At 54.1% G+C, this 230,686-nt stretch carries 179 protein-coding genes, 3 tRNA genes, 2 pseudogenes and 1 riboswitch; of the genes and pseudogenes, 69 read left to right on the top strand and 115 right to left on the bottom strand.

Annotation, left to right across the window (positions count from 1 at the left end):
- Positions 1 to 49 precede the first annotated feature (49 nt).
- Both QKW35_RS09080 and QKW35_RS09075 read right to left on the bottom strand, forming a co-directional pair.
- Positions 50 to 1,006 (bottom strand): hypothetical protein, encoded by a 957-nt coding sequence (locus QKW35_RS09080; protein WP_282352467.1) that lies wholly within the window; start codon positions 1,004 to 1,006, stop codon positions 50 to 52.
- 74 nt (positions 1,007 to 1,080) lie between these two features.
- Entirely contained in the window at positions 1,081 to 2,778 is a 1,698-nt protein-coding gene (locus tag QKW35_RS09075; protein ID WP_282352465.1) for an RNA-directed DNA polymerase, read from the bottom strand.
- 420 nt (positions 2,779 to 3,198) lie between these two features.
- On the opposite strand from QKW35_RS09075, the gene QKW35_RS09070 reads away from it, so the two are divergent.
- Complete coding sequence (locus QKW35_RS09070) at positions 3,199 to 3,456, top strand: HlyU family transcriptional regulator (RefSeq protein ID WP_282352462.1); 258 nt, start codon at positions 3,199 to 3,201, stop codon at positions 3,454 to 3,456.
- A gap of 100 nt (positions 3,457 to 3,556) precedes the next feature.
- Here the strand turns inward: QKW35_RS09070 and QKW35_RS09065 are convergent, their stop codons facing one another.
- Positions 3,557 to 4,222: an SDR family oxidoreductase gene (locus tag QKW35_RS09065; RefSeq protein WP_282352461.1), complete on the bottom strand. Its 666-nt coding sequence runs from the start codon at positions 4,220 to 4,222 to the stop codon at positions 3,557 to 3,559.
- Between the two features lie 193 nt (positions 4,223 to 4,415).
- Positions 4,416 to 5,858, bottom strand: a complete 1,443-nt coding sequence (locus QKW35_RS09060; protein WP_282352460.1) for a two-component system sensor histidine kinase NtrB — start codon at positions 5,856 to 5,858, stop codon at positions 4,416 to 4,418.
- Between the two features lie 374 nt (positions 5,859 to 6,232).
- Here QKW35_RS09060 and QKW35_RS09055 point away from each other — a divergent pair, with 374 nt between their 5' ends.
- Positions 6,233 to 7,063, top strand: coding sequence for an AraC family transcriptional regulator (locus QKW35_RS09055; RefSeq protein WP_282352458.1), 831 nt, complete (start codon positions 6,233 to 6,235; stop codon positions 7,061 to 7,063).
- Between the two features lie 52 nt (positions 7,064 to 7,115).
- Positions 7,116 to 7,712 carry a LysE family translocator gene (locus tag QKW35_RS09050; protein ID WP_282352457.1) on the top strand — a complete coding sequence of 199 codons (597 nt, stop codon included), beginning with the start codon at positions 7,116 to 7,118 and terminating at the stop codon, positions 7,710 to 7,712.
- Positions 7,713 to 7,770: 58 nt separating this feature from the next.
- On the opposite strand, the gene QKW35_RS09045 is transcribed toward QKW35_RS09050, so the two are convergent.
- The 3 genes from QKW35_RS09045 to QKW35_RS09035 form a co-directional block, all read right to left on the bottom strand.
- Positions 7,771 to 8,124 (bottom strand): hypothetical protein, encoded by a 354-nt coding sequence (locus tag QKW35_RS09045; RefSeq protein ID WP_282352456.1) that lies wholly within the window; start codon positions 8,122 to 8,124, stop codon positions 7,771 to 7,773.
- A gap of 102 nt (positions 8,125 to 8,226) precedes the next feature.
- Positions 8,227 to 9,687 (bottom strand): sensor histidine kinase, encoded by a 1,461-nt coding sequence (locus QKW35_RS09040; RefSeq protein WP_282352455.1) that lies wholly within the window; start codon positions 9,685 to 9,687, stop codon positions 8,227 to 8,229.
- Positions 9,681 to 10,409: a response regulator transcription factor gene (locus QKW35_RS09035; RefSeq protein WP_282352453.1), complete on the bottom strand. Its 729-nt coding sequence runs from the start codon at positions 10,407 to 10,409 to the stop codon at positions 9,681 to 9,683. The genes QKW35_RS09040 and QKW35_RS09035 overlap by 7 nt, the downstream gene beginning before the upstream one ends.
- A 664-nt stretch (positions 10,410 to 11,073) precedes the next feature.
- Between QKW35_RS09035 and rnr the strand changes: the two genes are divergently transcribed.
- Positions 11,074 to 13,395, top strand: coding sequence for a ribonuclease R (gene rnr, locus QKW35_RS09030; RefSeq protein ID WP_282352451.1), 2,322 nt, complete (start codon positions 11,074 to 11,076; stop codon positions 13,393 to 13,395).
- 38 nt (positions 13,396 to 13,433) lie between these two features.
- On the opposite strand, the gene QKW35_RS09025 is transcribed toward rnr, so the two are convergent.
- Positions 13,434 to 14,375: a LysR family transcriptional regulator gene (locus QKW35_RS09025; RefSeq protein ID WP_282352449.1), complete on the bottom strand. Its 942-nt coding sequence runs from the start codon at positions 14,373 to 14,375 to the stop codon at positions 13,434 to 13,436.
- A gap of 137 nt (positions 14,376 to 14,512) precedes the next feature.
- On the opposite strand from QKW35_RS09025, the gene QKW35_RS09020 reads away from it, so the two are divergent.
- The 4 genes from QKW35_RS09020 (at position 14,513) to QKW35_RS09005 (ending at position 20,932) form a co-directional block, all read left to right on the top strand.
- Positions 14,513 to 15,928, top strand: a complete 1,416-nt coding sequence (locus QKW35_RS09020) for an acetyl-CoA carboxylase biotin carboxylase subunit (protein WP_282352447.1) — start codon at positions 14,513 to 14,515, stop codon at positions 15,926 to 15,928.
- A gap of 53 nt (positions 15,929 to 15,981) precedes the next feature.
- The gene (gene oadA, locus QKW35_RS09015) at positions 15,982 to 17,787 is read left to right on the top strand and encodes a sodium-extruding oxaloacetate decarboxylase subunit alpha (RefSeq protein ID WP_282352446.1); all 1,806 of its coding nucleotides are present in this window, start codon (positions 15,982 to 15,984) and stop codon (positions 17,785 to 17,787) included.
- A 90-nt stretch (positions 17,788 to 17,877) separates the two neighbouring features.
- Positions 17,878 to 18,534: a carbonic anhydrase gene (locus tag QKW35_RS09010; protein WP_282352445.1), complete on the top strand. Its 657-nt coding sequence runs from the start codon at positions 17,878 to 17,880 to the stop codon at positions 18,532 to 18,534.
- Between the two features lie 205 nt (positions 18,535 to 18,739).
- The gene (locus QKW35_RS09005; RefSeq protein ID WP_282352444.1) at positions 18,740 to 20,932 is read left to right on the top strand and encodes a putative bifunctional diguanylate cyclase/phosphodiesterase; all 2,193 of its coding nucleotides are present in this window, start codon (positions 18,740 to 18,742) and stop codon (positions 20,930 to 20,932) included.
- A gap of 65 nt (positions 20,933 to 20,997) precedes the next feature.
- On the opposite strand, the gene QKW35_RS09000 is transcribed toward QKW35_RS09005, so the two are convergent.
- Together QKW35_RS09000 and QKW35_RS08995 are read right to left on the bottom strand one after the other, a co-directional pair.
- Complete coding sequence (locus QKW35_RS09000) at positions 20,998 to 22,149, bottom strand: acyl-CoA dehydrogenase family protein (RefSeq protein WP_282352442.1); 1,152 nt, start codon at positions 22,147 to 22,149, stop codon at positions 20,998 to 21,000.
- A gap of 99 nt (positions 22,150 to 22,248) precedes the next feature.
- Complete coding sequence (locus QKW35_RS08995) at positions 22,249 to 22,836, bottom strand: flavin reductase family protein (RefSeq protein ID WP_282352440.1); 588 nt, start codon at positions 22,834 to 22,836, stop codon at positions 22,249 to 22,251.
- A 112-nt stretch (positions 22,837 to 22,948) separates the two neighbouring features.
- On the opposite strand from QKW35_RS08995, the gene QKW35_RS08990 reads away from it, so the two are divergent.
- Together QKW35_RS08990 and trhA are read left to right on the top strand one after the other, a co-directional pair.
- Positions 22,949 to 23,629 carry a winged helix-turn-helix transcriptional regulator gene (locus QKW35_RS08990; protein ID WP_282352438.1) on the top strand — a complete coding sequence of 227 codons (681 nt, stop codon included), beginning with the start codon at positions 22,949 to 22,951 and terminating at the stop codon, positions 23,627 to 23,629.
- A 92-nt stretch (positions 23,630 to 23,721) separates the two neighbouring features.
- Positions 23,722 to 24,339: a PAQR family membrane homeostasis protein TrhA gene (gene trhA, locus QKW35_RS08985; RefSeq protein WP_282352435.1), complete on the top strand. Its 618-nt coding sequence runs from the start codon at positions 23,722 to 23,724 to the stop codon at positions 24,337 to 24,339.
- Between the two features lie 62 nt (positions 24,340 to 24,401).
- Here the strand turns inward: trhA and QKW35_RS08980 are convergent, their stop codons facing one another.
- The gene (locus QKW35_RS08980) at positions 24,402 to 27,494 is read right to left on the bottom strand and encodes an EAL domain-containing protein (protein ID WP_282352432.1); all 3,093 of its coding nucleotides are present in this window, start codon (positions 27,492 to 27,494) and stop codon (positions 24,402 to 24,404) included.
- 684 nt (positions 27,495 to 28,178) lie between these two features.
- Between QKW35_RS08980 and QKW35_RS08975 the strand changes: the two genes are divergently transcribed.
- A complete protein-coding gene (locus QKW35_RS08975) occupies positions 28,179 to 28,610 on the top strand; it encodes an acyl-CoA thioesterase (protein ID WP_282352430.1) in 432 nt (143 codons plus the stop codon).
- A gap of 223 nt (positions 28,611 to 28,833) precedes the next feature.
- Here the strand turns inward: QKW35_RS08975 and QKW35_RS08970 are convergent, their stop codons facing one another.
- From QKW35_RS08970 to QKW35_RS08955, 4 genes are all read right to left on the bottom strand, one after another.
- On the bottom strand, positions 28,834 to 29,070 hold the full coding sequence (locus QKW35_RS08970; RefSeq protein ID WP_282352429.1) for a thioredoxin family protein: 237 nt from the start codon (positions 29,068 to 29,070) through the stop codon (positions 28,834 to 28,836).
- Between the two features lie 26 nt (positions 29,071 to 29,096).
- Positions 29,097 to 30,086: a permease gene (locus QKW35_RS08965; RefSeq protein WP_282352428.1), complete on the bottom strand. Its 990-nt coding sequence runs from the start codon at positions 30,084 to 30,086 to the stop codon at positions 29,097 to 29,099.
- Between the two features lie 226 nt (positions 30,087 to 30,312).
- A complete protein-coding gene (locus QKW35_RS08960) occupies positions 30,313 to 31,005 on the bottom strand; it encodes a response regulator (protein WP_282352427.1) in 693 nt (230 codons plus the stop codon).
- An 8-nt stretch (positions 31,006 to 31,013) separates the two neighbouring features.
- Positions 31,014 to 32,663, bottom strand: a complete 1,650-nt coding sequence (locus tag QKW35_RS08955; protein WP_282352426.1) for an ATP-binding protein — start codon at positions 32,661 to 32,663, stop codon at positions 31,014 to 31,016.
- A 324-nt stretch (positions 32,664 to 32,987) separates the two neighbouring features.
- On the opposite strand from QKW35_RS08955, the gene QKW35_RS08950 reads away from it, so the two are divergent.
- The 4 genes from QKW35_RS08950 to QKW35_RS08935 all read left to right on the top strand — a co-directional run bounded on the left by QKW35_RS08950 (position 32,988) and on the right by QKW35_RS08935 (position 37,395).
- Positions 32,988 to 33,977, top strand: coding sequence for a tripartite tricarboxylate transporter substrate binding protein (locus tag QKW35_RS08950; protein WP_282352425.1), 990 nt, complete (start codon positions 32,988 to 32,990; stop codon positions 33,975 to 33,977).
- 159 nt (positions 33,978 to 34,136) lie between these two features.
- Positions 34,137 to 34,610, top strand: coding sequence for a tripartite tricarboxylate transporter TctB family protein (locus QKW35_RS08945; RefSeq protein WP_282352424.1), 474 nt, complete (start codon positions 34,137 to 34,139; stop codon positions 34,608 to 34,610).
- 5 nt (positions 34,611 to 34,615) lie between these two features.
- Entirely contained in the window at positions 34,616 to 36,175 is a 1,560-nt protein-coding gene (locus QKW35_RS08940) for a tripartite tricarboxylate transporter permease (protein ID WP_282352423.1), read from the top strand.
- Positions 36,176 to 36,441: 266 nt separating this feature from the next.
- Positions 36,442 to 37,395 carry a porin gene (locus tag QKW35_RS08935; RefSeq protein WP_282352422.1) on the top strand — a complete coding sequence of 318 codons (954 nt, stop codon included), beginning with the start codon at positions 36,442 to 36,444 and terminating at the stop codon, positions 37,393 to 37,395.
- A 271-nt stretch (positions 37,396 to 37,666) separates the two neighbouring features.
- Here the strand turns inward: QKW35_RS08935 and QKW35_RS08930 are convergent, their stop codons facing one another.
- From QKW35_RS08930 to mqo, 3 genes are all read right to left on the bottom strand, one after another.
- Positions 37,667 to 38,836 (bottom strand): cytochrome-c peroxidase, encoded by a 1,170-nt coding sequence (locus tag QKW35_RS08930; protein ID WP_425607995.1) that lies wholly within the window; start codon positions 38,834 to 38,836, stop codon positions 37,667 to 37,669.
- A gap of 119 nt (positions 38,837 to 38,955) precedes the next feature.
- Entirely contained in the window at positions 38,956 to 39,294 is a 339-nt protein-coding gene (locus QKW35_RS08925; protein WP_282352421.1) for a DUF4389 domain-containing protein, read from the bottom strand.
- 132 nt (positions 39,295 to 39,426) lie between these two features.
- Positions 39,427 to 40,914: a malate dehydrogenase (quinone) gene (gene mqo, locus QKW35_RS08920; RefSeq protein ID WP_282352419.1), complete on the bottom strand. Its 1,488-nt coding sequence runs from the start codon at positions 40,912 to 40,914 to the stop codon at positions 39,427 to 39,429.
- Positions 40,915 to 42,172: 1,258 nt separating this feature from the next.
- Between mqo and QKW35_RS08915 the strand changes: the two genes are divergently transcribed.
- Together QKW35_RS08915 and QKW35_RS08910 are read left to right on the top strand one after the other, a co-directional pair.
- On the top strand, positions 42,173 to 42,427 hold the full coding sequence (locus tag QKW35_RS08915) for a hypothetical protein (protein WP_282352418.1): 255 nt from the start codon (positions 42,173 to 42,175) through the stop codon (positions 42,425 to 42,427).
- Positions 42,428 to 42,565: 138 nt separating this feature from the next.
- Complete coding sequence (locus QKW35_RS08910; protein WP_282352417.1) at positions 42,566 to 43,567, top strand: sensor domain-containing diguanylate cyclase; 1,002 nt, start codon at positions 42,566 to 42,568, stop codon at positions 43,565 to 43,567.
- A gap of 157 nt (positions 43,568 to 43,724) precedes the next feature.
- Here the strand turns inward: QKW35_RS08910 and QKW35_RS08905 are convergent, their stop codons facing one another.
- The 6 genes from QKW35_RS08905 to hrpB all read right to left on the bottom strand — a co-directional run bounded on the left by QKW35_RS08905 (position 43,725) and on the right by hrpB (position 55,430).
- The gene (locus tag QKW35_RS08905; RefSeq protein WP_282352414.1) at positions 43,725 to 45,863 is read right to left on the bottom strand and encodes a TRAP transporter permease; all 2,139 of its coding nucleotides are present in this window, start codon (positions 45,861 to 45,863) and stop codon (positions 43,725 to 43,727) included.
- A gap of 69 nt (positions 45,864 to 45,932) precedes the next feature.
- On the bottom strand, positions 45,933 to 46,961 hold the full coding sequence (locus QKW35_RS08900) for a TAXI family TRAP transporter solute-binding subunit (RefSeq protein ID WP_282352413.1): 1,029 nt from the start codon (positions 46,959 to 46,961) through the stop codon (positions 45,933 to 45,935).
- Positions 46,962 to 47,309: 348 nt separating this feature from the next.
- On the bottom strand, positions 47,310 to 48,674 hold the full coding sequence (locus QKW35_RS08895; RefSeq protein ID WP_282352412.1) for a sigma-54-dependent transcriptional regulator: 1,365 nt from the start codon (positions 48,672 to 48,674) through the stop codon (positions 47,310 to 47,312).
- Positions 48,674 to 50,782, bottom strand: a complete 2,109-nt coding sequence (locus tag QKW35_RS08890) for a sensor histidine kinase (protein ID WP_282352411.1) — start codon at positions 50,780 to 50,782, stop codon at positions 48,674 to 48,676. The genes QKW35_RS08895 and QKW35_RS08890 overlap by 1 nt, the downstream gene beginning before the upstream one ends.
- 122 nt (positions 50,783 to 50,904) lie before the next feature.
- Positions 50,905 to 52,752 (bottom strand): methyl-accepting chemotaxis protein, encoded by a 1,848-nt coding sequence (locus tag QKW35_RS08885; protein ID WP_282352410.1) that lies wholly within the window; start codon positions 52,750 to 52,752, stop codon positions 50,905 to 50,907.
- 131 nt (positions 52,753 to 52,883) lie between these two features.
- Complete coding sequence (hrpB, locus tag QKW35_RS08880) at positions 52,884 to 55,430, bottom strand: ATP-dependent helicase HrpB (RefSeq protein ID WP_282352409.1); 2,547 nt, start codon at positions 55,428 to 55,430, stop codon at positions 52,884 to 52,886.
- Positions 55,431 to 55,632: 202 nt separating this feature from the next.
- Between hrpB and QKW35_RS08875 the strand changes: the two genes are divergently transcribed.
- Positions 55,633 to 56,361 carry a PhnD/SsuA/transferrin family substrate-binding protein gene (locus QKW35_RS08875; RefSeq protein WP_282352408.1) on the top strand — a complete coding sequence of 243 codons (729 nt, stop codon included), beginning with the start codon at positions 55,633 to 55,635 and terminating at the stop codon, positions 56,359 to 56,361.
- A 179-nt stretch (positions 56,362 to 56,540) separates the two neighbouring features.
- On the opposite strand, the gene QKW35_RS08870 is transcribed toward QKW35_RS08875, so the two are convergent.
- The 8 genes from QKW35_RS08870 to QKW35_RS08835 form a co-directional block, all read right to left on the bottom strand.
- A complete protein-coding gene (locus QKW35_RS08870; protein WP_282352406.1) occupies positions 56,541 to 56,978 on the bottom strand; it encodes a YcgN family cysteine cluster protein in 438 nt (145 codons plus the stop codon).
- Positions 56,979 to 57,266, bottom strand: coding sequence for a YcgL domain-containing protein (locus tag QKW35_RS08865; RefSeq protein ID WP_282352404.1), 288 nt, complete (start codon positions 57,264 to 57,266; stop codon positions 56,979 to 56,981).
- Positions 57,266 to 58,450, bottom strand: coding sequence for a ribonuclease D (gene rnd, locus QKW35_RS08860; RefSeq protein ID WP_282352403.1), 1,185 nt, complete (start codon positions 58,448 to 58,450; stop codon positions 57,266 to 57,268). Before rnd ends, QKW35_RS08865 begins: the two co-directional genes overlap by 1 nt.
- A gap of 22 nt (positions 58,451 to 58,472) precedes the next feature.
- Complete coding sequence (recR, locus tag QKW35_RS08855) at positions 58,473 to 59,072, bottom strand: recombination mediator RecR (RefSeq protein ID WP_282352402.1); 600 nt, start codon at positions 59,070 to 59,072, stop codon at positions 58,473 to 58,475.
- A 3-nt stretch (positions 59,073 to 59,075) separates the two neighbouring features.
- Positions 59,076 to 59,402, bottom strand: a complete 327-nt coding sequence (locus QKW35_RS08850) for a YbaB/EbfC family nucleoid-associated protein (RefSeq protein ID WP_282352400.1) — start codon at positions 59,400 to 59,402, stop codon at positions 59,076 to 59,078.
- Between the two features lie 17 nt (positions 59,403 to 59,419).
- Complete coding sequence (dnaX, locus tag QKW35_RS08845) at positions 59,420 to 61,504, bottom strand: DNA polymerase III subunit gamma/tau (protein WP_282352399.1); 2,085 nt, start codon at positions 61,502 to 61,504, stop codon at positions 59,420 to 59,422.
- Positions 61,505 to 61,601: 97 nt separating this feature from the next.
- Positions 61,602 to 62,585 (bottom strand): serine/threonine protein kinase, encoded by a 984-nt coding sequence (locus QKW35_RS08840; RefSeq protein WP_282352398.1) that lies wholly within the window; start codon positions 62,583 to 62,585, stop codon positions 61,602 to 61,604.
- 45 nt (positions 62,586 to 62,630) lie between these two features.
- Positions 62,631 to 64,238: an SPOR domain-containing protein gene (locus tag QKW35_RS08835; protein ID WP_282352397.1), complete on the bottom strand. Its 1,608-nt coding sequence runs from the start codon at positions 64,236 to 64,238 to the stop codon at positions 62,631 to 62,633.
- 164 nt (positions 64,239 to 64,402) lie between these two features.
- Here QKW35_RS08835 and QKW35_RS08830 point away from each other — a divergent pair, with 164 nt between their 5' ends.
- The 6 genes from QKW35_RS08830 (at position 64,403) to radD (ending at position 70,116) form a co-directional block, all read left to right on the top strand.
- Positions 64,403 to 65,035: a DUF1614 domain-containing protein gene (locus tag QKW35_RS08830; protein WP_282352396.1), complete on the top strand. Its 633-nt coding sequence runs from the start codon at positions 64,403 to 64,405 to the stop codon at positions 65,033 to 65,035.
- 92 nt (positions 65,036 to 65,127) lie between these two features.
- Positions 65,128 to 65,679 carry a DUF2058 domain-containing protein gene (locus QKW35_RS08825; protein WP_282352395.1) on the top strand — a complete coding sequence of 184 codons (552 nt, stop codon included), beginning with the start codon at positions 65,128 to 65,130 and terminating at the stop codon, positions 65,677 to 65,679.
- A 107-nt stretch (positions 65,680 to 65,786) separates the two neighbouring features.
- Positions 65,787 to 66,083, top strand: coding sequence for a helix-turn-helix domain-containing protein (locus QKW35_RS08820; RefSeq protein WP_282352394.1), 297 nt, complete (start codon positions 65,787 to 65,789; stop codon positions 66,081 to 66,083).
- A gap of 64 nt (positions 66,084 to 66,147) precedes the next feature.
- Positions 66,148 to 66,951 carry a hypothetical protein gene (locus tag QKW35_RS08815; protein WP_282352393.1) on the top strand — a complete coding sequence of 268 codons (804 nt, stop codon included), beginning with the start codon at positions 66,148 to 66,150 and terminating at the stop codon, positions 66,949 to 66,951.
- A 154-nt stretch (positions 66,952 to 67,105) separates the two neighbouring features.
- Positions 67,106 to 68,371: a glycosyltransferase gene (locus tag QKW35_RS08810; protein ID WP_282352392.1), complete on the top strand. Its 1,266-nt coding sequence runs from the start codon at positions 67,106 to 67,108 to the stop codon at positions 68,369 to 68,371.
- A 2-nt stretch (positions 68,372 to 68,373) separates the two neighbouring features.
- Positions 68,374 to 70,116: a DNA repair helicase RadD gene (gene radD, locus QKW35_RS08805; protein WP_282352391.1), complete on the top strand. Its 1,743-nt coding sequence runs from the start codon at positions 68,374 to 68,376 to the stop codon at positions 70,114 to 70,116.
- Positions 70,117 to 70,316: 200 nt separating this feature from the next.
- Here the strand turns inward: radD and QKW35_RS08800 are convergent, their stop codons facing one another.
- The 9 genes from QKW35_RS08800 to rapA form a co-directional block, all read right to left on the bottom strand.
- The gene (locus tag QKW35_RS08800) at positions 70,317 to 70,904 is read right to left on the bottom strand and encodes a PqiC family protein (protein ID WP_282352389.1); all 588 of its coding nucleotides are present in this window, start codon (positions 70,902 to 70,904) and stop codon (positions 70,317 to 70,319) included.
- Positions 70,905 to 70,909: 5 nt separating this feature from the next.
- The gene (locus QKW35_RS08795) at positions 70,910 to 72,520 is read right to left on the bottom strand and encodes a PqiB family protein (protein WP_282352388.1); all 1,611 of its coding nucleotides are present in this window, start codon (positions 72,518 to 72,520) and stop codon (positions 70,910 to 70,912) included.
- On the bottom strand, positions 72,513 to 73,760 hold the full coding sequence (locus QKW35_RS08790) for a paraquat-inducible protein A (protein ID WP_282352387.1): 1,248 nt from the start codon (positions 73,758 to 73,760) through the stop codon (positions 72,513 to 72,515). The genes QKW35_RS08795 and QKW35_RS08790 overlap by 8 nt, the downstream gene beginning before the upstream one ends.
- A gap of 100 nt (positions 73,761 to 73,860) precedes the next feature.
- Positions 73,861 to 74,088 carry a hypothetical protein gene (locus QKW35_RS08785; RefSeq protein ID WP_282352386.1) on the bottom strand — a complete coding sequence of 76 codons (228 nt, stop codon included), beginning with the start codon at positions 74,086 to 74,088 and terminating at the stop codon, positions 73,861 to 73,863.
- 60 nt (positions 74,089 to 74,148) lie between these two features.
- On the bottom strand, positions 74,149 to 75,327 hold the full coding sequence (locus tag QKW35_RS08780) for a lipocalin-like domain-containing protein (protein ID WP_282352385.1): 1,179 nt from the start codon (positions 75,325 to 75,327) through the stop codon (positions 74,149 to 74,151).
- The gene (locus QKW35_RS08775) at positions 75,324 to 77,840 is read right to left on the bottom strand and encodes an ABC transporter permease (RefSeq protein ID WP_282352384.1); all 2,517 of its coding nucleotides are present in this window, start codon (positions 77,838 to 77,840) and stop codon (positions 75,324 to 75,326) included. Before QKW35_RS08775 ends, QKW35_RS08780 begins: the two co-directional genes overlap by 4 nt.
- Positions 77,840 to 78,511 (bottom strand): ABC transporter ATP-binding protein, encoded by a 672-nt coding sequence (locus QKW35_RS08770; protein ID WP_282352383.1) that lies wholly within the window; start codon positions 78,509 to 78,511, stop codon positions 77,840 to 77,842. The genes QKW35_RS08775 and QKW35_RS08770 overlap by 1 nt, the downstream gene beginning before the upstream one ends.
- A 396-nt stretch (positions 78,512 to 78,907) precedes the next feature.
- Positions 78,908 to 79,237, bottom strand: coding sequence for a PilZ domain-containing protein (locus QKW35_RS08765; protein ID WP_282352382.1), 330 nt, complete (start codon positions 79,235 to 79,237; stop codon positions 78,908 to 78,910).
- A gap of 160 nt (positions 79,238 to 79,397) precedes the next feature.
- Positions 79,398 to 82,271 carry an RNA polymerase-associated protein RapA gene (rapA, locus tag QKW35_RS08760; RefSeq protein ID WP_282352381.1) on the bottom strand — a complete coding sequence of 958 codons (2,874 nt, stop codon included), beginning with the start codon at positions 82,269 to 82,271 and terminating at the stop codon, positions 79,398 to 79,400.
- Between the two features lie 371 nt (positions 82,272 to 82,642).
- Between rapA and QKW35_RS08755 the strand changes: the two genes are divergently transcribed.
- Both QKW35_RS08755 and QKW35_RS08750 read left to right on the top strand, forming a co-directional pair.
- A complete protein-coding gene (locus tag QKW35_RS08755; RefSeq protein ID WP_282352379.1) occupies positions 82,643 to 85,540 on the top strand; it encodes an EAL domain-containing protein in 2,898 nt (965 codons plus the stop codon).
- 64 nt (positions 85,541 to 85,604) lie between these two features.
- Positions 85,605 to 86,843, top strand: coding sequence for a DEAD/DEAH box helicase (locus QKW35_RS08750; protein WP_282352378.1), 1,239 nt, complete (start codon positions 85,605 to 85,607; stop codon positions 86,841 to 86,843).
- A gap of 32 nt (positions 86,844 to 86,875) precedes the next feature.
- Here the strand turns inward: QKW35_RS08750 and lhgO are convergent, their stop codons facing one another.
- Together lhgO and trmH are read right to left on the bottom strand one after the other, a co-directional pair.
- Complete coding sequence (gene lhgO / locus QKW35_RS08745) at positions 86,876 to 88,078, bottom strand: L-2-hydroxyglutarate oxidase (protein WP_282352479.1); 1,203 nt, start codon at positions 88,076 to 88,078, stop codon at positions 86,876 to 86,878.
- Positions 88,079 to 88,149: 71 nt separating this feature from the next.
- Positions 88,150 to 88,863, bottom strand: a complete 714-nt coding sequence (gene trmH / locus QKW35_RS08740; RefSeq protein WP_282352377.1) for a tRNA (guanosine(18)-2'-O)-methyltransferase TrmH — start codon at positions 88,861 to 88,863, stop codon at positions 88,150 to 88,152.
- Positions 88,864 to 88,981: 118 nt separating this feature from the next.
- Here trmH and QKW35_RS08735 point away from each other — a divergent pair, with 118 nt between their 5' ends.
- The 3 genes from QKW35_RS08735 to arsJ all read left to right on the top strand — a co-directional run bounded on the left by QKW35_RS08735 (position 88,982) and on the right by arsJ (position 92,495).
- Entirely contained in the window at positions 88,982 to 89,848 is an 867-nt protein-coding gene (locus QKW35_RS08735) for a prephenate dehydratase (protein ID WP_282352376.1), read from the top strand.
- A 419-nt stretch (positions 89,849 to 90,267) separates the two neighbouring features.
- Positions 90,268 to 91,272, top strand: coding sequence for an ArsJ-associated glyceraldehyde-3-phosphate dehydrogenase (locus tag QKW35_RS08730; protein ID WP_282352375.1), 1,005 nt, complete (start codon positions 90,268 to 90,270; stop codon positions 91,270 to 91,272).
- A complete protein-coding gene (arsJ, locus tag QKW35_RS08725; RefSeq protein WP_282352374.1) occupies positions 91,272 to 92,495 on the top strand; it encodes an organoarsenical effux MFS transporter ArsJ in 1,224 nt (407 codons plus the stop codon). Before QKW35_RS08730 ends, arsJ begins: the two co-directional genes overlap by 1 nt.
- A 71-nt stretch (positions 92,496 to 92,566) precedes the next feature.
- Here arsJ and QKW35_RS08720 read toward each other — a convergent pair whose 3' ends face one another.
- The 5 genes from QKW35_RS08720 to QKW35_RS08700 all read right to left on the bottom strand — a co-directional run bounded on the left by QKW35_RS08720 (position 92,567) and on the right by QKW35_RS08700 (position 97,183).
- Positions 92,567 to 94,129 (bottom strand): EAL domain-containing protein, encoded by a 1,563-nt coding sequence (locus tag QKW35_RS08720; RefSeq protein WP_282352373.1) that lies wholly within the window; start codon positions 94,127 to 94,129, stop codon positions 92,567 to 92,569.
- A gap of 135 nt (positions 94,130 to 94,264) precedes the next feature.
- Entirely contained in the window at positions 94,265 to 95,233 is a 969-nt protein-coding gene (locus QKW35_RS08715; RefSeq protein ID WP_282352372.1) for a hypothetical protein, read from the bottom strand.
- 140 nt (positions 95,234 to 95,373) lie between these two features.
- A complete protein-coding gene (gene tcdA / locus QKW35_RS08710) occupies positions 95,374 to 96,168 on the bottom strand; it encodes a tRNA cyclic N6-threonylcarbamoyladenosine(37) synthase TcdA (protein WP_425607994.1) in 795 nt (264 codons plus the stop codon).
- Positions 96,169 to 96,198: 30 nt separating this feature from the next.
- Positions 96,199 to 96,411: a hypothetical protein gene (locus QKW35_RS08705; protein ID WP_282352370.1), complete on the bottom strand. Its 213-nt coding sequence runs from the start codon at positions 96,409 to 96,411 to the stop codon at positions 96,199 to 96,201.
- 46 nt (positions 96,412 to 96,457) lie between these two features.
- The gene (locus tag QKW35_RS08700; protein WP_282352368.1) at positions 96,458 to 97,183 is read right to left on the bottom strand and encodes a TIGR01621 family pseudouridine synthase; all 726 of its coding nucleotides are present in this window, start codon (positions 97,181 to 97,183) and stop codon (positions 96,458 to 96,460) included.
- A 436-nt stretch (positions 97,184 to 97,619) separates the two neighbouring features.
- Between QKW35_RS08700 and QKW35_RS08695 the strand changes: the two genes are divergently transcribed.
- Together QKW35_RS08695 and QKW35_RS08690 are read left to right on the top strand one after the other, a co-directional pair.
- Positions 97,620 to 99,254: a VRR-NUC domain-containing protein gene (locus tag QKW35_RS08695; protein WP_282352367.1), complete on the top strand. Its 1,635-nt coding sequence runs from the start codon at positions 97,620 to 97,622 to the stop codon at positions 99,252 to 99,254.
- A gap of 230 nt (positions 99,255 to 99,484) precedes the next feature.
- A complete protein-coding gene (locus tag QKW35_RS08690) occupies positions 99,485 to 100,681 on the top strand; it encodes an amino acid aminotransferase (RefSeq protein ID WP_282352365.1) in 1,197 nt (398 codons plus the stop codon).
- Between the two features lie 15 nt (positions 100,682 to 100,696).
- On the opposite strand, the gene hda is transcribed toward QKW35_RS08690, so the two are convergent.
- The 3 genes from hda to QKW35_RS08675 are packed head-to-tail and all read right to left on the bottom strand — an operon-like array spanning position 100,697 to position 103,555.
- Positions 100,697 to 101,401 (bottom strand): DnaA regulatory inactivator Hda, encoded by a 705-nt coding sequence (gene hda, locus QKW35_RS08685; RefSeq protein WP_282352363.1) that lies wholly within the window; start codon positions 101,399 to 101,401, stop codon positions 100,697 to 100,699.
- Positions 101,402 to 102,487, bottom strand: a complete 1,086-nt coding sequence (locus tag QKW35_RS08680; protein ID WP_345774488.1) for an AI-2E family transporter — start codon at positions 102,485 to 102,487, stop codon at positions 101,402 to 101,404. It lies immediately after the preceding gene.
- A gap of 3 nt (positions 102,488 to 102,490) precedes the next feature.
- The gene (locus tag QKW35_RS08675; protein WP_282352361.1) at positions 102,491 to 103,555 is read right to left on the bottom strand and encodes a DUF2066 domain-containing protein; all 1,065 of its coding nucleotides are present in this window, start codon (positions 103,553 to 103,555) and stop codon (positions 102,491 to 102,493) included.
- A 140-nt stretch (positions 103,556 to 103,695) separates the two neighbouring features.
- On the opposite strand from QKW35_RS08675, the gene purM reads away from it, so the two are divergent.
- The 3 genes from purM to QKW35_RS08660 are packed head-to-tail and all read left to right on the top strand — an operon-like array spanning position 103,696 to position 106,146.
- Positions 103,696 to 104,754, top strand: coding sequence for a phosphoribosylformylglycinamidine cyclo-ligase (purM, locus tag QKW35_RS08670; protein ID WP_282352359.1), 1,059 nt, complete (start codon positions 103,696 to 103,698; stop codon positions 104,752 to 104,754).
- Positions 104,755 to 104,757: 3 nt separating this feature from the next.
- Entirely contained in the window at positions 104,758 to 105,402 is a 645-nt protein-coding gene (gene purN, locus QKW35_RS08665; RefSeq protein WP_282352357.1) for a phosphoribosylglycinamide formyltransferase, read from the top strand.
- Between the two features lie 27 nt (positions 105,403 to 105,429).
- Positions 105,430 to 106,146 carry a DUF3108 domain-containing protein gene (locus tag QKW35_RS08660; protein ID WP_282352356.1) on the top strand — a complete coding sequence of 239 codons (717 nt, stop codon included), beginning with the start codon at positions 105,430 to 105,432 and terminating at the stop codon, positions 106,144 to 106,146.
- Between the two features lie 209 nt (positions 106,147 to 106,355).
- Here the strand turns inward: QKW35_RS08660 and QKW35_RS08655 are convergent.
- The 8 genes from QKW35_RS08655 to QKW35_RS08620 form a co-directional block, all read right to left on the bottom strand.
- Positions 106,356 to 106,431: transfer RNA gene (locus tag QKW35_RS08655), tRNA-Glu, on the bottom strand.
- Between the two features lie 174 nt (positions 106,432 to 106,605).
- Positions 106,606 to 107,697, bottom strand: coding sequence for a molybdenum ABC transporter ATP-binding protein (gene modC / locus QKW35_RS08650; protein WP_282352355.1), 1,092 nt, complete (start codon positions 107,695 to 107,697; stop codon positions 106,606 to 106,608).
- Positions 107,697 to 108,371: a molybdate ABC transporter permease subunit gene (gene modB / locus QKW35_RS08645; protein WP_425607993.1), complete on the bottom strand. Its 675-nt coding sequence runs from the start codon at positions 108,369 to 108,371 to the stop codon at positions 107,697 to 107,699. Before modB ends, modC begins: the two co-directional genes overlap by 1 nt.
- Before the next feature lie 3 nt (positions 108,372 to 108,374).
- Positions 108,375 to 109,148: a molybdate ABC transporter substrate-binding protein gene (modA, locus tag QKW35_RS08640; protein ID WP_282352351.1), complete on the bottom strand. Its 774-nt coding sequence runs from the start codon at positions 109,146 to 109,148 to the stop codon at positions 108,375 to 108,377.
- 108 nt (positions 109,149 to 109,256) lie between these two features.
- Positions 109,257 to 109,640 (bottom strand): winged helix-turn-helix domain-containing protein, encoded by a 384-nt coding sequence (locus QKW35_RS08635; RefSeq protein WP_282352349.1) that lies wholly within the window; start codon positions 109,638 to 109,640, stop codon positions 109,257 to 109,259.
- A gap of 131 nt (positions 109,641 to 109,771) precedes the next feature.
- Positions 109,772 to 109,847: transfer RNA gene (locus QKW35_RS08630), tRNA-Ala, on the bottom strand.
- 157 nt (positions 109,848 to 110,004) lie between these two features.
- Positions 110,005 to 111,507: a glutamate--tRNA ligase gene (gene gltX, locus QKW35_RS08625; protein WP_282352348.1), complete on the bottom strand. Its 1,503-nt coding sequence runs from the start codon at positions 111,505 to 111,507 to the stop codon at positions 110,005 to 110,007.
- Between the two features lie 102 nt (positions 111,508 to 111,609).
- A complete protein-coding gene (locus QKW35_RS08620; protein ID WP_282352346.1) occupies positions 111,610 to 111,978 on the bottom strand; it encodes a diacylglycerol kinase in 369 nt (122 codons plus the stop codon).
- Between the two features lie 784 nt (positions 111,979 to 112,762).
- Here QKW35_RS08620 and dusA point away from each other — a divergent pair.
- The gene (gene dusA / locus QKW35_RS08615; protein ID WP_425607992.1) at positions 112,763 to 113,698 is read left to right on the top strand and encodes a tRNA dihydrouridine(20/20a) synthase DusA; all 936 of its coding nucleotides are present in this window, start codon (positions 112,763 to 112,765) and stop codon (positions 113,696 to 113,698) included.
- A gap of 20 nt (positions 113,699 to 113,718) precedes the next feature.
- Complete coding sequence (gene tal, locus QKW35_RS08610; RefSeq protein WP_282352343.1) at positions 113,719 to 114,672, top strand: transaldolase; 954 nt, start codon at positions 113,719 to 113,721, stop codon at positions 114,670 to 114,672.
- Positions 114,673 to 115,277: 605 nt separating this feature from the next.
- Here tal and QKW35_RS08605 read toward each other — a convergent pair.
- The 9 genes from QKW35_RS08605 to QKW35_RS08565 form a co-directional block, all read right to left on the bottom strand.
- Positions 115,278 to 115,760, bottom strand: a complete 483-nt coding sequence (locus tag QKW35_RS08605; protein WP_282352341.1) for an STAS domain-containing protein — start codon at positions 115,758 to 115,760, stop codon at positions 115,278 to 115,280.
- Between the two features lies 1 nt (position 115,761).
- On the bottom strand, positions 115,762 to 116,928 hold the full coding sequence (locus QKW35_RS08600) for a PP2C family protein-serine/threonine phosphatase (protein ID WP_282352340.1): 1,167 nt from the start codon (positions 116,926 to 116,928) through the stop codon (positions 115,762 to 115,764).
- A gap of 84 nt (positions 116,929 to 117,012) precedes the next feature.
- Positions 117,013 to 117,708, bottom strand: coding sequence for an MlaA family lipoprotein (locus QKW35_RS08595; RefSeq protein ID WP_282352338.1), 696 nt, complete (start codon positions 117,706 to 117,708; stop codon positions 117,013 to 117,015).
- A gap of 130 nt (positions 117,709 to 117,838) precedes the next feature.
- Positions 117,839 to 118,729 (bottom strand): porin, encoded by an 891-nt coding sequence (locus tag QKW35_RS08590; RefSeq protein ID WP_282352336.1) that lies wholly within the window; start codon positions 118,727 to 118,729, stop codon positions 117,839 to 117,841.
- A gap of 356 nt (positions 118,730 to 119,085) precedes the next feature.
- Positions 119,086 to 122,994: an ATP-dependent RNA helicase HrpA gene (hrpA, locus tag QKW35_RS08585; RefSeq protein WP_282352334.1), complete on the bottom strand. Its 3,909-nt coding sequence runs from the start codon at positions 122,992 to 122,994 to the stop codon at positions 119,086 to 119,088.
- A gap of 98 nt (positions 122,995 to 123,092) precedes the next feature.
- The gene (locus tag QKW35_RS08580; protein ID WP_282352332.1) at positions 123,093 to 124,763 is read right to left on the bottom strand and encodes an AMP-binding protein; all 1,671 of its coding nucleotides are present in this window, start codon (positions 124,761 to 124,763) and stop codon (positions 123,093 to 123,095) included.
- Between the two features lie 22 nt (positions 124,764 to 124,785).
- Complete coding sequence (locus QKW35_RS08575; protein WP_282352330.1) at positions 124,786 to 125,553, bottom strand: class II glutamine amidotransferase; 768 nt, start codon at positions 125,551 to 125,553, stop codon at positions 124,786 to 124,788.
- Between the two features lie 21 nt (positions 125,554 to 125,574).
- A complete protein-coding gene (locus tag QKW35_RS08570; protein WP_282352475.1) occupies positions 125,575 to 125,901 on the bottom strand; it encodes a polymer-forming cytoskeletal protein in 327 nt (108 codons plus the stop codon).
- A gap of 14 nt (positions 125,902 to 125,915) precedes the next feature.
- Entirely contained in the window at positions 125,916 to 126,896 is a 981-nt protein-coding gene (locus QKW35_RS08565) for a M23 family metallopeptidase (RefSeq protein ID WP_282352473.1), read from the bottom strand.
- A gap of 270 nt (positions 126,897 to 127,166) precedes the next feature.
- Between QKW35_RS08565 and bktB the strand changes: the two genes are divergently transcribed.
- Positions 127,167 to 128,351 (top strand): beta-ketothiolase BktB, encoded by a 1,185-nt coding sequence (bktB, locus tag QKW35_RS08560; RefSeq protein WP_282352329.1) that lies wholly within the window; start codon positions 127,167 to 127,169, stop codon positions 128,349 to 128,351.
- 138 nt (positions 128,352 to 128,489) lie between these two features.
- The gene (gene putA / locus QKW35_RS08555; protein ID WP_282352327.1) at positions 128,490 to 131,621 is read left to right on the top strand and encodes a bifunctional proline dehydrogenase/L-glutamate gamma-semialdehyde dehydrogenase PutA; all 3,132 of its coding nucleotides are present in this window, start codon (positions 128,490 to 128,492) and stop codon (positions 131,619 to 131,621) included.
- Between the two features lie 61 nt (positions 131,622 to 131,682).
- On the opposite strand, the gene ppnN is transcribed toward putA, so the two are convergent.
- Positions 131,683 to 133,083: a nucleotide 5'-monophosphate nucleosidase PpnN gene (ppnN, locus tag QKW35_RS08550; protein ID WP_282352325.1), complete on the bottom strand. Its 1,401-nt coding sequence runs from the start codon at positions 133,081 to 133,083 to the stop codon at positions 131,683 to 131,685.
- A gap of 180 nt (positions 133,084 to 133,263) precedes the next feature.
- Entirely contained in the window at positions 133,264 to 133,968 is a 705-nt protein-coding gene (gene cobB, locus QKW35_RS08545) for a Sir2 family NAD+-dependent deacetylase (RefSeq protein ID WP_282352323.1), read from the bottom strand.
- A gap of 406 nt (positions 133,969 to 134,374) precedes the next feature.
- Here cobB and QKW35_RS08540 point away from each other — a divergent pair, with 406 nt between their 5' ends.
- The 3 genes from QKW35_RS08540 (at position 134,375) to yidD (ending at position 136,731) form a co-directional block, all read left to right on the top strand.
- Positions 134,375 to 134,521: a hypothetical protein gene (locus QKW35_RS08540; RefSeq protein ID WP_282352321.1), complete on the top strand. Its 147-nt coding sequence runs from the start codon at positions 134,375 to 134,377 to the stop codon at positions 134,519 to 134,521.
- A complete protein-coding gene (locus QKW35_RS08535; protein ID WP_282352319.1) occupies positions 134,508 to 135,899 on the top strand; it encodes a PhoH family protein in 1,392 nt (463 codons plus the stop codon). The genes QKW35_RS08540 and QKW35_RS08535 overlap by 14 nt, the downstream gene beginning before the upstream one ends.
- A 562-nt stretch (positions 135,900 to 136,461) precedes the next feature.
- Complete coding sequence (gene yidD, locus QKW35_RS08530) at positions 136,462 to 136,731, top strand: membrane protein insertion efficiency factor YidD (RefSeq protein WP_345774487.1); 270 nt, start codon at positions 136,462 to 136,464, stop codon at positions 136,729 to 136,731.
- Here yidD and QKW35_RS08525 read toward each other — a convergent pair.
- Both QKW35_RS08525 and pxpB read right to left on the bottom strand, forming a co-directional pair.
- Positions 136,716 to 137,642 (bottom strand): 5-oxoprolinase subunit C family protein, encoded by a 927-nt coding sequence (locus QKW35_RS08525; RefSeq protein WP_282352317.1) that lies wholly within the window; start codon positions 137,640 to 137,642, stop codon positions 136,716 to 136,718. The genes yidD and QKW35_RS08525 overlap by 16 nt on opposite strands.
- Positions 137,627 to 138,370, bottom strand: coding sequence for a 5-oxoprolinase subunit PxpB (gene pxpB / locus QKW35_RS08520; RefSeq protein ID WP_282352315.1), 744 nt, complete (start codon positions 138,368 to 138,370; stop codon positions 137,627 to 137,629). The genes QKW35_RS08525 and pxpB overlap by 16 nt, the downstream gene beginning before the upstream one ends.
- 225 nt (positions 138,371 to 138,595) lie before the next feature.
- Here pxpB and QKW35_RS08515 point away from each other — a divergent pair, with 225 nt between their 5' ends.
- On the top strand, positions 138,596 to 140,743 hold the full coding sequence (locus QKW35_RS08515) for a solute carrier 5/6 family protein (protein WP_282352313.1): 2,148 nt from the start codon (positions 138,596 to 138,598) through the stop codon (positions 140,741 to 140,743).
- On the opposite strand, the gene QKW35_RS08510 is transcribed toward QKW35_RS08515, so the two are convergent.
- A complete protein-coding gene (locus QKW35_RS08510; RefSeq protein WP_282352311.1) occupies positions 140,729 to 141,202 on the bottom strand; it encodes a VanZ family protein in 474 nt (157 codons plus the stop codon). The genes QKW35_RS08515 and QKW35_RS08510 overlap by 15 nt on opposite strands.
- Positions 141,203 to 141,309: 107 nt before the next feature.
- Between QKW35_RS08510 and QKW35_RS08505 the strand changes: the two genes are divergently transcribed.
- A complete protein-coding gene (locus QKW35_RS08505) occupies positions 141,310 to 141,435 on the top strand; it encodes a hypothetical protein (RefSeq protein WP_282352309.1) in 126 nt (41 codons plus the stop codon).
- 329 nt (positions 141,436 to 141,764) lie between these two features.
- On the opposite strand, the gene QKW35_RS08500 is transcribed toward QKW35_RS08505, so the two are convergent.
- A complete protein-coding gene (locus QKW35_RS08500; protein ID WP_282352307.1) occupies positions 141,765 to 142,571 on the bottom strand; it encodes a mechanosensitive ion channel family protein in 807 nt (268 codons plus the stop codon).
- A 313-nt stretch (positions 142,572 to 142,884) separates the two neighbouring features.
- Here QKW35_RS08500 and QKW35_RS08495 point away from each other — a divergent pair, with 313 nt between their 5' ends.
- The 3 genes from QKW35_RS08495 to QKW35_RS08485 all read left to right on the top strand — a co-directional run bounded on the left by QKW35_RS08495 (position 142,885) and on the right by QKW35_RS08485 (position 144,528).
- Positions 142,885 to 143,451, top strand: a complete 567-nt coding sequence (locus QKW35_RS08495) for a TIGR04211 family SH3 domain-containing protein (RefSeq protein WP_282352305.1) — start codon at positions 142,885 to 142,887, stop codon at positions 143,449 to 143,451.
- Between the two features lie 616 nt (positions 143,452 to 144,067).
- Complete coding sequence (locus QKW35_RS08490; RefSeq protein ID WP_282352303.1) at positions 144,068 to 144,310, top strand: GrxA family glutaredoxin; 243 nt, start codon at positions 144,068 to 144,070, stop codon at positions 144,308 to 144,310.
- Between the two features lie 86 nt (positions 144,311 to 144,396).
- Positions 144,397 to 144,528 (top strand): hypothetical protein, encoded by a 132-nt coding sequence (locus QKW35_RS08485; protein ID WP_282352301.1) that lies wholly within the window; start codon positions 144,397 to 144,399, stop codon positions 144,526 to 144,528.
- Positions 144,529 to 144,610: 82 nt separating this feature from the next.
- Here the strand turns inward: QKW35_RS08485 and recD are convergent, their stop codons facing one another.
- The 10 genes from recD to recQ all read right to left on the bottom strand — a co-directional run bounded on the left by recD (position 144,611) and on the right by recQ (position 160,440).
- Positions 144,611 to 146,434 (bottom strand): exodeoxyribonuclease V subunit alpha, encoded by a 1,824-nt coding sequence (gene recD, locus QKW35_RS08480; RefSeq protein WP_282352299.1) that lies wholly within the window; start codon positions 146,432 to 146,434, stop codon positions 144,611 to 144,613.
- Positions 146,431 to 149,955, bottom strand: coding sequence for an exodeoxyribonuclease V subunit beta (recB, locus tag QKW35_RS08475; RefSeq protein WP_282352297.1), 3,525 nt, complete (start codon positions 149,953 to 149,955; stop codon positions 146,431 to 146,433). Before recB ends, recD begins: the two co-directional genes overlap by 4 nt.
- A 6-nt stretch (positions 149,956 to 149,961) precedes the next feature.
- Positions 149,962 to 153,258, bottom strand: coding sequence for an exodeoxyribonuclease V subunit gamma (recC, locus tag QKW35_RS08470; protein WP_282352296.1), 3,297 nt, complete (start codon positions 153,256 to 153,258; stop codon positions 149,962 to 149,964).
- A gap of 351 nt (positions 153,259 to 153,609) precedes the next feature.
- Complete coding sequence (locus QKW35_RS08465) at positions 153,610 to 153,831, bottom strand: hypothetical protein (RefSeq protein WP_282352295.1); 222 nt, start codon at positions 153,829 to 153,831, stop codon at positions 153,610 to 153,612.
- A gap of 76 nt (positions 153,832 to 153,907) precedes the next feature.
- On the bottom strand, positions 153,908 to 154,765 hold the full coding sequence (locus QKW35_RS08460) for an Nmad3 family putative nucleotide modification protein (RefSeq protein WP_282352294.1): 858 nt from the start codon (positions 154,763 to 154,765) through the stop codon (positions 153,908 to 153,910).
- Between the two features lie 12 nt (positions 154,766 to 154,777).
- Positions 154,778 to 155,950: an MFS transporter gene (locus QKW35_RS08455; RefSeq protein WP_282352293.1), complete on the bottom strand. Its 1,173-nt coding sequence runs from the start codon at positions 155,948 to 155,950 to the stop codon at positions 154,778 to 154,780.
- A 60-nt stretch (positions 155,951 to 156,010) separates the two neighbouring features.
- Positions 156,011 to 156,946 (bottom strand): tRNA 2-thiocytidine(32) synthetase TtcA, encoded by a 936-nt coding sequence (gene ttcA / locus QKW35_RS08450; protein ID WP_282352292.1) that lies wholly within the window; start codon positions 156,944 to 156,946, stop codon positions 156,011 to 156,013.
- A gap of 97 nt (positions 156,947 to 157,043) precedes the next feature.
- Positions 157,044 to 157,832, bottom strand: coding sequence for a hypothetical protein (locus QKW35_RS08445; protein WP_282352290.1), 789 nt, complete (start codon positions 157,830 to 157,832; stop codon positions 157,044 to 157,046).
- A gap of 40 nt (positions 157,833 to 157,872) precedes the next feature.
- Positions 157,873 to 158,304 carry a YqaA family protein gene (locus tag QKW35_RS08440; RefSeq protein WP_282352288.1) on the bottom strand — a complete coding sequence of 144 codons (432 nt, stop codon included), beginning with the start codon at positions 158,302 to 158,304 and terminating at the stop codon, positions 157,873 to 157,875.
- Between the two features lie 15 nt (positions 158,305 to 158,319).
- Positions 158,320 to 160,440 (bottom strand): DNA helicase RecQ, encoded by a 2,121-nt coding sequence (recQ, locus tag QKW35_RS08435; RefSeq protein ID WP_282352285.1) that lies wholly within the window; start codon positions 160,438 to 160,440, stop codon positions 158,320 to 158,322.
- Between the two features lie 140 nt (positions 160,441 to 160,580).
- Here recQ and QKW35_RS08430 point away from each other — a divergent pair, with 140 nt between their 5' ends.
- Positions 160,581 to 161,168 carry a UPF0149 family protein gene (locus QKW35_RS08430; protein WP_282352282.1) on the top strand — a complete coding sequence of 196 codons (588 nt, stop codon included), beginning with the start codon at positions 160,581 to 160,583 and terminating at the stop codon, positions 161,166 to 161,168.
- 163 nt (positions 161,169 to 161,331) lie between these two features.
- Here the strand turns inward: QKW35_RS08430 and QKW35_RS08425 are convergent, their stop codons facing one another.
- Positions 161,332 to 161,514 carry a CopG family transcriptional regulator gene (locus QKW35_RS08425; RefSeq protein ID WP_282352280.1) on the bottom strand — a complete coding sequence of 61 codons (183 nt, stop codon included), beginning with the start codon at positions 161,512 to 161,514 and terminating at the stop codon, positions 161,332 to 161,334.
- Between the two features lie 107 nt (positions 161,515 to 161,621).
- On the opposite strand from QKW35_RS08425, the gene dauA reads away from it, so the two are divergent.
- Both dauA and QKW35_RS08415 read left to right on the top strand, forming a co-directional pair.
- A complete protein-coding gene (gene dauA / locus QKW35_RS08420) occupies positions 161,622 to 163,358 on the top strand; it encodes a C4-dicarboxylic acid transporter DauA (protein WP_282352278.1) in 1,737 nt (578 codons plus the stop codon).
- Positions 163,355 to 163,585 (top strand): hypothetical protein, encoded by a 231-nt coding sequence (locus QKW35_RS08415; RefSeq protein ID WP_282352276.1) that lies wholly within the window; start codon positions 163,355 to 163,357, stop codon positions 163,583 to 163,585. Before dauA ends, QKW35_RS08415 begins: the two co-directional genes overlap by 4 nt.
- Positions 163,586 to 163,683: 98 nt before the next feature.
- Here the strand turns inward: QKW35_RS08415 and QKW35_RS08410 are convergent, their stop codons facing one another.
- The 4 genes from QKW35_RS08410 to QKW35_RS08395 all read right to left on the bottom strand — a co-directional run bounded on the left by QKW35_RS08410 (position 163,684) and on the right by QKW35_RS08395 (position 168,349).
- Positions 163,684 to 164,148 carry an outer membrane lipoprotein gene (locus QKW35_RS08410; protein ID WP_282352275.1) on the bottom strand — a complete coding sequence of 155 codons (465 nt, stop codon included), beginning with the start codon at positions 164,146 to 164,148 and terminating at the stop codon, positions 163,684 to 163,686.
- 13 nt (positions 164,149 to 164,161) lie between these two features.
- The gene (locus tag QKW35_RS08405) at positions 164,162 to 165,280 is read right to left on the bottom strand and encodes a phospholipase D-like domain-containing protein (RefSeq protein WP_282352274.1); all 1,119 of its coding nucleotides are present in this window, start codon (positions 165,278 to 165,280) and stop codon (positions 164,162 to 164,164) included.
- A 79-nt stretch (positions 165,281 to 165,359) separates the two neighbouring features.
- Positions 165,360 to 167,153 carry an ABC transporter ATP-binding protein gene (locus tag QKW35_RS08400; RefSeq protein ID WP_282352273.1) on the bottom strand — a complete coding sequence of 598 codons (1,794 nt, stop codon included), beginning with the start codon at positions 167,151 to 167,153 and terminating at the stop codon, positions 165,360 to 165,362.
- A gap of 542 nt (positions 167,154 to 167,695) precedes the next feature.
- The gene (locus QKW35_RS08395) at positions 167,696 to 168,349 is read right to left on the bottom strand and encodes a PilZ domain-containing protein (RefSeq protein ID WP_282352271.1); all 654 of its coding nucleotides are present in this window, start codon (positions 168,347 to 168,349) and stop codon (positions 167,696 to 167,698) included.
- 243 nt (positions 168,350 to 168,592) lie between these two features.
- Here QKW35_RS08395 and QKW35_RS08390 point away from each other — a divergent pair, with 243 nt between their 5' ends.
- Positions 168,593 to 169,150 (top strand): NUDIX domain-containing protein, encoded by a 558-nt coding sequence (locus QKW35_RS08390; protein ID WP_282352269.1) that lies wholly within the window; start codon positions 168,593 to 168,595, stop codon positions 169,148 to 169,150.
- Between the two features lie 81 nt (positions 169,151 to 169,231).
- On the opposite strand, the gene QKW35_RS08385 is transcribed toward QKW35_RS08390, so the two are convergent.
- The 4 genes from QKW35_RS08385 to QKW35_RS08370 form a co-directional block, all read right to left on the bottom strand.
- The gene (locus tag QKW35_RS08385) at positions 169,232 to 170,407 is read right to left on the bottom strand and encodes a M20 aminoacylase family protein (protein ID WP_282352267.1); all 1,176 of its coding nucleotides are present in this window, start codon (positions 170,405 to 170,407) and stop codon (positions 169,232 to 169,234) included.
- Positions 170,408 to 170,590: 183 nt separating this feature from the next.
- The gene (locus QKW35_RS08380; protein ID WP_282352265.1) at positions 170,591 to 171,439 is read right to left on the bottom strand and encodes a pirin family protein; all 849 of its coding nucleotides are present in this window, start codon (positions 171,437 to 171,439) and stop codon (positions 170,591 to 170,593) included.
- Positions 171,440 to 171,453: 14 nt separating this feature from the next.
- Positions 171,454 to 172,443 carry a glutathione S-transferase family protein gene (locus tag QKW35_RS08375; protein ID WP_282352263.1) on the bottom strand — a complete coding sequence of 330 codons (990 nt, stop codon included), beginning with the start codon at positions 172,441 to 172,443 and terminating at the stop codon, positions 171,454 to 171,456.
- A gap of 45 nt (positions 172,444 to 172,488) precedes the next feature.
- On the bottom strand, positions 172,489 to 173,091 hold the full coding sequence (locus QKW35_RS08370) for an FMN-dependent NADH-azoreductase (protein ID WP_282352262.1): 603 nt from the start codon (positions 173,089 to 173,091) through the stop codon (positions 172,489 to 172,491).
- A 133-nt stretch (positions 173,092 to 173,224) separates the two neighbouring features.
- Here QKW35_RS08370 and QKW35_RS08365 point away from each other — a divergent pair, with 133 nt between their 5' ends.
- The gene (locus QKW35_RS08365) at positions 173,225 to 174,136 is read left to right on the top strand and encodes a LysR family transcriptional regulator (protein WP_282352260.1); all 912 of its coding nucleotides are present in this window, start codon (positions 173,225 to 173,227) and stop codon (positions 174,134 to 174,136) included.
- Here QKW35_RS08365 and QKW35_RS08360 read toward each other — a convergent pair.
- Positions 174,133 to 174,606, bottom strand: a complete 474-nt coding sequence (locus tag QKW35_RS08360; protein WP_282352258.1) for a DUF2947 domain-containing protein — start codon at positions 174,604 to 174,606, stop codon at positions 174,133 to 174,135. The genes QKW35_RS08365 and QKW35_RS08360 overlap by 4 nt on opposite strands.
- A gap of 109 nt (positions 174,607 to 174,715) precedes the next feature.
- On the opposite strand from QKW35_RS08360, the gene QKW35_RS08355 reads away from it, so the two are divergent.
- Positions 174,716 to 175,090: a SpoIIAA family protein gene (locus tag QKW35_RS08355; RefSeq protein ID WP_282352256.1), complete on the top strand. Its 375-nt coding sequence runs from the start codon at positions 174,716 to 174,718 to the stop codon at positions 175,088 to 175,090.
- A 24-nt stretch (positions 175,091 to 175,114) separates the two neighbouring features.
- Here the strand turns inward: QKW35_RS08355 and QKW35_RS08350 are convergent, their stop codons facing one another.
- The 4 genes from QKW35_RS08350 to QKW35_RS08335 form a co-directional block, all read right to left on the bottom strand.
- Positions 175,115 to 177,745: a bifunctional diguanylate cyclase/phosphodiesterase gene (locus QKW35_RS08350; RefSeq protein WP_282352254.1), complete on the bottom strand. Its 2,631-nt coding sequence runs from the start codon at positions 177,743 to 177,745 to the stop codon at positions 175,115 to 175,117.
- A gap of 407 nt (positions 177,746 to 178,152) precedes the next feature.
- Positions 178,153 to 178,228, top strand: a riboswitch (cyclic di-GMP riboswitch).
- A 1,017-nt stretch (positions 178,229 to 179,245) separates the two neighbouring features.
- Positions 179,246 to 180,667, bottom strand: a complete 1,422-nt coding sequence (locus tag QKW35_RS08345; RefSeq protein WP_282352252.1) for an NAD-dependent succinate-semialdehyde dehydrogenase — start codon at positions 180,665 to 180,667, stop codon at positions 179,246 to 179,248.
- A gap of 181 nt (positions 180,668 to 180,848) precedes the next feature.
- Entirely contained in the window at positions 180,849 to 181,472 is a 624-nt protein-coding gene (locus tag QKW35_RS08340; protein ID WP_282352250.1) for a glutathione S-transferase family protein, read from the bottom strand.
- Positions 181,473 to 181,530: 58 nt separating this feature from the next.
- Complete coding sequence (locus tag QKW35_RS08335; protein WP_282352248.1) at positions 181,531 to 183,102, bottom strand: 2Fe-2S iron-sulfur cluster-binding protein; 1,572 nt, start codon at positions 183,100 to 183,102, stop codon at positions 181,531 to 181,533.
- A gap of 119 nt (positions 183,103 to 183,221) precedes the next feature.
- Here QKW35_RS08335 and QKW35_RS08330 point away from each other — a divergent pair, with 119 nt between their 5' ends.
- Entirely contained in the window at positions 183,222 to 184,133 is a 912-nt protein-coding gene (locus QKW35_RS08330; RefSeq protein WP_282352246.1) for a LysR family transcriptional regulator, read from the top strand.
- Here QKW35_RS08330 and QKW35_RS08325 read toward each other — a convergent pair.
- Positions 184,058 to 184,495: a hypothetical protein gene (locus QKW35_RS08325; RefSeq protein WP_282352244.1), complete on the bottom strand. Its 438-nt coding sequence runs from the start codon at positions 184,493 to 184,495 to the stop codon at positions 184,058 to 184,060. The two genes, QKW35_RS08330 and QKW35_RS08325, sit on opposite strands and share 76 nt — an antisense overlap.
- A gap of 176 nt (positions 184,496 to 184,671) precedes the next feature.
- On the opposite strand from QKW35_RS08325, the gene QKW35_RS08320 reads away from it, so the two are divergent.
- Positions 184,672 to 185,226: a YqiA/YcfP family alpha/beta fold hydrolase gene (locus tag QKW35_RS08320; protein ID WP_282352242.1), complete on the top strand. Its 555-nt coding sequence runs from the start codon at positions 184,672 to 184,674 to the stop codon at positions 185,224 to 185,226.
- Positions 185,227 to 185,287: 61 nt separating this feature from the next.
- On the opposite strand, the gene QKW35_RS08315 is transcribed toward QKW35_RS08320, so the two are convergent.
- Positions 185,288 to 186,583, bottom strand: coding sequence for an acetyl-CoA hydrolase/transferase family protein (locus tag QKW35_RS08315; RefSeq protein ID WP_282352239.1), 1,296 nt, complete (start codon positions 186,581 to 186,583; stop codon positions 185,288 to 185,290).
- A gap of 609 nt (positions 186,584 to 187,192) precedes the next feature.
- On the opposite strand from QKW35_RS08315, the pseudogene QKW35_RS08310 reads away from it, so the two are divergent.
- Positions 187,193 to 188,294: pseudogene (locus tag QKW35_RS08310) on the top strand (IS3 family transposase).
- 23 nt (positions 188,295 to 188,317) lie between these two features.
- On the opposite strand, the gene QKW35_RS08305 reads toward QKW35_RS08310, so the two are convergent.
- The 5 genes from QKW35_RS08305 to QKW35_RS08285 form a co-directional block, all read right to left on the bottom strand.
- Positions 188,318 to 189,226, bottom strand: a complete 909-nt coding sequence (locus QKW35_RS08305) for a LysR family transcriptional regulator (RefSeq protein WP_282352237.1) — start codon at positions 189,224 to 189,226, stop codon at positions 188,318 to 188,320.
- A gap of 722 nt (positions 189,227 to 189,948) precedes the next feature.
- Positions 189,949 to 191,226 carry an MFS transporter gene (locus QKW35_RS08300; protein ID WP_282352235.1) on the bottom strand — a complete coding sequence of 426 codons (1,278 nt, stop codon included), beginning with the start codon at positions 191,224 to 191,226 and terminating at the stop codon, positions 189,949 to 189,951.
- 181 nt (positions 191,227 to 191,407) lie between these two features.
- Positions 191,408 to 192,298 carry a CobW family GTP-binding protein gene (locus QKW35_RS08295; RefSeq protein WP_282352234.1) on the bottom strand — a complete coding sequence of 297 codons (891 nt, stop codon included), beginning with the start codon at positions 192,296 to 192,298 and terminating at the stop codon, positions 191,408 to 191,410.
- Positions 192,285 to 193,913, bottom strand: a complete 1,629-nt coding sequence (locus QKW35_RS08290) for an amidohydrolase (RefSeq protein WP_282352233.1) — start codon at positions 193,911 to 193,913, stop codon at positions 192,285 to 192,287. Before QKW35_RS08290 ends, QKW35_RS08295 begins: the two co-directional genes overlap by 14 nt.
- Entirely contained in the window at positions 193,910 to 195,310 is a 1,401-nt protein-coding gene (locus QKW35_RS08285; protein WP_282352232.1) for a sodium/glutamate symporter, read from the bottom strand. Before QKW35_RS08285 ends, QKW35_RS08290 begins: the two co-directional genes overlap by 4 nt.
- Positions 195,311 to 195,575: 265 nt before the next feature.
- Here QKW35_RS08285 and QKW35_RS08280 point away from each other — a divergent pair, with 265 nt between their 5' ends.
- Entirely contained in the window at positions 195,576 to 195,755 is a 180-nt protein-coding gene (locus QKW35_RS08280; RefSeq protein ID WP_282352231.1) for a hypothetical protein, read from the top strand.
- A pseudogene (locus QKW35_RS08270) lies at positions 195,715 to 196,772 on the top strand (IS1380 family transposase). Before QKW35_RS08280 ends, QKW35_RS08270 begins: the two are co-directional and overlap by 41 nt.
- Before the next feature lie 440 nt (positions 196,773 to 197,212).
- Here QKW35_RS08270 and QKW35_RS08265 read toward each other — a convergent pair.
- Together QKW35_RS08265 and QKW35_RS08260 are read right to left on the bottom strand one after the other, a co-directional pair.
- A tRNA-Val gene (locus QKW35_RS08265) sits at positions 197,213 to 197,289 on the bottom strand.
- 105 nt (positions 197,290 to 197,394) lie between these two features.
- Entirely contained in the window at positions 197,395 to 198,168 is a 774-nt protein-coding gene (locus tag QKW35_RS08260; RefSeq protein ID WP_282352229.1) for a substrate-binding periplasmic protein, read from the bottom strand.
- Positions 198,169 to 198,257: 89 nt separating this feature from the next.
- On the opposite strand from QKW35_RS08260, the gene QKW35_RS08255 reads away from it, so the two are divergent.
- Together QKW35_RS08255 and QKW35_RS08250 are read left to right on the top strand one after the other, a co-directional pair.
- On the top strand, positions 198,258 to 201,341 hold the full coding sequence (locus tag QKW35_RS08255; protein ID WP_282352228.1) for an AraC family transcriptional regulator ligand-binding domain-containing protein: 3,084 nt from the start codon (positions 198,258 to 198,260) through the stop codon (positions 201,339 to 201,341).
- A 75-nt stretch (positions 201,342 to 201,416) separates the two neighbouring features.
- Positions 201,417 to 202,463, top strand: a complete 1,047-nt coding sequence (locus QKW35_RS08250) for an ATP-binding response regulator (RefSeq protein WP_282352227.1) — start codon at positions 201,417 to 201,419, stop codon at positions 202,461 to 202,463.
- Positions 202,464 to 203,143: 680 nt separating this feature from the next.
- On the opposite strand, the gene QKW35_RS08245 is transcribed toward QKW35_RS08250, so the two are convergent.
- The 5 genes from QKW35_RS08245 to QKW35_RS08225 all read right to left on the bottom strand — a co-directional run bounded on the left by QKW35_RS08245 (position 203,144) and on the right by QKW35_RS08225 (position 212,788).
- The gene (locus tag QKW35_RS08245) at positions 203,144 to 203,371 is read right to left on the bottom strand and encodes a hypothetical protein (RefSeq protein ID WP_282352226.1); all 228 of its coding nucleotides are present in this window, start codon (positions 203,369 to 203,371) and stop codon (positions 203,144 to 203,146) included.
- Positions 203,372 to 203,464: 93 nt separating this feature from the next.
- A complete protein-coding gene (locus QKW35_RS08240; RefSeq protein ID WP_282352225.1) occupies positions 203,465 to 208,282 on the bottom strand; it encodes an NAD-glutamate dehydrogenase in 4,818 nt (1,605 codons plus the stop codon).
- 221 nt (positions 208,283 to 208,503) lie between these two features.
- A complete protein-coding gene (locus QKW35_RS08235) occupies positions 208,504 to 208,935 on the bottom strand; it encodes a universal stress protein (RefSeq protein ID WP_282352224.1) in 432 nt (143 codons plus the stop codon).
- Positions 208,936 to 209,027: 92 nt separating this feature from the next.
- Positions 209,028 to 211,646, bottom strand: coding sequence for a TRAP transporter permease (locus QKW35_RS08230; protein WP_282352221.1), 2,619 nt, complete (start codon positions 211,644 to 211,646; stop codon positions 209,028 to 209,030).
- A 152-nt stretch (positions 211,647 to 211,798) separates the two neighbouring features.
- Positions 211,799 to 212,788 carry a TAXI family TRAP transporter solute-binding subunit gene (locus tag QKW35_RS08225; protein ID WP_282352220.1) on the bottom strand — a complete coding sequence of 330 codons (990 nt, stop codon included), beginning with the start codon at positions 212,786 to 212,788 and terminating at the stop codon, positions 211,799 to 211,801.
- A 445-nt stretch (positions 212,789 to 213,233) separates the two neighbouring features.
- Here QKW35_RS08225 and QKW35_RS08220 point away from each other — a divergent pair, with 445 nt between their 5' ends.
- Positions 213,234 to 213,566, top strand: coding sequence for a DMT family transporter (locus tag QKW35_RS08220; protein WP_282352219.1), 333 nt, complete (start codon positions 213,234 to 213,236; stop codon positions 213,564 to 213,566).
- A gap of 10 nt (positions 213,567 to 213,576) precedes the next feature.
- On the top strand, positions 213,577 to 215,163 hold the full coding sequence (locus tag QKW35_RS08215; protein WP_282352217.1) for a sensor histidine kinase: 1,587 nt from the start codon (positions 213,577 to 213,579) through the stop codon (positions 215,161 to 215,163).
- 137 nt (positions 215,164 to 215,300) lie between these two features.
- On the opposite strand, the gene QKW35_RS08210 is transcribed toward QKW35_RS08215, so the two are convergent.
- The 3 genes from QKW35_RS08210 to QKW35_RS08200 all read right to left on the bottom strand — a co-directional run bounded on the left by QKW35_RS08210 (position 215,301) and on the right by QKW35_RS08200 (position 218,603).
- Positions 215,301 to 216,275: a TAXI family TRAP transporter solute-binding subunit gene (locus QKW35_RS08210; protein ID WP_282352215.1), complete on the bottom strand. Its 975-nt coding sequence runs from the start codon at positions 216,273 to 216,275 to the stop codon at positions 215,301 to 215,303.
- A gap of 245 nt (positions 216,276 to 216,520) precedes the next feature.
- On the bottom strand, positions 216,521 to 217,186 hold the full coding sequence (locus tag QKW35_RS08205; protein ID WP_282352213.1) for a response regulator transcription factor: 666 nt from the start codon (positions 217,184 to 217,186) through the stop codon (positions 216,521 to 216,523).
- A 10-nt stretch (positions 217,187 to 217,196) separates the two neighbouring features.
- Positions 217,197 to 218,603 carry a cache domain-containing protein gene (locus QKW35_RS08200; protein ID WP_282352212.1) on the bottom strand — a complete coding sequence of 469 codons (1,407 nt, stop codon included), beginning with the start codon at positions 218,601 to 218,603 and terminating at the stop codon, positions 217,197 to 217,199.
- An 898-nt stretch (positions 218,604 to 219,501) separates the two neighbouring features.
- On the opposite strand from QKW35_RS08200, the gene betB reads away from it, so the two are divergent.
- The 8 genes from betB (at position 219,502) to choV (ending at position 230,253) form a co-directional block, all read left to right on the top strand.
- Complete coding sequence (betB, locus tag QKW35_RS08195) at positions 219,502 to 220,959, top strand: betaine-aldehyde dehydrogenase (protein WP_282352472.1); 1,458 nt, start codon at positions 219,502 to 219,504, stop codon at positions 220,957 to 220,959.
- A 55-nt stretch (positions 220,960 to 221,014) separates the two neighbouring features.
- Positions 221,015 to 222,715 carry a choline dehydrogenase gene (betA, locus tag QKW35_RS08190; RefSeq protein WP_282352210.1) on the top strand — a complete coding sequence of 567 codons (1,701 nt, stop codon included), beginning with the start codon at positions 221,015 to 221,017 and terminating at the stop codon, positions 222,713 to 222,715.
- A 359-nt stretch (positions 222,716 to 223,074) separates the two neighbouring features.
- A complete protein-coding gene (locus QKW35_RS08185) occupies positions 223,075 to 224,208 on the top strand; it encodes a BCCT family transporter (protein WP_282352209.1) in 1,134 nt (377 codons plus the stop codon).
- Between the two features lie 158 nt (positions 224,209 to 224,366).
- Complete coding sequence (locus tag QKW35_RS08180) at positions 224,367 to 225,962, top strand: alkaline phosphatase (protein WP_282352208.1); 1,596 nt, start codon at positions 224,367 to 224,369, stop codon at positions 225,960 to 225,962.
- Between the two features lie 145 nt (positions 225,963 to 226,107).
- On the top strand, positions 226,108 to 226,836 hold the full coding sequence (locus QKW35_RS08175; protein WP_282352207.1) for a TorF family putative porin: 729 nt from the start codon (positions 226,108 to 226,110) through the stop codon (positions 226,834 to 226,836).
- Between the two features lie 286 nt (positions 226,837 to 227,122).
- The gene (locus tag QKW35_RS08170; RefSeq protein WP_425607996.1) at positions 227,123 to 228,040 is read left to right on the top strand and encodes a choline ABC transporter substrate-binding protein; all 918 of its coding nucleotides are present in this window, start codon (positions 227,123 to 227,125) and stop codon (positions 228,038 to 228,040) included.
- A gap of 171 nt (positions 228,041 to 228,211) precedes the next feature.
- Entirely contained in the window at positions 228,212 to 229,057 is an 846-nt protein-coding gene (gene choW / locus QKW35_RS08165; protein ID WP_282352203.1) for a choline ABC transporter permease subunit, read from the top strand.
- A gap of 2 nt (positions 229,058 to 229,059) precedes the next feature.
- A complete protein-coding gene (gene choV, locus QKW35_RS08160; RefSeq protein WP_282352201.1) occupies positions 229,060 to 230,253 on the top strand; it encodes a choline ABC transporter ATP-binding protein in 1,194 nt (397 codons plus the stop codon).
- Positions 230,254 to 230,686 lie beyond the last annotated feature (433 nt).

Below are 230,686 nucleotides of genomic sequence, written 5' to 3'. Positions count from 1 at the left end.
TACTGCAGTTTGAAGGACCGAGCCTGGAGGGCGGTGATTGATTGGTTTGTTAAAGAGACACACATTTCTGCACTGAAAATTGTTGTTTACTATTATCAACTGCTTCAGCCAGAACAACATTAGAGTTTGGTCCAATAAAAATCACAGACTTATCTTTTAGATGCTCACCTTTACAGTAATGTTTAGAATTAAAGTCTGTTTTCATAGCAATAGATTTCACAGCTACACTTTCAGTGTTTGGGGATAGCATTATCAAGCCAGCAACTGAAGCATATGCACTAAAAACCACTATAGAAATCAAGACAGCATAGACATTACCTTCATCCCCATCTTCACGCTTATCTCTACCTTCATCTTTATCATTAACTAAATCCTTTATAATTCCAGCAACCAAAATAGAAGACGAAACAAAAAAAACGGGAATCATTAACAAAAACAAAATAACCGCAACATTATAAAAAACCATCGCTGAAATAGTAAAAGGAAAAAAACCTGGATCCACACCAAACATAGAATTTATTTGCGACGCGCTATTAAAACCAGCCCAGTACAAAATAAACGAAGACAAACCGCCTAGCAGCCATCTATTAGAAATATATGATTCAGAAAATCGATATACGGAATTTTCCTCAAGAAACCGAGAAAGCCCCCAAACAAAAAGAATAGAACCTAAAACAAACAATGGAAGAGGAAACAGCGTTTCTTTAAAAAAAAGAATCAGAAACCAACATGCGCCACCCGCAAACAACAATCTGTTTGTTACTTTAGTAGTTTTCATTTCCATTGAAAAAACACGACCTTTTACAAAAGAAAAACAATTAAATAATTCTTGCCTAGTAACCTTAGACATTGTTATCACAAACTTCAAAAAAAGAAGAAATATTGCCAACCAGATAACAGAGGCTTCTTTAGACAGAGGAATATCTAAGCTATAGCTTGGCATAAAGACAAGACAAACGATCAAAAATGCGTATAGAAATGCTAATGGTAGATATCTCTGGTTCATACACTCTCCTTGTCATTTTATGACTAAATCAGGTACGCCGTAGGCATTACCTATATTTACTTGACAGCAGTTTGTTAGAAATCGGAAAAATCGTCAAATTCTTCATCCTCATCTTCCTCATAATCTTCTTCATCATACTCCCCTTTAGAATGAGGGGCTTCGTCGAAATATTCCTCATCCTGGTCATCGAAGTCAAAGTGATATTCAATGTGTTCATCACTATCGAACAACCAGGACAAATCAATATCCCCTTCAGATTCTTTTAGTTTAAATATTGGCTTTATTTTGATACTTGGATCAAAAAACTCTACTTTGTGTTTAAGTAAAGCACCAAAGAAATGGTGTGATTTTATGAAGTCTGTAGAATCATTTTTGAGCCACTTTCTTCTTCCAGCCTCATAAGCAAGAAGCCAGCTTGTTCCTTCCAAGGCTTCAGCATTTGAATATTTCCTTAGATTATCTGCAAGCAAGTTTGTTTTTATTTGTCCACTGTTAAACATATCTAGAATCAGTAGACTGCAGACAGAATTAGACATTCCCTCTACTTCACGCACAACATCACGCTTTATATTCAACCCAAGTTCTTTGCATATTATTAAAAGCCATGACACCTCACCATGATGATCAGATATAGAATGATTAATTATAAGATTATGACAAAACCTCTCAATCGCCTCCTTATTTAATTCATAACCATAGCCATGGTATGTAGCCAAGATATTTGCAATAACCTGCAGTGTATTTGGAAAGCTGTACCCACACTTTAGCAAATAAGCCTCAAATATATCCCAATTTGACTTTTTTATGATCGTCGAAGAAATCTGCTTCAATCCATATTTAACAAGCGCCTCATCTCGAAATTTACCTTCAACAGAAAACAACACCTCAAAGTAGTTATGAATATCATCTCTTTGCTTTCTTTTTTCATCGGAAATTTTTAATTTTCGGATACTATATTTCCACGATTCTTCTACAAGGGCCCTTACCTCAACAATTCGTGTCTTTGATGGGTTTATCTGTAATTCATAGTTGCTGACAGCCTTAGTTAGTTCAGCCAAGGCTTTTTCAGCCTCCTCTCGCCTGTCAAAAAATAGGCAATAGTCATCAACATACCTAAAACCACGTGGCCAATACCCAAGAGCTTTCCTTAAATCCTTATCAATAGCCACACCAATAATTTCTGCGATTATGTGTGAGCTATCTGGGCCTATAGGTAGGCCAATCGTCTGTCCATCCTGTAATTTGGTACTTCTCTCATCAAGGATATTCCCAAAATAAGCAGCACTTGATTTTCTATTCTTCTTTGCTACATCTCTTCCATGTAATGCCCATGGAATTGTATGGGTATAAATTGTTGGGAAATAACTTGTTATATCGGTGATTAGAGCGTATCTGTAACCAGCGGACTTAGTCACTTTCGCTTCATAGAGCTCACTAAATCTACTAATTTCTATAGCCCTTAAAGTGGGTGACAGTTTAGGTTTACTGAGAGATATTTTACTCTTTCGAAAGTGTTTCTCTATTTCTACCCAGTATGTTGCAATCTCTTTAGTCAAAAAGAAATAGCTAATAGGGTTAACTATACTTGTAACTCGCCGATAGTAGGATGACCTTGCAACAGAAAATTTCTCTGAGCGTGTATCAGGATCTTTTTGTGCATTCCATCTTCCTTCAAATTTTTTATAGTTTTCTGAGAATGTTCGTGTCGTAAAAGATGGTGGCAGTTGTATAGGAAAAAATCCCTTATCTAGTAACTCTCTAAGTTTATCCATTGATTACTTCAACATATCGATGATGAATTGCTGCTAACATTCTAGTTGAGCGCTGACTTATATTTCTGAAATATCCTGCCACCCAAAAGATGCCACTAACATGCAGAAGAGAAAGGGAGTTATGGATCGTATATCTTATTCTCTTCCGATGAAAATGAGCATGCGCATATTGATTGTTTACACCAGCGTGATATCACTCCAGCGTCATCCGTAATCGATTGATAATGCAGGATATTTGTCCGCTTTTCCAGCGTCAAAACACTCCAATTAGGACGTCTAAAGGTTCTATTACCTAACAACGCATATATACAACTTAAGTACCCACTTCGCCTGAATGCCCTGTGCCTTGGTATCTAATCCCTTCCTTTTCACCATCCGCTGCTCCTAAGATCAAAAGAAAATAAGAATTAGGAGACCACCATGAGCTTACTGTCAGCACTGAAATCTTTCTTCGCTCCACTGCCTGAAGGCGCTGTGCGCTACAAGGGTTTTACGATTATGGCGACACCTGAACAGGACGGTACTCACTACCGGATCAGCGGTAATATCTCGAAGAAGGACAAGCAGCATAGCTTCTCTTTGGTGGACCGTGTTGCAGCCGAGGAGGTGTGCGTGAAGCGGGCGCACGAGAAGGCGAAGATCTTTATCGATCAGAAAGGTGAAGCGATCTTTTCGTGAGGGGATTGGTTGGGCGTTTGGGGATCGATTGTAGGGCACCCCTTTAGGGTGCCGGCAGCCTAAAGGCTGCCCTACAAATGCACCCTACACGATTACCCATTTACCAAGGCAGCACATCACCGTTGGAGTGCCAGAATGTGCCGCTGTTGCTCAGGTTAAGCTCTTCAATGCGCTGCGACAGACGCTCTGCCGCTTGGTCAGGAGTGATATCGCCGTGACCACCGATCATCTCTGTACCCACCAACCCCGGATGCAAAATTGCTACTGCGACACCCTGCGCTTTCAGGTCATGTGACAATGACATACCGGCGATATTCAGCGCGGCTTTGGACATGCGATAGCCGTAGCGACCGCCACTGGTGTTATCCGCCACTGATCCCATACGACTGGTAATCAACGCAACTTTTGCGTTTACCGCCAGATTGTTCATCAGGGCTTCAGTCACCATCAACGGCGCCAGTGCGTTGGTCTCAAACTGCTTGCGAATCGAATCCTGATCGATATTCCCAAGAACCTCATCACGCAGGATGCCTGCGTTGTTGATCAGCAGATCAATACTCACGCCAGCCAACACGGACGCCAGACGCGCAATGCCCTGCTTCTCTGACACATCAACACCGTCGATTACCTCAACACCCAATGCAATAAGCTCTGGGGAGGCGGTACGACATGCGGCATACACGGTGCAGCCCTGGGCTTTATACAGTCGGCAGAAGGACAGTCCGATACCTCGATTGGCACCGGTAATTACAACGGTTTTAGACATAGTGAGTGCTTCCGTTTAAGAGGGTTAAGATCGCGATAAAGAAAGGGATGAGCAAATTGATTCAAATATATCTGCAGCAAAGCGGTGCGTTACGCTGCGCTAACACACCCTACTCTTTTGCTTTAATCCGGCTTAATCGTAGGGTGCAATAGCAAAGCGTATTGCACCGTTACCCCTATTAAGCCCAAACCAATTACTGCGGCAGCGGCAGTTCCATATGGAAGGTAGATCCCACCGCCGGGTCGGAGGTCACGGCCATGTGACCCTGGTGCTGTTCGGTGATGATGTAATACGAGAACGACAGGTGCTGACCGGCATCAAACCCTTCCGCTTCCTTGTTGTCGCTGAAGTACGGTTCAAACAGCCCCATCTGTTCATCGCTGCTCAGGCCAATACCGTTGTGCTGTATCTTGATCCAGAAACTGTCGTAGCCCTGCGCCAGCACGATCTTGATGGTCGGCTCAAACTCTTCTTTGGCGGCACGCTGCTGCAATGCCATCAGGGAGTGACGGAACAGACTCAGGAACACCTGCTGTATCTCGGTGATATAACAGGCCACCTGTGGCAGATTTTTCTCAATCTGCCAGTCCAGCTTCACCTGGTTAAAGGCCAAGGCATCATCACCGGAGATCACCTCTTTACCCAGATCAACCGTGTGCTCCATCACATCGACCATGTTGGTCAGCTGTTTTTCGCTGTGGCGGCTGCGGGAGAAAGTCAGCAGGTTGTTGATGATCTTGGACACCTGGTCACCACGGTTCGACATGTCCTTGGCGATATCTTCCAGCAGCGCCATCTGAGCACCGCCATCCTTTTGCTGGCTATCCGCCAGAACATTATGGAAACGGCGCAGATCCATCAGGATCGCCTGCAGCGGCAGGTTGATATCGTGTGCCATGGTCGACGCCACTTCACCCATAAAGGACATCTTGTCGTTATGGATCAGCAGGTTCTCGGCGGTTTTTTCCTTACTCACATCATCCACCAGGATCACCACACCTTCGTAGTCACCCTGCAGTGGATAGATGGTGATATCAAAGTGGCGCAGGCTGCGCATACTCTGCTTGAGGTGGATGGTTTTCTTCTGCTCAATTGCCTGCTGGATATGCTCCGGCACCACCGTCATCGTTGGGTACGCTTCCCACAGGGTTTTACCCAGCGCATCTTCAGAGCGCACACCGGACAGCTCTTCCACCATGCGGTTCCAGTGGGTGACACGACCTTCTTTATCGAGGCCCACCAGCATCAGCGGCATCGAGGTGAGGATATCTTTGATGTAAGACTCGGATTCACGCAACTGATCAGCAGTAACCACGTGCTGGGCCACTTCCGATTCCAATGCCTTGTTGGTCTCTTGTAGCGTGGCGGTACGCTCCTCCACACGCATTTCCAGCTCTTTGCGGATGGCATCCAGTTCGCGGTTGGCAACAAAGGCTTTGCGGCGGGCGATAAACAGGTAAGTGGCGGTGATCGTCAGGATGATGATCAGTGTACCGCTACTCCAGTTCGCCAGATGCTGCCAGTTGGTTTTGCCGTATTCATCTTTAAAGAGGTTGATCTCCGCCATCACCCACGGGCTGTAGATGAAGAGCACAAATAGAAAGAGTTTGGTTTTTTTAAAGTCCAACAATGTCATAAGTCTTGCTTTACCAATAGATCGACCAAAAAAGCGCTGTGCCCGCTACGGTATTGAGTGCAGTCAGTCACGTCGGGCTGTAAGACAGCGTGATTAGATAAAGGTTACACTATTTTGGGGTGTTTCTGAGGTTAATCCGCCTAGGAATGTCGATATACATACCCTGTAGAGCATGCCGGAAGCTTAATCACCTCCGATGACGACGAAACTTCCCGACATGAAGCGCAATACTAAACGAGATTGTCGCCCTCAGAGCGGGCTGCTACAAAGACCCTCAATCTCCGCAATTTCGTTCTAGTCATCTCCGGCCGCCCTCCCCTACACTGATCAACATCACTTCCGGCAATTTTGATGTGGTCAGGGCATTAACGATCATGAAACCAGACAACCAGTTCCAGTTCGCCAAAAGCCAGCACCTTGAGCAGGTGACGGCGTTGCGCGCGCAGATCGATGATTTCTCCTACGGCAAACATGCCCACGAGGAGTTTTCGTTTGGCGTGACTCTGGCCGGTCGTCAGGATTTCTTCTCCAGCGGCGCTTTCCACCGCAGTCTGCCGGGCAACATCATTGTGTTTAATCCGGGCGAGGTACACGACGGGCACTCCGGCGTGGACGATGCCCTGCGCTACCGGATGCTGTATATCCATCCGGATCAGCTGGAGCCGATGCTGGCGACGGCGGGCGTCAAACAGAGTCGGGATTTCCGCATTGCCGATACGCTGATCAATGATGCACAGCTACGCCAGCATATTCTGAATATGGCGTTGTTGCTGGAAGACGAAAGCGATAACAAACTGCAGCAGGAGTGCGAACTTTACCAACTGGCGGCGCGGATCGCTCAGTGTTACGGCGAGTATTCACCGGATCGTGTGGTGCGTAACGTCGATCGTTTGCTGCTGCAGGCGCGGGACTATATCCACGCCAATTTGATGGATGAGATGTCGCTGGATGAGATCAGCGAGCAGGCGAATCTTTCGAAGTACCACTTCCTGCGCATGTTCCGGCAGCAGTTTGGCATCACGCCACACCAGTACATCATCAACTGCCGCATCAACAAAGCACGCGAGGCTCTGGAAACGGGCCAACCGCTTGAGGATGTGGTGTTTGACTACGGCTTTAGCGACCTGAGCCATTTCAACCGGCGCTTTAAGCCAACCTACGGTATGACACCACGTCAGTACCAACAGCACTTTATCGGTAAGTAGTTCCTCACTACCACCCAATCTAAATCATTCTGTTACTTTTAGGGATTTCACGATGGTTGAAATACTCGCGTACGCGTTCGGCATTATGTACACCCCCGGCCCGGTGAATCTGCTTAGCCTGAATACCGGGCTAAACGCCCACACCCGGCTGACGTTCTGCGTCGGTGTAGGCAGCGCGATGTTGCTGCTGTTCCTGCTGTTTGGCTATACCGGTGCGTGGCTGGTCTCGCCTAAATACCAGATAGTGATCGGCGTGCTGGGGTGCATCTATATCGCATACCTGGCGTTTAAGGTTGCCCGCGCCAATGTGAAGGTAAGCGCTCGCTCACAGCCTGAGACTGCACTGACGTTTCGCTCGGGGCTTATAATGCAACTGCTGAATCCGAAAGCACCGATAGCGATTTTGCCAATCACCACGGTGCAGTTTCCGGCAGCGGATATCTCGGGTATTTCGATTCTGCTCTGGTCTCTGGTGCTGGCGACAATAGCCTTTGGTGCACCCACGGCGTATATGCTGATGGGCAGATATTTGAGTGGATGGATCAGCAAACCCAGCTATTTTCGGGTGCTGAACTTAGGAATGGCTGTGTTGTTGTTTTATGTGGCGGGGGATATCGCCTACAGCCACGTTTTTAAGGCGTGGATATAGGCGATCTGTGAGACGGTATTTCATCCTGGATTAAGCCATATCGCATGAGACATTACGCTTAAGGTGTTTCGCGTCCCGGCCCCAGCAATGGGCACAGAAAGTAGGCATCTTCCAAATCCATCATGCCGTTCTCATTGGCGTCCACCCACCAGCGGCCACCCAGGTGGCCCGGTTCTCCGGGGCCGTATTCGGTTTCCAGACCGTTCATGCCCACTACCAGTTCCTGGAACCGGCCTTTCATCGGCGGCAGGTCGGTCAGCACAATGGAGTCGTAATAGAGGCCCTGCGAGGTCACGAAAATCACCGGACCGGTGCCACGGCCATCTTCACGGTATTTTGCTTCTGCCGTAAACGGTAACGCCAGCGCGCCCACGATCAGACAGGAGGTCCCGACTTGTTTTAAAAGAGTCATGCTCATCCCCTTTTTGTTTTGCTACCGGACTTTATTGTTGCCTGTCGCGTTCACACGCTGATCACGAAATGTTCACAAATTGATCACAGTGATCAATAGGCTTTAGAAGGGGAGACGAAAGAGGAAAGTGGTGCCCTGCTGGGGTTTGCTGCAAACCTGGATAGCACTGCCGTGCAGTTCGAGAATACGCCAGACGATGGCTAGGCCGAGACCGGCATTGTCCGCGTCGTAGTGACTGGAATCACGTTGGTAGAAGCGCTCAAAGAGGTGCGGTATGTCCTCTTCCGGTATGCCACAACCGGTATCCGCCACCTGCACCACCACGTTGCCGGAGTCCACTTCCACACGGATACGGATGGTGCCACCTTCAGGTGTATGGCGCAGGCCGTTTTCCAGCAGGTTTTCCAGCACCCGTTGCATCAGAGCAATGTCGCCATAGACCGGCGGTGTTGCCGGGTTCAGGTGGACTTCCAGCGTGATCGACTTCTCCTGCGCCCGCAGCTGGTATTTCTGGGCTACATCCTGCACCAGTTCGCACATGGAAAACGGCTCGGCATAGATCACCGATTCGCAGGAATCCAACCGTGCCAGCTCAAACAGCTCCTCCACCATGGTGCCCAGCCGCTTGCTTTGGCTCAGCGCCGTTTGCAGGTACTGTCGCTGCTCCTGCTCCGTCAGTTGACCGTGCTTCAGGTCCAGGGTTTCCAGATAGCCGCGCAAGGTGGTCAGCGGCGTGCGCAGGTCATGGGAGATATTGGCCACCATTTCGCGGCGTTGGTTATCGACCCGCTTCAGCTCCCCCACATGCTCGCTGATCCGGTCCGCCATCGCGTTGAACTGCTGGCCCAGCCGGTCAATCTCATCGTTCGACCGGCGCGGGTATCGAAATCTGGCGTCATCCTGCTGTTGGCCGTTGCCATACTGGCGCATGATGTTGCCCAACTGGCGCAGACGTCGGGTCAGGAAAGCGAACACTAACAAGCCCCCCATCAGCGCAACCGCCAACGCAATCACAAACACCTGCAGGGAGGAGTCGAGGATATAACTCTGCCCCAGCATCGCCATCACATGGTCGAACTGTTCCCCGCCCAGGATGATGTAGAGGTAACCCTGTATCTGCTCGCCGTCAAATATGGGCGCTACGGAAAATGCCTTTTGACCGACCGGGTCGCGTGGATCATCCCCCTCCAGCGGATAGGGTGCATTGCTCTCCATAAACTGCCGGATCGGTTCAAGGGCAACCTGATCCCGCTTCACCTTGCCTTCGGGTGCGGAATATCCCAATACCCGCCCCTGCTCGTCGAGTAGATAGAGCTCAATGCTCGGATTGATGACCATCAGATGGTGGAACAACTGGTCCAGCGCCCCACGGTTGACCTGACGCCCCTGAATCAGGGCATACTCATCCACGATATGTGACGCCAGCTCGCGGTTCAGTTTCTGTACCACCTCCTGCTGGTACATGGTGGCCGAGTGTCCGATCAACTGAATAAACAGCACCCCCACTACACAGAGCAGCAGGAACAGGGTTAATGCCAGACGGCTGTATAAGGTCTTTAACATGGCGTGGCACCATCACCGCTGTCACGTCCGGAGAACTTGTAGCCCACGCCCCAGACGGTCATCACATAACGCGGTTTGGCCGGGTCGGGTTCGATTTTGGCACGCAGGCGGTTGATGTGGGAATTGACGGTGTGATCGTAGCCTTCATAACCATAGCCCCACACGGTGTCGAGCAGCTGTTCGCGGGTAAATACACGTTCGGGGTTGCTGGCAAAATGCCACAGCAGATCAAACTCTTTCGCTGTCAATTCGATAGGGGCGTCCTGAACGCTTACCTGGCGGGTTGCCGGGTCGATCCGCAGATCCCCAAATTGCAGCGGTGAGTGTTGCGCTTCCGCTTGTGCCGACTGGTATTGATCGGAACGGCGAAGAATGGCGTTCACCCGTGCCACCAGCTCCGGCACGCTGAAAGGTTTGGTGAGATAGTCATCGGCCCCCATCTCCAGGCCAAGTACCCGGTCCAGCTCCGAGGTGCGTGCAGTCAGCATCAGGATCGGCGTGTAGACCTTTTCGCTGCGCAGGTTACGGCAGATATCGAGGCCATCCACCTCCGGCAGCATCAGGTCCAGTATCACCAGGTCGTATCGCCCACTCATCGCCCGCGCCAGACCGGTGCAGCCGTTATCAGCATGTTCAACGTGCAGGTGTTTATCGCGCAGGTTAACCATCACCAGCTGTGCAATATCCCTATTGTCTTCGATGACCAGGATATTCTTTTCCATGATGCAACCGAGCGCCCCACGGGGCACTGCCACTGTTTTATCGGATTATGAGGAAGTCTAGCAGGCAGGTATCACAAAAACGTCACGGCGCCGGATCAGCGGATATAAGAGCAACATCACAGGACGCGTAAGCGGTGGCGCCCGAGCTATGCATTGTTCCTGGCGCAGGGCACTTTCCAGCAAAATTGGTTGACAATTAACCAGCGTGCTGTAGATTGTCCGCTATCGAGAAACAATTCTATGTTTAAATCTCCGCACGCCGTTTTACTGCTACAGTATTCCCGTCCCGCAGTTTTGAATTCCAGTGTTATTTCCCGCGCTTAAAGATCTTTGCAACATACGTGCATCATACTTTCAGTTGAGTGTTGTTTTTGGCCGTATTAGCTGCTTTTAAGCAACCGACCTATCCGCTACCGCGCCTTGGAGAGTGCCAACACACCCTCAGGCCATAAGCCGCTAAGTCACCCAAATGCCCCGAGAGGTCTGATAGAAGACCTGGCATGAATCCACGACATACCGCCAAGCGCGGATGTCTACTGAATTGACGTCATTCACACATTGAGTGACACCAGCCAGCATCGCTGCCGCGTTTATCTGATCTGTTCTTACATCGCATTTCATAACGCACATCACGCACCGATGAGGGCTTTTTTGAGAATAGAGAATGAATAAGCAAATCTCTGGGGCGATTAAATCCTCAGACAAAGAGAAATACAGCCACCCGATCCCGGACCGTGACTTCATCCTGAACCTGCTGAATGAACGCGACACCTCCATGAACCGCCACCAGTTGGCTGATGCCATGCAGCTGTATGATGAGCAGGAACAGGAAGCCCTGCGCCGTCGCCTGCGTGCGATGGAGCGCGACAACCAGGTGATCTTCCACCCGCGCAAGGGGTACAGCGTACTGCGTGCCGACGAGCTGGTTACCGGCACGGTAATCGGTCACCCAGACGGCTTTGGTTTCCTCTCCCGCGACGAAGGTGGCGACGATCTGTTTCTGTTTAACAAGCAGATGGAATCCGTATTCGACGGTGACCGGGTGCAGGTGCGTATCAGCGGTGTCGATCGCCGCGGCCGTCAGGAAGGCAAGATCGTCAAGGTACTGGAGCACAACACCACACAGCTGGTAGGCCGTCTGGCGCAGGACGAAGACGGTGTCTTTTTCCTGGAACCGGAAAACCGCCGTATCACCAACGAGATCGATATCGACGAAGAGGATCTGGCCGGTGCAAAACTGGGCCAGTACATCTCTGTCGAGATCCTGGAGCAACCCTGTAGCCGTTACAACGCCACCGGCCGTGTAATCGAAGTGCTGGGTGACTCCATGGCACCGGGCATGGAGATCGATGTTGCGCTGCGCAGCCACGATATTCCCCACCGCTGGCCACAGGATGCGCTCAAGGCCGCCGAAAGCCTGGGTAACCAGGTTGCGGCAGCAGATAAAGCACACCGCGTAGACCTGCGAAAGCTGCCGTTTGTGACCATCGATGGTGAAGACGCTCGCGATTTTGACGATGCCGTGTATTGCGAGAAAAGTGGCAGTGGCTGGAAACTGTACGTGGCGATCGCCGATGTGTCCCACTACGTAAAACCTGACAGCACACTGGATATCGAAGCCCGTGAACGCGGCACTTCGGTCTATTTCCCGGGACATGTGGTGCCGATGTTGCCTGAAGCCCTCTCTAACGGGCTCTGCTCCCTCAATCCTAAAGTCGACCGTCTCGTGATGGTGTGCGAAATGGCGATCAACAGCGCAGGCAAGATGACGGACTTCAGCTTTTCGGAAGGGGTTATCCACTCCCATGCACGCCTGACCTACAACCAGGTTGGCGCGCTGCTGTCCGATCCGACTTCGGGCGTTGGCAAACAGGTCGCCCACAACCACAAGGCGATCGTACCCCACCTGCACGAGCTGCATGCGCTTTACGGTGCCCTGCGCAAGGCACGTAGCAAGCGCGGTTCCATCGACTTCGAAACCCGTGAAGTGCAGTTCCGCTTTAACGAAGACCGCAAAATCGAGCAGATCGTACCGGTAGTGCGCAACGACGCCCATAAGATGATCGAAGAGTTCATGCTCTGCGCCAACGTGGCAACCGCGGGCTTCCTGGAACAGCTGCAGATCCCGGCACTGTACCGTATCCATGACGGTCCGCTGGAGAAGAAGCTGAAGAACCTGCGCGCGTTCCTTGGCGAACGTGGCCTGAACCTGGGCGGCGGTGATAAACCAACCCCGGCGGATTACGACAAGCTGCTGACCTCACTTGGCGATCGGAGCGATGCACACATCATCCGCACTATGATGCTGCGCTCACTCAGCCAGGCGGAATACAGCCCGGATAACCAGGGTCACTTCGGCCTGGCCTACTCCGCATATGCGCATTTCACCTCGCCGATCCGCCGTTACCCAGACCTGTTGGTACATCGTGCGATCCGTTCGGTGATCCGCCGCAAAGAAACCGGAAGTGCTTTCCACCGCGCGCTGAAACGTATTACCGGCAAGGGTACCGATCCGGTCCAGCGAGTGAAGAACGCACCACGCCTGGAACCGGCCAAAGCATACCCCTACGACATGCAGGCGATGCTGATCCTGGCCGAGCACTGTTCCGAAGCCTCACGCCGTGCCGATCAGGCCAGCTGGGACGTGGAAGCCTGGCTGAAGTGCGAGTACATGCAGGATTTTATCGGTGATACCTTCACCGGCATTATCAGCAGCGTGGCCAAGTTTGGTCTGTTTATCGAGATCGAAGATATTCAGGTGGAAGGCCTGATTCATGTATCCGCACTGAAAAGTGACTTCTACCATTTTGACGAGGCTAAACAGCGCCTGGTGGGTGATCAGTCCCGCACCACCTACGCCTTGGGCGATGCAGTCGAGATCCGTGTTGTACGGGTGGACATGGACCAGCGCAAGATCGATTTCGAGCTTGTGGATACGCAGGCACGTACCACGTCACGTAAGAAGAAACGTAAGCCAAAGCACTGACGCAGCACAAAGCCCGAGGCTAAGGGGCCACAGCGCCCCTATGACGCGATCAGCCCCCGCTCGAACTGCTTGATGTTCTGCTGGATGTAATCCAGAAAAGCCTGCATGGCAGGTGTCGGATGCTTGGCCTGGGGATAGACAACACACCAGCTCCGGCGAAGTGGAAAGCCCTCAACCGGCACGGTTTTCAGCTTACCCAGTTCCAGCTCGGACAGGATGCTGATCTTGGGCAATACCCCCACCCCCAGCCCCGCCACCACGGACTGTTTCAACACGTCATTGGAGCCGAGTTCCATGCTCGGCTTAAGACGCAAGCGATGCTGCTGGCAATGCTGTTCCAGCGCCAGACGACTACCCGACCCCGTTTCACGCAGCAGCAACTGACTGTCCAGAAACTCCTGCGCGGTGACCTGCGGCATCTGCAGCAATGGATGCCCCGCCGGCACCACGGGCACCAGCTCGTTGTTCAGAAACGGCAGGGACGTCAGCGGCTTGTCGCTCGGCACCAATCCCATAATCACCAGGTCATCGTTATTGTCGTTCAGTCGCTGCAGTGCGGCGGCACGGTTTACCACCTTTACACTCACGCTGATCTGCGGATACAGGTCCAGAAAGGCCCGCAGCAGGTAGGGCACTACATACTGCGCAGTGTTAACCGCCACCAGGCGCAGGTCTCCGGCTACCTGACCTTTTAATGCCGCCAGATCGCTTTGCAAATTGCCCAGCTCGGTAAAGATGGCGTTGATGCTGATCGCCAACCGCTCCCCCGCCGCCGTACAAAACAGACGCCGCCCCACGTACTCGAACAACGGCTGATCCAGCGACTGTTCCAGTTGACGGATCTGGCTGCTGACCGCGGGCTGGGTCAGGCCAAGCAACTCTCCGGCCTTACTGTAGCTTTGCAGCTGATACACCGCCTTGAACACTTGAAGCTGGCGAAAGGTCATCCGACCAATGATTTTCTGAACTGATAAAGGCATTTACTTTTCAATATCCGCTTACCTATAAGCAATACCTTATAGATAAACCAAAAAATATCAATTTCTGCTTAGCCAATTGGCGTACTAGGATGATGCACAACTCTGATGGCAGGTTGCCTGAAGGCTGAGGAGAACCAATGATAAAAAAAGTGCTGATTGCCAACCGTGGTGAGATTGCTGTCCGCATCGTGCGCGCGTGCGCCGAAATGGGCATCCGCTCCGTGGCAATTTATACCGAGCCCGATCGTTACGCGCTGCACGTAAAACGTGCCGATGAGGCCTATTCGCTGGGTGAAGACCCGCTTAAGGGCTATCTTGATCCGACCCGTATCGTCAACCTCGCACTCGAAACAGGCTGCGATGCAATCCATCCTGGATACGGTTTTCTGTCCGAAAATGCCGAATTCGCCCGTCTTTGCGAAGAGCAAGGCATTACCTTTATCGGCCCGAAAGCTGAAGTGATTCACCGCATGGGTGACAAGACCCAGGCGCGTGACTCCATGCGTGCTGCTGGCGTACCCATCACACCGGGCTCTGAAGGCAACCTGGCCGACATCGACGAAGCACTGAAACTGGCTGACGAGATCGGTTACCCGATCATGATCAAAGCCACCTCCGGTGGTGGCGGCCGCGGCATCCGTCGTTGCGACACCCCGCAAGAGCTGAAGCAGCAGTACCCGCGCGTAATTTCCGAGGCAACCAAGGCCTTCGGTTCGGCCGAAGTGTTTATGGAAAAGTGCATCGTCAATCCTCGCCATATCGAGGTACAGGTCCTGGCCGACAGCCACGGCAACGTCATCCACCTGTATGAGCGTGATTGCTCTATTCAGCGCCGTAACCAGAAACTGATCGAAATCGCACCCAGCCCCCAGCTGACTCCCGAGCAACGCCTTTACATCGGCAACCTCGCGGTCAAGGCGGCCGAAGCCGTGGGTTACGAGAACGCCGGTACAGTTGAATTCCTGCTTGCCGGCAATGAAGTCTACTTCATGGAGATGAACACCCGTGTTCAGGTGGAGCATACCATTACCGAACAGATCACCGGTGTGGACATCGTCCGTGAACAGTTGCGTATCGCCTCCGGACTGGAGCTGAGCTACCGTCAACAGGACATCAGCTTCCGCGGTTTCGCTCTGCAGTTCCGCATCAACGCGGAAGACCCGAAAAACGACTTCCTGCCGAGCTTTGGTCGTATCTCCCACTACTACGCGTCGGGTGGTCCGGGCGTGCGCGTGGATACCGCCATCTACACCGGCTACGAGATTCCGCCGTATTACGACTCCATGTGTCTGAAACTGGTGGTCTGGGCATTGAGCTGGGATGAAGTGGTCGCGCGCGGCCAGCGTGCACTGGACGATATGCGCCTGCATGGCATCAAGACGACCGCCAACTACTACCAGCAGATTCTGCGCCACCCGGATTTCCAGCGCGGTGACTTCGATACCAGCTTTGTACCGAACCACCCTGAGTTGATGGAGTATTCCGAGAAACGTCATCCAAGTGAGATGGCACTGGCCATCGCCGCAGCCATTGCAGCCCACGCGGGCTGGTGAACACAGGCAACAGATTTTAGCCAACCGCCAGCCCGGTTGCAGGAGAACAAAACATGAGCAACAACAAGAAAATCGAAATCACCGATGTGGTTTTGCGTGACGCCCACCAGTCATTGATCGCAACCCGTATGCGTACCGAGGATATGCTGCCGATCTGCGACAAGCTTGATCAGGTCGGTTACTGGTCGCTTGAAGTCTGGGGCGGCGCCACCTTTGACGCCTGTGTTCGCTTCCTCAAGGAAGACCCATGGGAACGTCTGCGCCAGCTGCGTGCCGCCCTGCCGAATACCCGCCTGCAGATGCTGCTGCGCGGTCAGAACCTGCTCGGCTACCGCCATTACGCGGATGATGTGGTGGAAGCGTTTGTTGAAAAAGCCGCTGCAAACGGTATCGACGTATTCCGCGTATTCGATGCCCTGAACGACGTACGCAACCTGGAAACCGCGATGAAAGCGGTGAAGAAAGCAGGCAAGCACGCCCAGGGGACCATCTGCTACACCACCAGCCCGGTGCACACGACTGAGCTGTTCGTCAAACAGGCCGAAGCAATGCGCGATATGGGCGCAGACTCGATCGTGATCAAGGACATGGCAGGCCTACTGACGCCATACGCTACCTATGATCTGGTCGCGGCGCTGAAAGAAGCACTCGACCTGCCGATTGTTGTGCACAGCCACTCTACCGCCGGTCTGGCCCAACTGTGCCAGCTGAAGGCAATCGAAGCCGGCGCTGACCGTATCGATACAGCGATCTCCTCGTTTGCCAGCGGCACCAGCCACCCGGCAACCGAATCCCAGGTAGCCGCGCTGAAAGACTCCCAGTACGACACCGGCCTGGATCTGGAGTTGCTGGGCGAGATCGCCGACTACTTCCGTGAAGTGCGCAAAAAGTACCATCAGTTCGAAAGCGAATTCACCCGTGAGGACGTTTCGGTACAGATCAACCAGGTACCGGGCGGCATGATGTCCAACCTGGCCAACCAGCTGAAAGAGCAAAACGCGCTGGACAAGATTCGCGACGTATTTGCCGAGATCCCACGTGTACGCAAGGACTTGGGTTACCCACCGCTGGTAACGCCAACGTCTCAGATCGTAGGTACCCAGGCGGTCTACAACGTCCTGGCCGGAGAACGCTACAAGACCATCACTAACGAGGTGAAGCGTTACCTGCAGGGCGGTTACGGTGCGGCACCGGCGGCAGTGGACCCTGACGTACAGAAGAAGGCGATCGGCAACGAAGCGGTGGACGTTGGTCGTCCGGCGGACCTGCTGAAACCGGAACTGAACAAGCTGCGCGAGGATATCGGCGCACTGGCGAAAAGCGAAGAGGATGTTCTGACCTATGCGATGTTCCCGGATCTGGGCCGTGAATTCCTGCAGCAGCGTACCGACGGCACCCTGAAACCGGAGGAATTGCTGCCACCGGAAGCGGCTGGCGGTGCGAAGCTGGGCCATGCCAATGCCTCGGAATTCCGCATTGACGTACACGGTGAAACATACGAAATCGCCGTGACCGGCATCGGCGACCACGGTGCGGGCAAGCGCAAGATCTACCTGTCCATGGACGGGATGCCGGAAGAGGTGATCTTCGAACCACAGAACGAGTTTGTTGCCGAGGGTGGCAGCAGCCGTCAGCGCGCATCCGAGCCGGGTCATGTCACCACCACCATGCCGGGTAACATCTTCGAGATTCTGGTGGCGGTAGGTGACGAAGTTACCGCAGGCCAGGCCGTATTGGTCGCGGAAGCAATGAAGATGGAAACCGAGCTGCACGCCAATATCGCCGGTACGGTAAAAGCGATTCACGTCGCCAAGGGCGATCGTGTCACTCCGGGTGAAGTCCTGATGGAGATCGGCTGATAGCCGACTAGAATACCTGCATGTCCCTGCGGACATGCGGGTATCAGTAAAGCTTCTGCCACCTGAGTCATTGAACTATCGGATATTAAAATGGAAAAAATCGTAAAAGGTGTCATCAACTTCCGACAGAACGTTTATCCGGAAAACAAAGACCTGTTTGGTACGTTGGCCACCGGTCAGAACCCGGATATCCTGTTTATCACCTGCTCTGATTCTCGTATCGACCCAAACCTGCTCACCGGCACCGATCCCGGTGATCTGTTTATCTGTCGTAACGCCGGCAACATTATCCCGCCACACAGTAACGAAACCGGCGGCATGACCGCGTCTATCGAGTATGCCGTTGCTGTACTCGGCGTCCGCCATATCATAATCTGCGGTCACACCGATTGTGGTGCGATCAAGGGGGCATTGGACATGTCCGCACTTAAAGGGCTCCCTCACGTCAAAGAATGGCTAAGCCACTGCCGATCGGCGATGGAGATCGTCCGGGAGCGCCACGACATCCCGTTTGATGTCTGCGTCGGTCACGAACATCTTAACGAAGCCATTGAGGAAAACGTGCTGCAGCAGGTACAGCACATCCGCACCCACCCGACAGTTGCAGCGAAGCTGGCTACCGGCAAAGTAGAGATCCATGGCTGGATCTACAATATCGAAAACGGTGGCATACGCTGCTGCCACCACAGTGATACCGTGTTCCGAGATTTTTATGAACAATATGCGGAGATCATAGCGGGCCTGTAAGCTCTTCGCCCCCCTCCTCCTTTTCCTTCTGATCAGGAAACGTGGAACGGCATGGCCTTGATTACCATGCCGCCATCCACCCCGGTGTAAATGTCTGACGTGCACAGTACCGCTGCACACCGCACTAAACGACCACAAGCTTACAGTTTCCTGCAGTGATTAGCTGTGCTATGTTCGACAACTTCTCCTGTTTTCGAGTTACGGTATGGTCCTGCAGTACATATCCCGTAAGAATGCAATCTGCGTCCTGCTGTTCCTGTTGGTCAGCACAATTGGCATCTACTGGACCCACATCAGCCAGAAAATGGCGCTGCAAGAAAAGCACCTGTTTATCAGCGAGGTGGCTAACGTTCAGGCTCATGCCATCGAACGTCGCTTGCAGCGATCCCTGTCCGCTACACGCTTTCTAGCTCTCGAAGTCAAACAGCAGAACGGCGACATCGATGATTTTGAGTCATTTGCTGATGAGATATTGCGCTCCGTTGGAGGCATCTCGAATCTGCAGTTAGCACCGGCCGGCATTATCCAAAGGATCCATCCCCTTCAAGGAAATGAGCGCGCTATAGGCCATAACATTCTTAAGGATGACCAACGCAGGGCCGAAGCCCATACTGCAATACGGGAGCGCAAGCTGACACTCGCCGGCCCTTTTGAGCTGATCCAGGGCGGTGTCGCAGTTATCGGACGAAACCCGGTGTTTTTACAGCAGGATGGAGAGGACGTTTTTTGGGGCTTCACATCGGCACTCATTTTTCTGGAGGATCTGCTGGCAGAGACTGAGTTGGATGACCTGGAATCCCGCGGCTATCGCTATTGCCTTGATCGAATTCATCCCGACACGGGGGAACGTCAAATCATAGCGAAGTCCAAAAAGCCTATTATCGATCCCTCCCACTCCGCCACACTGCAAGTTCCTGGCAATAGCTGGACCCTGACAATCAGCCATCCGCAAGGCCCTTCCTCGACAACACTCTATATCGGTTACGCCGTTTCCTTTGCTATCGCTTTGTTCATGGCGTTGACCATCGGATCCGTATTGACTCAACCGGAGAAGCTGCGCCGCCTTGTAAAGAGAAAAACCAAAGAGCTGGAAACCCTCGCCTTCCGCGATGCCCTCACCGGCCTGTCCAACCGACGTCTATTGGGCGAGCATCTGGGCCAGGTGATCAAACAGACACAACGAAAAGGCGAAACTGCCGCCCTGATCTACCTGGATCTGGACGACTTCAAGCGCGTAAACGACTTGCTCGGACACGAAGCCGGAGACCAGGTTCTGCAGCAGATTTCGCAACGCATAACGTCAACGCTGCGCAAGTCGGATCTGGTTGCCCGACTCGGCGGTGATGAGTTTGCCGTTCTACTGATGAACCCTTTATCGATCAGTAATGTCAGCCGCGTTGCCAAGTCACTGATTACCGTGATCGAACAGCCGGTCATCCTGAGCAACAAGGAGTTTCTCATCTCAGCGTCGATGGGAATCACCATGGTCCCAACAGACGGTGAGGATGTCACTTCCCTGCTCCGCAATGCCGATATGGCAATGTACGAAGCGAAAAACAACGGGGGTAAACAGTACTGTTTCTTTGATAAATCGATGCAGGACAAAGCCCTGGCCAAAATCCGCCTGGATGAGCAACTCGCCGTTGCCGTGAGCCACAACCAGTTTGTGCTGCACTACCAGCCGATCTACGATCTGGAAACCCGCAACATTGAATCCTACGAAGCGCTGATTCGCTGGAACCATCCCGAATTGGGCCTGACCTTTCCCGATAAATTCATCGATCAAGCAGAAGAATCAGGCTGCATCAAAGATATCGGTTATCTGGTTATTCAAGCGGCCTGTTCGTTTATCAAAGAGAACCTGGAACACACAGGCCACAGCCCTTACGTATCGATCAACCTCTCGCCCCAGCAGTTTATGGACCCGGAGCTGGCTGGACACATTCAACGGGAACTGGACAAATGCCAGTTGGCGGCCTGCTACCTTCAGATCGAAATTACCGAATCGAGCCTGATGGAAAATATTGATACAGCGATAGCGATCCTGCACCAGCTCAAAGCGATGGGGGTAAAGATTGCCATCGACGATTTTGGGACCGGTTACTCTTCACTTGCGATGCTGAGACGCTTACCCGCGGATAAGCTCAAGATCGATCGCAGCTTTGTCATGGAGATGGACGATAACCGCAGCGACCAACGTATCGTGCGTGGCCTTATCTTTATGGCACACACACTCCAGCTTCAGGTGGTCGCCGAAGGTATCGAAACGGAAACGCAGGAGGACATTCTGCGCAGATACGGCTGTGACCTCGGACAGGGTTATTTCTTCAGCCGACCGCTACCCGTATCACAGCTCGATATCCCAAGTGGCACCCATCAGCACGTAACTGTCGATTAACCAATCCGTATAAGAATGAGGGGCACGTGCCTAGCGTGCCCTTCGAAGCATATACACCACTGCGTTTAAACCACCGCCTCCATGCCCAACGCCCGGCGTCCGCTGAAGATCTGCTGGCGTTTCTCCGGTAGCGGGTGGAAATGCATCGCCCGGATATCTCGGATGATCCGCTCCATCGGATGTCCCTGGAAGAACCCCGGACCACCCACTAGGCTGGCCGCCTGTTCCACGGTATTTTTCACCGCAGTGGTCGCGATGGTTTTCCGCGCCAGGATCGCATCACTGTTGTTAATGTCCGGTGTGAACCGGAAGTTGTCGTTACGGCTTACCATGTCGGCCAGTGCCAGTTTCGCAATGGTGAGTTCGTTCTGCATCTGCCCCACTTCGGATGCCAGGAAATCCTTACCGCTGGCAGCGTGCATCGCCAGATCCACGGCGGCTTCTGCTAATCCTACGTAACAGGACACAATGATCGGCATGGCGATCGGTAGGATCACGTCCCACATTGGATGCCACTGCCCGACCGGACGTTTAACGACAACCGCGGCCTCAGGCACAAATACATCGTCCATCAATACATCGTTGGAGCCGGTACCACGCATACCCAGCGTGTGCCAGTTGCTCTGAATGCTGATCCCCGGTGCAGAAAATGGGATCGCAAAATGCATCACCTGCTCCGGCTCACCGGAATGCGGATCAGCCGCCAGCACAGCGGAAGTGACAAACACATCCGCACCGGGACCACCGCTGACGAAGCGTTTATGGGCGTTGATGCGGTAACCACCTTCAATCGGGGTAGCGGTACCATTGGATTGCAGCCAGTCGTTGGCACCGGTCCCGGCAATAATCAGCTCGTTCGCTGCAACCTTTGTAACAGTGGCTTTTCCTTTTTCATCCCCACGCAGCGCCTTGAATACATTGAGCATCACCGGGTGTGAATGCATCGCATAAGCCAGTCCGGTAGAGCCGCAGTGATAGCCGATGGTACGCACGACATCACAGAGCGTTGTGTAGTCCGCCCCCCCGCCGCCAAACTGCACAGGAATCGCCATGGAGAACAGACTGGCGGCCTTAAGATCCCGATAGTTTTCGGCGACAAATTCGCAATTGCGGTCGTATGCCCCAGCTCGATCGGCAAAGGTTTTACCCAAGGCATCAGCCAGTCGGATCCATGCATCGTTGCTTGTTGTTGTAATTTTGATTGCTTCGGAATTCATGACGTGTCTCCTGTTAAGACGGATTTGGTGGGCGCCACGGCTGGCTGGAGCATCCTCTTCCCTGACAGGCCTGGGTGGAGCCGGGAGATTCTTTTTCACTCAGCCCATTGGCTGTGCACACTTGTAACCACGTTCGCTATAACAGAGCGCCGGAGAGCCTCCCTGTTTTGCACTGACCACCCGCCCCATAAACAGGCGATGGCTGCCGACATCGTGAAACGACACCAGCTCACAAGCCACGGCGGCAGCACTATCAGACAGTATCAGCGTATTGTTGTGCTCCCGATGCCACTTAGCCTGTGAAAAGTCGTAGCGGGCATGATCAGGCCCCATACCTGCAAAGCTGTCGGCCAGGTGTTTCTGTTCAGTGGAAAGCAGGTTGACGGTGAAACTGCCGTTCTCACCCACGGCATCACACAGGGGGCTTTTGCGGTTAATACCAATCATCACCATCGGCGGGTCGGCTGTGATCGAGTTCATGCAGGTCACTGTCAGCCCGAAACGGCCCCCGGGTCCGTCGGTGACCACCAGATTGACGCTGGATACGCGGCGGCTCATGGCATTCAGGAAATCCTGGCGAACTGCATCACAGTCCTGGGGAGAGTGCAAAGCCTCCTGCGGGGAAGGACACTCGGCATACTCGCTGCCGCGCATGGTCCTTATCTGATCCAAGGCTAGGCTGGTCATGGTGTTACCTCCGGCATAAGTTATCTGCTCACGATTCCATGATACGGCGCCTATAATTTTCAAATAGTACAAATTTTGTACTACGGTAGATTTCCATGTCTGGTACCTGTTTATGCCTAACTACGGCCAATTTTGCCCCGTTGCCAAGTCAACCGAATTGCTCGGCCAACCCTGGACGCTATTGATTATCCGCGAACTGTGCTGCGCCGATCAGAGCTTCAATAACCTGCGTATGGGGCTGCCCCTGATCTCTCCCACCCTGCTCTCTACCCGCCTTAAATTGCTGGAGAAACAGGGCATCATCTCGCGCAACAAGAACGGCACCAACGTCTCCTACAGCCTCACCGAAGCGGGTCAGGAGCTGAGCCCGATCATCATGGCGCTCGGGATCTGGGGCCAGCGCTGGGTGCGCAGTGACATGTCCGACAAGGATCTGGACCCCACCCTCCTGATGTGGGATATCCATCGGCGCATTGATACGTCGTTCTTCCCTGAAAAACGCTCAGTAATCTTTTTCCAGTTTGTGGATTACGCCGTGGCGATGCGATTCTGGTGGTTAATCGTTGAGGCGGGCAATGTGGATATCTGCCTGAAAGATCCGGGGTACGAACCGGACCTCTATATCAACGCCCAGCTAAAAGCGATGACTCAGGTATGGATGGGGGATCTCTCGCCCAGCGAGGCGCTGAAAGCAAAGACAATCGAACTGTCCGGGGATAAAACGCTGGTGCACTCGTTTAAGGATTGGATCGGCAGCAGTACCTTTGCCGAGTATCCGCCTGCCGGCAGCTGATCCACCAATAGCTAAGTCCCTCTGCGCCCCAATACTGAACCACGGGTTCACCGGGGTTGTCGAACCTATCAGTGTGTTTCGGAATCTGAGCGATGTACAAAGGTGAGCGATTTAATAGCATTACCCACCTGATTGGGGCTCTCGCCGCACTGGTGGGGCTCGTGGTCCTGGTCGTGCATGCCGCACGGCAGGGTGATCCCTGGCAGATAACCAGCTTCACCATTTACGGTGTCAGCCTGGTGCTGCTTTATGTCGCCTCCACCCTCTATCACAGCCTACGCGGCAAACTGAAAGAGCTGTTCCGCAAACTGGATCATCAGGCGATCTACCTGCTGATTGCGGGCACCTACACCCCCTTTACCCTTGTGAGTTTGCGTGGTTTCTGGGGCTGGCTGCTGTTTGGTCTGGTTTGGGGAATGGCGCTGATTGGTATGACACTGGAGTTTATCCATCAGCGGCGGGTCCGCTGGTACTCGCTGGTCATCTATCTGGTAATGGGTTGGCTGATGGTAATCGCCATTGTGCCGCTGCTGGACGTGCTGCCATTGGGCGGTTTTATCTGGCTACTGGCCGGCGGGCTCTTTTATACCTTGGGGATTCTGTTCTACCTGCGTGATGGACATATGCCGCACGCCCATGGAATCTGGCACCTGTTTACCATGGCAGGCAGCGGATGCCACTATGTTTCCGTGTTCTTTTTTGTCGCCTGAACCCGCTATTCCAAGGACTCACGGGACCAAAGCCCCTGATTTTAGCCATTCGAGATGGCCCCTCAAATATCGTACACCAGCGGTTCGTTGGTCTCGCAATGATAATCGAGGATAAAATTGACCAGCGCGTCCGGCGGCATCGGTTTCGCCACCAGATAGCCCTGCATCTCGTCACACCCAAGACCGATCAGAAAGTTCTTCTGTGCCTCGTTCTCCACACCTTCAGCGATTACCTGCAGTTTCAGGCTATGCGCCAACGCGACGGTAGCGCAAATGATGGCAGCATCATCAGGGTCATGCTCCAGATCTCGCACAAAGGCCTGATCGATCTTCAGCCTATCGGCCGAAAATTGCTTCAGATAGGCCAGCGAGGAGTAACCCGTGCCAAAATCATCAATGGCGATACTGATCCCCTTGTCACGCAGAGCGACCAGTGTCCCCAATGCCGCATGCACATCCTCCATCAGCATGCTTTCGGTGATTTCCAGCTCCAGTAAGGATGCGGGCAGGTCGCTCGAACTCAGCGCGTTATCCACCTGATCCAATAGATCCCTGGGGTTATGAAACTGACGGGCCGACAAGTTAACGGCCACCTGAATCGACTGGCCTGTTCGCCGCTGACATAAGCGCGCCTGGTTGCAGGCTTCATGAAGCGCCCAATTTCCAATGTCGCAGATCAGTCCACACTGTTCCGCCACATCAATAAATTCGCCGGGATATAACAATCCCAGCTCAGGGTGCTGCCAGCGTATCAATGCTTCCATACCAACCAGCCGCCCACTGCGCAGCTCGATCTGTGGCTGATAGTGCAAGCGGAATTCGTTCCGAAGCAGCGCATCGTGCAACTCGGTCTCCAACCGGAGCTGACGCTGAACCTGCGCTTTCATCTCGGCAGTGTAGAATTGGTAGTTGTTCTTACCGCTGTTCTTGGCACGGTACATGGCCAGATCCGCAGTACGCAGCAACTCCTTGCATTCACCGCCGTCAGCTGGATAGCGGCTGATACCGATGCTTGCAGTGAGGTGTATCGTTTTATCGCCCACCTGATAGGGTTTCGCCAGCGTTGTCAGCACCTTTTCCGCCAATCGTGCCTGATCGATTCCAGCCTGAGGTTCCCTCACCAACAGGGTAAATTCATCCCCACCGAGACGCGAAACCAGGTCATTAACACGGGTATTCTGCTTTAGACGTTCCGCAGCGATCCGAATGACCTGATCACCAAAATCATGCCCCAACGAATCGTTTATCCGCTTAAAACCGTCTAGATCGACGAATAGCACGGCAAACTCACGGCCCGAGCGGCTGGAATCAGCCACCGCCTGTTTCAGGTTTTGCAAAAAAGCACTGCGATTATAAAGGCCGGTCAGGTGGTCGAAGGTCGCCAGTTCGATCAGCCGCTCCTCTTTCGCCTTGGCTTCCGTGATGTCGGTAAACTGCCCCAGATAGTGGGTCACATGCCCGTCACTGCTGCGTACTTCACTCAGGGTAAGCGACTTGGGATAGAGCTCGCCGTTTCTACGACGGCCCAAAACCTCTCCCTGCCAGCGTCCTTTTTCTTCAACCACTTGCCATACGTGGCGATAGAGTTCCTCTTCCTGAGGCGCAAACACAAAGGCTTGGTGCGGCTTGCCTATCACCTGCTGCGCGCTGTAACCACTGATACGACAGAAGGCGTCATTCACTTCAATGATATTTTGGGCGTTATCGGTAATGATGACCGCTTCTGACGTATTCTCGAACAACTTGGCAGTCAGCCTGCGGCGCTCCTCTGCCTTTACACGCTCTTCGATCACCGTGATGCTGCCCCGTACCAAACGGTCTTCGCGGGAAGGAAACTGCACCAGACGGACCTCACACTGCACACCGTACCCTTTTGCATTGAGATGCTGCCACTCGAAGCAACAGGCGTCCCCCATCATGGCTCGCTCTATATAAGCTTTCGCCATTTCAGCCGACGGCTCGTCGTTGGGCTGATAGGGTGGCGAGATATCCTTTACGGATAAGCCCATCATCTGTTCATGGCTATAACCGAACAGCGACAGCGCATTGTCATTGGCATCCACAAAGCGAAAGGTGTTCAGGCTGAGCAAAACCACGGCTTCCGGTGCGTTGTCGAAAATTGCGCGGTAACGGTTTTCACTGGTGCGTAGATCAACGATCAAGCTCGCCTGTTCGCGCTGCTTTTGGCGCAAGGTCGCGTTCTTTTCAACCAGCTCGCGGGTCGCACGTTTTACCTGCCCCTCCAGCCGATTGGAGAGACGCTGCAAAGCCTGCTGCGCCCGCTCCCGCTCGTGAATCACGGCACAGAGCAATAATCCACACAGGGCCAGGCAGCACACATATACCTGCTGAAGTAACAGGGAATGGGGAATATCATCTGACACAAAGGGGCCATAACCTGCCAACGTACCGTTGATTGCAGTCAGGGCCAGAAATAAAACACTTAAGGCGCTACCGCGATGGACAAAGCGATAAGCTACCGCCACCAGCAGCGGCACGGGCAGGAAAGCAAACGGAGCATTATTCAGCTCGATAGCCCCCCAGCCACCGAATACGATGCCACCCACGCTGACAACCAGCACAACGAATAACACTTTTTCCCGCCAGTTTCGTTGCGGGGTTTTATACCTGCGGGCAAAGGAGAGGATGAGCGGTGCGAAAACCAACGCCCCTACGACATCGCCTAGCCACCAAACGTTCCAGATATGCAGAAACTGTGCAAAGGGATTCTCAGCCTGCCAGGTAGTAACGGCATGACTCCCCACGGCTGCCCCCAATGCGGCAGCAGCCATTACACACACGGTGAAGTGGATGACCTGACGGTAGTAGTTGAGGAAATAGCGACGGGAGACAAACCGACTGACCAGAAACCCGACGAGAAACGCTTCCAGGCTGTTACCTATAGCGATCTGCAGCGCCGTCAGGCTGAGCTGATCTACTTGCCAGTTAACGGTAAACGCCCCAAGAAATACGCCGGGCAGCAAACGGTATCCACCCAGCAGTATGGCGGCAACGGCAATGCCCGTGGGCGGCCAGAACGGACTAGCGTAACCATCTACCGCCATACCGAGGGCCAGCTTCGCCGTCAGGAAATAAACGAGGGCTAAAAGAAGATTTTTGGTAAGCGGTGGCAGTACTGTGGCGGTTAACCGCATAACGTAATCATCCTTAATTAGCACAAGTTAACTAGCGTCCCATATGACGGGCTGTCGCTGAATTCGGTGCCATCCTTTCGACCTTAATCGTAGGATTCAAACAAGAATTCGGCAGAAACTGTTTCTTATGTGGCAAACCCAACAGGCCATATCGCTTCTATTGCAGGTCATTCTTTGCTGTATTGCACTATAGAAGCAGAACACCATTTTAAACAGCTATATCCTACAATTATTTATGGTTAATTAATTATATCCCCTAACCTGAAGTGCCTCCCTCTCCTCGTTGTAGGCCTCAAGCGCCATCAGCACCAACCGTTGCGCTTCCACTTTTCCCGGTTAGTGAAGGTAAAATCCTGCTCGACTGCATGCGGCATGCCCGGTGATCTTGCCTGCTGCTTTCTCATAGTATTTGGCCGGTTCTCGCATGTTGTCTGCAAAAACAGGCAACTCAAGGGCCATTTTTGCATCTTGACCGTTTTTCAATAAGTTAGATGCCGCCAGCCCATTGATGAGATCGCATGTACGTCAACCGGACGTCATGGACCGGCAAAAAGTCGCCTCTTTACCTGGATAAATGTGGAAACCGGCTTACCGCACTCGCTGTTCCTCTTCCCCCGGCTACAACTAAAGTGGAATAATGGAATGCATAATTAATACTCAATAAAACAAGCAAGGCCGATTGCAATGACAGAAACAACCCGAGGTCGCCTGACGACCCGTACGATCGCGATGCCCGCCGATACCAACCCGGCAGGCGATATTTTTGGTGGCTGGGTGCTGTCTCAGATGGATATGGCGGCAGGGATTTGCGCCGGTCAGCGTGCGCAGTGTCGTGTGGTAACTGTATCACTGGATACAATGAGCTTTATCCGCCCAGTAAAGGTGGGTGACATTCTGGGTGTGTACACCGACATCGAATCGGTGGGCCGTACTTCCATCAACGTGCATGTGGAAGCCTGGGTACGCCGTGGCCGTATCGGTCATCGTGAAAAAGTGACCGAAGCGATCTTTAAGTTTGTGGCAATTGATGACGAGGGTAAACCAACCCCGGTACCGGAAAAGGAAGACCTGCCTGCGTACGCGTTGGAAGGTTATTCGGTGGATGACCTCCGTTAATTGGTTTTGACCAACGAAAAGGGGCAACACGTTCTGAGGTTGCCCCTTCTCTTGTCTCTTATATTCACTCCACCTGCGCTATCCCAACGCCATCTCAACGTTCACTAAGAGACAGTCAAACTGGCGGCTTGGGTCGTTTTCAGCGACTGCCCTGGTCACCTCCGCTAAACCTCTCTCCATTGCAGCTGTAAGCCCTACGCCGCGATAAGTGCAAATCCACTTTTTATGATTGCAACCATTTCCGAATATCCTCCTGCGACGGGATTGAACCGCTATGGACCAGGGTTTCATCAATCACCACAGCAGGTGTGCGCATCACCTGATACTGCATAATTGCTTCAGGGCTGGTCTCCTTAACAACCTCTACGTTTGCGCCAACAGCCTCAGCCACACGTTCGATCACTTCAGCCGTTTTTGTACATTTGGCACAGCCGGTACCCAATACTTTTACAGTAATCATTTTATTTCCCTACTATTCAGTGGCGGTTACAGCGCAAATGCCACGTTGAAGATCCATCCCATTACGGTGAAGGATAGCAATAGAATGACAAAAATCAGCGCCAACAGACGCCACTGCATGACCTGTTTCAGCAAGATAAATTCAGGGAAGCTCGCCGCCACTGTACTCATGCAAAACGCCAGTGTTGTGCCCACAGGCAACCCCTTCAGCAGCAGACTTTCCATCACCGGAATGACACCTGTAGCATTGGAGTATAGTGGAATGCCCATCGCCACAGCGGCAGGTACCGACCACCACTGACCATCCCCCAGATGGGATTCCAGCCAACCTTCGGGTACGAAACCGTGCAGTCCGGCACCTAAGCCTACGCCGATGATGACCCACTTCCACACTCGGCTGAAAATATCCTGCGTTTCTGCTTTGGCGAACGCATGGCGCTCCTGAAAACTCAGCGCTCTCGCCTCTTCAACATCCAACTGCCCCATGTGTTCCTGCGCTTGCTGATAGGCCTTTGCAGCAAAAGGCTGTAACCAGCGTTCGGCCCGCATAAGATCAAGCAACACACCGCCCAGGATACCGATGCTCATCCCCACCAAGACATAGATAATTGTGAACTCCCACCCCATCAATCCCAGCAAGAGCAATACCGCTACTTCGTTAATCAAAGGCGAGGTCAGCAAAAATGCCATGGTGATACCCACCGGGATACCCGCGGAGGTGAACCCCAAAAACACAGGAATGCTGGAGCAGGAACAGAACGGAGTAATCGCACCAAAAGAGGAACCCAACAGGTAACCCAGGACGCGATGTCGCCCTGCGAGGTAACCGCGCGCCCGCTCCACATCCATCGCGGCTCTTATAAAAGAGACGACATAGATCATCACGATGAGCAATGCGAAGATTTTGGTGACATCTTCTACGAAGAAGTGCCATGCAGTGCCCCACTGTGTTTCAGGTGATAATCCGAGTTGTTGGTAGACAAGCCAATCGGCAAAGCGCGCAAAGCTTGAAAACATCTCGCTCTCCCTCCCATTTCCCTCAAAAAGGAAATACTACATTAGACACTCTATATATATGAAAATCATTATATATGGGACATCTAATATGTATAGCGCTATTTGTACCTGCTGCACGTTCGTTTGAGGGGCATCAAAAGATAGAGATGCCAACCTTGCGGTTGGCTGGCTTGCGGCGGCTTTTCTACGCCGGGATGTCCTAAAAAATGGTCTAAGCGAAGCTGATCTAAGGCATCAGCTTATAACGTCGTTCCGGTCGCCCCACACTTCCATAGCTGACTTCGGCATTTAGCTCGCTGGTACTGACCAAGTATTCCAGGTAACGCCGCGCCGTCGTGCGGCTGGCACCGATCTGCTCCCCCACCTCTTCCGCACTCAAGGATTGGGTCTGTTCGGTAAACACCTGGCGGATCTTATCCAGTGTGAGCACATCGATACCTTTCGGCAGACGGCTTTCCACCGGTGCACTCGGCGTACCGGTGACACCTCGTGGCAGGATAGTGTCCACGTCGCTTTGGGCAATCTGTCGCATCGCCTGCAGCTTTTCCCGATGTTTGATGTAGCTGTGCAGGGTTTCCTGCAAACGTTCGAACACCAACGGCTTCAATATGTAGTCGAACACGCCACCACGCAAAGCAGCTTGCAGGGTATCCACCTCCTTCGCCGCGGTGATCAGGATCACATCGGTTTCGCTGTTGTTGGCACGTAAATCTCTTAGCAGTTCCAGTCCGGTCCCGGTGGGGAACTGGATATCCAGCAACAGAAGCTCCGGCTGTAAGATGTCGGTGAGGTCCCTTGCTTCCTCCAGGCCGTGGGCCACACCCACCAGTTCAAAGCCCTCAATACGCTCCAGAAAGCGCCGCTGAATTTCGGCGATCTGCTGATCGTCTTCTGCGATTACTACTCGAATAGGATTCATTTTTATTATCACCCCGCGTCCTGTTCCGGGTGGAACTCAGCGGAGCGCGGCTCCCTTTGCTTCGGTATATAAACGATAAATCGGCTGCCGGTGTCAGCCACCGGCTCCAGCGTTATTGTTCCGCCCAGATTGGTCAGCAGGCTCTTGACCAGGTGCAGACCGATACCATGCCCCTCCTTGCCTTTGCTGCTGACCCCTTTCTCAAAGATGCGCTGCTGTTCGGACTCACAAATGCCCGGCCCCTGATCCTCTACTTCGAAGATCAGGTCGTTGCCCAAGTCGGTCATCGACAGGGTGACTTCACCGTTCACACCGTTGTGTTTCAGTGTGGCTTCCAGCGCATTGTCGATCAGGTTACCCAGTATGCTCACCAGCTGTTCCCGTGGCAGATGATCCGGCAGCTCGGTCATTCGGCTTTCCGGGTCGATTTTCAGACGCAGGCCCAGCTCACGGGCACGGTTGTATTTGCCCAGCAGGCACCCGGCCAGAATCGGATCGGGCACGGCATCAAGCAACAGGCGGATCAGTTTCTGATGGCTGCGGGTTTCCTGCCCGATCAGCGCCAGCGCTTCTTCGTTAGCGCCGATCTGGATCAACCCGGCGATGGTGTGCAACTTGTTGGAATATTCGTGCGCCTGGCTACGCAACGTATCGGCATACTGCTGGATACGGGTCAGCTTCTTGCTCACCAGATCCAGCTCGTCTTTGCGGCGGAAACTGGAGACCACGCCGGTAATCTGGTCACCCTGCTTCAGGGGCAGGCGGTTGGCGATGATGCAATAGTGATCACGCCAGACCTCCTGGTCATACTGAGGTTCACCGGTTTGTAACACCTCCAGCAGGGAACTGTCCGGCAGCACATCCTCCACTTTTTGACCGATCAAGCGCCCCTCTTTGGGCAGGCCAAGCGTAACGATGGCGGTCTGGTTAATGGTCGTGATCTCACCCTTGCTATTGATCGCAATGATGCCCTCACGCACTGACTCCAGAATCGCCCGCTGTTCGTCAAACAGGTAAGCGATTTGCTCTGGCTCCAAACCGAATATCGCCCGCTTGAAATGATTGGCAAACCACACGGCGATCATCGCGCTTAACATAAACGATAAAGCGATTACTGCAATCAAGGTTAAGCGGTAGCGGTGGATAATGTCAGCCACCCGATCGAGGTCATACCCGACGGATATAACCCCCACAACGCGGTTGCCATCGGTACTGAAAACCGGCGCCTTACCACGCATCGACCAGCCCAGGCTGCCCAGCGCCTTGGAGATATAACCCTTTCCATGTATCAATGCTTGAGAACTGTCGTCACCGTCATCATCGGCCATGGAAAGGCCGAGTTTTTCAGGATTGGGGTGTGCCAGTCGGATAGCGTCACTGTCGCCAATAACCACAAAGCGTGCTTGGGTCTTTTCAGCGAGGCGCAGGCTGACCGGCTGCAGGTAACTGCTGTCGCGCCGCTCGATCGCCTCTACGATGATCGGCAGTGCCGCGATGGTTTTCGCAACGTGCAGGGCACGCTGGCCGATCTGTTCATCCAGCGACTGCTGCAGATAATGAACGGCGAACAAGCCGATAAACCCGGTCTGGACCAATGCCATCAAACCAAGAATCAGGATCATCCGGCTTTTGAGTTTGAGTCGATTCAGTAATTTCATTGTTTTTATTATGGAACCTTCGAACAAGTCGTGCAGGTACTTAGCATGCCCTCTGGGTACTGGCATTCGGGGTGTTTCACAATCAACAAAGGAATACGCGGCAATATTCATGTATTGCAAGCAGTCCTGACGCCGAGTGTGGCCCCCCCCCGGGAACCTGCGGCTATCCAGAGCTTAGCCAATCCCCGTTTTAAAGGCCCGTGAACAATATGAACAAAATGTCTTAAAGGGTTTAAAAAGCCTTTAAAACCACAATCTGTTCACAAAATAAACGGCGATCTAACTTAGGGGCATACACAAAAACAACAACGAGGCATGTGTCCCATGTTCAGCAAATCTCCTTTCCGTAAACGTTCTTCCCTCGTCGCTGCAGTCCTGGCAGGTTGCCTGACCGCAGGTGCATCTTTCAGCGTATCCGCTGTTGAAAGCATCCACTTTCTGATCCCTGGTGGTGCCGGTGGTGGCTGGGACGGCACGGCGCGTGGTACCGGCGAAGCGTTGTCCAAATCCGGTCTGGTAGAGAGTGTTTCCTACGAAAACATGTCCGGCGGCGGCGGTGGTAAAGCGATCGCGCACCTGATCGAAACGGCCGATCAGAAACACGACACCCTGATGGTGAACTCCACCCCTATCGTGATCCGCTCCCTGTCCAAAGTGTTCCCACAGTCTTTCCGTGACCTGACGCCAATTGCCGCCACTATCGGTGATTTTGGTGCCTTCGTGGTGAAAAACGATTCCAAGTACACCAGCTTCACGCAGGTTGTAGCGGACTATCAGGAAAACCCTCGCAGCGTGAAAATCGCCGGTGGTTCTGCCCGTGGTTCCATGGATCACCTTGTTGCGGCGATGGCCTTCAAAGCTGCAGGCGGCGACCCACGCAAAGTTCGTTACGTAGCCTACGATGCGGGCGGTGACGCGATGGCGGGCCTGCTGTCCGGCGAAACCCAGCTGCTGTCCACAGGTTTCAGCGAAGCACTGGCACTGGCTGAAGCGGGTGAAGTACGCATTCTGGTAATGACCGGTAGCGAGCGCTCCGACGCAGCGCCGGAAGTGCCAACCCTGCAGGAACTGGGCTACAACGCCACCTTCGTTAACTGGCGTGGTTTCTTCGGTGCACCAGGCCTGTCTGAAGACCAGAAAGCCGAGTACGTAGACGTGCTGAAGAAGATGTACGACACCGACGCGTGGGAAAACGTGCGCGCCCGCAACGGCTGGACCGAGATCTTCAAACCAGATGCTGAGTTCATCAGCTTCCTGGAAGAGCAGGAAACTGAAGTAGGCGCACTGATGCGCGTACTGGGCTTCCTTAAGTAAACCGCACTTTGGGACTCACCCACCGGCAAGTTCCCTGTTCGGTATCCGGTGGGTGACGCTCCCAACCTGCTTTCTCTACCCTCCGGGCCCACTATCTGGCCTTCAGGGTGCCCGGAGTTTTTTACCAAGGCTGTTGTAGCAAAGCCTCTGGAGAATCCCATGAATATCTGTAAAGACCATATCGGCGGCATGACCTTCCTACTGCTGTCTGTCGCCTACGGTTATTACGCCGGTCAGATTCCGCTGTTACCCGGCGACGAATATGAACCGTTCACCGCTCAGACAGTGCCCAACGCACTCGCGATGCTGGGCGGCATCCTGTCTATCGCTTTGCTCGTAACAGCCGACCGTGGCGAAGGCAGTGGCCTGAAACTGCGCGGTTATGACTTTTCCTTAGTGGCCAAGCTGCTGGCACTGGTGGTGTTCTTCGCCTTGGCGCTGGAGTGGATCGGTTTCCTGCTGGCGACCATCGTGTTCCTGATCGGTGGCTACTGGCTGCTGGGTGAGCGTCGCGTCAAAACCCTGTTGGTTGCGTCGGTTCCTTTTGCCGTGGGCATCTGGGCGATCCTGACCCAACTGCTTGATATCTACCTGGCGCCCGGCGCCCTGTTTAACCAGATTTTCGGAGGCTAAGCGCTATGTGGGACGGTATTTTCACCGGGCTAAGCACAGCTGTGATGCCCTTTAACTTGCTGATGGTGGTGGTTGGCTGTTTCGCCGGTACCTTCATCGGAATGCTGCCGGGGCTGGGACCTATCTCTGCCGTAGCCCTGATGATTCCTATCACCTACGGACTTGATCCATCCTCCGGCATCATCCTGATGGCCGGTGTGTATTACGGTGCAGTGTTTGGCGGTTCCACCTCCTCCATCCTGATCAATGCACCGGGTTGTGCCAGCACTGTTGTCACCTCGTTTGACGGTTATCCACTGGCACAACAGAAACAAGCGGGTAAAGCACTGGCACTGGCGGCGTATTCCTCCTTCACCGGCGGTACCATCGGCGCGATTATCCTGTTGTTTGCGGCCCCAGCCCTGGCCTCGGTGTCTCTGAGCTTCCAGTCCAGCGACTACTTTGGCCTGATGATCCTTGGCCTGACGGCCGTGGCGGCATTCTCCGGCAAGGGACAGGTGCTGAAAGCACTGATTATGACAGTGTTCGGTCTGATGATTGCGACGGTAGGCACCGACCTGAGTTCTGGTACACCACGCTTTACCTTCGGCAACATTGACCTGATCGACGGTATCAGCTTCCTGCTGTTGGCGATGGCCACCTTCGCCCTCACCGAAGTGGTGATGACTGTACTCAAAGGCCAACACAAGGAAGAAGAGGAAGAGATGGACATGAACTCGTTGGGCAGCATGAAGCTGAGCCGCGACGAGGTAAAACATGTTGCACCAACGATTGGCCGCTCCTCTGTATTTGGTTTCCTGGTGGGGGTACTGCCGGGTGCCGGAGCCACTATCGCGTCCTTTATGGCATACGGTCTGGAACGTAACCTGGCGTCTGCGAAAGAGAAACTTAAGTTTGGTAAAGGTGCCCTGCGCGGTCTGGCGGCACCGGAATCTGCCAACAATGCGGCATCTACCGGCTCGTTCGTACCACTGCTGACACTGGGTATTCCCGGCTCCGGTACCACCGCAATCATGCTGGGTGCACTGATCGCCTATGGCATCCAACCAGGTCCACGTCTGTTTATCGATAACCCGGACGTGTTCTGGTCGGTGATCATCTCCATGTACTTCGGCAACCTGGTACTGCTGATTCTGAACCTGCCGTTAATCCCATACATCTCCCGATTGCTGGTAATTCCGCGGCCGATCCTGATTCCACTGATCCTGTTCTTCTCCATCACCGGTGTATATCTGGTCAGCTTCAACACCTTCGATATCCACATGATGGCGATCATCACAGTCATTGCGATCTTCCTGAAGTTGCTGGAGTTTCCAATGGCTCCGATGCTGCTGGGTTTCATTCTGGGCGGCATTATGGAGACCAACCTCTCCCGTGCCCTGGTCATCTCCGACGGTAGCCTCGCCTTCCTGTGGGAGCGCCCACTCACCCTGAGTATCGTGACCGTCGCTGTGCTGGTGCTGTGTGCACCGCCACTGCTGGAACTGCGCAACAAACACCGTGCGGCCAAAGGCGAAGCCACCGACCGTGGCCCAGAAGCTGCCATCAACGAAGGCGAGGGCTGATTCTGATCGGGTCCGGTTGCCCCTCTCCCCGCAACCGGTCCTCTTCACTCTATTCAACCAATAACAAAAGACGAACCCAAACACACAGCAAGGAGGCCAGAAACTCACAAAAAAAACGACGGTTCCACAGCGCAAGACCTATCTCACTCTCCCCTGCATCACACTTCGCTCCGGTGCTGCCTTTTCAGTGCCTTAGGGGAGATTTTGTCTGAAAAACGGGGCACCGAAGCGGTGACACTCCATATAAAAATAACAGGTAGTAGATAATGAAAAACCCGATCGCAAAAAGCGTCTTAGTAGCAATGTTGGGCATGGCCACGACTGGTGTAGCGCAAGCCGCGACGATCTATGAAGGTAACGGTCTGAAATACACCCTGAAGGGTGACTGGCAGATTCAGATGCGCCAGAAAGCGGGCGTGGACAAGGATCTGGATGTCGAGTTCGACGACCTGGAGCTGAAAAACTCCATCGTCTACGATCTGGACAACAACCTGCAAGCGTTTGGTCAGTTGGATTACAGCTTTGACGGTGAAGGCAACGACTCCAGCAAAGAGAGCGCGAAGCTGGAAGAAGCCTACGTGGGACTGCAGTTTGATAACGTAGCGGTCGCTATCGGACGTCAGAACCTGGCGGGGGACGAGTTTGGTGTAGAAGCCGCGCTTGAAACCCATACCGCACAGGACCGTTTTGAGCAGGTTGCCGATAAGGGTGATGACGTTATCCGTGTGGATGCGAAGTTCGACAACCTCACCGTTATCGCGTCTGCACTGGTTTCAGCCGACAGCACCGCCAACGGTGACGGCGAAGCATTCGACCTGTTTGTGGCGACTAAGCTGGCAGGTGTTGAACTGGCCGGTGCATACCAGACCTACGAAGCCAACGCAGCAGGTTCTGAAGACCAGAACACCTGGGGGCTTAGTGCCGCATACAGCTTTGGCTCCGTGGCTCTGGCTGCTGACTACAGCACCACCGACACCGGATCTGCAGGGGATAAGGATGTTTCCAACCTGGTAGCTGTATTCAAGCTGTCGCCAACCACCAAAACCGCAGTGGGCGTGGTGAAGTCTGACGAAGGTGCAACCGACACCACCGAATGGTACGCCAATGTGCAGTACCAGTTCCCATCCCAGAAAAACGTAAGCCTGTTTGCAGAGATCGCTGATACCGACGAAGCAGACTCTGACCTGGGTTACCTGGCAGGCATGCGAATCAAGTTCTGATCGTATTTTTCCGAAGGCCCTACCCCTTCAGGCACTTCGGGACGAATCACTTGTGCTTTTAAGTTTTGGCCGGGTTCTTACCCGGTCTTTTTTGTTGGTTGTTGATTGGCGCAATAACTAAAAAGGGCTGATCCGTTTTGCGGTATCAGCCCTTTCTATTTTCCTCGTTCCCACGCTCTGCGTGGGAACGCATATGCATCCTCACTATAGGCGCATACCCTATGGGTTCCCACGCGGAGCATGGGAACCAGATATTTTCCTACACGCGATACTATTGAACCAAGTGCTCGTAGCGCTTATCGGTCAGCGTCTTCATAAAGGCTACCAGCGCATCGATGCGTTTCTCTTTCAATGCAGGACCGGACTCCAGCTCCTTCAGCGAGATGTTTGCTGCCACTTCCGGGTTACCCCAAGCCTTGCCGGTTTCCGGGTTGATCTGGCGCTTGGCACTGCGGCTGTTGTACTTGTCATAGAACAGCACCACAGTGCGCAGATCCTGGAAAACGCCGTTGTGCATGTACGGACCGGTCACCGCTACGTTACGTAGGGTTGGCACCTTGAACTTACCCGCCTGCTTTGGATCGCTCACCTGCGGGTTGTCCAGCAGGCCGCGGTCTACGTGATCCGCCGCCACACCGTTTTTCGCACGCGCTGCCGTGTTCACCGGCACACCAATGTTGTGGTACTCGTAATTGGTGAACGTCTCCTGTGGATGACGCTGGGAAGTCTGCAGCTGGTGACACTGGTTGCAGTTGGTGAACTGCTGCGAGAAGAACAAGGTACGCCCCAACTCTTCCTGTGCCGTCAGTTTGTATTCACCCCGCAGAAAGCGGTCATACTTTGAGTCGAACGGCGCAAACAGCTCGGTCCGTTCGAACGCCGCTATGCTGTCGGCTATCGCACCGTACGCCTGCTCTGCATCCGCAAAGATCTCGTCACCGTAGATCGCTTTAAAGCTTTCAACGTAAGCGGCATTTTCCAGCAGGCGCTCAACCGCGACGGTTTTGGATGGCAGGCCCATCTCAATCGGGTTGGTTGGCGGACCACCGGCCTGACCAGCCAGACCGGATTCACGGCCATCGTGGAACTGACCACCCATGTATTTGCCGTCGTCGGTCAACTGAAACTTCGGGCTGAACATGGCGTACGCTGCAGTAGGCGCGTTGCGATCACCTAAGGATTTACCGTCATCCCCCAGTGATACGGCGCCGTTAACACCGTTGTCACGCGGATCGGCAAAACCTCTATCCGGTGCGTGGCAGGTGGCGCAGGACTGTGTCCGATTGCTGGACAGGTTGCTATCAAAGTACAGCTGTTGACCCAATTGCGCCTTCAGCACGTCCTGGTCTGCTACCTTACTTTCCACGCCACTGTTGCTGACACAACCAACAAGCAACAATGCCAAGCCAACACCTGCAATCGATCGAATAGAATTAGACACCCACAACCCTCAATTACAAACCAACTGATAATTACTTTGATTTGCAATTATACACAAATCGGGCTGGTATGGATTGATTTCAATCAGCTTGGGTTATGAAGATCTCTATCTGGACAACACTATTTACCTGTTGGCTTAGTAGTCCAAGACTCTTCAGCATTGGCCATCTGGGCCTGCGGATTACGGTGTGATGCTTCCGGCCAGTCCTCGAACGGGAATGGTTTGGTGTCACCGTTAAATGTCAGATAACGCATCACCTGATAAACATAGATGCTCAGGCTTTTACCAAAGAACAGTAACCGTTCGTTGGCTGCACCGGTTACAAGCGATAGGAAAAACTGGAAAATCACAACCGCGGCAATCACCAGCTCGGCAACGGTATAGAAGATCACGAAAAGCAGCATGTACAGCAGCCGCATCCAGATAGTGCGACGGGATAGGTTTTGTTTTACGTTCATCGTAAACTCCCATAGCTGTAGTGGGGGGATTTCTACATACAGTATATGTGGGATTTAGCGATGTTCTGACTGTAAAGCAGATAAAAAAAAGCCGACTCGAGGAGTCGGCTTAACCTGCTAGTATCGATTGGATCAGAGACTTCCCAGACCCAAAGTCGTCAGGTTGTGCTGACGTATGGTTTTCAGGAGCTCGGCATCATTCACCAGCGACTCCTTGTATGAAGGGATCATTTCTTTAATCTTCTGCTGCCACTCGTCGCTGTTGGCACGATCACGGAAGCAGTTTTCAACAACCTGAACCATGGTTGGTACCGCAGTGGACGCACCTGGAGAAGCGCCCAGCAGCGCTGCCAAAGTACCGTCTGCGGCAGAGATCACCTCAGTGCCAAACTCCAGTTTGCCGCCGAGTTCAGGGTCCTTCTTAATAATCTGTACACGCTGACCTGCGTATGCCAGTTCCCAGTCCTCGTTTTTTGCGCCTGGGTAGAACGTACGCAGAGCGTCACAACGGGAGTCGTGTGTCTGCATCACTTCGCTGATCAGGTAGCGGGTGAGATCCATGTTCTTGGCGCCCACGTTCAACATAGGTTTCAGGTTGCCTGGCGTAACAGATTTGAACAGGTCCAACTTAGAGCCGGTTTTCAGGAACTTGGTGGTGAAACCTGCGAATGGACCAAACAGCAGTGCTTTTTTACCGTCGATCACACGGGTATCCAGGTGCGGTACGGACATCGGAGGTGCACCGATTGGCGCCATGCCGTAAACCTTGGCCATGTGTTTTTCAACAACGTCCTGGTTTTTGCAGACCAGCCACATACCACTGACCGGGAAACCGCCGTAACCCTTACCCTCTTTGATACCGGATTTCTGCAACAGCGGCAGCGCACCGCCACCCGCGCCCAGGAAAACAAAGCCGGCATTGATTACTTCTTTTGCACCCGTCTGCTTGTTCTTCAGCTCAACGGTCCAGCGTTTATCAGCGCCCTGCTCCAGATCTTCCACAGAGCGGTTCAGCATCAGCTCGAAGTTTTCCTGTCCTTCCAGGTACTCAACCATGTTACGAGCCAGCGCGCCGAAGTTAACGTCTGCGCCGTGGCGTACACGTGTACCGGCCACTTTCTCATCCGCAGAACGGTTCTGCATCACAAGTGGCATCCACTCACGCAACACATCATGGTCTTCGGAGTATTCCATCTCCGCAAACTGAGCAGTGTTGCTAAGGGCTTCGTAACGGTTACGCAGGAATTCAACGTTGTCTTCACCCCACACGAAGCTCATGTGTGGAACGTTACTGATGAATTTGGATGGTTCCGGAAGAACGTTTTGATTTACCAGGTAGGACCAGAACTGCAGACTAACTTCGAAGGCTTCATTGATATTGAAAGCCTTTGTAGGGTTTACACCGCCATCTGCAGTTTTCGGCGTGTAGTTAAGCTCACAGTAGGCTGCGTGCCCCGTACCGGCGTTGTTCATCGCGTCGGTACTTTCGTGTGCAACATGATCGAGACGTTCAACCATGCAAATCTTCATAGATGGGTCTAACTGCTTGAGCAACATACCTAGGGTTGTGCTCATCGCGCCCGCCCCAACGAGCAACACATCAACTGTTTTTGTGGTCATAACAACTTCGCCATTCAATAGTAAATAATGGTATTTGAGATGACACCGAGAACAGAGCTTGTGGCTGCTGAGCTGGCTTGGCCTGATGGTAGTTCAGAGTAAACCTGCTGAATCCCCGGAGATCTCTCACGAAGCACTCGCCGCCTGTGCCGGAATAACCACAGGATTGTTACAGTTTTAATCAGCGGTGCTCTTCTTTTGCCGCAGAATTATACCCATTCCGCAGACGATGTCTTGTGCAACGCGATAAAACTCATTATCCATTTGGAGTATTGCTAGTCTAAAGTCGAATAAGCTTTCAGCTACGGCTCTACTAACGAATAACGTCACAACCTAATCCAAGGTAAAAACACCACAACTATATAACTTTCATAAATATCTAAAATAACCTATATGAATGTACTCATCTCTGCGCGTCACACTATCAGACACCAGAACGGTGTATTTTGTTTGCAGTAATGCGGTGACGGGTTATTCCGGAAACGGCAGAGATGCTGCAGTACAGCAGAGATGAACGATGAAGCGGAGTCCGGTGACTCTTAAGGAACAACGAAGGTATTCCTGTAGGAAGAAGATAAAGTGGAAGGGAGAGGCTGTGTTTCCTGTTCATAACATACCGGACGACAACATTCGGGCCGCCACCCGCATCCGATAGCCTTTGACGAAGAGACTCCTTTTCACTCCGCCGTGTCACTGCCCCTTCCAGCACAGCAACCAGCCAGCCCCATCTGGAGAAACGTTACACAAGTAGCTGATAGAGCAGCACGAACTCAGCCACGATAAACAGTGGAATAAAATGTTTAATCAAATACTCAGCTAACATCGTCCTGCTCCTTATCTGCTATTGAAACTGGCTCGGTAACAAGCCAGCACTCCTGTTCAGTGTTATTTGAGCATCAGCAAATCAAGTGCCAAAAATTAAAATAATATTAATTTTCAACAACTTAATTGAAAATCCATTTAAATACGCCCATAGACGCATTCGGTTAATAGGCAACAAGCCAACTAAGCCGTCACCAATCAGAGACAGCATTCACACCGAATCATCAATAAAACACCATAAATCAACAACTTAACCTGTCATCAATTTGCGACATACCGAACAACAGGCCTACAACAAAGCTGATCAAAATAACTACAGTTATTCCCTTTTTATTGATCTGGGTGGTCTCTTTGTGGCTCCAGCCCCACTACACTGTAGCTGAGGGCCATCTCATACTGTTTTTGAACACAACCAAAATTACAGGGGATGTTAGTTATGTTGACCTACAAAGAATGCTTGGACCTGTGTGGTCTGGAACCGGGCGAAGTGGATGCCATTGCTGAACATGAGCACGTTGAGCCCATTGTTGCAGCTGCGTTAGGCAACTATCTGATCACCCACAACGGCGAACAGAAGATTCGCAAAATCATCATGGACGATATTAAAAAAGCTGAAGCGAGCGGAGATAAACAGCATTGTGCTGTCCTAAAACAAGTGCTGGCGCACTTTGTCGCAAGCCACCGAGGCTGATCATAAAACGTTCCGTTATAAGCATGTGCAACAAGTGGCTATCTGTTCTTTAGATAGCCACTTGTCGTTTAAGGGCGCTTCCATTAACTTATGGACCTGAAGCGGTGACCCGCCGCCTACAAAGAGAAAAGCGCTAACATGGTATTTACCACGATCAACGAAGCGCTCTCCAGGGATCAGGAAAGCCAAACGGACTCGTCGTTGATGCTGCAGGTCTTTGACCGGATTGCACTGCCGACCTTCGTTATCGATAAGAACCACATCATTTTGCATTGGAACTGCGCCCTAGAGGCGCTGACTGGCCTCAGCAGGGAAGAGATGGTCGGTACGTCTAACCAATGGAAACCCTTTTACCAATCCCCTCGCCCCTGCCTGGCTGACCTGATCATCGACGGTGGGCACGACGCCGATGTTCAGCACTACTACCAAGACAAGTACCGCACCTCTGAGCTGATTCCTGACGCCTATGAAGCGGAAGATTTCTTTCCCGAATGTGGTGAAAGTGGGGAATGGCTGCATTTTACCGCGGCCAGCCTGAAGGACGACAACGGCACAGTGATCGGCGCAATTGAGACGCTGGACAATATCAGCCCACGTAAAAAGGCTGAGTTTGAGCTGATTGAGCGGGAACGCAAATACCGCGAGCTGAGCATCACTGACGCACTGACCGGGTTGAACAACTCGCGCCGCTTCTACGAACAACTAGAGCTGTCCATTGAGGCCTCACGCCGCTACGGTCACACCTTCTCGCTCTGCTTCCTGGATCTGGATGACTTTAAACATGTGAACGACACCTATGGTCACATGGCGGGTGATCTGGTGCTGGAAACCCTGGGAACACTCATCAAAGCCAGCTTACGTAGCAGTGACTCGGCCTATCGCTACGGCGGTGAAGAGTTTGCGATCCTGTTGCCACTCACCGACCATGAGGGTGCGACCAAGTTTTCGGACCGTATTCGCGAAAGCCTGCGCAACTGCGATATCCCGGCATCGGCCGATACCCTGGTTAACGTCACCACCTGTGTGGGTATCACACAATACAAGGTTGGGGATGACACCCGTTTGCTGCTGGGCCGTGCAGACAACGCGCTGTACGAAGCAAAACGTCTGGGCAAAGACTGCACCCGGGTGGAACTGTAGATCCGATTGATATTTCACCGACCCGCGATTGTACTTGAGGTCAACGGCCCACCGACCGCACGTTGGGCGATGTGGCCAAACAGAAATTATAAAGCCGAGAAGAAAAGCGGGGATCTGAATAGATCCCCGCGGTTTTGAGTCGGATAGGCAGGCTGAATCAGGCGGAATGAGCTTCCGATGCAACCTGTTTACGGCTGTATACAAACAGCGCGACAAACAACGCGGCAGCCACTACATTCGCCACCAGCATGCCGTGCGGCCACAGCAGAACTATTCCCAACACACCGGACGCCAGTCGCTGAACCAGATTCAGCTGGCTCTCCAGGTAACCTTCCATGAAGCCCACCAGTGCGTAGATACCGAAGCAGGCGAAGGCGAAGATGCTCAGAACCTCCTCCCAACTGCCCCCGATAAACGAGGTGTAGGCAAACAGCAACGGCACGATATATAAGCCTTTTGCCACTTTCCATGCCATAAAACCAGTCGCCATGGGTGGCGTTTTGGCAATGGCCGCAGCAGCAAATGCGGTCAGGCAAACCGGTGGTGTGACATTACTGTCCTGCGACAACCAGAAGATAATCATGTGGGCAGACAACAGCGCCATTGCCAGGGCAGAGGGATCAAGGGCCATCTCAAGCAACTGATTTTTGAAGTCACCCGGCACCAACGACAGCAACAGTTGCGCATCAGTCTCACTCATCGGCGCTGTAAGCAACGCGGCTTTTTCCATATCCACCAGCATAAAGATGCTGTGTGCGGCCTCCGGTAGCTGACCGGCCACCATCATCGCCAGCAGCTGGCTTTCAGCAATCAGGCCGTACAATGCAGGAGCCGACAGGGTTGCCAGAACGATGTAGGACGCGGTTACCGGCAGCCCCATACCCAAGATAAGGGATGCCAGCGCGACCAGGATAAGGGTGATCATCAGGCTGCCACCGGCCCAGTCGGTCACCATCAGGGAGAACGTGTTGCCAATACCGGTCATCGCCACCACGTTCACTACCAGACCTACCGAGATCAGCAGCATGGAGGTGGTCGCCATGTTCTTGGAGCCCTGCGCAAGCGCATCCAGTATGTCACGGACACCCATCGGATGTTTGGACAACCAGGAAGACGCCACAACCGATATGATGGAGAAACCGGCTGCATAGGTCGGCGTAAAGCCGTAGATCAGCAGCGCAACCAGTACCACCAGTGGCAGCAGATAGTGCCAGCCATCCTTGAACACTTCACCAATCGGTCGCGTATCACTCTCAACCGCATGGGCATGGCTGCGCATCGCTTCCACACGCACAAAGAAGCCTACGGAGAGGAAATACAACAATGCTGGCAGCGCCGCGATGGCAATGATGTCTACGTATGGGATCTGGGTGTAAGACGCCATGATGAAGGCACCAGCCCCCATCACCGGCGGCATCAACTGACCACCCGTGGATGCGGCGGCTTCAACACCGGCTGCAAACTTCGCTGGGAAACCGGCACGGCGCATCAGCGGGATGGTGATTACACCGGTGGATACGGTGTTCGCCACGGAAGAACCGGACACGGAACCCATCAGGCCGGAACCCAGTACCGCCACAAAACCTGGTCCGCCGACAAAACGACCGGCTGCACAGCGGGACAATTCGATGATGAAATCGCCGGCACCGGACTTCACCAGAAAGGCGCCGAAGAGGATAAACATAAATACATAGGTCCAGGAGATACGGGCGATCTGGCCGAACATCCCCTCGGACGAGAAATAGCTGCGGTACAGCAGGGTTTCCAGGCTCAGGCCCGGGAAGCCAAAGACACCGTCAATATACTGGCCCCACCAGAAGACGTAGGTGAGCGCCACCAGAATCATGCTGGGGATAAACCAACCGGTGGTGCGGCGGGCCATCTCCAGGGTGATAAAGATCGCACAAACGGAGAACACCCAGTCCAGCTCGACGAATTTCACGCCCCGGTCGTACAACGCATCTTCAAAGCCGATCAGGTACAGCGTACAGAAGATGGCAGCAACCCCTAACAGCAGATCCAGTACCAGGGTCAGCCTTCGGCCAGCTTCGGTCTGGCAACGTACCATCGGCACCATCAAACCGCAGATCAGCGCAAATCCGGCAAAGTGGATCGCAGATACCCACAACTCAGACAGGGTACCTAGTGTATTGAAATAGATATGTGCCAGCGCAAACACCACACCAGCCCAGTAGATAAAACGACCGGCAAAGGAATCATCCGGGCGCTGTACCAGCTCCATGCTCTTCAGCTTCTCAGCTGTATCCTGATCGGTAACAGGGGTTTCGGAACTCATGATCAAATCCAGAACTTGCTCAACGGGAGGGAGTCCCGGGGTGCATTCAGCACCCCGGGCAGGCGAGGTTTACTCGGCGATCAGGTGCGCTGGAATATCCAGCCCCATCTCTTTGTAGTAACGCGCAGCACCCGGGTGCAGCGGTACTGGCAGACCTGCAATCGCTTTTTCCAGTGCCATCGCTTTGGTTGCTTTGTGGATACCGTTCAGAAACGGCAGGTTTTCGTAGATGGTTTTAGTGATCATATACACATCGTCTTCAGAGATATCGTCACGGACCGCCAGGAAGTTCGGCTGTGCCATGGTATTGATATCTTTGGTCTGACCCGGATAGGTATTTGCAGGGATCACAAAACGGGTCCACAACTTGTATTTACCGTTCGCCGCTTCGATCTGTTCGTCGGTAAAGTTCAGGACGGTCATGTCGCTGCCCAATGCTGCGTAAGCACGGGTAATTGCGCTGGTTGGTACACCGGCCGGGATGTTCATGCCGTCAATGGTACCGTTCTGCAGGGCATCGGCACTTGGGCCGTAACCCATGTACGCCAGATCAAATTTGTCCGGATCAATGCCCAAGCCACCCAGGATCTGACGCCCGGAACCCTCAGTACCGGAGTTTTTCTTGCCGATGGAGAACTTGGTGCCGTTGAAGGCTTTCAGGTCTTCTACTGTGCCGCTCTTGGCGTAGTCGGATTTTACAACGAACTGTTCAACGTTCTGCCACAGCATGGATACGGAGCGCAGCTGCTTCTGAGGACCGGACTCTTTCACCTTGCCTTCACCGTTCCATGCCCATGCGCCGTAAAGGCCCTGCATGATCGCAAACTGTGCTTCGTTTTCACGCAGCAGTTTTACGTTCTCACCGGAGCCTGCAGAGTTGATCGCAGACAGGGACAGCTTGTGTTGAGGTTCCAGTTTCACTTTTGTCAGGGTTGCCAGCGCTACACCCACCGGGTAGTAGGTGCCGCCGGTTGATGCAGTCGCCAGAATGTAGGAACGCTTCTCTGCGGCCTGTGCCAGCCCTGCTGTGCCCAGTGCGGCACCCATAGCCAGTGTCAGACCCAGACCTTTCAGAAAAGTACGCTTGCTGTTGTTCATCTCAATACCCTTAATTTGGTGGATTATTGTTATTTCGACAAAGGTAATAGAGGTATAGCAAGGAGGGGGCCAACTTCTCTAAAAATCGTAACCCATTGATTATTAACGACGTATTAAAATATTACACATCCTTGCAATGCCAGTATAAGCAAAATCTTGCTCATTCCACCTGAAACAATAGGCAAAATTTTGCTTATCGCTAACCGTAACGTGTGAGTTCGTCGTGAAGTTTCCCTGCCGAGCGTGATCATCTGCTCCAAACAGCCCCCGGATAGCAGCCGAAACCGAAAACAGCTGATCAGAAAACATGCATATCCGGCAAACATACGGGAATAGGCAAAATTTTGCTTATTCTTCGCCAGTAAGAAAGTCAGCCCGGTTCAGACCGTACTTGGCCATCTTCTGGTTGAGAGTGCGGCGTGGCAGGTCCAGCTCTTCCAACACCGCTTTGATATTACCTTGGTGACGGGACAGTGACGCACCGATCACCTTGCTTTCAAAGTTGGCGACCTGGGCTGCCAACGGCAAGGTACTCTCCTCTGCTTCGGCGGCCAGCATCGGTTCCTGCGGATAAAGAATATCCGCGACAGGCAACGCGCCATCCAATGCATAGCGGATCGCTACATTTCGTAGCTCACGTACATTACCTGGCCAGTTGTACTGCTCCAGGTTCTGGATATCCTGTGCCGTTGCCCGACGCAGTTCCCGTTCATGCTGAGAAGCGGCATGACGCGCATAGTGTTCGAACAGCAGTACGATATCTTCCTCGCGCTCACGTAGCGGTGGGATTTGCAGCTGAGTGACATTAAGACGGTAGTAGAGGTCCTGACGGAACGCCTCGTCGGTTTTCAGATCCACCTTGGATGCAGCCACAACACGCAGGTCCACCGGGATCGGTTTGTTGGAACCCAGGCGTTCGATCACCCCTTCCTGCAGTGCGCGCAACAGTTTCACCTGCAGGTTCACGGGCATGATCTCAATCTCGTCCAGGAACAGGGTGCCACCATTGGCATACTCGAACTTACCCACCCGCTGTTTATCGGCGCTGGTAAATGCGCCGGCTTCGTGACCGAACAGCTCACTTTCGATCAGCGCTTCAGGAATCGCACCGCAGTTCAGTGGCACAAAGTTATTGCCACTACGGGCACTGAACTCGTGCAGACACTGAGCCACCAGTTCCTTACCGGTGCCCGTTTCACCGTAGATGATGACGTTGGTATCCAGCTCGGCGCACTTTAGCAGTTCACGTTTCAGGCGCTGAATCGCCGGTGAGGTGCCGATAATTTTGGCATCCAGGCCGGTTTGAGAACGGAGGTTTTGCTGCAGGCGCAGATTTTCCAGCATCAGGCGGCGTTTCTCACAGGCTCGGTGGATAGTTTCCACCAGCCGCTCCGGCACAAAGGGCTTCTCGATAAAATCGTACGCCCCTTCGCGCATCGCCTTAATCGCCATATCCACATCGCCGTGCCCCGTGATCAGAATCACCGGCAACTCCGGAATACGCAGCTGTGCCTCGCCCATCAGCGTTAAGCCATCCATCCCCGGCATCTTTACATCGGAGACGATGATGCCGGGAAACTGCTCGTCGAGCGCCGCCAACCCTGCTTCAGCATTGTCGAAGCTGAGCACCTCAAAACCCGCCATCTTCAGCCACTGTTCGGTGGACTGACGGATCATCGCTTCATCATCGATCAGCATTACGGTGCCGCGCATCAGGAGTTCTCCAGTTCGATATCGCTAATTTCAGAGTGGCGCGGAAGTATAACGTCAAACCGGGCACCGCCTTCAACCCTGTTTTGCGCGCTGATCTGACCACCCAGGTCCTGCACGATAGAGCTGACGATCGATAAGCCCAGACCCAGACCGTCACCGATCGCCTTGGTGGTAAAGAACGGATCAAACAGATGCTCCAGGCTTTCCGACGGAATACCCGGCCCACTGTCCTCTATGGAGATCCGCACCCAAGCATCCGGCTCGGCCTGGTCAGTTGCAATCTTCACCTGCAGGATTTTTGCCTGATGCTGCCCACTCATGGCGTCGCAGGCATTTTTGATCAGATTCACAAACACCTGTTCCAGGCGGGCGTTGTCTCCCGGTATTTCCAGATCAGGCTCATGGCTTTCGATCTGTAGTTCGATGCCGTCCTGCTTTAACCGGTCACGGAATAGGACCAGTGACTGATCCAAGGCGACACATGGTTTCACCGGCACCAGTGTATCCGGTTTTTTGAAGGCAAAGGTTTTCAGCTGCTGGGTAATCAGCGCCATCCGGTTAGTGAGGTCATCGATCAGCTCCAGATTCTCGGCAAGTTGGGTTTGCTCACCTGACATCAGATGACGGCAGATCGCCAGATAGGTGCGCATGGCGGTAAGCGGTTGGTTCAATTCATGCACTACCGCCGACGACATCCGCCCAAGTGCAGCCATCTTCTCCGCCTGTACCAGCTCCTGCTGCGCCTCCTGCAGCGCCTGGGTGCGCTCCAGTACTTTATGCTCCAGTTGGTCGTTAGCCTGTTGCAAAGCATATTCCAGGCGCTTGCGCTTGGTGATATCGATCACCGTTACCAGATACTGCATATCTGTAGGCGTCGCCATCTGCTTGATAGAGATCATCATCGGAAAGGTGCTGCCATCGGCACGGCTACCCACCACTTCATGTGCGGTGAGTGGGGCAAACCCTTTACTACCCAAACGGGAGAGTGTGCGCTGCAATACGGTAAAGCTCTCATCAGCGCCGGCAATCAGTTTCTGAAACTCGTAGCCGAGAATACGTGTGCTGCCTACACCGAATTGCTGGCAGGCCATCGGGTTGATAAAACTGATGCGACCGCTTGCGTCCAGTCCGATCATTCCAACATGGGCATTGCTGATAATGTCGCGCTGCTGACGTTCGTTGCGTTCCAGTGCGTCACGCGTCTCCTGACGGGACAGGTTTTTCAGGTGACGCTCGCGCATATAAAGCAACAACAGGCCCAACGCCAAGCAGCCCCCCAGACTGATCAGAGCTGCCGTATTGCGCGTTCTCAGCGCGGGTTTCACATCACTGAGCACCGCCACCTGCCAGCCCAGATCCGGCAACTCGACCGACTGGAATAACACCCGACGCCCGTCCTTCAGCTTCTGTAGCTGCAGCGCACTGCCATCGGCCAGTTGCGACTCACCGCGACTCTCAACCTGAGAACTGAGCGGCTGCCCCTGCCAGTGCCTTGCACTGGCCATGATCACCCGCTCATTGCCTTCTATCAGGAGAAAATCTTCAAGCTGGCTGAGCTTGTTACCGAGTTGGTCCAGATCTATACGTACCACGGCGACGCCCATAAAACGGCTGGAATCGTAGATCGGTGCCGACAGATAGATCGATGCCGGTTCACCATTGGTACGACTCGCAACATAAACGCCCTGATCACCATTACGCGCCTGAGTAAAGTACGGGCTATGGGCGTGGGAGCGCAGGAAAAAACTTTGTTCTTCACGCCAGCGGCTGTATGAGAGTGCACGCCCATCCAGATCTAACACCATCAAGGCGGTGGCACCCGATACCAGGTTCATCTGCTCCAGAAAACGGCTGACCTCTGCGCCTTTATCCAGCACCGGATAGAGCAGCAACTCCTGCACATCTTTGTTTTGGGAGATCAGAAACGGCAGGTAGTTGAAACTGTCGATGGCACCACGCAGACCGATAATCGTATTCAACAACCGATCCTCGCCCCGCTCTTTCAGCCGGGTCATCGACCAGTCGTAGGCTCGATGCTGCACCCACCAAGTCAGCAGGAGAGAGAGACAGAGGGTCAGAATAATCAGCAGCGGACGAAAGGATCTCAAGGTAGCCTCGTTATGGCAGGCAAATAAAAACGGGTGATTCGAAGTATGCAAACCACACTCTAAATCACCCGTTACTCTAGCAGGCTCGCCAGGTGCGTTCACCCCAGCGGTTGATTAATTGATCAGAAGGATTCCCAGATATCCTCTTCCTCTGCTTTAGGTGTCGCAACTCTTGGTGTAATAATAGGTTTTCTGCGGCTTCCTACGGAAAGCTCTGAACATGCAGTACCAAAGCCGGCTGGCTCACCTTTCACCTTAAAGTATCCCACCTGCTGCAGCAGCGTCTCTGCCTGCTGCTCCATCGCGGTACTGGAAGCCGATGCCTGTTCTACCAATGCAGCATTCTGCTGGGTCATCTCCTCCATCTGTGTAACCGCACGACTTACTTCGGAGATACCCACTGACTGCTCTTTGCTGGCCACATCAATTTCAGCGATACGGTTCACCACATCCTGTACCGAATCCACCAGCTCATAAAAAGTCTCACCGGTTGTGTCTACGATCTTGGCACCGTTCTCAACCGCTTCGTTACTGTCGTTGATCAACCCTTTGATCTCTTTCGCAGACGCGGCACTGCGCTGTGCCAGATTACGCACCTCGGCAGCCACAACGGCGAAACCACGCCCCTGTTCACCGGCACGGGCGGCCTCCACGGCTGCGTTCAATGCCAGGATATTGGTCTGGAAGGAGATCTCGTCGATCACACCGATGATGTCCGCGATCTTCTTGCTGGATTTACTGATCGCAGACATCGCCTCCACCGCCTTGCCAACCACTTCACCACCACGTTCGGCTCGATCCATCGCATCGGAGGCTTTTACCGACGCATCACCGGCGTTGTCCGCGTTCTGTTTAACTGTAGCGGTCAGCTCTTCCATTGCCGACGCCGTTTCTTCCAGATTGGCCGCCTGATTTTCAGTACGGTGGCTCAGGTCGCTGTTACCCCGGGCAATCTCCTGAGAGGCAGTAAACACGCTATTGGACACCTGACGGATCTCCTGAACCATATCGTTCAGTTTCCCGCCGAAGGCATTCATCGCATCTGCCAGCACGGAAAATTCTTCATCCAGTGGCTGAGAGATAGTGGCGGTCAGGTCTCCTTCTGCCATCGCCAGCAAGGTACGACGGATCTCTGCCACAGCCTGTTTACGTCCTGTTACATCGGTGGCGTATTTCACCACTTTGTAGGGCTTGCCACTCATATCGAAGATCGGGTTGTAGGTCGCCTGAATCCAGATCTCACGACCGTTTTTACCGATACGCCGATATTCCCCGGCATCATACTGCCCCTGGTTGAGCTGTTCCCAGAACATTCGGTACTCAGGGCTCTGACGGTACTGAGGATCCACAAATATGCTGTGGTGACGGCCCTGAATTTCCGTCAGGGAGTAACCTAGCGCGCCCAAGAAGTTGTCGTTGGCGGTGATAATGGAGCCATCCAGATTGAACTCTATTACAGCCTGAGATTTACTGATCGCATCGATCTGACCCGCAAAGTCCGCCTGGTGCAGTTTCTCTTGGGTAATATCTGAAGCAAACTTAACCACCTTAAACGGCTTGCCCTGCACGTCGAGGATCGGGGTATAGGTGGCATGAATCCAGATCTCCTTGCCCCCCTTGCCGATGCGCTTGTACTCTCCGGCATCATGCTCACCACGGACCAGCTTGTCCCAAAATGCACGATAAGCAGGGGTGGTAGACTCCAGCGGCTCAACAAACATACTGTGATGGTGCCCCTGGATCTCTGCGAGGGAATAACCTAGTGCATTCAGAAAGTTGTTGTTTGCGGTAATAATGGTGCCGTCGAGCTCAAACTCGATCACTGCCTGCGACCGGCTGATCGCTTCAAACACCTGTTGATAAACGTTGGATGTTTCCTGCATCTTTTCCATTCCCATCTGCGCCTCGCGGGCATGCATGGTCAGCGCTTGCAAAAGTGATTGTGGCCAGAGACCACTAGCCCGCGTCATCACGGGCAAACACGGAAATAAGCAGGTTATCGGCACAGGGCAACAAAGCTATAGCGATTAATTAGTCATTGTCCTGCATACTTACCGGCAATAAACCTATAAAAATCAAGGATATTCAACACAAAAGCGTATCAGCTTTTGTGCTTAAGTGTTCTACGGCTGGGCTCAGCATGGGCAGGATCATCCGGCCAGCGGTGTTTGGGATAACGCCCCTTCATCTCTTTTTGTACTTCCGGGTAGCTGTTTTTCCAGAATCCCGCCAGATCCTGGGTGACCTGCAGCGGCCGCATCGCCGGAGAGAGCAGATGCAGTTTCAAAGCCGTGCCATTGCCGATACAGGGTGTATCCAGGCAACCGTACATCTCCTGCATCTTCACCGCCAGTACCGGCGGGGTTTCGCTGTAATCGATCTTGATCTTGGAACCGGTTGGCACCTCATAGCGCTGCGGTGCCAATTCATCCAGCTGCTGCGGTAACGGCCAGGGTAACAGGGCCAACAGGATGTTTTTCAGATCCAGGTGGGCGAAATGATTGATATGACTGACCGGCGCCAGATAGGGCGCCAGCCAGGTGTCCACGGTAGCAAGCAGCGCTTTGTCAGACAGGTCAGGCCAGGGGTTATCCTGCCCCTGCGTTTCAAAACTGGTGTGGAGAAACTGCACCCGCGTCTGCCATTCGCGCAGCGCTGGCGTCCAGGGTAGCAGCTCAAGACCACGTCTTTGCACCAACGTAACCAGCGCGTCGGTACGCGCTCCTTCAGAAACATCTTTCAACGGCTCACGGCTCAGTACCAGCTTACCAATCCGACGCTGGCGTTCTGCGGTCAGACGGTCCTGCTGTTTGCTCCACTCCACCGCCTCGACCTCGCTGACCAGATCTGCCAACGGGCCATCGAACAGCTGGGGATCAAGCGCGGCAGAGAGGTAAATTCGGTCGGTATGATCACCACTGCACCCTCCCACCTGTGCCAGTGCCAGCCACTGGCCTTTGTAATGATCCTCTTCGGGTAAACGTGCAGCACGGCCATTGCTCATACGGAAATCCAATCCCTCTGCATTGCGGCGGGAGGCGATTCGGTCAGGATAGACACAGGCAATCAAGAAACCGATCCAACGACTATCCGATGGATCAGATACCGCATCCACTGCTGACAGGTTCAGCAGGTCGCACTGACGGCGGAACTGTTTGCTCTGCTGACGCATGCGGTGCAACGCGCCCTGAGTATGGCGTTCGGTTTTAATATCACCGCGTAACCAAGCCAATCGCTCACGTATATCCGTATCACGACGGCGTAAAGGATCACGATCGGACAATAATGCTGCCAGATCACAGGCCCGTTCCGTTAAACCGTAGCGAATACCCAGCAACAGCATATGGGCCAGACGCGGATGGGCGGGCAGCTCTGCCATCGCCTCGCCATGCTCAGTGAGGCGGTAGCTGTCGCCGTTACGCTCTGCCGCCCCCAGCCGTTCCAGTAGATCCAGTCCTTGCTGATAAGGCGCAGCAGGCGGCAGATCCAACCAGCACAGCTCAGCAGGATCATCCACACCCCAGCGTGAAAGTTGCAATACCAGTGGTGTCAGATCCGCCTGGGTGATCTCAGGTGCGGTAAACGGCGCCAACTGCGCCTGCTGGGTCTCAGACCAGAGACGGTAACACACTCCCGGCTCCATACGCCCTGCGCGGCCTGCGCGCTGCACGCTGGCCGTACGGGCCAGACGGCGTGTCTGCAAACGGGACATCCCCGTCCCCGGATCAAACACCGCTTCCCGGCTCAATCCCGCATCTACCACCACCCGCACACCTTCGATGGTCAAACTGGTTTCGGCGATTGCGGTGGCCAGCACCACTTTGCGCTGGCCTTGCGGCGCCGGTTCAATCGCTTTGCGCTGATCCTGAAGGCTGAGATCACCATACAGAGGCGTGACCATCACGTTGGTCAGGTCGCCCCGGCCAGCCAGTTTTTCGCTAAGCAGCTTGTGAGTACGGTTGATCTCCCGTTGCCCCGGCAGGAACACCAACACACTGCCTTCTTCTGCAGTTAGCACCTCCATCACCGTTGCCGCAGCAACCGGTTCAACAGCCCGCTCCAGTGTGGCGGCTTCACCATAATGCACAGTCACCGGATACGCCCGCCCTTCGCTGCGCAAAACAGGCGCACCGTCCAGCAGAGCCGATACCGCAGCCCCATCCAGGGTAGCCGACATGACCAGCAGTTTCAGTGGCTCCTCGTCTCGAAACAGCATCCGCCCCTGTTGCGTGAGGGCCAACGCCAGATCGGCATCCAGGCTGCGTTCGTGGAATTCATCGAAGATCACCAGACCGATCCCCTCAAGACTCGGATCGGACTGCAGCATGCGCGTCAGGATCCCCTCGGTCACCACCTCGATACGGGTCTTGCCACTCACTTTGGTATCCAGGCGCACCCGGTAACCCACAGTTTCACCGGCTTTCTCACCCAACACCGACGCCATTCGCTCGGCTGCCGCACGGGCTGCCAGCCGGCGAGGTTCCAACATGACGATTTTCTGCCCTGACAGCCATGCTTCGTCCAGCAACGCCAATGGCACACCGGTTGTTTTACCCGCCCCCGGCGGCGCTTCCAGCACCAGTTCGTCATGTGCATTCAGGCGCTTTTTTAGTTCCGGTAGGACGGTGTTAATCGGCAGGTCAGACATGAATCGGCTTCAATTCCAGAGTGATAATTCAGACCGGCTATTGTGCCACTACAGTTGCTGGGCGTTAAATCTCAGCGCGATTGTTTTTTCGCTGTTCCAAAGTAAACCCAGCCATTATCACACCAACCGCAGGTCAAACTGCCGCAGGATTAATGTTAGGATCTAACAACTTTTTGACTTTCTCAGACATGGAAGACCAACCATGAGCAAGCTGAAGCTTCTGGTAGCCCCTGCAGACACCGCCAACAACTCAGAACGCTGGTACGAATTTGTGGTGTACCTCAACCGTACACTGGAGCAAACCATCGGTCTGGATACGGCCTTTGATATGGCGGATTTCCGCAGCCGGATGCATCAGGCAGACATCGTCTTTGCCCCACCAACTGAAGCGGTACTGCTGACCAACAAGGCTTCCTATATTCCGGTGTGTCGCCCGGAGAACCAATCAGAAGAGGTTGCGTTTGCGGCCCATGCGGAGAACGGCTCCGCTTCGCTGAAAGGCCTGCAGGGTGCCGAGGTGATTAGCTGTGGCAACAATGTTACCACTCGTTTAGGCCTCACCCTGCTGGCGAAGAAAGGGATCCAACCAGGCGCCGTCACCAGCAAGAACAGCTGGATGCATGTATTGAAAGCGCTGCAGAGCACCCCGGAAGCCTACGCCCTTTTCAGCAAGAACTTCTACGATGAGCTGAACCCGCTTTCACGTGGCAACCTCTCGCTGCTGGGTAGCAGCAAGCTAAACCGGGTGTATGCACAGATGCTGGTAAAACCGTCCCACCGCGCACTAGCTGATAGCCTGTCGATGGTGCTGCTCTCGATGAAGGAGTGTGACAAGGGTTCACAGGTATTGGAGAAGCTGGGTATCAGCGGTTGGAGCGAAAGCACCAACGATGATGTAGCGACAATGGGACAGTTGCTGCGGATCGGGTAACCGAAAGACTTGTGGGGGATTGTTGGGCTTCGCCGCGCGAAGACCAACCTACAATAAGATCCGTACACTCCCCGTAGGTTGGCCAACGCCAAGCGTTGCCCAACACATCACACCGGTCAGAACTAAAAAGCCGCGGCAGATAGCCAGGGCTTTTTAGTTTTGGATCTAATCGTCGCTACTCAGTCGATAATGTAATCAACAAAATCCTCTTCGCGGATCTCGTTGTCTTTCACTTCGTAGTAGCTCAGTACCGATGCGTTGGACTCTATCACTGTCTCCTGACGACCGCTGACCAGCGGGTGCCAGTCCGGCAGTTCTTTACCCTCATGGATCAGCCGATAGGCACAGCTTGGCGGCAACCAGTGGAACGCCTCCACATCTTCCGGACGCAGCTTGACGCAGTCCGGCACCAGTGTGCAGCGATCTTCGTAACGGGTACAGCGGCAGTTATCGAAGTCGAGCAGGTGACATACCACCGTGGTGTAAAACACCTCTTGGGTATCTTCATCTTCAACCTTGTGCAAGCAGCACAAAGCGCAGCCGTCGCAGAGTGATTCCCATTCCTGCGGACTCATCGCATCCAGCGATTTACTGCGCCAGAAAACCTCGTGTGCCACTTAGCGAACTCCGGTTTCCGGACGGTCTTGATGCAGGTCCAGCATGTAGTCGTCTTTTGGCGGTGGCATCTGCAGGAAGAAGCCTTTTTCATCGATCTCAGACAGCACTTTGGCGGTGTCCACACGGGCCAGCTCACGCTTTGCAGTCAGCGGCATATCCATCACGTGCAGAGCCGCACCGAACATCTCCAGCAAGGCTTCCGGTACGCGCTTCAGCTGATCGCGTTTGTCCACGTACAGGTACATTTCGTCCTTACGGGAACTTTTGAATACAGAACAAATTTTCATCAGTTTTGTTTCCCAATCTCTTTCAGGGCGGCCAGCAGTTTTTCACCCACTGCTCTAGCACGCCATGGGCTGACCGCCTCAGGCATCTGGTAGTTGTTGTCATCCAGACCGGAACGGATCAGCGCATCCAGCTCTTTCTTGCGCAGCATGATCTCCGGTGCCACATCCAGATCGGCGGCACACTCACGCACAATCGCTTTGAGCTTCTTCAGCGGTTTGTTCCAGAAATACGGCAGCGGTCGGAGAATCGGCTCGGGCGGGTTCTCTTCCGCACTTTTCTGTGCATTTTTCAGGAAAGACAGTATCTGCGCACCGTCGTTGCGAATGATCGCACGCTTGATCTCATCCACGCGGGAGAGTTCAAAGTTATTCTTTGGCCACTGGTTAACAATCTCCAGCAAGGCCTGGTTACGCAGAATACGGTTTCGGGGTACATCGCGGGAACGGCAGGTTTGCTCACGCCACGCGGTCAGATCCCGAAGTGCTGCGATCTTGTGGGGCTGCAACGTCCACATCTGTGTGAAACGTTTGTAGTACTCGGCCCCGTCCGGATCTTCGTCAACCGCCTGCTTCAGCATGGCGTCGCTTTCCTGCTGGAGCCATTCTAACATGCCACGCGCTTCAAGTGCGTCTTTCTGCTTCTGGCAGATCGCTGGCAGGTAAGCCACATCCAGGGCGGCATAGTGTTCCTGACTGGCGGTCAGTGGACGGCGTAACCAATCGGAGGTGGTTTCGTGCTTGCCGACTTCAACGCCCAACACGGTTTGCAGCATTCGCTGCAAACCCATGGAGAACCCCCAGTTGAGGATCGCTGCGGCAATCTGGGTATCAAATACCGGCTCTGGCAACACACCCAGACTGTTCTGGAACAGCTCCAGATCCTCGGTGGCGGCGTGCAGCACTTTCAGCACATCCGGGTTGCGGAACAAGGCTTTCAGCGGCTCGAAATCGGTGACGGCCAGAGGGTCGATCAGGAAGCAGTGCTGATCATCCGCCAGCTGAATCAGCCCCGGAATCGGGTAGAAGGTCTCAACCCGCTGAAACTCGGTATCCAGCGCCACCATCGGCAACGTCTGCCAATGCTCACACCATTTGGCGAGGCTGGCATTCTCGGTGATGACGATCGGCTGATCGGCAGAGGTTTCCAGCACCTGCCAATCATAGGCAGCGGGGATCTGACTCATACGATTTCCTTAGGCTTGCGCCCTACAGCAGTGAGCGACGGCCCGCCAGCGCGTGCGCTAGGGTGCCACCGTCCACATATTCCAGTTCGCCTCCGACAGGGACACCGTGGGCGATGCGTGACACATTGATATCCTGATCACGGACCTGCTCGGCGATGTAATGCGCGGTAGCTTCCCCTTCGACCGTCGGGTTGGTCGCCAGGATCAGTTCGCGAATCTCCCCGGAACGTACCCGCTCCAGCAACTGGTCAATACCCAGGTCTTCCGGGCCGATACCGTCGATCGGTGACAGATGCCCGCCGAGTACAAAGTAGTAACCGCCGTAACCACCGGTCTGCTCGACCGCAAACAGGTCGACCGGTGACTCGAGCACACAGAGCAATCCCTTGTCACGGCTGGAGGAGGAACAGATTTCACAGATCTCCTCTTCCGACAGGGTATGACAGCTTGAACAGCGGCCAATCTTTTCGATCGCCTGCTCCAGCGACTCAGCCAGTGACAGCGCCCCCTGCTGGTCACGTTCCAGCAGGTGAAACGCCATCCGCTGGGCAGACTTAGGGCCTACCCCCGGCAGACAGCGCAGTGCGGTGATCAGTTGTTGCAGTAAAGGACTGAACGACATCGATTAGAACGGCATGTTGAAACCTGGAGGCATCTGCATGCCACCGGTTACTTTTGCCATTTTCTCCTGAGTGTTGGTTTCTACCTTACGTACAGCGTCGTTTACCGCTGCAGCGATCAGGTCTTCCAGGATCTCTTTATCTTCTTCCATCAGGCTGTCATCCAGCTCAACCACACGTACGTCGTGACGACCGTTCATGGTGATCTTAACCAGGCCCGCACCGGATTCGCCGGTCACTTCTGCCTTGGCGATCTCTTCCTGTGCTTTCTGCAGGTTTTCCTGCATCTTCTGGGCCTGCTTCATCAGGTTGCCCATTCCACCTTTCATCATGGGGATATCCTCAAATTTCAATCAATCGGTTCTACAGATGCGAGATCGATCTCGGCATCGAAGTGTTCTTGCAGGCGTTTTACTGTTTCGTCGCTCTGAATAGACTCCACAGCCAACGCCAGCCGCTCCCGTTTCTTACGCAGCATATACAGACTTGGCGTTTCGCGGCTTTGCGAATCCTGTCTAAATTCTACATCAAGGGAGGCTGCAAAATAATTATTGAGCGCAGTAACAATACGCTCCTGCTGCACATCGTTGAGCAACGCTTTTTGTTCGACGGTGTAGTGGAAGGTGAGCGAATTGCCATTCACCGCTTCCAATGACAGGTTGTTAGCCAGACTGGCGGTCATGCCGGTTAGGCCGATCATGCTTGCCAGGCGCACCCAGTGATCCACCTGCAAACCGTCCGCCTGTAGCGGCAGATCACCACCGTCCTGCGCCAGTTGCAGGTTGTGTTTCAGCGGCTCAAAGATCGCTGCGTCGGTTGGCAACTGTTGCGCGCCGTCCTGTGCCGGAGTTTCACTCAGTGGCGCTGGAGCGGCAACAACCGGGTCAGCGGCCGCATACGGGGCCGCAGATGGAACAGCTTCAGGCTTTTTTCCTGGCTGACTCCCCTGCGCCGGCGGCAGGTCCTGGTATCCGTTGTCGTAGTCATCCGCTGGGATGTCCGCATCTTCCCACGGTGGAACGTCATCCATGGTGTGTGCAGGCGGCTGCGGTGCCGCATGCATCGCCTGCGGTGCCGGTTCCGGCGCAGCAGACGGCATCGGTTTAGGCTCAGATGCTGGCTGTGGCGCTGGCGCTGCAGGCTGTTGTGCTTGCGGCTCAGGTTCCGGCTGTGGCGTTGGCTGCGGTGCTGAATTTGCCGCTTCCTGCACCGGCACTGCTACGGGCGCCGTTTGTGGTTCTGCTGGCGCACTGACCGCTGGTCCTGGCTGCTGCGTAGGCGCTGGTGCTGAGCTCGGAGCAGCCTGTGCAGCATCACCCGCATTCGCCGGACGCCCTGCAGGCGCAGTACCTGCCGGACGGAATGCCAGCATACGCAGCAGAATCATCTCCAGCCCTTCTCGCGCATCCGGCACAAATGGCAGATCCTTTCGGCCCATCAGTGCAATCTGGTAGAACAACTGCAGGTCTTCCGCACGCATACGGGATGCCAGGTTCTGCACCTGCTCCTTGTCGCCCATGCTGTTGTCCACAGCACTTGGCAGCGCCTGCCCCACAGCGATGCGGTGCAACAGGCTGATCAGGTCGCCCAATACGGTGTTGTAGTCCGGCGAGAATTGGGCCAAGTCGTTCACCGCATCCAGCAAACCCTGTGCATCCTGGTCAACCAGACACTCCACCATACGATAGACCAGTCGGGTATCGATGGTACCCAGCATCGCGCGCACATCGGCTTCGTTGACTTCACCAGCGCCAAACGCGATCGCCTGATCGGTCAGGCTCATCGCATCGCGCATGGAGCCGTCAGCCGAACGGGCGAGCAACCATAGGGCCGGTTCTTCGTAGTGTACGCTCTCTTCACCCAGTACAAACTTCAGGTGGTCCACGATCCGCTCCGGGATCATGTTCTTCAGGTTGAACTGCAGACAGCGGGACAGAATCGTCACCGGCAGTTTCTGCGGATCGGTGGTCGCGAGCAGGAATTTAACGTGCGGAGGCGGCTCCTCCAGCGTCTTCAGCAACGCGTTGAAGGAGTGTGTGGAGAGCATGTGCACCTCGTCAATGAGGTACACTTTGTAGCGGCCGTGGGTCGGCGCATACTGCACATTTTCCAGCAGTTCGCGGGTGTCCTCCACCTTGGTACGGGACGCCGCATCCACCTCAATCAGGTCAACGAAACGGCCTTCGGCAATCTCGCGACAGGCGGAGCATTCGCCACACGGGCTGGAGGAGACACCGGTCTCACAGTTCAGAGACTTGGCGAACAGACGTGCAATGGAGGTTTTACCTACCCCGCGGGTGCCGGTAAAGAGATAGGCATGGTGTAACCGATCATCGTCCAGCGCATTCACCAGCGCCTTCAGGACGTGTTCCTGTCCAACCATCTCCTGAAAGCGTTTAGGACGCCATTTACGGGCAAGTACCTGATAACTCATCGGCTCACATCACGGGGGATTAAATAATCGAAAATCAGTGGCTTATGCTACCGTTTAGGCTTAGCTAAAGCCAGCGTAAAGCGGAGTCTCACCGAGGTTAAACCAACGTTAAGCCAGGTTCCTGAAGTGCAGCGAACTGCTCACGCAGTTCCAGAATGTGCTCACTCCAGTATTTTACCGTGTTAAACCAAGTAAAACTGTGCGGGAACGCCGGGTCTTCCCAGCGACGGGCCAGCCACGCAGCGTAATTCATTATCCGCAGGGTGCGAAACACTTCGATCAGCTGCAACTCTTTCAGCTGGAAGTCGTTAAATTCGCTGTAGCCGTCGATGATCTCCGATAACTGAGACAGTTGCTCAGACCGGCCACCTGACAATAACATCCAGATATCCTGAATTGCCGGCGCCATGCGGGCGTCATCGAAATCCACAAAATGCGGCGCATCATCACGCCACAGCATGTTGCCCCCATGGCAGTCACCATGCACACGGATCTGGCGTACATCACCCACCTGCGCAATTTTGTCTTCGATCAGCTGCAGGATGTCACGGGTCAACGTGTCGTAGGAGGTTTTCAGCTCGGCCGGGATAAAGTGTTCGCTGACAAAAGCGGCACTGTCGTGGCCGTAGCTCTGCACATCGATTGACGGGCGGTGTTCAAATGGACGTGTTGCCCCCACCAAATGCATACGCCCCAGCAGGCGACCGAGGATAAACAGGTTGTCGGGGTTATCCAGCTCCGGCGCGTGCCCGCCCTTGCGGGGAAACAGCGCAAACCGAAAGCCACCGGCGTGGAACAGGCTCTCGCCATCCTTAACAAGTGGCGCGACGACCGGCAACTCCTGCTCCGCCAATTCAAAGCTGAACTGGTGTTCCTCCAGGATCTGCTCATCGGTCCAGCGCCCCGGACGGTAGAACTTGGCAATCAACGGCTCAGCATCCTCAATCCCCACCTGATAGACACGGTTCTCGTAGCTGTTCAGCGGAAAGCTGCGGCCATCGCTCCAGTACCCCTGACTTTCAATGGCGTCCAGGATAAAGCTGGGGGTCAGAGTCTCGAACGGATGGGGATTATTGGACATAGTTCCTCGTTAATACCAAATGCAAAAAATGATCTTCACGGCGCCTTACTGCGCTGTGCCTTGTCCTAACTGACGGTATTTACTTTGCAGCGAGCCAAACGTGCGCACCCAGGGTCTCAAGCGCTGTACGGCGGCAGGCAGCTGTTTTACCGCATCCTTGGCTTCCGAACCAGAACTGAATTCTCGGTTCAGCACCACAACCATGTAGGGCCCGGCATCACGCTGGGTTTCGTAATACACTGCGGAATCCACGAGCCCATGGTGTTTAAGATAGGACTTGATCTCAGGCTCCCGACTGCTTGGCACCGCCATCAATTGGATGGCGATTGCGTTTTTGGGCTTACTTAGCAACCAACTCGCTGGTTGGCGACCGGTTGATCCAGTGCTCTCAATCGCGACAGTTGCAGCCATAACCGGTTTCTTCGCGGCAAATCTTACAGATGTGTCAGCAACAACCTCTGGCTTGAGCTTCTGGGCAGGTGGTGATTCTGCCAGCACTTGCTTGAGACTCTGGTAACTGCGTACCCAGGGCTTGTAGTGCTGCACTCCCTCCGGCAAAGATTTGACTGCGTCCTTGGCGGAGCTCAGATCCCGGTAGTCACCGTAGGTTACGATGTAGGTTGTTTTATCAGCCAGCGCTTCGCGGTAAATGCCGATCGGGCCCGTCACTTTGTGCTTTTCCAGGTAGGCGTATGCGGCCTTTTCACTGTCCTGACGGGAGATCTGAATCAGGTAGTCTTCATCGGGCTTGGCTTCAAGCCACCGTGCGTCACGTACTACGACGTACTGATGGGGTTCGGGACGATTTTCCCCCATCAACTGCAAGATTTGCTGCTGCAGGCCTTTGCTCTCGGAAACACCCGCCGCAATGCTCTTCTCTGCCCAGTTGAGCGCTTTCGAATAATCCTGTTTCACCCCACGACCGTAGAGGTAAAACAATGCCAGGTTGTGCATCGCATATCCGTTGCCTTGCGTGGAGGCTTTACGGTACCAATCAGCACTGGCCTGCGGATCGGCGTCTGATAGTAACAGCCCCATAGTGTATTGCGCGGTTGGATCATTGGATTGCGCCGCCTTTGACAGCCACACCTTCGCTTCGTCCGGATTACGTGCGACACCTTCACCACGCAACAACATCAATCCGGTCTGGAGCTGACTTACTGTAATCCCCTGCTCGGCGGATGCCTTGTACAGCAGATATGCCTGGGCTGGGTCTTTCTCGATTCCGAGCCCTTCGACATACAAAGATGCAAGGTCCCGCTGGGCATAGGGGTTACCCAATGCAACCGCTTGCTTGAACCAGTGCACGGCCTTCGAAAGATTCACTTCGACACCGTCGCCACGGGTATAGGCCACGCCAAGGTTATAGGCAGCCCCCGAATGCCCTGCTTCCGCGGCTGACTTTAGCCAGGTAATCGCTTGGGCATAATCTTTCTTCACCCCCAAACCTTTGGCGTACAACACTGCCAAGGTAAACGCAGACGCCTCGCTACCCTGTTCGGCTTCCTTACGACACACCTGCGCAGCGGTCGCATACGCCTGCTTGCCGTATGCCCCTAGACAGCTGTCCGCCACCCTCTCGGCCGCTTCGACCGATAGCACGCCACACATCAAGGTAAACAGACAGGACCGGACCAGTGGTCTGAACGTCATTCCTATTTGTTCCTCTAATCAACTGAAAGACACAATTGTGCCTACTTTAACATTCCTGACCTGGCTCTCCTATGGAGAGTACGTCTTGCCAGCATGCATGACGTCAATGGAATCCTCAGCAGCAAGCTATACTTTTCAAGTGTTTGGAATACAGCGGAGTCCCTATGTCGCGATATTTAAACGCAATTATTACGTTGGTGATCTTCGCGATCTTTCTCAAACTGGGTAGCGTCGACAGTGTGCAGGCGAAGTTACAGATCGACCAGAAAGAGCTGGCGATCGGCATGGCACTCGCAACCTTCGGCAGTCTGCTGGGTCTGCAACTGTTCTCCTTTGAATCCCCTAACCATGACGACCGTCCGCCGATAAAGCTGGGCATCAATCTGGGCGGTGCCGTGGTGCCACTGGTCTTCCTGCTGCATTTCTTCAATCTCCAGCCACCGGCCACAATGGATATGATCATCCTCACGCTGCTGGTCACCGCTGTGGTGTACCCGATGACCCGGGTAGATCGTAAACGCGGCATGATCGTATACCTGTTTGGTGCAGTTGTATTTGCAGCGGTTGGCGCGCTGCTGCTCGATCCGGAAAACTATCTGGTACTGGCCTACTCCGCAGCCGTACTCGGCACTTTGATTGGCGGTGATCTGTTGCACTTGCCACAGATTAAGAAATTGGCTGAACAGCGAGCCAACACCATCATTATCGGCGGCGGCGGTGTGTTAGATGCCATTTTCCTCAGTGGATTACTGGCAATGATGACCGCAGAGACCATGCAACAGATGCATTTTCTCTGAGGACACACCGATGTGCCGATCCAAAGCAATAGAATCAAAGGGCTTTGTGCTATAGTTGCGCCCAATTGGAACAACCGAAGAGACAACCACCGATGGCGGGATCACTTCAGGATCAGCTGCTGAAAGCCGGGCTGATCGATCAGAAAAAAGCAAAACAGGCTAAAACAGACAAACGTAAGAAAGCCAAACAGGCCAAAGCTGCGCGTAAATCAGGCCTCGAGGTCGAGGCTGACAATACTCAGGAACAGCTGGAGCTGGCACGTAAAGAGAAGCAACAGCGCGACCGCGAGCTAAACAAGGCCCGCGATGCCGAACGTGCGGTAAAAGCGACCGAAGCGGAAGTACGCGACATCATTAAGCAGCATGCGCTGGTTATTCCAGCCGACGCTGAGATTCCGTACAACTTCGTCGAAAACAAGAAGATCAAGAAGATCTACGTAACCTCCGAACAGCAAGCGCAGTTGACTCGTGGTCAGTTGGCGATCGCCATTCTGGGTGAAAGCCACCACCTGATCCCGGACGTAATGGCAGAGAAGATCGAACAGCGCATGCCGGAGCTGGTTATCCGTATCCAGCCTGAAGAGGAGCCGGATGAGGACGATCCATACGCAGACTACAAGATCCCTGATGATCTGATGTGGTAATACGGCTGGGGAGCATCGAAGGTGCTCCCCTTTTCGCTTCCGCCCCTCATAAATCTAAGGCCAGAGTGTTAAGCTCGAAGCAACCATAACACCGGGACGGATACACCATGGAAGTCAGCAAACAGCAGCGCGCCTTTTTCCGCAAACTTTACCTGAGCCACCTGGTCAGTCAGGAACAACTCAACGTCACAGCCCTGCAAAAACTCACCGGCATGCCCCGCCGCACCATTCAGGACACCCTGAAAGATCTGTCCGATATCGGCATCCAATGCAGTTTCATTCAGCAGGAAGGAGGCCGTAACAATGCCGGTTTCTTCCAGGTTGACTGCTGGGGCCCGATTGACCCGCATTGGATAAACAATAACTTAGCGCTGCTCGAAGACGTTTTGCAGATTTCACGCTAAAAATGCCTCAACCTTTGCCCTGCTCCGCCGATAGCTTATCCCAGTACAAACTGGGGTAATCACAATGCTTGAATCAATTCTGAACGGAAACCTTTTTGGCAACACCGCACTCGGTGCGCCACAAGGTAATGCGGCGGGCAACGCCAACGCGACCGATTCACGGAATGAGGACAAAGCAGCTAACCCTGTGCACCTGCCGCCACCGCCTCCAGGCGGCATGTCACTGTCGGCTGCTGAACGCTACAGCAAAGCCGAGAGTTTCTCACTGGACCTGACCACGAAAGAGGGTGACCGCGTTACCATCACCTTCGACCACGCCAGCGCCATGCAGGCCAGCCTGGGTGCCACCAGCGATGGACAGGGCGGGTTTGCAGCGGTCTACAACGTGAGCCGCGCTGAACGTAACGAGTTCCAGTTTTCCATCGAAGGAGACCTGAACGATGACGAACTGGAAGCGATCCAGAACCTGATTCAGGACGTGAGTCTTATCGCCGACGACTTCTTTAACGGCGACGTGCAGGCAGCCTTTGAACAGGCCTCCGAATTCGAGATGGACACCTCCCAGCTCGGCTCCATGTCACTGAACATGAGCCGCAGTGAACAGTACACCGCCGTTGCGGCCTACCAGGAAGTACAGAACCACGGTAACAACTACGCCGGTGGTCAGCGTCTGGGGCAGATGGCCAATATGCTCAACCAGCAGCGTAGCGACAGCGCTTTGAGTTTCGTCGATCAGTTGGGCTCGCTGCAGGAACAGATTCTGGATAGCCTGGTTGAACAGGATGCGCGCTACCAGGAAGCGGACGAAGAGAAGCAGAACACGTTCGACCAGAACCGCAACGTGCTGTACAGCTTGCTGAACGACTGATCGCACACTCGTCGAATCGACTTACGCTCCTTAAGTACTTCAGGCGACCTGACAGGTCGCCTTTTTATTTTCACACGTCCTCGGTAAACTGAGCCAAATTTCCCAACATCTCGTACCGCCTAAGCGTAGTACCCTGAAGGACAAGTCCCTCTTCATGATCCAAGTGCTGATTATCGGTTACGTATGGCCCGAACCGCGCTCCTCCGCGGCGGGATCCCATATGATGGAACTGATTCACTGTTTCCAGGCCCAGGGTTGGCAGGTCACCTTTGCCAGCCCTGCACAGCTCAGTGCCCACATGGAAGATCTGTCTGCACTTAATATCGATGCCGTCGGCATCGAGCTGAACAGCGAATCCTTCGACCGCTACATTACCAACCTGCAACCGGATATCGTGGTGTTCGACCGCTTTATGATGGAGGAGCAGTTTGGCTGGAGGGTGGAGAAAGCGTGCCCGAACGCCCTGCGTATCCTGGATACGGAAGACCTGCACTTCCTGCGCAATGCCCGTCATACCGCATTAAAGCAGCAGCGGCCGATGGTACCGGAAGATCTGTTTAGCGAGATGGCTCAGCGTGAGGTCGCCTCGATCTACCGCTCTGATCTGACACTGATGATCTCCGATTACGAGATCCAGCTGCTGACCAGTCAATTTGGCGTCAGCGAAGATCTGCTGCACCACCTGCCCTTTATGCTGGACCCGCAGAAACTGGAACAGCCACGACCTACGTATGAAGAACGTCAGCACTTTGTGAGCATCGGCAACTTCCGCCATGCGCCAAACTGGGATGCGGTGCTTTGGCTCAAGCAGCAGATCTGGCCGAAGATCCGTAAGCAACTGCCCAATGCCGAACTACATGTATACGGCGCCTATCCGCCCCCTAAAGCCACCGCGCTGGATAATCCTACTGAAGGTTTTCTGGTAAAGGGCTGGGCTGAGGATGCCGACGACGTGGTACGCAACGCGCGTGTACTGCTGGCCCCGCTGCGCTTTGGCGCGGGCATTAAGGGCAAGCTGGTGGAAGCGATGATCAACGGCACCCCAAACGTCACCACACCGATCGGTGCCGAGGCGATGAGTGGCGGGCTGCCCTGGGGCGGCCAGATAGAGGACAACGCGCACGACTTCGCGCAGGCGGCTGTAGGCCTGTACCAGAACGACGCGCAGTGGCACAGCTGCCAGCAAATGGGTGACCGTATTATCCGTACGGTGTATGACCGCAAACCCCTGACAGATCAACTGATCCAACATATCCAACTGCTGCGTGAAACCCTCAACAGCCACCGGATGTTCAACTTCACCGGTGCCATGCTGCGCCATCACCACCACCGTAGCACCCAGTTCATGTCCCAGTGGATTGAGACCAAAACCCGGCTGGCAGAGCTGCAGGCAGAACCTCAACCGGCAACTAACGCGTAACGATGGCGTTCCAGCTACGCGACTATCAACGGGATGCCGTCGACGCCACCGTACGCCACTTCCGAAAAAGCGATGAAGCGGCCGTTATCGTGCTGCCTACCGGGGCTGGCAAAAGCCTGGTGATCGCCGAACTGGGCCGGATCGCCCGCCGCAAGATTCTGGTACTCACTCACGTAAAAGAGCTGGTTGAGCAGAACCACGCCAAATACGAAGCCTACGATCTGAAGGCCAGCATTTACTCCGCTGGCCTCAAGCAGAAAAGCACCGCGCATCAGGTGACTTTTGCCAGCGTGCAGTCCGTCGCTCGTAACCTGGATGACTTCGCCGAACAGTACTCCCTGCTGATTGTGGACGAATGCCACCGCATCTCCGGGGACGATGAAAGCCAATACGGCCAGATCATCCAGCAGCTGAAGAAACATAACGCCGGGCTGAAAGTACTGGGGCTCACCGCCACCCCCTACCGCTTAGGCATGGGCTGGATCTACCGTTACCACTATCACGGCTTTGTGCGTGGCGGCGAAAATCCTCCGTTTGAACACTGCATCTACGAACTGCCCCTGCGATACATGATTACGAAGGGCTTCCTGACACCACCGGAACTCACCGATGCCCCCATCGCCCAGTACGACTTCTCTGCCCTCAACACCAGCCGTTGGGGTGAATACAACGAGCGGGAAGTGAACGAGCTGCTGGTACGCCACCCTCGGGTTACCCGCGCGATCTGCGAACAAGTGGAAACCGTGGCCAAAGACCGTCAGGGCGTGATGATCTTCGCAGCCACCGTCGACCATGCCAAAGAGATCGCTGGTTACCTTCCCGAGGCCGAAACAGCACTGATTACCGGAGCTACCGCTGCTACTGAACGGGACGACCTGATCCGACGCTTTAAGAACCGCGAACTGAAGTTTCTGGTCAACGTCTCGGTTTTGACCACCGGTTTCGACGCTCCGCACGTGGACCTGATCGCCATCCTGCGCCCGACCCAGTCGGTCAGCCTCTACCAGCAGATTGTAGGTCGTGGCCTGCGCCTCGCCGAAGGCAAATCAGAGTGTAAGGTGATCGATTATGCGGGTAACGGCTTTGACCTCTTCCATCCAGAAGTGGGCTCGCCCAAACCCAATAGCGACAGCACGCCGGTACAGGTGTTCTGCCCGCTGTGCGAATTTGCCAACATTTTCTGGGGCAAAACCGACGACGAAGGCAACATCCTCGAGCACTACGGCCGCCGCTGTCAGGGCGTTGAAGAGGATGAGCAAGGACGGAAGGTGCAATGTGACTACCGCTTCCGCTTTAAGGAATGCCCGCACTGCAATGCCGAAAACGATATTGCCGCCCGCCGCTGCCACAGTTGTGACAAGGCGATCATCGACCCGGACGATATGCTCAAGAACGCGTTAAAGCTGAAGGATGCATTGGTAATCCGGTGTGCCGGGATCGAGTTGAGCGATAACAATGGCCGACTACGGATCACCTACCACGACGAGGAGGGCGCTGAAGTCAACGAGCACTTTGACCTGAAGAATCCGGGACAACGCAAAGTGTTCAACCAACAGTATGGCCGCCGTGTGGGTGATGGCAGCCACCCGCAGCAGTTCAAAACACTGGAACAGGTGTTGGCGATCAGCCAACAGTTTCGCGCGCCGGATTTTGTGATCGCCCGTAAGAGCGGCCACCATTGGCGGGTAAAAGAGAAGCTGTTTGATTACGAAGGGCGGTATCGTAAGGCGAATGAGCCGGGGTGAGCGGTTTTATGTTGGGCCTTGCTGCGCAATGGCCAACCTACGTTAGCAGCAGTAATTAAGAGCCCGCTTGGGAACTATCCCAGCCGCTTTGTAGGGCGTCTTTTAAGGCGCCAGCAGGCGACAGCCTGCTTCGCCCATTGAATTTCCCGCTACTCACAGGCATTGGCATACTGCGGATACCGGCATCTTGAAAGGGTGCCCTACAATTTAGGAACTTGCCCGACCAATTCACTTGCCAACTGCTCTGAAAACGCCGCCAACAGTTGATTCAACGCATTCACATACCCATGGTAACCACCTTCGGCAATCACAGTGCCACGGTAACGCTGGGTACGGATCAGCTCCTGGCCATAATCCCCCAGCAAGGACCAGGTCAGATTGAGTACGACCTCACCGTTCACCTCCCCTGAAAAGCGGTCGACGAAGATCCGCACCTGATATTCCGGTCGGAAGCGGTTATCCCACGGAGACGGCCACACACGGTCATGCTCAAGACGGCGGGCCACATTTTCCGCCAGCACCCGCGTAAAGGCCGGCTCCAGTTCACCGGCCCAGATATGGTAGGTGGCCACATTGACCACAGTATCGCCCTTGCGACTGACCACGCCCGGCTGGTCCAGCAGCTCGGGCAGCGTGACCGGACCGATCCCCAAAGAAACCGACTGCGGCAACCGTTGCTTAGCTGGGGCACTTACAGCGGTCAGGTCGTAGTAATGGGTTGGTGGCTGAGCGGCACAGCCGATCATCCCCAGGGCAAGTACACCCAGTATTACGGTGCGTAACAACATCGTCCTTATTCCTTGTCTTCCTCACGGCCACGCAAGAGCGCGTCCGGATAACGTTGCAGTTGATCAGTCAGCTGTTTCATCGATTTGGCCGCATCGGCTATATCGTCCAGTGCGCTGGTAAGTGTATGGCTGAGTGCGGAGTCCGGTGCGACGGTCTGATCCAGCGAACGCAAGGTCCGCTCCAACTGGTCTGCTGTGCCATCCAGGCCATCGGTGGCCAATTTAAGGTTCTTCAACACGCCTCCCGCATTTTCACCTAGACGTGCATCTTCCAGATCACCAATCACCGAACTCAGCCCTTTCAGACTGTTCTTGAGTTCCTCACCAATCTCTTCGATAGGCAAAGACTGTACCTTGTCCATAATGGAATTAAGCTGACGGGTCAGCTGGCTAAACTCGTTATCACTGGTCGGTAACACCAGATAGTCGCCCGATTGAACAATCTCACCCGGTTCGCCCGCATCCGGCACCAGATCCACAAACAGGGAGCCACCGATCAGGCTGCCGGAGCTCAACCTTGCTTTCATCCCCCGCGCCACCATCTGCTCCAATGAAGCCAGGACCTGCTCTTTAGATGGCACCACCCCCTGTCCCATGCGCTCAGGCTGGATGGCGATCAGTACGTTTACACCACTGCTTTCGCGGCGCTCATAATCCAGTGCAATATGCTCCACAAGCCCGACCTGAATGCCCAGATACTCCACCGGCGCACCTACCTTCAGGCCTCGAACAGAACCGGAAAAACGCAACAGGAACGGATAAGACACCGAGATCGCCCCCTCACTCACCGCGTCCCTGCTGGCAAAGAGGTAAAATGTGCGCCCCGGATCGGCCTGGCCCGAGCTGGCACTGAGATCAGGTGGTGAATCAAAGGCCACACCACCCGCAATCAATGCACTGAGCGAAGCAACATCCAGCTCTACACCTTCCAGGCCTATGGTGGCCCCCAGCCCGCTCACGTTCCAGAACTGGCTGTGCTCACGAATCAGGTCATCAAACGGGTCTTTCACAAAGATACGGATCTGCACCTTACTTTGATCGGTGAGCAGCTTGTAGCCTGTCACTTCGCCAACCGGCACTTCCCGGTGCAATACCGGCGAGCCGATATCCAGCGATCCCAGCGTATCCGCCACCAATAGATAGCTGCTGCCCTTATCGTAGGAACGCACCGATGGCGGCTCCTCCAGGCCGATAAACTGGCTTTGCGGCTCACCGACGCCCTCACCGCCCGAATCCATCTCGATATACACCCCCGACAGCAGGGTTTCGATCCCACTCACGCCACTGCGTGATACCCGCGGTGACACCACCCAAAAGTTACTTTGGTCGTTGATCAGCGGCGAAACATAGGCGTCCATCTCAGCGGTCACCACCACGCGATTGAAATCCTCACTCAGATGGATCTGCTTGACGGTGCCGACCTCAACATCGCGATAGCGGATTTTGGTACTGCCCACCTCGATACCGGAAGCACCATTGAACTCAATCTGTATCTCCGGCCCACGCTCCTGCCAGGCGCGCACCGCCAGCCAGCCAGCAATTACCAGCGCCAGCAGTGGAATAAACCAGACCGGTGACAAGGTTCTGGATTTGGATACCTTTGGTTGCTCACTCACTATGGGCGTCCCATATCAATCTTGGATCAAACGTTTCAGCTGCCAGCATGGTTAATACCACAACACCGGCAAAACACAGAATCGCACCGCCGGGTTCGATGTTGGCCAGCACTCCAAACTGCACCAACGCCACCAGCAGCGTGACAACAAATACATCAATCATCGACCAGCGGCCAATAAACTCGGTTACCCGGTACAGCTGTGCCTGCTTGCGCGGATTCCCAGTGCGCCCCCGCTTCACTGCCCAAAGCAGATAGGCGATCGCAAAGATCTTGGCAATCGGCACCAATATACTGGCTACAAACACCACCAGTGCAATGCCTATCGCACCGCTCTGAAACAGGTGTACCACACCGGACATGATGGTATCGCTGCTCTCCCGCCCCAACTGTACGGTGGTCATAATCGGCAGCAGGTTTGCGGGCAGGTAAAGCACGGTGGCCGCGATCAGCAGCGCCAGGGTGCGCTGGTAGCTGTCGGGAATACGTTTGCGCACCGTACTGTGACAGCGCGGACACTGATCGCTCACCTCCAGCAACGATTCCCCCACCTGCGCACCACAGCCATGACAACCGATCAGGCGCTCACCTTCGCGGCCTATAAACTGGTTGTCCCACATCAGCCACTGCCAGAGTGCTTCCCGGTCGAGTTGGGTATGACTGTAGATCAGCACCACAATCAGCGCGGCGAAGGCGAACAGTCCAACCCCGGGGATCAACGTGGCGATATCCCCCAGTTTGATGGTGGTGACCAGCACACCGATAAAAAAGATCTCCATCATGTTCCACGGGCGAATCACAAACAGCAAGTGCAGCACCCGCGCCAACCCTGGTGGTTTTCGGTTTAGCAGGCGCGAGAGGATAACGTACCCGAGACCGGTCAGCTCCACCAACGGCATCAGGAAGATGGTGATAAACACCAGCGATGCGAGCAGGTATTGCTCGCGCTCCAACAACGCCGAAACGCCACTGAGGATACGGGTGGAATGTTCCTGCCCGGCCGCTTCCAAGCCAATAAACGGAAACATCAGGCTCAGGATAAACAGGATGATCCCGGTCGTGGTAAACGCAGCCGCCTGCGTCAACCAGTTACGATGGCTGACCCTCAGCACTTCACCGCAATGGGTGCAGCTAAGCTGCTGGCCGTGTTCACAGGGGATATCTTCAAACAGATGGTCGCATCCATGACACACGAGCAAGTTACTGTGGGAGGCGGTCAGGACCGGTAAGTGATTGCTCATAACGGGAGAATAGCGGAGTTACCGCCGATGCGCACCCACCCGGCGCATCGGAGTATATTGATTTCACAGTTGTTGAGGAAAACTATCCGGCAACCAACTCTCAGAATCGTTCCTGAATGCACATTTTTCGCACACCCAGGCTTTTCAGAATATCGGTGGCACGATCCAATGAGTGGTACGTTTTTACCCGCCCGGTGGCATCGGTAAGCGGAAACTGGTGCCCTTCAAAATCTTCCAGAGCAACCTGCCAACCGTCCTGACTGGTCTTCAGCAGGCCCTCACGGATCTGATCCATTGCGACCAGATCTCTTAGCTCTGATACTCGCATGGCTCTACTCCACGTTATGACCTGTGTTCAGTTTAGGTGCCGGTTGGACTTGACGCTATTCTACTCGTAGCCAGTCAGCTCCACGTATCCCTGCCCATTGTGGCTTCCAGTCACCTTGACCGCGCCCTCCCAGTAGCGCACCGAGAGGTTGTTCTCCTGATTCTTTTGCCTTGGCGTGATAGTCAGGTCCAGATCATGCTCAGGAATCTGTAAGCGCCAACCGGAGGGCCAGCGAATCCCGGAGGGTGAACGCCAGTGATCGCGCACCTCCAGCTGTATCAATTGTGCATCGACCGACAGGTGTTTTCCCGTCACATCAAACAGCGCCACCTGCCTGAAGTTTCTTTTACCGGAACCGGGTCTGGCGGGCAGCTCCATAAAAACCAGATCACGCCCATCTTCCAGTTGCAGCGAAAACCAATCCCAACCGGTTTGGTACTCGGCCAGGATGTTACTGCTCCATTCATGGTCGTACCAGGCTGTACCGCTGACCGGTATGGTTTCACCGTCCAGTTTCAGCTCGCCCTCGACCCGCAAGCGGGTATAGGAGTAATAGTGGGAGGCAAACCCCGGCTCTTCACGTTTCGGGCTGTATCCCTCCTCCCCCTGATACACACGTGGTTTCTCCGGCACCAGGTGTAAACGGTAACTGAACGCACCCTTCACACCTGCTGACACCGTCGCAGGAAACAGGTCATCGCTTTGCTCTGCCTGCAGTCGCCAATCTTCCAGCCACACGGATAGAGGCTCTGCTTCGGTGCCTGCCAAGCCCGGCCCTTGACGGGAAAACCTCTCTGCCGTCAGGTGTCGCCCCTGGCTAAACACCCCTAATCCCGTATGGCCCATATAAAACTGCGGCGTCAACCAACCGGACCCTGTTGTCTTTTCTTGCGTCGCCAATGCCTGCCGAAAAATGGTGAACTGGAAACCAAACCGCTGTTGTGGATCATCCCGGTGCTGCAGGTTACCGTTGAGATACCACCATTCGCTGCGGAACGCCGGATGGGCCAGATGATCCCCGGGAAAGCTCAGTACATAATCCGGCCGGGCTTTGGCGAAACCTTTCTCATGCTCTGATCCGGCACTCAGAAAGTCGGTTAACGAAAGACCTTCAGCATCTTCAGAATTATCATCGGAGCGATCTAACAGCTGATGCAATCCCACCGCCAAAAAAAGCACCAGTACCAACAGCCCCACAAGGGGATAAAAACCACGCTTTAGCATGTCTGTTTTTCTCACTCCCATCGCCTGATCCCCTGTTGATGGGCAAAACGCCAAGCCGGATAGATCGAGGCCAGTCCTGCCGCAGACACCGACAACCCAAGCGCCGTCAACCAGTTGGCCAAATCCGGTTGATACGGAATACTCCAGCCAAAAGCGCGCAGTTGGACCACATGGGTTAATCCCCACGCCAGTAACTCACCTACCGGTATGGCCAATACCCCTGCGCCAAATCCCAGCAACAGAGATTGCCCTAACAGCAAGGAAACCAGCTCCAGCCGGTTCAGCCCCACCGCCTTCAGCAGCGAGACCTCCTCCTGACGCTCCAGTTGAATCGCCAACAGGCTGCTCAAGATTCCGACAAAAGCCACCACCAGCGCCAACAGCCGCAGCACATCGGTAATCACAAAAGTGCGGTTAAACACCTCCACAGAACGTTGCAGCAGGACCGAAGACCGCTGCAGACTCAGATCCAGCGCCCCACCCCAACGTTCTCGGATAGCCTGTACGATGTCATCGAGCCGGGCTGAGTCCGCCAGATACAGGGTGAGCCCGTAGGGGGGCTCCGACCAATAACGCGTAAAGGTAGCCGCGGGCATCAGGATGCGGCCATTGTCACTGCCGTAGTCGTAGTAGACCCCCACCACTATAAATTCGCGCTCACCGCTGTTTGTAGGCACTGGCAATTGATCTCCGGCATGAAGCCCCATCCGATTCGCCAGCGGCTCGCTGATCAGTACAGAATCGGGTTGCGCCATGCGCTGCCAGATCACGTCCCGATCTCCGCTAACAAACTGATAAGCCGAGCGCATCGGTATAGGCAACTCCGATGCATACACACTCACCGGCCGCCCTCCAACACTCTGCTGGGTGCGGCGCAATGTTGCCACTGCTTCGATGCCTTCCAGAGCCGCCACATCGGCGATGAATTCAGGCGGGAGCGGTGTCCGTACCCCCGGCAGCACGCGGGTTTGGGAAACATAGAGATCTGCGTTCAGACGCTCCGCCAGCCACAGCTGCACCGCATCCCGGAAACTACTGACCATGCCGCCGATCCCCACGGTGGTACTGATCGCAATCATCAACGCCATCGCCGCAATCCCGGTGCGACTCAGGTTTCGACGGTTATCGCGAATCAGCATCAGCAATACCGGTTTTCGCAGCGCCAGCTGCGTACCCGACAACTGCCGTTCCAGCAGATGACTTAAACCGTTCAGGGCCATTGGCATCATCCAGGCCCCCGCCAGGAGCAGTGCGGCGATACCGGCAAACGCGCCCCAAAGACCACTGCCGTGCCAAAGCATCATCACCCAGGCAATCAACATCAATCCAGGCACACCATATCGAGCTAACAGCCGACTCTGCTGCAACGCTGTTCGCTCTTGCAGATAACGTTGTTGCAGGGATGTGGGTGGTACATGGGCCAGTTGTTGGCAGGGTTTCCAAGCCGCCAGCATGCAACCGCCAACGCCCATCAAAACCAGTTTGCCAAGCGTGAGAGGATTCAAAAACAGCAACGACAGTGACGAGGCAACGTACAGATCCGACAGGGTATTCAGCATCACCCCCAACAGCAGCTGCGCCAATGCAATCCCCATCAGCAGCCCGGCCACGGTCCCCACTGCAGCGATCAGCAGCAACTCCATCGCAAGGTAACGGTATAACTCATTCACCGTTAAGCCAAGGGTGCGCAGTTGGGCAAAGATCGGACGGCGCTGACTCAGGGAGAAGCTCACACTGCTGAAGACCAGGAACAAGCCCACCACCAGTGCCAGCAACCCAAGCGCCTGCAGGTTGAAGTAGAGAGCACTGGCCAGCTGTGCCCGTTCAGACAGCGCCGCCTCAGTCGCCTCCAGTTGCACACCGTCCGGCAACCAGGCTCTTACCGCGGCAACCTCGTCTGCATCCAAAATCAGATCGATATGGGACAGATAACCGTCCATCCCAAGCACCTGCTGCGCCTGACCGATGTCCATCAGCAACAGCTGCTGCAGACGCGGATCACCATCATCTTCAAGAAACCCAGCCAGGGTAACGGTTTGTTTGCCGTTGGCGGTGATCAGCGGCAGTTGCTCGTGGAGCCTCACACCGATCTCTGCAGCAGTAGAGCGCGCCATCACAGCAGCCGGTGAGGTCTGCAGGTCGCTGAATCCAACATCACCACCCGAGATCCGGCCCAGCTGATTGCGGAAATCCTGCTCGCGCAACGGATCAACACCGATCAGTTGCAACAACAGATTCTCACCTCTCGTGGTTTTGACTAAGGAGCTGATCACCGGTGCGCTTTGCCAATGGCTATGCTCGCGTCGTTGCGATACATACAGTGCTTCGGGGATCGGTTGCTGTGCCTGGATATGGTGGGTGGCACGACCGTAAATCTGTAGCTGGGCTTCGCGGAAACTGTGCCGGGCACTGTCGGTGGTGATCTCGATCGCGGCCACCACGGCAATACCCAGGGAGATACCCAATAACAGCAGCAGTAATTGCCAGGGGTGATGGCGGAAGTGACGAAAGCTGGCACGGGCGATCATCAGCTCACCGGTTCCAGTCTGCCCCGATGCAGTCGCAGCACACGGTCTGCATGTTGGGTCAGCGCTTCGCTGTGGGTCACCATAATGGTGGTCATCTTCTCGCGCTTCAGCGTATCTAGCATTTGCGCCATCACCAGGTCAGCGGTGTCGTTGTCCAGGCTACCGGTCGGCTCGTCGGCCAACAGCAGCGCCGGTTTATGCACCAAGGCACGGCAGATCGCCACACGCTGTTGTTCACCGCCAGACAGCTGCTCGGGAAATTGGTTGCGTTTATCTGCCAACCCCATCGCCTCTAACTGGGCTTCTGCTTGAGGTTGCTCGTCAAGACGACCGTTGAGTGAGAGCGGTAACAGGATATTTTCCATCACCGTCAGGGTTGGGATCAGGTTAAAGAACTGATACACCACACCAATATGCTGACGCCGGAAGCGGGTGCGACCAGCCTCATCCAGCGCAGTGAGGTCCTGCCCCAACATGCGAATGGTACCGGCATCGGGTTTGTCCACCCCGGCAATCAAGTTGAGCAGGCTGGACTTGCCAGACCCACTAGGCCCCAGCAACATCAGCAGTTCGCCACTGTCCATGCGAAGATCGAGATCCTGAAGAATCGACTGCGACGCGCCAGCCACCTCGAAACACTTACAAAGGCCGGAAACCTCCAGTACTGACATCATCCCTCTCCGATTCCATACATGCGCTCTCTCACTCTACGTGATTCGCAGGCGAGTAGTTCAAGGAACCTGCGAACACGTTCGAAACGCCTCTGGAGCTCAGAGCATTTTGATTTCAAGGCATGCCGTTACAGGCGGGCTGGTTGCCCGGCGAAAACGGCTAACGCTGGAATCAGGTGCACTGAGCGCCCTAACGGGCGCTAAAACAGCCTTCTGCTTTGTCAGGCAGCATGGAAAGGACCAGTCAATCCGCTGCGCTGCCTTTCGCACACAAAGCTGTTTTATCGTCCGCAGAGAAAGTCTCGGACTTATTCGCGGGTTCCTTAATTATGCATCAATTGGGAAAAGTTGAGGCCGTACCGGAACAGATCCGGCACGGCTATGGAGAATGAAAGACTATCGCAGGTAGGGAGGTTGATCTTGCTCAGGTATACACCCGGTATCCATCAATGGGAATTCGTGCTCCAGAAACATCAGCGCAATCCCCCGATCTTCGATCCTGATCACCCGCATGGCCAGGGTTGGCATCGCTTTATCCCACCCTTTGCCAAAGACCATCGCTTCCAGCTCCATCCCTATAGAGAACTCGTTGGGATCAACATCGGTTACGTACACCCCACCTTCCGACATATTCGTCACGAGTCCCAGCCAGCTGCCGCGGCAGGGATGTGATAAACGAACCTGATAGCAGGTTCTGACTCGTCCGTACTTACGCTTCTCTTCCATAACTAAGCCGCCTCCAGACGGTCAATTATGAATCTTGCGAGTCAGTATAGATCAATATTTACACAGCTGTTTCATGAAATTTACACATCTGTAAAGCCAAATTTACATATGTGGTAGAGACAAGACAGAAGCGGGGCCAATGGGCCCCGCTGTATGCTGTTTAGTCGTTGGTGACCAGCGCCACGCGGATCGCGTCGAGGTTCAGAGACGCCTCTGCCAGATACCGCAACAGATCGTCTTTTTGGGCCTGCTGGTGATCCAGCTCTTCACTGCGGATATTCGGGTTCACTTTCGCCAGTGCATGCAGGCGTTCCACTTCGCCACCCACCAGCTGCTCTACCCGCTCGGTTGCATCCTGCAGCGCGGTCTCGCGCTGCGGTTTTGCCACAGCTTCGGCACGGTCCAGCAGCGTCTGGATCTGCTCCCGGCCATGACGCACCAGGTTCTGTGCGGTAGCACGCGGTACGCGCTCACCCAACTTGTCGAAGTGCGCCTGGGTCAGGACCTTACTCAGATCGTTGCCGTTGCTGTCGATGACCACACGGATGGTTCCAGCTGGCAGATAGCGGGACACCTGCATCGCTTTTGGCGCAGCGCAGTTGACACGGTACACGGCTTCCAGCAAAAGCGTACCCGGCTGCAACGGTGGCAGTTTCATGGTGCAAACAGCGGTATTACCGAAGTCGCTGCCGAGAATCATCTCCATCACCCCTTCCACCATCGGGTGTTCCCAAGTCATGAAGTGCATATCTTCACGGGACAGGGCTTCGGTGCGGCTGAAGGTTGCCGTCATGCCTTCATCCGGCAAGCCCGGGAAGTGCTCGTGCAACATATGATCCGTTGGGTGCAGGACGATGGAGTCCGGACCGTGTGGCTGCATCTCTACGCCAAACTGGTCGAAGACATTACTCATATAGTCACTCAGCGCCAGACGGTCACCGGTCTGCTCCACTTCTGCCAGGATATCCTGAGCACGTGGCAGGTCGCAGGAGTTCAGCTCCAGCAGACGATCACGACCATCCTGCAACTGTTGCATCACCGCGCCTGTTTCGTGGCGGGTATCATCCAGCAGCGTCTCCAGCGCCTGTTCGTCACGAGTGCTGTCGTCCATCTGGGTGTACAGCTCGGTGGCAAATTTCAGGAACAGCTGCTGACCGGCGGCGCACGGACGGCTGAACAGATCCACACCTTCGTTGTACCAGCGCAGCAGGGTTTCCTGAGCGCTGTCGCTGTAGAACGGCACATGGATCTGGACGGTATTTTTCTGTCCAATACGGTCAAGACGACCGATACGTTGCTCCAGCAGATCCGGGTTCAGCGGCAGATCGAACATCAGCAGGTGCTGGGCAAATTGGAAGTTACGCCCTTCACTGCCGATCTCGGAACAGATCAGTACCTGAGCGGAATCTTCATTGTCGGCAAAGTACGCCGCCGCACGGTCACGGTTAACCAAGGTCAGGCCTTCGTGGAACGCCGCACAGCGGATACCGACACGCAGACGCAGGTGTTCTTCCAGTGCGATCGCGGTCTGTTTACTGCCACAGATCAGCAGCGTTTTTTCGTAGCGGTGGTCTTTCAGCCACTGTTCCAGCCACGGTACACGTGGATCGCTCTGCAGCCAGTCATCCCCCAGGATACGTTCCGGGTGCAGCAAGTGTTCGATATTCTCGCCCACTTCATGGGCTTTAAATGCTTCCGGTGCTTCCAGCGGGTAGGTGGTCAAGGCACGGCCCGGGAAGCCCTCCACTGCGGCACGGGTGTTACGGAACAACACGCGGCCGGTACCATGGCGGTCCAGCAGTTTATTGATGCAATCTCGGATCACCTCATCCTGCTGTTCGGTGTGCAGACCTGCCAGCAGCTTATCCACCGCGCCCTGGTCCAAATAGTCGGCCACCAGCTGCTGCATCCCCTCATCGCTCTCCAAACGCTGGGCAACGTCTTCTTCCTGTAGATGCTCCACCAGCGTGCTCACCTGACGGTAGCCGTTCTCCTCTTCACGGAACTCGGCCAGATCGTTGTAGCGGTCCGGATCCAGCAAACGCAGGCGGGCAAAATGGCCTTCCAGTCCCAACTGCTCTGGGGTCGCGGTCAGCAGCAGGACACCCGGGATCTGTTGCGCCAACGCTTCAATCGCCAGATACAGGTGGCTTGCGACCTCTTCACTCCAGCCTAGGTGGTGGGCTTCATCCACAACCATCAGGTCCCACTGTGCCGCCATGGCCTGGGCGTGACGTTCCGGGTTTTCACTCAGGAAAGACTGGCTGCAGAGGATCAACTGGGCATTTTCGAATGGATTATCGATGCCGGACATATCCATGGTGATGCAGCGCATCTCATCCAGTACAGTAAAACGCAGGTTAAAGCGACGCAGCATCTCCACCAGCCACTGGTACAGCAGGCTGTCCGGTACGGTAACCAGTACACGCTGGGCGCGACCCGTGATCAACTGATGCAGGATAATCAGACCTGCCTCAATGGTCTTACCCAGACCTACTTCGTCAGCCAGCAGTACACGGGGCGCGTGGCGGTTGGCTACCTGGTTGGCGATATAAAACTGGTGTGGCAAAAGCTGCACACGTGCGCCCAACAGGCCTGTCACGCCGGACTGTTGCAGGCGGTGCATCTGCTCAAGCGTATCCAGGCGCAGGCGGTAACGTTTCAGCTTATCGATCTGACCGGCAAACAGACGGTCAGCAGGTTTGCTGAACTGTACAAATGCATCCAGCTCCGCTTCCGGTACGACAACGGACTCTCCCTCTTCCGTCGAACCTACATACAGGTATACACCGTTATTTTCGTGACGGTCTTCAACGCTGAAAGAAACGCCTTCGATGGTACGCACGGTTTCACCCTGTGCATAAACCACACGGCTGATGGGTGCGTTGTCGACGGCGTAGGTGCGTTCCTCTTCCGACGCAGGAAACGCCAATGTAACGCGGCGTCCGTCGGTGTCAGTTACAACACCCAGACCCAGCTCAGCTTCTGTGTTACTGACCCAACGCTGACCTAAAGAATAAGGGGAGTTTGCCAAAGTACTGTGTTCCGTTTTTTTTGAAGTAAAATCTGAGGGGCGGGAATGATAGGCGTTTCACCCTCGCCTTACAAAACTTAGTTCAAAATTGCCGAAGAATTTTCCCGGAACAGGGCAATTTCTTAGGATAGCGCCCCAAAACCTGAGGCGAATCAGTGTTGTGTGTAGCATTTCAGGTATACCTTTATCCCAGGGAAGGGGCCTGTACTAGTCAAATCGGTCGTGAAAGACGATACGGTTTAAGCAAAACCGCCAACAGTTCGAGCGCTGTCTCACGTCCAGTGATCTTCCCATGAAACAAAGATTGATCAACCCAAGCAGCTCTGGTTGTGAAGTAACGGGGCTGCTGTAGTAGTAATCGGGCGAAGACCGTGAAGAAACTCGAGCACCTGTTAAGCCACCCACTCTATCAACTGCTTACATCCGCGACCATGGCTGAGGCCACCGAACTGATGCAGCAATCCGGTACCAGTTCGCTGTTGGTTGTTGATCCGGACAGCCCGGACCAGCCCGCTGGCATCATCACCGAGCGCGATGTGCTCAAGGCCCTTGCAGCCGATATGCCTGCCGATGCACCAGTGAGCGACGTGATGAGTAAACCGGTGGTGGTCGCCCCAGCCCGTACAGAGTTTCGCGACGGCTACCACCTGTTGGCATTCCACAATATCCGCCACTTGCTTCTGCTGGACGACAGCGGGAATCCTCAGGGGATCATCAGCGAGAGTGATTTCCGCAACCACCTCAGCTCCAACTTCATCTCCCGATTAAAAGATATCCGTGGCGTGATGAGCAGCAGTGCGCTTACGGTGCCTCGCACTACCTTGTTGCGCAGTGCCATTCAAACCATGGCCTCGCACCGTTTCACCTGCGTTGTTGCTACGGATAATGATCTTCCCTGCGGCATCCTGACGGAAAATGATGCGGTTAAGTTCTACAACAGCAACGAGGTCGACAGCAGCACCCAGCTTGACCAGGTGATGGTAAAACCCGTTCGCACCATCCCTGACAACACCCCCGTACCGATCGCGCTGGAAGCGATGCAGGCGCACAACATCCGCCACTTGGTGGTAGTCGACCAGAGCAACAAAGTACTGGGGTTGGTGACCGAACACGACATCGTGCACCAGATCGAGATCGAGTTTGCCGGTGAGATGCGGCGCCAGCGCCAACGGAACGAATCGGAACTCAAGCGTTACGAACACAAACTGCACGCGATCTTTGATACCACCAATATCTTCCTTGCGTTGCTGGACCCACAAGGCTGTGTTCTGGAGATCAACGCTGCGGCAATGAAAATGAGCGGTTACAGCCGTTCGGAAGTGTTACTTAACCCGATCTGGGAGACCGTTTGGCGCAGCGACGACCTGAGCCAAACAGAACGCTTGCGCCAGGTACTCGCCACTGCACTTAACGGCAAGACCAGCCGCCTGGACACCCAACATCTGGATTCGCGCAAGCAGGTACGCTACTGCGATTGCCGCTTCCAGCCGATCCTGAACGACAACAACGACGTCGATTACATTCTGGTCGAAGGGCTGGATGTGACCGATCTGAAGTACAGCCAGCAGCAACTGAAACACCTGGCGTATTACGATCCACTTACCAACCTGCCCAACCGCACCCTGCTGTCCGAACGTATGCAGATTGCCCTTCAGAAGACCTGCGAAAACGGCAAACTACTGGTCATTGGCTACCTGGATCTGGACCACTTCAAACCGGTAAACGACGCACTGGGCCACGATGTGGGCGATCAGCTGCTGATTGAGGTGGCAAACCGACTACGCCACGCATCACGTGCCCAGGACACCATCGCCCGTCTGGGCGGCGACGAATTCGTGCTGCTGCTACCCGGCCACGAAAACCGCCAACAGGCGGAAGCCTCGCTGAAGCGTATTCTAAGCCGAATTGCTGCCCCATATCGCTTATGCGGTAACCAGATATCGATCTCGGCCAGCCTTGGCTACACACTGTTCCCCGATGATGACTGCGATGCCGATATGCTGCTGCGTCACGCCGACCAGGCGATGTATGCCGCCAAGCAGCAGGGGCGCAACTGCTACTGCCTGTTTGATAGCCAACAGAACAGTGTGCAGAACCAGCGTCAGGCACTGATCCGCCAGGCGGCCCAAAGCTTACGCGATGGCGACTTCGAGCTCTACTACCAGCCCAAGGTCAATATGAAAACCGGCCAGATTTTGGGGGCCGAAGCGCTGCTGCGCTGGCGACATCCGGAGCGCGGCTTATTGTCGCCCAACGAATTTCTGCCTCTGCTGACCGGCGACCAGTTGATGGCCGACCTGGAGGAATGGGTGCTGCATCATGGTATCCAGCAGCTACACGAATGGCACCTCCACGACCTGCGGCTGACCCTGAGTGTGAATATCTCCGGTCAGTTCCTGCAGGAGAGCGGCTTTGTCGACAAGCTATCCGCCCTGCTGGCGCTGTATCCCACCCTGCCTCCATCCGCACTGGAGCTGGAGATTCTAGAAACCACCGCACTGGAAAACATTACCCGCGCCAGCGAGATCATTCGCCGTTGCCGTGCACGCGGAGTGGGTTTTGCCCTGGATGATTTTGGCACCGGCTACTCCAGCCTGACCCACCTGAAACGACTGCCCGCCGATACAATCAAGATCGACTGCAGTTTTGTTGGCGACATCATCGATGATCCCGACAACCTGGCGATCGTGGAGGGCATTATCGGTCTCGCCACCGCCTTCCGCCTTAACACCGTTGCCGAAGGTGTGGAAACAATCGAACAGGGCCTGATGCTGCTGCATTTGGGGTGTGAAGTAGCACAAGGATACGTCATCGCTGCTCCGATGCCTGCCGAACAGTTCCCTGAGTGGGTACGTCAGTACACACTTCCAGAGGAGTGGAGCGGCTCGATCATTAATCCAATGCCGATCAAAAACTTCCCCTTATTGGCGGCCAGTGTTGACCACCGCAGTTGGGTCAGCCGAATTCTGGCCTACGTGAACCGGGAAACCCACGAGGTAATTCCAAGCGACGTGCAGGACCATATCAACTGCCGCTTTGGCCAGTGGCTCAATGGCGATGGCCGGGCTCACTTTGGTCACACCCAGCGCTGGCAGGAAGTGGATCACATCCACAAGGCGATCCATGCCCAGTCGGCACAGATGATTATCCTGGCATCTCAAGGAAAGTACGCCCAGGCGCAACAGCTGGCACCTTCGCTGATCGCACAGCGGGACGAACTGCTCAATCATTTAACTCAATGGTATGCAGACGAGCTGCAACCGGTATAATCTCCGCTTTTGCGGCAGCTAAACTGCCATGAGATTCACTGCCTACAGGTAACAGATCCATACCATGTCATTTATCGACCTCGAACTTGATCTAGAATTGCTGCAAACCCTCGCGGAAAACGAGTTTATCGATGCCACCGAGATCCAGCAGCAGGCGATTCCAGCCATCATGGAGGGCGTGGACCTGTTGGCCTGTGCGGCAACCGGTTCCGGTAAGACACTGGCGTTTGTTTTGCCCGCCCTGCAACACCTGTTGGATCAGCAGGACAAACCGCTGGATGCACCCCGCATTGTGATCCTGACACCAACCCGTGAACTGGCAAACCAGATCCTGCACGTGATCAAGAAGCAGACCGCGCTGACCGATATTCGCAGTGCCATGCTGGTGGGCGGTGTACCTTACGGCAACCAGCAGAAAGAGCTGAGCGAAGGTGTGGATATCCTGGTGGCGACACCGGGTCGACTGCTGGAGATGGATGCAAAAGGCTGGTTAGACCTCTCCGTGGTGCAGATGCTGATCATCGACGAAGCGGACCGCATGCTGGACATGGGCTTTATCGGCGACATCCGCAAGATCGCCGACCTGACACCGATCACCCGCCAGACCCTGATGTTCTCCGCTACGCTGGAAGGCGGACAGGTGGAAGCGCTGGCGCAGGACCTGCTGAACAACGAATCCCGCTCCCTCACCCTGGCACCACCACGCGGTGTCGCGGGCAACATCCAGCAGACGGTGTATCTCGCCGACAACGACGATCACAAACAGGCGTTGTTAAAGTCCCTGATCAGCCGCAGCGAGATCAAGCAGGCGCTGGTGTTTGTCGCTTCCCGTAAGCAGGTGGATACCTGGGTGCAGTTTATTCGTCGTCTGGGCATCATGTGTGACGGCCTGCATGGCGAACTCCCCCAGGGCGAACGTACCACCCGTCTTAAGCGCATGCGTCGTGGTCGCCTGAAAGTGATTGTTGCCACCGATGTGGCGGCCCGTGGCCTCGACCTCCTGGAGATCAGCCACGTGATCAACCTGCACCTGCCGCGCCGAGGAGACATCTACGTGCACCGTGCAGGGCGCAGCGGACGTGATGGCGGCCAGGGTTTTGCCTGGTCACTGGTAGACAGCAATGACTGGCTCAACCTGGGCCGTATCGAGCGCTACACCGGCCAGAAGATTGCACAGGCCACCATCGACGGGCTGGAGCCGAAACGGGTGATGCCCAAAGAGGTGAAAAAAACCAAGCCTAAGAAGAAAAAGACGGCTGCGGCGAAGAAATCCGCCAAGAGCAAAACCAAGAAAAAGCGCTGATTTCAGCGCTTTTTTTATTGGACCACAGTCACTTAATACACATCATCCACCTGCCGCGACAGGCGCTCGACGATATGCTGTCCGATCGGAATCGCCGAGGTTGCCGCCGGCGATGGCGCGTTGCACACAATCAGGGTGCGCTGGGTGCTTTCGAACAGGAAGTCATCCACCAAGCTGCCGTCTTTTGTCACCGCCTGCGCGCGGATACCTGCCGGATAGGGCTTCAGGTCATCCACATTCAGTGACGGGCAGTACTTCTGTACCAGCTTTAGGTAACCCGGCTTACTGCGGGAGTTTTTTAATTCGTTCAGGCTGGCTCGGAAGTGTTTGCGCAGCAGGCGTAACAGCCCCGGATACTGCAGCATCTCTGCGCTCTCTTTCAGGCTGAACGAATTGCGCTCATATCCCTCACGCTTAAACGCCAACACCGCATTGGGTCCAACCGTTACCGTGCCGTCAATCATACGGGTCAGGTGTACGCCCAGGAACGGCAGATCCGGATCAGGGATCGGATAGATCAGGTGATTCACAATCCCATTGTGGGCCTGGTCCAGCAGGTAGTATTCGCCACGGAACGGGATAATGCGGAAGTGCGGTGCTTTACCCAGCATCTGCACGATACGGTCAGACTGCAAACCGGCGCACGCGACCATATAACGGGCGTGGTAACGGTCATCACTCCCATATGCAGTAATCCGGTCAGTAAACTGCTCCAGCCCCTGCACCTCGGTTTCATAGAGGATCTTACCGCCTTTAGATTGTACGATCTCCGCCATTTTGCGGGTAATTTCCGCGTAGTTGACGATACCGGTGGAGGGTACAAAGATCGCGCCGACACCGCTGATGTTAGGCTCGCGCTCACTTAGTTGATGCTGATCCAGTACCTCAATCTCCAGCTCGTTCTGCGCGCAGCGATCGATCAGCGCCTGCATCCGTTCCAGCTCCAAGGCGTCAGTCGCCACCAGCAACTTACCGCACGCGTCGTATTTGATACCGTGCTCGTCACAGAACGCTTTGGTCGCCAGGTTGCCCGCTTTGCAGAATTTGGCTTTCAGGCTACCCGGTGTGTAGTACACCCCGGCATGGATGACACCGGAGTTGCGGCCGGTCTGGTGTTTGGCCGGTGCAGATTCCTTCTCCAGCACCAGCACCGAACAACCGGCATACGCCTCCTGAAGCTGCATCGCGGTAGACATCCCGAGGATGCCTCCGCCAATCACCATGAAGTCGTAAATGGGCCGTGGCTGCCGTGGCTTCAAACCTTGTCTCCGTAACCTGCTGTCAGACTCTGTCCGTTGTATTGAAATCAGTCGAATTTCGGCCAATAAAAGCGCGTCGCTTCTCCAGCCTGAACCTGTTTGTTCCAGCCCACCGCATCCACCATCTCACCCATCTCGTTATATTCCGGGTAAGCCAGGCCGCGCTCACGGCAAAACTCGACAATGATCGGATTAGACCACTCAAACAGGGTATACGCGAGCTCTTCCCGCGGCAGGCGGGACTCGGCATACAATCCCGCTTTCATACGCTGATGCTGGGCTTCCACCAGGATGATCCCGGCCGCAGTGGATACATTCAGCGATTCCACCATACCCATCATCGGCACGATGATGTGTTCATCCGCCAATTCCTGCCCCTCTTCGCTGACGCCGTACTTCTCGGCGCCCATCAGGATTGCACAGGGTTTGGTGTAATCAACCTCGCGGTAGTCCACCGCTTTGTCGGACAAGTGCGCCGCATAGATCTTCATGCCCTTGGCACGTACCGTATCGGCAGCGTCCTGAAAGGTCTCATGGCAGCGCAGTTTAACCCATCGGTCAGAGCCCCGTGTTGTGCCACGAAAGAGTGGATACCCCTCCTTCGGGTTTACACTGTGAATCTCATGGATTCCCACCGCATCGGCATTGCGGATCAACGCGGCCAGGTTGCGGGGTTTATGCACACGGTCGGCGATCAGGGTCAGGTCCGGCTGGCGACGCAACAGCGTGGCCAGCAACTTCTGCTGGCGTTCAGGGGTCATGACAAACTCGATCTGAAATAGACTCGCCACCTTACCAAAGGGACAATTTTTTTCCAGTTATCCCGGGGCCTGTGCGATAATATGCCCCCATTTTATACTTGGTTGTACGGATTACATCATGAGCGACTCAGCAAAAATTATCGCCTACCAGGGCCAACCCGGCGCGTATTCCCACCTGTCCTGCACCCGTGCTTTTCCGGAGATGGAAGCACATGCTTGCGAAACTTTTGCAGAAGCGATGTTTATGGTGGAAGACGGCAAGGCTGAGCTGGCGATGATTCCGCTGGAGAACTCCACCGCAGGCCGCGTAGAGGAGATCTACCGCCTGATGCCAAAAACCCAGCTGCACATCGTGGGTGAGCACTTCGAACCGGTAAACCACTGCCTGCTGGGCCTGCCGGGTACCCAACTGGAAGAGCTGAAAACCGTCTCCTCCCACCCGCAAGCACTGGCACAGTGTCTGGAACACACCAAAGAGTTGGGCCTGGAACCTGTCGCAAGCCTTGATACCGCTGGCTCTGCTGCGGCACTGGCGAAAGCGGGCAAGAAAGAGTTCGCAGCGATTGCCTCCAGCCTGGCCGCTGAACTCTACGGTCTGGAAGTGCTGCGTGAAAACTTCCAGGACAAAGCCGGTAACACCACCCGCTTCCTGATCCTGTCCCGTGACAAGGTTGTGCCTGAGTTCAACCCAAAGAATAAGTACATGACCACCATCATGTTCACCGTACGCAATATTCCAGCAGCGCTGTATAAGGCGCTGGGTGGTTTCAGTACCAACGGCGTAAACATGGTGAAGTTGGAGAGCTATATGGCATCCGACACCATGACCGTGTCCAGCTTCCATTTGGATGTAGAAGGCCACGTCAACCAGAAATCGATGCAGTATGCGCTGCAGGAGCTGGACTTCTTCGCCCGAGAGGTGCGTATCATGGGGACCTACGCCGCACACCCATTCCGTTACCGCGAAGATGTGATCGTCGAGTAAGCACCTGCAATATATACAACGACAGAATAATTAAAACCTGTTGTTTTATAGACCAAAGTACAGTGTTGCACTGCAGCATTCCGTACCATACTGAAATCGTGGTTTAGTGATTTCTTCGATGAACACTTTCCGCATCCCATCTTCAACTCTGTCCACTCGCAGAGTTAACACAGATTCTGCCCCTCCCGTTTGGGAGGGGTCTTTTTATCCGCAACTCCCACCGCCACCAGCAGCCCTGTTTGGCATCCGGCACATCTCGTCATTATCCTTACCATACACACTTCAGCGGGCCAGCCATTCAATTCATAGCTTTGAGATGAATTGATGATGAACTGCATTACAACGCTGGACAGAGAAACATATGGCAAATAACATATTCGAAATTTCATATATAACCCCAATATTTCTGGAGTATATCCATGGGCATCAAAGTAGGTATTAACGGTTTTGGCCGCATGGGCCGCCTGGCACTGCGTGCGGGCTGGGACTACCCGGAGCTTGAGTTTGTACAGATCAACGACCCGGCAGGTGATGCCGCCACCTTTGCCCACCTTCTGAACTTCGACTCCGTGCACGGTACCTGGCAGTACGAAGCCACAGCTGAAGGCGATAATATCCAGATCGGTGACCAGACGCTGCGCTTCAGCAGCAACAGCACCATTACCGATACGGACTGGTCCGGTTGTGACCTGGTGATTGAGGCCAGCGGTAAGTTCAAGCAAGTGGACGTTCTAAACACCTACCTGGATCAGGGCGTACAGCGTGTGCTGGTCACCGCGCCGGTAAAAGAGGAAGGTGCACTGAACCTGGTGATGGGCATCAACCACGACCTGTTTGACCCGGCGCAACACCGCATCGTAACCGCCGCCTCCTGCACCACCAACTGCCTCGCGCCGGTTATCAAGGTTGTACATGAGAAGCTGGGCATCCGTCACGGCTCCATGACCACCATCCACGACATCACCAACACCCAGACCATTCTGGATGCACCGCACAAGGACCTGCGCCGCGCCCGCGCCTGCGGCATGAGCCTGATCCCAACCACGACCGGATCTGCCAAGGCGATCACCGAGATTTTCCCGGATCTGAAAGGCCGCCTGAACGGTCACGCGGTGCGTATTCCACTGGCTAACGCATCCCTGACCGATATGGTATTTGAGCTGGAGCGCAGCACCACCATTGAGGAGGTGAATGCGCTATTTAAGGAGGCAGCAGACAACGAGCTGAACGGTGTTCTGGGTTACGAAGAGCGCCCGCTCGTATCCATCGACTACCGTACCGATCCGCGTTCCAGCATCGTGGATGCGCTTTCCACCATGGTGGTGAACGGCACCCAGCTGAAAATCTACGCCTGGTACGACAACGAGTGGGGGTACGTAAACCGTACCGTTGAGCTGGCGAAGCACATCATGGCGGCAAGTTAATGATCAGCGCTATCTCCAATTTATCGGCGGAGGTACGCCAATACCTCCTCGTAACCGGCAACTACTGGGGATTCACCCTCACCGACGGCGCCCTGCGCATGTTGGTGGTGCTGCATTTCCATCAGCTTGGCTACCGCCCGCTGGAGATCGCGCTGCTGTTCCTGTTCTACGAGTTCTTCGGCATCGTCACCAATCTGGTTGGCGGCTGGCTCGGTGCACGCATCGGCCTGAACAAAACCATGAACATCGGCCTCAGCCTGCAGGTGATTGCGCTGCTGATGCTTACAGTGCCGGCCAGTATGCTCTCCGTACCTTGGGTGATGGCGGCACAGGCGCTGTCGGGGATCGCCAAAGACCTGAACAAGATGAGCGCCAAAAGCTCGGTGAAGCAGCTGGACAAGGCCAAGGTGGACGGTCAGGTGGAAGGCCATCTATACAAACTGGTCGCCATCCTCACCGGTTCCAAGAACACCCTGAAAGGTGTGGGTTTCTTCCTGGGGGGGGCCCTGCTCACCCTGGCAGGCTTTGCAGGTGCCGTCTGGATCATGATCGGCGGCTTGTCACTTGTGCTACTGCTGAGCCTGATCAAGCTGAAAGAGGATCTGGGCAAGGCGAAGCGTAAACCCAAGTTCTCCGAAGTGTTCTCCACCAGCGCGGCGGTCAACAAACTGTCTGCGGCGCGCCTGTTTCTGTTTGGTGCCCGTGATATCTGGTTTGTGGTCGCCCTGCCGGTTTACCTGAGCAGCGAGTTTGGCTGGGATCACTGGGCGGTAGGTGGCTTCCTCGCCAGTTGGGTGATCGCCTACGGCTTTGTACAAGCCGCAGCTCCCTGGATCACCGGCCGTCGCAGCGGCAAGCATCCGGATGGGATGAGTGCATTAGGCTGGGCACTGGCGCTCACGGCAATCCCAGCGCTGATTGCTCTGGGACTGGATCTGAATCCACAGCTTATATTGCTGGGCGGTTTGGTATTGTTTGGTGTGCTGTTTGCCGTCAACTCATCACTACACAGTTACCTGATCGTGAGTTACGCCAAGGAAGATGGCGCCTCGATGGATGTAGGCTTCTACTATATGGCCAACGCCTCCGGTCGCCTGGTGGGCACTCTGCTGTCCGGCTGGATGTTTCAGGCCTATGGTCTGGAAGCTTGTCTTTGGGTATCCGCGCTGTTCCTGCTAATCACCAGTGGATTATCGCTGGCATTGCCACGCCATCAAGCGTAAGCAGTTATCACGGGGTAGGTTCAAATGCCCGCCCCGGTTTCAAATCACTTTCTAAAGTACATGTCACTGAGTCAACAGGTCTCAGTCTCCTGAACGTCACTCGTCTCAGTCTGCCCCTGTAACGCCTGTTTCAACTGCGCTTCAGGCATCGGTTTGCCGAACGCCCAGCCTTGTCCAAAGCGGATACCCGCCTCCTTCAAGGCCTGGTGTTGCATATCGTTCTCGATCCCTTCTGCGACAATCACTGCATCCAATTCTTCAGCAATAGCCACAATGTGCGGTACCAGGCTGGAGCGGATACTGCCCTCTTCGATGTCAGTCACAAAGCTGCGATCCATCTTCAGGATATGGCAGTTGGTTTTCTTCAACTGCACCAGGCTTGAGTATCCAGTCCCAAAGTCATCGATGGCAATCAGGTAACCGGCATCAACAAGCGTCTGAAACAGGGAGCGAAACTCGGTATCGTGCAGTTCCGCATCCTCGATGATTTCAAGAATTGGTTGCACATTCATGCCTCGGAAGTAGTCGCTCTTGATCAGGCAGTTCACATTCTGTGCGGTGATATCCTGGGGAAACAGGTTCACACTGACCCTGAAATGATCTGGCAATGAGCCAATGCTTTGCAGTCGTGCAGCCACATCGCGCAACATAAAGCTCGTAAATGCCCAGGTCATCCCCTGCTGTTTGATGACCGGCAAAAACTGGTCCGGAAACAGCGGGCCAGAGGAATCTCTGTATCGCGCCAGCGCTTCGCAACCGATCACGCGTCCGGAGTTCAGATCCACAATTGGCTGAAACTCCGCATAAAAAGAGCCGCTATGAAATCCCCTCTGCACTCTCGCCGAGAGAGACAGGTAACGGGTAAGTGCACGATTCAACAAGGCGAAGAGACAGAGTGACAACAGGAAACTCAGCGCGCTGATCAGTGCAATGGATGATTCGTAGAGACGGATAAACTGCCCCGGCGTCAAACGTGATGCAATACAAACCGGATGCGTTGCACTGCACGACTTATAGTCCCTCACCATCGATAACGGCTTGGATAGCGTAGCATCCACATCTGTGATCAGTTGCTTCTGGCCCAGCAAGTGGTAGTAGGTGCTGTTGCCAAACAGTGAGATCTCCCACTGATATTCCGAGGGGATATCACTCTCCAGATCTTCCGGGCGTATGACCGCATTGAAATCGCCCTTCTTTAGCAGTATTGCCTGATACGCCTCATCAAACAGGATCAACCCGTGTTCGACCCACACATCGAATGCCTTTGCTTTGAAGGTCGGGTCGGAGCCGAAGAACGGGGCTGGGAGAACTCCCATTCCAGTGGTACACACTAAGTTTTCGCCCTCAAAGTACCCTACATCCTTGATCAACTGGGAACGAAATACCGCCTGTCGCATACGCAGCAGCGTGATGTTGGTGCAACTGGAATAGGATTCGGTATTGAGGAAGTCCAAGGCCATGACCGCGTCATCAAACACACCTTCGATCATGGTCAGCACACGGGAAGCCGATGTTTTCTGCTTTTCGGTAGCCTCGGCACTGATAAGCAAAAACAACCCAAGGAAAATGGCCGCTCCAAACACCACACTGATGATCAGGATAAAAAGATCCGCTCGTTTTTTGAGCAACTGCACAGCCTGGCATCCTGTAAGAATCTTCGAATAATAGCGCTAGACTAGTACAAAGCGGAACGCCCATTCAATTATTAATTAGCGCCTGCAGAGGATACATTCCAGCGCAGACCTAACCAACAGGTTAAAACAGCAAGATCAAATTCCCGGTTTATTAGGAGACAAGCTCTGCAGCGTTTCTCGCGTCAGTTGCACCTGCGTACGTGCCGCACCATTCAACGGCGCCTGCATTAAGAAATTGTCAAAAGCGCTCACCCAATCCACCTTTTCACTGACATTCTCCACGAAGCGCTCATCGCGCTCCAATCCCAACAGCTGATGAGCATGTGTCATCAGCGAAAACGTTTCGATCCCCACACGGCCCTGCTGCAAAAGAAACTGCGCCGCACCACGCAACTCAGCAGCCGATGCCCGATGTGGATTGAACTCACTGCCCAACGCACAGGCCAGGTCACAGCCCTGCACACCAATCTGGTGCGGCATCACCGGATTGAACCCCGTGCTATTGCTGGCTATCAGCAACAGCTGACGCACGTAGTCGTCTAGTACTCCGGTGACCGATGCCTGCTGCCGGTTAATCCCCTGCTCACGCCCAAGTGCACTTACTGCCTTTGCCAGGCTGTGCTTGACGCCTAACCCGGTAATCGTTTGCACCAAGCTGCTGTTGCTCTGCCCCCACCCCAATATCTGCTGCTCCACGCCCCACAGCTGCGCCATCGATACATCCGATATCAGGAAATTGTTATCCAGCCGTGTGGCGATGCCGCCTACGCCAAAACGAATATCCACCATTGCCTGGATATCGTAACGCATCATTTCGTGGGCAACCTGACGGGTACGCTCTTCAAAACGCAGAAAGTCAGCCGCCGTTTCCCGCATAACCGCTTCCGGTGCATCGAAGATTTGCTCGTAATCCGGGATTGCCCAGCGGCTCAACAGAGATTCTTCCGGTCCGGTCAAAGCCATCACTGCTTTGGGTCCGGCCCCACTGGCGCTTTTCACCGCTAACTCCTGCTCAAACATCTGAGCAAAACCACGGTCTTGCTGCAGTGGGTCAAAACGAACAGGGTCATTAGATAAAACGGGCATCGGTCTGTTGAGTTGCATTCATCACCTCCGGATCGGGTAAAGGCAAATCAGCAAATCTCAGGCCAAATTGATAAGTCTTTGAACAACAAAAGAAATGAAAAGAGAGGCGTAAAAACGGGCATTGGGGAACGGCAATGCCATGCCGTCCCCGACAAGAATCAGAGTTTGCCTTGCCGCTCGGCGCGTTCGACGAGCTTTTTCAAGACGCGTGATACCGCCACAAAACCGAACGTTGCGGTAACACAGGTCGCCGCACCGAAACCGCCGGAACAGTCGAGACGGGTATTGCCGTCGGTGATGCTTTTCTGCTGGCAAACAGAACCATCCGGTTGTGGATAAACCAGCTGTTCGGAGGAGTACACACACTCCACCGCAAAGCGACGGCCACTCTTGCTGAAGCCGTAATGGCGCCGCAGGTAGTTGCGTACCTTGGCCGCCAAAGGATCTTGGGATGTTTTGGACAGATCCGCCACTTCCACACGGGTTGGATCGGTCTGCCCCCCGGCGCCACCGACAGTGACAATCGGTATCTTGCGGCGGTTACAGTGGGCGATCAACGCGGCTTTCTCCTTCACGCTGTCGATTGCATCCACCACATAATCAAAATCGTTGGTGACCAGTTCAGGAATATTGTCGCGGGTGATAAAGTCTTCCACCTCATCAATCTGGCATTCCGGGTTAATCAGACGTATACGTTCCGCCATCGCTTCCACCTTGGAGCGGCCGATATTGCCATCCAGTGCGTGGATCTGACGGTTGGTATTGGTAATACAGATATCATCCAGGTCGATCAGGGTGATCTTGCCGATCGCCGTACGGGCAAGGGCTTCGGCCACCCAGGACCCCACACCGCCAATGCCCACAACACACACATGGGAGCGACGGTACAACTCGGTGGCATCATTGCCATACAGGCGGCGGGTGCCACCAAAGCGGTTATCAAAGTCGGACACGATATTGCAGTTCTCTGTAACCTATTGCACTCAGAAATCTTCGTCGGTCAGTTCAGTCACAATGACCTCACCGCATTTGTTGCACTTGCCTTCGATAAAGATTGTTTCGTTGAGTTCGTACTCAACCGGTTCGCCCATGCCGAGGTTGGCTTCCATACAGTTATCGCACCATGTCTGTTCCAGAAAAGCTTTCTGCTCCTCTGCGTCACGGGCAAAAAAGTCGCGTTCAATGCGTTCGCTCATCGCTCAACTCCGGCTGTGTTTCAGAAGACGCCAATCATACTGTGATCTATTTGCGGCTACCAGCTTCCTCGCCGTCGGGCAGATGTTGCTGAATGCGTGGCCATATCAGCGTCCAGGGCTCGGCATACTCTTCTGCAATCAGATCACGGCAATCCTGATCAAACAGCTCGCCCACCTCCGGCAGGCAGGTGAACCGATAGTGCTCCCCCTGAAAAGGAAAACTCAGGCTGTAGGCGTGCAAATAGGTGCGATCGGTCGGGGTATCGCTCTGTTCGTGGTAGAGCGGATCACCGATGATAGGCGCACCGATGCTTTTCAAAGCGACGCGGATCTGGTGGGTTTTTCCGGTCAGAGGCTTCAGCAAAAACAGGCGGATACCCGGCTTTAGTGAAGCGCTGAAGAACTGGGTAACGGCGGGCCTGATTTGGGTTTTCGCCAGACGCCAGGCGCCACGGCGGGCACGGGTCATATCCCCGATGATCGCGCCCTGTTTTTTCTTTGGCTTGCGGTCTGACAGCGCCAAATAATACTTCTCGACCAGATGTTCGCTGAATGCACGGGAGAGTTCTGAGGCTGCGGTATGATTGCGGGCAAACAACATCAGACCGGAGGTCACCTTATCGAGCCTGTGCACCGGCATCAGTTCGTCATAACCCTGATCTGCCTTAAGCTGCATCGTCAGCCCTGTATCTTCCTGGTCCTTGTGAACGGAGAAACCCGGCAACTTGTCGATCAGTACGAACTCTTCGTTTTCCTCAACGATGCGGTACATGGATCTGGCCTCAAAAAAATGGGGATCTTGCGGCAGCTCTTTATGAATTGCAATCCGCTTTGTCATACATATTTTAAGGAACCTGCGAATAAGTCCGAGACTTTCTCTGCGGTTGATAAAACAGCTTAATGCGCGAAAGGAAGCGTAGCGGAATGACAAGTCCTTTCCAAGCTTCCTGACAAAGCAGAAAGCTGTTTTAGCGACCGCCCTTAGGGGCATTCATAGCAATCCGATCTCCGCGTTAGCGGTTTTCGCCAGGCAACCAGCATGGCTGTAACCGCAGCCTTGATCTCGAATCGCTCTGAATGCCAGAGGTGTTTCGGACTTGTTCGCAGGTTCCCTAAGTTTAGCTGCCGTTATCCCCTAGTCAGGGAATAATCCGTACAATTTGTTTGTCTAGGTATCCTTTCGCCAATAACCGGCAGGAAACAACGCATTGGTAAATCCAACGACTGTAGAGGTTGATCCGCTCTACTATCTGCATAACTTCAATCAGCTCCTCAATACCATCGAGGAGCTGCATCTGGACCTGCTGCACGATGATGACCGTCAGTTGCTGGCAAGCTATCAACAACTGTCACAACCCGCACAGCAGCTATACATCCGCCTGATCTGCCGCCGGGCAATGCACTTTCGCCACGACAAGCTCAACTACCCAGAGATCCAATCGCTGGAACAGGCCGCTAATGAACTGGATCGCCAGAATTTACTAGTAATCAACCCGACACTAAGCGCCCACGAACTGGGCAACCTGATGACGGCGCAAGAGCTGAAATTGGCACTGCAACAGAAAGGTTCGTGGCGCAAAGCGGAACTGACCGAGATACTCGACTCACGACTCGAAGACCAGCCTGCCGACGCGACACAATGGCAAACACTACTACCCGAACACGTCTATCAGCCTTTAGGGCGTGAAAGCATCGAGCGCTTTCGCCTGATCTACTTCGGTAACCTTTACCAGGACCTTTCCCAGTTTGTGGTGACCGATCTGGGGCTGATGCAGTTCGAACCTTACCCTCTGGATCGGGAAACTCGTGCCTTTAACACCCCCGCAGCGCTGGACCGGTACCTGCACCTTCAACGTATCAACGAATTCCTGGAGGAAGGCGGGCTTCCGACCAAAGATATGCTGACAGTGATGAGTGCCACTACAAATTGCCAGCGCTTGGAACACAAGCGTAATCGCCTGATAAAAGCCGCCGGTCAGTTGCTGGAACGCAGCGGCGAACTCAAATCGGCTATTACCCTGTATCAAAGCGCCACCCTGCCACCAAACCGGGAACGCTACGTCCGCACTCTGTTTAAGGCAGAACTATATACCGAAGCGCTTCATGCCTGCGAATCCCTGGCTGCGCAACCGCTCAACACAGAGGAGGAGGCATTTTGCGAAAGTTTTGCACCTCGCATTAAACGCAAGCTGGGTGGACCTCCGGTATCTAAAAAGAACACCAACTTTCAAAGTGAGCAGCTCAGCCTGACGGATACCGGCAATCGTGTGGAAGAGCAGGTCATCACCCACTATCAGTCACTTGGTTTCGAGGGTGTATGGTGTGAAAACGAGCTGTTCAACGCCCTTTTTGGCCTGCTGTTCTGGCGGCAGATCTTCACCCCCCTGCCGGGAGCGTTCAGTCACCCTTATCAACAGGCCCCACTGGACTTTAACAGCCCGGATTTTGCCAAACGGCGCGAAGAAATTTTCAATGCCCGCCTGAACGCACTGGAAAACCTTGATCTTTATGATGAAGCGATCAGGCAGGTTGCGAAGAGCGATGGGCTCGCCAATCCGTTTATAAACTGGAAACGCTTTAACCCGCACCACTTGGCGACGCTGTGCGAGAGAATTCCTGCCAACCTGTTGCTGCAGATCCTGCGACGTATCTGCTTCGACCATCAGGCCTACCGCTCCGGATTTCCTGACCTGTTCGTCTGGCATCCCCACACAAGTGACTACTTGCTGGTCGAGGTCAAAGGCCCGGGCGATCAGTTGCAGAACTCCCAGAAACGCTGGTTAAAGGTATTTGAGGAAATCGGTATCCACTATCGGATCAGCTGGGTTTTGCGACCGGCGTAAAGCCACAGAACTTTTCAACGCCTTTCCTGGAGCCTGTTGGGTTTGACCGATCGTTACGAAGAGACGGCAATTTGAGGTAGATTTTTCGGTCTTTCGAGGCGAATAGCGAGCTATTCAACGAGGAAGAGCGGGAAATATGGCCGAATTCGACTTTTCCGCAGTAGATTAGCGTTAAGCCCGACAGGCTCCTATGGTCTAAGCTGACAGAGAGTCATAAGGGAGGTTTTGTTATGCTGCAAGCGATTGAAGTAGGCCCTACCGATCCTATCCTGATGATGCTGGCGCAATACCATGCCGATCCCAACCCGGAAAAAATCGACTTAGGCATCGGTGTCTATCGCGACAACAAAGGACGCACCCCCATCCTCAAGGCGGTCAAAGAGGCCGAAGCGATCCTGCTCAAGGAGGAGGTCAGCAAAGCCTACCTGGGTCCGGCTGGCGACCAGCGCTTTAACGACCTGATCACCGACCTTCTACTGCACGATCCGTTACGCAACCATCCGGACATGGCGCAAAACCTGTGCACACTGCAAACACCCGGTGGAACAGGGGCACTGCGTGTTGCGGGTGACCTGATCAGGCAGGCCAACCCGGGCGCTACCCTATGGCTCTCCAACCCGCCCTGGGTGACCCACCGTCCCATCTTCAGCTCAGCCGGTTTGCGCCTGGGTTATTACCGTTACTTTGATCCAGCCACCCGGGGCCTGGACTTCCTGGGCATGATGGAGGACCTGAAAGATGCCGCCCCCGGCGATGTGGTACTTATCCAGGTTGCCGGCCACAACCCCTGCGGTTGTGACCTGAATATCGAGCAGTGGGAGTTACTCTCGCGGCTATTGGCCGATCTGGGCGTCACTCCGCTGCTGGACCTGGCCTATCATGGGCTATGTACCGGTCTGGAAAGCGACTTGCTCGGCTTGCGTGTGATTGAGCGTAACCACGCAGAATGGATGCTTACCTACTCTGCATCAAAAACCTTTGGCATCTACTTTGAGCGCACCGGGGCCCTGCTGATCAAGTGCAAGGAGAAAGCGATCTGTGACGATGTGCGCAGCGAAGCCCTGAACCTGATCTGTGGGAATTATTACATGCCGCCGGGACACGGCGCGTCGGTGGTACGTTCTATTTTGGAAAGCGAAGAACTGGATCAGATGTGGCGCAAGGAGCTGGAGAAAGCGCGTCACCGCATTTCGAAATGCCGTAAGCTGCTGACTGACTCACTAAACGGCACCACCGCCTGGCACTATGGGTTTCTTAATCATCAACGTGGTATGTTCAGTTATCTTGGCCTGAACGAGGCTCAACTATCGGAGCTGCGGGAAAACTACTCGCTCTACGTTGGTACAGGTGGACGCATCAACGTCGCAGGCATTAATGAGAAAAACGTGGAAAGGATTTGTGAAGCGTTAAAAGCGGTACAGGGATAATATGTGGGACAGGGATTACATCCCTGTCACCTCTTTAACGAACGGAATCGTCACTTTGCGCTTAGCGCTGAGTGATGCCTGATCCAGCTTATCCAGCAAGTCATACAGGTCTTTCATATCGTGGCTGGTATGGGAAAACAGGTACTTCACCACGTCCTCAGCCAAGTGGATACCCCGGGAAGCAGCGCGTCGTACAAACACATCGCGCTTAAATTCTTCTGCCAGTGGGTGAATCTGAGAGGTGATCCCCCAGGTCATACGTGATAGCAGGTCTGGCAGTTTAACGCCCAGCTTCTGCGGCGCGGCATTTGCAGCCATCACCAAACAGTTGTTTTCCTGGCGCATGCGGTTAAAGAAGTGGAACAAGCCCTCTTCCCATTTTGCGTCACCCACAACCGTTTGCACGTTATCGAGACAGACCAGATCCAGACGCTCCATCCCTGCCAGAACTGACGGTCCCATCAATTCCAACTCATCCAGCGGCAGGTACGCTGCGCTGCGCTTCATATCCTGTGCCTGGTAGTAGCACGCTTGCAACAGGTGCGTACAGCCCACCCCTTCATCACCCCAGATGTAAAGAAATGGTTCCCCATCACCACCAGCAGCGGCTTTCAACGTCGCACACGCAAGCTCATTGCCCTGCGGGCCAAAGTTCTCAAAGCGCGTATCATCGCGCAGGCTAACGCTGAGAGGAATCTGAAACGGAATATGACTGTTCATTTAAGAGATCGAACTATCCTCGGGCTTTTCATGGGCATAAAGACTGCTTCCTTTATAACCTTCATGCAGGTGGCGTAGCAACACCATTATCACTGCGGCTACCGGCAATGCCAGCAACACGCCCACGAACCCAAATAACTGGCCCCCTGCCATGATGGCAAAAATGACCGCAACCGGATGTAAACCTATTTTATCACCAACCAGCAGCGGGGTAAGCAACATCCCTTCCAGCATCTGTCCGATGGCAAAAACCAGAGCCACCCATAAAAGGACGGTCGGGTCATTAAACTGGATAAGGGCGGCTATCAACGCTGCCGCGATACCGATAATAAATCCCATATAGGGAACGATACTCGCAAGGCCCGCCAGCATACCAATAAGCAGCGCGAGATCAAGTCCTACGATCCATAGGCCTATTGCATATACCACTCCAAGTGCAAACATCACCAGCAGCTGCCCTTTCATAAAGGCACCAAGCACCTCATCACACTCTCTCGCCCATAGCGAAACGCGCGGCTCAACATTGCGCGGCAGCAGACGCTGGATCTTCTCCATCATCACGTCCCAATCGCGTAGCAGATAAAAAGTCACAACCGGGATCAACACCATATTGGCCGCCCAGCCCGCAAGAGCTAGCCCGGAACGGGTAATACCCGCCGCAATCTGTGCCATGATGTCGCCGGTCTTCTGCCAGTCTTTCAGGATAAGCTGCTTCAGCATGTTCAGATCAAAGGCGCTCGGATCAATCCCCATGTTGACCTGTAACCACGGTAGGAAGCGCGACTCGACCAAATGGAAGACTTGAGGGATCTGCTGCACCAACACCTGAATCTGGCGACCGAGGTTGGGCAAGAACAACAAGAAGATCATGGTCATTACGACCGTCAGAAATGCAAAGACAATTACAACTGAGGTGGTACGGGAGCATCCCCAGGCTTCAAGCCGATCGGCCATCGGATCGGTCAGGTAGGCCAGCAGTGCTCCTGCCAGAAACGGCGTAAGAATAGGCGCCAGCAGATAGACACCGCCGCACAATACCAGCGTTACAACGAGCAAAAACCAGCGTTGTGATCCGGTCAGCATCATCTGTTATCTCAGCCAGCGATAGTTTAGGGTCAGCCCGGTCAGACTTTCGCCGGTGGTTTCTGCCGGAACCAGTTGCGGCTGCAGGCTCAGGAGCTGCTCCAGCTGCTCGAGATTACCGTCCAGTTCAATCGACAGCTGCAGCGTATTCTGCTGCATTGCCACCGTATGCACCGAAGTCACGGCTGGCAATGAGCGCATGTAATCAACGATATCAATATAGTCTGACAGAGTGTTTACGTTACTGATACGCACTTCCAAACCCTCCAGACGGTAGCTGTAACCGCTGCTGGTCAACGCGGAAAACAGTTTATCGGCGGTCTGATCGATTACGCTCGGCAGTTCACTATTGATCGCGCCAGACCCGGAAAAACGCTGTACGTCTTCACCACTGATCAGCAGCCACTGGTAACTCCAATTGCCGGATGATGTCTGAATCAGACGCCCGGCCAGAATCGCATCCGCCTTGTAGCGTGCCGACGCGTCCGAGATAGAGGACTCAAATAACCCCCACAGATCGCTTACCGGCAGCGTGCGCTGATCGGCCAGATCAAGCAGCGGCAGGCGCAGAGGCAAACCACGCTTGGCAGCCGCGGCTTTGATCTCGTCGTAAATATACCCGTCGGGTGACAGGTAATCGCGTTGTCCCTGCTGCTGAGCCGCCAGCCAGACCACAAGTGAAGGACGAATCGCCCCCAGTGGCTTTTCACCTGCCGATACCAGCAGGTTATCCACAGCGACCTGATCAAAATCGAGTTTCAGTATATAAGCGACTTGGGCCTGACCATCGGCTTCAACTGCCCGTTGCGCGGCCCGATAACCAAACTGCTGCAACATCTGTTTGGCATTGCGGGAGCCTTCCAGAATGCTTGGCTGCGAGAGAATATCGCGGCTGCCGGCCACTTTGACCAGTACGTCCTGCAGCCCCTGTCGCACCAGCTTGGTGGATGGTTCGCCGTATTGCTGGGCAACCAGCTGCTCGCTACTGTAAAGATCTTCCGCCACACCAGCCGCGACAAAAGGACTGATCAGAAGCAGAAAAGAGAGGAAAACGACACGAATACTATCCATGAATCGGCTCAAATCACGCGAATCGACTAATTTCGGTCCTAAACTTTATCACAACATGGCCCGGCTACCATCAAGCTGATAGAATACACGCGAAAATTTATCTCCAATTGTCCTCACGTAGGTGAAAGGTTTACTACTCCATGTCTACCGGTTCTGACAACACTTCTCTGAGCTATAAAGATGCTGGCGTTGATATCGACGCTGGTAACGCCCTGGTTGACCGTATCAAGGGTGTGGCTAAAAGCACTGCACGTCCCGAAGTTATGGGCGGTCTGGGTGGTTTTGGCGCACTGTGCCGTATCCCACAGGGTTACAACAAGCCAGTACTGGTTTCCGGTACTGACGGCGTAGGAACCAAACTTCGCCTGGCGATGGATCTGAAGAAACACGACACTATCGGTATCGACCTGGTAGCCATGTGTGTAAACGATCTGGTTGTTGCCGGTGCTGAGCCGCTGTTCTTCCTGGACTACTACGCAACTGGCGCACTGAACGTTGATACTGCAGCAGACGTTGTGACCGGCATCGGCAAAGGCTGCGAGCTGGCAGGCGCCGCACTGGTAGGTGGTGAAACCGCAGAAATGCCAGGCATGTACGAAGGCGAGGACTACGACCTGGCCGGCTTCTGCACCGGTGTTGTAGAAGAAGACGAGATCATCGATGGCTCCAACGTTAAGGTTGGCGACACTCTGATCGGCCTGGCATCTTCTGGCCCTCACTCCAACGGTTACTCCCTGATCCGCAAGATCATCGAAGTACGTGGTGCAGACCTGAACGAAACCATCGATGGCAAGCCACTGGCTGACGCCCTGATGGAACCAACCCGTATCTACGTGAAATCCCTGCTGAAACTGATCAAAGAGAGCCAGGTTAACGCCTTGTCTCACATCACCGGTGGCGGCCTGCTGGAAAACATCCCTCGTGTACTGCCGGCAAGCGCTAAAGCAGTTATCGACCTGAACTCCTGGGAACTGCCAGCCGTATTCCAGTGGCTGCAGACACAGGGCAACGTTGAAACCACCGAAATGTACCGCACCTTCAACTGCGGTGTGGGTATGGTGATCTGTGTACCAGCAGAAGAAGCTAACAACGCCCTGAACGTGCTGAAAGCAGCTGGCGAAGACGCGTGGGTCATCGGCTCTATCGAGAATGCAGCTGACGGCGAAGAGCAGGTAGAACTGCGCGGCGCGGAGGCCTAATTGATGCCAAAGCGGATCGTTGTCCTGATCTCCGGCAGCGGCTCCAACCTTCAGGCAATCATCGACGCGACCCAGAGCGGTCGCATCGATGGAGAAGTGGTAGCAGTTCTAAGTAACAAAGCCGGCGTGTTCGGCCTTGAACGCGCAGCCAACGCCAACATCCCAACTGAAGTACTGGACCACAAAGCCTTTGATTCCCGCGAAAGCTTTGATGCTGCAATGATGGAGCTGATCGACAGTTATAACCCGGACCTGGTTGTACTGGCAGGCTTCATGCGCATTCTGACACCAGAATTTGTGCGCCACTACGAAGGCAAGATGCTCAACATCCACCCTTCCCTGCTACCAAAATACAAAGGCCTGAACACCCATCAGCGTGCGTTGGATGCGGGTGATCAGGAACACGGCTGTACTGTCCACTTTGTGACCGAAGAACTGGACGGCGGCCCATCACTTGTTCAGGGACGAGTAAGCATCGAACTGGATGATACAAGTGACAGCCTGCAGCAGAAGGTGCATGTTCGCGAACACCAGATCTACCCTCTGGCAGTAGAGTGGATCTGTGCAGAGCGCGTAAGCTGGTCCCCGGAAGGCCTGCTCTTCGACGGACAGCCAGCTCCAGCAGAAGGCATTCAGTTCCAGCCATAACGGCATCCACGAGACAAGGATTACACCATGAGAAAGACGATCACTCACCTGTGCACAGCCACGCTGGCGACTGCGATCATCTTTAGCCCTGCAATCTACGCGGCAGACTCAGGTGCAATCCAAGCCTTCCAGGCCACCTACAGCGTGGTTTCGGAGGGCTCCGTCTCACTGAAAGGCGAAAGCACGCGCAGCCTCAGCCAAAACGAACAGCAGCAATGGCTGCTGCAGTCACAGGCTTCAGCGCTTTTCGCCAGCATTAAAGAATCCAGCCGGTTCTCTTTGGATCAAAACAGGATCACCCCCCTCCAGTACACTTACAACCGCAAGGTCCTCGGCAAAACCCGCAAGGCCAATTTGAGCTTTGACTGGCAAACCCAGACTGTAACCAACGATGTAGAAAACAAACCCTGGAAAATGGAGATTCAGCCTGGCGTACTGGATAAGCTGAGTTACCAGCTGCAGCTCCAGACCGATGTAGCCGCGGGAAAAAAAGAGTTTACATATGCAGTGGCCGACGGCGGACGCCTGAAAACCTACAGCTTTGCCGTGACCGGCGAGGAGACCATCGAAACCCCTGCAGGCAACTTCAAATCGATTCGGGTTGAACGTATCTACAAAGACAATAAGGACCGCCAGACACTGATCTGGTTTGCCCCCGCACTCGACTTCCAGCTTGTAAAACTCTTCCGCCAGGAGAAAAAGGATAAAACCTACTCCCTTCTCCTAAAAAAGACCGACAGCTAACACCAAAGTCCCAATCCGCGCGCGCACCAGCCATCACCCGCACCCTTCCATAGCACTTTTCAGTCAGCGCAACTTCAGGCGGAGCCACACCACAACAACCCTGTGGAAAAGCTGTGTTTAGACACAAGAAACCACTCTGAATCAGAGTTATTCACACACGCTATGAATGTTGTTTATGATATTTTTGCCCTGAATTAGAGCAGAAGAAATGGCGTCCCATAGGGGGTTCGAACCCCTGTTACCGCCGTGAAAGGGCGGTGTCCTAGGCCACTAGACGAATGGGACGCATAAGACTCTTTCGAGTTATGAAACTTCAGACACTAAAATAACTTACTTATAAATCAGTGAGTTACCTATATTTTGGTGGGCTTTAAGCCTACCTCCTGAAGACGGGGCGTATGATACCCCAGGCAGATTTTACGTCAATACTTTTTTTCACATTTTTGACATTTACGGCAATCACTCAAGCACAGCCACCGACTTCACCTGAAGCCATACTTTCTTACCGGGTATCAAGTGCAGCTTATCCACAGAACGTGCCGTTAGGCGGGAAAGAAAGTGCGTAGACTGCGCTTTTAGCTTGACCAATACAACACCCGGTCGCGCATTATCCGCCAACTCAACCACCGAAGCAGGAATCAGGTTGAGCATGCTCTGATCTTCATGCTTATCCAAGGCCAAACTGACATCGCGTGCAAGTACCCTCAGACGAATCTTATCATTGACCTTCAGCCCATCCCCCGGCAACCACAAACTGCCTCCATCAAACTCAGCGCGACACAAGTGCCAACGCGCATCCAACTCCGCGACACGCGCCTGAATTACAACGCCCGCGTCCTCACCGACCAGCACGGGCAGATCAATACGGGATAGCGTTTCACTCAGAGATCCAGATGCGATCACCTTACCCCGATCCAACAGGACCAAATGATCCGCCAACCGCGCCACTTCATCCGGTGAATGGGTCACATACAGAATAGGGATCGACAGCATCTCATGCAGCCGCTCAAGGTATGGGAGAATCTCCTGCTTGCTGCGGTGGTCAAGCGCCGCCAGTGGTTCATCCATCAATAGAACCCGAGGACTGGTTAGCAATGCACGAGCAATAGCCACACGCTGCCGCTCTCCTCCGGACAGCTTGTCGGGCATTCGATCCAGCATCGCCTCCAACCCCAACCACTGAACCGCCTGATCAAAGCTGATCTGACGTACCTGCGGCAGGATACGCTTAAAACCGTATTCCAGATTTCGCTTTACAGTGAGATGAGGAAAAAGACTGGCCTCTTGGAACACGTAGGCCAGTGGCCGCTGATGAACCGGCAAAAAATACTCGGCGTGCTGCCAATACTCGCCACTTACATTCAGTTCGCCCTGAGCCTTGTGCAGCCCGGCAATACAGCGCAACAGGGTTGTCTTTCCCGATCCGGAATGACCAAACAACGCCGTCACTCCCTTCGCAGGAAGCGACAGATCCACATCCAGCGTGAACGCTCCCAGGCTGGCTTTAAACCGGGCCTCAAGGGTCGATTTAGCGCCCTCCAATACCGGCATCAGCGCCCACTCCTGTGCAGACGGCCATTCACCATGTACAGCACCAATAGGACAGTAAAAGAGAACACCAACATCCCCCCCGCCAGCAGATGTGCCTGCTCGTACTCCAAGGTTTCCACATGGTCGTAAATCGCAACCGAAAGCACCTTGGTTTCACCCGGAATATTGCCACCAATCATCAGCACAACGCCAAACTCACCCACCGTATGCGCGAACGCCAGCACCGCAGCGGTCATAAACCCCGGGCGCGCCAGCGGTACAGCAACAGTTAAAAACCGATCCAACGGGGATGCCCGCAGGGTTGCGGCCACCTCCAGCATCCTTACACCTTGGGCCTCGAAGGCATTTTGAAGTGGCTGCACAACAAACGGCAGGGAATAAAACACCGAGGCCACCACCAGACCGGCGAAGGTAAACGGCAACGTGCCCAAACCAAGTGCCTGGGTAATCTCACCCACCATCCCTTGTGGGCCGAGCAGTAACAGGAGATAGAAACCCAGCACCGTCGGCGGCAACACCAAAGGCAGCGCAACTACGGCAGCAACCGGTTGTTTAAGCCAATGTGTAGTGCGGGCCAGCCACCAGGCGATCGGCGTACCCACAAACATCAGGGTAAATGTCGTAATCCCCGCAAGCTTCAGCGTGAGCCAAACCGGTGTCCAGTCAAATTCCAACACTCACTCCTTAGCTATACCCGCAACAACGCCATAACCCGCATTCTGAATCACCGCCCGAGCCTGATCTGATCTTAAAAACGACAAAAACGCACGTGCTGCAGGATTTTTCTCTCCGCGCATTAACAAGACAGCCTGTTGCTCTATCGGTGCAATCTGCTGCTCAGATGGCAGCCAGAGACTTCCCGCGCTCCCCTGCCAACTCTTTATCTGGGACAAAGCCACAAAACCAAGCGGCGCATTACCGCTCGCTACGAACTGGAAGGTTTGCGCAATGGAATCCCCCCGCACTACCTTTGCCTTTATTGACTGCCACAACCCCTGCGCTCGCAGGTACTGAAAGGCTGCCTGACCATAGGGAGCGGTTTTAGGATTAGCGATCGCCAAACGCGCGAACGATTCGGTTGCCAGAAATGCAGGCCCCGTTTGCTGATCAAACAGTGCAGGATCCGCACTCCAAAGCACTAACTTACCCTTGGCATAGGTAAAATTACTGCCATGAACGGCCAGACCTTCCTTTATCGCACGCTGCGGACGCGCTACATCCGCTGAAAGAAACACCTCGTAGGGTGCTCCATGCTGGATCTGTGCATAGAGCTTACCGGTAGAGCCGTAACTCAACTTCACGCGATGACCGGTTTCCTGCTCAAACAAGGACACCAGCTGCCGAGCCACACCGGTAAAGTTTGCAGCCACTGCCACCGTTACCTTACCCGCATATACAGTGGCCGCGTTCAGCAAACCCGCAAGCGCCAAGATGATGAATACAGCCCGCAAAACGCAACACCTCTAGAATTGTTCAATGTTGACCACTATACGTACACTTTAGCGCTATATCCATATGAATATAGCGTGAGCCACAGCACTGCCATCTAGGAACAGCGTTTAGTCTGACTGAATATCCTGAGCAACAAGCTGGACTATTTGCTGTATCTCCTCTGAAACCTGCAACTTTGCTTCCAGCTGGTGATAAAGGGCCAGCACCTGACGCCCCACCTCAGAGACGCCCGCACCACCGCCGCCTTTACCACCCTGTGCAGTTTCTACCAACGGCGAAGCAAAACAGCGGTTCATCGTTTCGACCAACAACCAAGCACGTCGGTAGCTCATCCCCATTCTGCGGGCGGCGGCAGAGATCGAACCAGTCTCCTGAATCAGCTCCAACAACTCAACCTTGCCCGGCCCGAGAGCAATATCCTCACCCAGCTGTAGGCGAATGCGCGCTTTTAGTTTTGGCAATTTGACGTCAGATTCTGCGGAAATACTCATACTGACCACGCACGACTCAAGTTGACAAAATTTAAATACAGAAATGCTATAAGAGGATACATCCAAAGACGCTAAGCTGTCTCGATATAGGATACGAACAAAGGAGAAGAAAAAGGGTATATAGGAAGGATTGGTGGAGCCTAGCGGGATCGAACCGCTGACCTCAACACTGCCAGTGTTGCGCTCTCCCAGCTGAGCTAAGGCCCCATGTCTGAAGACGGGTGTATATTAATAACGCCCCTTAGGGGTGTCAAGCCCTCATGACAAAATTAAGTCTCTGATTCCCTTTAGGATTCAAAAGGTTATTTCCAGCACAAAAAAGGCCCGCTCACAAGCAGGCCTTTTCGGTTAATTCAGGTGCTGATTACACACCCAGCGCAGCCGCTAGTTCGCGGAACTCTTTGTCCCACTTCTTAGCTTGTTTTTTGGATGGGCCACCCACCAGGTTCAGGGCGTTACGCATACGTGCGCGACTCATATCAGGCCCCAGAATCTCCATGGAGTCCATCACGGAAACGGTCTGATTGGTGCCTGCAATTGCGATAAACAGCGGGAACAGGAAGTCACGCAGTTTGTAATCCAGCGCTTCGGCAATCTGCTTCAGGTTTTGGAACAGACGGTCTTTAGACCAGTGGCGCTCGGAGTCCAGGTACCAAACGGTGAACTGCAGAATGCGACTCAGGTCTTCCTGCTGCAGGGTTTTGTGCTCGAACTGTGCCATCGTCAGCGCTGGCACACCCGACAGGAAGAACCCTGCCAGCGGCGCTACGTCAGAAAACTTCTCCACACGCTGCTGGATCAACGGCAGGATCTGCATCAGGTACTCTGGATTCAGGCCCCACTCAACGTAACGCTGCGCAAACTCTTCAGCACTCAGGTTTTCACGCAACCAGGTACCGTTCAGCCAGCTCAATTTCTCCTGATCAAATACCGGCCCCCCCAGAGAGACACGGCTGATATCGAAATTATCGATCATCTCCTGACGGGTGAACTTCTCACGCTCATCCGGCATGGACCAACCCATTCGACCCAAGTAGTTCAACAGCGCTTCCGGCATGTAGCCCATACGCTTGTAGTACAGGATGCTGGTCGGGTTCTTACGCTTGGACAGCTTGGATTTATCCGGGTTACGCAGCAGTGGCATATGACACAGCTGCGGCATATCCCAACCAAAGTATTCGTACAGCAGCTTGTGCTTAGGCGCAGAGGAGATCCACTCTTCACCACGGATCACGTGGGTGATCTGCATCAGGTGGTCGTCTACCACGTTTGCCAGGTGGTACGTTGGCATACCATCGGATTTCAGCAGGATCTGGCAGTCCACCATACCCCAGTCCAGCTCGATAGGGCCACGCAGCATGTCATCGATGACACATGCCCCCTCTTCTTCAGGTACACGCATACGAACAACAAACGGAGCGCCTTCCGCTTCACGACGAGCCACTTCGTCTTCCGGCAATGCCAGATCGCTTTCTTTCAGAGCGGTGTGCTTGCCCGCAGCACGACGCGCTTCACGCAACTCGTTCAGCTCATCTGCAGTACGGAAACAACGGAATGCCTTGCCGCAATCCAGCAACTGCTGCGCGTAATCGCCGTAGATGTGTTTACGCTCGCTCTGACGGTATGGACCAAATTCACCACCCACATCTGGACCTTCATCCCATTCCAGGCCCAACCAACGCATGGAATCAAGAATGGTCTGTTCAGACTCAGCGGTACTGCGGGTCTGGTCAGTGTCTTCAATACGCAGAATGAACTGGCCATTGTGCTGACGAGCAAACGCCAGGTTAAACAGGGCAATATAAGCAGTACCAACGTGGGGATCACCCGTTGGAGACGGCGCAACACGAGTACGAACGGTCGTCATTGGAGTCCTTGTAGATCGAATGCTGAAATGGAAAACAGAGATTATACCCGTTGCTGGAGTGGTGAAAAACTGTTGTAACCGAAACCACAACAGTTTTACGCGTCAGACGTAGTTTTCCCAAAGCACAGCGCCCCAAACAAGCCCTGCCATCAACAACACCATCAGCACCGCTGCAGACCCCGTATCCTTGGCAATCCCTGCCAGGGCGTGAAACTCTGTCCCGGCACGATCGACAATCGCCTCAACAGCGGTGTTGATCAACTCCATCGCCAACACAATCAAACACACACCGACCAGCGCCGCAAACTGATACGCATTCTGTGCCACCACACAGGCCAGCGGAATCAACACTGCGGATACATACACCTCATACCGAAACGCCGGTTCATTGGTATACGCGGCCCTAATCCCCTTCATTGAATAGCAGGATGCGTAATACAAACGCTTCACCCCTGTATTCTTCCCCATCATCGACCCCTTCCCAGATCTCTTATCCAGTTAATCCTGTCGAATACGTTACAACACATACACGACGACAGAACATCAGTTATAGCATGCGACCCGACAGCCACATACAACCCCATTAAACTAAGAAGCTACATAACTAATAGTTTGAGCATTCAACAACAGCAGGCCCAATCTTACCTTCCACCCCATCACGGCGGCGACAGCAAACAGGAAGCACCAGCCGACTCTCCTGTTGACGCAGGTTAGACAATGGCTGAAGAAACCTAGCGACCGCTTTATCCTCGCCAACATGATACGCCAGCCTCTCGAAAGCCACCTCACCAACAGCCCGATGCAACCATACTGGAGAGATCCCAACTAGAAGAAACCTTCCAGTATTTTTCGCCCCACAACTGCTATACCGTGGATAACCTGTGTTTCATGCTCGAGCTATGCGGCTTCAAGATTAATACCGTAAAGCCCGTTAAGCGACGCCAAACGGTCCATATCGCCGCCAGCACGTGATCGTCTAAAAGTGACGATTATCTGTAGCGAAGATGTCGTTATTGCTGCAAAGATCTTAAAACTGGCAAAATTTCAGCTGCATATGAGATTTCATCAACTGATCCTGGTCGATGCGCTGCGGTGCTCTATGTATAATTGAGCCCTGTCGCATGATTTTCAGTCAACGCGCTTCAAACCCATTCAGTACCACGTTACAGCAGAACAGACATTGAATATCCCTAGCAGTACTCCAAACGAACACACTGTCCACGTCCCACTCAACCGACGCTTCTGCGTTGCCCCGATGATGGATTGGACCGATCGCCACTGTCGCTACTTTCACCGTCTGATCAGCCACAATGCTGTCCTGTATACAGAGATGGTCACCACCGGTGCACTTATTCATGCGGATGAAGCTCGCTTTCTTCAGTTTGACCCCAAAGAACAGCCAGTTGCACTGCAGCTGGGCGGCAGCAATCCTGACGAGCTGACAACCTGCACAAAGATGGCCGAAGATTGGGGTTACAACGAGGTAAACCTAAATGTCGGCTGCCCAAGCGACCGCGTACAGAACAACATGATTGGCGCTTGCCTGATGGCACACCCGCAGCTTGTGGCCGAATGCCTGCACAAAATGCAATCCGTGGTTGATATCCCAGTCACCGTGAAACACCGACTCGGCATTGATGATATGGACAGTTATGAAGAGTTGTGCAATTTCGTCGACATCGTTAAACAGTCAGGCTGCACTACATTTATTGTTCACGCCCGCAAAGCAATCCTCCAGGGCCTCAGCCCAAAAGAAAATCGCGATATTCCGCCGCTAAAATACAAGTGGGTTTATCAGCTAAAGAAAGAGTATCCTGAGCTAGAGATCATCATAAATGGTGGGATCAAGACACTGGATGAGTGCGATGATCACCTGGCGGAAGTCGACGGCGTCATGATTGGACGCGAAGCCTATCAGAACCCTTATATGATGGCTGATGTTGATCAACGCATTTACGGTGCAGAACTACCACCGAAAGCGCGCAAAGCAATCATCGAGGAGATGATTCCTTACATCAGCAGCCAGCTTGAGCAAGGTCGCTATCTGAATCATATTGTTCGCCACCTGCTCGGACTGTTTCACGCACAACGCGGTGGTCGGCAGTTCCGTCGCCACCTGAGCGAAAACGCTCACAAACCAGATGCCTCAATCGACACATTAAGACAGGCACTGGACCTTATTCCAGATTAATAATGCGGGACAAAAACGAAATGGAAAGCCAGCTCGACCAACTGAAAAAGATTACTACCGTCGTCGCAGACACCGGTGACATCGAAGCGATTCGCACCTTCAAACCGGTAGACGCAACTACCAACCCGTCTTTGTTGCTGAAAGCGGCAGGCCTGGCTGACTATGCGCCACTGCTAACAGACGCTAAAAGCTGGGCACAAGCTCAGGGCGGCGACAATCAGGCAATGCTGTCCAACATGACTGACCGCTTTGCAGTATCCATCGGCCGTGAAATCCTGAATATCATCCCAGGCCGCATCTCCACCGAAGTGGATGCTCGCCTCTCTTTTGATACACAGGCAACAACCGATCGTGCCCGCAAGCTGATTGCCATGTATGAGGAACAAGGAATCAGCAAAGATCGCATTCTGATTAAAATTGCATCCACCTGGGAAGGCATTGAAGCTGCCCGCCAGCTGGAAAAAGACGGCATTAACTGCAACCTGACACTGTTGTTTACCTTCGCTCAGGCAGCAGCTTGCGCAGAAGCTGGCGCCTACCTGATCTCACCTTTCGTAGGCCGGATTCTGGACTGGTATAAAGCCAACACAGAAGAACAGGACTACTCCGGCCTGAACGATCCTGGCGTAAAGTCCGTAAGCCGCATTTACAACTACTTCAAAGCCCACAACTACGACACAATTGTAATGGGTGCGAGCTTCCGCAACATTGGAGAGATCCAGGCTCTAGCCGGCTGTGATCGCCTGACAATCGCACCCGCACTGATGCAGGAACTCTCCGATACAGATGCAGACCTCATTCAGCAGCTAAATGCAGCACAAGCCAGAAGCGATGACGAGAAGGTAATCTTTGAGGAGTCCAGCTTCCGCTGGGGATTGAATGAAGATGCAATGGCAACAGAAAAACTCGCACAGGGTATCCGTGCGTTTGCCGTTGATCAGGTGAAACTGGAAACCCTTCTTAGCAAGCAATGATTTGCTTGGGCTTCGGACATCTTCCAATACCATGTGGAACGATCTCGAAGCCTTTTAGATCCGGTAAATTTCAGGCAAAAAGGTTCATCGTCGACTACCGGGGAAGGATAGCTTTCTCTGCGTGGGAATGCGTACAGTTTCTATCATCGACGATTTGTAGGGCAGCGTTCAGAGGGTATTGTAAAACGTAACGAGCGCAGCTGAGGGAAAACGCACACGGCAACGTATTTTAGGACTGTTTGTAGGGCAGCGTTCACGCTGCCGGCAGTCTGAAGGGCTGCCCTACAATATGTAGGTGTAAATGAGCATTTTGAGCAGGTTTTTAACGCCGTATCAGTCAGCACAGTAGTTTTACACCCCCTCTGAAGGGCTACCTACAGGACCCAGCGTTAAACACTTCACCAAATTCCAAGCAAAAAAAAGCCCGAGAGCATCCAAACTCCGGGCTTTTTCCCCAGCACTCCTTGCTGGTCACCGCTCGATCCGTAAGCAGTGAGAGGAAACTACATCCTTGGAATTACACAGGTCCTTCTGCCTTCCCCATTTCCTGAAACCAATTTTATGAGTTTATGGTTATAGCTGTATATAGGAAAAATTCCTAATTTTCAGCATTTCTCCAGAGTCGTCACCAAGTCCCTGAACGCCTCTCGATTGGAGTCGTTCAGTTCAATCAAAATACGGTGCGCAGCGATAATACGCTGCCGAATAGACTCCTCAGAGTCCTGTACAAATGGCAACTGCTTTAGATCACTCGGACACGTTGGCAGCTCGCTTAGCAGCACAAAGATATGATCAAACCCCATACTCATCAATACACGGGTAATATCATCGTTTGTTGAAACAACCGTTGGCTGAGGAAGACTAAGCGCATACGCCTTCACGGACAATTTGGCAATCAGGCCAAGCGATGTACTGTCGATTCCTTCAGCTTCCGTCAGGTCGACGAGAATATCTTTTGCCCTCATCCCCGACAACGTCTCTTCAATATGACAGTCAAGCGTCGCGCAGAGCGTGAGCCGCACATCGCCGACAAACTTAAGAATATAGCGACCATCAACGCACGCCGAGAAGATCGAACCCTCTTTCATCTTACTGCCCAACCACTGTCATTATTGCGATGTCGTCTGGCGCTTCACCTTCGAAGTTCGCCATAAGGCTCTGTTTCAGCTTCTCTGGAGGTGCACCACGTAGGTTATCCACCACTGCCCGAACAAACTCTTCCCGGGAAAGCATATCCTTCTGTGGCAGCACCTCAAGGATGCCATCCGAAAACAAGGTTATCTGAAACGGCCACTCTAATTCGATAACCCTTTCGTCATAGATAGGCTGCTCAAACAATCCAATCGGCATACCACGCCCCTGTAGATAGCGCGTTCCCTGTGTATCCGACAACAAAGGCATCGGATGGTGACCACCAACAGCATAGTGCAAAAGGCCAGTTGATCGATCCACGGCACCTAAAAACATACTCAAGTGCTTACCCACACCGGTTTCAAGCAACTCAGCATTGATACGCTGCAGCACTTCACTCAGGGAAGGCAACTGATCCGACGAAGCACCACGATAGTCCCTCACCAGCCCTTGCGTCATGTTCTTCAGTAACACCGTAACCAGTGCTGAAGAAGCCCCATGACCGGACACATCTGCAAGGTAAAATACCACTCGGTCTTCATCGACAGGCACAACATCAACAAAATCACCGCTCAAATAAAGCGAAGGCGCAATTAAATGTCGCGCCTTGATACCACAAATATCAATCTCTTCGGCAGGCATCATGTTGCGCTGTATATGGTAAGCGGCCTGCTGATCCGCCTTAAGCTCAGAGAGACTTTGCTCCAGCTCTTCCCGATAGAAACGATTTTGTTCCAATACGCGAGACCAGGAAAAAAGCCTCTCGATTGCAGCCAGAAATACCTGGCTACCCGAGGCAACCGAATCCACATCAAAAACATCAGATGCACCAGCCCTGAGCATACGGAATATTTCAGAGCTACTGGGATTATCTAAGAGAACTAAGACAGGACCTGGTGCATGAAGCCGAATTAACTCTTCACAATACTCCTGCTTCCCCTCAGGAGTACGAACAATAAGCAGAGCAAACTGATTTTCCCCAAGCTTTTCTTTCGCTTCAGTAAACGACAAGCTTGTTGATACACGCATATCCGGAATTGACGACTCGTTCAGTAGATCAAATATCTGATCCATCAAACGCGTGGAATGATCGACGAGCAGAACTTTTTGGGTGGTAAGACTCATAAATCACCCCAAGGGCGGTATTTCTGATCCATGAGTCACCAAGTTAAACCCAATATTACCAACATGCAATAATTGGCTTGCCAATCAGAAGTTCTCATCACCGTAGTCTTCGACCTGCCCATCGTTGACCTTAAACTCACGGCTCTGCAGGTAGGCGTCACGAATAAACGAATAGCGATCACCCGTAACCAGTTTTTCCGCCTCCAACAACTGAGCACGGGTATCAATAACCTGCAATGCAGTTACCGCATACCGGGCCGAGTCGTCTTCGATATTAGAGATAGGCGAGGTAGCAACATCAACCACAAGACCACCTGTATCACGTACGTTAGAAGGCCCAAAGAACGGCAACACTAGGTAAGGACCAGACTCGACGCCCCAATACCCCAGCGTCTGGCCGAAATCTTCATCGTGTTTTTCAATACCGGCAGCCGTCGCGACATCCAAAACACCCGCAAAGCCAAACGTCGTGTTAAATGCCACGCGCGCGATATCCTCGCCTGCGGATTCGATTTTGCCCTGTAGGAGATTATTAAAGAAAGAACCTATATCTGAGATGTTGCCAAAAAAGTTTGTGACCCCTTTCTCAACCGGGTCAGGCGTTACAGCTTTATAGCCCTGCGTGATTGGCTTGAGCGCGTACTTATCCAATCCATCGTTGAATTCAAATACCGTGCGGTTAAACCCTTCCCAAGGGTCTATCTCACTCTCCTGCGCAAAAGCGGAAGGGCTTGCCACCAGCAGACCTGCAACCAGAAAAGCCGTCAGACGATCATTCACGCGTATATCCCTTAACTTTTTTGTAAAGCCTAATTGTAGCCCCTTATGCCTACAAGAAAAATAGGCGCAGAAACGAAAAAGGGCCCCCATAAGGGAGCCCTCTTGCATAAGAGATCTAATCAATCAGAGATTAGAAGTCTACGCGGTAGCCAACTTCAACGCCGTCAACGTCGCCGTCGTCTACGCTGTCAGAGCTAGTGTAAGCTGCGAACATACGAGCTTTTTTGCCCAGCTTCTGCTGAACTTCCAGAGACCACTGTTCACCAACAGCGTCGTCGTCGGAATCTACGAAGTTAGCCAGCACCTTGGTGTTACCCATAGTGTAAGAACCAGCTACTTCGTAAGAGTCTTCCTGGCCAGCGCCAGCAGTTTCGTCGTCCTGGTAACGAGCAGCTACGTACAGAGCGTCAGCTTCGTAAGAAACAGCCAGGGAGTTAACGTCCTGGTTAGCAGCTTCCAGACCTACAGTGGAAGCAGCAACAGTCAGACCGCCCATAGCGTATTTAGCAGCCAGGTTATAAGCGTCCAGATCTTCGCCGTCAGCGTTGTTCGCAGCGATGATTACAGCAGCAGCCTGGAAACCGCTCATGTTTGGAGATACGTATGCAACAGTGTTAGCCAGACGGTGCAGACCAGGCTGGTAACCGGAAGCACCAGAAGTGCGGTTGTCTACGATATCAGTTGGGAACAGAGTCCAAGTCGCGAATGGAGACCACTGACGACCAGCGTTAACAGTACCGAAGTCACCGGTGATACCAGCGCTTGCCAGACGACCGCTAGAGAATGCGCCGTCTACAGTGCTTACAGCCTGTTCGAACTGGAAGATACCTTTCGCGCCAGAAAACAGCTCAGTAGAACCTTTGATACCGATACGGGAAGAGTTATCGGTAACGTTCAGTTCGTTAGCGCCGTCCAGAGACTGAACTTTCAGACGCAGAGAGCCGTACAGAGTAGCGTCAGCCTGTGCCAGTGGAGCAACCAGTGCACCAGCTACTGCCAGAGCGATGATTGATTTTTTCATCAACATTTCCCCTTCAATTTTCAACGTACTAGTAGTGAATTTAGTGTTTTTTAATTTTTCTAGGCGCACCTAACCGTCAGGCGCATCTAGAACATACTATAAATCTATTATGTTTCAAATAGATGATAGTAGTTTTTATTAACCAACATTTAAGCAAGCAACTTAGCTTGTATTCCTTGTTTGTATTCACCTTCCAAAGGACGATCGCTACCGATTCTTCGATCAGTTTATAAATCGCCTGCGATACAAATTAAGGCGCCTGCCCAAATTTTTTGCATTACAGCACACCCTCTCGCCTACTGCAACTACCTTGCCCCCACTAATTTAATCCGACCAAGGTCTAATATTGACCTGTATCAAGCCAGTACTTTCTGCCACTGCTGGCGGATACGTTTATCAGACACCGGATATTCGGTACCAAGCTGCTGCGCAAAAAGTGAAACTCGATATTCTTCAAGCATCCATCGGAAATGCTGCAGCTCGGGATCGGCTACGCCATTTTTTTTGTGCTGTTCCAAGCGGCGTTGGTAGTCGCTCCAGTAGCCAACCAGCTGATCGCTCAATAACCTCTCTTGCGGCAGATTGCGTCTGAATTTTTCCAGACGCATCGCAATCGCTTTCAGATATCTTGGGTAGTTCTGTAGTCGATTCCAGCTATTTTCAATGACGTAACGCGCATGTATCAGTGCACCGAGCTGCAACTTGACGTCGTTAAGAACGGCCACCTCTGTGAGATCCATACGCCCTTTTAGCTTTTTCTGGATATCGTGATAACGCTTGTGGCACTCAAAAACAAAACGCGCCACCTTCACAGCCTGGTCTACTAATTCAGCTCGGCATTGTTCCAGACGGGCTTTGAATTCGCCCTCTGTACGCGGCAGTGATTCATCCAACTTCATCAAATAACGAACCGCCTGCTGCACACACTGATCCTGCAGTGAGCGCTTATCCAACACTTTACCCACCAGCATGACACTCTTGTCTATCTCCGGCAGCTGTTTACGAGCAAACCTTACCTGCTCGGTCAGTGAGAGAATCGCCAAACGCACAACACCAAGCACCGAAAGCGCCTCAGCATCGGCTTTATGCGTCACAACAGTCAGTGAAACGCTGTCGCCCTTATCAATCATCGCCGGGTACGCGTCAACCTCAATACCACCTGCCTGACGTAAGCGGATACTTTCCTGCAGTTCGCCGAAATCCCAGGACGTAATCTCATCACGCCCCCACTTTTCACCCGGGCCTTTTTTCAGTGCTTCGGAGACTTTCTCTGCAAACTTATGCTGCAGTGTCTGTAGATCACGGGATTCTCCCTGAACTTTGCCCTTCTCGTCCAGCACCCGCAAGTTCACCTGAAAGTGATTGTCCAGCTTCACCTCACGCAATGCAGCGGGATCTACCGCCACGCCGGTCATGCGCTTCAGCTGTAACGCCAACGCCTCATACAGATCGCCTTCACCGAAATTGATCTTCTCCAACGCAGCATCAACATAATCGGGGATAGGCACGAAGTTTTTACGGATCTGCTTGGGTAACCCCTTCATCACAGCTACACATTTTTCACGCAGCATACCCGGTACCAACCACTCCAACCGCGTTGCGGGCAGTTGGTTCAGCAGCGCAATTGGCGTACTCAAGGTCACACCGTCATCACGCGCACCCGGCTCAAAATTGTAGGCCAGCTTCAACTTGATACCCTCCATCGCCAGATTGTCAGGGTACTGACCTGCAGTCACGTGATCCGCGGAGCGCTGCAGCAGATCCTCTTCGGTCATAAACAGTGCTTTAGGATCATTCTGTTCAACACTTTTACGCCAATGTTCGAATCCGGCGCCGTTTACGACACTTCCACCCTCCAACTCTTCCATGCGTTGGAAGTAGAACTGGTACAGCGACTCCTCATCTACCAACAGGTCACGACGTCGGGATTTAGCTTCCAGATCCTCAATATCCTGCAACAACCCGCGGTTATGCTTTAGGAACTTACCCTGGGTTTCAAATTCACCTTCTACCAGCGCCTGACGGATAAAGATCTCATGGGACTGCTCGGGCTCAATCTTGCCGTAGTGAATACGGCGTTTCGGCACAATGATCAACCCATACAAACTGACCTGTTCCAACGCGACCACCTGGGCACGTTTTTTCTCCCAATGGGGCTCAAGATAGCTGCGCTTAACCAAGTGTTTAGCTAGGGATTCAGCCCACTCCGGCTCAATACGTGCCACCATGCGCGCATAAAGCTTTGAGGTTTCTACCAGCTCCGCCGCCATGATCCACTTGGGCGCTTTCTTGAACAGCATAGAACCCGGGAATATATGGAACTTCTTGTTACGTGCACCCAGATACTCTTTATTTTCCTGCTTGAAACCCATTTGGCTGAGCAGGCCGGAAAGCAACGACTTGTGGATTGCGTTGTAGTCCGCATCATCCTGGTTTTCTTTGTAACCCTGCTGTTTGCAGATCAGGTGCAACTGACGGTGGATATCACGCCACTCACGCATCCGCATAAAGGACAGAAACTGCTTCTGACAGAACTTACGCAGTTGATTCTGGCTCAACTCCTGGCGCTGTTCCTCATACAGATCCCAGAGGTTTACCAACGTAATAAAATCGGAATCTTCACTGGCATAAGCGCGGTGACGCTCATCGGCTGCCTGTTTCTTCTCAATCGGGCGTTCACGGGGATCCTGCACGCTGAGCGCACTGGCAATTACCAACACCTCTTTCAGACAGTTTTGCCGAACGGCCTCCAGCAACATACGACCGATCCGCGGATCAACGGGCAGCTTGCTCAGCTCCCGACCCTGACGTGTCATATTGCGTTTCTCATCCACCGCGCCCAGCTCGTGCAGCAGCTTGAAGCCGTCATTTACAAAACGCACATCGGGCGGATCGATAAATGGGAATTCCGAAATATCTCCCAGACGCAGATTCAACATCTGCAGAATTACCGCAGCCAGGTTGGTGCGGCGAATCTCTGCATCGGTAAATTCCGGACGGGCGAGGAAATCCTCTTCTGAATAGAGGCGAATACAGATACCCGCTGCAACACGGCCACAGCGTCCCTTACGCTGATTCGCACTCGCCTGGGACACCGGTTCGATCGGCAAACGCTGTACTTTGGAGCGGTAGCTGTAGCGACTGATACGGGCAAAGCCGGGATCGATTACATACCTGATTCCCGGTACGGTCAACGAGGTTTCTGCCACGTTGGTCGCCAGTACAATACGGCGGCCCACAGAGCGCCCCGGATGAAAAATTTTATTCTGCTCGGCCACGCTCAATCGGGCATACAGCGGCAAAATTTCAGTATTGCGCAGTTGAGCCTTACGCAGGAAATCGGCGGTTTCCCGGATCTCGCGTTCACCACTGAGGAACACCAGAATATCGCCTGGTGCAGAAACAGCGTTTTCGCGTTCATGCTGGGCCAACTCTCCCACCGCATCCAGAATTCCCTGGCGCTGGTCATGCTCGCCACTCTCTTCTCCGAGTGGACGGTACAACACATCAACAGGGTAGGTACGCCCGGATACCTCGATCACCGGCGCATCGTTAAAGTGCTTGGAGAATCGTTCCAGATCAATGGTCGCCGAGGTGATGATCACCTTCAGATCAGGACGGCGCGGCAGGATACGTTTCAGATACCCTAACAGAAAATCGATGTTGAGGCTGCGTTCATGGGCCTCGTCGATGATCAGAACTTCGTACTTTTCCAAAAAGCGATCATGCTGGGTTTCCGCCAGCAGGATACCGTCGGTCATCAATTTGACCATCGACTGCTCAGACACCTGATCGGTAAAACGAACCTGATAGCCTACGGTTTTACCCACTTCGGTTTGCAGCTCTTCCGCTATACGGTTAGCCACCGCCCTTGCCGCCAATCGACGTGGCTGAGTATGACCAATAAGTCCACGCGCACCCAACCCCAGTTCCAGACAGATCTTCGGTAGCTGCGTTGTTTTGCCTGAACCGGTTTCACCCGCTACCACTACAACCTGATGATCGCGGACCGCCTCCTGAATTTCCTCGCGGCGAGAGGAGACAGGCAGGTCCGGATAGTGAATCTTGCCCACCAGCGTTCTTTTATCAGTCACCGCCTGCACGGACACTGCAACGGCGTCTTCGATCTGCGCCACCATACGATCAACCGGCTGATGATTACTCACCCGCTGCTCTGCCTGTTGTAGACGTCGTTTCAGGTTATGGAGATCAGATATGCGGCAGTCATTAAGCTGCTGACGGAGCTGCTGAAGCTTTGCTTTCACGATGGGAGACTTGTTTCGGGTGACTGAAATTAAAAGAAGCGGGCTATTATACGGCAGCGCAGCCGTTAACGGCAGGACCTGTTAAGTGATTACCAGACTTAAAGATGACGTTTCTTCTTAACCTGGCGGGCCAACTCTTCATCGCGAATATCACGATGCAGTACTTTCCCGACATTGGTCTTGGGCAGAGAGGCCCGGAACTCTACCTGTCTTGGGACTTTATAGGATGTCAGACGTTCGCGGCAGTAGTCGCGTACCGCTTTAACCGTTAAACGCCGATTGCGACTCACCACGAACAGCTTTATCACCTCCCCCAGCTCATCATCAGGAAGACCAACAACGGCACACTCCAAAACGTCCGGGTGACAAGCGATCACGTTCTCCAACTCGCTTGGATAAACATCGAAACCGGCTGTGCGGATCACTTCCGACTTGCGGTCGATCACCTCGATATAACCCTCTTCACTGAGGGTACCCATATCGCCGGTGAGGAACCAACCATCGTCCTGCAACACAGCCTGTGTTAATTCGGGTTGCTGCCAGTATCCGGCCATCACCTGCGGGCCACGCACGCAGATCTCCCCCACTTCACCCGGATGCAGAGTTTCCCCTTCGCTGCCGATTACTTTTACTTCGGTCAGAGGTACAGGCGGTCCTACCGTATCGTCACGGCGCGCTTCATTGGGGGGATGAACCGCAACAACAGGCGAGCACTCGGTCAGGCCGTAGCCTTCCTGAATAGGCGATCCGGTCACTTCAATCCACAACCCTTCGGTGAAACGGGTCAATGACATAGCACCAGATACCGTCACTTTGAGACGGCTGAAGTCCAAAGCACAGAAATCCTGGTTATGACACAACTCCACAAACAGCGTATTCAGGCCAGAAAACACCGTAAATCGCCAACGGGACAGCTCTTTAACAAAACCTTCCGTATCCCGGGGATTGATAATCAACACGACATGCGCGCCATCCTCCAGCATCAACATGCCATTCAGAATCAGTGAATAGGAGTGATACAGCGGCAACGGCGCAATGGCGATCTCTTCGCGTGGTATGCAGACCTGATTCATCACGGTTTTCAATTGGCAGATGTTCGCGAGGATGTTGTGATGGGTAAGCATCACCCCCTTTGAGATACCGGTTACACCACCGGTGTACTGCAAGAAGGCCAGTTGGTGTCGCTCAACCTCAACCGGTCGCCAGGAATACTTAGCCCCTTGGCGTAAACACTTGCGAAACGAGGTGGCACCCGGGATTTTGTAACGAGGCACAATCTTACGTACATGACGCGCCTTAAAGTTTATCCAGTCAGACTTCGGGAACGGGTGCAGATCCGCCAGCTGCGTTACAATCACTTCCCGGATTTCGGTATCCGGCAGCACCTGCTCCACCAGATAGGCACTGTTTGCCAGTGTGATGACCGCTCGCACGCCCGAGTCTACAAACTGATGGCGCAACTCCTCCACGCTGTATAGCGGGTTGGTGTTTACAACCACCATACCGGCTTTCAGTATGCCGAATACCGCGACGGGAAATTGCAGAAGGTTGGGCAGGTGAATCGCAACACGATCACCGGGACGCAGGTTAGGCGAACGCTGCAACCAGGACGCAAGGCGACTGGAGCGTTCGTCCAGCTCGCTGTAGGTCAGAGTAGCGCCTTGACAGGTAAATGCCGATGCATCTGAGTAACGCTGGCAACAAGCCTGAAACCAGCTCACCAGATTGGGGTAATGTTCAATCTCCGCCCGCAGCGCATCGTCATCCATTTCTCTCTCCGGGTCCGGTCAATCAGACCGGTAAACCATCAGCAAAGGTGATCATCTCACCGGCGTCCAGCTTCTGCCACTGCTCGTTGTCGGTCAGAGGCTCCGTAGCAATTACGGTTACAATGTCGTTTGGTGTGGTCTCTTTATAGAAATCCACCGACAACTCACAATCCTTGAGCGACGCTTCACCAAACGGAGCTCTGCGGGTGATCCAGGCCAGTTTGGTCGTACAATACGCAAACAACCAAGTGGATTCCGTCAGCAGCATGTTGTACACCCCAAGCGCTCGCAACTGGTCGCAACTGGTGCGAATAAACCTCTGCAGATCGGCGACATCATCAGGGCGCTGCGGGAAATTATCGCGGATCTGCCCCAGCAACCAGCAAAACGCATATTCACTGTCGGTGGTGCCTACCGGGTGGTAATGCGTCAACGGCAGGTCAAACAGCGCTTTATCCAGTTGACCGTTGTGGGCAAAGGTCCAAACATAGCCCCACAACTCCCGCGTAAACGGGTGGGTGTTCGCCAGGTTGACCTCACCTACGTTCGCTTGGCGGATATGACTGATCACCACGTTGCTCTTAATCGGGTGATCCTTAATCAGTAAAGCAATTTCAGAGTCCACACTCGGCTGTGGATCATGGAAGCTGCGCACGCCTTTGCCTTCGTAGAAAGCGATACCCCAGCCATCCCGATGGGGACCGGTGCCACCACCGCGTTGCATCAGGCCACTGAAGCTAAAACAAATATCGGTTGGAACATTGGCGCTCATGCCAAGCAGTTCACACATATTTCCAGATTAACCCTTTTCTTATTCCGCTACTTTCTCTGCCGAGCCTTCAATCGCTTCGATTACCGGCAGCGATTCCAGCGCCTTGTCTACTGCCGCCTGTTCCCAGTTCTTGCGCTCGCCCACAAAGCTGCCTTTGGGGCTGATCGACATCTGCTTACTGGTCACCGTCGCACGCACCTGACCGTCGGCTTCGATGTGCAGCTCATCACAGATCACATCGCCTTCGAGCAAACCACTGACATTGATATGGCGGGCTTTGATCAAGCCACGCACCTGCCCCGACTTACCCACAGAAATGTTGTCTAGGGAGTTGATGGTACCGTCGAATATGCCGTCGATATGCATCTTGCCCACAATCTTCATTTCTCCGCTGAACTTATTTCCTTCTGCAACGATGGTTGTTCCTGCACGACCCTGCTTTGATTCAGAGGATACATTTCTTGTAATGAGGCCCATTTCACATCCTTAACTTTACTGAAGAGTGAATCAAAATCCGACATACTCCAAGCAAGGAACGGATCCGGGTCCAGCGGAGTGAACAGGTGCCGCACCTCATAGTGCAGGTGAGGCCCGGTAGAGATACCGGTGTTTCCGCTGTATCCGATCAACTGCCCTTTGCGCACAAATTCACGGTTTTTAACCTTAACCGCATTCAAGTGCCCGTAGTACGTTTTGAATCCGAAGTTATGCAGCAGAATGATTAACTTACCGTAACCGCTCTGCTTATGGTATCCGGCATATTCCACAACCGCATCAGCTGTAGCATATACCGGCGTACCGATACTCGCCTTAAAATCGATGCCATGGTGGATATGGCGTTTTTTTAACACTGGATGTATACGTGGTCCGAAGCGGGCAGTTACCCGCGGACTCAGAATCGGCATCCCGTTGGGAATCATATGCAGGAAGTAGAGGCGCTTGCTGGCCATCACCTTAAGTTCTTCTGCCCGTTCCTCGGTCATGTTTTCGGAAACAGGCAACCCCAGCAGGCTTTCCAGCCCGGAAAGGGATTGATCCAGCGATTGGTTCAGGGCGCCAATACGACTGTTTTCTTCTTCCAACTGGGCTTTCTCATCCATCAACGTATTCAACGTTGTGGAGAGTTCATCCATCTCGGATTTATACAGCTGCTGCGAACCCAACATCATCTCGTAGTCCTGCGCCAGCTGTTCATGATCGCTGGCCAGTTCCTCCAGATCATCGCTGGTTTTCCACAACAGCGGTGTGGCAACAAAAAAACTAACAGCTGCCAGCACAACAAATAAAACGATGCCGTACCGCGTCAACTGATTCAGAGAGTACTGCCGTGACCCGTGTACTGTCGTCAGAGTCACAACCATCCGGTTTTTCAAGTTTCCACCAATCTAATACCACTACAAAAACAAAGCCAAATATACCGTTTTAGCATGACATTGTCATAACCGGGTATTGCAACGGCGATCACAGTTTATGCATCGAAATCGATCTAATTTCGACCAATTGATAACCCTCACACCCCCGACCTGTCATAAAGCGGTGATAGAGTAAGAAGTTCTCACGACTGGGAAAACCATCCAGGGAAGTGCACAGCGGATGGATATTTATAACTAAAAACAGATGAAGGATGCAGCATGAGCAATCGAGAGATCGTCGTACTAAGTGGCGTGCGTACAGCAATAGGTGGATTTGGTGGCAGCCTGAAGAGTAAGACACCGGGCGAACTGGCGGCGGCCTGTGTGGCCGAGGCGGTAAAACGTTCCGGAGCAGAACCTGAAGCGTATGGCCACGCTGTATTTGGAAACGTGATTCACACCGAGCGTCAGGATATGTACCTGAGCCGAGCCGCCGCTGTAAACGGTGGCCTGCCACACGAAACCCCGGCGGTAACAGTTAACCGTCTTTGTGGTAGTGGCCTGCAAGCGATTATTACCGCCGCCCAGCAGATCGAAACCGAGCAGTGCGATGCTGCGATTGCCGGTGGTGCGGAAGTGATGAGCCGCTCTCAATACTGGCTACCGTCCGGCCGCTTCGGTCAACGTATGGGTGATGGCCAGATTGTAGATGCTATGGTTGGCGCCCTGACCTGTCCTTTTGACAACACCCACATGGGTATCACCGCAGAGAACATCGCAGAGAAGTGGAACATCAGCCGACAAGATCAGGATGCGCTGGCCGTGATGAGCCACAACCGTGCGGAAGCAGCGATCAAAGAGGGGCGTTTCAAGGATCAAATCCTGCCAATCGAAATTGCAGACCGCAAAAAGACCATCATCTTTGATACTGACGAACACACCCGCCACGGTCTCACCATGGACGACGTCGCCAAGATGCGTCCTGCATTCAAAAAAGACGGCTCCGTTACAGCGGGTAACGCCTCCGGCCTCAACGATGCGGCAGCTGCGGTTACCTTGATGGCAGCGGATGTAGCAGAAGCAAAAGGCCTGCAACCGATGGCCAAACTGGCAGCTTACAGCTTTGCCGGTGTTGAACCGAAGTACATGGGTATTGGCCCCGTACCCGCTGTACGTAAGCTGCTGGATAAAGCAGGCCTGTCCGTTGCGGATATCGATGTCTGGGAAGTGAACGAAGCCTTCGCGGCACAGGCCCTGGCAGTATGCCGCGACCTGGAACTACCGATGGACAAGGTGAACGTAAACGGTTCCGGTATCTCCCTGGGACACCCCATCGGCGCAACCGGCGCCATCATCACCGTAAAAGCACTGTATGAGCTGCAGCGTACCGAAGGACGCTACGCAGTTGTCACCATGTGTATCGGTGGCGGTCAGGGGATCGCGGCCCTGTTCGAGCGCATCTAATCACGCCTGTTGAAAACGCCCCGCTTCCTTCCCCTTAGCGGGGTGCTTTCCCCTCTCCGACGCAATTTCACCCTGTGCATCTGAATCCCCCATGTTCTACACTGGAGCGGACATTCACGGACCCACAGGCGGTGACCTATGCATCCGCTCTTTCACTACTTTAGTCCTGAATTTCATCAGGGCGACCTGCAAAGTCTCTGGCAGGACATGTGTGATCACTACACCGCCGACGAAAAACTGATGGTATCGGAGCTGCAGCAACTGGTGCCAGACACTCCCGATGCCGCCGCCCTTGCCGCCCAGTGGTTACAAACCCAGCGGGAAACACCCTGTGCACGTTTTGACCTCCACCAACTGATCAGCCAGTTCAGCATCAATTCCGACGAGGGTCTCGCCCTCATTTCGATGGCTGAAGCCCTGTTGCGCATCCCCGATGCCGAAACCGCCTATGCCTTGGTGGAAGACAAGCTGGACTCTGCCGACTGGGAACAGGCGCTGACGAACAATGAAAGCACCCTGCTGAACACCTCTATCTGGGGCATTGCCCTTGGCCAGCACCTGGTCAGACAGGACAGCAACCCAAGCGGGCTTTACACCTCGGTGCGGCGACGCCTGGGGCGCCCGGCGATGCTAAAAGTGATGAAAACCATCATGCGTTCACTGAGTGACAACTTCGTTTTCGCCGAGACCATAAAAGCAGCCTGTGACCGGCGCTATGACTACGACAGCAGCCTGAATCAGTTCTCCTTTGATATCTTGGGCGAAGCCGCTGTCAGCGAGAGCGACGTTGAGCATTACTTTGCTACCTACCTCAATGCGATTGAAACCGTAGGACAACGCAAAGATGCCGTCGACACCACTATATCGATCAAACTCTCGGCCCTGCATCCACGTTTTGAGAACCTCAAAAACCGCCGGGTGTATCAGGAACTGACCGATCGCCTACTGCAGCTGATTGTCGCTGCCCGCACGGCAGATGTCGGCATCATCCTGGATGCAGAAGAAGCAGACCGTCTGGAACTGAGCCTCAACGTCTTCAAGGAACTGCTGCGCACCGACCTGGCCATCGGCTGGGGCAAACTGGGCCTGGCGGTTCAGGCCTACAGCAAGCGTGCGCTACCAACACTCGGCTGGCTCGAGCACCTGGGACGAGAACTGGATACCCCCATCCCGATACGGCTGGTTAAAGGCGCGTGCTGGGACGCGGAGATCAAACTGGCACAGCAACTTGGTTTGAAGGATTATCCGGTCTACACCCTCAAAGCCAGCACTGATATCGCCTACCTGGTCTGTGCCCGCTTTTTGCTGTCGGAACAGTGCCGTACCCTGCTACCGGAGTTCGCCACGCACAATGCGCTCACAGCGGCGCAACTGCTCGGGATCCCCAGCCAAAAGCCGATCAAATTTCAGCGCTTGCACGGTATGGCCGACGGCTTGTACCAACAGATTAGCCACGAGCGACAACGCCCCTGCCGTATCTATGCACCGGTAGGCGACCACCGCGAACTGTTACCCTACCTGGTACGACGGCTGCTTGAGAACGGCGCCAACAGCGCCTTTATCTTTAAGGCAAACAACCGGAATATTCCGATCAGCACCCTGTTGAAAAGTCCGCTGGAACGCCTCCACCAGACCAGTGCACTGCGCAATCCCCGCATCCCGTTGCCTGCTAATGTTTTCGCCAGCAATCGAAAAAACTCACAAGGCTTCAACTATGGTTCCAGCCAGGAGCTTCTGGACCTGCGCAACCGGCTGAATCATTTCGAAAACGCTGTCTGGCACGGGATGCCGATCATATCCGGTGAAAAGCAGCCCGGCATGGAATCGGTCGCCGTGTACAGCCCCCAGGATATCGAGCAGCAGATCGGTACACTGGATATCGCCGCACCGGAACAGATTAAACGTGCTTATGCCGATGCCAGCACCGCTTGGCCTGCCTGGCGGGATACTCCCGTAGCAGAACGCAGCGCGGTGCTGCTACGTTATGCCGAATTGTTGGAAGCGCACCGCAACGAGTTGATCTATCTCTGCATGAGCGAAGCAGGCAAAACCCTGCGCGATGCAATCGACGAGATCCGCAGAGCCGTCGACTTTTGCTACTACTATGCAGCCCAAGCGGAAAAGCAACTGAACAGCCGTACCCTGATCTCTGTTACCGGCGAAAGCAACGAACTGCAGCTCAAAGGCCGGGGGATCTTTCTCTGTATCAGCCCCTGGAACTCCCCCCTGGCGATCTTCTCCGGCCAGATTGCCGCCGCCCTAGTGTCCGGCAACGCCGTGATCGCCAAGCCCTCCAGCAAATCCTCGCTGATTGCCATGCGTGCGACCGAGCTGTGGCTGGAAGCGGGTTTACCAATGGAAATATTGCAGTTGATCCCGTTCAGCGGCACAGAACAGAGCGAGCAGCTATTGCAAGACTACCGCCTGGCGGGCATTGCCTTCACCGGCTCCTGCGCTACTGCCAACGGTATCTTTGCCACGCTGGCCCAACGCCTTGGCGCACCGTTACCGGTAATGATCGCCGAAACTGGCGGCCTCAATGCGATGATCGCCGACAGCACATCACTGCCGGAACAGATCGTAAAAGACGCAGTACGCTCTGCATTCGCCAGCGCCGGACAAAGCTGCTCAGCCCTCCGGGTACTTTACCTACAAGAGGAGATTGCCGATGCGGTGACCGACCAACTAATCGGTGCCACCAAAGAGCTGAAGCTTGGCGATCCACGCCGCTTTGATGTAGATATCGGCCCGATCATCGATCAGGAAGCGATGGATACGCTCTACAATCACATAGAACTGGCGCGGGCCCAGGGCCGCTTGATGTTTGAGCTACAGACCGGCCCAAAGCATGATCCGGGGTATTTCGTACCGCCGACCATCATCCGCTTGCATACCATGGACGAACTGACCGAAGAGATCTTTGGCCCGATTCTCCATATCGTGCGTTACCCCGCAGAACGGCTGGATCAGGTGATCGAAGAGATCAATCGCTCCGGGTATGGCCTGACGCTGGGCATCCACTCCCGCAACAGCCAGACCATCCGCCACATCACAGAGCAGGCCCAGGTGGGCAATATCTATGTCAATCGGGATCAGGTCGGCGCAGTCGTTGGAGCCCAACCGTTTGGCGGTATGAACCTGTCCGGTACCGGTCCTAAAGCGGGTGGCCCGTTCTACCTGCACAGCTTTGTACAGGAAAAAACCATCACCCAGAACACCACAGCCTGCGGTGGGGACCGTCAGCTATTGATGGATGCAGAGGGAGGTTAAACCCGACAGCCAGATGCAAAAAGGCGCCTTATAGGCGCCTTTTTATCTACTGAATAATGCGTCAGGTTTCACTCACTTCGGCTTGTTCTGCCACTGGACTGAGTCGATAACATGGGGTGTACTCTTTGTAGTTCAGTTTCATACGGCGCTGCTCTACAAAGGAGGTCAACAATCGGTCCAGCTCACCCATCATCGCTGGGTCACCCTGGATATCAAATGGCCCATGCTCCTCGATGGCCCGAATCCCAGGTTCCTTCACATTACCTGCAACGATGCCTGAAAGGGCACACCGCAGGTTCGCCGCCAGCTCAAAATTGCTCTGGCCATGATTAATATTCAGCTTGGCCATGTTGTCGTGGGTTGGCTCAAACGGCTGCTGGAACCCTGCAGGAATGTACAACTGCCAATTGAAGTGGAACGACTCACTGGTCGCCTTGCGGTACTCGGTTACGTTTCTGAGACCTTCATTCATCCGTAGCGCAACCTCATGGGCATCATCAATGATGATTTCGTAGCGCTGGCTGGCTTCATCGCCCAACGTTTGGCGAATGAACTGATCCACAGTTGCGAAGTATTCTTCACTGCCGGCAGGTCCGGTAAAGATCAGCGGGAACGGGATATCGCTGTTACGCTCGTGCAGCAGTAATCCCAGGATATAAAGGATCTCTTCCGCCGTACCGGCACCACCGGGGAAGACGATGATACCGTGTCCCAGGCGCACAAAGGCTTCCAGACGTTTCTCAATGTCCGGCATGATGATCAGTTCATTTACGATCGGGTTTGGGCTTTCTGCGGCAATGATACCCGGCTCGGAAATCCCCACATACCGGCCATCGTCTATCCGCTGCTTGGCATGTGCGATCGTGGCACCTTTCATCGGTCCTTTCATCGCGCCCGGCCCACAACCGGTGCAAATGTCCAGCGCCCGCAGACCTAGCTCGTAGCCGACTTTTTTGGTGTATTCATATTCGTGGCGACTGATTGAGTGTCCGCCCCAGCACACCACCAGATTCGGTTTTACGTGCGGTCGGATCGCTTCGGCATGGCGCAGAATGTGAAAGACCATGTTGCTGATCGTTTCGGAGTCGTCGAGACCAGCACAGCATTTATCCAGCTCATCACCCACATAGAGCAGGTCACGCAGTACTGAGAACAGATGTTCACGGATACCGGTGATGATCTCACCGTCGACAAACGCACTTACCGGTGCATTGATCAGGTCCAGTTGAACACCGCGGTGTTTCTGGCTGATCTTGATGTCGAATTTCTGAAATTTCTCCAGGACCTTCTTGGTACTGTCCAGTTCGCTGCCGCAGTTGAGCACTGCCAGGCTGCACTGGCGGAAGAGTTTATACAACCCGCCCTTGCTGGCGTCGTGAAGTTTCGCAACTTCGTAGGGAGACAAGGTGTCGAGATTATCCAGTGGCGTCACACTGGTGGTAACGAATTGTTCTGTGATCATGTAATCCACCTCCTTGGGCAGTCAGACGCAGCAATCGTGCCGCCGGTTCGACGGTGGCCTGCGCCTCTTCATGTACTCTTTATGTCATACGTCAGACCAATGACAAATCCATGAAGTTCACAAAATCACTATAGGTTATCCTCCACAATCTGCCAAAACTGGTTATTTTTCAACCAATTACTATTTCAAAAGCTGATCTACAAAATCCGGCAGCACTTCGCTGGCCGCGCCGTAGATATGCTCGTCAAACGCTGATTCCACACGGGACGGTTCCAGATTCAGTTCAACAGTGTGCGCACCGGCAGCATTGGCGACCTCCACAAAACCGGCTGCGGGGTACACATGACCGGAGGTACCGATTGATAGGAACAGGTCACAGTTATCCAGCGCATTGTAGATCCGATCCATATGCATCGGCATCTCACCAAACCAGACGATGTCCGGTCGTAGCAAACCCGGTTCGCCGCAGCAACTGCAAAGGTCATCCGGTGAACTGGAGCCTTCAAAGAAGGTCACCTCTCCACTCTGGGAGCAGCGCATATTCAGCAACTCACCGTGCATGTGGATCAGATTCTCACTGCCGGCCCGCTCGTGGAGATTATCAATATTCTGGGTTACCAAAAGCACCGAACCGGGGTGCCGTTTCTCCAGTTCAGCCAGGGCATAGTGAGCAGGATTGGGTTGCACATCCGGCGACAGCAAACCCTGGCGACGCTGATTGTAGAACCGATGCACCAACTCCGGATCACGTACAAAGGCCTCTGGTGTCGCCACGTCCTCAACCCGATGGTCTTCCCACAGACCATCCGCTGCCCGAAAGGTACGAATACCGGACTCCGCCGAAATGCCCGCCCCAGTCAGGATGACTATCGATTCCGCACTCATACTCACCTCCACAAAAACTAATGGAGCCTTTTGGGCTCAACCAGATCGTCACGAGGAAACTGAGATTTGAGGCAAATTTTTCGGTCTTTCGTGGAGAATAGCGAGCTATTTAACGAGAAAGAGCGTGAAAATATGACCAAACTCGACGTTTCCGCAGTCGATTAGCGTTAAGTTCGAAAGACTCCTACTGTCACAATACAGCAATGCTTGTGTAATTAGACTATCTTTGAATTCAAGGTAACCGAAAAAACCGAACCGGTACAATTGGTTGCCCCAACAAAGAAAGGAAGGTGAAGGACCTAACCTCTTGATGAGATCGCACGACAAACTGGAACAGGCAGTGGCGTTCATCGAAGGATCTGCGCCCCAATTTCAACATCGCAGCAGCAGAGGATGATGCCCAACGATGTTACGCAGTAACCTGAACCACCCTACCCGACCTCTCAGCCTCTACCGGGCCTGCAGCTGTCTCGCCAGCGCCCAGAAATCCCTGGACAGTCAGCTGCAAATTACCCACCCGGCGTCAGAAGGAATCAGCCATGACCGCATCTAAGCTCTACATTCTGGATACCAACGTTCTGCTTCACGACCCTAAGTGTCTGTACGAGTTCAAGGAGCAGGATATCGCCATTCCCATGACCGTCCTGGAGGAGCTGGACGACATCAAGGACCGTAAGAAAAACGTCGCAGCCGAGGCACGTTACGCCATTCGCGCCATCGATCAGATCCTGAGCGGTGCCGAAACCTCGGCGCAGATCACCAAAGGGGTGCCGATCAAACAGAATGGCCCGGACGGAACCGACATTCGTTTGGGTAAGCTGAGTATCTTTCCGGATCATGAGTTAACCATGCGCCAAGGCTTTTTGCCCAACGAACATAACAAAGACAACTTGATCATCAACTGTGCACTGCACCTGCAGGCCACCAATCCCCACCGTGAAATCATCCTGGTCACCAAGGATATCAACATGCGCCTTAAGGCGCTGGGCGCAGGTTTGCAGAAGGTAGAAGACTACCGCACCGACCAGTTGGTATCGGATATCGAGCTTCTGCCCGCCGGCCACTACAAGATGGAAGGCAACTTCTGGGATCACGTCACCGACGTGAACAGCTACCAGGAAGGAAAACACACCTATCACCAGATTGATCGTGCGGTCCTGCCTGACACTTACCCGGCGGAGTATATCTACGACGACACGGAGGACTTCGCCGCCCGGGTGGTAAGTGTCGACGAGACCACTATCACACTGTTGGATCTGAACTACGAGAAAAGCATGCAGCAGAACTGCTGGGGTATCGAACCGATCAATATCCAGCAGGCGTTCGCTATGCAGGCAGTACTGGACCCATCGATCGACCTGGCGATTCTCAACGGTGCGGCCGGATCTGGTAAAACCCTGATTGCACTGGCCTGCGCACTGGAGATGGTGATTGAAGAGAAACAGTACAACAAGATCATCGTCACCCGCTCTACCCCACCGGTTGCCGAGGATATCGGATTTCTGCCGGGTACCGAGGAGGAGAAGATGACCCCTTGGCTGAGTGCAATCCACGATAACCTGGAAGCGATGCACGAACACGATGAACGACCGCAGAGCAGCGTGAAATACGCGATCGAAAAAGCCAATATCCAGTTCAAGTCGCTTAACTTTATCCGTGGCCGCAGTATCCAGGATGCGTTGGTGCTGATCGACGAAGCACAAAACCTGACCCCATCGCAGCTGAAAACCATCATCACCCGCTGTGGTAAGGGTTCGAAGATGATCTGCCTGGGTAACCTGGCGCAGATCGACTCCAACTATCTGACTCCACTGACCTCGGGCCTGACCTACATTGTGGAGCGTTTCAAGGACTACCCAGGCGCGGCCACCGTGCATCTGGAAGGTATCTTCCGCTCCGAACTGGCGGAATATGCCGAGGAACATCTTTGATCTGACGCGAAAACTGAAAATCTAGACTAAAGTCTAAACACTTCTGGATGCCGCTATATCTCTGGTGTAGCGGCATTTTTAATGGCTGAAATCGAGCACTGGCTAACATGCGCTCTTTCAATCCGTCGTGTTATCCCTATAATCCCGCCGCAACAAAATAATAATAATAACGTCATATTACGCGACCGCTGATTCAGGAATAAAAATAACTCACTGAACGCTTATTACCCACGCCGTCGCCTCAGACGCCCTACTACCCAAACGGGCGACCTGAGATTCATTTTTGCTCCACAGGTTCTACCTACAATTCAGTGATCACCCGAGAGATTACGGAAAAGTGCTTTGTGCCTGCATCAAAGCCTCTGACCGCCTCTGACCGACTGAACGCCAGTTTCTTCCGGAAGCCGAGTGGCACTCTGTGCAAGGCGACTTCCCCTTTATTTGTGCCGGACGACGGTCCGGCAATTTTTCCTGCACCGTCTGCGGTATACTTGTCCACAACATCCTTTGCACCCTGCTTTCTATGTCCAACCTTGCCGACAAGCTGACAAGGGGCCTGAAAATGCTCCTGATCCTGCCGATTCGTGGCTACCAGTACCTGATCAGCCCGTTGCTGGGCAGCAACTGCCGTTTCTACCCGAGTTGTTCACACTACATGATCGAGGCGATCGAAACCCACGGCATTCTGAAAGGCGGCTATCTGGGGATCAGACGCATTCTGCGTTGCCATCCGTACAGTGAAGGCGGCATGGATCCGGTTCCTCCCCGCTGTAGCTGCAGTAAAAGTCACCCAGAAAAAACAGAGCAAGAGATCGGTCAGTCAAAAAACTGAGCGTATTTCACCATCAACTGCTGTGCTTCCTGAAGCGAAATCAGTTCAAAAAGCACCATTTGGCCCGCCCGACGCTGACTAAGCTGGTACAGATCCAGCGGCAGAATCGATCCGAGTTTCGGATATCCACCGATTGTTTGCCTGTCTTTCATCAAGACGATAGGCTGACCATCCGGCGGGACCTGCACCACTCCATACGTTACCCCCTCAGAGTGGATAGCATTCAGGCCCGATATCACTGGCGCTCCCTGCAAACGGTACCCCATACGGTCGCTTTGCGGCAGGATCTTATAGGGTTCTGAAAGCAACGCCGCCACCGCACCATCCTCAACGGCGCTAAATTGATAACCGGGTATCAGCCGTAAACGCAGCGGAGTCTCATCATAATCCGGTCGGTATCTGAACGGGACGGCAGGCACACCGTTAAAGGTAATGCGGCTGTCATCGCAGGGCAGCAGCATTCCGGCTTCTATCGGCTTGCCGTCCAATCCTCCCATCTGTTCGCGTACGACGGTTGCCACGCTGCCCAGTTCCGGTACGACCCGAAAACCACCCACTACTGCCAGATAGACACGTACCCCACTCCGACTCCATCCTAGTTTGATCCGATCCGACGGCATGACAGAATGAACCGACCAATTGCATTTCGCAGCGCCATTTATCCGCAAATCACATTCAGCCCCTGTGATCGCGATCCAGCTAGCGACGTTCGCAACCACCTCCAGGTGCCCCAAGGTAATCTCCAGAAGCGGCGCGTTCGCATCGTTGCCGAGCAGTCGGTTGGCCCAGCGCGCAGCTACTTCATCCATTGCGCCCCCCGATGTCAGCCCCTGATGCTGAAGCCCGAAACGCCCTAAGTCCTGGATAAGGGTAAGAGGGCCGGGCGTTATTACAGTTAACCCCTGCTGCATGACTCGGCCCTCCAGTTTTTATACTCATCAAGTGACAGCGGCTGGAAGATGACTTCATCACCTACCTGTATCAGCGACTGTGGAGTACGTGATTTATCAAACATCGGTAACGGGCAGCGACCGATCAACCACCATCCCCCAGGCGTCATCTGGGGATAGACTGTGGTACTGCGGTTGGCAACGGCCACTGAACCGGCGGGTACAGTGGTTCGTGGGGTATCCAGCCGGGAGACCTGAAGGCGTGTATCCAACTCACCGAGATAGGCAAATCCAGGGCTGAATCCGACAGCAAACACCTGGTAGCATTTATCGCTATGGATAGTAACGATCTCATCCGGCGATAACTGTTTCACTTCAGATAAACGCATCAGGTCCGGCGCGAGAGATACGTCATAGCACACCGGCAAAACAATACGTTGACGAGGTACCTGTTCCGCTTCCCCCATGTCACACTGATCAAGCAGCAAACTTAAGCGTTGGCGTAGTTCAACCTCAGAGATCGTGCGCAGGTCGTATTGAATCAGGATGGAGGTGTAAGCAGGCACCAGCTCGACAATCCCCTCCGTCAATTGCTGACGAACCTGATCCACACAGTGACGGATCTGACAGGTTAGCTTTTCGCTGGGCTTATCTCCCAAGTAGACGATAAGCGCATCCACTGCTGCTGTGCGCAGCTCGTACGGAAACCCGTCTTGCTCGCCAGAGCCATTTACATCGATTGCTTTCATACACACCTCATCACGCACACATGCGAATAATCCAGCGGAGCTGATCAATACCGTGTCATTGGCAGGACATTGCCTGTAAATCAGAGGGTTATAGGTACTCTATTCAGTACCATCCGTTGACCGAATACCGTTAGGGGTCTATAGATATACAGATAAAACCGGCCTTCTGAAGTAGGGTTGCCTATGTTTGATCCGTTCTCCGTCATACTTATTGTGACAATCTATATGGCCCTACTGTTTGCATTGGCACAGTGGGTTGAGCGGCGTAATCAGCTGACAGGGAAGCAGATCAGCAGTCCCTGGGTATACGCCCTCTCAATTGCGGTTTACCACACTTCGTGGACGTTCTATGGCAGTGTAGGTTTCGCCGCCACTTCAGGCCTACTCTTCCTGGGGGTTTACCTCGGTGGATTTATTGCCGTGATGTTCTGGCACATCACGCTACGGAAGATGATTCAGGCGAAAGAAACCTACCGCATCACCAGCATCGCCGACTTTATCTCCACCCGCTATAACCGCTCCCAGAAGATTGCAGCACTGGTAACCATCATCGCTTTGCTGGGCATCGTGCCCTATATCTCCCTGCAGCTGAAAGCGGTGGTTGCGTCCTTCAACCTGATTACCCACGACAGTACGCAGATGCTCGATTCGGGCCTCTCAGGTTTCTTTGTTACGCTGATGATGATCGCTTTCACCATTTTGTTTGGTGTGCGCCGCCTGGATCCAACCGAGCGACACCAAGGGATGATCTTTGCCCTGGTAGCTGAATGTATTGTGAAACTGGTCGCCTTTATCTCGGTGGGCCTGTTTGTCTCCTTTGTGATGTTTGATGGCTTTGCCGACATCAACCAGCGCCTCGCTGAGGCGGGACTGGAGCATGTCACCAGTCTGGCCACCAATGACAATGCCTGGTCAATGTGGGTTACCCTGATCGTGCTGAGCTTCTTTGCCGTACAGCTTCTGCCCCGCCAGTTCCACGTAGCGGTAGTAGAAAACACCAACCAGAAGCACATCAGGACCTCTATGTGGCTGTTCCCACTGTATATGATACTGATCAACATTTTTGTTGTTCCGATCGCAGCGGGAGGTTTGCTCTCAGGCCTCGACAGCAATCTCGCAGACTTCTATGTATTGTTGCTTCCGAAATTGGCCGGCAACAATATACTCTCCCTGGTTGCCTTCATCGGTGGTTTCTCTGCGGCTACCGGCATGATCATTATCACCACTATGACACTGGCAACCATGGCGTCCAACCACCTCGTTTTGCCCGCCATAGAGCGCACCAATGCCTGTGCCTTCCTGCGCGGCTATCTACTACAAGTACGTTGGGGGCTGGTGACCCTGATTCTTGTGGGCAGCTACTGGTTTACGCTGGAGTTTGCCGACTCCTACATTCTGGTTTCAATCGGATTGATGTCTTTTGTGGCTATTCTGCAGTTTGGCCCGGCAACCTTTGGCGGCTTGTTCTGGAAAAAAGCCAACAGCATGGGCGCCTTCCTGGGGCTATTCGCCGGCTTTTTAGCATGGGCCTACACCCTGGTACTGCCAACACTGGCCAAAAACGGCTGGTTTGCAATGAGCCTGCTCAATCAGGGACCGTTTGGCATCGAGATGCTGCGCCCCGAAGCGCTGTTCGGCCTTGAAGGCCTGAACCCGGTCACTCACGCTGTGCTCTGGTCTATGCTGGCAAATGTAGGAACCTACGTCGCGTTCTCATTGCTGTACCAACCCAACAAAACCGAGCGCAACTTCACAGCCGAATTTATGTGTGCAATGCTGCCACGTGCATCCGGCCACAAGGCACGTCCAACAGGGCTTGAAGCCTATATCGCCCTCCCCCCCAAACTGGAAGAAGCTCACACGCTGCTCTCAAACTATCTGCCGGCAGACAAAGCCCGGGAACAGGTCAACACCATTGCAGATGACCTTCAGGTTCTTGAGAAAACCCACATAACGATCATCGAGCTGGTTGAGTTTCACAGGATGCTAGAACACGTTCTGGCAGGCTCCATCGGCTCGGCAGGTGCACACGGAGCCATAGAAAACCGCATCCGATACTCGGATAAAGAAGCGGCCGATCTACAAGCGGTTTTCAGCCATATTGTCAACGAACTGCAAGGCCCTGGCGTCACCTCAGACCTGGGTAAATCCGACACCCAGGATACAGGGATGGGGTTGCTGGAAGATTTGCAGGCTCAAATTGATAAGCTGCAGTTGAGCATTCAACAGAAAGACAATGAGATCACTACACTTGAGCGCAAGCTGGACGACCGTTATGAGGAGATTTTCAAATACCGCTTAGAAGTGCAGAAAACCCACCAAGAGAATGAAGCTCTGCGCAGGGAGCTTGGTGAGAAATTAAGTCATCTCTGAGTGATTTTTCGGTATGGGGTACTTGGTAGGGTGAGCTTTTTGTGCAGCACGTTCAAGCTTGCGCAGATAACCGGCACTCAGCCAGCTCAACCCGGTAAACAGCATAACGCCCACAGCATCGGCAGCCAGGTCGTAAAGATCAAAGGTGCGGCTGGGAATAAAATACTGACTGAACTCTTCGGTCACGGCAAAGGATGTCACGATCGCGGTACCCAGATAGACCTGACACCACCCCCGCCCCAGGGTTTGGAAACGGAAACAGAGATTCAACATCAGTACCATCAGGCCAAACACCGCAAAGTGCCCCACCTTGTCACCGTAAGGTAACGTGCGTACCCACTGAAATATGGCGGTTTCTTTACCGGTATTTGCTTCAAAAATCACCCACAGCACAAACGACACAAATATTACTGTCAGCGGAATAACGAAGCGATGGATGCCTTGAATTACCTTACCCAATCTCTGTACCGAATCTGTTTATACGACGTTGTACGATCTAAACCAGACTTTACCTGCGCATTCGCATCATAGTCAGAAGAATTCCAATCGATGTAAAGGTTCCCACGATGCTCAAAAAATTCCTACTGCTACCCGCCTTCAGTATCACCGCATCAAGTGCTAATGCTCAAACACCTGATCTGGAACAACAGCTCGTGGGCACTAAACAACGCCAGGCGATTGCGGACAGCTAGAGAGGGTGTTGTAAAACGTAAGGAGCACAGCTGAAACAAGGCAAAAAGCTGCGAAAATACATTTATGTAGGTGTAAATGAGCATTTTGAGCAGATTTTTAACACCATATCAGCAAGCACTGTCGTTTTGCGACACCCTCTAGAGCGAGTAGACAATTTAAAGGTTAGTGGATAATCATGCTGGTGCGCTTTCTTGTTGATCGAATGTCGGAATCCATCATAGGTCTCCAATGTGTAAACCTATATCAGGACGGTACAAACCTCCCAATGAAAAAGGGGCCTATACAGACCCACTTTTATCGTTTCTACCATTAAAGAAAAAACGGAAGCTTAATCGTCGTCGTGCTCGTGCAGATGCACATCCATCTGTGGATAAGGGATCGTGATATCCTCTGCATCGAAGCGCAACTTCACAGCTTCAGTGGTATCCCACTTCACGCTCCAGTAATCGGCTGATTTCACCCAGGGACGCACAACAAAATTCACACTGCTATCCGCCAGTTCTGACACTGCCACGACCGGCGCTGGGTCTTTCAATATACGTTCATCGTTTGCCAGAATCTCTACCAGAATCGCTTTTGCCTGTTTCAGATCGCTGTCGTAACCGATACCAAAAACCATATCCACACGGCGGGTATCACGGGCAGAGAAGTTAACGATTACATCGCTGTAAATACCACCGTTTGGCACAATCACTTCACGGTTATCCGGAGTGCGCATCACAGTGTTAAAAATGGTGACATGCTCCACGATACCGGAGACACCACCCGCCTCTACAAAGTCACCTTCGCGAAATGGACGGAACACAATCAGCATCACACCCGCCGCAAAGTTCTTAAGTGAATCCTGCAGCGCCAGGCCAACCGCCAAACCAGCAGCACCCACCAGAGCGATCAGCGATGTGGTATCCACCCCCAATTGATCAAGGGCCGCCACCACTACAACCAGCAGCAACAGTATGTTGGCAATTGATGTGATGAAGTTAACCAGCATATCGTCCATCTTGGAGCGACGCAGCAGGCGAGTGATCAGCTTAATGATCTGATTAGCAACCCAGCGACCGACAAAGAAGATCGCCAGCGCCAGCAGAATATTAATCACCCATGGGTAGATATAGGTGTCGAACATGTTTTCCATTGTGTTTTCCCTATCCAGTTAAATCCCGTTACCACCAAAACAGAACACCCCGTTATGCAGTGGCCGGAAGACGCATTTGTTATCATACTAATGCTTAACACAAACTTACTTCAGATGTGCTTCACTCCAGCCCTGATATGCAGGGCGGTTCGGAGCATCGGCTCATCGAAAAGTATTAAACAACTTAGTAGAATACGCACGGATCATTTTCAGTTTTTTGTTGTCTGAGCGGTCTATGGGTAGGTAAGCGGCTTGGGAGTAGGGAACCAGGCTTAGTTAGAACATAAGCAAATTACTATTAGCGACGGTATTGATGAAAACACTATTCACACTTTTGATTTTAAGCCTTTCCTTACAAGTTAACGCACAAACAGGCCATATCGCCGACGATGTATACATTTTTTACCACAGCGGCCCGAGTAACAAATACCGGATCACCGGCCGTGTGCAGAGCGGTGCGCCTGTCACCATCCTGAACACCGATCCAGCTACAAAATATGTTCAGATCCGCACACCAAACGGTAAGGTTGGCTGGGTTGCACCTGATAACGTCGGAAAAGGCCAGAGCATGAGTGTGCGTCTGCCTATTCTAGAGAGTGACCTGAAGAAAAGTCGTAGCCAGGTTGAAGAACAGAGCGAGGTGATCAACCAATTACAGGCAGAGTTGAATGCAGTTCGCAACGAGCGCCAAGTACTGGCTGACGAGGTTAACGAACTGAAAACCGAAATTAAGTCTCTCAGCTTCCAGATTGAGACCATGGATGAAAGCAACTTGATGCGCTGGTTTACCCACGGTGGCCTGATCGCGCTGGGTGGTGTAATTCTGGGTCTGCTGGTGCGTTCCTTCTCCGGTCGCCGCAAGCCATCTTCCACCTGGTAAGCAGCTTTTTCTTACCTACCGTCGGGTATAGCAGACATTCTCTAATGACTGTTATACCCGCTACCGCTTCGACATCCCTTCTATAGAAACTTCAGATTCAACGCACCAGACTCTTTCTGCCACACTGTAAATCCAGCTTTACAGTTCATGAAATGCACAGAATAAAAACGTTTCAACATGATTTATTTTCATTTAGATTTCGTCGTCAAAAAGTTGCATTATTTTAATATTGACGTGGATTAGCCATTAGAAATCATACAGTTAGATATCTGTACGATTTTTAACCAAACCAAGCAAAGCGCCCGTATTATCAGCGTTACAACTCCTTGCCCAAATCTTGTCGACAGGTTTATCCACAGGCTTTGGGGAAAATCCCCTAGCCCCTTAGAATATGCGCCGATGCTGCGCTGCACATAAAAATCAGTTGCACTTGTGACAATTTCCTTAATGAAAAATTTCTGTGTTGCATTAGCCAATCTAGGGGTTGACGGCCGCCCCTCCTCGCCATTGTCGATAGGTCAACTAAATGACCTGAATAAACAGATCCAATTGGCTGCTGATTCTCCCGCCATGCTCTAATACTTCTATAGATTTTTTGATCAGGAGATTCAGCACAATGAAACGCGTTACCATTTTTGGCCGTCCTGGATGTGGCTTCTGTACTCGCGCAAAACAGCTTTGTGAAATCAAAGAGTTAAACTTCCGCTACATTGATATCTACGCAGAGAATATCAGCAAGGCGGATCTGGAAAAGACGGTCGGTAAACCTGTTGAGACCGTACCCCAGATATTTATAGGACAAGAGCACATCGGTGGTTTCACCGAATTTGAACAATACGTTGGTCAACAGGGTCTATAATCAGTAATATCGAGTCTGAGGTGTGCCACCCGCGCATCGAAATGCCGAATCTGACGACCGGTAATATCCGGCACTAGGAGCGACATATGCTGATTTTTACAACTCTGCTGGCACTCGCAGCTGGTTATATTGTGTTCCAGATGAGCAAGCCCGCGCAGCGTGAGCTGAAACCGATTCGTATCCGCGTCGAAGAGAAACAGCAGCGTCGCCGTCGTTAAGACTATACGTCGACTACTGAAGTACTCTATCCAGCAAGGGAGCCACCAGGCTCCCTTTTTAGTGGCTGATATTCTGCTAAGGCTAGAAGAAATTCGCCTTCCACAATCGATCGGCCAAGCCACCGTTTCGCTCTGTAGGCCGCATCGCTGCTTGTATGAAGATACGTTCGGTGCCATAAAGCGCTAACGCCTGCTTGGCACGGGTAATCCCTGTGTAAAGCAACTCCCGCGTCAGTACCGGATTGTCATCCGGCGGCATCAAAAACAACACCTGCTCGAACTCCGATCCCTGACTTTTATGCACCGTCATCGCAAACACGGTTTCGTGTTCAGGCAGGCGGCTTGGCAAGACCGCACGCACCTTGCCGGACTGCTCAAACCAGACGCGCAGGTTACCCTCTGCGTCTGGCAGCGCGATACCGATGTCGCCATTGTAGAGTTCCAACGCTGAATCGTTGCGGGTGATGATCACTGGGCGACCGCTGTACCAGAGTCCGTCCGACGCCACCAAGCCACGCTTCGCCAGACCAGCACGAATCGTCTCATTCAGCCCTGCTACACCGTAAGGCCCTTCTCGCAGTGCACAAAGCAGCTGCAAACGGCCGAATTGCGCCAGAATATGTTCCGGTGCGGAGTTTTCTTCCACACAACGCAGGTAGTGACTGTAACCCTCCACCGCACGTTGAATCAGCGCATTGTAACCCTCGCTGGTGAGCAAATTGAGCTCGATGTCGCTGTAATCCTGCCGGACCACTGCATTAAAACGTGCCACATCACCGTTATTTACGGCACGTGCCAAGTGGCCAATTCCACTCTGATCATGAAATCTGTAACTTTTCCGTAAAAACGCCACGGAATCTGCTACGGGGGATGGATAGTTCTGGCAGATCTCATCCACTGGAATATCACATAGGGCAGACAACGCTTCCGCCTGTTGTTGCGAATAGCCCACCTCTCCAGGCCACTGGCAGATATCCCCCAGCACACTGCCCGCTTCGACAGACGCGAGCTGGTCGCGGTCGCCAATCAGGATCAGGCGGGCCGATTCCGGCAACGCGTCCAACAACCGTGCCATCATCGGCAGATCGATCATTGATGCCTCATCCACCACCAACAGATCCAGATGCAACGGATTGGCGGTATTGTGGCGGAAATTGTGACTGTTCGGGATCACCCCCAGCAGACGGTGTAATGTACTGGCCTCAGAGGGGATAAGCGCACGCTGCTCCATCGAGAGCGGCAACTGACTCACAGCCCCGGCAATCGATTCAGACAGGCGGGCTGCGGCTTTACCCGTTGGCGCCGCCAACTTGATCACAGGTTCGCGTCCGGCCTTCAGACTCTGCTCGCAGATCAATGCCAGCAGTTTAGTCACGGTGGTGGTCTTACCCGTACCCGGCCCACCGGAGATTACCGAGAAACGGCGCTGTGCTGCGATCGCAGCAGCGACTCGCTGCCAATCAGTCTCGTTCGGCGTACGTTTAAACAGACGATCCAGACCTGCTTTTAATGTATCCAGATCCACTTCGGACCCTGCAGCACGTTTATGCAAGTTACCTGCGATCATCACCTCATAGGCCCAGTAACGATGCAGATAGAGGCGGTCGCCGTTTAGTACCAGAGGCGTGACAGAATCATCTCCCGTCCCAATAATTTGCGACTCCGGCTTCAATGTGGTGATGCCGTATTTGATCACCAACTGTTTCAACTCCGGCGACAACTCCGGCAGGCGTGACAACTGCAGACAGACATGCCCCTGCGCCAGCTCGGCACTGACCAGCACACCAGCCAGCACGGCACACTCGCTCGCACCCTTCTGCTGCAGGAAACGACCAAACTGATAATCCAGCGGACGAAGCTCTCCCATATCCACACGGGCACGGAGTGCGGTTAACAGCTCGCTCATACCTCACCTCCCTGTGCAAACTGCTGGTCCAGCTGTTCTATAAAGTCAGCCTCCGGGCGTACATGGAAGATGCCGTTATCACCTTGCCCCATACCACGCAGGAATAGGTAGAACACGCCACCCATATGTTGCTCGTAGTCGTAATCTGGTATCCGGCTCTGCAACAGGCGATGTAACGCCAGGGTATAGAGCTGGTACTGCAGGTCGTAGCGGTGGTCGATCATCGCCTCCGCCATCGCGTGCTGCGTATACGCATCGTGGCTATCACCCAGGAAATTAGATTTGTAGTCCAGCACGTAATAACGCCCGTTGTGGCGGAACACCAGATCGATAAAACCTTTCAACATACCGGTGACCCGATCGAAGTTCAGAAAACTGGCCTGTGCTGAAAGCGGATCCTGACTGCGGATCAACTGATTGAGCGCGCCGCAGTCCAATCCATTGATCGGCAGCATAAACTCCATCTCCACCAGCTTGTTGTCAGCGGAGAGATCCCGCAGCCTGGTACCGTCGACACCGAGATCGCTGTCCAACACATCAGCCACCAGGGTTTCCAGTACCGCTGTCCACTCGGTGTCATACCCTTCCAGCGTGAGGCGTTCCTGCAGGTATTCGGTCAGTTCTGCACCGCCAGCAGTTGGGAAATCCAGGTCTTCAAATACCGCGTGCAGGAAGGTACCGGCGCGTGCACCTTTGGGAAAGCTGAAGATCGACTGTTCCGGCTCGGCAACTTCGACCTCTTCACCCGCTACCTCCAGATCCAGTCCGGGCAGCTCTGGCAGCTGGTGTCCGCCGCCATGACTGCTCAGCGCGGAGTAACTGGTCATCCGCCAGTTGCGGTCGATACGCGCCTTAAACTGACGTGCTTCAAGCTCTGGCTGCTGTGTCAGCGCCTCTGCAAACAGATCAATCTGTGGTGCCGTTTGTGGCGGTTCGAGCACGGCGATGGCGGATGACAGCTCCGGCAGACGTGCTATCGCTTCAGGCAACTCCCGCCCCTCCTGTAACAACAGGTATCCCAGTGCGGTACGTTGCAGCTGCTCTTTTTTCTGGCCCACCTTCACATCGGCCACCCCCATGTAGCAGGCGTACACGGATCGAGTCAGGGCCACATAAAGCAGACGCAAGTCTTCCGCCAGACGCTCTTCGTCCGCTTTCGCCACCGCTTCATCGGACGCCTGCAAATCCATCACGGTATCGCCGTTATCGTCGTGGTAGAGCGACTGCTTGCTATCCTTCATTGCACAGGGGAACGGCAGGAACACCACCGGGTATTCCAGGCCTTTGGATTTGTGGATCGTGACCAGCGTTACCAGGTTACGGTCACTCTCCAGACGCAACTGCTGATCTTCAGCGCTGCCGTTAGGGCTGTTCAGTTTCTCGGCGTACCAACGCAACAGTCCTGCGCTACCCTCTACCTCGGTACTGGCAGTCTGCAGCAGTTCGCCCAGATGCAACAGGTCGGTGAGACGACGTTCACCGTCGGCACGGGAGAGGATCGCTTCGGATAGCTTGCGTCGTTGCAACAGGCGGTGCAGCATCGGCAACACCCCCAGACGCAGCCAACACTGCTGATATTCGGTGAACTCTGCCACCGCCGCTTCCCAGGCTTTTTCGTCGTGGTTAAGGCGGTCGAGTGCGTCCACATCCAGCTGCAGGATAGAGGTCGCCAGCGCGGCGCGCACAAAGCGTTCATTCTGTGGCTCCTGTACCGCCTGCAACAGCAACAGCAGGTCCAGGGCTTCCTGGGTGGAGAACACACTTTCACGGTTACTCAGGTAAACGCAGGGACGCTGGAACTCAGCCAGTGCCTGACGGATCGCATCCGCCTCGTAGCGGTCACGCACCAGCACCGCGATATCCCCCGCCGCCAAATCCCGATCACCCAGGGTGGTATCACCGCTCAGCAGGCGTTCGATCTCAGCCGCGGTCGCACGGGCAAACCGGGCAAAGTAGGTGTTGCGATTGATCGGCTCCTCATCCTCCTCGTACCAGAAGGTCATCGCCGGGATCTCTTTGCCACCCAGCAACAGAGGTTTCTTGTCGGACTTGCCACCGGCCTTCACCGCCTGGAACTGGATATCTTGCTCGTAGATAAAGGGCGCATTGGCGCTTTCGAACAGACGGTTCACCGACTCCACCATACGACTTGTGGAGCGCCAGTTCGTATCCAGGGTGTACGGCGCCTCAACTTGGCGGCGGGCGTGAATATAGGTAAAGATATCTGCGCCACGGAAGGCGTAGATTGCCTGTTTCGGGTCGCCAATCATCACCAGGCCAGGACGGTACTCCGCTGTTGCTTCCTCTCCGCCGTAGATGCGGTTGAAGATGCGGTACTGCATCGGGTCGGTATCCTGGAACTCGTCAATCAGCGCCAGCGGGAACTGGTTGCGGATCGCTCCGGCCAGCAAACCGGATTGGTCATTGCTTAGCGCCCGATCCAGGTTGATCAGCAGGTCATCGAAGGTGAGCAAGTTGTGTTGCTGTTTGTGCTGATCGAAACGCGCACGCACGTTACGGTAGGCACGGGCCAACATGATCTCACGCACTGGCACCTGAGCTTCCAGCAGCTCTTCGATCAGGCGAAACAATTCGTGCTCCGGCGGATTACCTTTCGGGGATTTCTCATACAAACGTGACTGCTGGAGCCGATCCAGCACTTTCAGCAGATCTTTGTCTAAAACGGCTCTATCCGATTCGGCGAACTCACCGATCTTCGCCAGCCAGTTGGGCAGCAGGTTCTTTTTATAGGAGCTTTTGTTGACGCCAGAATCGCGAATCAATACTTCCAGATCGGTTTCATCACTAAGCCAGAGAGACTTGAAGCGCGTTAGCTGGCTCTGGAACTGCTCAAACAGTTTGCCCAGATCCTGATCCGACAGGTCCGGTTGCAGACGCAGTTCGGGCGAACTCCAGAAGCCGCTCAGGTCCCGGCTCAGATCTCCTGGGGTTTTCCACAAATGCAAAACGGCAGAGGCGATCCCCGCCTGCATGCGATAGATCTCAGCTCGCCAGAAATCCATCACCGCCTGATTAAGCAGGCGCTGGGAATCCTGGGTCAGTTCGGTCTCGAACAGCGCGCCACTCTCAAAGGCGTGGCGCTTGAGCATACGCTGACAGAAGCCGTGGATGGTAAAGATCGCCGCTTCATCCATTTGCTGGGCAGCCTGCTCCAACAGTTTTACTGCACTGTCTCTGTCTTCGACCGCATCGGTCAGCACCTTTAGCAAGGGCTCTTTAATTGGATGGCCGTTAAGCGCTAGCATAAAGGCCTGACGCGCTTCAGCGATACGTATACGGATACGGTCGCGCAGTTCTTCGGTGGCCGCTTCGGTAAAGGTCACCACCAGAATCTGGTCGGGACCGAGAGGTTGTACAGGCCCTTCTTCACCGTGGCCCAACAACAGGCGCAGATACAATGCGGTGATGGTGTAGGTCTTACCGGTACCGGCGCTGGCCTCAATCAGGCGCATGCCATGCAGCGGAAACGTTAGTGGCTGCAGTGGAATCAGATCACTCATATCCTTTTATTCCTTTCCCTCTTCCATCCACGGCACAATCGGTGCCAACACCTTATCCACCAGCGGAATCAGTCCCGGCTCAAAGGCACTGTAGTGCGGGTATACACGGCGCAGGTACGGATCTTCGATGGCGCCGTAGCTGTTGAAACCACCCTCGAAGCGGGTTTGCGCCTTGGTGCGCGCTTTGTCTTCACCCTTCTCCAGCTCAGCCAGATAGGCCCAGCCGACACCCGGTTCAAACGGCAGCGGTCGCTGCTGCCCCTCCAGGTAGCGTTTAACCAACGTTTCCAGCTGCAAGATCGCTTCGGCGCGCAGCAACGGTTTATAGGTCAATTGCGCTGACAATCCACGATGCACCGTGCCCTTGGTTTCCGGGAAACAGGCACAGGCCGCTAGGTGTTCGATCCAGCCAAACAGACGATCGTAGCCCTGCACCTGAGCCGGGCGGTAACGCAGCAAGGTGTTGCCGTACCAGCCATCCTGCCAACCGGTGATACGCAGCTTAGGTAAACCAGGCAATTTAATACGAATCTCGCGGCGATGCGGGGTTTCCGGCATCAACGGCTCCAACTTTTCCGCCAGCTCCACACAGTCTTTGCGCAGCTTGCTCAGGCTCTGATAGCCGCTGTGACCCACCGGCAACAAGCCTTCGGCCTGAATCCAGGCATCCACCTCGTCCAGCGGTTCATTGGCTAGCGCCGCCTGCAGGTAACGCTGTTTCAGTTGGTAATCATCCAGCCCTTCCACCTTAAACGGCTCGTCATCCTCGGCACCCGATTCCCGGGTTTCGAAATGCACCTTCAACCGCTGGGTAAAGAAATATCGGCACGGGTTGCGGAAGAAACGCAGCAGGTCGGCCAGTTCCAGCTCGACCGGCATTTCACTGTCCAGCGCGTTGGTGACAAAACTTGGTGGCGGCTGCTGCTCGGCGGCTGCAGCCACCAGCCATTCGCTGGCAAAGCTGAAGAGTTCGTTCCCCTTTTGGAAGTAATCCACGCTGAACGGTGCCAGGGGATGTTCGGTCAGCAGGCCTTGCTTGAGTGCCTCGGCACTGCTGTCCATATCCTGTTCTATACAGTCAGGTAATACGTAGGCCTGTGCCAAGTATTCCACCAGCTCGCTGACCAGTACCGACGGCACCTTCTCGGTGTTGTCGTGGATGGAACGCGCTACATAGCTGATATAGAGTTTTTCCCGCGCCGATAGGACCGCCTCAAGGAACAGATAGCGGTCATCATCCCGGCGGGACCGGTCACCGCGACGCGGCTGATCTGCCATCAGGTCAAAGCCGATCGGCGGCAAGGTGCGCGGATAATCTCCATCGTTCATGCCCAGCAGGCACACCACCCGGAACGGAATGGAACGCATCGGCATCAGGGTACAGAAGTTAACGGAACCCACCATAAACCGCTGGCTGGAGCGGGCATTGTCGAGGCCGTTGTGCAGGTAGTCGCACAGGATCTCGATCGATAAGGGCGCCGACCACCCCGCATCGCTGATCTGCTCCTGCAGTTGCGCCAGCACCTTGCGGACCTGATCGAGCGCAACCTCATCCAGCTCATCCGGCTGGTAGGCACGCTCCAGCAGGCTGTTGATCAATTCGATCCAGGCTTGTGGAGTTTGCTCACCGCTGAAGAGTTTCGCACAGAAGCTGAGCAGGTCGACAAAGTCAGCCAGTTTCCCCAACAGATCCGCTTCCAGCCCTTCCACTTCACCATAAGGGGCGATACCTGACCACAACTCGTCGCTGTCACCCAATGCGTATCCGGCGAGCATACGCTGCAAGCCGAACTGCCAGCTGTTCTGTTCAAATTCCGGCAGATCCCACTGCCGGCGCTGATTGCTGTCCAGCCCCCAGCGGATATTCACCTCCGCCACCCAATGGCGGATGCGGTGGAAGCCGTCCTGATCCAGACCAAAGCGGCGCATCACCGCCGGTACTTCCAGCAGCTCCAGCACCTCGGAGACAGTCATGCGGCTGTTCGCCAGGGCGATAAAACGCAGGAAACTCTGTAGCAACGGATTCTCTTGCTGCGCTGAGCGGTCGGAGATGGAGAACGGGATATAACGCTCGGACGGTGCGTTGCCAAATACCGCGTCGATGTACGGTGCATAGCTGGCCACATCCGGCATCATCACAATCACATCGCGTGGCGACAGGCCGGGACTTTCCTCAAACATCGCCAGCAACTGATCGTGCAGTACTTCCACCTCACGCAACGGACTGTGGCAGCCATGCAACTGAATGGATCGGTCGTCGCCTGCTATCGGTGTTTTATGGTGACTACTCAGGAACCCATCAGGTTGGGTTGGGAAACGGGCACGGTCATCCAGCTCCAGTATATCCGCCTGCATCTGCTGCAGCAGGCTGTCGCGATCGATATCAACAAAGGCCTCGATCTCCGGCGACTTCAGCTCCTGCAACTGGACCAGATAGTCGCGGCCCAACTTGCCCATCGAGGCCAGGAGCGGGTTGCCGTGCTCGAAGTAGGTGCTCATATCGGTGCCCGGCTTATCAAACCAGCTCCGGTTGAGCTTGGCGATCTGGGCCTGGTCCAGGATCTCACCCCAGTAATAACGACAGGGATTGGTCACCATCAGGTGCACATCGATCTTCTGCCCCATCGCATGTAAGGCTTCCAGATAATTCTGCGGCAGTGCGGAGATACCAAACACAAAGAGTCTTGTGGGTAAACCGTTGTTGTCTCTGCTTCGACCCAATGCGTTCACAAACTCGGAAAACATATTGGCGCGATGCCAGTGGGCCTGACCAAACTCTTGGGTACGATTTACCAGTCCACGCCACAGAATCGGCTGCCAGGGCTGGCTATCGGCAGCCATGTTGCCGCCCTGCTCCCAATCGGCGATCCAGTCGGGGCGGTACACCAGGTATTGATCAAAGGTATCGGCGATCTTGCCGCACAGTTGGTAAAGCTTGAAGTTGCCCTGATCGGCAGCCAGGTACCGTTCCAGATCACTGAATTCCGGCTGGCTTAGCTGGGCGGGCAGGATCTCCATCAGCTTCCAGGTCATCGCCTCCTTATTAAAGGCGGAACGTTCCGGCACGCCCTCCAACACTTCGGAGAAACTTTTCCAGAGAAAAGATGCCGGTAGGGGGAAATCGATACTGGCCGCGATGCCCTGTGCCTGGGCCAGTTCCAGTTTGAGCCACTGGGCCATGCCGGGGCTTTGCACCAGGATAGTTTCCTGGGCGAAGGGATCGGTCAGCGGATCACGCTTGATCAGTTCAACCAGCAGATCCTTGAGCACATCCAGTGCGTTCGAGTGATATATGCGAAACATTACCTTTTCCTGATCAGATCCATCACCGTGAAGGCGCCATGCGCGAAACTGATGTCTGATCCTGAAGGATGGAATTCATGAAGTCCAGATCGACGTAATCTGAAAAAGCGGCGTTGTCATCAAACTGTCGTTTGAATTTGAAATAGTAGCGGCCCGCGTCAATCTAACCGAAGTATGAATGATGAAGATTCAGTGTGTTGAAGTCATTGATTGCACCCATAGCGATGACTGGTACAACCCTACCGCTACAACAAGCTTCCAGCGACCTGAAACACCGGCTGCAATGAAATCACTTGATGAGGAGCCGGCTACTCATCAAACTGGCCAGCGAATGTCCGCCCATCAGGCATGTTACGGCGTGGCCGAACCGGTACCGCCCGGCCCACGCGAAGCGTCTACCGGGGGGAGTTCGTCGAATCCGTTTTCCTTGGTCCAGTAGCTGCGCCCTTCCTCAACACGCACCACGCCATCAAAGCGCTGCTGCAAATACTCCACCGCCTCTTCCAGCGTATCGAGATTGCACAGAATTACGCCGCCGCGGTCGTTTTCAGTTGAGAATAGGAAACTTTTCATGACACCCCCTTGGTTGAGGCGCTAATGATGACGAGAGGGAGGCAAGCGGGTCAAGCCCAATTTCCTCAAAGGCTCTTCAAAATAGCTGCTGAAAAAACTGCGCTGCCAGCCACTCAACCACCTTGGGCTGTAGCGCCAGATCCAATACGAACTCCTGCCCGCGGGCCGCAGCCTGCAACTGAACCCGTTCTTCCACACGGCTCCAGCGCCACGACTGGCGGTGATAACTAAGCGCGGTCTCGAACTGATCTGGATAGAACGCTTGCGGCAGCGTCCAGTGGGTGCGGTTTTCACCCGGCGTGGTCAACTGCAATGCTGGGCTGTACTGCGGAAATGTCCCAAAGCCCGGCAACCCAGTAGAACGCCCATTCAGCGTAAGCTGTTCGCTTGGCAGGTAGATCGTGTTGAACTGATAGTCCTTCTGCATATGCGGGTGATTGGCCAGCTGCGGGTAGCAAGCCAGAATCGCTTCATTAGCCGACGGGGAAGGCTTGAGGATCTCCCCTACCTGCATCCAGCCAAAGACCTGATGGATATCCGGCGCACCTTTGACGAACTGGATTTTGCCTTTTACCCGTTCGGTCTGACGGAACCAGCCAAAGAACAGAAAGAGATCCCCTTTGCCCACACCTTCCTGCTCCAGGTGGCGCTGAGCGGCACCAAACTGACCAAAGGCTGGCAACCAGTTGCTGGCATCCTTCAGCAGGGTTCGGTCGATATCCGGATCGAGATGACAACCGCTACGCCACTGTTTACCGCCCAGTTGCTTGATCAGACTGGAAAGGCTCTGCTTGCCCGCCATCAACTCGGAATACCTGATTGGCGCATCCGACTGGGGGATCGGCAGTGAGAGCAAGCGCCCCTCCGGCATGATCGGACTGGGCAATCCGCCTGCGCTGGAGTCGGTGCCTTTGCGGCTGAGGATCAACTTCATAGCAAATTCAGATCAAACAGTCGCCATCGCTTTGGTTTTGCGCTCCATCAGGTACACCACCGCCACAGCCCACAGCACAACCGGTATCATCATCCAGTTCATAGTGAACCAACCCAATGACGCTTCCAGCCAACCGGAGGTCAGGGCCGACATAGTCACCACACCAAACACCAAGAACTCATTCGCCGCCTGGGACTTGGCTTTCTCCGCCGGTTTGTAGGTACCGGTCAGCAGTTGGGTTGCCGGGATAAACATGAAGTTCCAGCCCACCCCCAGCAGCAACAGGGCAATAAAGAAGTGCCACTCGCTGGTGCCTGTCATGTTGATAGCGATACAGCCAATAAACAACGCTGCGCCACAGTAGATCATCGGTTTGATGCCAAAGCGGTTAACCAGCGATCCCGTGAAGAAGGATGGCAGGAACATGCCCAGTACGTGCCACTCAATCACGTTGGCCACGGTGCTGAACTCGTAGCCACAACGCTGCATTGCCAGCGGTGTTGCGGTCATCAGCAGATTCATCACCGCGTAGCCCACCATGCCCGCCACGACAGCGCTGATAAAATTTGGCTGAGCCAGAATTTCACGGATAGACCGCGTCGGCCCGTGGTGTTCATCACCACTGGCAGGCGGAATACGGATCAGACTCAGCAGCACCAGAGCGGTAATGTAGAGGATCAGGAGGCCAACAAATGCGCCCTGGAACGGGATGGTTTCGATCCATTCCTGACTGGATACCGCCAGCTGCGGTCCGGCCACTGCAGCTAGGACACCGCCAGCCATCACCATGGAGATCGCGCGGGTTTTCTCTTCCGGCGCGCACACCTCCACCGCCGCAAAACGATACAGGGTACCAAACCCGATACCGATCCCCAGCAGAAAGGTACCTGCGCAGAATAGACCAAACTGCGCGCCGTTCAGCGCGAGAATACAGGCCAGCGCACCGCCAATACCAATGCTGTTACCCAGGTAGAAGCCATTCTTGCGTCCGATCCGCTTCATGATCAGCGAAGCGGGAATGGTTGCTGCCATCAGGCCAACAAACTGCATCGCCACCGGCAGGGTGATCAGCGTATCACTGGGTGCCAGATCACGCCCAATCAGCGCCGTCACGGACACCAGCAAGACATTTCCAGTGGTCAGCAGCGCCTGGCACAGCGACAGCAGCACAACATTGATATTCACAGATACTACCTCTCGAAATCCGTTTCTTATGCGTTTGGCGCTGAGGTAAGAAACGACGAATTATAGAGCCAGGATATCGATCATCTCAGGCATCTTCTCAGCCCGCGGCTCTCCGCCCTCTTCCGTACCCTCTCTCGGATCGAAGAAGTTGGTTACGCTGTCGCCAGCGATACCGTGGGCGTACCCCATCTGCAACTCTTTGAAGTTGAACAGCTCAGTGTCCGCCAGGTGAGACGGAACAACATGCTGCAAGGAGCGGAACATGGTTTCGATGCGCCCCGGATGGGTTTTGTCCCAACCGTTCAGCATCTCTTTGATCACCTGACGTTGCAGGTTTTCCTGCGAACCACACAGGTTACACGGAATGATCGGGAACTCTTTGAGCTCACCGTATTCCGCGATGTCTTTCTCGCGCGCGTAGGACAGTGGGCGGATCACCATGTTCTTGCCATCGTCAGACACAAGCTTCGGTGGCATCGCTTTCAGCTTGCCGCCGTAGAACATGTTGAGGAAGAAGGTTTCCAGGATATCGTCACGGTGGTGGCCCAGTGCGATCTTGTTGGCACCGATCTTTTCGGCAAACCCGTACAGGGTGCCACGACGCAAACGGGAGCACAGACCGCAGGTGGTTTTACCCTCTGGCACCACCTCTTTGACGATGGAGTAGGTATCCCGTTCGATGATGTGGAACTCCACACCGATCGATTCCAGGTATTCCGGCAGGATATGCTCTGGGAAACCCGGCTGTTTCTGATCCAGGTTGACCGCCACGATCTCGAAACTGATCGGTGCGCTCTTCTGCAGGTTCATCAGGATGTCGAGCATGGCATAGGAGTCTTTGCCACCCGACAGACACACCATCACCTTGTCACCATCTTCGATCATGTTGAAGTCTTCAATGGCGCGGCCCACTTCACGGCGCAGACGTTTCTGCAGCTTGTTGATGCGGACTTTGATTTTCTTTTCGGGTGATTCTACAGCGGCGGATTCGGTCATCTCTGGATCAGTCTGAAACGTTCAAAATTGGAAGGCGCGGATTATAGCGCAGTTCCTGCTTGGCAGCGACGAAAGAAATGAACGTTTTTTGATCAACTTAGCGTTTTTTTCGCCAGTTGATTTCGTGTGCCGTTTGCGGCCCAACAATCACCTGTTCCAAGGTTTGCGGCATGACGGCGATCCCGGCATGAACCATCAAACGACCGCCCATCACTTCGGCCTGAACCTGCGGGATCAACGGTTTCTGATGCGGATTGGCGTAACCCTCTGGCCACAGTGGCAGGTTAGTTTCCACATCATACTTATCGCTCGCGCCCAGAGTGTGCATCAGCTCGTGCATCGCCACCATATTGTTACGGCCCTGATAGTCCACATGGGCGTAACCGTTCACAAGACCGATCATCCCCTTCTGCAGGCCTAGAGAGTGCTCCAGGATGTACCGATTGGAGGGAGAGAAGAAGCGCATGTAGATGCGGATATCCGGATTGGGACCATCCCAGCTGTCGTTTTGCCAGGACCAGAACCGCATCTGCAGACTCCAGAGCACATTCATTAACAGGCTGGGATTTTCCGGCACCTCCGGTGGCTGGGCTTTAACGATCGGCGCCAGCTTCACCTCAAGAGGCCGGTCGATTCTGATGCCGTAACGCTGTGCTTCCCGCTGCAGGAACAGCTCCATATCTTCGAAGTGCTCTTCGCTCAGCGCAGTCACGTACTGCCCCGTATCCTGGCGGCCATCAGCATTAATGGGATATACCACCACCCAGAGCGGTTGCTGCCACTCGGTCACACGCACGATCGACAACCAGGTGTTCAGCGCTATCAGCAACAAAAGTAGCAGGAGAACGGTGATACGAATCTTACGGAAGGTGTCGCTATTGATCATTCAGACATCATCCCTGTTAGTGCGCCAGAATCACTGTGAGTCAGGCCACAAGAAACATCAGCACCAGATAACGGGCAGCCTTGCCGAGGGTAATCATCAGCATAGACAACCAGACACCTCCCCGCAGCCAACCGGCGATGAAACAGAGAGGGTCACCCACGATAGGCAGCCATGACAACAGCAGAGCCATCGGCCCCCAGCGCTCAAGCCAACGCTGAGCACGCTGATGTTCCGGCTTCTCCAGTGTTTTTAACGGGTAACGGAGTGCCAGCAGCCAGCCCATCGCAAAGGTGATGATACCACCCAGTGCATTACCTGATGTGACCGCAAGAAAAAGAGGAAGTGCCGCATAGCTATCGTTGTAGAGCATCCAGCCAAAGAGGGCTTCGGAACCGCCAGGCAGCAACGTCGCTGATATCAAACCACTGAGGAACAGTCCTAGCAGCGTCGTTTCAGCGCCCAGTTCCATCATCAGCCGAAACCCGCCTTACAACTGCAGACCGGCTTTAACGCAGCGGAGAATGCCCATCTCGTAGACACCGGCCAGTGCTTCATGCACCGGCTTCAGGGCATTGCCGTATTCCCGCTGACATTCGTGAATCACCTGTTCGATATGGCGCAGTTCCGCATCGGGCAGCTCGACCACATCGTTCATCTCCAGTTGCCCCTGGCTTATGCCACGGGCCAGGTGGTTGTAAATCACCTTGGCCGACAGTTTCTGCTGTAGGGCAATCTGCTCGGCCGTCATGCCGGAACGGAACAGCATGATCGACTGTTCCACCTGCGCATCCAGGTCTACCGGTTCGCTGACCTCGTGCTCTTCGATCACGGCTATAAACTGGTCGCCATACAGATCCAATTTACGTTGTCCCACACCGTTAAGGCGCTTGAACTGCTCGTGGCTGAGGGGACGGTACATCACCATCTCCATCAGCGTGGCATCATGGAAGATCACGTACGGCGGCAGATCCTGGTCATCCGCCAGTTCCTTACGTTTGGCCTTAAGCGCATTCCACAGGGCGTAATCTTCCGCTTCCAGCTTGTTCTGCGGCACCTGCTTGCGGTCGTAGCGGCTCTGCTTACGCTGGTCCTTACGCAGCTCGAGAGACTCATCACCCTTCAGCACAGGGCGGCATTTCTCGGTGAGCTGCAGCACACCGTGCCCTTCTGTATCCACGCTCAGGTAACCGCGCGCCACCAGCTGGCGAAACACCGAACGCCACTGTTTCTTGTCCAGTTCTTTACCGATACCGAAGGTGGTGAGTTTGTCGTGGCCCAATTGCACCACACGATCCACCTTGTTACCGATCAGGGTTTCGATCACATAGGTCACACCGTAGCGCTGACCGGTACGGTACACCGCCGACAGCGCCTTACGCGCCGCTTCGGTACCATCCCAGACCGGCACGGGTTCCAAGCAGGTATCGCAGTTACCGCACGGTTCGTGGTTATGCTCACCAAAGTAGGCCAGCAACGCCTGACGGCGGCAGCTGGTGATCTCACACAAACCCAGCATCGCCTCCAGTTTCTGGCGCTCCACCTGCTTGTGCATATCACTGGCCTGGGAGCCTTCCAGCATCTGGCGCAGGAAGATTACATCCTGCAGGCCGTACACCATCCAGGCATCGGCAGGCTGACCATCACGTCCGGCACGGCCGGTTTCCTGATAGTAGGCTTCCACACTCTTGGGCAGATCCAGGTGGGCCACAAAGCGCACGTTGGGTTTATCGATCCCCATACCGAAGGCGATGGTCGCCACCATCACGATCCCCTCTTCGTTGAGGAAACGATGCTGGTTATGGTTCCGTAGTTCTGACGGCAACCCCGCGTGGTATGGCAAGGCTTCGAAACCCTTCTCCTGCAACCACTCGGCAGTCTCCTCCACACGCTTACGCGACAGGCAGTAAACCACCCCCGCGTCTTTCGGATGTTCATCCTTCAGGAACTTTAGCAACTGCTCTTTGGCACGGTCTTTCTGGCCAATGCGGTAACGGATATTGGGGCGGTCAAAACCACGGATAAAACGCTGCGCGTCGGTCAGTTCCAGACGATTGATGATCTCCTGCCGGGTGCGCTCGTCCGCAGTCGCAGTTAATGCGATACGCGGTACGCCGGGAAAACGCTCGCGCAGCTTAAACAGCTGCAGGTATTCCGGACGGAAATCATGGCCCCACTGGGAAACACAGTGCGCTTCATCGATCGCAAACAGACCAATCCGGCATTCGGACAGCAGGTCCAGCGTACGGGCCTGTAGCAGACGTTCCGGTGCGATATAGAGCAGATCCAACTGCCCGGCACGGATCTGATGCTCGGTTTCGGCAATCACGGAATAATCGAGGGAGGAGTTGAGGCAGCCGGCACGGATACCCCACTGGGACAGGGCCGAGACCTGATCCTGCATCAGTGCGATCAGCGGCGACACGATCACCGCCACACCCGGCCGGATCAGTGCAGGCAGCTGATAACACAGCGATTTACCACCGCCGGTAGGCATGACGACCAGCGCATCCTGCCCGTTCAGCAGGGTTTCGATCACCTCCGCCTGGGGTGTCCGAAACTGCTCATAGCCAAAAACGTCTTGCAGGAGTTGCTGTGCCCTATCCATCATGGGGCGGCATTATCCGCCAACACCAGGCTGCTGTCATCAACGATTCATCCTACCCGCGGCTATATTTCTTCAAATAAGGCTGCTATTGCGCGGTTTTCCGGCTAGAATCGCACCTGTAATTTACTTGACGGGATGTTGCAATGAACGCACTGACTCACGCTGAACTGTCCGACGCTGAACTGGACGAACTGGAGGACTTCCTCTACTCCGACGCTGTATCTGAAGATTCTCTGGATCTGGTAGGCGTGCACGGGTTGTTCACCGCCTGCAACATCAGCCCAAAAGCCGTCTCCGAACAGGAGTGGAGTGAACTGGTCTTTGACGGTGCGCCAACCTGGGATTCCGAGGAACAGCACGACCGTATCATGGAGATGCTGCGTCGCCTGTACCAGATGATCAACAGCAACCTGTACAGTGATCAGGAAATTGATCTGCCGTGCGAGCTGACCCTGATCCCGGACGAAGACGAAGATATGTCTGGTCTGACCTGGTGGGCACAGGCGTTCATGGAAGGTGTATTCATGAACGAGGAAGCTTGGTTCAACCATCAGGAAGAGGAAACCGTCGCTGAACTGATGCTGCCGATCATGGTTGCCTCCGAACTGTTCGACGAAGACAAAGAGATGGCCGCAATGCGTGGCGATAAGAAGCTGAGCGAAGAGATGGCGCGCCAGATCCCTGATCTGCTGATCGATCTTTACCTGCTGTTCCACGCACCGAAGAAGTAACACTTCAACAATTCGTTGCCAGTTATTAGACATTAATACTTGGCGGGCACGTATCTTACTTAATTAGCATTCGTGCCCCCACCAGCCTATTCTGCGCTCTCTTTGACGGAAACTGTGTGTGACTACACAGGCATCTCAATTCTTCCGCCTGAGTTTAGCGTTTTCAAGAACCCTCTCTGAACACCTCTTCGCGCCAATTCTCGCCTAATTGCTGCTCAATATACTCACGAATAAACTGCCTGACTTTCTGTGACGGTGTTACGTCTTCCTCACTGCAAAGTTGCTCAAAAGCTGCCTTTTTCTTCGGATCGATTAGCAACGTCAATCTGGCGGTACGGTTTTCCATTTCAGCCTCAGCACATTATATGTTAATAGGATTAACATTGAATTGTATTCTAATACATCTGTATGATTCAAATGATGTTAACTTTATACACATCCTAGAGGTTTTTAATGGGGCATCGTGCGCACCTTTTCTCCCTTCGCCTGGGTTTTGCACTGCGTGAAGCCTTCAAGGAAGCCCCCTATGACTTATCACGTCTGGGGAAAGATCTTATGGCGGGTTTAACGGTTGGGATCATTGCTATTCCGCTGTCCATGGCACTCGCTATCGCCTGCGGCGTTGCCCCGCAATATGGTCTTTATACGGCCATTATCGCGGGCTTCTTGATTCCACTGACTGGCGGCTCCAGGTATAGCATTTCAGGACCTACCGCTGCATTTATCGTTATTTTGGTGCCCATCGTTGCCCAATACGGCTTATCAGGACTCCTCGTCGCCAGCATAATGTCAGGCGTGATCCTAATCACAATGGCGTTGCTGCGTTTGGGACGGTATATCGAATATATCCCCGAATCCGTTACCCTTGGATTTACTGCCGGCATCGCACTTGTGATTGCAGTCTTACAGGTGAAAGACTTTCTTGGCCTGCATATCGAGACGATGCCCGGCCATTTCACCGAAAAAGTCATGCTGCTTGCCTCCTCCGCAGCAGGTTTTGATGCTGGCAGCTTGACCGTCGGCGTGCTCACCCTCGCCGTCATGTTGCTGTGGCCGCGCTGCAAGACGCCGATTCCCGCGCACCTACCGGCGGTAGTAGTGGGTAGCCTGTTGGCTTACTTCTTAAATCAGACCGGATATAGCATCGCCACCATCGGCTCCACGTTCAGCTTTGCCTTACCTGGCGGAACGATCGGTTCAGGCATCCCTCCCATACTTCCTGATTTCGAGTGGCCCTGGCTAAGAGTTCAACCTGGTGAAGCCGCAATTGAGTTAACCTGGCAAGTTGCTCAGGACCTACTCTCGGCAGCCTTTGCCATTGCAATGCTAGGGGCAATTGAGTCGCTTCTCTGTGCCGTCGTACTCGACACCATGACCGGTCGAAAACACAGCGCAAACAGCGAACTTTTCGGCCAAGGCCTCGGCAACATCATTACGCCATTTTTTGGCGGTATTACTGCTACCGCCGCCATCGCCCGCTCCGCGGCGAACCTCAAGGCTGGGGCGCAAACACCACTGGCAGCAATGACCCATGCCATTGTGGTGTTGTTAGCATTACTGTTTCTGGCGCCGCTGCTGGCTTATCTACCCATGACGAGCATGGCGGCGCTGCTGCTGATCGTTGCCTGGAATATGAGCGAAGCACCAAAAGCACTCAAGCTACTGCAGGAGGCACCGGCGCCAGATATTGCCGTGTTTATTACTTGCTTCAGCCTGACCGCATTGTTCGATATGGTGATCGCAATCACTGCGGGCATTATCTTGGCGTCGCTATTGTTTATGAAGGAAATTGCCGAGATGACCATTGTCAGGGATGTCAGTCAAAACAGGAAACTGGTCGATATCCACCTACCTGGCGGCTGGATGGTGTTAAAAATTAATGGCCCTCTGTTCTTTGCGGCAGCAGATCGGATCTTTGGCGAGCTATCGCATAGTTACACTGAACAGAAAGGTATCGTGCTGTATCTGGATGGCGTACCACTTTTGGATTCGGGCGGAATGTCGGCGATGAATAAATTCATTGATGACTGTGCATCGCGCAACATCCGGCTGATGCTAGCTGATTTCCAGACTCAGCCGATGAAAACACTGACTAAAGCCGGTTTCCAGGCAGCTCCTGGCTGTTGTGATCTTTACCCAACCCTCGCTGCTGCCCTGGAACAAATTAAAAACCAAGAGGTTCCAGCATGAATCTGCAAACAGCTATCGATCAGTTTGCGGATGGGGCATTAACTGGGGTCCAACTATGGCGAAATCCAAGCGACTTGGATGAATGGTTTATTATGGTCGTGCAGAAGAACGGCCGGTCTCTTGTGCTGGTTGACGAAGAGGACAAGCCCATATCCGCACGTGATATTAAATTGCTTCTGGACCAGCTTAAGACGATAGGATTTAGCAATGCACAGATTTTTTTCTAGCCGTAAATTTCTCAATTAACGACGCGCCAAACCAATCGGTAGAACGCCGTCCTCTGTACCAGAAAGACGGCTTTTTACCACCTACAGCATTGCAATGCTTAATACACAACACGCATGGTACCGTTGCGCTCCAGTACGCGTACCTGGTCACCCGGACGGAAAAACTCGCCGTTTTTCACCTCCTGCACCACGGAGATAATCTCACCGGATTCCAGCTGGATGGTCAGTTCCTGGCCTTGCGCACGGGTAGCAGACTCTTCGATTTTGCTACCCACAACACCACCGGCCACCGCGCCGATCACAGAGGCGATTGCACTGCCCTTACCGCCACCGACTTCACTACCGGCGATACCACCCACAACAGCACCGGCCAGCGTACCTACACCACCATCAGCACGGCCTTCGATTACCACCGGCGTTACTGAATCTACTACCCCGTACTGCACATACTGCACTTTACGCGCTTCAGAACGGGAATAGGTGCTGCCGCTCAGGTCACCGGCGCAACCGGCCAGCAGTGACACACTCAGTATTGCGGATAGCACAACACCTATCTTCTTCATAACAAAATCCTCATCAACGTATCTTCAACGCCAGTTTGGCCAACCAGGCCCATACATACTCGCGCAACTTACGGTGCCAGGGGCGCAGCATCCATTCATCGTAGGTAACCTCATGACAGTGGTGCATATCATCACGCAGTACCTGTCCCACCTGATTAACGAAAGTTGCATCCTGTACCTCTACATTAGCCTCCAGATTCCAGCGTAAGTTCCAGTGATCGAGATTACAGGAACCTATACTGCTCCAATCATCCACGACGGCCGCCTTGGCATGGAGAAAACGGGGCTGATATTCGTATATTTTAACGCCTGCCTTAAGTAAAGAGCGATAGTAACGTTTCGAGGCGTGGAACACCCAGGGCTGATCCGTGTAGGGCCCGGCGATTATCAAGCGCACATCCACCCCACGGCGGGCCGCCCGGCGCAGGGCACCGCGTACGGAAAAGGATGGCAGGAAGTAAGCAGTCATCATCCAGACCCGTTCCTGCGAGCGATTAACCCGGTGCAGGAAGCTGGCCTTGATCTCCTGTTGATACATCCCCTGCACTGTAGTTACACGGATTTGAGCATCACCTGCGGGCGCTGCGGACTCCGGTGCAGAGGGTAAATCCTGATGGGTGCAACGGTTCCACAAGGCGTTATAGACCTTAAGCAGATCGGTAGTGGCCGGGCCTTCCACCCGCGCCATCAGTTCATGCCATGGGCTGCCCTTGGCCTCCGCCCGCCAGTACACGTCGCTTAGACCGGTGCCACCAATGAAAGCAACTTGTTGATCAACAATCAGCAGCTTGCGGTGGTCACGGGCAAAGTTGCGGGTCAACTTGGTCGCATGCAGCGGGTTGTATACCACGATCTGCACACCGGCCAATTGCAGCTTCTTACGGTCTGCCTGGGTAAACTTGAGCGCACCAAAACCGTCGATGATCAGTCTGACCATCACGCCGCGCTTCACCGCAGCGATCATCTCTTCCACAAAACGGTCGGTAATGTTGCCGGATGCCACCAGATAAAACTCAAGCAGCAGGCTGTGGCGCGCTTTACGCATCTCTTCCAGCATAACCGGAAAGAAGGTTTCCCCATCGACCATCAGGTCAATCTTGTTCCCTTCGCGCCACTGAAAACGTTTTCGCATAGTCTCTCTTCAATCCCGGAGAAACATCCCTGGAGATCCTAAATCTCCGCGGGAACCTGCGAATCGATTCGCCTGCTCCCTAGTGCTGATGCTCCCCATACAAACGTGCATAAAGGCCGTCCATATCCAACAGCTCTTCGTGGCCGCCCTGCTCAGAGATCTGGCCGTCCTCAAAAACATAGACATGATCGGCTTGTTTTACCGCGCTCAGGCGGTGGGCAACTATGATGGTGGTACGTCCCTGCAGGAATGTTTGCAGGGCCTGATGCAACGCGAACTCGGTTTCCGTATCCAGTGCCGAAGTCGCCTCATCCAGAATCACTACTTTCGGATCGGAGAGCACCATCCTGGCAATCGCAAGCCGCTGACGCTGGCCGCCGGAGAGTCGAATCCCCTGGCGTCCCACACGCGTGTCCAGCCCATCGTCCTGCTCAGCTACAAACTGATCCAGCTGTGCCACTTTCAGGGCATGCCACAACTGATGATCACTGTATTCCCTGCCCATCATAAGGTTGCTTCGAACGGTGCCATTAAACAACGCGGGCTGTTGCAAAACCGTTGCAACGTGCTCACGAACCCGCTCTAAACCGATTTTTTCTACCGGTACGCCATCAAAGAACACATGCCCTTCACGTGCCGGATACAAACCCAGCAGTACCTGAACCAGTGTGGACTTACCCCCTCCACTGGCACCGACCAACGCGATCTTCTGTCCCGCCTCAATATCCAGGGTAATCCCCTTCAGTACATCCTGATCCGGATAGTAACCAAAGTGCACATTCTCCATCTGGATCGATACCGTGCGCTGACCCGCAAACGGGTTTTCCGCTTCCTCGAAGTACGGTTCTTCATTCAGATCCAGCAGGCGGTTGATTCGACTCAAGGCGGCCTTAGCGCCGTAGAACGAATATTGAATACCCAACACCTCCTGTACCGGCCCCATCATGAACCAGAGGTAGCCAAACACCGCCATCATCTCGCCGATGGTCAGACCGGAGAACACCACCATCAACATCGACAGCGCCCGAAACAGATCAAAGCCCACCAGGAACACTACAAAACTGAAGCGGGTCGCCGCATCACTTTTCCACTCGAAAGCAGTCGAGCGGTCACGCACATGACGCGCTTCGTCGATCAGCCGGCTCAGGTAATGCTTTTCTCGGTTGGCGGCACGGATCTGCTGAATCGCATCCAGGGTTTCGGTCAACGCACTTTGAAAGATCTCGAACGCCTTGTTCTCGTCCTTTTTCAGATGCTTCACTTTTTTGCCGATCACGGTGGTTACATAGATCACCACCGGATTGAGGAAGAGTATGAAAAGCGCCAGCTGCCAGTGCATCCACAGCAGGATAATCGCCGTACCGATGATCGACAGCACGGCAACCAGCAGACGACTGACCGAGCTGCCAACAAAGCGATCGACCGTATCCAGATCCGTGACAAAATGGGACGCCACGGCACCGCTGCCGAGAGTTTCGTATTCGGCCATGGAGATCCGCTTCAAGCGTTCCAGCAAACCGCTGCGGATGCGGAAGATGACGTCTTTGGAGATATGGGTGAACTGGCGTGCCTGCCAGACGTTCAATGCCAGGGCAATCACCCGCAGAATCACCGTAATCACCAGTACGGCGGTGATATAGAGGGTAGGTCCGTGCCAGTTTTCCGGGAACCAGGGATTAAGGGTTTCAACAATGACACCGGGCTGCTCGAGCAGCACCTCATCCACCAGCAACGGCATCAGCAACGGTAGCGGCACCGATGCGATGGTCGCGATGATGGCGATCACATTGGCCAGCACCAACTGCCGCCTGTGTTCCAGCGCCACATCTAAGATGTAACGCCAACTGTAGTGTTGCACCCGGTCCTGCCGCATATACCTCATATCCTTTACACCCTTACCTGCGCAAACTGCTATACGATACGCATTTCACGATAGGAGGGATTTACCGCTGATCATTTTAAAGAGGTGCGGACATATTGCCGGAGGTCCTGTCGCATGCAGAACCAGATCGCACCTTTCCTTAGTTTACAACGGCTTGATGTCCTACGCTTGCTTAGGGAACCTACGAACAAGTCCAAAACGCCTCTGGCATCCAGAGCAATTCGAGATCAAGGCAGTGGTTACAGCCATGCTGGTTGCCTCAGGAACGCCTGCCGGGCGCAAATCGCTAACGTAGAGATCGATCGGATTGCCCGTGTGACGGACCACTGAATACCCCGAAGGGCGGGCGCTAAAACAGCCTTCTGCTTTGTCAGGCAGCTTGGAAAGGACCAGTCATTCCGCTGCACTGCCTTTCGCGCATCAGCGTGCCCTCTGGGTATAAGCTGTTTTATCGACCGCAGAGAAAGTCTCGGACTTACTTCGCAGGTTCCTTAGCAGGAGCATCCGATGCGAGATAACCGGTCATTGGAGAGTCAACTGAGGCGCAACAGCTGGATGTACTCCGTCACCACATCACGCTTGCCACAAAATTCCAACCCCACCCTGCAAGGCGAATCCTCCAGACGATCAATAAACGAAACCACATTACCCTGCAGGTGCTGGTATTGATCGCAGTGAGGGAACATCACCTCAAAACCAAGCGGCTTGTTTTGGCTCTGAAGCGTTTGAATTTCGGTAATCACGCGCGGATCGCTAACGACAAGCTGGCAACCACTTACACTGATATTTTCAACACGTCCGTCCTGCACCGCGCAATGCCCATGCAGATACGCGCACAGCGCACAGTCATAGCGTTGTTCCATTCGCTGATACTGGCGGTAGATCTCCCGGGGTGCGGTATTCATGCGCAGGCGTGCGCGGTGCAGGGAAACGTCTACAACCTGCGTTTCACAGGAGTAGAGGACGCCCTGGTCGGATGTCCGAACCAGCAATGTCTGGTTGAAGCTAAAGTAGCGCTCTCGCTCGACGGTCGAATCCGGCAGGCGGCCTATCACCACCTCTGCGCCATGGGCTTCAACCAGCGGCGTTAACAATTTAAGCTGTCCATCCCTTGAAACCACTTGCACCACTATCCCTGCAGATAACCTTGGCAAGCGGCGAACTGAGCCCTTATTGATCTGCTCCATGACGATCGCTCCAGCTCTTGGGGTTTAAGGTAGGTTTAGCAACAGCTAATACAACACCTTGGAAGTATCTTGCGGTTTGACTAGAACTTTTTTGCAGAACAGGACAAAGGTCTTACAACGGCACTGCAACAAACCCCGTTTCCTAGGGATTTGTGTCACTATCAAACTGACAGACTGCATAACCGGTGAACGGTTGTAAGATAAAATTTGTTTGATTATGGATGCCCCCAGGAAGGATCAGCTGTGAAAGATTATGAAAACCCGTGGCAAACCCTGAGCCGGGAAGACCAATACGACAATCCATGGATCAACGTCTGCGAGCACCAGGTAATCAACCCTGCCGGGGGGCGTGGGATCTACGGCGTGGTGACCTTCAAAAACGAAGCCGTGGGCGTAATCCCTGTGGATGACGAAGGGTACACCTGGCTTGTTGGGCAATGGCGTTACGCCCTGAACGAATACTCCTGGGAGATTCCGGAGGGTGGCAGCCCGGCCGGGGCAGATCCGCTGGAATGCGCCCGCCGTGAGTTGAAAGAGGAAACCGGTCTGGTCGCCGATGAATACGTCCCGCTTATGACCTTGCACCCTTCTAATTCCGTATGTAACGAGATCGCCTACCTGTTTGTGGCTAAAGGGCTCCGCCAGGAAGAACACGATCACGAAGATACCGAAGACATCACCCTCCGCCGCCTGCCGCTGGATGACGCGATCCGCATGGCATTGGATGGCGAGATTACCGATGCGCTGAGTGTGGCGGGCCTGTTGAAGCTGGCGCTGCTGCGGGAACAGTTTGGTGTCTGATCAGTGCCAGACGGTGACAGGAAATGCCGACATCTGAATGCCCCGCATCCGGACATCGGCGCAAAGTACGTTGCTGATCGTCTAACGTACTGACTGAGACCCTTGCACAAGAGCCACCCAATAACTCGCGCCCAAAGGCAGTATTTCATCGTTAAAGTCATAGTAGGGATTGTGCAGCCCCCGCCCGTCCTCAGCAGAACCGTTGCCGATCCAGATATAGGCTCCCGGGCGTTCCTTCAGCATAAAGGAGAAGTCTTCGGCCCCCATACTTGGCGCCTCATTCTGATGGACTTTGTCGTTGCCCACCAGGCTTGCCGCGATATCAGCACACAGCGTAGCGTGCTCCGGATCGTTAACCGTCGCCGGATAGCCAGCGCGATAATCCAACGTACCTGTCGCCCCATATCCCGAACAGAAGTGCTCGACCATCGTTGCCATCTGCTGTCGAATCTGAGTTCTCACGTCTTCGCAGAATGTTCTGCAGGTGCCTGACAGGGTTACGCTGTCCGGTACCACATTATATGCGTCACCACCGTGCATCTGGGTCACACTGACCACGCCGGAATCCAACGGGCTCAGATTACGGCTGACGATCCCCTGCAACGCCCCGATCAATTGTCCGGCCACCACCACCGGGTCAACGCCCATATGGGGCATACCGGCATGGCAGCCATTACCGGTGACCTGGATATCAAACAGATCCATCGCCGCCATCACCGGTCCTTGGTGTACTGCAAACTCACCCGCCCCCAGCCCCGGCCAGTTATGCATGCCATATACCGCATCCACCGGAAACTGTTCAAATAACCCCTGCTCACACATCAGCCGTGCACCGGCCTTTCCCTCTTCAGCAGGCTGGAAGATGAACACAACTGTACCGGCAAAATCACGATGCCCTGCAAGGTATTTTGCTGCGCCCAGCAACATGGCGGTATGTCCATCATGGCCACACCCATGCATCTTGCCTTTATGTCGCGAACAGTGGGAGAAGCGGTTTAGCTCCTGAATATTCAAGGCATCCATATCCGCCCGCAGACCGATCATGCCTGTCCCAGCTGTGTTACCCGTCAGCGTAGCCACAACCCCTGTTTCAGCCAGCCCGGTGTGTACTTGCAGACCAAACGATCGCAACAGATCTGCCACCTTAGCGGCTGTGCGGTGTTCTTCAAATGCTGTCTCGGGATGGGCGTGCAGATCGCGACGCCACTCTCTCATCAACACGTGCAGTTCACTCTCCTGAGCGATCAATTCCGTCATCGTTGTTCTCTCTCGCCCTATGGGGTTACTCAGGCTCATTCCTAATATCGGGCTGCGATTCTACGGCATTTGACGTGTAAATGCCGATATATCGGTTCTAAGCGTTCTGACGATAAAAAACATAAAAGCCCCGACAACGGCGCAAGGTGGTCGGGGCAATCTTTCGGGAACTTCGGGGTAAACTTACTCCGTTAATCGACCGTCCTGATAATCCTTCAGCGCCTGGTCGATCTCTTCCGGCGTATTCATCACAAACGGGCCGTACTGGGCAATCGGCTCACCGATCGGTTTGCCCGCCAGCAGCAGGAACGCCGCTCCGGTTTCCGAAGCCTGCACAGAAACCTCATCCCCATCCGCCAATACCACTGCATGATCGGTTTGAATACGGCGGTTATCCACCTGCAATGAACCTTCGTACGGGTAGATAAACAGGTTGTGGGTTTCCGGTACCGGATAGGTAAAGGTCTCGCCCGGCTGCAGACGCAGGTCCAGATACACTGGATCAGCAGCAACGCCCATAACAGGACCCGTCACGGTATCACCACCCACATCCAGGCTACCGGCAACCACACGGACCTGACCGCCACTTGCCAACTGGACCTCCGGCACCTGTTCCGGTTCGATATTCTGGTAGTGGGCCGGTTTCATCTTTTCACGGGCCGGCAGGTTCACCCACAGCTGGAACCCCCGCATCAGTCCGTCGGTACGTTGCGGACGCTCTTCGTGGATCACCCCCCGTCCGGCGGTCATCCACTGCACACCACCCGCAACCAGTTCACCTTCGTTGCCCATATGGTCACGGTGGATCATGCTGCCGTTGAGCATATAGGTCACGGTTTCAAAGCCACGGTGCGGATGGGGCGGAAAACCGGCAATGTAGTCATCTGCATTGGCGGAATTAAAGGCATCCAGCATCAGGAACGGGTCAACCCGGATACGCTGACGCTGGCCGATACTGCGCTTGAGCTGGACACCGGCACCGTCACTGGTGTCGATGGCCGGAATAATCTGTTGAATGGTTCGGACAGTCATGTCGTATCTCCGCCTTACAGTTGCTCACGCCCGTGAGGGGCCAGCAGGTCAAACTCGGGGCCCACCGGGATAATACCGGTTGGGTTGATCATCAGGTGGCTGGCAAAGTAGTGGTGACGGATATGTTCCATATTGGTGGTCTCCGCTACCCCTGGCAGCTGGTACAGCTCACGCAGGTAACGACTTAGGGCCGGGTATTCGGCGATCATTTTGTGGTCGCACTTGAAATGACTTACATACACCGGATCAAAGCGCACCAGCGTGGTGAACAAACGGATATCCGCCTCTGTCACCTGATCACCCACCAGATAGCGTTGCTTACTCAGCTTCTCGTCCAGCTCATCCAGGGTGTTAAACAGTGCCGCCACCGCTTCGTCGTACGCGGCCTGCGACGTGGCAAAACCCGCCCGGTACACACCGTTGTTCACGTTCGGATAGACCCATTCGTTGACCGCATCAATCTCGCTCTGCAAGGCTTGCGGGTAGTAATCCCCCACCTTTGCGCCCAGATGATCAAACGCGCTGTTCAGCATGCGGATAATCTCTGAGGATTCATTGTTAACGATGGTCTGTTGCTTCTTGTCCCACAGCACCGGCACCGTTACTCGACCGGTGTAGTCCGGCTGCGCTGTGCTGTAGACCTGATGCAAATAGTCCAGGCCGTACAAGGTGTCACCACTGCCCGCCGGTGCACTGGCATCGGGGTTATTAAAGGTCCAGCCCTGATCCAGCATCAGTGCGTCAACCACCGATACGGAGATCATCTGTTCCAGCCCCTTTAAGGTGCGCATGATCAGTGTGCGGTGTGCCCAGGGGCACGCCAGCGACACGTAGAGGTGATAGCGACCGGCTTCGGCCTCAAAGCTGCCGTTGCCACTTGGGCCTGGACGGCCATCCGGCGTGATCCAGTTGCGAAACTGCGATGCACTACGCACAAACTTGCCGCCGCTGGATTTGGTCTCGTACCAACGATCGTGCCATACGCCGTCAATCAGTAAGCCCATTATTCACCTCCACATACGCTATGCGTTGTTATTCGACTGGGTAGATCAGGCAGATGCCAGTTGATCCACTTCTGCTCGGGCTTTTGCCAGCGAGCCTTCCTTCACCTCTTCCATGCTCAGGCCTTCTGCATAGATAACCTCTACGTTATTCAGACCAATAAAGCCCAGGAACTGCTTCAGAAATGGCACCTGGTGATCCATGCCAGTGTCTTTGTATAAACCACCGCGGGTGGCGAATACACGTACAGGCTTGTCTCCCAGCAGGCCAACAGGACCGGTTTCGGCGTATTTGAAAGTCACACCCGCACGCGCCAGGTGATCGAAGTACGCTTTCATCTGGGATGGGACACCGAAGTTATAGAGCGGCAAGCCCAGTACGATTTCGTCGGCGTCCTGAAGTTCTTTGATCAGGGTGTCGGAGAAATCTACGATCGCCTGTTGTTCAGCGCTACGCTGCTCTTCCGGGGTAAAGAAAGCACCAACGACCGCGCCATCCAAATGTGGTACGGAGTCACCCACCAGATCGCGCACGACCACTTCGTTACCCAGGGTGCGTTGCTGCCACTGATCGATGTACCGTGCTGCCAACTGGCTGGACTGACCTTCATCACCAAATACGCTTGCTTTGATATGCAGTAGTTTGCTCATGGATAGCTCCTAAATCTTTTTGCGATGCAGTGAATCGCTGTGTTCGATGTTGATGGAGTTATTTTCGTATTGATTTAACCGATTAAAAACAGCAAAAATATACGCATTATTATCAGTTTTTTAGATATTTAAGATGACAACACAGGTTACGCTGGAGCAATGGCAAGCCCTGATCGCCGTGGTGGAACACGGCGGCTATGCCCAGGCGGCAGAAGCAATGGGTAAGAGCCAGTCAGCCGTCAGTTATGCAATCCAAAAACTTGAGGGCAGCCTGGGTATTGCGGTCCTGGCGATTCAGGGGCGTAAGGCACAGCTCACACCCGCCGGACAGATCCTGTTGCAACGTGCAAAAACCCTGGTGCACGAAGCCGAACAGATTGAAGCGCTGGCCGCACAGTTCGGGCAACAGTGGGAAGCGGAGATCAATATGGCGGTGGAGACACTGTTTCCGCCCTGGCTATTGTTGGAAGCGCTGTCTCAATTCAGTGAAGATGCACCTCAGACACGCGTTGACGTAAAGGAGACCGTTCTGAGCGGAACCCATGACGCCGTGATGAACCGGGAGGTAGATCTGGCTATTACCGGTCGGGTACCAACCGGTTTCCTGGGAGATCCGTTAATGCTGATCACGTTTGTGGCCGTCGCGCATCCCGATCACCCGCTACACCAACTGGGGCGGGAGCTGACGTATCAGGATCTGCGCCAGGAACGCCAACTGGTTGTGCGTGACTCTGGAGCCAAACGCTCGGACGCAGGGTGGCTGGGTGCCCAGCAACGCTTGACGCTGAGCAACCAGAGTACGGCTATCGAAGCAGCAACCAAAGGTCTGGGGTACGCATGGTTTCCGCGCGTAAAAATCATGGAAGAGCTTGAGCGAGAGGTTCTCAAACCGCTACCGATGACGGAGGGATCAGAGCGGCGTGTACAACTCTACCTTGTGTATAGCCGTGGCGACTACGCCGGGCGCGCCACCCGTCACCTTGGAGAGATTATCAGGGCTCGCGTGGCGCAGCATTTTCCTGAAGAGCTAGAACATGGGATTTAAGGACGGCGCCCCAGTTTGAACTGACCGTTTTCAAAGAACTGGGCCACTTCCTTCCGCTTACGACCGATCAGCAACGGGCCATCGTCCATAAACAGGAAGTTTTTCCAAGCGCGCTTGAACACTTCCCAGGTGGTCTGGATCACGTGATCGCTTTCGTAGCAGAAGTACACCACGGTGTTGTCGTCCCACTGAATAAACTCCGCCAGCTCGTCCGGCAGCGCCATATCATCGCTGTCCCAGGCTCCCTGCCAGCTACCGCTCGCTTCCCAGGTGTTAGCCTGTCCGGCCCAGTCCCCCTTACAGAAATGGGTATAGTGGGTGCTTTGACGACTCACATTCTGAGACCACACTTCAGCCGCTCGTTTTTCCGTCATCGGTTTAATCTGTTCCAGATCCTCTGCACTCAGAGGCAGATCACGGTGGCGAAAAATCCAGGCTTTTTTGTACTCAGATAGTGGGATGTAGTTCATCAGTCAGACCCATCGATATTCAGGTGGAGCACTATACCCTTTAGACCGGATAAAAGCACCGTTCCGGCGTATAATCCCCGTCAACGCGTTTTTCAAAAAGGAATCCACTATGCTCTACAACCTACCGGAAACGGCCGGGGATATTATCGTTGTACAGGCGACAGACACTCTCACTGCCAAGGACTATACCGAAACCTTTATCCCGCTCCTTGAAGAAAAACTGGCCACCCACGAGAAAGTGCGCGTACTGCTGTATCTGGACCACGGCTTCACCGGGTTTGAAGCCGCAGCGCTGTGGGAAGATGCAAAGTTTGGTTTGGCTCACCGCAACGATTTCCTGCGTCTGGCCGTCGTGGGCGACGCTGACTGGATGGAGTGGCTGGCGAAAATTGCCGATCTGCTGGCAGGCGGCGAAACCCGTCACTTCACCAGCTCCCAGTTCCTGCAAGCGCTGCACTGGATAGACGGTAACGACGAAGTCTAAGTTGCAATCATCATGGCAGAGCGGTCAGATCCACTCTGCCATCTCCTCCCGCCGGGATTTATGGGTGTTGAGATACTCCAGGAACTCCGTTTCCGGCAACGGTTTGCTGTAGAAGAATCCCTGGATCTGCTCACACTCCTCGTTCGCCAGGAACGAGATCTGCGACGCGTACTCCACCCCTTCGGCAATCACCGTCAGGTTCAGACTCTTGCCCAGTGCCACAATCGCACGGGTGATGGCACGGTCGTTCTCATCCACATCAATATCACGCACGAAGGAGCGGTCGATCTTCAGCTTGTTGATCGGCAACTGCTTGAGGTAACTCAGGGACGAGTATCCGGTACCGAAGTCATCAATCGCCAAGCTGATACCCAGCGCCTTCAGCTGCACCAGTTCCTCAACCATCTCTTCCGGATTCTGCATCAGGGTGCTTTCGGTAATCTCCAGCTCCAGCGCATCCGGTTCGCAGCCGGTATCTTTCAGCGCACTTTTCACCAGGGTCACCAGCGAACGGCGCCGCAGCTGCTGGTTGGAGATGTTCACGGCCACCTTACGCAGCGAATACCCCTGCGCATGCCATTCGGCCATCTTTCTGCAGGCCTCACGCAGAACCCATTCGCCAATCTGAGCGATCTGGCCACTGGCTTCGGCATACGGGATAAACTCACCCGGCGGTACCATACCCCGCTCCGGGTGTTTCCAACGCACCAAGGCTTCTGCTCCAATCACCTCGCCGGTGGTGAGGCACAGCTGTGGCTGGAAGTGCAGCAGGAACTGGCCTTTCTCGATCGCCTCGCGCAGCTCGTCGGTCATCAGTACGCGCTGACGCACCTCCACGGTCATATCCGGTGTATAAAAACGGAAGCCATTACGACCGTCACGTTTCGCTCCATACATCGCCGAATCCGCGTTACGCAAAAGGATCTCCGCGTCGTCGCCATCATCCGGGAACAGACTGATACCAATACTGGCGGTTACATGCAGCTCGGTGTTTTCCACGGTAAACGGTTGCCTGAACGCCGCCAGCAGTTTATCGGCAATCACGACAGCATCACCTCGTTCGCTCAACAAACCGGTGATCACGGTAAACTCGTCTCCACCCAAGCGCGCCACGATATCGTCATCGCGCACCACGCTCTGCAGACGCTGGGATACCTTTTGCAGTAGCTCGTCGCCTGCGGAGTGTCCCAGAGAGTCGTTGATCTCTTTAAAGTTATCCAGATCGATAAACAGCAGCCCCACCATTGCCTGGGAATGGACCGAACGTTCGATCATGCTGTTCAGGTGATTTGCCCCTTGCAGCCGGTTTGGCAGAGAGGTCAGGTGATCGTGCAATACACGGTGCTGCAGCTCATCCGCCTGTTGATTCAGGCCGTCGATCATGTTGTTGGCACTGCGGGCTAAGGCACGAAATTCGTCAAAATAGACCTCTTCCACATCGATATGCTGACGACTGGATACCGATTCTTCAAAACTATTCCGAATCAGGCGCATATTGCCCGCCAGGCGTTTACCGATCAGCCACATCGCCGCCAGCACGATCAACAACGCAGCCCCCAATACCACAACGGCGCTGTAAATCCGCTTCTTAACCTGATCCGCCAGGGTCAGTTCGCGTCGGCTCAGCTCATTGCGCACGGTATCCAGATAGGCGCCGGTACCGATAAAGATCTGCCACTCATCCATACCCAACACGAAGGAGAGTTTCTCTTCCACCTCACCACTGTTCTTCTGCCAGAAATAGGTGGAAAAGCCACCTTCCGGGTTTTCTTGGGCAATATGCGCATTTTCCTGAACCACCTTGGTACCGCGTGCATCCTGAACATCCCAAATGTTCTTCTCACCAGCAAAGTACTTGCCGTTGGTCACGTAAAGATCGCCAGCATAGGAATTGATAAAGAAATACCCTTCGTTATCTGTGCCGTAGGTAATCTCAGAGATCTGCTGAAAGATCTGCTGTTTGATCTTTTCTTCGAAGTCATCGAGATAGGCACCTGTGCCTATCACCCAACCGTAAGGTTCAAACAGTTTTACATAGCTGAACTTAATAGCTGTCTCACCACGCTTGCCATCTTTGGGCCACATATAGCGGATAAAACCCTGCTTTTGGTCTTTCGCCAGCTCGCGAATCTCCAGCAGAATGTCCTGACCGCTGTCGGGAAACATCAAACCAACATGTTCACCATTGGCCGACAGATCGGGGGGGTACAGCAACATGTCGCCCTCGAGTGTGGCGATAAAGAAGTAACCATCGTCATTGATTTCGACGTCCTGTAACGAGGAGAGGATCATCTGCTGGATGGTTTCGTCCGTGTACTTGCCAAGGCTATGCTGATAAACACTGGATGCGATCTGGTGGGCAAATTCGATCTGCCCCTTGAGGGTGGCCTGTAGTTGTGCCTCGGCCTTCTCTTTTTCCCGAAGCAGAAGCGATTTAACACGCAACACTTCAGAGCGCAGGATGGATTTCTGGTTAGCCAGATACTCAGCCTCGTAGCGGGCGTTTTCCTCCTCCAGCTTGCGAAATTCGCTACTGGTCCAGAGGTAACCCACAACAAGAATCGAAACAAAAAAGATCGCCCCGACCGGCAGCAACAGGGACTGAATGACACTGTTTTTTGTCGAAAACCCAGGTATTGCCTTGTTACGAATCAAGCGCAAACTCCACCAAAGGACACGGCTCATTTCCTCCTGTCACACCACATCAAACGCATAACATGACAGGGTAAATGTTTAACCGATACTGCACGATGCTGCAGGCAAATTCAACACTCGACAGCAGATACCAAAACAATCGGCAAAGAATCATAACTTACTGATACTTAGATACATTTAACTAAAAAATCGATATTCCCTGTGTTATGGACAATCGTTTTCAGCAGCTAAAAACTGATCCAATTCATCTAGAGCAAATAAAACAAACGATCGTTTATTCCAAATTTGTATAACATTTTTCCAAGCTTTTTTGTTAGGATGCACCTGTAACAGAGTTGAACAGCATGTAACGGACGATTTACGACTCTTCGAGTCCACATGCTTTGGAGCAACTCAGAAAGATCTTCTCCCGATAAGAGCAAAATCCGAGCAATCGGATGACGCAAAGTCACGGGTCCCTCGACGGATAGCCGGACTACCGAAAGAGAGTTTCTCCTCTTCAGCCGGTAGCTGCAGATCTTTCGCAAAGAATGACGCAATGACCGGTTCTGGATCTTCTGCCGCCACAGAGTTCTCTGAATCTCAAATAGCCACTCCTGGTTTAATTACCAGGCAGGATTTGTTTTGCCTGAATTCTTAACATTTTCAGAACGTACACACGGTATGCGTGCGCCTGGAGATGAGGATTAGGATGGCCCTGCCTATGGTGCCTGCAAGCGGACTGTACTCACTCTTGGATAACGGATTATCTGGTTATCGACCTATCAAGGAAGGGGAATTCTGATTGGTATAGGCCCGTCCGTCAGCAGTCGAGGCCTGACGTTACCAACAATTCAGGAGCAACAGCGCAAGGGAGTGCCTAATTCAATTACCGATGGGGACAGTTAAGCCGTCTGTACCCCAAACGTAATGGAAAACAGGAGCAGTAACCAAGGGATTGACGCTCAGTTCAGAACCAAAGCTGATCAACCGATCAGGCGGTCTTGGCGAAGACGGGCAAATCAAGGAGTAGTATGCGAAGGAGTGCCCTATTCAAGCATCTACGAGGACAGTGGAGCTGTCTGTACCTCGGTGTAGAGAAAAAGGAGCAGTAACCAAGGGAGTGACGTTCAGGTATTCACCAAAGCAGACATGGTGGTTAGGTAGTCTTGGTGAGACTGAACACAGGAGCAGTACGCGATGGATTGCTATGATCGTTCAGGCGCGGAAGTTGGCAGGGATTACCAGGTAGTCTCCGCACCACCGATCCGAAGGAGCAGTACGCAACGGATGCCACAATCAACTCAGCGTTGGCCTTGCTGTCAGCAACAAGCGCCGACGAAGTGGAGAATGAGGAGCTGCATGCAAGGAATGCCCATGCAGTCTGCATCGTTGGGATGCCTGCAGACCTGTTTACGGAAGTGGAGGCAACGGAATGCCACTTTCGCTCCCCCCTGCCTCTCATAATTCCGCCACATAGCCACTAACTACAGACGCCGTGTGACGGTGCTACGCACCTGATCAGATAGAGATACCTGCCAACTTGGTTTCGTAGTACTCCATCAAACCTTCGCGTGCACCTTCACGCCCCAGGCCACTCTCCTTCATACCACCAAACGGTGCAGCGGCACTGGTTGGGTTGATGTCATTGATGCCCACCATGCCAAATTGAAGCCCTTCGAACATACGCATTGCGCGAGACATATTCGTGGTATACACATACGCGGCCAGACCATAGTTGGTGTCGTTCGCCTTGGCCAACACCTCCTCCTGGGTATCAAACGGAATCACCGCCGCGACCGGTCCGAACGTTTCCTCGCGGTAGATCAGCATCTCCTCGGTCACACCACTCAACAGTGTTGGTGCATAGAAATGGCCCTGATCCAAACCAGCTTCCGTCAGAACCTGACCACCCGCATGCAACTTGGCCCCTTTCTCCACCGCATCAACCACCTGATTGTTGACCTTGTTCACTGCCGCGACATTTACCAGCGGGCCAATATTTACGCCCTGCTCCATACCGTTACCGGCTTTCATCTTGGCAACACGGTTTTCAAACTCGGCCAGGAACGGTTCAAGAATAGAACGCTGCACAAAGATGCGGTTCGGGCTGATACAGGCCTGTCCGGTGTTGAGGAATTTAACCAGGGAAGCACCTTTCGCTGCATGCACCGGATCCGCATCATCAAAAACGATAAACGGCGCGTGCCCACCCAGCTCCATGGAAACCCGCTTCAACTGCGGCGCGGCGTCCTGAGCCAGCTTTTTACCCACAGCGGTGGATCCAGTGAACGTGAGTTTGCGCACGATGGGGTTAGTACAGAATTCTTTACCGACTGGCGCAGGGTCATGGGTAGTGACCAGGTTCACAACACCCGCCGGAATACCCACCTCTTCCAGAATCTTGAAGATCGCAATGGCACACAGAGGTGTCGCCTCGGCCGGCTTCAGAACAATGGTACAACCGGCAGCAATAGCCGGCGCCACTTTACGGGTGATCATCGATACCGGGTAGTTCCAGGGTGTGACTGCAGCGACCACACCCACCGGCATATGTTGCACCAGGAATCGCTGATCAGGGCGTGCCGATGGGATCGTCTCGCCGTAGGAACGTTTCACTTCCTCTGCAAACCAGAGCAGATAATCAGCCCCGTACTGAACCTCAGCCATCGCAGCCTTAAACGGCTTACCCTGCTCGCGGGTCATCAATTCCGCCAGCTCCTTCTTACGCTCGATCATCAGGTCGTAGGCGCGGCGCAGGTAGTCTGAACGCTGGTAGGTGGTCAAGGCAGACCAGCCTGGCATAGCCGCCTGTGCCGCATCGATTGCACGCTTGGCATCGTTGCGGGTACCGTCGGTCACCTGTCCGATCTCTTCACCGTTTGCCGGGTTATACACCGCAAACGTTTTATCTGACTGAATCCACTCACCATTGATGAACATACGCTTTCCTTCCAACTCGGGTGATGACGCTCAGCGCGGAGCGGGCATCACGAAAATAACAGTGCAGTTAGTCTGTCTCAGAAAGCGTGGGACATCAAGAAAAACCAAGGGTTTACCCTCGACAAATTTTGTAGGATGAATACCGGCTGCAGTACCACAACCGGTATCACTGGCTTTCCGTTCAGCTTGCAAGCCCCACGGCGGTGCTTGGCATTGCTACAAAACCGGGCAACTGCTCGATCCGTGCCAACCAGTTTCGCACCTGTGGATAGGCTTCAAGCGATACACCTCCTTCCGGTGCGTGTGCGATATAGGTGTAGTTCGCGATATCGGCGATAGTCGGATGATCCCCCACCAGCCACTCGCGGCCTTCCAGATGTTGGTCCAGTACCGACAACATTGCGTGGGCGATACTGATGGCCCGCTCGTGATCCAGTTGTGCCTTAAACACATTCACCAGACGCGCACTGGCGGGACCGTTAGCCACCGGCCCTGCCGCCACAGACAGGAAGCGCTGAATTTCCGCGGCGGTCTGTGGATCTTTTGGATACCAGTTGCCGCTTTGATCATATTTCTGCGCCAGGTAAACCAAGATGGCGTTGGAGTCCGCAATCACGGTCTCGCCATCTTCCAGCACCGGGATCTGACCAAACAGGTTTTTCGCCAAAAATTCAGGCTGTTTGTGAGCACCGTTCAACAGGTCCACCCGAATTACCTCGGCTTCCAGTCCCAACAGGGACAGAAACAGTTGCGCACGGTGGGAATGACCGGACAGGTCCAGTCCGTGTAGTTTTAGCGTTGTCATCGTATATCTCCAGATTGTTTGGTCAGGTTGACTCATTGGTTTACAAAAGCGTGTTTTTTCAGATATCCAGGGTGAGCGTGTCACCTAGGGCGCGAGACACGCAGGGGCAGAACAGTTGTTCCGTATTACGCTCGTCATCGGTTAGCACTGCATCGCGGTGAATTACGTCACCGTCCAGCACTTTCACAGCACAGGTGCGGCAGTTTCCGCTCTTGCAGCTGTAGGGCATATCAACGCCGGCATCTAACAGGGCATCCAGCGGGCTTTTGTCAGCCGGAACTTTGATCACCTGTCCGCTCTGTGCCAGGGTCACCTCAAAGGATTTATCTTCAGCAGAGGACTCCGCTGAAAAACGTTCAAATCTGATCCGCTCCGATGGGATTTTCAGTTGTTCAGCCATAGCATTCACCGCATCGATCAATCGCGCAGGCCCACAGACATAAACAACGCTCTCCGCAGGCAAGGCACGTAAAAGAGGCTCCAGATCCAAGCGCTTACCTTGGTCGGTGGGATACAACGAGACATGATCCGGTATCGATTGCTCCAATACCTCAACGAACGCCATCTCTTGTTTACTGCGTCCCAGATAATGCAGGTGAAAACCGGCTCCACGTGCCTGTAACTGATGCACCATCGCTTTCAAAGGCGTGATACCAATTCCACCAGCAATCAGCACTGCAGGACGCTGATCGTCATGCAACGTGAAGTGCCCTTTTGGCAACGAGCTGAGCAACTGCATCCCGAGCTGATATTGCCGGTGCAGCGCGCGACTGCCCCCCCGGCCTTTATCCTCACGCAGTACCGCAATCTCGTAACGGCTCAGATTGTTTGGGTCTGAACTGATCGAATAGTGACGTGACCCGATCTCGCCGTTATCCAGTCGAACCGGCACTTCCAGATGCGCACCAGCCTGGAAAGGCGGTAACTCGTGCCCGTTTGGGTCACGGAGTTCAAAAGATCGAATGCGTGGTGTTAACTGGCGCATGCCGGTAATCTCCAGCGCGAGCTCGCCATGATCCAATCGCAATTCGGCATCGGCCTGGTAATGGGCATGTAAGCGTTCGTTCTCGGCTTTTAACGGGGTCACAAGCGATTCAACCTGCTCCGCAGTAAAGCGCGGTGTGATGTGCTGCGGACAGTTCCAGTCAAATGCTTCCACTTCGATCACAAAACCCCGCTCCACCTGAACGGCAGTGGATTCGTCCACCAGTTGGGCCAGCGTATGTTGATCATCCAGCGGCACGATCTGTACCCGCCCCAGCAGCTTCAAGCGTCGCCGATTGGCATAATCCATAAAAAACAGGGCAACACGGTTGTTGTGGGTGAAGTTCCCGGTACTGACGTACTGCCGGTTACCGGTGTAGTCCGCAAATCCGATCCGCCCCTCGTCCAGCACCTTTACAAAACCCTGCTCGCCACCCCGGTGCTGAATATAGGGCCAGCCGGTTTCAGTCACGCTGGCCATATAGAAGCTGTCGCGGGCTGTGATAAACGTCGATTCTTTTGCGGTCAGCTGATGGTTGTAGTCCTGGCCCCTGTCCATCTCGGCATAAAAGCTGCGGCTGCCCATTTCTGCCTGCATCTCCCGGATGACCGGCGTGAACGCGATCTCAGCAAATTTGTGGCCCATCTCTATGCCCTCAGTCTGATTCGTGGATAACCTGTGTCTGTAGATCCACTATGACAAATTCCACACAAAGCAAGAATCACCTAAAATTGAAATTAATTATTACGAAAAGTGGAATAAAGATGGATCGATTTCGCCAGATGCAGGTCTTCGTAGCGGTCGCAGAGGAGGAGGGCTTCGCTGCAGCAGCCCGTCGCCTGCAGATGTCCCCGCCCGCGGTCACACGGATGGTCGCATCGCTGGAGGAAGCGCTGGGGGTAAAACTGCTCAACCGCACGACCCGTTATGTTCGCGTCACCGAAGCTGGGCAGCGTTACCTGGAAGACAGCCGCCGTATTCTCAGTGAGGTAGAAGCCGCCGACGACGCAGCAGCGGGCATCAATGCTGAGCCCCGTGGGCACTTAACGATTACCGCGCCGGTGATGTTCGGGCAACTCTTTGTGATGCCCGTTGTACTGGAGTATCTGCGCCTCTATCCGGAGATGGAGGTGGAGATGGTACTGCTCGACCGCGTGGTTAACCTGATGGAGGAAGGGATCGATCTGGGTGTGCGTATCGGTGAGCTGCCCGATTCCAGCATGCGGGCCTTGAAGGTTGGGTCAGTGCGGCAGGTACTAGTAGCCTCGCCGGACTACCTTTCATCGCAAGGTAACCCCGCCCACCCCAATGAATTACCACAACACACCGTTATTATTCCGCAGGCTGGCAGTATGCACGCCACCTCGACGGGCCATTGGCGTTTCTTCGATGGTTACGACGAGGTACAAGTGCAGGTCAAACCACGATTGAAAGTCACCACCAACGATGCCGCCATCGCCTCAGCTGCCGACGGCTTCGGCATCACCCGTGTACTCTCCTATCAGGTCGCAAACCGTGTCGCACAAAACGAGCTGGAGTATGTACTCGCGGGTTACGAGCCGCCTGCCCAGCCCGTCCATATCCTGCACCGGCACGACCGCTATTCTTCGAACAAAGTGCGTGTATTTATCGACCTGTTATCGGCTCGTTTGCGGGAAGACTCATCGCTGAGGTAATAGATTTGGATACGGCTCTGGCGCAGATCAACATCTTGGGGTAAGTGAACGGTGAAGTAGGAAGCCCGCTTTTTCTTGCGATGAACGTGACGGGGTTTGTAGGTCGATTGCAACGTATGAAGCTCCCGGCCTTGCGCGTTGTAGATCACAGTGATCACCTGACCGTGGGGGACTTTAACGTCTCGATCGCTGCGCGTTACCCGTCCACGCAACTTCATGCCTTTGCCCTCTAAGCGAACGTTATAGATACGGGCTGCATTATCATTTAGGACATCCATTCGGGGTGCCCGATCTCCGGCCTGCGCAAGCGCAACAGAGAAAATCAGCAGTAAAAAACCGACGAGCCATTTGATAGCAGACATAACGCTCTCCCGAAGTGCGGGAAACGAAGAGTGTGTAGTTACTTAGGCTAGAAGGCACAGGGAAAGTTCTTTGATGCCTTATACCCCATCGATTGAACGATCAATCTATTGAGGCCATCATTCCCGGCTGATACGGTAGCGACCAGGCTAATCCGATCAAGAACAGGGAGCGCATAATGAAGATCATCTACCTCCACGGACTGGGTTCTAACGGTCAATCCTCCACTGCGCGTGGTCTCTCTGAGTTGGGGTTCGATGTGATCTCCCCCGACTACCGCCCTCAGTTCTATAATGAGAGCCTGGAACAACTCGTTCAACTGGTCGAGCACCATCAACCTGTACTGATCGCAGGCACCTCTATGGGTGGTTACTACGCTCTTAAACTGTACGAGCGCTTTGTCATACCCACTATTGCGATCAATCCATGCTTTGAACCGGCAACACTGCTACAGAAATACCTGGATCAGCCAGCCCATGATTACGTCACCGATACGCCGATTCCGTTTGTTCAAGCGATGCTGGATGCTTTCTTACCCACCGCCTCAGCTCATGGGAGGCAACCAGATACCCTGCAGATTGTGATTGGCATGAACGACGATGTGATTCCGGCAGCTCAACAGCAGCAGTTTTGTATTGAACAAGGCTGGAACTGGAATGAAGTCGATTGGGGTCATCGGGTGGATGATGTGGAGTTACTGGGCGAGATGATTAACCGATTTAAATCCCAGTAATCTGCGGTTAACGGAAGAGTAAAAGCGCCCCTATGAAAGGAGCGCTTTTTGTTAGCAAGCTTTAGTTAAGACTCAGGCGCAATTTATCAAAGGCCTCCCGGTTCAGCGCCTCGCGGAAATCCGGATGCGCAATCTCGATCAAATCACGAGCACGCTCACGCAAACTGCGGCCACGCAGATTAACAACGCCGTATTCCGTAGCAATGTAATGCACATGCGCACGTGTTGTTACGACACCCGCACCATCATTCAGGGTAGTAGTAATACGGGAGACAGTTCCGCTTGCAGCTGTAGATGGCAATGCGATAACACCACGCCCACCTTCAGACAATGATGCACCCCGCACGAAGTCAATCTGGCCTCCGAAACCTGAGTAGATTTTTGTGCCTACCGAATCAGCAGACACCTGACCGGTCAAATCCACCTGAATGGCACTGTTGATCGACATTGCCTGCGGGTTGCGCTGGATACTGCGCATATCATTCACATACTCGGTATCCAGGAACTGAACCATCGGGTTGTCGTTCACAAAGTCGTACAGCTTCTGACTGCCAATCACAAAGCTCGTGACAATTTTGCCCGCGTGGTTCTTTTTGTAAGCACCGGTGATCACACCTTTTTCAACCAGCGGCAGTACACCATCGGAGAACATCTCGGTATGTACGCCCAGATCCTTGCGATCACCCAGGCACGCCAGCACTGCATCAGGAATCGCACCGATACCGGTCTGGATACAATCACGGTCCTGCACCAACGCGGCGACATTTTCGCCAATCGCCTTATAAATGTCGCTTTGAACTGCAGGCTCGTGGCAATTCAGTGGCGCAACCTCTTCGTAAACCGTGTGAAAATCCTTATAGGCGATGATACCGTCACCGTGGGTGCGTGGCATGTTCGGGTTGATGTGAGCGATGATCTTACCCGCTTTCTCCAGCGCGGCGTGGGTCGCTTCAACCGATATCCCCAGTGAGCAGTTGCCGTGCTTATCAGGCGGGCTTACCTGAATAATCGCCGTATCAACCCGCTGCTCACCGCTACGGATCAGCTTCGGCACTTCGGCCAGCAGCATCGGAACATAGTCCGCATCACCATTTTGCACCGCCTTACGCGTTACCGCACCAACAAAATAACAACGACAACGCAGATGACCACGAAGCTCAGGCGCCGTCATCATTGCCGCCCCTTCACCTTCCGTATGCAGTTGCAGCAAGGTCAGATTGCTACGCGACAATGCGTGCTTGGCAAGGCCTTTCAGCAACAGGCCAGGGGTGGCCGCCATGTTGTGCGTCCAGATCGCTTCGTTATCCTGAATTGAGGACACGGCATCTTCAGCGCTATGGGCAATACGAGGGGACATTTTCAACTCCATCAGGGGAAATACATAATCGGGAGGATTTATAGCTTGTTGCAGCGCAAAAAGACAGGAGCTAAATCAAAGACCATCACACCATTCTCTGAAAATTCATCGAGTGGAGTGAGAAGAATTCAAAAATACCAGCAAGGTTGTTTGCAGCGACGAGAAATACGTCTTGGAGAGAGCAAATTCACGCCTGCAAATGAAACGAATTTAACCCAATAGTGAGATAAAATTTCGACACAAAAAACCGCCAAAAGGCTTAATGCTGTTCACTTAAGGGGAGCGGCATTGCGAAGAATGAAGTGACTATCACTTTTTAGCATAGTTGCATAACGTATACGCATTGTTTGTCGGTGACTATCTAGTTTAAATTATATGAAAAATTATTAACTCCTGATCGGGGACTATTAATGTAGCCCCGGTTTTTTGCGAGCTGCGTTTTACTATATGTAATAGATTTATACACGTATGCTCGTTTTTTTCCGACATCCTTCTGGTGTTCTACCCCGTTACTGCGGACACTTCTGAAAAGAGGCACAATTTGCCAAAGGAGTGTTTATGACCAAACGCAGAAAATAGAGTTCAGAGTTCAAACGTGAGGCTGTTGCCCTGACCCGACAACCGGGTGTGAGCTGTTGTCAGATTGCCCTGGAAATTGGTATCAATCCCAACGTGTTATCTCGCTGGCGGCGTGAAGCGGATGATGCAACAGACAAGGCCTTCAAAGGCTCAGGATCTCCCAGAGATGAAGAGCTTGCCCGTCTCAAGCGGGAGTTGTCACGGGTAAAGAAGGAACGTGATTTTTTACGCGAAGCGGCAGTGTTCTTTGCCAAAGAGTCGTCCTGAAGTATCAAGCGATTCAGCATTGCCGCCACGACTTTCCAATAAGGCTTATGTGCCGTTGCCTAAACGTATCACCGAGCGGATATTACGCTTGGGTCTCTCGTCCTGACTCTGCCAGGGCCAGAGACAATCAGCGCTTGTTGAGCCGTATTCGTGAAATTCACGATGACAGCGGTAGAGTGATCGGCGCCCCTCGTATGCATAAAGACCTGGTTGCAGAAGGTGAATCTATAAGCCTGAATCGGGTTGCCCGCTTGATGTCAGCGCACGGCATTCAAGGCTGGCCACGTAAGAAGCGACGAGGAGCCCGCCGAGCCTCTGTGCGCCCTGCGGGTATTCGTAACCACCTTGCGCGAGATTTCTCGGTGCAGGAGCCGCATACCAAATGGGTGACAGATATAACAGAAATCCCAACTCAGGAGGGCAAGCTATATCTGTGCGTAGTCCTTGATCTGTTCAGTAAGCTGGTCGTGGGTTGGTCTATGCATCACCGCCAGGATCGTCACATAGTCGTTCGAGCGGCTGAAATGGCTGTCTGGCAAAGCTAGGGTACACTTCTGTAATAGTTCACTCAGACCGCGGCACTCAGTTCACCAGCGGTGACTTCCAGCGCTGCCTGAGCAAGAAGGCTTTGGTGAGTAGTATGAGTGCTGTTGGCCATTGCGGTGACAATGCGGCCTGCGAGGGCTTCTTCGGAATGCTCAAACGAGAGCGTGTCCACCATCGCTACTATCGAACGCGGAATGAGGCTCGGAGCGATGTGTTCGACTATATTGAGCGGTTCCACAATCCTAGAATGAGGCGCAGAGTTGCTACGCAGGATTTTAAGTATTCCGCCCTTTTAAAACCGTCCGTGGAAACGGGGTAGCGCCCGGCCGAGGCGAGGGTGATTTAGAGTTTTGGTAGTTTACTGGCGACTTGCCACAGAGACTCCACCTTGGCACTCCCGACACCTCGGGTACGGTACATCAGTACCTCTGCTTCGATAACCCAGGTGTCGTCTCCCGCCAGCACCATACGCCCCAGTCTGATGTCATCTTCCACCACTGGATAAGGTAACCAGGCCACCCCCTCCCCCTCGAGCACCTTTTCCCGCAGACATTCGGAGATTGAGGCTTCATACTTTGTTTCCAGATAGGGAGTTAGCCCGCGAGCGGCCAGCAGCACCTCAAACTGCCAGCCGAGAGGCGCCTCGGGTCCGAAGCTGAGGAAGGGCAAGGGCCTATCGACGCTGCCAGGTAATGAATATTTTGGTTTTCCATCATCGGTGGGTATACAGACTGGGATCGATTTGCTGTCGGAGACTCGAATGAAAGATAGATTTTTTGGGATATCTATAGTTTTATAATGTGGACTGTCGTAGCAGAACATAAAGTCGACTCTCCCCTCTATCAGATCCCTTAAACAGCTAGTTAGATTATCGGCCTTAATTCGCACATTGAACGGTTCCAGTAGGGGCTCGATTGCCTGCAACCATTTGGGAAAAATGGAACGAGCGATCGTATACTGCATAGCAAAAGCGATAGGCTCTCCCTTGAGGCGGGTCCGGGCATGAACTTCGGCTTTGGCCAAATGAGTTCTACGCACGATCTCTTCGGCATGTTTGAGGATACAGTCCCCCGATGGGGTTAAGGTGATGGGGTGACTCTTGCGATCAATCAAACGGGTTCCCGCCCAGTTTTCTAGTGACTGGATGCGACGGCTTAAAGCCGATTGAGTTATATTCCGCTCCTCCGCCGTCCGGGAAAAATTTCTTGTTTGCGATAAACTGATAAAATCCTCAAGCCATTTTAGGTCCATTACTTATAATACCTGCGCTACTTTTATTAGTATTAGTTATATACGCTGAAAGTTCGCCGGTAGAGCCCCTCGATGCTACGGAACTCAAGACCGATGCGCCAGTTAATACCATTTCCTCTATCCTGGTCTGTATGGTGTCCACCTACAGCCGCCAGGACAGCCACCGAAAATCGTACGAGTGCGCTATCATGCTCAGACGCGCTTCCGTATAGCTTCCCATCACCTTATGATGCTCACCGCACTTAGACCGTGCCGACCAGTGGTTCGATCTGAATTCGACCGGCAGAGTGTTTTCCAGCAGCCGCCGGAGTGTCTACAGGTGATTCACCGATCAACCGCCAACGGGGTTTGGAGCGTTCGCCTGACCTATCTTTCAGTATATATCTGGGCCAGGCCTTCAATCAGTAATCTTTCTTTATCTGACTTTGCCGGATGTTCCCAGCTGAAACCCTAACTTACCAGGGCCAGAGTCAGGGCGAGGCTACCGAATAGCAATGCATAGGTATTATGGGGTGACTATCCAGCTTTCAAGGCCGCTTCTATGACAGCCCCGAGGCTGCCAGCATTGTGGCGACGCCAACACAAGAGAGAAGTGTCAGCTGCGCCATGCTCTTTATTAAAAATCAGGATGAACGCAAGGAGCAAACTCCGGTGTACGGATTAATATTACCAGATCGTATCTCCCACTGACGGAGAGCCCCCTCGTGCCCCCGCCATATAGGTTAACTACGCTTGACGGGAACATTTACAGGCAATGGGTCGGAGTGCTTCATAGAACCAGCCTCGAAGGGTGCTTCTTGGCTAAAGCTATAGGCAACCAATGCCACGGCCAGGGTGACAGCCAAGGCACCGAACAGCAAAGCATAGCGGTCCTGAATCGGCCAGCCAGCAATGAAAGCGGCTTCGATGAGTGCTCCGGATCCCGCCTGCACAGCTGCTACGCCAGCAAAGCAGATCAGTGTCAATAACGCCATGCCTCTGCCCATCAGGTACGGGGGGACAAATCGTCGGCAATGGTCCATCAGCAGGGGGTAGGTGGCACCGAATAAGCCCAGAACACAAAGCAGCATCACTGCCGATGTGAGGGGGCCTGAGCCAGCGATGGCCAGAATTGTGAGTGAGACTATCGCTAGAGCCGAGCCAATACCGATGGTAAGTTTCGCTGAGCGGATAACGCGAGGGGCCAAGCCATAACCGATTGTGCCCAGAGCCATGGCGAGGGACATACACATAAGGACTATACCTCGCCCACTGGGATCAAGGCCAAACATATCTGCCAGGTAAGGTCCGCCCCACAGGCCTCGTACACAGAGTAAGACGGCATACCCTCCCAGCAATAAGGGGAATATCGGCCAGAGTCCGACGACTCGTACTAGCTCGCCCCAGCCGCTGAACAATTGTAGTAGGGTTTCCTGACTCTGGCCCTCTGCCAGAGTGCGTGAGTCTCTGATAAACAACCAGCAGAGTACAGAGGAGAGTGCAGTCAGGCTCACGGCGATCCAGAGCCCACCGCGCCAACCCACATACTCGGCGAGGGTTGCAAAGGGCGCGGTGCTCAAGAGATCCCCTAAGGTGGCAAAGGTCAATACCGAGGCAGATAAAAGTGCAAAACGTTCGGCTGGATAGCCTCGGGCGATAATCACCATAGCCCCGGTAAAAACGGGAGCACAACCGATGCCGATCAGGGCTTGCCCAAGGATCGCCATCCAGTAGTTCGAAGCGCCAGCCAGTACTCCTGCCCCCAGAACTGCCGAGAGCATCACTGTTGCGATCACCCTGCGTGGCCCAAAGTGGTCGAAGGCGATACCCAGAGGTACCTGCATCAGGGCAAAGGTGATAAATACTGTTGCGCTGAGCAAGCCTAGCTGGCTTTCGTCGATCGCCAGGTCTGCTGAGAGCTCTGGGGAAATCACCGATAATAAAGATCGGTAAAAGAGACTAAGGCCATGGGCCAGGGCCAGGGCGAAGATTTCAAGAAAGGTTCGGCTGGGATAAAGCATGAAAGCACTCCTCAACAGATGCGGATCAACACGCCTTGCTTTTTATGGAAAACCAGGGTGAACGGAAGGGATGTGCCGGATCGGATAGCACAAATTGGGCCCCCCAAGGGCAGGCCCTGTATTGCAAAAAGGTCTTAAGCGGATTTCACGCTTAGGTCCGGTGACACTGGATTGTGAAGAGTCAGCAAGCCTTTAATACACCTTTAAGTGCCTCGAAGCGCGCTCCCTCTGCACCGATACACACCAGCTGCCCCTTCGTCGGCGCTTTCTTCGTCGGCCACCAACTGAGCAGATCGCCACTGAGATGCACCACTTGCGCTTTGTGAGTCGGGCGGGTGTAGACAATGCCCTTTGCCCGTACCAAGATGTCCTGATATTGTTCGAACAGTTGGGCCAGCCAGTCTTGATCGACAGGTGCCTCAAGGATCAGGCTGAAGGTGGCCAGCTTTGTTCTAGCCACCGAAGTTTCAACTGTTCGCGGAGAACTAAGATGTTGCGTGTTGGCGGCCGCCGGTGGCGGCCGATCATCGATAATCAGCTCAACTGAGGGGTTAAGTTGGTGCAGCAAGAACTCGGTATCAGCGGATGTACCGCGGTTCAACCATAGCTTGGTGGCACTTCGAACCTGGGCATGCCAGACATCCTTAACCAGTGGGTCAGCACTATTCCTATGCAGCTGGCTGGCATCCAGCACGCAAACTATATCGTCCAGTTTCAGTTGCCGGGATACTCGGGCAATATCCGCGATCCGCGCAGGGTCGGAGACCCCGCTGGCCTCGATATAGATCGCCGCAACTGGTTCAGGCATGCGCAGTACTTGTGCCAGCTGTTCGGCGAGCGTGCCTCCCAGAGTACAACAGATACAACCGTTGCTCAGTTTCATGACGCGATCGTCACGATACTCGATCAGTTCGGCATCGATATTGACCCCACCAAAGTCATTCACGAGTATCAAACTGTTAGCCGGCAAGTCACCCTGACCGATCAGGCGGTTCAGATAGGTGGTTTTACCGGCACCAAGGAAACCGCCAATCACAGTGACGGGAATGGGATTACTGTCAGCTGCACTCATATACTTGACCTCCCAACACCGTGGCTTGCACCTGAATATTACGCAGCTGTTCGGGCTCGCACTGCAGTGGGTCCTGATCCAGCACCACCATATCGGCGAATTTTCCGATCTCAAGGCTCCCCACCAGATGGTCCATGCGTAGGGTGTAGGCCGCACCTAGGGTGATCATCTCCAGTGCCTGCTCGATGCTGATGCGTTCTTTCGTACCCAGCACGTCCCCCGAGGCGGTTTGCCGCATGACTGCACACCAGGCGGTAAACAACGGCCCCAAGGGCGTTACGGGAGCATCACTATGGGCTGCCACCGGTATGTTAAGCCGTAGTGCTGAGGCTAGCGGCTCCAGACGCAGGCTGCGCTCGTAACCCAGCGTACGTGAGCGGTGAATATCGCCCCAGTAATAAATATGGTTGGCAAACATATTCAGGCAGACGCCGATCTTGGCCACCCGACGGAGCTGTGCGTGATCGATCACCTGACAATGCTGCAGAGTGTGACGGTGGTCGGCCCGCGGCCAGAGTTCCATCGCTTGCTCCAGAGCCTCAAGCATCAGCTCGACAGCCTCATCGCCATTGGTATGGATATGCAACTGAAGACCGGCCTGATGATAGACCTGGACCATCTCGGCCAAGACTTCCTGGGGCGCGTTCCAGATTCCGTTGGGGTGACCATCGTGATAACCGGGCCACTTCATGCGTGCGGTATAACCTTGAATACTGCCGTCGGTCATCATCTTCACCAAGCCGAAATGCAGTTTGTCCGTGTTGTATTCCATGCACTCCTGCAGGCGTTCCACCCCTTCGGCGGGAGCTCTGCCCAGAGCACCCATCGCTGGTACCAATCGGACCGGAAAATCCTCCTCCGCGGTCACCTCCCGCAATACTGCAACACCCTCATCGGAGAGTGGGTTATAGAGATCGGTGACCGTGGTGATTCCCGCCTGACGGGCAACCTTTCCATAGCGACGCAGGTTTTCCGGTACCGAAACCGCTTCAAACAGATTTAGTCCCAGCGCATCAAACACGCAGTGCATTGCGGCCATCTCTTGCAGTTCGCCATTGGGGATGCCCTGGCTATCGAGCTTGATCCCTTCAATACCGGCATGCTGGTGTAACCCGGAGAGTTCCAGCATCAAGCTGTTGACAGTCATCACATGGCAATTGGCATGAAGGACCATCACCGGTCGATCCGCTAGCACCCGGTCCAGGGCTTGTCTATCCAGCCGCGTATCATCGAAGTAGATGGGATCGAAGCCCCAGGACACCAGCGGCTGCCCTTCGGGCAGTTCATCGGCGGCGTTCTTCAGACGTTCGGCCATGGCGCCGAGGTCGGTAATACCCTCCCAGCATCGACCATCGGGATCGGTGCGGGAGAAATAGCCCAGATAGAGGTAATCCCACATGGCCCCCTCCAGCGCATGGCTATGCCCCTCAACAAAGCCCGGCATAATCACCTTATCGGCAAAGCGTTCATCCAGCCGGTAGTCGTTGAGATGCTCAACTGCTTGCCAGGGGCCAACCGCCATGATCTTACCATCGCATACCGCAATGTAGTTGGCTTCGGGCTGAGACGGGTTCATCGTGATGATGTTGCGAGCGACATAGATAGTCTTATTCACTGGACGGCTCCTCTTGCTGTGTAGATGGCGGTCTTGCGCTTAATCAGGAATGGCACTAGAGCCAGTACACAGAGCGCTGTACCTCCGAAGATAGCGACATAGCTCAACCCACCAAGTGAGGGCGCAATGGGTGCGAATATAAACAGAATGTGGATGTTGATAATGACGATAGCAAGGTTGAAAAATGCCAGTTCCTTAGCTACCGAAGTACTGAAATCCGGGTCCATTATTCGCAGCAGCAGAAGTCCGCTACCGGTTGAACCACAGCAGCAGCCAAAGGATGCCGCAGTCCTTTCTGGCCCCAGTTTGCCGCTTAGACGGCCGATCATGAGGCAACTGGCCAGGGTGGCGAGGGTCACGACAAGCGTTACTAGAGCAATCGGTGCCAACAACGCGCTCAATACGGCGAATTTGATACTCATCAGCGTGCCCACAACCATAAAGTCAACGGATGATCCGGTAATGCGCTTCATGGTTTCGTCATCGACCCGCTTATTCAGACCGGTTTTATCCAACCCTATACGCATCAGCACACAAACGGCAAGGCCATGCAGGAAGAACAAGTTATGGCTGAATAGAACACTCAGGTTAATACCCATGGGTTTAACACCGGCAACCAGGGGCTGCACAAAACTTAGCCACAGATGAGTAAGTAAATAAGCCACAGCGAGGAGACCCAGATGGTAGGCTAAGCTGTCCAGATTACCAGGGTGAGATATCATCTTACCGGTGGCTGGGGCCCGCTCTGCTTTATAAAAACCGGACAGGGAGTCAGAATCGATATTTGCGGTCTGATTGGTGTTCTGGCCACGATCAATAAACCGTTTCGTGAGTGGCACACCGACTAGGAAAGCGACGATGAAACCGAGGGACGCATAGATCAGGCCGACCTGAGTAGCGTTTTCAATACCATACTGTTGCTCCCAGATGCCGCCATAGGTCAGTGCCTGACCGGGTCCCTGGGTAAAACCGTGGGTGATCAGAGCGCCGAGATATGCGCTAACTTCTGCGCCGGTTACGGCATCATAGGCAAGAATGGCGAGGTAGCCCAGCACACCTTGCATACCCAAGCTAACGCTCCACATCACCGTCAGCCACAAGCCACCATTAACCACGCTGCTGCCGCTGCTGTCGACGTATTTTTTGCTCGACCCGGTGAGACAGAGGGACATAAAGCTCAGGGTAAAAAAGTGGAAGGTTAGTGCCGTAAAATTACTGGCCGAGTAACCAGGAATCAGCTCCAGAGAAAGCAAAGCAAAGCCGAGGCCACCGCCTATCAGGCTTGCCGGGATTAGAGAGTTGCGCAGAAACCCTATGCGATTTCTAAGAATACTGCCCAGCAACAGCATACTGGCGAGGATCGCAAACGCGATAACGCCGGGAAAAGTACTAGCCATGTTTTAGTCCTGTTTTTGTTTTTGTTAGCAGGTTAGATAACTATCTTTTGCATCAAACATCATTAGTTTGAGTGCTAAAGCTACAGTACGCCGATTGCTTCAATATGAGCAATTCGGATATGGGAACAAACCATGAGGAATCGGAATAGTCTGGTTAAAGTCGTTCTGACTCGAGGACTAGGGCAATGGGATGGACTCCCCCTCCTAAGGCATCTTTGTGCCAGATTGGTAGTTGACGCAACCAATCGTAAAGAAGGAGCCCATCATGGAAATGACGCGTATTGGTCTAGATTTAGCCAAGAATGTTTTCGAAGTATTCGGAGTTGATGATCAGGAACATTTCGCTCTGCGCAAGACACTAAAGCGTAATCAGATGATGAAGCTCTTCGCTCAGCTTAAAAGCCATGTTGCAACAGCGCCAATTTGCTATCACTGCTGGGTATGAAGACCTGTATGACCATGAAAGGCTACTGTCTGACTTGGCGTTACAAACCACCGTTGATCGATTCCAACCGCTGGCAAGTCCGGCAACACTATATCGATTCGAAGCCGCGATGAATCGAGAGGCGATCATCGAGTCGCACCGACTCCTCTGGGAGCAGTTTATTACCAGCCACCGCAAGGTACCCACGCGCATCGTACTGGACTTCGACGCAACGGACACCCCGCTGCACGACGACCAGCCGGAGAAGTTCTCCACGGCTACTACGATCATTACTGCTACCTGCCGTTATACGTGTTCAGCGGTCGCTTCCCTCTGGCGGCGTACCTTCGGCAAAGTAAGATTGATGTAGCAAAGCACACCGGCGACATCCTCAAGCTGTTGGTGACCTTTATGCGTCGTCACTGGCCTGACGTTCAGATCATCTTTCGGGGCAACAGCGGCCTCTGTCGCCAGTTGGTCTTGAACTGGTGTGACCGTAACCGGGTTGATTATCTGGTAGGGATTGCCAGGAACAGCCGACTGGAGGCGCTGATTGAACCCCTCTGGAAACATCTGGAACCGCGCCATGCATCATGTCGAAAATAGGGCATGACCGGTGCAACCAAATGGTTCTGGCGCTACCGATATCAGGCCGGTCGCTGGAAGAAAGCGCGGGACGTGATTACCAAGATAGAACTCACGGATAAAGGACGTAATCCACGCTTTGTGGTCACCACCCTGACCAGCGGCGATACCAAGCTGTACGGCGAAGACTACTGCGTCAAGGGTGATATGGAAAATCGTATCAAGGATTAGCAGCTGGACCTGTTTGCCAAGCGCACATCGAGCAAACACTGGTGGAGTAACCAGTGGTGGCTGACGCTCTCCATGATGGCGTTCGTCCTGTTCGAAAAGCTGCGTAAAGTGCTGAGTGCAAACTACCGGAAACTGAGCGTGAATAACCTCCCGCTGAAGGTCATCAAGCTCGCGGCTTTGGTCACGCACAACTGGACGCCACCTGTCGCTGACAAGGTATGATTACCGGACGCATACGCTATAGCTACAGGTAACAGGCGGCATGTCCATCTCGAACTTATCGCACCCATAGGAGGCTTCTGTATGACAATCTCTAGGCATAAACTCGCCTTCGATCGGATACAAAAGCTTCGTACGATTTACTGTGCGTACGCTAGAAACTGGGCCATCAAGTATAAACCCAGTTTTAGGCCTGTTGTAATATCGGCAATGCCAGCAGGACTTACCTTTCTTCAGATGCTGAATATCCTCAACACTAACGGGAAGCAACCACTCTGGAATACACACTCAAAGCATATATTCATAGTAAGGCGTTAACGGGCTCGCCCTCGTTCACTCCACATCGATGTTTCCCAAAGGTTTCCCAAACAGTCTAAGCACCATATACAAACAAAAACAGCCGCTCGGCATGACCCGTAAGCGGCTGTTTTCGTTAAGAATTCTGGTAGGACTAGGCGGACTCGAACCGCCGACCCCCACCATGTCAAGGTGGTGCTCTAACCAACTGAGCTATAGTCCTGAAGTCCGGCGTATTATAGTGAGTCAGCTTTTCTGCGCAAGCCCAAATTCACTCGAATGTCTGCGCCAATCTGATTCAAGCCCTGTTGCATGGTTAAAGCAAAACCTACTGATTAACCTCACCCGTGCCACAAAGGTACTTACATACCAAGCGTTCCAGTTCACCTTGCTCCTCCAACCGTTCGATCGACTCATTCATCGGTTGCAGCAGCGCCTTCTTATCCACATGCAAACGGAACACAACCGGATTGCTGTTATAGGGCAGCGAGATCTCGTAGTTGAGGTTGTCTTCACGCTGGTAGCGGATCGCCAGCACCTCTTTCATCAGACCTACGTCGTTCCATCCCCGGTGCACCCGCTGGGCGATCTGCCACTGGTTGGCGAAGTCTTCGCGGATCAGGTTATCCGGTACGGAGGTACCGCGCACGGTGGCCACGCGGCGGTTCTCCAGGTCCTTGAGGATAAACACCGGAAACGACAGCTGGGGGCTGTAGATAATCACTTCGTTCACGATGCCGTAGGGGCGGCTGTAGAAGGAGACCTGCTCCAGTTCGGGTGGCACTTCAAAGTTGAGTGATACCCCCATCTCGATATCGATCTCGCCGGAGATAAAGTGGCGGCGAAGACGGGCCTGGGACAGCGGTATAAATTCGAGATCGACGCCCAGATCATTCGCCACACGGCGCAGCGTATCCACATAGATGCCCTTGTAAGCCCCCCCATCATCACGCCAGAAGAAGGGATTTTGTCCGGGCAACGGCATGCCCACGCGCAGGATCTCAGCAAACACAGCAGAACTGAACAGTGCACACAGCAGCACACCGATCATAAATCGGGCAGGTTTGCTCAGGAATCGGCTTATACTGGCACGCAAGGACATATTATAATCTAACTCTGCACTTTCTCGTTTTTGATCAGCCGCATCGGAATTGGTCTTTATATGCCAACAGGGTCTTAATTGCTATTACTATGGCCGTAACCACAGTTTCCGCCAAGCTTCTGGAGCCGGTTCTGCAACTGGCCCGGCACTACCGTCAACCGACCGGGCAGGATCTGCAGCAGAGTATTCTGGAGATTGCCGCACTGCCCGAACAGGAGTTTACCAAACCCGGCGCGCGCTTTCCGGCTTCGCTCTATCCGAAGGTGCTCGACAAGCTCTCCGAGATCAGTGGCAACCCGCTCATCGCCCTGCATCTGGGTGAAGCCACCCAGCCACGCATGCTGGGTTCGATTGGCTTCCTGATGTCCACGGCGCCCACCCTGGAGCAGTCCTACCAGACACTGATCGATTACCTGCCACTGCTGTTTGAGGGTGCGGTGCTGCAGATGGAGCAGAACGTTGATGGCACCGTTTTAACCCTGGAGCTGAACGACAACGATCCCCACGCGGTGGAATATTTCCTCGCCTGTCTGATCAACTGGCCCCGCTGGCTAATCGGGCGTCAGGTCCCTGCCCTGGCGGTACAGCTAACATTGCCTGAGCCAATCAACATCCAGCCCTACCAGCAGTTCTTTGCCGCCGAAGTAGAGTTTGATGCGGCCCGTAACCAGCTCCTGCTGAGCAGTGATTACCTGCAGATGACCTGTGTAGACGCCAACAGCGAGATGCATCACCTGCACCGGGAATTCGCAGACTCCCTGCTGAGTAAGGCCTCACTGCAAAACGCCCTCACCGCCCAGACCCGAAACCTGATCCGCCAACAGCTGGCCGAAGGTGGTGGCAGTGTACGGCGGGAACAGATCGCCGAATCCGTTGGACTTAGCCTGCGTACCCTGCAGCGCAAATTGGGCCAGCAAGGCAGCAGCTTTCAGGATATCTACGACCAGACCCGCAGGGAGGTGTGCCTGCAGCTGATCCAGCGCGGCCAGCTCAGCTTTGGTGAGATCTCGTTCCAGCTGGGTTTTTCCAACCAATCCGCGTTCCAGAAAGCCTTTAAGCGGTGGATGGGAATGGCACCCAGCGAATACCGCCAGCAGGTTAAACCGGTTGAGATCGACAGTGTTCCAGCGCAGACCACCAGCCAGCCAAACACTGACTGGCTGAAGTCCCCCGATCGGGCGAAACAATTATCACATAAGCTGACTGGCCTCAGCCGTTTCAGCCTGGAACTGCTGGAGCGGGCCGCAATCATCGGTGAGCATTTTGACCTCAACCAGATAGCTGAAGTCACCGGCAACCCGTTGGCGCGTCTGGCAATTCACTTCTGGCCTGCGGAACAAGCCGGGCTGATCATCGCCCTGCAGAATAGCGATGACATCACCCAGTATCGATTTGCCGATCTCGACCTGTGGCAACAGATCTACCACGCAATTGCTAGCGATAACCGGCAGCGATTGCACGCTAATTACGCACGCTTTCTGATCGCTAACCTGCCCCGCTCCGCCGGGCTCGAACAGCTTGGCGACCTGCTGTTTCATCTGCAGGAGATCGGCGCGGATCATCTCAACAGCGAGCTGCAACAGGCTTATTTGCGCCTGACCCTGCGTGCATCCGACCTCGCCCGCAAACAGCAGGATTTTGCTACCGCCAGCCGCTACATGGCTATCGCCTGTGGCCTGCCTCCCGCAAAGGGACTGCCTGATCCCACTGAACGCCGTATGCAGTGTGCCAATTTGTATCTGCTGGCGGGTCAGATTGCAGAAGCACAAAAAACGCTGGATGTGATTGAGCAGCAGAAGCTGAGCCGTTCCGATACCGGGCGCGCAGCGTTGATGACCAGCCGTTTGCTGCAACATCAGAGTCGCCATGAGGATGCACTCGACTATCTACTGGCACAACTGGCGCAGATCGATCAGGCATTGCCGCAACAGTCCAATGAGCAGCTGTCGTTGCTGCTTACCCAGCTGAACTACATCAGTGATGCCTTCAGCGCCCAGGCGCTCACCGACATGAAGGAGCTGACCGACAGTTCTCAGTACGTGCGCCTGCAGCTGCTGGAACAGATCGCCCTGCTCGCCCGCCAGCAGAGCCAACCGTTGCTGGCTGCTTGTGCTATTGGCCGTATGACCGAACTGAGCCTGCGTTACGGCCGCACCCCGCTCACACCTTTTGCGTTTGTTTCCTACGCCTGGGTTGCCAGCTGGTTCTGTGCCGACTTTTCCCTCGCTCAGACCTTTTCGGCGCAAGGCATGCAGCTGGCCAACCGCTACGGCGGCCTGATCCAGGAAAATGAAAACACCGACTCGGCAACCGGTGCCGCCCTACTCCACTGCAGTCAGGTGCAGCACTGGTTCAGCCCACTGCGTTCCGTGCAGGAGCAACTGCAGCAGATCGACCACCTGACGGGTCAACACGGCCAGTGGTTACTGCAAAGTGAGAGCCGTCTGCTGCTGGCACAGCTCAACCTGTTCTCGACCAGCGACCTGAAGGCACAACGGGAACATCTGCAGCAGCAACATGCACAGATGATCAACCAGCATCAGGCGTACTCCGCCGAGTGCCTACAAAGCTCCGCACTCAAACTGATTGATCAGTTAACCACCGAGCAACGTATCAATGCCGTGGAATACCAGCATGGCTGGCAGGCGGTCAGCGCCATCATCGCCGCCCTGCTGCTTGACCAACAGCACCTCTGGCACAGCTTCTACCAATGGGAATCCCAACTGGAGAACGAGCTGGCCGGTTACTTTGGTGTGAGTGAAGCGCTGTTCTGTACCGCCCTGATGCGCCTGATCCAGGCCCAGCAACAGGGCGCGATCAGCAAACGTCGCCGCCTGGAGGTGGAGCAACTGGAGTCGCGTCTGGAGATCTGGGCACGCCACTGCCCGGCCAACTTTAACGGTCAGCTTTTCCTGTTACAGGCAGAAAAGGCACGCCTGGACGGACAGCTGGCAGGTCGCTTTTTCGAACAGGCACTGGCAGCTACAGGAGAGCAACCGTTTGGCTTCCACAAGGCGCTGATCTACGAGCGTTACGCCGAATACCTCAGTGCTTATGATCAACCGAGCCTGGCCCGTTTCTGTTTTAACGAAGCCCGCTGGTTTTATGAGGGATGGGGTGCGGATACCAAGGTAAAACAACTGGTACAGCGCCTCGCTTTGCTGGCAAAATAGCGGTTTGCTCAAACGTGCAATAAGTGCGAGCACAGCCACATCGACAATAATTATTAAGACGATTTGTAGTAGCGTATGGCACCCTGGAAAGTACTAGTCGTAGACGACGAAGAAGGCATCCACGGCATCACCCGGATGATCTTCCGTGGTTATGAGTTTGAGCAACGCCCGATTGAGCTGATCAGTGCCATGAACGGCACCGAAGCCAAGGATATGCTGGCGCAACACCCGGATATCGCGCTGGTGTTGCTGGATGTGGTGATGGAAACCGACAACGCCGGTTTGTTGTTGGTGGAGCATATCCGCAACGACCTTAGCAACAAGGATATCCGCATCGTCCTGCGTACCGGCCATCCGGGATATGCACCGGAAGCCCAGGTGATCGTGAACTACGACATCAACGACTACCTGAGTAAGGCCGAGCTGTCTGCCTCCCGTCTGCTAACCTCCGTGGTGGTTGCATTGCGCTCCTACCGCGATATCAAATCCGCCCGTCAGCAAGCCGCTACGAGCCCGGAGCAACCGGGTAACGATAGCCAGCTGCTGGAGTCCGCGGCAAAACAGCTCCACGGCCAGATGCAGCCAATCCTTCAGCAGAGCCAACGGCTGCAGCAGTTTGACCTGAACCCAGTTGCAAAAGACCTGACCAGCAACCTACATGCGCAACACCAGCGCCTGCACAACAGCATCAGCCTGCTGAACGAGATCAGCGCACCCCACCAGGTAGATATGATCGAGCCGATCAGCCTGATGGATGAAGTACTGCATACCTTCCTGCCGCAAAGCCGCCGCGATGGCTGGCTGTTGGATTACAGCATTGATCCGCAGCTGCCCGCGCAGATCAAAACCGATCCGGCGTACCTGCGTCAGTTGTTGATCAGTTTGGTGGAGTTGGCGATTTTGCAGGCTGGCGGTAACGATCTGAAAATTACCATGCAGGTCGGTAGCCAGGATGACCAGATGGTGCTGAGTGTTTCCCAGACCTTGGGTCAGGCACGCTTCAGCCAGGAGCCATGGGTGGTCCATCTGCAGCAACAGATAACGTTATTGGCCGAGCAGCTGCATGGCCAGATGCTGGATATCGAAGATAACGGTGCATTGCGCTGCGTCTTGCCGATTTGAGGGTGTTGGGCATCGCTTTGGCATTCCTCTCGTAGTGCCGTGCCTTCTGTAGGGCACCCTTTAGGGTGCCGGTAGCCTTAAGGCTACCCTACATAACACCTTCCAAGATTTCTTTGCCTCGTTCCCAGGCTCTGCATGGGAACACATAACCTGCCGCTGCCGAGTTATCTCTCTACAGGATTGTAGGGCACCCTTCAGGGTGCCGGTAGCCTAAAGGCTACCCTACAAAACACCTTCCAAGCTTTCTTTGCCTCGTTCCCATACTCTGCGTGGGAACATATAACCTGCCGCTGCCGAGTTATCTCTCTACACGATCTGTAGGGCACCTTTCAGGGTGCCGGTAGCCTAAAGGCTACCCTACAAAAATCCGCACATAATCTATGTTGATTGCAGAGGAAATAATTCTGGAGTTTTACTGGGATAAAGAAAGGGGGCAGCAGCTGCAAAGCAGCTGCTTGGGGGTGAAGGCTGCGGGGCTTAAGCGCTGCCTTCAACCACTCTGATATCTGCGCATATCAAAGCGGCGAGTGACTCGGGGCCTTGTCCAACATCCCTGTTGTTGGGCATCGCCTGGCGATGACCAACCTACATGGGCTCGGACGGGCAACCTGCATGAGGACTCTGGTAAAAGCTATCCGTGGGGATAACCGTTGCTGTCTGGTGGTCCGAATCCGCTTGGATCAGTTGCCAGACAGCATGTAAATCGTTGCTTCTTCCTTCTGACGCTCGATCCACTGATCCGCTTCTGCACGGCTGTTGCCGAAGAATACGACGCGGGATTTCTGGCTCAGTTTACCGTTACGACCGATCTCGTAGCGGTATACCCACCAGCTGTTTTCTCCCATTTGGCGCACCTGAAGTGCGAATTGAATCAGTACTGCCGGACGAAAAGGGTTATTAGAAGTCATGTTGGCGTTACTTTTTGGGTGTTGGGTTTAGTTAAGTGTATTTAGTTAATCCGCGGCCCCTATCATCGGAGCCGCGGCATTTCAGCTTGCTTATTACTTAGCCTGCGCCAGTTCTAGCAGTTCGCGGATCGCTACAGTGAAGATCGCGAAATCCTGCTGAGCACTGTTGCGGATGTCGTTCAGCAGACGCTGCCAGCGCTTGAGCATGGTTTCGTTGCTTGCAAACCAGCTATCCAGCTGAGCACCGTTGCCGCTCTCTGCTGCTGCGTCGGCTTCTTCAACGTCTGCAGTCAGTACAGAGACGGTAATCGCCTGCTGGTGACGGGTCAGGTCTTCACGGAAACCGTCACGTGCCATGGTTTCCCAATGGTTGGAGGTTTCCAGCTCTTTCACCTGGTGGTCGAACCAGTGCAGCTGCAGACGGTCGCCCAGGCTGAAGTGGATCTCGGCCACTTTCTCCAGCGGCTGAGCGGTTTCTTCTGCCGCCTGGATGACACCCAGCAGGGAGTACAGGCTGTCGGCACCGGCCACCACGGCCGCCAGTTCTGCAGGAACACCCGCACCCACCAGCTCGTCGTGTTTCTGCTGCCAGCGTTCCAGCGGTTCGCCGTTCAGCAGGGTCTGCAACTGACTGCTCAGCTGCTGTACCGCTGGGCGGAACTGCTCAACCACGCTTGCCACGTCAGTGCCTGCACGCTGGTTGCGCACAAACCAGTAGGTCGCGCGACGGCCCATACGGATCAGGTCAGCCATCATCTGCTGCTGCAGGGCGGCGTCGACTTTGTTATCCAGTGCTTCGATATCAGCCCACAGTTTCTGGATGCCGAACACATCACGGGCGATGACGTAAGCAGCCGCCACTTCGTCAAAGGCAGAACCCGCCATCTGGCTCAGGCGCTCACCGAAGGTGATACCCATGGTGTTCACCATACCGTTGGCGATCTGAGTGGCGATGATTTCACGACGCAGGCGGTGCTGGTTGATCTGTTCGCGGTAACCCTCGATCAGTGTCTGCGGGAAGGCCGTCATCACTTCACGGCTCAGGTATTCGTCACCGGTGATCCAGCTGTCGATCAGGCCTTCTTTCAGCTCGGCCTTCACGTAGGAGATCAGCACAGACAGTTCAGGACGGGTCAACCCCAGGCCATTCACTTTGCGCTCCTGCAGCACTTCCTGCGCCGGGATAAACTCCAGTTCGCGGTCCAGCTTGCCGTCATCTTCCAGACGGTTGATCAGGCGGGTGTACTCGTCCATGGAACCGTGTGCGTGGTTCAGCGCGATACTGATCGCCTGTGCCTGCTCGTAGTTGTTGTGCAATACCAGTTCGGCCACTTCGTCGGTCATGTCACGCAGCAAAGCGTTACGCTGCTTCACGGTCAGGTCGCCGTTGGCTACCACTTCGTTCAGCAGGATCTTGATGTTGACCTCGTGGTCGGAGCAGTCCACGCCACCGGCGTTATCGATAAAGTCGGTGTTGGACTTACCGCCGTTGGCACAGAACTCCATACGGCCCTGCTGGGTGAAGCCCAGATTGCCGCCCTCGCCCAGTACCTTACAGCGCAGTTCGTTACCATTCACACGCAGACCGTCGTTCGCCTTGTCGCCCACTTCCGCGTGGGTTTCGTGGCTGGCTTTCACGTAGGTACCGATACCGCCGTTCCAGATCAGGTCAACCGGTGCTTTCAGCAGCGCGTTGATCAGGTCGTTCGGGGTCAAACGATCCGCTTCAATCGCGAAGCGTTCTTTCATTTCAGGGCTGATCTCGATCCATTTGGCGGCACGGCTGAAGATACCACCGCCCGCTGAGATCAGTTCCTGGTTGTAGTCTTCCCAGGTGGAGCGTGGCAGTTCGAACATGCGCTTACGTTCGATGAAGCTGCTCGCGGCATCCGGGTTTGGATCGATAAAGATATGCATGTGGTTGAACGCCGCACACATACGGATGTGCTCGGACAGCAACATGCCATTACCGAATACGTCACCGGCCATGTCGCCGATACCGATCACGGTGAACTCTTCGCTCTGGGTGTCGAGGCCCAGTTCGCGGAAGTGCAGTTTCACGGACTCCCAGGCGCCACGGGCAGTGATACCCATGCCTTTGTGGTCGTAGCCCTGGGAACCACCGGACGCAAACGCATCACCCAGCCAGAAACCACGGCTCTCGGCGATTTCGTTGGCGATGTCGGAGAAGGTCGCGGTACCTTTGTCTGCCGCGACTACGAAGTACGGATCGTCTTCATCATGACGTACCACATCAACCGGCGGTACCACGTCACCGGCCACCAGGTTGTCGGTGATATCCAGCAGCGCACTGATAAAGATCTTGTAGCTGGCGATACCTTCGTTCAGCCATGCTTCACGGCCGCCAGTGGTTGGCAGCTGCTTGGCGACGAAACCACCCTTCGCACCGACAGGTACGATCACGGAGTTCTTCACCTGCTGCGCCTTAACCAGACCCAGTACCTCGGTGCGGTAGTCTTCCAGACGGTCGGACCAACGCAAACCACCGCGGGCAACCTTGCCGCCACGCAGGTGAACACCTTCCACACGCGCGGAGTATACGAAGATCTCAAACATCGGACGCGGCAGCGGGATGTTCTTGATCATTTTCGGGCTCAGTTTGAAGGAGAAGTAATCCTTCAGCTCGCCATTTTCATCACGCTGGAAGAAGCTGGTACGCAGGGTTGCTTTGATCAGCTCCAGGAAGCGACGCAAGATCTGGTCTTCGTTGAGGTTATCCACCTTGTCCAGCGCGTCGATGATGCTGGACTCGATACGATCTGCCAGTGCTTTAACCTTGTCGCTGTCCTGACGGCTTGGCTCGAAGCGCGCACGGAACAGGGCCACCAACAGGCGGGTTACCTGAATGTGACGGGACAGTGCACCTGCGATGTACGGCTGGGAGAAACCAAAACGGATCTGCTGGCTGTAGCGGGCATAGGCACGCAGCATTGCCACTTCACGCCAGTTCAGATTGGCACCGATAACCAGTTGGTTGAATTCGTCGTTCTCTGCACCGCCGCTCCAGATGCTGGCGAATGCATCCTGGAATACGTCCTGCACTTCGTCCAGCACTACCGGCTCGGAGCCTTGGTAAATCAGGGTAAAGTCGTGCATCCAGAACTGTTTGCCATCCGCACGCCGCACCGCGTAAGGGTGCTCACCCACTACGCGCATCCCTAAGTTTTCCAGCACCGGGATCACGTCGGACAGCACCAGCGGCTCACCGGCGTTGAACAGTTTGAAGCGCAGCAGCTCGGAGCTCTGCTCCAGCACACGGTAGAAGCTCATGGTGATCGGGTTGGCGTCACCCAGGGCTTCGATACGCTGAATATCGTAAACAGCGCTGGCCGGACCAAAGTGCTCACGGTACGCGCTGGTGAATGCGTAACGGTAGTTGTGCAGCAGCTGATTGCCCTTCTCTTCACCGCATGCGTCGGTCAGCGCGGCGTGCAGCTCGTCACTCCAGTCGCGGGAGATTTTCACCACTTCCGCTTCCAGCTGCGCCATATCCACGTTCGGCGCATTGTCCGGGTCGATACGCAATACGTACTGTACGCGTGCCAGTACAGATTCGCTGAAGGTGGTGGTGAATTCACTGCCGATACCACCGGTCGCCTTCATCAGCAGATCCTGCACCTGCAGGCGCAGCTCGGTGGTGAAGATGTCTCGTGGTACGTAGTACAGGAACGTCACGAACTGGTTGCAGCGATCACGGCGCATCAGCAGGCGCGCCTTACGGCGCTCGTTCAGGCTGAAGATACCCATGGCGATCTCCAGCAGCTGCTGTTCGGTGGTCAGCATCAGCTCATCACGTGGCAGATCGTTCATGATCTGCAGCAGGTGTTTACCGTTGTGGCTGTTGCGGTCGAAACCGCTACGTTCCAGTACGTTGTTCGCCTTATCGCGAATCACAGGGATCGCGGACATCGGCAGGGAGTACACAGAGGAGGTGTAAAGACCGTGGAAGCGGATCTTGCCGGTCACATTGCCGTCGTCGTCAAACTGCTTCAGAACGATGCGATCCATGTACGCCGGACGGTGTACCAGAGAGGAGCGGGCATCCTTGGCAAACATCAGCGGGGAAGGTTCCAGCAGGAACTCGCGCTCGGCATCACGCAGGTCAGACAGCGCACTGCCGGACGCTTTTTTATTTAATTTGAAGATCCCCAACTCGGAGCCTTCAACCGGCAGCACCTGATCACCATCGATACGAATCTCATCGTACCCCAGGAAGGTGAAGTGGTCGTCCAGCATCCAGCGCAGGAACGCCTGAATATCCTCCTGCTCACCACGCTCGGCCAAGTCAGCCAGCATCGCTTCGGCACGGCCCTGCATCGCAGCATAATCTTCCACCGCGATATGCACGTGCTTGAGGACTTTTTTCAGTTGGTCGTGGATCGCTTTCAGTTCAGCACCGTCGCTGGTGCGATCCACTTCGAGGTAAATAACCGATTCCGCTTTTGCGCCTTCAGCCGACTTCTCACACAATTCGATCAACTCGCCGTTTTCGTTACGGCGGGTAAACAAAATGGCATTGTGGATGGTATGGATCACCAGACCACAGCGGTTCAGCGCCATACGCACTGAATCGACCAAAAACGGGATATCCGTCTGTACGATCTCGATCACGGTGTGCTGCGCGCGCCAGCCGTGCTGTTCCAGATCCGGGTTGTAGAGACGAAGTTTTGGTTTAAGACCATCAAAGGACTGGATACATTGCCAGCTCGACAGGGTGGCGCCGTAGAGGTTTTCCAAAGCGCGTTCGGCCAGCTCTTCGGAAGTTGCGGTCTTGTAGTAATGACTTGAGAAGTCGGTCACCTGCGTGGCCATTTCGGCAGACAGGCGTTGCTGTAGAAGGTCGTTCAACGGAGACAGCAACGCACTGCTGTCGCAGATTCGTTCGGACATTGTCGGTTATTTTATCCTGTATTAGGCGTTAGTTTTATCGTTATGCAATGGATGCTGCGAATACGCCCGAACCCCTCTTGTGGAGGCCGTTTCAGACCTATTCGCAAGCCCACAAGTATAGAAGCGCTAACCCCTTAGCGCTTCCAAATCTGTAGAATCTTTTCCCGAATTTGGATTTCAAACAGGACAAAATCCCGTTTTTTCGCCCTTCTTTAAACTGCTCAGTTTTTCAGCAAAAGAACGGAGCTTTGAGCCCGCTCTACCACCCGCGCTGATACCGATCCGAGCAGGAATTCGTCCACTTTGGAACGATGATGGGCAGACATGATAATCAGGTCTATCGCCTGGTCTTTTGCATACTTTACGATCATCTCTGCCGGCGACCCTTCCAATACTTTCAAAACGGGTTTCAGTTCTTCCGGCAGTGCCTGCTTGGCGTATTTTTTGAACTGACGTGCCACCTCGGTCAGGGCCTTCTGGTGGTCTTTTTCACTGAAGAACGAGGCCACCAACGAGTTGGTGAAGCCCGGTACAACAGTGACCAGGTGTAACTCTGCGGCATTTTCATCTACTTCGCGCAGGGCCAGTTGCATAGCCTTTCGGGTGAACTCTGGCTCGGCCAGGTCCACAGGAACCAGTACTTTCTTAAACATCTGTGCTCTCTCCTGCATAGTCGCGTGCTTGGAAGATGCCCGACCGGGGTAGGGCCGGGCATCTGTTCAGAAAACCAAAAAGGTCTCTGGTCTCAGGCCGCCGCGGGTACGGCTGCCGGTTCTTCTTTGCGACGTCGACGCTGCAACACAATAATCATCGCCAGCAAAACAAATGCCGGAATAAAGATCAGCTGCTTCGGTGGTTGTGCTTGTGGCGCTTCCACTCCGGTGATCACCTGATCGAACGCCAGACCGGCATGTTCCGCCGGACTGTCAAAGCCCACATAATCGATGATGGTTTTGCCATCTCGCTCAAGCAGTTCGATTCCAGTGCTGGCCAGACGGGATTGACCGTCTTCGCCTTCACCCAACGTCAGGTTAGCTACGAAAGAACGCGGGTTACCTACTTCATCTTCACCTTCGATCCACAAGCGTAGTTCTGTACCGGTCTCGATACCGTCAGCTTTCTGCACCAACTCAGCCGGACTGATCTGCTGGTACGGTTCTACAATGCGGTCCATCCAGAAACCCGGACGGAACAGGGAGAACGCGATCAGCAGCAACAGCACTGACTCATACCAACGGCTGCGTGCAAAGAAGTATCCTTGGGTTGCGGCCGTGAAGATCAGCATCGCAATAGTCGCCACGATGAAGATCTGGATACCTTCAGCCCAGGTTACGTCGATCAGCAACAGGTCAGTGTTGAAGATGAACAGGAATGGCAGTAAAGCGGTACGCATGCTGTAGCTAAACGCCTGGAAACCGGTCCGGATAGGATCACCACCGGAAACCGCAGCCGCAGCAAAGGACGCCAGCCCCACCGGTGGGGTTACGTCCGCCATAATGCCGAAATAGAACACGAACAGATGCACTGCGATCAGCGGTACGATCAGTCCGGACTCCTGACCCAGTGAGATCACCACCGGTGCCAGCAGGGAGGAAACAACGATATAGTTTGCCGTGGTTGGCAGGCCCATTCCCAGAATCAGACTCAGAATAGCCGTCAGGATCAGCATCAGCAGCAGGTTACCCATAGAGAGCACCTCTACCAGATCCGCCAGTACGGCACCGACACCGGTCTGGGATACAGCGCCTACGATAATACCGGCGGTTGCAGTCGCAATACCGATACCGATCATGTTGCGTGCCCCCACAATCAGGCCGTCAATCAATTCGTTAAAGCCCTGACGCAAACGGGCTTTCACATCGGTCTGTTTGCGGAAGTACGCCATCAGCGGGCGCTGGGTCACCAGGATGAAGATCATCAGCACGGACGCCCAGAATGCAGACAAGCCCGGCGACAAACGCTCAACCATCAGACACCACACCAACACAACGACAGGCAGCAGGAAGTGCAAACCGGATTTTACGGTAGGACCCACTTCCGGCAGCTGTACCATCGGTGAACTCGGATCATCCAGTTTCAGATCTGGCACGCTGGCTGCGAAACGCACCAAGTAGAGATACACACCCGCCAGCAGCACAGCGATCACCATACCGGCGAATTCTCCGGCGGCAGGTTTGATCCAGCCAATACCCCAGTACACAACAGCAGCAATACCCGCTGTCACCAGGAAACCGGTCAGAATACCCAGCAGGCGCAGGTGCCATGCTTTCACTTCAACACGGCGCGGCAGACCCTGCATATTCTGCTTCATCGCCTCCAGGTGGACGATGTAGATCAATGCCAGGTAGGAGATCAGCGCAGGCAGGAATGCGTGGGTGATAACGTCCACATAGGAGATGCCCACGTACTCCACCATCAGGAATGCAGCAGCCCCCATTACCGGCGGCATGATCTGACCGTTAACGGAAGACGCAACCTCAACAGCACCCGCCTTTTCGGAGGTGAAACCTACACGCTTCATCATCGGAATGGTAAAGGTACCGGTGGTTACCACGTTGGCAATGGAGGAACCGGAGATCAGGCCTGTCAGGCCGGAAGATACAACCGCGGCTTTTGCCGGGCCACCCCGCATGTGGCCCAGCAGGGAGAACGCTACCTGGATGAAGTAGTTACCAGCACCGGCTTTATCCAGCAGCGCACCAAACAATACAAACAGGAATACAAAGTTGGAGGAGACGCCAAGCGCAATACCAAAAACGCCTTCCGTGGTCAGCCATTGGTGGTTAACAAGCTCTTTTAGTGTAACGCCTTTATGTGCAATCAGCTCCGGCATGTACGGGCCGGCCAGCGAGTATGTCAGGAACACAATCGCGACGATCATCAGCGGCGGCCCCAACGTACGGCGGGTTGCTTCAAGCAGCAGCAGGATACCGATGATGGATACAACCAGATCCTGGGTATTTGGCAGGCCCGGACGGGTTGCCAGCTGTTCGTAAAACAGGAAGATGTAAGACGCACTGAAGGCACCCAGGGCGCACAAAATAATATCCGTGACCGGTATATGGTGGCGCGGTGAACCCGCCAGTGCAGGATATGCTGTGAATGCCAGGAAGGCGGCGAAGCCCAGGTGAATAGAACGAACTTCAGTGTCGTTAAAGATGCCGAAGCTACCGATCAGAGGCCAGTCGTAAAACGGCAGTGGCGAAGCGATCCACAGCTGGAACAGAGACCAGCACAGCGCTATACCCAGCAGCAGTTTGCCTTGAAAACCTTCAGGGATACGTGCGCCGGTGTCGTTGGCCGCAACCATGTCCTGAAGTTCTTTATCGTCGACCTGATCTTGTCTGCTTTGCAGATCCGTCATATCAGCTCCCAATTACAGAATTAAAAAGAGACCTCCACCCCACTCCGCAGATCTGCACATCAAACGAAGGGAAGCGGCGATCTCAGAAGAGGATCAGGCGTGACACCTGACCCTCTGCTTACACAAAGCGTGAAGGTGTGTAATGTGTGAAATTACATCCAGCCACGTTCTTTGTAGTAACGAACTGCACCTTCGTGCAGAGGAGCGGACAGACCACCAGAAACCATTTTCTGTGGGTCCAGGTTGTTGAATGCAGGGTGCAGACGCTTGAAGCGATCGAAGTTGTCGAATACTGCTTTCACTACGGTGTAAACAGTGTCTGCATCTACATCAGAAGAAGTTACAAAAGTCGCAGCGTTACCGAAAGTTGCAACGTCTGCATCAGTGCCCTTGTACAGGCCGCCTTTGATGGTTGCATCAGCGTAGTAATCGTTTTCAGCGATCAGCTTGTCGATTACCGGACCAGTCACTGGAATCACTTTAGCGTCACAGGAAGTGGTCGCTTCTTTGATCGCACCGGATGGGTGACCTACGGAGTACAGCATGACGTCCAGTTTGTTGTCACACAGTGCCTGAGCCTGCTCAGCTGCTTTCAGCTCTGCTGCCAGTTTGAAGCTGTCCTTGGTCCAGCCTTTCTCAGCCATGATCACTTCCATGGTGCCGCGAGTACCGGAACCTGGGTTGTTTAGGTTTACACGCTTGCCTACCAGGTCGTCGAAGGTTTCAACGCCGGAATCCGCACGTGCCACGACAGTGAACGGCTCGTTGTGTACGGAGAACAGTGCGCGCAGGTTTTCGAATTTACCCTGATCGATGAAGGTCTTGTGCTTAGTACCGTTCAGAGCGTGGTACTGCCAGTCAGACTGGGCCATACCCATGTCCTGCTGACCCTGACGGATTGCGTTGATGTTTGCTACGGAACCGCCGGTAGAAGGCGCAGTACACTTGATGCCGTGGTCTTTAGTTTCACGGTTAACCAGACGACAGATAGACTGACCAACAACGTAGTAAACACCTGTCTGACCACCGGTACCGATCGTTACGTACGTCTGATCAGCGCTGGCTGTAGTTGCAGAGAAAGCAGCCGCCAGACCAACTGCGGAGGACAGAAGCGTAGTTGCAAGTTTGTTCTTCAGAGACATGGGAACCCTTCTTATCTTTATGCGCCCGCATGCGGGCTATTAAATAAGTTCTTATATCAGCAGCGTGTTCTCACTCGACCGCTGCTGCGCTCAGGAAGCGGTTCGCCCGGCGTACCGGTGAACCACCTCCTCCCCTGCAACCGGGGCTGGCCCCCTTCATGCTTTTTGCCAACCACGTTTGTGTTACAGGAGTGAGTCTTCAACAAAAGACGTCCTCTAACATATTGGAAAGACCACACACCCAAGACCGCCTTCCATGCCAACAAAACCTCCTTTCGTGCCACTTTTGGCAATTTCCAGCATCGAGAGATGAAATCACGACTCAGATCAGGCTATGGTGGGTAAAGAAAAGCTTGAGAGAGACTTAGAATTTGTAGCTTGTTTCGGGCTCAGGGTTTGTGAAAAACTCTGCGCCTTATTACCCATTAACCGGAAGACACACACGATGAAAAACTGGCTGTTTCTGACCGTTGCTATCGCTTCAGAGGTCGTTGCAACCACGGCCCTGAAATCCAGCGAAGGTTTTACCCGCTTTCTACCTTCTTTATTGGTTGTCGTAGGCTATGGCGTCGCGTTTTATGCCTTGTCGCTGACACTGCGCACTATCCCTCTGGGCGTGGCCTATGCCGTCTGGTCGGGTCTTGGCATTGTCGCCGTAAGCGTCCTTGCACTGATGCTCTATGGACAGAAGCTGGATATGCCTGCGATCATCGGCATTGCGCTGATTGTTCTCGGCGTCATTGTTATCAATGTGTTTTCCAACACCTCTGCCCACTGACACTTAACTTATGACCTTGCTGCAACGCCTGAATCAGTTCCGCTACCAAAAGCCCCTGGGCATCCGTCTGTTGGCGGCGATTCTGCTTTGCAGCTCAGCCATCACCCTGATTGCCACCGGTACCCAGCTTTGGCTGGATTACCGCTACGAACTGTCGGCGATCGACGAACGTCTGCAGCAGATCGAGGCCAGCTCGCTTAACAGCCTCTCCAACAGTCTGTGGGAGATCAGCCCGGACCAGATTCAGGTACAACTGGATGGCCTGCACCAACTGCCCGACGTACGCTATCTGGAGATCAGCTCACAGTACGGTGACTTTTACGCCGCCGGCAGCCGCCCGGAGAAAGGTCCGATTGTGGAACGTCACTATGATCTGCAACACCGTGCTGATAACGGTGTGATCTACGATGTGGGTAATCTCACCCTGATCATCAGCCTGGACGAGCTATACCGCCGCCTGGCCGATAAAGTATTGGTGATCCTGGCCTCCCAGGGGATCAAGACCTTCCTGGTATCGATCTTTATCCTCACCATCTTTCATCGCATGATCACCCAGCACTTGGGCACCATGGCGCAGTATGCCCGTCGTCTGAAGCTGGACCATCTTGACCGGCCTCTGTTTCTCAAGCGCAAAGGGAAAAACCGCGACGACGAATTGAGTCAGGTGGTGGATGCAATGAACAACATGCGCGAATCCATGCTCAAGGATATGAGCAAACGCGCCGAAGCCGAGCAGGCCCTGGCGAAGCTGAACCGAGAACTGGAACAGCGTGTCGCCGAGCGCACCCAACAGCTGGAGGAACGTAACCAGGAGCTGCACGATGCCATGGCCAAGCTGCAGGCCACCCAGCAACAACTGGTGGAATCCAAGAAACTCGCAGCGTTGGGTGGCCTGGTGGCCGGTGTGGCTCACGAGATCAACACACCGATCGGCATCGGTTTTACCGCCGCTTCGTTCCTGGCGGATCAGGCGAAACAGCAGAAACAGCTCAACCCGGACAACCCGTTGGCCGATACCGCCGTCGAGAGCAGCGAACTGATCTGCCAGAACCTGGAGCGCGCCAACCAACTGATCAGCGCCTTTAAACAGGTCTCCGTCGACCAATCCAGCGAACAACGTCGCACCTTCGATCTGGTGCAGTATATGGATGAGATCCTGCTGTCGCTGAAACCACGTCTGAAACGCTGCCAGCCTGAGATCAGCATTCAAGCCCCCGACCAACTGCTGCTCGACAGCTTTCCGGGCAGTTACTACCAGATCTTCACCAACCTGATTCTTAACTCCCTGTTACACGGGTTTGAGAACCAGCCGGGCGGCAAGATCCGTATCGAGATCCGGCAACAGGACAATAACCTGATCATCGATTACCGGGATAACGGTGTAGGTGTGCCCGAAGGATGGCGCTACAAACTGTTCGAGCCGTTTATGACCACCAAGCGCAATCAGGGCTGCAGTGGCTTGGGCATGCACATCACCTTCAACTTGGTGAGTCAGCTACTGAAAGGACACATCGAGTGTTTGCCGAATGAAGACGGGGCGCATTTCCGGATGGAGTTGCCATTGGTTACAGATGATATGGGGCCGGTGCGGAAGTAATCGGATCGGGAACCAAAGAACGTAGGTTAGCCTTCGCGTAGCGAAGCCTAACATCATGCCTTCGATTCCGGATTCGATGTTAGGCATTGCGCTGCAATGACTAACCTACACAATATGCTCAGCTGGCAACCTACGGATCAAAGCAACCCAACTTCCTTGAAATACCGCTCCGCGCCTGGGTGTCGTGGTGCTGCCAACGGGGTTTGCACCATATCCTCCACCTTCAGATTTACAAACGCCGGATGCAATCGACGGAAGCGTTCGAACTGGGTGAAGAGGGATTTCACCATCGCGTAGGCCACTGCATCGGGCATGTCTGCACGGGCAAACAGGGTCGCGTTGACGCCCACAGTGTGCACATCTTCGTGCCCATCCCCATACAGTTTTCCACTGATCACTAATGGCTGATAGTGGGGGTTCTTGCGGGTCAACGTATCAACGTCATCTTTGCTCAGGCTGATCAAACGGCTATTGCAGTCACGCAGGGATTCCTTGATTGCTCCACTGGGATGCCCCACCACATAGAGGGTCGCGTCGATTTTATTCTGGCACAGCGCTTCGGCCTGGTTGGCAGGCGCCAGCTGATGTACCTGTGAAAAGTCATCCAATTGCCAGCCACGGGCGTCCATTAGCATACTCAGGGTGATACGCTGGCTGCTGCCGTCTTTACCGATGTTGATGCGTTTGCCCTGCAGATCGGCAAAGCGCTCGATACCGCTGTCGCTACGGCTGAGAATAGAGATGTATTCAGGGAAAAGATTGATCAGGGCGCGCAGCTCGGGATCGGGCTTGTCGAACTTCCCCGCGCCCTGACGCGCATTGAACAGCTGACCGGCTTCAGCGATCCCCATGTCCAACGAACCGTCGGAGACCTGCTGTAGATTCGTTACAGAACCGGGCGTACTGCGTACCTCACAGCGAATACCGTGTTGTTCACGAGTCAGATTAACCAGGCGGCACAGCGCCCCACCAGCGGGGTAATACAAACCTGTAATGCCACCCGTGCCTAAGGAGATAATTCGATTATCTGCATGCGTAGGTGCGAATGCGATAGCACTTAACGTGATGCCACACAGAGCAGAACGGGTCAGATGCCGCAGCCAATCTTTCATTATTGTTCTCTTGGATCTGCAAATCAGCGATGCGCCAGTGTAGCAAAGCCGTAGGGATTGGTCATGGGGTGTGCATTGTGGTTGGTGTTGGGCATTGCTGCGCAATGGCCAACCTACATATAGAAAGAGCCACGTTTTTGTAGGTTGGCCATCGCAAAGCGATGTCCAACACAATATCCATAAGGAAGGCCGTTCATTAACCAATGTAGGGCAGCCTTTAGGCTGCCGGCAGGCTAAAGCCTGCCCTACAGAGATATAAGATTATGCTCGAGGGCATACTTGGTAAGCCCAGCAGCTGTCTGGATATTCAACTTCTGCTTGATGTTCTGGCGGTGGGTTTCGACGGTACGTACCGAAATATTGAGGGTACGGGCAATCTCTTTGTTGACCTGCCCTTCGGCGATCAGCTTAAGCACGGTTTCTTCGCGCTTGGTAAGCCCCGTGTCTGCTTTATCAGGCTGATCACTATGACCAAATTCGCTGAACAACGCTTCGGAAGCCCCGGCACTGAAATAGGTGCCACCTTGATACACGGTCTGGATCGCACGCAACAGTTCGTCGGAAGATACGTCTTTTAACACGTAACCCGCAGCGCCACTCTGGATCATCTTGACGATATACTCACGATTTTCGTGCATGCTTAGGATCAGCACCCGCACATCGGGCTGATCGTTGTGGAAGTGCTCGGCGGCCTCCAGGCCGTTCATCACCGGCATGGAGATATCCATCAGCACCACATCGGGATTCATCTCGGCTGCCAGCGCCAGCGCTTCCTGCCCGTTACTGGCCTGCCCGATCACCTGGATACCTGGTTCACTCTCCAGGCGTGCGCTTATACCCTCCAGTACCAGCGGATGATCATCCACCAGCAGGATGCGGATGGTGGTGTTCTCTGGACTGCTCTCGTGCATAAGCCTCTACTCAGTTAACAGGTTCCAGCGTAAATGTAGCACGTACGCGGGTGCCCATGGTCGGACGACTGCGAATCTCGAAACTACCACCCAGCAGCTCGGCGCGCTCGCGCATGTTCATCAGGCCGATCCCCTCGCACGGATCATCAGCATTCAGGTTAAAACCACGGCCGTTGTCTTTCACATCCACCCGGATCTGGTCATCGGCAGTCCAGATGCGCAGTACCAGCTCGTTGGCATCGGCGTGACGCTCCACATTGGTGATCGCTTCCTGCACGATACGGTACAGGGTGATCTCGATATCATCCGGCAGGCGGTGCTCCGGCAGCTGCAAACGGATGTTGTTGCGGATACCGGTGCGCTCGGCAAAATCATCCAGCATACTCACTAACGCAGCTTTAAGGCCCAGGTCGTCCAGCAGACTGGGGCGCAGGTCGTGGGAGATTTGCCGCACTTCCTGAATTGCCTGATTAAGCACATCCTCAGCTTTATCCAGATTCTCTGCGGCATTATTGGGATCGGATAACATCCGGTCCCGCGCCAACTCGATACGAAACTTCACCGATACCATTAATTGGTTGATTCCGTCGTGCAACTCGCGGGCGAAGTTACGCCGCTGATTCACCTGAAACTGGACGTACTTGTGGACAATCGCGCGCAAGCGCTTATCGGCCAGTTGAGTCGCGTGTACGTTGATTGCCACACCGATCAGAATAATGATGATCGCAGTACCGCCCAGGATCATCAGTACCGTGAAGAAGGTGTTGCGGATGTTGTGGATCACCTGACTGCGGATCTTCGCCACTTCGCTGGCGATATCATCCACATAGATGCCGGTCCCCATCATCCAGTTGAGCTTGGGAATGGTCACCACATAACTGAGTTTGTCTTCCAGATCCCCTTTGGAGGGCTTTCGCCAGTGGTAGCGCACATACCCCCCGCCCTCACGTGCTTCGCGTAACAACTCACGGATCACAAACTGGCCGTGTTTATCCTGCAGATCGAGCAGGTTTTTACCCACCAGCTCAGGCTGTTTCGGGTGAACCAGATTCACGCCACTCTGGTCGTATGCAAAGAAATAGCCGTCGTCTCCGTAGGTCAAACCGTGCAGGATACGCTTGATCTCTTCTTCAGCCGCTTTATCCCCTGGTTGGTAGGTCCTCACTATATGAGCGATAGAGGTCATCGCCAGACTGACATAGTTCTGCAACTCGCTACGTTTCGCCTCCAGCAAATTCCCCTCAAAGGTATGGATCTCCTGTTCTGACAGGTCATGCGCCTGACGCTGGCTGATCAGCATGATAGCGGCGGTCATCAGGATAAGTGGCAACAAAGCCAATAGGAGGATCTTGGACTTAAGAGACATAGCGAGCTTAACGGTAACAAATTCGGCTAATCCTGCATCAGCGTTGAACAAAATTCCACCAAACACAATGCATTTACGTAGTAATACGGAGACGACAGTAGTACTCCGTACCCCTTAGCCACACCTGACCCGTTAACGCGTTTTCCCGTATATAAAAAAGCAGACACCCGTCCTGTCCAGAGCATGACCGAACGGAGTATCTGCATAAATAGCGCGCAGGCCCTTCGCTCAAGACCTGGCGCTCTGGAGTAGTGCACTAACCAAAACCAAACAAACTTCTCCATAAAAACGGATAGGTTCGGCTTCAAGCACTAAAAGGACTTAACTGTATGCTTCTCCCGTCTACACAGGAGCCACATCCGCTAAAAACCATAAAGCGAACACAGTGTCAGGAGAAACGATTTATCCTTATTCATTTAAATAAGAACCACTAATGCGAAACGAGCCGACCCCACCCAAAACGCTAAAAATAGCTTTTTACGACACGTGAAAATTGATCATGACGTGAACAGACAATTAAAAACCCCGGTTCCGCCAGATTTCCCTTCGTCTTAAACAACCTAAAAAGCCACAAAAAACACGCCCCCTCAGACCACTTAAGCAACCGATTCCCACACAACTTCAACCCGTTTTCCCCGACAACCCAAACTTCACCCAAGCCTTTTATTTACGGGGCCTACGGCCATATATGGATATTTAAACAGACACCTCAAGGACGGTATTTGAGACAACGATTGATACCGGCTTCAGCAAGCACAATCCGGACTCAAACATAGCCCTCCCCCTGTTTGGCATAAGAATTCCTTATCTTTTTGCACAAGAATTGACAGTTTGAAGCCCCATTTTTCCGCTCCTAAGATGATTTCAATCAATGGGATTCTGATTGACAACTCGGCACACCCGCCGGACCGGAATACCCAGCATGCAATTCAAAAGAAGGCTTCAGGCAATGCAGGAAATCTCTTTATACATCCACGGCCGCTACCAGAACGCGACCTCCGGAGAAACATTCGAAACCCGTAACCCGGCTAACGGCGAGCTGCTGGCCAATGTGCAGCAGGCCTCCCTGGACGATGTGGATGCTGCGGTTAAGTCTGCTCAGGAAGGTTTCAAAGTCTGGTCCGCCATGAGCGGCATGGAGCGCGGCCGCATCCTGCAGAAAGCGGTAGCTATTCTGCGCGAGCGCAACGATGAGCTGGCACTGCTGGAAGTACAGGACACCGGCAAACCCCTACAGGAAGCCAACTGTGTGGATATCGTGACCGGTGCCGACGTCATCGAGTATTACGCAGGTCTGGCAGCGTCCCTACAGGGTGAACAACAGGACCTGGGCGGCACCAACTTCTTCTACACCCGCCGCGAGCCGCTGGGTGTTTGCGCCGGTATCGGAGCCTGGAACTACCCGATTCAGATCGCCATGTGGAAATCCGGCCCGGCACTGGCTGCGGGCAACGCGATGATCTTTAAACCTTCCGAAGAAACCCCGCTGACTGCGCTGAAGCTGGCCGAGATTTTCACTGAAGCAGGCCTGCCGGATGGCGTATTCAACGTAGTGCAGGGTGACTACCGTGTGGGCCAGGCCCTCTCCCGCCACCCGGAGATCGCCAAGGTCTCCTTCACCGGCGAATGTGGAACCGGCAAGAAAGTAATGGCCGATGCAGCGGGTAGCCTGAAAGAGGTCACCATGGAGCTGGGTGGCAAGTCTCCGCTGATCGTCTTTGAAGATGCCAACCTGAAGAACGCGGTATCCGGCGCCTTGCTGGCCAACTTCTACACCCAGGGCGAAGTATGCACCAACGGTACCCGTGTCTTTGTCCATGACAGCGTCTATGACGAGTTCGTCGCCCAGGTTAAAGAACGTACCGATCGCCTGATCATCGGTGATCCCAGCGATCTGGACACCCAGATCGGCGCGCTCATCTGCAGCAAGCATATGGACAAGGTCCTGGGTTATATCGAAGCCGCTAAAGCAGCCGGTGCCCGTCTGGTGAGCGGTGGTGAACGCGCCACCGAAAACGGTTTGGACAAAGGCAACTTTGTAAAACCAACGGTATTTGCCGACTGCACCGACGATATGCCCAACGTGAAAGACGAGATTTTCGGCCCGGTGATGTCAATCCTGCGCTTTAGCGACGAAGAGGAAGTGATCCGTCGCGCCAACGACACCGAGTACGGCCTGGCCGCAGGCCTGTTTACCACCGACTTTTCCCGCGCCCACCGTGTTATCGCCCGGATGGAAGCCGGCATCTGCTGGATCAACGCCTGGGGGTCTTCTCCTGCCGAAATGCCGGTGGGTGGCTACAAACAATCCGGCATCGGACGTGAAAACGGTGTTGAGACACTGAAGCACTACACCCAGACCAAGAGTGTGTATATCGAGCTGGGTGATCTGGAGTGCCCGTACTAAGCCCCCTATTGGGTACCGACCGGGAACGACGCTGATTTAGCTGTGAGCTGTAACTATGAGCAATAAAAATAAATACGATTACATCATTGTCGGAGCGGGATCTGCAGGCTGTGTGCTGGCAGACCGCCTGACCGAAGACGGCAAGAACAACGTACTTTTGCTGGAAGCCGGTGGCAGTGACAAGAGCATCTTTATCCAGATGCCAACCGCCCTCTCCTATCCGATGAATACCGAAAAGTACGCCTGGCAGTTTGAAACCGAAGCCGAAGGCGATGTGGATAACCGTGTCCTGCACTGCCCACGCGGCAAGGTGCTGGGTGGCGGCTCCTCCATCAACGGCATGGTGTATGTACGTGGCCACGCCTGTGACTTTGATGAGTGGGTTGAACAGGGTGCCGACGGCTGGAGTTATCAGGAGTGCCTGCCTTACTTCCGCCGCGCCGAAAGCTGGAGCGGTGGTGAAGACCAGTACCGTGGCGGCGACGGCCCTTTGGCCACCTGCAACGGCAACGACATGAAGCTGAATCCGCTGTATCAGGCGTTTATCGATGCCGGTGTTGAGGCGGGTTACCCGGAAACCAAGGATTACAACGGTTACCAGCAGGAGGGCTTTGGCCCGATGCACATGACCGTGAAAAAAGGTGTGCGCGCTTCCACCTCCAATGTGTATCTGCGCCGTGCGCTGAAACGCCCAAACCTGACACTGATCACCGGCGTCGTCACCCGCAAGGTGCTGCTGGAAGGCAAGCAAGCGGTGGGCGTTGAATACGAAAAGAACGGCCAGATCACCGAAGCACATGCTGCGACCGAAGTGATCCTGTCTGCCGGTTCCATCGGTTCACCGCAACTGCTGCAGTTGTCCGGTATCGGTCCGAAGAATGTACTGCGTGATGCCGGTGTCAAGGTTGTTCACGACCTGCCGGGAGTGGGTGAAAACCTGCAGGACCACCTGGAGGTTTACTTCCAGTTCCACTGCAAACAACCGATCTCCCTGAACAGCAAGCTGGGCCTGATCAGCAAAGGCCTGATCGGTACCCGCTGGATCCTGTTCAAGGACGGCCTGGGCGCGACCAACCACTTCGAATCCTGCGCCTTTATCCGCTCCCGCGCCGGTCTCAAGTGGCCGAACATTCAGTACCACTTCCTGCCTGCCGCGATGCGTTACGACGGTCAGGCAGCCTTTGACGGACACGGTTTCCAGGTACATGTGGGTCCGAACAAACCGGAATCCCGCGGCCGGGTGTGGATCAAATCCGCCGACCCACATGCCAAGCCGGGCATCAAGTTCAACTACATCAGCACCGAGCAGGACAAGCAGGACTGGCGTGACTGTATCCGCCTCACCCGTGAGATCCTCAACCAGCCTGCGATGGACGCCTACCGCGGCGATGAGATCCAACCGGGCACTCATATCCAGAGCGATGAAGAGATCGACGCCTGGGTACGCCAGAATGTGGAAAGTGCCTACCACCCGTCCTGCTCTTGCAAGATGGGTGCGGACAACGACCCGATGGCGGTACTCGACAACCAGTGCCGGGTACGCGGCATCAAAGCCCTGCGCGTGGTGGATTCATCCATCTTCCCAACCATCACCAACGGCAACCTGAATGCACCCAGCATCATGGTGGCTGAAAAAGCGGCGGATATGATCCTCAGCCGCAAACCACTGGATGTGACCGACGCTCCGGTGTGGATAGATAACAGCTGGCAGCAAAGTCAGCGTGCCGGAGAGCCTGAACGCGCTATGCCCCGCTAAGCGGTCGGTTTCAAGCCTCTCGCAGATAAAAAAATAGAGCCCAGCCAACAAAAATAATTAAAGGTATAAGCTTGATGAAACTATATCTGAGAACTCAACCCACAAGCACCGGCGCGCATCGCTGTAGTGCTTGGCAGAGCAGGACCGTTATCGCGGCTTGCTCTGGCCGTGATCATTGCGATCTCCGTTTCAAAACCGGCTGGAGTGGCTCCCGCGCTCATAGCGGCGGATAGCCTCCCTGCAGATCACCAAGCCTTCCTCACTCTACGGAGGAACACTTGGACAAAGGCGCCAGCGGCAGTAAGCTGATGTTGGCTCCCCGGTTAAGACTATAAATATAAGAACGGAGCAATCCTGAAATGACCACCATACTTTCCGTCGCAATTATTGTGACACTCCTGACATCGGCCTTTATCGTAATTAAGGGCCGTAATGTGCTGTGTAAGGGTGAAATACCAAGCAGTCTATTCGCGTTCCTGGCGATCCTGTTCACTTCCGGCCTGGATGTGGGCCTGATCATGTTCCCGCTCACCGAGTTTCCGGTGTACGCTGAGGAGCAGGCCTACCAATTCACTAACCCGCTGGCGATAGAGTTCGGCTTCTGGGGTGGGTTGGTGTGGGGTTTCTACTTCCTGACCACCTTCTACTTCTGCGTGATCGAACCCAAGGTCAAACTGTTTGAGATCCCTGCCGTAAAGATCGTCAACAATATCGTCGTGATCGCCACCTGCGCGTTCACCGGCTTCCTGTTCCTCAGCTACCTGCCAAGCTACGTGGATGGTATCTCCGATCCGATGCGCTTTGGACTGGTTGCCATTGTCGTCCTGTTGGCCGTACTTTCCAGTACCGATATCAAGTACGTGAAGGTACTGAGTATCGCCTCCACCTGGCTGTTCCTGGCGCTGATCGCAGGCGTGATGCTCAACGCTGACGGTCTGGGTCTGCCTGAACTGGCATCTACCCTGGCGGGCATCGGCGGCTACTTCACCAATCTGGACCAGTTCATTCTGCCCATCTCCGACTATCACCAGTTCTACCTGTTTTGGTGGTTCTCCTGGAGCATCATGATCGGCCAGTTCGTGGCACGTTTTGTAGGTGGCCTGAAAACCTGGCAGCTGTGTGCCGCCCTGCTGGTGATCCCATCAATCCCACTGGCATTGTGGTTCTCCGTCCTCTACTACTACCACGCTAATGCGCTGGAGATCGTGGACATGATGAAACTGGCGATGATCGTCGTAGGCATCATCTTCGTGATCAATTCCCTCGACTCCCTGATCCGCCTGTACACCAGCAACATGGATCTGACCGTTGAGCGTTACGGCAAAACCAGATACATCGCCGGTAACTTCATCGTGATGTACGGCCTGATCCTGGCATACCAGTTCACCCCGTTCGATATTGCCTGGGTGGGCCTGCTGGTGATCGCCCTCTACGCCGTGATCTACCTGCTGCTGTTGCAGCGCCGTCCCGGGCTGAGCCCTCAGCCTGCTTAGCGCCCATAGGCCTAAGCCAAAACACCTTGTGATACAGCGGCCCACCGGCCGCAAAGCAAAGCATCAAGGCACCGGAATTTTCCGGTGCCCTTCCCACCGCTCGTCCTGAAAAAGTGCCAACGATTCAGCGTGCGGTATAAAAACAGAAGGAAAACCGTATGAGTTTAAGTAAGTGGACTGCTGCTCTGGGTGCGGCATACCTTTCGGTGAGCTGCGCCTACGCTAGTGATATCAAGAACGTCATTGTTGTCATCGGCGACGGTATGGGCGCTCAGCAGGTAGGCCTGCTGAATTCCTATGTCAAACATGCGCCGAACTCCTTGTATCAGGATAAAAACCGTATCAGTGCCTGGGAAAACATCGCCCGCGAAGGGGTGTTGGGACTGGCTTACACCGACCCGGCAAACGCTCTGGTTGTGGATTCGGCAGCCTCTGCCACCCAGTTTGCCAGCGGCACCCTGGCCGGTTCTGAAATGGTCGGTTCAGATCAACATGGCGACGCCACCGAAACCATGTTGGAACTGGCAGAGAAAAAAGGGATGGCGACGGGCTTGATCAGCGACACCCGGGTTACCCATGCGACCCCCGCAGGCTTTGCCGCACACCAGACCCATCGTTCGAAAGAGAACGAGATCGCCATGGACATGCTGAACAACAACGTTGATGTCATGTTGGGCGGCGGTTTGCGCCATTGGATTCCCAAAGCAGCAAATGACAAAGCCAGCAATATCCATCAGACACTCCAACAGATGACCGCAGGCAGCGTCCGGATCAAATCCAAACGTAAAGACGAACTGAATGTGCTGCAGCAGGCTCAGGACAAAGGCTACCAACTGGCGTTCAATAAAGAGCAGCTGCAAGCCGCGGACGGCGAAAAATTGCTGGGGTTGTTTGCCTACTCGCGAACCCTGAACGGTATCGAGGAATCCAACTCCCTTACCGATCCGCAACGCACCACACCAACGCTGCAGGAGATGACCGAGAAAGCGATCTCTGTACTTGAAAAAAATGAGAACGGTTTCTTCCTGATGGTCGAATCGGGGCTGATTGACTGGGCTGCCCACGACAACGATACCGGCTATATGCTCCATGAGATGCTGAAGATGGACCGTACCGTCGGGTATCTGTATGACTGGGCCAAAGACAGGGATGACACGCTGATCATCATTACCGCGGACCATGAAACGGGCGGTTTTGGTTTCAGTTATTCGCGCAACAATCTGCCCGAAGGCCGAGACCTGAAAGGCGACGTTTTTAAAGGGACAACTTTCAAACCCAACTATAACTTCGGTCGCTACGATACGCTGGATAAGATCTATCAGCAGAAAGCATCCTATGAGGATATCTTCAGCGAGTTCGACGCGCTGCCAAAGGCTGAACAAACCCCTGCCCACCTGGTGAAACTGGTAAACCAATACACCCAGTTTCCAATCACCGAAGCGGAAGCCCAGAAGATTCTGACGACGGAAGACCACGAATACTACGTCGAAGGCCACGGCTACCTCGGCAGCAAAACCTTCCCCAAAGTGAACGAGTACAAAGAGTTCTTTGTGTATGGCAGCGGCGTGCGCCACAACCTTTTGGCGAGCGTAGTAGGTAAGCAGCAGAACACTGTCTGGGCAACCGGTACACACACCAACACCCCTGTGCCGGTTATCGCCTGGGGGCCTGAAGAGGTCACTCGGAAATTCGACGGTCTGATGCACACAACTGACTGGGCGAACCACGCCATCAACAGCATTAACACGCACTAACGTCTGCATTGACAGAGATGCACGGCAACCGTGTAAGAACACGGCACCGGACGGTTCCGGTGCCCTTTCCGCGCCTCGTCCTGAAAGCGTTCAACCACTCGACGGGGCGCCAATTCAACCACAACAACCTGAAAAGGGATTCACAGTGATAAGAAAAATAACGACTGTCAGTTCCGCCCTGGCCCTTTGTGCATTTGCCACCTCAAGCCAGGCGGAAGTCTCCGCAACCGCCACCCTGGTATCGGATTATGTCTATAACGGCGTCAGCCAAACCGACAGCAATCCAGCCCTGCAGGGCAGCGTGGACTGGTACAACGATGCTGGCTTCTACGTCGGCGCGTTTGCCTCCCAGATCGACTTCACTCCGGCGGGGTTACCCGATGCAGAGCTGGAGTTTGATGTGTACGCCGGTTATGCCGGCAGCATCAATGACGACCTGAGCTTCGACCTGGGTTACGCCTACTACACCTATCCGGGTGCCAACGATACCGGCTTCGAATCCGATTACGGCGAGGTCTACGGTTCCCTGACCTACAAGGGTGCCACCACCCTTAAATTGGCGTACTCCGACAACTACTCCTTTGATGTCGGCGCCTCCTACCTGGTGTTACTGAGCCACACCTTTGATCTGGGCAATGAGATAGGCCTGACGCTGGAAGCGTCCCACACCGAACTGCTCGACAGCGGCAACGGCCAGGACGTGTACTGGTACGGAGATAACGCGATCAATCACTGGGGGGCCTCTCTCAGCAAGAGCCTGGCCGGTTTCGATATGGCGCTGAGCTACACCGATACCGATGCCAACGACGCGTCCGACACCTATGAGGTGGCCGACGCACGGGTGTTTCTGAGTATCAGCAGAACATTCGAGTAAGTGGTGGGGGGGCCCATATCTCTTTCCTCTTCAAGATACAGGCCCATAAGCCGCGTCCGTGGGAGCCAAGCTGATTTGCGAGGTCACTGGCTCTCACAACAGACCCTGAGGTCCATCACGACCATGACGGATAGTAACCCAACTTCTCAGTCGGGAGAACTATCACAAGCCTGTACCGGTGTGATCAATCGACCGAATCACATCAAGAGCACGAGACCGAACAACAAAAATAAGGGAAACACTCATGATGAATCGAAAGAACAAATCCGGCCTGAAACTTAACCTGATGCGTGGTGTTGCCGCTGCAGTGGGGCTATCGGCATCCCTGGCCTTTGCTGACCAGTGCGACACAGTGCGCTTTTCCGACGTCGGCTGGACCGATATCACCGCCACCACCGCAATCACCAGCGAAGTGGTTGAAGCCCTCGGCTACATCCCTACCACACAGCTGCTGTCTGTACCGGTTACCTACACCTCCCTGGCCAACGGTGATATCGACGTGTTCCTTGGCAACTGGATGCCTACCATGGAAGCCGACATCGCCAAGTACCGCGAAGCAGGCACGGTTGAAACGGTGCGCGCCAATCTGGAAGGGGCGAAATATACCCTGGCGGTGCCTAAGTACGTTTACGATGCGGGCGTGCAAAGCTTCGCCGACATCGCCAAACATAAAGACAAGTTCAAGGGCCGCCTCTACGGCATCGAGCCGGGTAACGATGGCAACCGCCTGATTCAGGACATGATCGACAAGGACGCCTTCGGTCTCAAAGGCTTTAACCTGGTGGAATCCAGCGAAGCAGGCATGATCTCCCAGGTATCCCGCGCCGCGAAGCGCAACCAGTGGATCGTTTTCCTGGGCTGGGCCCCACACCCGATGAACGCCAACGTGCAGATGGAATATCTGGCCGGTGGTGATGACTACTTCGGCCCCAACTACGGCGGTGCCAACGTCTACACCAACGTCCGTAAGAACTACACCACAGAGTGTCCGAATGTGGGTAGTCTGCTGCAGAACCTCAATTTCAGCCTGAAAATGGAGAACGAAGTGATGGGCTCCATCCTGGACATCGGTCTGGCCCCGCAGCCAGCTGCCCGTGAGTGGCTGAAAGCCAATCCGGGAGTTCTGAATGGCTGGCTGGACGGCGTGACCACCAAAGACGGCGGTGATGCCCTGGCAGCCGTACGCAGCCACCTGGGTCTCTGATCCGGCTGATCACGGGTCTGGCTGCAAACACTCCGTCAGACCCTATGTCGTTAATACAACTGCGACCGGTGAAACCAGCCGCCGGTCGCGACACTGCCCATACACAATAAAGAATTCGGGTACCCAAGGCCCTGTCGTTGGTACCCCCTATCGATACATAAGGCAGAACAGATGAACTGGTTTACTGAAAACAAACTCCCGCTCGGCAGCTGGATGGAAGCCTTCGTCGACTGGCTGACGTTTAACGCCGCTGGCTTTTTTGATGCGATATCTATCTCCCTGGAGTGGGTGATTCTCTCCATGGTCGATATCTTTCAGTGGTTTCCCCCTTTTGTGCCGATGGCACTGACCGCGGCCATCGCCTGGGCGCTGCACCGCAGTATGCCGCTGGTCATTTTTGTGGTGGTCGCGCTGCTGCTGATTCTCAATCTGGGGTACTGGAAAGAGATGATCGAAACCTTTGTCCTGGTACTCACCGCAACCACTCTATCCGTCATAGTGGGCATCCCAATCGGGATTCTGGCCGCACATCGCCCCTGGCTATACACCATTCTGCGACCGATTCTCGACCTGATGCAGACCATCCCTACCTTTGTGTACCTGATCCCAACGCTGGTGCTGTTTGGCCTGGGTGTGGTGCCGGGTCTGATCTCCACCATTATCTTTGCCATCGCCGCACCGATCCGTCTGACCTACCTGGGGATCAGCCGGGTGCCGGAAGACCTGATCGAAGCTGGCAAGGCATTTGGCGCTACGCCAATGAAGCTTCTGTATAAAGTGGAGTTGCCTGCGGCGATGCCCAACATCATGGCGGGCATTACCCAGTGCATCATGCTCTCCCTCTCCATGGTGGTCATCGCCGCCCTGGTGGGTGCCGACGGCCTGGGCAAACCGGTTATCCGTGCGCTAAATACCGTCAACATCTCCCAAGGGTTCGAAGCCGGCCTGGCGATCGTTCTGGTGGCGATCATTCTCGACCGTATCTGCAAAGCACCGGGCACTAAGGAGGAGGGTTAATTATGACGGCAGTAAGTATTCGCAACCTGGACGTTGTCTTTGGCGACAACGTGAAACAGAGCCTGAACCTGCTTGATCAAGGCAAGTCCCGGCAGGAGATCATCGACGCCACCGGCGATGTGGTGGGCGTCCATAACGCCACGATCGAGGTGCAGCAGGGTGAGATCTGCGTGTTGATGGGGCTATCCGGCTCCGGTAAATCCAGCCTGCTGCGTGCCGTCAACGGTCTTAATCCGATCAGCCGCGGCCAGCTGTTGGTGCGCGACGGCGACAATATGGTGGATATGGCCAGCTGTGATGCCGCTACCCTGCGCCACATGCGCACCCACCGTATATCCATGGTGTTCCAGAAGTTTGCCCTGATGCCGTGGCTGAGCGTGCTGGACAACGTGGCGTTTGGCCTGGAGATGCAGGGGATCGGCAAACAGCAGCGCCGTGCCCAGGCGATGGAAAAGCTGGAGATGGTGGGCCTGGCTGAATGGAGAGACAAATACCCCCATGAACTCTCGGGCGGTATGCAACAACGTGTAGGCCTTGCACGTGCTTTCGCCATGGACAGCGATATTTTGCTCATGGATGAGCCCTTTTCCGCACTGGACCCGTTGATCCGCAGCCAACTGCAGGATGAGCTGATCGAACTGCAGCAACGGCTGAACAAGACCATCCTGTTTGTCAGTCACGATCTGGACGAGGCGCTGAAGATCGGCACCAATATCGCGATCATGGAGTCTGCGCGGATCATCCAGCACGGCAAGCCGGAAGAGATTGTACTGAATCCAAGCAACGCTTACGTGGAAGATTTTGTCGCTCACACTAACCCGCTCAATGTACTGCGCGGCCGTTCGCTGATGACAGAGATCAACGAGCTGGAAAAACTGGAAGAGATGTTGGTACTCAACCGTAACGACAACACCTGCATCGCCACCAACGAGCTGGGCCACGTCGTAGCCGCCAGCCGTCAGGGGCAGCCATTGTCGCTGCATCAGTGGGAAGAAGGTCAGAATGTAGACCATCTGGCGGAAGATACCCTGGTCATGGCGACACCGGATATCTCCATGCGCCAGGCGATCGAGATCCGTTATCGCACCGGCCAGCCGGTGTTGCTCAAGGAATGCGACAGCCTGGTAGGTATCCTCTCGGACCGCGATTTCTACCACGCGCTGCTGGGCAAACATTTCACCACCAGCGCGGCCTGATACACCCCATCACCCAACCTAAAAGCCCGGCACAGATTGATGTCCGGGCTTTCTTTGTGATCAAACCTGCGCTTACTTTCCACGTTGTAGGTTGGCCTTCGCAACGCGAAGCCCAACAGTTAAGGGCAACCCTGACTCGACTTGTTGGGCATCGCTTCGCAATGGCCAACCTACGCTTTTATGGGGTTACAACGTGCGCTTACTTCCCACGTTGTAGGTTGGCCTTCGCAACGCGAAGCCCAACAGTTAAGGGTAACCCTGACTCGACTTGTTGAGCATCGCTTCGCAATGGCCAACCTACGCATTAATGTGATCACACCATGCGTTTACTTTGCAGTATTGTAGTGGTTCAATGAACCCGGACACCAATTTAGGTGGTAAAGTCACCACCGTAGGAAGAGGTGTCCAATGGCAAGACAACGTCGATCATTTT

The organism is Pontibacterium granulatum, assembly GCF_029961155.1.
Taxonomy (GTDB): Bacteria; Pseudomonadota; Gammaproteobacteria; order Pseudomonadales; family Balneatricaceae; genus Pontibacterium; species Pontibacterium granulatum.
The sequence above is the reverse complement of the archived record's forward strand: the minus strand, read 5'-3'. Positions and strand labels throughout refer to the sequence as shown.

Coding starts and splice junctions, on each gene's coding strand:
- QKW35_RS08735 (WP_282352376.1), top strand. CDS start 88,982: ATGAGCGACTCAGCAAAAATTATCGCCTACCAGGGCCAACCCGGCGCG.
- QKW35_RS08910 (WP_282352417.1), top strand. CDS start 42,566: ATGGTATTTACCACGATCAACGAAGCGCTCTCCAGGGATCAGGAAAGC.
- QKW35_RS08960 (WP_282352427.1), bottom strand. CDS start 31,005: ATGAATCCTATTCGAGTAGTAATCGCAGAAGACGATCAGCAGATCGCC.
- recC (WP_282352296.1), bottom strand. CDS start 153,258: ATGTTTCGCATATATCACTCGAACGCACTGGATGTGCTCAAGGATCTG.
- QKW35_RS08490 (WP_282352303.1), top strand. CDS start 144,068: ATGAAACGCGTTACCATTTTTGGCCGTCCTGGATGTGGCTTCTGTACT.
- oadA (WP_282352446.1), top strand. CDS start 15,982: ATGAGCAACAACAAGAAAATCGAAATCACCGATGTGGTTTTGCGTGAC.
- hrpB (WP_282352409.1), bottom strand. CDS start 55,430: ATGTCTGACCTGCCGATTAACACCGTCCTACCGGAACTAAAAAAGCGC.
- QKW35_RS08220 (WP_282352219.1), top strand. CDS start 213,234: ATGAAAAACTGGCTGTTTCTGACCGTTGCTATCGCTTCAGAGGTCGTT.
- QKW35_RS08950 (WP_282352425.1), top strand. CDS start 32,988: ATGTTCAGCAAATCTCCTTTCCGTAAACGTTCTTCCCTCGTCGCTGCA.
- QKW35_RS09070 (WP_282352462.1), top strand. CDS start 3,199: ATGAGCTTACTGTCAGCACTGAAATCTTTCTTCGCTCCACTGCCTGAA.
- QKW35_RS08810 (WP_282352392.1), top strand. CDS start 67,106: ATGATCCAAGTGCTGATTATCGGTTACGTATGGCCCGAACCGCGCTCC.
- QKW35_RS08775 (WP_282352384.1), bottom strand. CDS start 77,840: ATGATCGCCCGTGCCAGCTTTCGTCACTTCCGCCATCACCCCTGGCAA.
- purM (WP_282352359.1), top strand. CDS start 103,696: ATGTCTACCGGTTCTGACAACACTTCTCTGAGCTATAAAGATGCTGGC.
- QKW35_RS08210 (WP_282352215.1), bottom strand. CDS start 216,275: ATGAAAGATTGGCTGCGGCATCTGACCCGTTCTGCTCTGTGTGGCATC.
- QKW35_RS08815 (WP_282352393.1), top strand. CDS start 66,148: ATGCTTGAATCAATTCTGAACGGAAACCTTTTTGGCAACACCGCACTC.
- QKW35_RS08900 (WP_282352413.1), bottom strand. CDS start 46,961: ATGAACAACAGCAAGCGTACTTTTCTGAAAGGTCTGGGTCTGACACTG.
- QKW35_RS09040 (WP_282352455.1), bottom strand. CDS start 9,687: ATGTTAAAGACCTTATACAGCCGTCTGGCATTAACCCTGTTCCTGCTG.
- QKW35_RS09010 (WP_282352445.1), top strand. CDS start 17,878: ATGGAAAAAATCGTAAAAGGTGTCATCAACTTCCGACAGAACGTTTAT.
- modC (WP_282352355.1), bottom strand. CDS start 107,697: ATGCCGGTATTGGAGGGCGCTAAATCGACCCTTGAGGCCCGGTTTAAA.
- trmH (WP_282352377.1), bottom strand. CDS start 88,863: ATGACCCCTGAACGCCAGCAGAAGTTGCTGGCCACGCTGTTGCGTCGC.
- QKW35_RS08980 (WP_282352432.1), bottom strand. CDS start 27,494: ATGCGGTTAACCGCCACAGTACTGCCACCGCTTACCAAAAATCTTCTT.
- QKW35_RS08505 (WP_282352309.1), top strand. CDS start 141,310: ATGCTCAAAAAATTCCTACTGCTACCCGCCTTCAGTATCACCGCATCA.
- QKW35_RS08515 (WP_282352313.1), top strand. CDS start 138,596: ATGGCCCTACTGTTTGCATTGGCACAGTGGGTTGAGCGGCGTAATCAG.
- gltX (WP_282352348.1), bottom strand. CDS start 111,507: ATGACGACCGTTCGTACTCGTGTTGCGCCGTCTCCAACGGGTGATCCC.
- QKW35_RS08935 (WP_282352422.1), top strand. CDS start 36,442: ATGAAAAACCCGATCGCAAAAAGCGTCTTAGTAGCAATGTTGGGCATG.
- QKW35_RS08185 (WP_282352209.1), top strand. CDS start 223,075: ATGACCACCATACTTTCCGTCGCAATTATTGTGACACTCCTGACATCG.
- QKW35_RS08885 (WP_282352410.1), bottom strand. CDS start 52,752: ATGACGCGGGCTAGTGGTCTCTGGCCACAATCACTTTTGCAAGCGCTG.
- purN (WP_282352357.1), top strand. CDS start 104,758: ATGCCAAAGCGGATCGTTGTCCTGATCTCCGGCAGCGGCTCCAACCTT.
- QKW35_RS09005 (WP_282352444.1), top strand. CDS start 18,740: ATGGTCCTGCAGTACATATCCCGTAAGAATGCAATCTGCGTCCTGCTG.
- QKW35_RS08765 (WP_282352382.1), bottom strand. CDS start 79,237: ATGGAAGAGAAGCGTAAGTACGGACGAGTCAGAACCTGCTATCAGGTT.
- QKW35_RS08225 (WP_282352220.1), bottom strand. CDS start 212,788: ATGTCTCTGAAGAACAAACTTGCAACTACGCTTCTGTCCTCCGCAGTT.
- recB (WP_282352297.1), bottom strand. CDS start 149,955: ATGAGTGATCTGATTCCACTGCAGCCACTAACGTTTCCGCTGCATGGC.
- recD (WP_282352299.1), bottom strand. CDS start 146,434: ATGAGCGAGCTGTTAACCGCACTCCGTGCCCGTGTGGATATGGGAGAG.
- QKW35_RS08730 (WP_282352375.1), top strand. CDS start 90,268: ATGGGCATCAAAGTAGGTATTAACGGTTTTGGCCGCATGGGCCGCCTG.
- QKW35_RS08790 (WP_282352387.1), bottom strand. CDS start 73,760: ATGAGCAATCACTTACCGGTCCTGACCGCCTCCCACAGTAACTTGCTC.
- QKW35_RS08495 (WP_282352305.1), top strand. CDS start 142,885: ATGAAAACACTATTCACACTTTTGATTTTAAGCCTTTCCTTACAAGTT.
- QKW35_RS08315 (WP_282352239.1), bottom strand. CDS start 186,583: ATGTCCCCTCGTATTGCCCATAGCGCTGAAGATGCCGTGTCCTCAATT.
- QKW35_RS08705 (WP_282352370.1), bottom strand. CDS start 96,411: ATGAGCGAACGCATTGAACGCGACTTTTTTGCCCGTGACGCAGAGGAG.
- QKW35_RS08535 (WP_282352319.1), top strand. CDS start 134,508: ATGACCGCATCTAAGCTCTACATTCTGGATACCAACGTTCTGCTTCAC.
- QKW35_RS08320 (WP_282352242.1), top strand. CDS start 184,672: ATGAAGATCATCTACCTCCACGGACTGGGTTCTAACGGTCAATCCTCC.
- QKW35_RS08405 (WP_282352274.1), bottom strand. CDS start 165,280: ATGCGAAAACGTTTTCAGTGGCGCGAAGGGAACAAGATTGACCTGATG.
- QKW35_RS08605 (WP_282352341.1), bottom strand. CDS start 115,760: ATGAAAGAGGGTTCGATCTTCTCGGCGTGCGTTGATGGTCGCTATATT.
- QKW35_RS09000 (WP_282352442.1), bottom strand. CDS start 22,149: ATGAATTCCGAAGCAATCAAAATTACAACAACAAGCAACGATGCATGG.
- QKW35_RS08865 (WP_282352404.1), bottom strand. CDS start 57,266: ATGAAAATTTGTTCTGTATTCAAAAGTTCCCGTAAGGACGAAATGTAC.
- QKW35_RS08660 (WP_282352356.1), top strand. CDS start 105,430: ATGAGAAAGACGATCACTCACCTGTGCACAGCCACGCTGGCGACTGCG.
- QKW35_RS09050 (WP_282352457.1), top strand. CDS start 7,116: ATGGTTGAAATACTCGCGTACGCGTTCGGCATTATGTACACCCCCGGC.
- QKW35_RS08955 (WP_282352426.1), bottom strand. CDS start 32,663: ATGAAATTACTGAATCGACTCAAACTCAAAAGCCGGATGATCCTGATT.
- ttcA (WP_282352292.1), bottom strand. CDS start 156,946: ATGACCGAATCCGCCGCTGTAGAATCACCCGAAAAGAAAATCAAAGTC.
- QKW35_RS09075 (WP_282352465.1), bottom strand. CDS start 2,778: ATGGATAAACTTAGAGAGTTACTAGATAAGGGATTTTTTCCTATACAA.
- QKW35_RS08385 (WP_282352267.1), bottom strand. CDS start 170,407: ATGACGGAATTGATCGCTCAGGAGAGTGAACTGCACGTGTTGATGAGA.
- QKW35_RS08445 (WP_282352290.1), bottom strand. CDS start 157,832: ATGATCAATAGCGACACCTTCCGTAAGATTCGTATCACCGTTCTCCTG.
- QKW35_RS08380 (WP_282352265.1), bottom strand. CDS start 171,439: ATGACTGTCCGAACCATTCAACAGATTATTCCGGCCATCGACACCAGT.
- rnd (WP_282352403.1), bottom strand. CDS start 58,450: ATGAGTCAGATCCCCGCTGCCTATGATTGGCAGGTGCTGGAAACCTCT.
- QKW35_RS08590 (WP_282352336.1), bottom strand. CDS start 118,729: ATGAAAAAATCAATCATCGCTCTGGCAGTAGCTGGTGCACTGGTTGCT.
- QKW35_RS08770 (WP_282352383.1), bottom strand. CDS start 78,511: ATGTCAGTACTGGAGGTTTCCGGCCTTTGTAAGTGTTTCGAGGTGGCT.
- QKW35_RS08945 (WP_282352424.1), top strand. CDS start 34,137: ATGAATATCTGTAAAGACCATATCGGCGGCATGACCTTCCTACTGCTG.
- QKW35_RS08365 (WP_282352260.1), top strand. CDS start 173,225: ATGACAACACAGGTTACGCTGGAGCAATGGCAAGCCCTGATCGCCGTG.
- QKW35_RS08280 (WP_282352231.1), top strand. CDS start 195,576: ATGGAAATGACGCGTATTGGTCTAGATTTAGCCAAGAATGTTTTCGAA.
- QKW35_RS08345 (WP_282352252.1), bottom strand. CDS start 180,667: ATGTTCATCAATGGTGAGTGGATTCAGTCAGATAAAACGTTTGCGGTG.
- QKW35_RS08675 (WP_282352361.1), bottom strand. CDS start 103,555: ATGGATAGTATTCGTGTCGTTTTCCTCTCTTTTCTGCTTCTGATCAGT.
- QKW35_RS08565 (WP_282352473.1), bottom strand. CDS start 126,896: ATGGTTGTGACTCTGACGACAGTACACGGGTCACGGCAGTACTCTCTG.
- QKW35_RS08825 (WP_282352395.1), top strand. CDS start 65,128: ATGGCGGGATCACTTCAGGATCAGCTGCTGAAAGCCGGGCTGATCGAT.
- QKW35_RS08525 (WP_282352317.1), bottom strand. CDS start 137,642: ATGCAGCAGGGGTTAACTGTAATAACGCCCGGCCCTCTTACCCTTATC.
- QKW35_RS08915 (WP_282352418.1), top strand. CDS start 42,173: ATGTTGACCTACAAAGAATGCTTGGACCTGTGTGGTCTGGAACCGGGC.
- QKW35_RS08305 (WP_282352237.1), bottom strand. CDS start 189,226: ATGGACCTAAAATGGCTTGAGGATTTTATCAGTTTATCGCAAACAAGA.
- QKW35_RS08170 (WP_425607996.1), top strand. CDS start 227,123: ATGCGTGGTGTTGCCGCTGCAGTGGGGCTATCGGCATCCCTGGCCTTT.
- QKW35_RS08235 (WP_282352224.1), bottom strand. CDS start 208,935: ATGTTTAAGAAAGTACTGGTTCCTGTGGACCTGGCCGAGCCAGAGTTC.
- QKW35_RS08830 (WP_282352396.1), top strand. CDS start 64,403: ATGTCGCGATATTTAAACGCAATTATTACGTTGGTGATCTTCGCGATC.
- QKW35_RS09060 (WP_282352460.1), bottom strand. CDS start 5,858: ATGACATTGTTGGACTTTAAAAAAACCAAACTCTTTCTATTTGTGCTC.
- QKW35_RS08600 (WP_282352340.1), bottom strand. CDS start 116,928: ATGAGTCTTACCACCCAAAAAGTTCTGCTCGTCGATCATTCCACGCGT.
- QKW35_RS08835 (WP_282352397.1), bottom strand. CDS start 64,238: ATGACGTTCAGACCACTGGTCCGGTCCTGTCTGTTTACCTTGATGTGT.
- QKW35_RS08230 (WP_282352221.1), bottom strand. CDS start 211,646: ATGACGGATCTGCAAAGCAGACAAGATCAGGTCGACGATAAAGAACTT.
- QKW35_RS08375 (WP_282352263.1), bottom strand. CDS start 172,443: ATGGGCTTACTGATTGACGGCGTATGGCACGATCGTTGGTACGAGACC.
- trhA (WP_282352435.1), top strand. CDS start 23,722: ATGTACAAAGGTGAGCGATTTAATAGCATTACCCACCTGATTGGGGCT.
- QKW35_RS08395 (WP_282352271.1), bottom strand. CDS start 168,349: ATGGAGCAGATCAATAAGGGCTCAGTTCGCCGCTTGCCAAGGTTATCT.
- QKW35_RS08415 (WP_282352276.1), top strand. CDS start 163,355: ATGAATCTGCAAACAGCTATCGATCAGTTTGCGGATGGGGCATTAACT.
- rnr (WP_282352451.1), top strand. CDS start 11,074: ATGAATAAGCAAATCTCTGGGGCGATTAAATCCTCAGACAAAGAGAAA.
- QKW35_RS08820 (WP_282352394.1), top strand. CDS start 65,787: ATGGAAGTCAGCAAACAGCAGCGCGCCTTTTTCCGCAAACTTTACCTG.
- dusA (WP_425607992.1), top strand. CDS start 112,763: ATGATGGATTGGACCGATCGCCACTGTCGCTACTTTCACCGTCTGATC.
- QKW35_RS08690 (WP_282352365.1), top strand. CDS start 99,485: ATGCTGCAAGCGATTGAAGTAGGCCCTACCGATCCTATCCTGATGATG.
- QKW35_RS08580 (WP_282352332.1), bottom strand. CDS start 124,763: ATGGATGACGATGCGCTGCGGGCGGAGATTGAACATTACCCCAATCTG.
- QKW35_RS08335 (WP_282352248.1), bottom strand. CDS start 183,102: ATGGGCCACAAATTTGCTGAGATCGCGTTCACGCCGGTCATCCGGGAG.
- QKW35_RS08700 (WP_282352368.1), bottom strand. CDS start 97,183: ATGTACCGCATCGTTGAGGAAAACGAAGAGTTCGTACTGATCGACAAG.
- QKW35_RS08905 (WP_282352414.1), bottom strand. CDS start 45,863: ATGAGTTCCGAAACCCCTGTTACCGATCAGGATACAGCTGAGAAGCTG.
- QKW35_RS09065 (WP_282352461.1), bottom strand. CDS start 4,222: ATGTCTAAAACCGTTGTAATTACCGGTGCCAATCGAGGTATCGGACTG.
- QKW35_RS08970 (WP_282352429.1), bottom strand. CDS start 29,070: ATGATTACTGTAAAAGTATTGGGTACCGGCTGTGCCAAATGTACAAAA.
- QKW35_RS08215 (WP_282352217.1), top strand. CDS start 213,577: ATGACCTTGCTGCAACGCCTGAATCAGTTCCGCTACCAAAAGCCCCTG.
- QKW35_RS08965 (WP_282352428.1), bottom strand. CDS start 30,086: ATGTTTTCAAGCTTTGCGCGCTTTGCCGATTGGCTTGTCTACCAACAA.
- QKW35_RS08895 (WP_282352412.1), bottom strand. CDS start 48,674: ATGCGCGGCACCGTAATGCTGATCGATGATGAAGCGATGATCCGTCAG.
- QKW35_RS08460 (WP_282352294.1), bottom strand. CDS start 154,765: ATGAAGTTGATCCTCAGCCGCAAAGGCACCGACTCCAGCGCAGGCGGA.
- tal (WP_282352343.1), top strand. CDS start 113,719: ATGGAAAGCCAGCTCGACCAACTGAAAAAGATTACTACCGTCGTCGCA.
- betB (WP_282352472.1), top strand. CDS start 219,502: ATGCAGGAAATCTCTTTATACATCCACGGCCGCTACCAGAACGCGACC.
- arsJ (WP_282352374.1), top strand. CDS start 91,272: ATGATCAGCGCTATCTCCAATTTATCGGCGGAGGTACGCCAATACCTC.
- QKW35_RS09055 (WP_282352458.1), top strand. CDS start 6,233: ATGAAACCAGACAACCAGTTCCAGTTCGCCAAAAGCCAGCACCTTGAG.
- QKW35_RS08410 (WP_282352275.1), bottom strand. CDS start 164,148: ATGAAGAAGATAGGTGTTGTGCTATCCGCAATACTGAGTGTGTCACTG.
- QKW35_RS08485 (WP_282352301.1), top strand. CDS start 144,397: ATGCTGATTTTTACAACTCTGCTGGCACTCGCAGCTGGTTATATTGTG.
- QKW35_RS09020 (WP_282352447.1), top strand. CDS start 14,513: ATGATAAAAAAAGTGCTGATTGCCAACCGTGGTGAGATTGCTGTCCGC.
- QKW35_RS08240 (WP_282352225.1), bottom strand. CDS start 208,282: ATGTCCGAACGAATCTGCGACAGCAGTGCGTTGCTGTCTCCGTTGAAC.
- QKW35_RS08325 (WP_282352244.1), bottom strand. CDS start 184,495: ATGTCTGCTATCAAATGGCTCGTCGGTTTTTTACTGCTGATTTTCTCT.
- QKW35_RS08295 (WP_282352234.1), bottom strand. CDS start 192,298: ATGAGTGCAGCTGACAGTAATCCCATTCCCGTCACTGTGATTGGCGGT.
- QKW35_RS08875 (WP_282352408.1), top strand. CDS start 55,633: ATGAGCAAGCTGAAGCTTCTGGTAGCCCCTGCAGACACCGCCAACAAC.
- QKW35_RS08370 (WP_282352262.1), bottom strand. CDS start 173,091: ATGAGCAAACTACTGCATATCAAAGCAAGCGTATTTGGTGATGAAGGT.
- QKW35_RS08540 (WP_282352321.1), top strand. CDS start 134,375: ATGTTACGCAGTAACCTGAACCACCCTACCCGACCTCTCAGCCTCTAC.
- bktB (WP_282352329.1), top strand. CDS start 127,167: ATGAGCAATCGAGAGATCGTCGTACTAAGTGGCGTGCGTACAGCAATA.
- QKW35_RS08620 (WP_282352346.1), bottom strand. CDS start 111,978: ATGATGGGGAAGAATACAGGGGTGAAGCGTTTGTATTACGCATCCTGC.
- QKW35_RS08255 (WP_282352228.1), top strand. CDS start 198,258: ATGGCCGTAACCACAGTTTCCGCCAAGCTTCTGGAGCCGGTTCTGCAA.
- QKW35_RS08715 (WP_282352372.1), bottom strand. CDS start 95,233: ATGCAACTCAACAGACCGATGCCCGTTTTATCTAATGACCCTGTTCGT.
- QKW35_RS08400 (WP_282352273.1), bottom strand. CDS start 167,153: ATGCGGCAGGACCGGGTGCAACACTACAGTTGGCGTTACATCTTAGAT.
- QKW35_RS08575 (WP_282352330.1), bottom strand. CDS start 125,553: ATGTGTGAACTGCTTGGCATGAGCGCCAATGTTCCAACCGATATTTGT.
- QKW35_RS08340 (WP_282352250.1), bottom strand. CDS start 181,472: ATGACAACGCTAAAACTACACGGACTGGACCTGTCCGGTCATTCCCAC.
- QKW35_RS08245 (WP_282352226.1), bottom strand. CDS start 203,371: ATGACTTCTAATAACCCTTTTCGTCCGGCAGTACTGATTCAATTCGCA.
- QKW35_RS08300 (WP_282352235.1), bottom strand. CDS start 191,226: ATGCTTTATCCCAGCCGAACCTTTCTTGAAATCTTCGCCCTGGCCCTG.
- QKW35_RS08925 (WP_282352421.1), bottom strand. CDS start 39,294: ATGAACGTAAAACAAAACCTATCCCGTCGCACTATCTGGATGCGGCTG.
- dnaX (WP_282352399.1), bottom strand. CDS start 61,504: ATGAGTTATCAGGTACTTGCCCGTAAATGGCGTCCTAAACGCTTTCAG.
- QKW35_RS08465 (WP_282352295.1), bottom strand. CDS start 153,831: ATGAAAAGTTTCCTATTCTCAACTGAAAACGACCGCGGCGGCGTAATT.
- QKW35_RS09045 (WP_282352456.1), bottom strand. CDS start 8,124: ATGACTCTTTTAAAACAAGTCGGGACCTCCTGTCTGATCGTGGGCGCG.
- QKW35_RS08840 (WP_282352398.1), bottom strand. CDS start 62,585: ATGTCCAATAATCCCCATCCGTTCGAGACTCTGACCCCCAGCTTTATC.
- QKW35_RS08750 (WP_282352378.1), top strand. CDS start 85,605: ATGTCATTTATCGACCTCGAACTTGATCTAGAATTGCTGCAAACCCTC.
- QKW35_RS08500 (WP_282352307.1), bottom strand. CDS start 142,571: ATGGAAAACATGTTCGACACCTATATCTACCCATGGGTGATTAATATT.
- QKW35_RS08990 (WP_282352438.1), top strand. CDS start 22,949: ATGCCTAACTACGGCCAATTTTGCCCCGTTGCCAAGTCAACCGAATTG.
- putA (WP_282352327.1), top strand. CDS start 128,490: ATGCATCCGCTCTTTCACTACTTTAGTCCTGAATTTCATCAGGGCGAC.
- QKW35_RS08285 (WP_282352232.1), bottom strand. CDS start 195,310: ATGGCTAGTACTTTTCCCGGCGTTATCGCGTTTGCGATCCTCGCCAGT.
- cobB (WP_282352323.1), bottom strand. CDS start 133,968: ATGAGTGCGGAATCGATAGTCATCCTGACTGGGGCGGGCATTTCGGCG.
- QKW35_RS08260 (WP_282352229.1), bottom strand. CDS start 198,168: ATGTCCTTGCGTGCCAGTATAAGCCGATTCCTGAGCAAACCTGCCCGA.
- QKW35_RS08940 (WP_282352423.1), top strand. CDS start 34,616: ATGTGGGACGGTATTTTCACCGGGCTAAGCACAGCTGTGATGCCCTTT.
- dauA (WP_282352278.1), top strand. CDS start 161,622: ATGGGGCATCGTGCGCACCTTTTCTCCCTTCGCCTGGGTTTTGCACTG.
- QKW35_RS08330 (WP_282352246.1), top strand. CDS start 183,222: ATGGATCGATTTCGCCAGATGCAGGTCTTCGTAGCGGTCGCAGAGGAG.
- radD (WP_282352391.1), top strand. CDS start 68,374: ATGGCGTTCCAGCTACGCGACTATCAACGGGATGCCGTCGACGCCACC.
- QKW35_RS09035 (WP_282352453.1), bottom strand. CDS start 10,409: ATGGAAAAGAATATCCTGGTCATCGAAGACAATAGGGATATTGCACAG.
- QKW35_RS08680 (WP_345774488.1), bottom strand. CDS start 102,487: ATGATGCTGACCGGATCACAACGCTGGTTTTTGCTCGTTGTAACGCTG.
- ppnN (WP_282352325.1), bottom strand. CDS start 133,083: ATGATCACAGAACAATTCGTTACCACCAGTGTGACGCCACTGGATAAT.
- mqo (WP_282352419.1), bottom strand. CDS start 40,914: ATGACCACAAAAACAGTTGATGTGTTGCTCGTTGGGGCGGGCGCGATG.
- QKW35_RS08850 (WP_282352400.1), bottom strand. CDS start 59,402: ATGATGAAAGGTGGAATGGGCAACCTGATGAAGCAGGCCCAGAAGATG.
- yidD (WP_345774487.1), top strand. CDS start 136,462: ATGCTCCTGATCCTGCCGATTCGTGGCTACCAGTACCTGATCAGCCCG.
- QKW35_RS08430 (WP_282352282.1), top strand. CDS start 160,581: ATGAACGCACTGACTCACGCTGAACTGTCCGACGCTGAACTGGACGAA.
- QKW35_RS08995 (WP_282352440.1), bottom strand. CDS start 22,836: ATGACCAGCCTAGCCTTGGATCAGATAAGGACCATGCGCGGCAGCGAG.
- QKW35_RS08205 (WP_282352213.1), bottom strand. CDS start 217,186: ATGCACGAGAGCAGTCCAGAGAACACCACCATCCGCATCCTGCTGGTG.
- QKW35_RS08440 (WP_282352288.1), bottom strand. CDS start 158,304: ATGATGGAACTGGGCGCTGAAACGACGCTGCTAGGACTGTTCCTCAGT.
- QKW35_RS08180 (WP_282352208.1), top strand. CDS start 224,367: ATGAGTTTAAGTAAGTGGACTGCTGCTCTGGGTGCGGCATACCTTTCG.
- recR (WP_282352402.1), bottom strand. CDS start 59,072: ATGTCGTTCAGTCCTTTACTGCAACAACTGATCACCGCACTGCGCTGT.
- choV (WP_282352201.1), top strand. CDS start 229,060: ATGACGGCAGTAAGTATTCGCAACCTGGACGTTGTCTTTGGCGACAAC.
- QKW35_RS08800 (WP_282352389.1), bottom strand. CDS start 70,904: ATGTTGTTACGCACCGTAATACTGGGTGTACTTGCCCTGGGGATGATC.
- QKW35_RS08785 (WP_282352386.1), bottom strand. CDS start 74,088: ATGCGAGTATCAGAGCTAAGAGATCTGGTCGCAATGGATCAGATCCGT.
- QKW35_RS08975 (WP_282352430.1), top strand. CDS start 28,179: ATGACAGAAACAACCCGAGGTCGCCTGACGACCCGTACGATCGCGATG.
- QKW35_RS08425 (WP_282352280.1), bottom strand. CDS start 161,514: ATGGAAAACCGTACCGCCAGATTGACGTTGCTAATCGATCCGAAGAAA.
- QKW35_RS09025 (WP_282352449.1), bottom strand. CDS start 14,375: ATGCCTTTATCAGTTCAGAAAATCATTGGTCGGATGACCTTTCGCCAG.
- hda (WP_282352363.1), bottom strand. CDS start 101,401: ATGAACAGTCATATTCCGTTTCAGATTCCTCTCAGCGTTAGCCTGCGC.
- QKW35_RS08635 (WP_282352349.1), bottom strand. CDS start 109,640: ATGAGTATTTCCGCAGAATCTGACGTCAAATTGCCAAAACTAAAAGCG.
- recQ (WP_282352285.1), bottom strand. CDS start 160,440: ATGATGGATAGGGCACAGCAACTCCTGCAAGACGTTTTTGGCTATGAG.
- QKW35_RS08355 (WP_282352256.1), top strand. CDS start 174,716: ATGCTCTACAACCTACCGGAAACGGCCGGGGATATTATCGTTGTACAG.
- QKW35_RS08570 (WP_282352475.1), bottom strand. CDS start 125,901: ATGCATATCGACGGCATATTCGACGGTACCATCAACTCCCTAGACAAC.
- pxpB (WP_282352315.1), bottom strand. CDS start 138,370: ATGAAAGCAATCGATGTAAATGGCTCTGGCGAGCAAGACGGGTTTCCG.
- choW (WP_282352203.1), top strand. CDS start 228,212: ATGAACTGGTTTACTGAAAACAAACTCCCGCTCGGCAGCTGGATGGAA.
- QKW35_RS08360 (WP_282352258.1), bottom strand. CDS start 174,606: ATGAACTACATCCCACTATCTGAGTACAAAAAAGCCTGGATTTTTCGC.
- QKW35_RS08250 (WP_282352227.1), top strand. CDS start 201,417: ATGGCACCCTGGAAAGTACTAGTCGTAGACGACGAAGAAGGCATCCAC.
- QKW35_RS09080 (WP_282352467.1), bottom strand. CDS start 1,006: ATGAACCAGAGATATCTACCATTAGCATTTCTATACGCATTTTTGATC.
- betA (WP_282352210.1), top strand. CDS start 221,015: ATGAGCAATAAAAATAAATACGATTACATCATTGTCGGAGCGGGATCT.